The organism is Citrobacter sp. Marseille-Q3906, assembly GCF_916618775.1.
Classification (GTDB): Bacteria; Pseudomonadota; Gammaproteobacteria; order Enterobacterales; family Enterobacteriaceae; genus Citrobacter; species Citrobacter murliniae.
Genome location: NZ_CAKAKA010000001.1, coordinates 633956 through 864641, shown reverse-complemented (window position 1 = coordinate 864641; position 230686 = coordinate 633956). Strand labels below are relative to the sequence as shown.

Below are 230686 nucleotides of genomic sequence, written 5' to 3'. Positions count from 1 at the left end.
CATTATCGTGGAGCCGGTCGCTGGCAACATGAACTGCATCCCGCCGCTGCCGGAATTCCTGCCTGGTCTGCGCGCGTTGTGCGATGAGTTTGGTGCGCTGTTGATTATCGATGAAGTAATGACCGGTTTCCGTGTCGCGTTGGCTGGCGCGCAGGATTACTACGGCGTCGTTCCGGATCTGACCTGTCTGGGCAAAATCATCGGTGGTGGTATGCCTGTTGGTGCATTCGGTGGTCGTCGCGATGTCATGGACGCGCTGGCACCAACCGGACCGGTTTATCAGGCTGGTACGCTGTCTGGTAATCCAATTGCCATGGCGGCAGGATTTGCCTGTCTGAATGAAGTTGCCCAGCCGGGTATTCATGAAACATTAGATGAACTCACCACCCGTCTGGCAGAAGGTCTGCTGGAAGCCGCCCAGGAAGCGAATATTCCTCTGGTGGTTAACCATGTGGGCGGGATGTTCGGGATTTTCTTCACCGAAGCAGAAACCGTGACCTGCTATCAGGACGTAATGGCATGCGATGTCGAGCGCTTTAAGCGTTTCTTCCACATGATGCTGGATGAAGGGGTTTATCTCGCGCCATCAGCCTTTGAAGCTGGCTTTATGTCCGTCGCGCACAGCATGGAAGATATCAATAACACCATCGACGCCGCACGTCGGGTGTTCGGGAAGTTGTAAAAAGCAGCATCAGAGATCGTAAGCCGGGTAAGGCACTCCGCCACCCGGCTTTTTTGTTGCCGGATGGCGACACAAAGTGCTTATCCAGCTTTGTATTACCGGCTCTGCTTACGTAGCAGCCAAATGAAATATGGCGCACCAATAAACGTCGAGAGTAATCCCGCCGGGATCTGATACGGAAACAGCACCATTCTGCCGCACCAGTCCGCAAAGACCAACAGTACCCCACCCGCCAGCGCTGACATTACCATATGCGGCATGGTACGCCGAAAACCGAGCATGCGGGCGATATGCGGCGCCATCAGCCCAACAAAGCTCAACGGTCCAATAGTCATGGTTGCCGTTGCGGTCAGTCCCGCGGCCAGCATCAGCAAACCGACACGTAACGGTGTCAACGCAATACCCACCGCCCGAGCCGTATCACCGCCCAGCGGTAAAATCGTCAGCCAGCGACGGCACAACGGCGTAATCGCCAGCAGAATCACCATCACGATCCCAGTACGTATTACCTGTTCAGGGTAAGCGTTATAGGTCGAGCCGGAGATCCAGGTCAGTATGCTCGCCATCCGCGGGTCGCCGCTGGCCTGTAGCATCATCAGCAACATAGTAAATGCGGTGCTAAGCGCCATCCCTGCCAGCAGCATTCGGTGAGGCGAAAAGCCCCCGCGCCCAGCGGCAATCATGATGATCAGCAACGTCACCGCTGCTCCGATACTCCCGGCAGGTAGCAGCCAACCGAAGGCATTTCCGGGCACCAGAAACAACATCAACACGACGCCAAACGCCGCACCGGAGCTGATACCCAATACTTCCGGGCTGGCCATTGGGTTACCGGTCAGGCGCTGAATAATACAGCCCGCAACCGCCAGCATAACACCCGCAATCAGTGCCGCCATAATTCGTGGCCAGCGCCAGGGCATCAGCTCATCCAGCATCACACCACTGGCCCAACTCCAGCCATGAGCATCGCGACCAAAAGAAAGCGCCACTACGACGGTCAACAACAATATTGCGCCCCCCACCAGGGCGAACATCAGCACGTTCTGACGTTCCGCAACAACGTGACTACTGGCATTCATATCCGGCGCGCTCATGCTGCGCAAACGCGGCAGCAGCCACAACAGCAGCGGTGCGCCTATCAGCGCGGTTACCGAACCAGTAGAGACTTCCATCCATACGCGGGTCAGCCACAGAATAATTTGATCGGAAAGCCAGAGGATCAGAGCACCAATCAGCGGGGCCAGCATCAAGCGAGCCAGTAAGCGCCGGGCGCCGAGCATTTTTGCCAGCAGCGGCGCAAACAGACCAATAAAACCAATAATTCCGACTGCGTTAACCAGCAAAGCACTCAGCACAATCGCCAGCGACAATGCGGCCAGACGCGCCAGCGATAGCGCCAGGCCAAGATTACGCGCTACACCGTCATCCAGCCCCATCAGCGTCATAGGACGTAATAACAGCAGGGTTAGCATCACGCCACCCAGCAGTTGCGGCCACAGACGCTGCACCCCGTTCCAGTCAGTTTGCGTTAACGTTCCGCTGCTCCACAAAAACATGCTTTGCAGTTGATCGTGATGGAAGATAACCATCAGTTGGTTAATCGCGCCGCAGTACAGACTTACCACCAGACCTGCAAGGATCAATGTGACGGGCGAAAGACGTTTGCCCCAGGCGACACCAAACACCAGCGCTCCGACGATACATGCTCCTGCCAGCGCCGCAAATTGCGTGGTCAGCGCTCCGGGGAGCGCCCACAGTGTAGTGACAGTTATACCTAACTGTGCTCCGGTTGCCACGCCAAGCGTGGTCGGCTCTGCCAGCGGGTTACGCAATACCTGCTGAAACAAAACGCCAACCAGTCCCAGCCCGGCACCGACCAGTAACGCAATCGCCAGCCTCGGCAGCAAACTGAAATGGAAAACCATCTGTTCAATGATATCGATATCCGGCGACCAGATAGCCTGCAGCCACTGGCTGCGCGGCAGGGCAACAGAGAAGTTAACCCAGGTCAGCCAGCAGGCAGATACAAACAAGACTGTCAGTAAAAGTACCGGGAAAAGCGCAACACGTTTACTCACGCTTTGCCTCCCAGCGCATTATCCAGAATGCGCACAAAGCGCATCGCCGACAGTGTTGCGCCATAGAACCAGACGGCAGGTACGCGCTGAAAACGTCCGGTGCGGACAAACGGCATTGCCTGCCACAACGGGGTGGACATCAGCGCATTCATCTCTTTATTGTTGCCATGATCAAAGCACAACACATCAACATCTTTATAGACCGCAAGCCGATCGATACCCACAGCAGTGCTACCCCAGAAGTTTGTTTCCCCCTGCCAGGCGTTACGGATCCCGTACTCGTCCAGCACTTCCTGAAACAGACAGTTAGGACCAAACACCAGCATATGGCGAGGATCCAGCAGGGTCATCAGCAGTAAAGGACGCTCTCCGCGCTGAATAAAGCGTGGTTTCAGGCTGTCAATAAAGCGATCATATTGCGCCAGATGACGTTCGGCAGCAGGTTCCAGATTCAGCAACTGCGCCATTTCCTGCAGCGACTGGCGGGCAACCGCCAGCGGCTTTTTGCCATCGCTGAAGTTAAATCCACGGCCAGGCGCAATACGTGCCAGTTTCTCGGGCGCAGGACCATAGCCTGCCGACCAAACCATAAATGAGGGCTTCATTTCAGTCAGCAGTTCAAGATTGGGTTCAGTGCGTAACCCGACGTCAATCACCGAGTCCGGCAGAGCAGGTTCATTGACCCACAGCTTGTAGTTCGGAACATCTGCGACGCCATAGGGTGTAATACCCAGCGCCAGCAGCAGCTCAACCGGTAACCACTCCAGAGCCACAATGCGCTGCGGATCAACCGCCGCCGCACGCGCCTGATTCATCTGCCAGAGCAATGGTGACAACGCCATTGCCGTTAGCAAACGACGGCGGGTTATATGATGTAATGCGATCATTAATAGACAAAACTCACAGGTGCAGCACCAGCCGGATGCGGCAAAATACCCATCGGGATACCGTAGATCTGTTCCAGGGTTTCACTGCGCATCAGTTCAGCAGGCGTCCCCTGAGCGATCATTTCGCCACCTCGTAGCGCCACCAGATAGTCACAGTAGCGGGCAGCCATATTGATATCATGCAGCACGGCGATCACCGTCAATCCACGTTGTTGGCTCAAGCGATGCACCAGCGCCAGCACATCAACCTGATGGGCGATATCCAACGCCGAAGTGGGTTCATCGAGCAGCAGGCAACGGCTGTCCTGCGCCACCAGCATGGCGATCCACGCACGTTGACGCTCGCCGCCGGACAAACTATCAACCAGACGATGTGCCAGTGGCTTTAACCCTACCAGCGTTATCGCCTCTTCCACTTTTTCTCTGTCAGCTACACCAAAACGTCCCAGCGCACCGTGCCACGGGTAGCGACCAATCGCCACCAGTTCACGCACTGTCATCCCTTCCGCCTGCGGCAACTGCTGCGGTAACCAGGCAACCTTGCGGGCAAATGCTTTACTCTTCCAGCTATCAACGGGCTGTCCATCCAAAAAAATATCGCCTTCAGAAGGCGGCTGATGGCGAGCTAACATCTTTAATAACGTGGATTTACCGGAGCCGTTATGGCCGATAAGACCGGTCACTTTCCCCACGGGAAAGGTTAACGAGAGAGGATGCAAAAGCGTGCGACCAGGTACACGAAAGGAGACATGACTTAGCGCAAAAGTGGTGTCGGGATGGGATCTGTTTTCCTGCATAGCGGCCAACTTGTAAAACGGGCACGCAAAGCGTGCCCAAAGAGAAATTAGAAACGGAAGGTTGCTGTTGCAACGACCTGACGTTCCGCGCCCCAGAAGCAGCCATAGGTATTGAAGCAACTGGCGACGTATTCACGGTCAAACAAGTTGTTCACATGCAGCGCCACGTTGGAGCCCGCCATACCAACGCGAGCCAGATCGTAACGTACCAACGCATCCACCAGCGTATAGCTCCCCACTTTGAAGGAGTTTGCCGGGTCGCCATAGCTGGAACCAGTATAGCGAACGCCAGTACCCAACGTCAGCCCGGAAAGCGCACCATCATAGAGGGTATAATCGCCCCACAGTGATGCCATATGTTTTGGCACCTGAGCAGGCGTATTGCCTTTGTAGGTGGTGTCAGTGGTGTATTCCGCATCGGTGTAGGTATAAGAGCCGACAACGTTAACGCTGGCAGACAGTGCCGCTTTCGCTTCGATTTCCACACCGCGAGAACGAATTTCACCGCCTTCAACTGAGAAGAACGATGTGCCTGTCGGGTCAGCCATCAGGTTGTTGGTTTTGGTCAACTGATAGACAGCACCGGTGATCACGATCGGACGATCGCTCGGAACATATTTCACGCCCGCTTCGTACTGCTTACCTTTGGACGGTGCGAAAATATTCCCACTAGCCCCCGTCTGGGAAGCCGGTTCAAACGACTCGCTGTAGCTGAAATACGGGGTTACGCCGTTGTCGAAAAGATAGTTAACACCGCCACGCCAGGTGAACTGCTTATCATCGCGGGAATCCGTAACGCCAGAAACACGGTTCAGAGAGTCCTGTTTAGCCCAGTCGTAACGACCGCCCAGAGTAACCAGTACCTTATCCCACTGCATCTGATCCTGCGCATACAAGCCAGTCTGTTTCTGTTTGTTCAGCACTTTGTAAGGACCAGAAGGGCCTGGGTGTGAGCCAAAATCAAAGTCGCTGCGGTCAAGGTTATAGATATCGGACGGTGCAACAGAACCGGCATAACCAAACCATGAGTCGATATCGTTACGCATGCGCATAAAATCAACGCCGGTCAGCAGGGTATGATCCACATCGGCAGTCGCGAACTTACTTTGCAGCTGAGTATCAACAGCGAAGTTCTGCAATTTCTCATTATCGATAACGTACTGACGAGTCAGCGTGTGATCCCAATCGGACTGAGGAACGCTGGCGCAAGGACTTTTAGCCGGATCCTTGGTATAGAGCGGATCGGAACACATACCGTAGCCATATACGCTGTTTTGCGAAACTTTGTTTTGCGCATAGCGCAAATTCTGACGCACGGTAAAGGTGTCGTTAAATTCGTGATCGAAGCTGTAGCCTACCATCTTCTCGTTACGAGAATAGGTATTGTTGCCCGCACCTTCATTGAAATCAGTAGGGAGACGTGTGCCATTTGGCAGTTTCGTTACTGTCCCCTCTTTTGGCAGCCAGCCGTAATAACCGGTCTCTGGCTCATTCTGGAAATAAGAGAGGAAAGTGAAGTTCGTTTTATCGTCCGGACGCCAGCTGAAAGAAGGCGCAATGGCATACCGTTGCTCTTCCGCACCTTGCTGCTGTGCATTAGCGGAGCGAGCAAGGCCCGTTAAGCGATAAGAATACACACCGTCATCATCCAGCGCATCGCTGAAGTCAAAACCGGTCTGGAACAGGCTGTCAGTGCCCATTTTGAACTGAACTTCTTTCAACGGTTCCGTCGTCGGGCGCTTGCTGACCATGTTCAACAAGCCGCCAGGGTTACTCTTTCCGTAAAGAACGGAAACCGGGCCGCGCATAACCTCAGCGCGCTCCAGCATATAGGGATCGATTACCGCGTCGTTATAGAAGTTGCCCTGCATTTTCAGGCCGTTCAGATAGTTATTCTGGCTTTGGCCGTCAGCGGCGAATCCGCGAATGATCAGGTAATCATAGGTATTAGATGCGCCACGAGTTCCCACAGCGACACCAGGAGTGTAACTGAGCGCCTCTTTCACAGATTTAGGCTGATGCAGCGCCATCTCTTCGGCTGTCACAACGGAGATAGACTGCGGCACCTTTTGAATCGGAGTGTCTGTTTTTGTCGCCGTGGCAGATTGTCTTGCCGCGATGGTTGCCGCGGGGCCCCATGCGCTTTCTTGTGCGGCAGGTGCTGCGGTTACGGTGATTGTTTCTTCTTTCGGTTGAACCGCCGCCTGTGCATACACAGACATGCCGCTAACCGCTGTGGCTACTACAACTGCGATTTTACGCAGCGAAGAGTTTGGCTGAGCAGTTTTAAGACGCGCCATTGGTATATCTCTGATGAAAGTGAATGATAACGTAAACGAGAATTATTATTATAACGGCAGCATAATATTCGAAACTCTGGCGGGATAGCAAGCAATACACATCCCTACTAAAACTGAGGGGTTAAGAAATAACCAGATGAAAAGAAAGGGTTAATAAATTACGCTGAAATGTTGTTTGCCTCAATCCAGACGTGGGCAAAGAAAAACCCGCCGAAGCGGGTTTTAGGGGGTATTAGTTGCTACCAAACATATCTTTTATCCAACCTGCGACACCGTCGCCATCTTTCTTCTCCTGCTGCGGCGGTTGTTGTTGCTGCTGCTGTTGGGGTTGTTGCTGCGGCTGCGTTGACTGATCAAACGGATTGCCTGACTGCTGCTGCATCTCACCTTGCTGACACAATGAATCAGGATCGCTTGTCCACACCGGAAGCGTACGCATCCCGCCGCTACAAACGAAGTTACCGTCGTAATCCACGCCCATATCAACAATATCTTCCGGCGGCGTCAGCGTCAGTGGCGTCGGTGTCTGGTTAGCCAGATAGCGCTGGTAAATCGACATCGCTCCGCTCGCGCCGTACAGCTTGGTTGGCTGGTTATTATCACGCCCCACCCAGGTAATGGTCACCTGACTGCCGTCAATACCCGCGAACCAGGTATCAACGTTGTTGTTAGTGGTCCCGGTTTTACCTGCCAGATGCAGCCCAGGATACTTGGCGCCCAGCTGACGACCGGTACCGCGCTGTACAACCTGTTGCATCGTCCACAACGTCATGTACGCCGCCTGTGCCGGAACGGCTCGTTCGGCCTGTGGGAAGCTCTGATACAGCACCGTGCCATCTTCGGCGATCACCGAACGCAGTGCTGATAACGGCGCGCGGTTACCACCGCTGGCGATAGTCTGGAACGCCTGCGCCACTTCGATTGGCGTAAGGTTCAGTGCTCCCAACAGCATAGCCGGAACCGGATTCAGTTGATCTTTCGGTGCACCCAGTTTTATCCATGTATCGGTCACGGCTGGCAGACCCAGCGCCATCCCCAGATTTACCGTCGGTACGTTCATGGAACGCGTTAACGCATCCACCAGCATCACTCTGCCACTTTCGCTGTAGCGACGGTCATCGTTCTGCGGAGACCAGACCTGCCCGTTAGGCTGACGCAACGCAATCGGCGCATCGGCAATCCAGGTATTCAGACGGTACAGCTTCGGCTGACTCAGTGCGGTCAGATAGGTCGCCGGTTTCGCCAGAGAACCAATCGAGCGGCGTGCCTGCATGGCACGGTTATAGCCTGCAAACTGTGGCTCCGCCCCACCAACCATCGCACGAACTTCCCCACTAAAGCGATCCACAACCACAATCGCGGTTTCCAGATCGCTCAGCTTACGCTGTTTCTTCAGCACCGGAATGCCTTCAACCGCTGCTTTTTCTGCCGCATCCTGCGCCACAGAATCAAAAGTGGTGAAGATCTTCACGCCGGAGAGGTCTTTAACTTTATCACCCAGCTTCGCCTGCAGTTCCTGACGTACCATCTGCATAAACGCTGGCTGCGGTGAAATCACCCCGCCACGTGGTTGTACGCCTAACGGACGCGCACTCAGCATGTCATACAGATCCTGGTCAATAATCTGCTGCTGTTGCAGCAGACGCAGCACCAGGTTACGGCGCTCCAGCGCCAGTTTCGGGTTACGCCACGGATTGTAGATAGACGCCCCTTTAACCATCCCCACCAGTAGCGCCTGCTGATCAAGGCTCAGTTCTTCAACCGGACGCCCAAAATAATAAAGACTCGCCAGCGGGAAACCACGGATCTCGTTGTCGCCGCTCTGACCGAGGTACACCTCGTTCATATACAGCTCAAGAATGCGGTCTTTACTGTAGCGCGCATCCATGATCAGCGCCATATAGGCTTCGTTAGCCTTACGCCAGTACGAACGCTCACTGGAGAGGAACAGGTTTTTCACCAACTGCTGAGTCAGCGTACTCGCCCCTTGCACAGTACGGCCTGCCGTCAGGTTAGCCAGTACCGCACGCCCAATGGAGTACAAACTGATGCCGTCATGCTCATAGAAATGGCGGTCTTCGGTCGCCAGCAGTGTATCAACCAGCAGATCAGGGAAGCCACTGCGGGGAACGAACAAGCGCTGCTCACCGTTTGGCGAAGAGAGCATGGTAATCAGACGCGGATCCAGACGGAAGAAACCGAACTGGCGGTTGTTGTCCAGATTCTCGATAGTGTCCAGATGATCGCCATCAAAGGTCAGACGCGCACGCACCTGGCCTTCTTTACTGTCCGGGAAGTCAAACGGACGACGGATCATCTCAATGCTGTTCGCCTGTACGGTAAATTCGCCAGGACGCGTCATCTTCGTCACCTGACGATACTGCGTGGCCTCCAGCAGTTTCACCATCTCTTTTTTACCGATGGGCATTTCTGGCTCAAGGTTAACCATACGGCCATACACCGCCGCAGGAAGCTGCCAGACTTTGCCATCAATACGGCTACGGATTTTTTGATCCAGGTAGACGCCGTAAATGGCAATCAGCACCAAAAAGACAATCGAGAGTTTTAGCAGCAGCCAGAACCAGCCGCGCTTACCACGAGGCTTACGCCCTTTGCCTTTACCTTTGCGCGGCATCGGTTCTTCATCCTCATAGTCGTCATCATCATAATCGTCGTCATACTCGTCATCTCTGAGTTGACGACGGCTCACCTTTTGTTTCACCGGACGCGATGGTTTCCCTTTACGTCCAATTGGCTCGCGGTCATTCCCCGCCATGCTTTTTCTCCGCAACATTCAGGCGCAAAGGCCTGATTCTCTGTTCTTCCGTCAGGCGACAGAAGAAGAAATCTCTCAATTTTTACCGCTCTTTCGCCAGAGACGGTGTCAAACGCCTTAATCAACCTACGGATCGCCGTACAGTGTAGGCCTGAAAGCAGCGCACCATCAGGCAGAATACTTCTTGGTGCGCCGTGTTGGCGCGGTATTCGCCGGATCGTCCGGCCAGACATGCCTGGGATAACGCCCTTTCATCTCTTTTTGCACTTCGCGATAAGCCCCCTGCCAGAACGCGCTCAAATCACGGGTGATTTGTAGTGGGCGTTGGGCCGGAGACAATAACTCGAGCACCAATGGAACACGCCCCTGCGCGATGGTAGGGGTCTTCGCTTCGCCAAACATTTCCTGCATTCTAACCGCTAATGCCGGCGGGTTATCCTCGTGATAACGAATGGCTATCCGGCTGCCCGTCGGCACAGTGTAATGCGCAGGCAGCTCACTATCCAGACGTTGCAGCATTGACCAGTCCAGTAGCCCACGCAAAGCCTGCCCCACATTTAACGCTTTGAGAGCACGTAAAGAGTGCACACCTTGCATATGCGGCAACAACCAACTCTCCAGCGTCGCCAGCAAAGAGGCATCATCCACTGCTGGCCAGTTGTACTCAGGCAACCAATTTGCCGCACATTGCAGACGCAGCCGGAACTGTTCCGCTTCCGGGGTCCAGTTGAGCACACTCAGGCCTTTATCGCGAATACCATTCAGCATCGCCTGATGCAGTTCCTCTTCCGAAGGTTTTGCCAGTGGCTGAACTTTCACCGTCAGTTGACCAATACGCGTTCGGCGCCATGCCTTCAACGTTCCCTGATTTTCATCCCATTCGATGGTGTCTGACTGTTGCAACAGCTCAGGACTTGTTTGCAGCAGCGTATCAATATCCAACGGCAGAGCGAGCAGAATACGCGCATCAGGCGAAGCACTGCCCTGTAGCAACAGAGGCGCGATTAGCCATTCATGCCGCCCTGATGCGTCGTCGGCATCAAGCATTGCCCCCATTCCGTTAGCCAACTGATATCGCCCTTCCTGGCCACGACGCCGCGCAATGCGATCGGCGAATGCTTTTGCCAGTAAAGGCGCGATTAGCTCACTGTCGGGCTGACCACTCTGCACATTAAGCCGCTTCAGCAATTGCTGACTACGCTGCTGCCAGCCTGGCTGGTTACGCGAAAAATGTACGGTCAAATCGGTATGTCCACCGCGCGGCGGCTCTTCCAGAATCGCCGCCAGCTTTGCCGCTGTAACCGCTTCGTTTTCATTTGTCGCTCCGATGAGCATTGCCGCCAGTCGGGGATCGTTACCCAGCGCAGCCATCTTCTGCCCGGCAGCGTTCAAGCGCTCACCATCCATGGCTTGCAACATCTGTAATAATCGTCTTGCCGCCTGCAAATTTACAGCAGGCGGCATATCCAGCCAGTTCAGTTGCGCAGGGTCGGTGCATCCCCATTGCAGCAGTTCCATCAGCAAACCGGATAGATCGCTCTGTAAAATCTCTGGCTCACCCTGTGCTGCCGCCCTTTCTGCCTGCTCTTTGGCAAGCAGGTGCAGACAAATCCCCGGTTCCAGACGTCCTGCGCGACCGGCTCGCTGTGTCATAGAGGCCTGGCTAATGCGCTGGGTAATCAGCCTCGTCAAACCGGTGCGGGCATCATAGCGCGCCACGCGCTCCTGCGCGCAGTCCACCACCAGACGAATGCCCTCAATGGTTAAGCTGGTTTCGGCAATGTTCGTTGCCAGCACCACTTTGCGCTTACCTTGTGGCGCGGGCAAAATCGCCTGGCGCTGATCGGTCAGCGATAACGCGCCATATAACGGGCATAACAGAACATCGCTACCCACACGTGAAGCCAGTTGCTCCTGCACGCGTTGGATCTCCCCAACCCCCGGTAAAAAGAGCAGCAGAGAGCCGCTTTCATTACGCAGTAGCTCCGCAGTAGCAATAGCCACCGCCTCATCAAAACGCAGATGCGCAGCCAGCGGCTGATAGCGCCGCTCAACGGGGAATGCGCGGCCTTCAGAAATAATCGTCGGGGCAGCGGGCAATAACTGTTGCAGGCGGCCGTTATCCAGTGTGGCCGACATGATCAGCAGTTTTAAGTCATCTCGTAATCCTTGTTGCACATCCAACAGCAGCGCCAGTGCAAGGTCTGCCTGTAAGCTGCGCTCGTGAAATTCATCGAGGATCACCAGCCCAACGCCATTCAGCTCGGGATCGCGTTGGATCATTCGCGTTAGCACCCCTTCCGTCACCACTTCGAGCCGGGTCCGTGGCCCGACACAGCTTTGGGCGCGCATACGGTAACCTACTGTCTCACCGGGCTTTTCGTTCAGCAATTCAGCCAGGCGCTGCGCCACATTGCGAGCGGCCAGACGTCGCGGTTCCAACAGAACAATCCGCCCCTGAATTCCCTTGTGCGTAAGAAACTGCAACGGCAACCAGGTTGATTTCCCGGCACCGGTCGGCGCGGTCAACAGAACCTGTGGTGAAGCATCAAGGGCATTAAGCAGTTCAGGCACAACGGCAGCAACGGGCAACGACGTCACAAATGACTCCAGAGGGTTAACATTCTTCGCGCTGCATTGTAGCATCGCGTTAATTCATAACCGAGTATCCATCATGTCTGAGCCAAAAAGGCTGTTTTTTGCCATTGAATTACCAGCCGAGGTTCGGGAGCAACTTATCCACTGGCGGGCGGCACAGTTTCCGCCAGAGGTGGGGCGTCCAGTCGCTTCTGACAATCTGCACCTGACGCTGGCATTTTTAGGCGATATCAGCGCAGAGAAACAGCAGGCGCTGTCACAACTGGCAGGGCGTATTCGCCAGCCAGGCTTTACGTTAAAACTGGATGACGCCGGGCAATGGTTGCGATCAAGGGTAATATGGCTTGGCATGCGTCAACCACCGCGCGGGTTGCTGCAACTGGCGAATATGCTGCGGTCACAGGCCGCACGCAGCGGGTGTTACCAAAGTCCGCAGCCATTTCATCCACATATCACGCTGCTGCGCGATGCCAGTCATGCTGTCACTATCCCGCCGCCAGGTTTTTGCTGGTCGTCTCCGGTAACGGAGTTTGCCCTTTACGCCTCTTCATTTGAACGAGGTCGCACGCGCTACACGCCATTACAACGCTGGACGCTTGCAGAATAATTAAGGATAACCCATGCAGTTTTCTCCCCCACTTCAGCGCGCTACGTTAATTCAGCGCTACAAGCGTTTTTTAGCGGATGTGATCACACCTGATGGCACAACGATAACGCTACACTGCCCAAATACCGGTGCCATGACAGGATGTGCAACCCCCGGAGATACCGTCTGGTATTCGACGTCAGAAAATACTAAACGGAAATATCCGCACACCTGGGAATTAACACAAAGCCAATCTGGTGCTTTTATTTGTGTTAACACGCTATGGGCTAACAGATTAACGAAAGAGGCTATTCAGAATTCGCTAATTTCAGAACTTTCAAACTACAATACGTTGAAAAGTGAAGTAAAATATGGTGCCGAAGGTAGCCGCATTGATTTTTTGTTACAGGCGGATTTCCGCCCTGACTGCTATATTGAAGTGAAATCAGTCACGTTGGCGGAGAATGAGCAAGGTTATTTTCCCGATGCCATTACTGAACGAGGTCAGAAACATCTTCGGGAATTGATGAGCGTAGCGGCTGAAGGCAAGCGAGCGGTGATATTTTTCGCCGTTCTGCATTCAGCAATTACACGGTTTTCACCCGCGCGGCATATTGATGCAAAATATGCGCAATTATTAGCCGAAGCGCAGCTTAAGGGGGTAGAAATTCTGGTTTATAAAGCGGAACTTTCTGCCCACGGTATGACTCTTAAAGAGCCATTGCCCATTACTTTGTAATGGTGCGAAAAACGGGTTAATTAGTATTCTGGCCGCGTGCGCAAATACGCTTTTCCTCACAGGGTTGTCAAGTGTTACGTTTAGATAATTGCTATCCGGAAAAGCATCTGCTATTTATAGCGACCTGATTTTTCCCCCGAACATGGGGATCGATAGTGCGTGTTAAGGAGAAGCAACATGCAAGAAGGGCAAAACCGTAAAACATCGTCCCTGAGTATTCTCGCCATCGCTGGGGTGGAGCCTTACCAGGAGAAACCGGGCGAAGAGTATATGAACGAAGCCCAGCTGTCGCACTTCAGGCGTATTCTTGAAGCATGGCGTAATCAACTCAGGGATGAAGTCGATCGCACTGTGACTCATATGCAGGACGAAGCGGCTAACTTCCCTGATCCGGTTGACCGTGCCGCACAGGAAGAAGAGTTCAGCCTTGAGCTACGTAACCGTGACCGTGAGCGCAAACTGATCAAAAAGATCGAGAAGACGCTGAAGAAAGTAGAAGACGAAGATTTCGGCTACTGCGAATCGTGCGGTGTGGAAATTGGTATTCGCCGTCTGGAAGCTCGCCCGACAGCCGATCTGTGCATCGACTGTAAAACGCTGGCAGAAATTCGCGAAAAACAGATGGCGGGTTAATCCCGTAACCTGTTGAATGCCGGATGGCGTTACGCTTATCCGGACTACGGAACACCTCTATTTCGTAGGCCGGATCAAGTGTTTGCGTCGCCATCTGGCAATACCTGGGCGGGAGCATCTCCCGCCTTATTCTTTTATGTTATCCACCGACATGACTGACAAACGCTATATTGGCCGCTTCGCCCCTTCCCCTTCCGGTGAACTCCATTTTGGTTCGCTGATTGCCGCCCTCGGGAGTTATCTGCAGGCCCGTGCGCAACACGGAATCTGGCGGGTACGCATTGAAGATATTGATCCTCCTCGTGAAGTTCCCGGTGCTGCAGAGACTATCCTGCGTCAGCTGGAACATTACGGCCTGCACTGGGATGGCGACATATTATGGCAATCCCAACGCCACGACGCTTACCGCGAGGCGCTTGCCTGGTTATATAAGCAGGATCTGAGCTATTACTGCACCTGTACTCGCGCCCGGATCCAGAGCATCGGCGGTATTTACGACGGCCATTGTCGCGAGTTGCGCCACGGACCAGAACGGGCAGCGATACGTATCAAGCAACGACATCCCGTCATGCAGTTTAACGACAGGCTGCGCGGCAAGATTCAGGCCGACCCTGAACTTGCACAGGAAGACTTTATCATTCACCGACGCGACGGGCTGTTTGCTTATAATCTTGCTGTGGTGGTCGATGATCATTTTCAGGGCGTTACGGAGATTGTACGTGGCGCGGATCTCATTGAACCGACTGTGCGCCAAATTTCGCTGTATCAACAGTTCGGCTGGCATGCACCTGACTATATTCATCTGCCGCTGGCGCTCAACGAACAAGGCGCTAAACTGTCCAAGCAGAATCATGCGCCAGCCCTGCCACAAGGCGATCCGCGTCCGGTTCTCATCAGCGCATTGCGCTTTCTCGGCCAGAGCACAGCGATACCGTGGCAAGAGTTCAGCGTAGAGGAATTGTTGCGAGTCGCGGTGGAAAACTGGCAGCTTGAGGCGGTACCTGAATCGGGTATTGTAAATCCGGCATTCTCAAATGACTCATGCTGAGCTATGATTAGCCGCTATTTTTACACAGCAACACTTGTTCTGACTGAAGTTTGACACTACCGAGGTGCACTATTTTTACCCGAGTCGCTAATTTTTGCCGCAAGGTGCTAAGCCGCGAGGAGCGCGAGGCAGAGCTTGCCGTCGCCCGTCCCCATATGACGGTAATCCCGCGTGAGCAGCACTCAATCTCCCGCAAAGATATCAGTGAAAATGCCCTGAAGGTAATGTACAGGCTCAATAAGGCCGGCTACGAGGCATGGCTGGTTGGCGGGGGTGTGCGCGATCTTTTGCTGGGCAAAAAGCCGAAAGACTTTGATGTCACCACCAACGCGACACCGGATCAGGTACGGAAACTGTTTCGTAACTGCCGTCTTGTTGGCCGTCGTTTCCGTCTGGCCCATGTAATGTTCGGCCCGGAAATTATCGAAGTGGCAACTTTTCGCGGACATCATGAAGGCAGCGAAGCCGATCGTGCGACATCTCAGCGCGGACAAAACGGTATGCTACTGCGCGATAACATCTTCGGTTCTATCGAAGAAGATGCTCAACGCCGCGATTTCACGATCAACAGCCTCTATTATAGCGTTGCTGATTTCACCGTTCGCGACTACGTTGGCGGTATGCAGGATCTGGAAGACGGCGTCATTCGCCTGATTGGTAATCCGGAAACGCGTTATCGTGAAGATCCCGTACGCATGCTGCGCGCTGTCCGCTTTGCAGCAAAACTCGACATGCGCATCAGCCCGGAAACCGCAGAGCCGATCCCGCGTCTGGCTACGTTGCTTAACGATATCCCGCCTGCGCGCCTGTTTGAAGAAGCCCTCAAGCTATTACAGGCGGGCTACGGCTATGAAACCTATAAAAAGCTGCGTGAGTACAGCCTGTTCCAGCCGCTGTTCCCGACCATTACCCGCTATTTCACCGAAGACGGTGACAGCGCAATGGAACGCATCATTGCCCAGGTTCTGAAGAATACCGATACCCGCATTCACAACGATATGCGTGTTAACCCGGCATTCTTGTTTGCCGCCATGTTCTGGTATCCGTTACTGGAAACGGCACAGAAAATTGCCCAGGAAAGCGGTCTGGCCTACTACGATGCCTTCGCACTGGCGATGAACGATGTCCTGGACGAAGCGTGCCGCTCGCTGGCAATTCCAAAACGCCTGACGTCGCTCACCCGCGATATCTGGCAGCTTCAGTTACGCATGTCCCGCCGCCAGGGTAAACGCGCCTGGAAGCTGATGGAGCATCCGAAATTCCGCGCAGCCTACGATTTACTGGCCCTGCGTGCCGAAGTGGAAAACAACGCCGAACTGCAACGTCTGGCGCAGTGGTGGGGTGAATTCCAGGTTTCGGCTCCGCCAGAGCAAAAAGGCATGCTGAACGAACTTGATGAAGAACCAGATGCCCGCCGCCGTCATCGTCGCCCGCGTAAACGCGCCCCACGCCGCGAGGGAACCGCGTGACCAATCGTGTATACCCAATAGATTTCGAGTTGCATCAAGACGGCGACACAGCGAATGCCCAGGAGCGTACATCAGTACGTGACTGGGATGAGTGAGGAAAGCCAACACAAATGCAGCTTGAAAGACAACGGGTATATATCGCGCTCGGCAGTAATTTAGCCTCTCCTCTTGAGCAGGTAAATGCTGCCGTGCAGGCGCTGGGAGAAATCCCGTACAGCCGGATCATCGCCGTTTCATCCTTCTACCGCACGCCGCCATTAGGTCCTCAGGATCAACCTGATTATCTGAATGCTGCCGTTGCGCTGGAAACAACCCTCGAACCTGAAGAATTGCTTAATCACACTCAACGTATTGAGTTGCAGCAAGGTCGGGTACGCAAAGCCGAGCGCTGGGGTCCGCGTACGCTGGATCTCGACATCATGTTATTTGGCAATGACGTGATTAACACCGAGCGCCTGACGGTTCCGCATTACGATATGAAAAACCGGGGCTTTATGTTGTGGCCGCTATTTGAAATCGCGCCCGACCTGACCTTCCCGGATGGTATCAGCTTACATCAGCATCTCACCCGCCTCGCCGTAGCAAAACCTGCGCACTGGTAAAGCATACTCTCACCTAAAAAGTTTACTACTTTTGCGCCAAACGGTTGCTTAAAACAATTGCCGCCCTGAATCTGACTGCTAGAATGCCGTTAAATATGACTTCCACATTCAGGAAATGTTATGAAACCAACGACTATCTCATTGCTGCAAAAATGTAAGCAAGAGAAAAAGCGCTTCGCGACTATTACGGCCTACGACTACAGCTTCGCCAAATTATTTGCCGACGAGGGCATCAATGTGATGCTGGTAGGCGATTCACTGGGGATGACGGTACAAGGGCACGACTCCACCTTGCCGGTCAGCGTCGAAGACGTTGCCTATCACACCCGTGCTGTGCGTCGTGGTGCGCCAAACTGCCTGCTGCTTTCCGACCTGCCGTTTATGGCCTATGCCACACCGCAACAGGCCTTTGAAAACGCCGCCGTCGTTATGCGCGCGGGCGCGAATATGGTCAAGATTGAAGGCGGTGCGTGGCTGGTTGATACGGTGAAAATGCTCACCGATCGCGCGGTACCGGTATGCGGCCATCTGGGCTTAACCCCTCAGTCAGTTAACATCTTCGGTGGCTATAAGGTGCAGGGTCGCGGAGATGCGGGCCAGACATTGCTCGACGATGCGCTGGCGTTAGAAGCCGCAGGAGCACAGTTGCTGGTGCTGGAATGCGTTCCGGTTGAGCTGGCTAAACGCGTGACTGAAGCTCTGTCCATTCCGGTCATCGGTATAGGCGCAGGCAATGTCACCGATGGTCAGATCCTGGTGATGCATGACGCGTTTGGTATCACAGGCGGCCATATTCCAAAATTTGCTAAAAATTTCCTCAATGAAGCAGGCGACATGCGCGCCGCAGTGCGGCAGTATATTGCGGAGGTTGAATCCGGCGTCTACCCGGGTGAAGAACATAGCTTCCATTAAGCAAAGTTTGGAATTTGTAGGCCAAATAAGGCGTTGCGCTTTCCTGGCCTACAGATCATCAGGCAACTAAAGGAGTCTTGTTGTGCTAATTATTGAAACCCTGCCGCTGTTACGCCAGCACATTCGTCGTCTGCGTCAGGAAGGTAAACGTGTGGCTCTGGTCCCTACCATGGGAAACCTACACGACGGTCACATGAAGCTGGTCGATGAAGCAAAAGCTCAGGCTGATGTGGTGATCGTCAGTATTTTCGTCAACCCAATGCAGTTCGACCGTCCGGACGATCTGGTGCGCTACCCGCGTACGCTGCAAGAAGACTGCGAAAAGCTGAACAAGCGCAAAGTTGATTTTGTCTTTGCTCCTGCAGCGCAAGAAATCTACCCGCAAGGGACAGATAGCCAAACCTATGTAGAAGTTCCGGGGCTTTCCACCATGCTGGAAGGCGCAAGTCGTCCTGGTCACTTCCGTGGTGTTGCTACCATCGTCAGCAAACTGTTCAATCTGATCCAACCGGATATCGCATGTTTTGGCGAGAAGGATTTTCAGCAACTGGCGCTGATCCGCAAAATGGTTGCGGACATGGGATATGACATTGAGATCGTCGGCGTTCCCATTATTCGCGCTAAAGACGGTCTGGCCCTCAGTTCACGCAATGGCTATCTGACCGCAGAGCAGCGAAAAATCGCGCCCGGCTTGTTCAAAGTGATGAGCAGTATTGGTGAAAAATTACAGGCTGGTGAACGTGAGCAGGAAGAGATAATTGCCATTGCTGAACAAGAACTTAATGAAAAAGGTTTTCGTGCCGACGACATTCAAATCCGCGATGCTGATACGCTGCTCGAGCTGACTGACAGCAGCAAACGCGCGGTGATTCTGGTCGCTGCATGGCTGGGTCAGGCACGTTTGATCGACAATCTGAGTGTAACATTAGCCCAGTAGACAGGGGTTAAAAATAGGGCAATACTGCCTAAGAAATTACTCAAAGCAGGTACCGCCTGCTTTGCTTCTGATAAGCGTTAAAGGTAGACGTTATGATTCGCACCATGCTGCAAGGCAAGCTCCACCGCGTGAAAGTCACACAGGCGGACCTGCATTACGAAGGCTCCTGCGCCATTGACCAGGATTTCCTTGATGCTTCCGGCATCCTGGAAAACGAAGCCATTGATATCTGGAACGTGACTAATGGTAAACGTTTCTCGACCTACGCCATTGCGGCTGAACGCGGTTCTAAAATCATCTCGGTAAACGGTGCGGCCGCGCACTGTGCCGAGGTTGGCGATATTGTGATTATCGCCAGCTTCGTCACGATGTCTGATGAAGAAGCGCGTACCTGGCGGCCAAAAGTTGCCTACTTTGAAGGTGACAATGAAATGAAACGTACTGCGAAAGCCATCCCGGTACAGGTAGCTTGATAAAGGCTACCCCTGCGGCTGGTTGCTGACCAGCCGCGACATGGTCTCTAACGAATCCGTTCTTAAGATATACAACCGTTTTAACAGCATTGGGTTATCTCCTGGTTTTACCTTTCCTTTCACCGTGGTCACAGCCATATGAAACCCTGCATCATTCGCCGCCTTCACGGCCGTCATGTTATAACCGCCAAACGGATAAGATAGATAAAGAACATGCGGGTTAAATTGCGCCAGCGCCCGACGAGAATGCGCAAAATCAAAAAGAATATTGTGATAGCTACGGCTAAGCAGGATCGGCCGGTGATAACCATCCACACGATGTAAAAAATGGGTATGTGACTGGAAGTCGAACACATCCCTGATCTCATTCAGTTCAGAAATACTCATAAACTGCAGCGATTTCGGATCCCACTTCTGCGGATGACGCTTAATACGTGATGAGATAATAAATGCCGTCGCCTTCATTCCATACTGTTTCAGCACCGGATATGCATAACGGCTCACCGACTTCAAACCATCATCAAAGGTAATCACTACCGCCCGCGCAGGCAAATTAGCGCGGTTACGCACATAGTCTTCCAACTGATACAGGGTCAACGTGGTGTAACCCATATCGCGCAGCCATGTCATCTGGTTGCTGAAAGCGCGTACGGAGGTGGTAGTAGAGGTATGACGAAAACGGGTGTTCTCTTCATCACGCAGAATATGGTGATAGGTCAGTACCGGAATACCGTGGTCTTGCTGCGCATCCAGCGCGCTAACGTAGGCCAGCCTGTCACCAATACGAATTTGGTACCACGTCTGGTTTAGCCTGTCCTTCAGTCTGTTAATTATGGGATATCGCAGATTGTCCGCCAGCACGCCAAACGGTGCGCTACCGGCGTCAGGGGCATTGTAAACAGGTGTCGCTTTCCAGGTAACCAGGTTCTGATTGCTCAGCGGTTTATTGAGATCACCCAGGCCATCTTCCACCTTCTGCCGCCCCTGTACGCGATCCAGATGGCCTTTATCGATAAACCCTCGGCCAAATCCAAATGTAAATGCGTAATAGTCTTCGCCAGTGGGGATGACTGAGAGGATTTGACCTGCGCGAATATGGCCTACCGTCACCATTTTATTGCCAATCTGCGCCCAGACGGCAGCATCTTCAGTAGTTTGCATATAACGAGCAGGCAAAGCGGCAGCAGCACAACCAGAGAACAGGAACAACAGTATGAGCAGGACGCGCGTAGCCATATGAGTTAACCGAGGCGAAGAACCTCAGCTATTGTAGCAAAAGCATCATCAATACCAATGATTAATACTCATACAAATCATGCAGTAAAACAAAAGGCGGATTTTTCTGTTGTTGATGCCACAAACTCGTAACGCCAGGACCTCCAAGAGAGACTATTTCATCACGAAACGCAGAACTGCTCATCGACTCTCGCGACAAAAGCATTCGCTCCAGCAATGGATAGCTTATCCCGGAAATCACTTCACAGGCCGGATGCTTATGACTCATCAACGCGGCCACGCGGTATGGCGCAGAGCCAGCAATATCTGTCAGGAATATCACGCCATCACCAGAATCGGCAGCATGCAGAGCATCGCACATCATCCGGCTTAACATATTCGAACTTAGACCATGCCAAAAACTGACCACCTGGCATTGCGCCAGAGGGCCGTACTTTTCTTCCAGACGATGCAGCATATCCTGTGCGTTATCATCATGACAGGTAATGACCCAACCTAACATTGCCCACCTCCTTAGCAGGCAAGTAGTTTATCAGAGTGATAAAAACTTAACGGTGATAAACATCAAAGGTCTTCCTCTCCCGTGATGGGAGAGGAAGAAATAATTAGCTACGTAACCCGCGCCCACGCTGAATCAGGTACCAGCACAGCAAATAAAATGCCGCGATAAACACCACCAGTACACCGAATGTCGTGACCAGCGGCACATCATGGATGCCCAGGAAGCCGTAGCGGAATCCACTGATCATGTAGACAATCGGGTTGAGATGCGACAACCCCTGCCAGAATGGCGGCAACAACGTTAACGAGTAGAAAACGCCCCCCAGGTAGGTCAACGGCGTCAGTACGAAAGTTGGGATCAGGCTGATGTCGTCAAAGGTTTTGGCAAAGACGGCATTCAATAACCCGGCCAACGAAAACAGAACCGCCGTCAGCACCAGCGTTAGCGCCACAAAGACCCATGAATGCACCTGGAACGGAACGAAGAACAGTGAAATAGCCGTAACCAATATTCCTACGCACAGGCCGCGCGCCACGCCGCCGCCGACAAACCCCGTGATGATAACGTGCGTCGGAACCGGTGCGACCAGCAATTCTTCAATGTTACGTTGAAATTTGGCACTAAAGAATGACGACGCTACGTTGGCGTAGGAGTTAGTGATAACCGCCATCATAATCAGACCCGGCACAATAAATTGCATGTAGCTAAAACCGTGCATTTCACCGATACGCGAACCAATTAAATTACCGAAGATAATAAAATAGAGCGTCATGGTGATAACGGGTGGGACCAGAGTCTGGACCCAGATGCGCATAAAACGGTGGATCTCTTTCGCCCAGATACTTTTCAGCGCGACCCAGTAAAGCTGCATCATGCGCGATCTCCTTGCTTTTCATGAACCAGGGAAACGAACAACTCTTCCAGTCGGTTTGCCTTGTTACGCATACTCAACACCTGAACCCCCTGCGCGCTCAGTTGGGAAAATACGCTGTTAACACCTTGCTCTCTGAGCACTTCGACTTCCAGCGTCGAGGTATCAACCAGACGGTATTGATATCCTTCCAGCTTGGGCAGCGGACTTTTCGCCGCCAGATCGAGAATAAAGGTCTCGGACTTGAGTTTGGAGAGCAGGTTTTTCATTGAGGTATTTTCCACCAGCTCGCCATGCTGAATAATGCCAATATTACGGCACAGCATTTCCGCTTCTTCGAGATAGTGTGTTGTCAGAATAATCGTCGTACCCTTGTCGTTTAAATCCTTTAAAAAACCCCACATTGAGCGACGTAATTCAATATCAACGCCCGCTGTCGGTTCATCGAGGATCAGCAGCTTTGGTTCATGCATCAATGCACGGGCAATCATCAGACGGCGCTTCATACCGCCAGACAGCATACGCGCTCGCTCACTACGCTTTTCCCACAGGTCGAGCTGCTTTAAATATATTTCACTGCGCTTTACAGCCTCTTTATGCTCAACGCCGTAATACCCCGCCTGATTCACCACGATCTGCTGCACCGTTTCAAACGGGTTAAAGTTAAATTCCTGCGGTACCAGCCCAAGCTGTCGTTTAGCGTTAACCGTATCTTTTTCAAGATCGTATCCGAAGACGCTAACCCGTCCGGAGCTTTTATTCACCAGGGAACTGATAATCCCGATAGTGGTGGACTTCCCTGCGCCATTGGGTCCTAAAAGCGCATAGAAATCACCCGCTTCGACTTGCAAATCTATGCCACGTAGCGCCTGAACGCCACCGGGATAGGTTTTCTTAAGTTGCTGAAGTTCCAGAGCAATGGTCATGGTTTTTTGCTTACCTTACGTTCTGACATTTTATATATAGTTTAATTAATCCTGGAGTTACCCTATATTAGCCCATCGCATTTATTTGGCTTCGGGTCGAAACCTCCATGAAAGACATAGATACACTCATCAGCAACAATGCACTATGGTCAAAGATGCTGGTAGAAGAGGATCCCGGATTTTTTGAAACGCTGACGCATGCGCAGAATCCACGTTTTCTATGGATTGGATGTTCCGATAGTCGCGTTCCCGCGGAACGTTTAACCGGTCTTGAGCCGGGCGAATTATTTGTCCACCGTAATGTTGCCAATCTGGTTATTCATACCGATCTGAACTGTCTCTCTGTCGTTCAGTATGCGGTCGATGTGCTGGAAGTGGAACATATTATTATTTGTGGTCATTACGGATGCGGTGGCGTACAGGCAGCCATTGAAAATACGGAACTGGGACTGATTGATAACTGGTTGCTGCATATCCGCGATATCTGGTTTAAACACAGCTCTCTGCTGGGTGAGATGCCGCAGGAACGCCGTATTGATACACTGTGCGAACTGAACGTAATGGAACAGGTGTACAACCTGGGCCACTCAACAATTATGCGGTCCGCCTGGAAGCGTGGTCAGAAAGTTACCATTCACGGATGGGCTTATGGTATTCATGATGGTCTGCTTCGCGATCTGGAAGTTACGGCCACCAGTCGTGAATCACTGGAACAACGCTACAGACAGGGTCTGTCTAACCTCAGTAAAAAACACATAAACCATAAATAACGCAGTATTGCCGGGCGGCGACTCCATCTTATCCGGCCTACGAGGTACATACCTGTAGACCGGATAAGCAGAGCGCCATCAGGCGCTCGCACAGAATTACTCGTCCAGCAGCACGACTTTGCCAACATATGGCAGGTGGCGATAACGCTGGGCATAGTCAATGCCGTAGCCGACAACGAACTCATCCGGGATAGAGAATCCGATAAACTCAACCGGGACATTCACTTCTCGACGGGAAGGTTTGTCCAACAGCGTACAGATCGCCAGCGATTTCGGCTCGCGCAGGCTAAGGATTTCACGCACTTTTGACAGCGTGTTGCCGGAGTCGATAATGTCTTCGACAATCAGCACATCCTTACCACGAATATCTTCATCCAGGTCTTTCAGGATTTTAACATCACGCGTGGTTGACATGCCGCTGCCGTAGCTGGAGGCGGTCATGAAATCGACTTCGTGGGAGACATGCACTTCACGGCACAGATCTGCCATAAACATAAACGAGCCACGTAACAGCCCGACCAGCACCATGTCACTGCCGCTGTCCTTGTAGCGTTCGTTAATCTGACGCCCGAGTTCAGCAATACGCGCTTTGATCTCCGCTTCCGGGATCATGACTTCTACAGTATGTTTCATAAAAAATATAACTCACTGATTTTTATCAGTTAACACATCATGCAAATCGAAAGAAAGCGCTTATGTTGATACACCGACTGACAGACGGTGGCTCGCACTAACCACAAAACTTGCGACAGCATACAAACAATTCAGTGGGTGAAGTATACCAGTAAAGAAGCCGCGTTCCTCTGATAGTTAGCAGGATTGTCGGTATGTTAATCGCCGGACGGTAATTCCATCCGGCAATGAAGCCGTTACACAGTAAAGCCGAGCATCATACCAGTATCTTCATGCTCCAGCAGATGGCAGTGCGCCATGTAGGCATGTTCTTTTGGCGCGTCGTGGTCAAACTTCACCAGTACCTCGCTGACACCACCTTCGACACGTACTGTGTCCTTCCAGCCTGCGCGATGCGCGGCTGGCGCTTTACCGTTCTCGGACAAAATGCGGAACTGAGTACCGTGAATGTGGAACGGATGCAGCATCATGTCCCCTTGCCCGGAAATCCCCCAGCGTTCATGCTGACCTTTCGTTGCCGCAAACATGGGTTTATTCATATCAAATGCCTGGCCATTGATCCGGTTGGCATTATGGAAATCAAACTTCCCGCCATGTTTCATATTACCCATATTACCGTGGTTCATATTACCGTGGTTCATACCGTCGTTATCCATATGCCCCATCATCTGCCCATGCCCCATTCCCGTCATGGCCTGTTCGCCATACTTCTGCACCAGCATTTGCATTCCCATCATGTCGAGCATCGGATCCATTGATAGTTGCAGTTTGCGCACAGTCAGGCCATCAAGCGAAGGCAGTGATGGCATTGTCGTCAGCGTATCCGGCAGCGTACCGGAAGCAGTAATAAGGAGCGGCTGAATGCGCATCACAGGATGCGGCTTATCAAATGGCGCTATAGCCATCCCCATTTGAGTCACGGGTAAGGTCAGCAGATCGAAGGCTTTACCGTCGCTAATATCCACCAGCACTTCAAAGCGTTCGCCCATCAGCATAGGAAGTTCAGTAACTTTAACCGGCTCAGCCAACAGTCCACCATCGCTGGCAATAACATACAGAGGACGATTATCGCTGGCAGCCACGTTAAGCGAGCGAGCGTTACAACCGTTTAGCAAACGCAGACGTAACCACCCACGCGGCGCGGAATGCTGCGGATAAATTGCACCATTGGTCAGCAGCGTATCACCAAACCAACCCACAGCGGCTGTCATCATATCCAGTTGATAGTTAACTTGTCCGTCAGCAGAAAATTGTTTGTCCTGAATAATCACCGGAACATCATCAATTCCCCACTGCTTCGGCAGCATCAGTTTGCGGATGTCATCGTCTTCAATCAGCACCAGTCCAGCCAGCCCCATCGCCACCTGACGGCCCGTTTTCCCGTGTTGGTGCGGGTGGAACCAGCAGGTTGCTGCCCGTTGATCGGGGATGAAGGTTACGGAACGTTTTCCGCCCGCCGGAATAATCCCTTGCGGGCCACCGTCGACTTCGCCAGGTATCTCCAGTCCGTGCCAGTGTAATGTGGTCTCTTCAGCCAACTGATTATAGATATCAACAGTCACCGACTTGCCTTTATGCAGTTTCACCGCAGGTCCAAGTAAATTACCGTTATATCCCCAGGTTGTAGCGGTTTTACCGCCGAAGGTCGATTGCCCGGCCTTAACGATCAGTTGCATACGATTAGAGGCATCCGCCGTTAACAGGTCTGGAACAGGCAACACGGGACGGTCGGCCGCAAAAACAGTACGACTCCAGAGAGGTAACGCTGACGCGACGCCCAGCGCCACGGAGTACTTTAAAAAGTCACGACGTTGCATAATCACTTCCTTATATTCAGCAGCTTAAGCAGGCTATCTTTTAAGCATAAGCCCTCCCCTTACGGGAAGGTCAAGTGAACGGCTGATAATAAAGGTCGTCGCTTCGCTCACAGTATGCTAACGTTTAATTTCCGTGATGCAGTGGTAGAAGCAATGAAGACGTTTTTCAGAACAGTGTTGTTCGGCAGCCTGATGGCCGTATGCGCAAACAGCTACGCGCTTAGCGAGTCCGAAGCCGAAGATATGGCCGATTTAACGGCAGTTTTTGTTTTTCTGAAAAATGACTGTGGATACCAGAATTTGCCCAACGGGCAGATCCGTCGCGCACTGGTCTTTTTTGCCCAACAGAACCAGTGGGACCTCAGTAATTACGACACCTTCGATATGAAATCACTCGGTGAAGACAGTTATCGCGATTTGAGCGGTATTGGTATTCCGGTCGCAAAAAAATGCAAAGCGCTGGCACGAGATTCCCTGAGCCTGTTGGCCTACGTTAAATAATGTGAAGCCGGATGGCGGCACAAGTGCCTTATCCGGCAGGTAAAGACTCATCTGGCGTTAATCATTTCCCCTGCTGTACAAATTCGCGATATGCCGCCACGACCTGAAGAAAATCCTCTACGCCACACAGCGAAAAGCTCTCTTCGTCGTAGTAATTCATCCCTTCTTCCATTTCGTCGCCCGTAAACTCCAGTTGGTTGGCACGCACCATCACCTCTTCGCCATCCAGCCAGAGCGTGTATTCATGCCCTGCCCGTTGCCAGGAACGTTCACTGCCTTTTACCGCACGTGCCGCCTGTTCCACTTCATCAAGTAAGGCCAGGTTCTCTTTCACTTCTTCATTAAACCAGTGCCCCACAACTTCGTGGCCCATGGACATACGCACTTTTACCACTCCGGTAATATCGCGCAGAAATTCGTAATCCATAATGTGTTCCTCTACTCCCGGCAATGCGCCAATACCGCATTGCGCCTATGCTGTAATTATCGCAGCACAACGAAAGAAAAAAAGCAGAGCAGGCATAAGGATTGGAAATAAAAATGCCCGATAACGCAAGGTTTACCGGGCATTGGTGAGTTTGTGCACAAAAATCAGGTGCAGCAACTTATGGCGTTACACCGCCGTCTGGAAAATCACGCTATCCGCTTTCTCGGTGTACTGAGAAAGTTGGTCAAAGTTCAGATAACGGTAAGTATCCACGGCCGTTTTATCCACCTGTGCCACATAGTTCTGGTACTCTTCCGGCGTTGGCAGTTTACCAATAAGCGCCGCAACAGCCGCCAGCTCAGCAGAAGCCAGGAAGACGTTAGCACCAGTACCCAGGCGGTTCGGGAAGTTACGGGTAGAGGTAGAAACTACCGTCGCGCCATCAGCCACACGCGCCTGGTTACCCATGCACAGTGAACAGCCAGGGATCTCGATACGCGCCCCGCTCTTACCAAAGACGCTGTAGTAGCCTTCTTCAGTCAATTGCGCGGCATCCATACGGGTTGGCGGAGCCACCCACAGGCGCGTCGGCAGTTGGCCTTTATGCGCATCCAGCAGTTTACCTGCCGCACGGAAGTGACCGATGTTAGTCATGCAGGAACCGATGAACACTTCGTCGATCTTCTCGCCCTGCACGTCAGACAGCAGACGCGCATCGTCCGGATCGTTCGGCGCGCACAGGATTGGCTCTTTGATATCAGCCAGATCGATATCGATCACTGCCGCATATTCGGCGTCAGCATCGCCTTCCAGCAGTTGCGGATCGGCCAGCCATTTTTCCATGCCCTGAACGCGACGTTCCAGCGTACGGCGATCGCCGTAACCTTCTGCGATCATCCACTTCAGCAGAACTATGTTAGAACTGAGGTATTCAACGATCGGCTCTTTGTTCAGCTTGATGGTACAGCCCGCAGCGGAACGCTCAGCGGACGCATCGGTCAGCTCAAACGCCTGTTCAACTTTCAGATCCGGCAGACCTTCAATTTCCAGGATGCGGCCAGAGAAGATATTTTTCTTACCTTTCTTCTCAACGGTCAGCAGACCCTGTTTGATCGCGTACAGCGGAATGGCGTGCACCAGGTCGCGCAGGGTGATACCCGGCTGCATTTTCCCTTTGAAGCGCACCAGAACGGATTCCGGCATATCCAGCGGCATCACGCCGGTCGCCGCCGCAAACGCTACCAGACCAGAACCTGCCGGGAAGGAGATCCCGATCGGGAAACGGGTATGGGAGTCACCGCCTGTACCCACGGTATCCGGCAGCAGCATACGGTTCAGCCAGGAGTGGATGACGCCATCGCCCGGACGCAGCGAGACGCCGCCACGGTTCATGATAAAGTCAGGCAGCGTATGGTGTGTGGTCACGTCTACCGGCTTCGGATACGCCGCGGTATGACAGAACGACTGCATAACCAGATCTGAAGAAAAGCCCAGACACGCCAGATCTTTCAGTTCATCACGGGTCATTGGGCCGGTGGTATCCTGAGAACCTACGGAGGTCATCTTCGGTTCGCAGTACGCGCCCGGACGGACACCTTTCACGCCACAAGCGCGACCAACCATTTTCTGTGCCAGAGAGAAGCCACGGCTGCTTTCAGCCACATCTTTCGCCTGACGGAATACGTCGCTGTGCGGCAGACCAAGCGCCTCACGCGCTTTGGTTGTCAGGCCACGGCCGATAATCAACGGAATACGGCCACCGGCACGCACTTCGTCGATCAGTACTTCAGTTTTCAGCTCAAAGCTTGCCAGCAGTTCACCTGTTGCGTGGTTACGCACTTCACCTTTGAACGGGTAAACGTCAATCACATCGCCCATGTTCAGGTTAGACACATCGACTTCGATTGGCAGTGCGCCCGCATCTTCCATGGTATTGAAGAAGATGGGCGCAATTTTGCCGCCGAGACACAAACCGCCGCCGCGCTTGTTCGGGACATGAGGAATATCATCGCCCATGAACCACAACACGGAGTTGGTTGCAGATTTACGTGAAGAACCGGTGCCGACAACATCACCTACGTAAGCCAGCGGGTAACCTTTTTTCTGCAACTCTTCGATCTGTTTGATCGGGCCAACGCTGCCCGGCTGATCCGGCTCGATACCTTCACGGGCGTTTTTCAGCATTGCCAGAGCGTGCAGAGGGATATCCGGACGAGACCAGGCATCCGGCGCCGGGGACAGGTCATCGGTGTTGGTTTCCCCCGTCACTTTAAACACGGTAACGGTGATTTTCTCAGCCAGTGCAGGCCGATTCAGGAACCATTCTGCATCAGCCCAGGATTGCATCACCTGCCTTGCATATTCGTTGCCTGCTTTGGCTTTCTCTTCTACATCATAGAAATTATCGAACATCAGCAGTGTTGAAGAGAGGGCTTTGGCGGCAATCGGCGCCAGTTTTGCATCATCCAGAGCATCAATCAGCGGATGAATGTTGTAACCACCCTGCATAGTACCCAGCAGTTCAATGGCTTTTTCTGGTGTCACCAGCGGGGAGGTTGTGTCGCCTTTCGCGACAGCGGCAAGAAAACCGGCTTTTACATAAGCGGCTTCATCTACGCCAGGAGGAACGCGGTTGATCAACAGGTCTAACAGGAATTCTTCTTCGCCCACAGGCGGGGTCTTCAGCAGCTCGACAAGTGCGGCCATTTGGGTTGCATCTAAAGGTTTTGGCACAATCCCAAGGGCGGCACGCTCAGCTACGTGCTTACGGTATTCTTCTAGCACGACGGTATCTCCTCGCTCTCATTGTCATATGCGGTAGGCGATTCTCTTCACGCTCCTGTGAGACAGCAGTTTGTAGGGTAAATGCCCGGTACCGCATAGGGCACAATAACAGGATTTTCATTAAGTGTTAATCTGTTTACAAAAAAGTAACATAAAAAATTGGCTGAATCGTTAAGAATGGTATAGCGGAAAGAAAGGGCAAAATTCGAGCACAAAAAACGCTGTGCAGCCGTAACTTGCAAGAGTGACCTTCCGAATATTCCAGCGGCTTTTCAACCATCAGATATAATTGTGTAATAAATGTTCACACTCTTTATCCGAACACTACGGGCGGTTTCCCAATAAAAGTCAAAACTGTAAAACACGGGTGATTGATACTCGCGCCAACAAGAACGCCTCACGGCACAACGCTTGTCTCGTTGGAGTCATTTTATGAAGTTGCCCATTAAGCCACACCTGCTCGTCCTTTTGTGCAGTGCCGGGCTGTTTGCCGCCTCAGGCGTAATGCTCGTCAAAAGTCGCACAACGGAACCTGCAGCTCCTGCGCCTGTCGAGCAAGCCCCTGCCGCAGCGGCCCCCGCAGCCGCACCAGCCGATCAACCTGCACCGACCGTAACGCCAACATACTCCGCCGCGCAAATCGATCAGTGGGTTGCGCCAATTGCGCTCTATCCCGATGCGTTGTTGTCGCAAATATTGATGGCCTCAACCTACCCGGCCAACGTTATTCAGGCTGCGCAATGGTCGAAAGACAATCCCAAAATGCAGGGTGATGCCGCTATTCAGGCCGTAGCCGGACAACCGTGGGATCCTAGCGTGAAATCGCTGGTCGCGTTTCCTCAGTTGATGTCGCTGCTGGGAGAAAATCCGCCGTGGGTACAAAATCTGGGCGATGCTTTCCTCGCGCAACCAAAAGACGTCATGGATTCTGTTCAACGCCTGCGCTTACTGGCGCAGCAAACTGGTGCATTACAATCAACGCCGCAGCAGACTGTCACCACCGTGACAAAACCGGCACCCGCTAAAACCACCAGCAGCGAGTCGACAACAAGTGCCACGACTACCACGACCAGCCCGACGGTTATCAAGATTGAGTCTGCCGACCCACAGGTGGTTTACGTCCCCACCTATAACCCAAACACAGTTTACGGGACCTGGCCAAACACCGCCTATCCGCCGACCTATTTACCGCCATCACCCGGCGAGCAATTTGGCAACAGCTTTGTTAACGGTCTGGGCTTCAGCCTCGGTGTGGCGACAACCTATGCAATCTTCAGCAACATCGACTGGGATGATGATGACGACGACTGGGATCACCACCACGATAATGATTACAACCACCATGGCAGTTATAACCGCAACGGTGATAACAACATCAATATCAACGTTGATAACTTCAATAAAATCAGTGGGCAGCGTCTGACTGATGCCAACCGCACCTGGCAACATAATCCGGCGTATCGCGAAGGTGTACCGTACCCTAATAACCAGCTCAATAACCGTTTCCACTCCACCAACTCAGCGACCGGGCTCAGTGCTACACAGCAAAAACCAGTCAACCGTGATAGCCAGCGTCAGGCGGCCATGTCCCAGATGGAGAAATCGACGGGGAAAACATTCCCTCAAACAACGCGTCCGGGGACTAAAGATGCACAGCGCCTGGCTTCAAACCAACAGTTGAAGCAGATTTCCCAGCGTAATAACTATCGTGGTTACGACACAAAACCGCAAACCGCGAAGCGGACATCCTCACAACAGCGAGAGAGCCGCCAGGCAACACCGCAGAGACAGGAAAAACGGGTTTCGCAAACGGCGCAACAACGCGGTCATCAACAGCGAAATATGCAACAACGAACCAGCCAGCCACGCGCCAATGCGTTAAGCGGCAATGATAGCCGTTCAGGAAGTTGGCAGGCACAGCAACAGCGAGGCGCCCAGAGCCGGCAAATATCCCGCAACCAGGCATCGCGCCAGGCACCAGCCGGGCGTACTGAACACCGTGAATTCCGTCATCGTTAAGGGAGCCGACATGAAAATACAATTACTCAGTGGGATAGTGCTGTTCATGGTTTCGTCCGTCGCGATGGCGCAACAACAATTCAGCACACCAGCTCAGGCAACCGATGCTCTGGTGAATGCCATCAGCGAGCAAAATGAAGGAGCCATGAGCAACCTGCTTGGGGAGAACTGGCGCGACTTTCTGCCGCCGGAAGGTGTGGATCCTGATGCCGTTGATCGCTTCCTGCGCGACTGGAAAGTGAAACATGACACCGTCATCAACGGTGATATGGCACATCTGATCGTCGGAGACAGTGACTGGCAGCTCCCAATCCCGGTGATCAAAACTGCCGATGGATGGCAATTTGATATGCAGGAAGCTGCCGAAGAGATCCAGACCCGCGAGATCGGTCGCAACGAGCTTGCCGCGATTGAAGCACTTCACGCGTATGTTGATGCGCAGCAAAGCTATTTTGCGATGAACCAGAAATATGCAAAGAAAATTGTCAGCTCAGATGGCAAAAAGGACGGTCTTTATTGGCCGGTAGCCCCCGGTGAAGCACCCAGCCCTCTGGGTCCCGCCTTCAGTCCACAGGAACCAGGTACGGGTTATCACGGTTATCATTTCCGCATACTTCCCGACAAAGCCAGTGGTTTTGCGATGATTGCCTGGCCCATCAGTTACAGTCATACCGGTGTAATGAGCTTTATCATTAGTGGGGATGATACGGTTTATCAGGCCAATCTTGGCGCAACATCCCAGCAGAAAGCGCAGGCAATGACCGAATTCAGCCCTGATAAATCCTGGCAACCTGTAGCGCCCTGAGTCTCCAGCACTTTGGCTATACGGATCTAAAGCGTCAGATTAGTTGCTGTTATGCTTCAGGTAAAAAAACGCCTCCGAAGAGGCGTTTTCACAAAAGTGGGAAGATTATTTTTTCTTCGCTTTCGGGTTCGGCAGGTCGGTAATGCTACCTTCGAACACTTCTGCCGCCAGGCCCACAGACTCATGCAGAGTCGGGTGCGCGTGGATGGTCAGCGCGATATCTTCAGCATCACAGCCCATTTCGATCGCCAGAGCGATTTCACCCAACAGCTCGCCGCCGTTGGTGCCGACAATCGCGCCACCGATAACACGGTGAGATTCTTTGTCGAAAATCAGTTTGGTCATACCGTCTGCGCAGTCGGAAGCGATAGCACGGCCAGAAGCAGCCCACGGGAAGGTGGCGGTTTCATAGCTGATGCCTTTTTCTTTCGCTTCTTTCTCAGTCAGGCCAACCCATGCAACTTCTGGTTCAGTGTACGCAATGGATGGGATAACTTTCGGATCGAAGTAGTGTTTCTTACCGGCGATAACTTCAGCAGCAACATGACCTTCGTGAACACCTTTGTGCGCCAGCATCGGCTGACCGACGATATCGCCGATTGCAAAGATGTGCGGTACGTTGGTACGCAGTTGTTTGTCAACACGGATGAAGCCACGGTCATCAACTTCCACGCCAGCTTTACCAGCGTCGAGGTTCTTACCGTTCGGCACACGACCGATAGCCACCAGCACGGCGTCATAACGCTGTGCTTCTGCCGGCGCTTTTTTGCCTTCCATGGAAACGTAAATACCGTCTGCTTTTGCTTCAACGGCAGTCACTTTGGTTTCCAGCATCAGGTTGAATTTCTTGCTGATACGTTTGGTGAAGACTTTAACCACGTCTTTATCAGCAGCCGGGATAACCTGGTCAAACATTTCAACCACGTCGATCTCTGAACCCAGCGCATGGTACACAGTACCCATTTCCAGACCGATGATACCGCCACCCATAACCAGCAGGCGTTTTGGTACGGTTTTCAGCTCCAGCGCGTCGGTGGAATCCCACACGCGCGGATCTTCATGCGGAATAAACGGCAGTTCGATCGGACGGGAACCCGCCGCGATGATCGCGTTGTCGAAGTTGATCACGGTTTTGCCGTTTTCGCCTTCAACTTCCAGGGTGTTCGCCCCGGTAAATTTACCCAGACCGTTTACCACTTTCACTTTACGGCCTTTGGCCATACCAGCCAGCCCGCCAGTCAGTTGGGTGATAACTTTTTCTTTCCAGGTACGAATCTTGTCGATATCGGTTTTCGGCTCGCCGAAAACAATACCGTGCTCTGCCAGTGCTTTGGCTTCTTCGATAACTTTTGCTACGTGCAACAGTGCTTTAGAAGGGATACAGCCGACGTTCAGACAAACACCACCGAGGGTGCTGTAACGTTCTACGATGACGGTCTCCAGACCTAAATCTGCGCAACGGAAGGCAGCAGAGTAACCTGCAGGGCCTGCCCCAAGTACCACGACCTGAGTTTTGATTTCAGTGCTCATCATGACCTCTTAATTTATACCCGTCGTCCACCGGGTCGTTCTATCCGCCAGTATTTTACAAAATTGTTAACAATTTTGAAACAACAAACGGCAACCGATTTGTCTTTCGCACAATAACCTCACTGACTTCATGAGATTACCAGAAAAAAGCCGGCCGTCGGGCCGGCTTTTTCGCTTACATCACCAGACGGCGAATGTCAGACAGCGTGTTGTTGATGATGGTGATAAAGCGAGCACCATCAGCACCGTCAATCACGCGGTGGTCGAAGGAGAGTGAAATCGGCATCATCAGACGCGGAGTAAACTCTTTACCGTTCCACACCGGTTCAATAGCAGACTTGGACACGCCGAGAATAGCCACTTCAGGCGCGTTCACAATCGGTGCGAAATGGGTAGTACCCAGGCCGCCGATGCTGGAGATAGTGAAGCAACCGCCCTGCATTTCGCCAGCAGTCAGCTTACCATCACGCGCTTTCTTGGAGATCGTAGTCAGTTCACGAGACAGCTCGGTAATGCTCTTCTTGTTCACGTCTTTAAAGACCGGAACGACCAGACCATTCGGGGTATCAACCGCAACACCGATGTTGATGTATTTCTTCAGCGTCAGCTTCTGGCCATCTTCGGACAGGGAGCTGTTAAAGCGTGGCATCTGCTCAAGAGCAGCGGCAACGGCTTTCATGATGAAGACAACTGGTGTGAATTTCACGTCCAGTTTACGTTTCTCAGCTTCGGCGTTCTGCTGTTTACGGAACGCTTCCAGATCGGTGATATCGGTTTTGTCGAAGTGAGTAACATGCGGGATCATCACCCAGTTACGGCTCAGGTTAGCACCAGAGATTTTCTGGATACGGCCCAGTTCCACTTCCTCGATTTCACCAAACTTGCTGAAGTCCACTTTCGGCCAAGGCAGCATGCCCGGAATACCGCCGCCAGCCGCAGCTGCCGGTGCAGATTCAGCGCGTTTAACCGCATCTTTCACGTAAGCCTGAACGTCTTCGCGCAGGATACGACCTTTACGGCCCGTCCCTTTCACTTTCGCCAGGTTCACACCAAATTCGCGCGCCAGGCGACGAATCAGCGGAGTCGCGTGGACGTAAGCATCGTTTTCTGCGAAGTCAGATTTACCTTCAGCTTTCGCCGCCGGAGCAGGTGCAGCAGCCTGTGCAGGTGCTGCGGTCGGAGCCGGGGCCGCGGCTTGTGCCGGAGCGGCAGCTGGTGCTGCGCCTTCTACTTCGAAGATCATAATCAGAGAACCGGTTTTCACTTTGTCGCCAGTACTGATTTTGATTTCTTTAACGGTACCCGCGAACGGAGCCGGCACTTCCATAGACGCTTTGTCACCTTCAACGGTGATCAGTGACTGCTCAGCGGCAATTTTATCGCCCACTTTCACCATCACTTCGGTCACTTCAACTTCGTCACCGCCGATGTCCGGTACATTAACTTCTTTAGAACCCGTGGCAGCCGGAGCCGCCGCTGCGGCTGGTGCAGCAGCCTGAGCCGGAGCAGCTGCAGGCGCGCTGCCTGCTACTTCGAAGACCATGATCAGGGAGCCGGTAGACACTTTGTCGCCAGTGCTGATTTTGATCTCTTTCACGGTGCCCGCGAACGGTGCCGGGACTTCCATAGAGGCTTTGTCGCCTTCTACAGTAATCAGAGACTGTTCAGCCGCAACGGTGTCGCCCACTTTGACCATGATCTCAGTGACTTCAACTTCGTCACCGCCGATGTCCGGTACGTGTACATCTTTCGCTGCCGCAGCTGCAGGAGCGGCTTCTTTCTTCTCTTCTGCCGGAGCAGGTGCAGCAGCTGCTGCACCGTCGGCGGAATCGAAAATCATGATCAGTTTGCCGGTCTCAGTTTTATCGCCAACAGAGACTTTAATCTCTTTAACGATACCCGCCTGAGGGGACGGAACTTCCATAGAGGCTTTGTCGCCTTCTACGGTGATCAGCGACTGTTCAGCTTCAACTTTGTCGCCCACTTTGACCAGGATCTCGGTGATTTCAACTTCATCAGCCCCGATGTCCGGTACATTGATTTCGATAGCCATTATTCTTTTACCTCTTACGCCAGACGCGGGTTAACTTTATCTGCATCGATATTGAATTTAGTGATAGCGTCAGCAACCACTTTCTTATCGATTTCGCCACGTTTAGCCAGTTCGCCCAGTGCCGCTACAACCACATAAGAAGCGTCAACTTCGAAGTGGTGACGCAGGTTTTCACGGCTGTCAGAGCGACCGAAGCCGTCAGTACCCAGTACACGGTAATCATCAGCCGGTACGTAAGTACGAACCTGTTCGGCAAACAGTTTCATATAGTCAGTAGATGCTACAGCCGGCGCGTCGTTCATCACCTGAGCAATGTACGGAACGCGTGGGGTTTCCAGCGGATGCAGCATGTTCCAGCGCTCACAATCCTGGCCATCACGCGCCAGTTCAGTGAAGGACGTGACGCTATACACGTCAGAACCTACGCCGTAGTCGTTCGCCAGGATCTGCGCTGCTTCACGTACGTGACGCAGAATAGAACCGGAGCCCAGCAGCTGAACTTTACCTTTGCTACCTTCGAGGGTTTCGAGTTTGTAGATACCTTTACGGATACCTTCCTCGGCACCTGCTGGCATTGCCGGCATGTGGTAGTTTTCGTTCAGCGTGGTGATGTAGTAGTAAACGTTCTCTTGTTTCTCGCCGTACATGCGCTCCAGACCATCATGCATGATGACTGCAACTTCGTACGCGTAAGACGGATCGTAAGAGATACAGTTCGGGATAGTCAGAGACTGAATATGGCTGTGACCATCTTCGTGCTGTAGACCTTCACCGTTCAGCGTTGTACGACCGGAAGTACCACCGATCAGGAAGCCGCGCGCCTGCTGATCGCCCGCCTGCCAGCACAGGTCGCCGATACGCTGGAACCCGAACATGGAGTAGTAAATGTAGAACGGGATCATCGGCAGATCGTTGGTGCTGTAAGAGGTCGCAGCAGCCAACCAGGACGCGCCGGCACCCAGTTCGTTGATACCTTCCTGCAGGATCTGACCTTTCTCGTCTTCTTTGTAGTAAGCAACCTGCTCACGGTCCTGCGGAGTGTACTGCTGGCCGTTCGGGCTGTAGATACCGATCTGGCGGAACAGACCTTCCATACCGAAAGTACGTGCTTCGTCGGCGATGATCGGCACCAGACGATCTTTGATCGACTTGTTCTTCAGCATCACGTTCAGGGCACGAACGAAAGCGATAGTGGTGGAGATTTCTTTGTTCTGCTCTTCCAGCAGCGCACCGAAGTCTTCCAGAGCCGGCAGCTCCAGTTTCTCGGTGAAGTTCGGCTGACGAGCCGGCAGGTAACCGTGCAGTTTCTGACGCTGAGCGTGCAGATAGGTATGCTCTTCAGAACCTTCCGGGAAGGTAATGTAAGACAGGTTTTCAACCTGCTCATCGGTTACAGGAACGTTGAAACGGTCGCGGATGTAACGCACGCCGTCCATGTTCATTTTCTTAACCTGGTGCGCGATGTTTTTACCTTCAGCGGTGTCACCCATGCCGTAACCTTTGATGGTATGGGCGAGGATTACAGTTGCTTTGCCTTTGGTTTCCTGCGCTTTTTTCAGTGCTGCGTAGACTTTCTTCGGATCGTGACCACCACGGTTCAGAGCCCAAATCTGCTCGTCAGTCCAGTCAGCAACCAGTGCTGCGGTTTCCGGGTATTTACCGAAGAAGTGCTCACGAACGTAAGCGCCATCTTTGGATTTGAAGGTCTGGTAGTCGCCATCAACGGTTTCGTTCATCAGCTGGATCAGTTTACCGCTGGTGTCTTTACGCAGCAGCTCATCCCAACGACCGCCCCACATGACTTTGATCACGTTCCAGCCAGCGCCCGCGAAGATGCCTTCCAGTTCGTTAACAATCTTGCCGTTACCGGTGACCGGGCCGTCAAGACGCTGCAGGTTACAGTTGATAACAAAGACCAGGTTGTCCAGTTTTTCACGGGTCGCGATGGTGATCGCACCTTTAGATTCTGGCTCATCCATCTCGCCGTCGCCCAGGAAGGCGTAAACGGTTTGTTTAGAGGTATCTTTCAGACCACGGTGTTCCAGATACTTCAGGAATTTAGCCTGGTAGATAGCACCGATTGGACCCAGACCCATAGAAACGGTCGGGAACTGCCAGAATTCTGGCATCAGTTTCGGGTGCGGGTAGGAAGACAGGCCTTTGCCATGAACTTCCTGACGGAAGTTGTTCATCTGCTCTTCAGTCAGACGACCTTCCAGGAATGCGCGTGCATAGATGCCCGGAGAGATGTGGCCCTGGAAGTAAATCAGGTCGCCGCCATCCTGCTCGTTGCGTGCACGGAAGAAATGGTTGAAGCAAACATCATATACCGTTGCGGAGGACTGGAAGGATGCCATGTGGCCACCCAGCTCGAGGTCCTTTTTAGACGCACGCAGTACGGTCATGATGGCGTTCCAGCGGATAGCAGAACGAATACGACGCTCCAGCTCCAGATTGCCCGGGTATTCCGGTTCATCTTCAACGGCAATAGTGTTTATATAATTGCTGGCCCCTGCACCTGCCGCTACTTTCACGCCGCCTTTGCGGGCTTCTGAAAGCAGTTGGTCGATCAGATACTGAGCACGCTCAACACCTTCTTCACGGATGACCGATTCGATCGCCTGTAGCCAGTCGCGAGTTTCGATCGGATCCACGTCATTTGGGAAACGTTCTGACATGGGGGTATTCCTTATCTATCTAGTACGTTGAGTTATCTGGAACCTGTCCCATTGTGTTCTTGCTCGCAAGAGCACAATAAGACAGGTTCTGCGTTTAGTTGCCGCGCACTTTAATTGGCGCATGATTTACAACATCTTCTGGTTAACTTTCTGCCAGAAAAATCACTAATTCTTTCGTTGCTCCAGACGGCGTAAGGCGCGTTCACGACGGCTTTCCTCACGACTTCTGTCCAGCAAAATTTCTTCGATAAACGCCAGATGACGGTGGGACGCTTCGCGTGCCTCTTCTGGCTTACCGGCAATAATTGCCTCAAAAATACGGGTGCGGTGACTGCTAACCAGTGGCAGCATTTCCCGACGCGCATACAGCAATTCAAAGTTTTGGCGGACGTTCTGGGCCAACATGGGCTCCATACACCTTAGCAAATGGAGGAGCACCACATTGTGTGCCGCCTCAGTGACAGCAATTTGATACTGGAGAACCGCATCAGACTCGCCGTCAAGATCGCCGGACTGTTGAGCAAGCTCGATTGCATGGTGGAGTTCACGGATACGCGTTTTATCTTCATCCGTGCTGCGCAGTGCTGCGTAATATGCAGCAATACCTTCCAGCGCATGACGCGTCTCAAGCAGGTCAAACTGGGATTCAGGATGGTCGGAGAGCAGTTCGACCAGTGGGTCGCTAAAGCTCTGCCACAGGCTACTCTGCACAAAAGTGCCACCGCCCTGACGACGAAGCAGCAAACCCTTCGCTTCAAGGCGTTGGATCGCCTCGCGTAAAGAGGGGCGGGATACGTCGAACTGTTTTGCCAGCTCGCGTTCCGGTGGGAGTTTTTCTCCGGGGCGAAGTGTCCCCTCAAGAATTAAAAACTCCAGCTGCTGCTCAATCACATCGGAGAGTTTTGGTTGGCGGATTTTGCTGTAGGCCATGATTTCCTGTCTTAAGCCATTTGCCCGAAGTCAATTGGTCTTACCAATTTCATGTTCTTGACGCTAAAGTAACAAAGTATTCACCTTCTGTCCATACAGGTTTTGATTGAAATCAGTAAAGCGGGCACATTTTAACAACATTACAGAAATAACGTTTCAAACATGTAACTATGCACAAATGTTAAATTTACCCATCACGGAGTAGTTTTAACGTAATTGAAACGAAAAAATATCTTATCTGAACCGATTCAACTCTCAATTTATCGATTTTATAAGCACAATTTTCGAATAAAAATTCATATCGGAAATTTTGTGGTAGATAATCCTGTGTTTACAAATGGTTTCTTTTTATTCAACTCGTCATCCCCCCTTCATAAAGCAGGTGCATTCGCGTCCGCATAACATTATTCTGTCCAGGACAAAAGTATTTAGGCAACATTTTACCGACCACTGCCGTAAACAAAACAATACAACAAACGGAATTGCAAACTTACACACGCGTCACTGCGTGGTTCAAAAAATAGGTACTCGAATATAAAGAGTAAAACCACACACGAGGTTTCATGATGGAAAGTCAACAGCATGGCGATCAGCTAAAGCGCGGCCTTAAAAACCGCCATATACAGCTTATCGCGCTGGGTGGCGCGATAGGCACCGGGTTATTCCTCGGGAGCGCATCCGTTATTCAGTCTGCAGGGCCGGGTATTATTCTGGGTTACGCTATCGCCGGCTTTATTGCCTTTTTGATAATGCGTCAGTTGGGTGAAATGGTGGTTGAAGAGCCAGTTGCAGGCTCCTTCAGCCACTTTGCTTATAAATATTGGGGCGGTTTCGCAGGTTTTTCCTCCGGCTGGAACTACTGGGTACTGTACGTACTGGTTGCCATGGCCGAGTTGACTGCCGTCGGGAAATACATTCAGTTCTGGTGGCCAGAAATTCCAACCTGGGTTTCTGCTGCGGTCTTTTTCGTTGCTATCAACGCCATCAACCTGACCAACGTTAAAGTGTTCGGTGAGATGGAGTTCTGGTTCGCCATTATTAAAGTCATTGCGGTCGTGGCGATGATCCTGTTCGGCGGCTGGTTGCTGTTTAGCGGCAACGGTGGCCCGCAGGCCAGCGTCAGTAACTTGTGGGATCAAGGTGGCTTCCTGCCACACGGTTTCACCGGTCTGGTCATGATGATGGCTATTATCATGTTCTCCTTCGGTGGACTTGAGCTGGTTGGCATCACGGCTGCAGAAGCGGATAACCCGGAACAAAGCATCCCCAAAGCGACCAACCAGGTTATTTACCGTATCCTGATTTTCTACGTAGGCTCCCTGGCCGTTCTGCTCTCTTTGATGCCGTGGACGCGTGTGACAGCAGATACCAGCCCGTTCGTACTGATCTTCCACGAACTGGGAGACACATTCGTCGCTAATGCGCTGAACGTCGTGGTGCTGACCGCTGCTCTTTCTGTTTATAACAGCTGTGTATATTGCAACAGTCGTATGCTGTTCGGTCTGGCTCAACAGGGTAATGCGCCAAAAGTACTGATGAGCGTGGATAAACGCGGTGTACCAGTCAACACGATCCTGGTCTCTGCGCTGGTTACGGCTTTATGCGTACTGATTAACTATCTGGCACCGGAATCCGCATTTGGTTTACTGATGGCACTGGTGGTTTCTGCACTGGTGATCAACTGGGCAATGATCAGCCTCGCGCACATGAAGTTCCGCAAAGCGAAACAACAACAGGGCGTTGCCACCCGCTTCCCGGCGCTGTTCTATCCGATGGGTAACTGGATCTGCCTGATTTTCATGGCAGCTGTACTGGTGATTATGCTGATGACACCAGGCATGGCAATCTCTGTTTACCTGATCCCGGTGTGGATTGCCATTCTTGGTATTGGCTATCTGTGCAAACAAAAAACAGCCAGGGCTGTTAAAGCGCATTAATTATACCCCCTACCTGCATAAGGTAGGGGGTATTACCTACGCCGTCCGGCAACAATACGTTAAATCAACGTCCCGTAAATCGTCAGCAGCGCAATAACGACCACCACTACGAACGAAGTTTTCTTGGCCATTGAAACAGCGGCTTTAGGTGTTTCTACTTTATCGGTGTGAGATTCACGCGCCAGCGAGAACTGCGCCAGGCGAGTTAACACCTGATATTGCGAAGTATGCAGATCTCCCAGCGAGGCAAACCAGGCAGGTAGCGCCTTTTCACCATGCCCCAGCAGCGCATAGACCACACCGGCAAGACGTACCGGGATCCAATCCAGCACATGCAGAATCGCATCAATACCCGATTGTAAACGCTGATGAGGTGTCTGATAACGCGCCAACCAGGACTGCCACGCGCGCAGAAAAGCATAGCCTACCAGCGTCACCGGTCCCCATGGGCCACCGACGATCAACCAGAATAACGGCGCCAGGTAAAAGCGAAAGTTGTTCCATAACAGCGCATTTTGCAGTTCACGCAAAAACTCACGCTCATCACAGTCCGGTGGAACACCATGGATAAGCGTGAGTTCGCTGGCCATCGCCTCACGGGCATGTGCATCATTACGCGAAGCCGCATTCAGGTATGCATGGTAATGAAGACGAACCTTACCTGCGCCAATGCACAGCAAGCCAATTGAGATCCAAACCACCAGCAGCGGGACATTAAACAGCAGCCCATGCAGGGCTCGCAGCAGCAAAAACGTCACCGCCATCGCGATAATTGTCATTCCTGATGTGCGCGCCATAGAAAAATGTTTTATCCGGCGGAAGAAGGCTTCGAGCCTGTGGTCAAGCTGCCAGTGTTCACCCAGCTTAAACAGGCGTTCAACCATCAACACCAGCAATGTTGTAAACAGCGTCATGTCATCTCCTTGTGTGACGAGGGGGTGACCAGGGCGCGAAACCTTGCCCAGTCAAAAGACGGACCGGGATCGGTCTTACGCTCAGGCGCAATATCACAATGCCCGGTTATGTTACTGGCAATTTCCGGATAACGCTGAATCAGAGCATGCGTAACGGCTGCCAGTTGCTGGTACTGCGCATCGGTATAGGCCAGCGTATCCGTTCCCTCCAGCTCAATACCAATCGAAAAGTCATTACAGCGTTCACGTCCCTGATAGTTCGATACACCCGCATGCCAGGCGCGTTTATTAAAAGGGACATACTGCACAATCTCGCCGTCGCGACGAATCAGACAATGGGCAGAAACGCGCAAATGGGCGATCTCTGCAAAAAAAGGGGGGGCATTGGGATCAATTGTTCCAGTGAATAACGCGTCTATCCACGGACCACCAAATTCACCAGGCGGCAGACTGATGTTATGAACCACCAGCAAAGAAGGGGTTTCGTCGTCCGGGCGGCAATCGTAATGTGGAGAAGGAACGCGTCGTGCCTCAGCCAGCCAGCCCTCATCTAACAACATGCAGAATCTCCTTATTGGTGGTGCTCATATCAGGTTCAGGGTAGCATGTTTCTACCTTATGATTCGTTAGCAATTTGGAGTTTTATCATGCCGCCTCGCCGCTATAACCCTGACTACCGACGTGACGCGCTGTTGGAACGCATAAACCTCGATATCCCTGCTGCTGTTGCCCAGGCACTGTGCGAAGATTTAGGTGGGGAAGTTAATGCCAATAACGATATCACCGCGCAACTTTTGCCTGAGGATATGCGTTCCCACGCTACCGTAATTACGCGTGAAGATGGCGTTTTTTGTGGAAAACGCTGGGTGGAAGAGGTCTTTATTCAGCTTGCTGGCGATGATGTAAGCGTCACCTGGCATGTCGAAGATGGCGACAGTATTAAAGCTAATCAGCCGCTGTTTGAACTGGACGGTCCTTCCCGTGTATTGCTTACAGGTGAACGCACCGCGCTCAATTTTGTGCAAACGCTGTCCGGTGTCGCCAGCGTGGTGCGCAGTTACGTCGACCTGCTGGCAGGGACAAATACCCAACTTCTCGATACGCGTAAAACCCTGCCGGGACTCCGGACAGCGCTGAAATATGCCGTACTATGCGGCGGCGGCGCAAATCATCGACTAGGGCTTTCGGATGCATTCCTGATTAAAGAAAACCACATTATTGCTTCCGGATCGGTACGTCAGGCTGTCGAAAAAGCCTTCTGGCTGCATCCGGACGTACCGGTCGAAGTCGAAGTTGAAAATCTGGATGAACTGGACGACGCGCTGAAAGCTGGGGCGGACATTATCATGCTGGACAATTTTGAGACCGATCAAATGCGCGAAGCGGTTAAACGCACCAACGGCCAGGCCCGTCTGGAAGTCTCAGGGAACGTCACCCACGAAACGCTACGCGAATTTGCCGAAACCGGCGTGGATTTCATCTCCGTAGGTGCACTGACAAAGCACGTTCGCGCCCTCGATCTCTCTATGCGTTTTCGTTAATAGCAAAGTGTATTGCCCGATGGCGCTTCGCGTATCGGGCCTTCTTCCCCGCTTATTCGGCAATTTCTTCGAGCCTTTTCGCAAATACGCCATCTTGCGTTGAAAGAAATATAGATATCTCTGAACCCACCTTCCCGTTTTGTTTTTTGCCTCTCGCAAACGCTCCCTCCTGTTTGCCAAAGTAGCGCCAGCTAACTCAAGGAGAGAACAATGGACAAGCAACGAGGCTTCACGCTTATCGAACTTATGGTAGTCATTGGCATCATTGCCATTCTCAGTGCTATTGGTATTCCGGCCTATCAAAATTATCTGCGCAAAGCAGCACTAACAGACATGCTGCAAACCTTTGTCCCCTATCGTACGGCAGTCGAACTCTGCGCACTGGAGCATGGCGGAACTGAGACCTGTGATGCCGGGACCAATGGTATTCCCTCTCCAGCCACGACCCGCTATGTCTCCGGCATGAGCGTTGAAAAGGGCGTGGTTACCCTCACCGGGCAGGAAAGCCTGAACGGTCTGAACATCACCATGACGCCAAACTGGGAAAATGCCAACGGTATTACCGGCTGGAGCCGTAACTGCGGCATCTCAAATGACAGCGCTTTGCAGCAGGCCTGTGAAGACGTTTTCCGATTTGATGCGCAGTAAGAGGACAAGAGATGAATACCACACAACTGACAGCACTGTGCCAGCGTTATCAGGGCATATTGTTGGATGCAGACCATGACGTGGTGCATATTGCCGTCGTGGATGCCCCATCTCACGAACTGCTGGACGCTTTGCATTTTGCGACTACAAGACGCATCGACATCGTGTGCTGGACTCGTCAGCAAATGGAAGGTCACTCGCACAATACACGGGCGAGGCTTCCGGCAATCGTCCCTGAAAGCAGTGTTACCGCAGCAGAATTGCTGGATCAGACGTTGCAATCCGCTCTGGCGAAACGCGCTTCTGATATTCACATTGAACCAGCAGAACATCGCTACCGAATAAGGTTACGCGTGGATGGTGTTCTTCACACCTTACCAGATATCGCGACGGATACAGGCATTGCCCTCACTGCAAGGTTAAAAGTATTAGGGAGTCTGGACATTGCTGAGCACCGGCTTCCACAAGATGGGCAGTTTACCATTGATATTTCAGGAGAACCGATCTCGTTTCGCATCGCGACGTTACCCTGTCGTCATGGTGAAAAAGTGGTGCTGAGATTGCTGCATCAGGTTGAGCAGACGCTGGAGATCAAGGCGTTGGGAATGCAGAACGCGCAACTGGCGGCATTTTCACAAGCATTACAGCAACCTCAGGGGCTGGTTCTGGTAACCGGGCCTACCGGGAGTGGCAAAACGGTTACGCTGTACAGCGCGCTGCAAGCCAGAAACTCCCCGGATGTGAATATCTGTAGCGTGGAAGACCCAATAGAGATCCCGATCGAAGGACTCAACCAGACTCAAATTCACCCACGCGCAGGTCTCACGTTTCAGAGCGTATTACGTGCGCTGCTGCGACAGGACCCCGACATTATCATGGTGGGTGAAATCCGCGACGGCGAGACGGCTGAGATTGCCCTCAAAGCCGCGCAAACCGGTCATCTGGTCCTTTCAACTCTGCATACCAACTCCACCAGTGAAACGCTGATACGCCTGCAGCAAATGGGCGTAGCACGGTGGATGATCGCCTCCGCGTTGACGCTGGTGATTGCGCAGCGACTCGTCAGAAAACTGTGTCCCTATTGTCGACAACGTCTTGACTCCCCCATCACACTCCCGGCTACGCTGTGGCCCACCCCACTTCCACGCTGGCTGGCGCCTGGCTGCGAACACTGTTATCACGGTTATTATGGCCGCAGTGCATTGTTTGAAGTCCTGCCCGTCACACCAGCATTACGACAGTGCATCGCCAGCGGCACATCCATCGACATCGTGGAATCGGATGCACAGCAGGCGGGGATGCTCACACTTTTCGGTAATGGATGTCAGGCCGTTGAACAAGGATTAACAACGTTTGAAGAGCTGATCCGCGTACTGGGTATGCCCCATGTCAGCTAAACAACTCTGGCGCTGGCATGGAATTAACAACGAGGGACAACCAATGGAGGGGGCTCTTTGGGCGGATACTCGCCCTTCGCTAATATTGGCGTTGGAGCATTCGCATATTACACCGATACGCGTTAAGCGCATGAAGGTTAAAACCTCACAATGGAGCAGAACAAGAAGTCGCGAAGCGATACACCAGTTAGCCACGTTACTTAAAGCAGGACTGACACTTTCCGAAGGATTAGCGCTACTTGCCGAGCAACATCCCAGCAGCCAATGGCAGGCGTTACTACGCACACTGGCTTACGATATGGAACAGGGCATTTCACTTTCCACTTCACTTTCACAATGGCAGCACGTATTCCCTCCATTGTACCAGGCGATGATTCGCACGGGAGAACTCACTGGTAAGCTGGACGACTGCTGTTTTGAACTCGCCCGACAACAGAAAGAACAGCAACAGCTTACTGATAAAGTTAAAAAAGCGCTTCGTTATCCGGTCATCATTCTCACAATGGCTGTCATGGTGGTGCTCGCCATGCTGCATTTTGTACTGCCTGAATTTGCGGCCATCTATCGTACATTCAACACCCCGTTGCCGGCACTGACGCAGGGAATTATTGCTGTCGCACAATACAGTAGTCGATGGGGGTGGCTGGCGGGATTACTCGGACTGGCATTGGGGCTGGCATACTGTCTGGTAAAGCAGAAACCCTACTACCTTATTCAGCGTCAGAGATTTCTTCTGTGTTGCCCTGTCATAGGGCCACTGGTAAGGGGCCAAAAACTCACGCAGATCTTTACCGTCCTGGCGTTAACACAAAGTGCAGGCATTCCCTTTTTGCAAGGTCTGGAGAGTGTGGCCGAAACGCTGGCTTGCCCTTTCTGGTCTCAACGTTTAGCGCAAGCGCACCGAGACATCAGTGCCGGAAAACCGATCTGGCTGGCACTCAAAAATGCCGGAGAATTCAGTCCATTGTGTTTACAGCTGGTGAGAACAGGAGAAACGTCCGGCTCGCTGGATGCAATGTTGCAAAATCTGGCACGACATCATAGCGAGAACACAATGTCACAGGCAGAGAACCTGGCTGCGCTACTTGAGCCTGCGCTGCTTGTCATTACAGGGTTGATTATCGGTACACTGGTTGTCGCGATGTATTTACCGATTTTTCACCTGGGAGATGCGATGAGCGGTGTGGGGTAATCCTCAGATGCCGGATGGCGGCGTAAACGGTTTATCCGGCCTACGAAGCACATAACGTAGGCCTTCAAGCAGCACACCATCAGGCATTTTACGATTGACTATCTGTTTTTACAGACTATTGAAAACACGGTTTTCTTGTTCCTGAACACGAATAAACGTTGTACGTTTAGTCAGCTCTTTCAGGCGGGATGCACCTACGTAAGTACAGGCAGAACGCAGACCACCAAGGATGTCACGAGCCGTATTATCAACCGGGCCACGCAGCGGTAGCTTAACGGTCTTGCCTTCCGCTGCACGGTATTGTGCGACACCACCAACATGGCGCGTCATGGCGGATTCAGAACTCATACCATAGAACAGCATGAATTTTTCACCGTTCTCTTCGACCACTTTACCACCGCTTTCTTCGTGACCAGCCAGCATGCCACCAAGCATCACAAAGTCTGCACCGCCACCAAACGCTTTTGCCACATCACCGGGCATCGTGCAGCCGCCGTCGCTGACAATCATTCCGCCCAGACCGTGAGCGGCATCAGCACATTCAATAACAGCAGAAAGCTGTGGATAGCCCACACCGGTTTTTACACGCGTGGTACAAACAGAACCTGGACCAATACCAACTTTGACAATATCAGCACCAGAAAGCACCAGTTCTTCACACATTTCGCCGGTAACGACATTGCCCGCGCAAATCGTTTTTGTCGGCCATGCTTCGCGCGCTTTCGACACAAACTGCACAAAGTGCTCTGAGTAACCATTTGCCACATCGATGCAGATAAAGTTCAGCGCAGGATTCAGGGCCAGGATTTGTTTGGTTTTTTCGAAATCAGCGTCAGAGGTCCCGGTTGAAACCATCACGTGTTTCAGTACATCAGCAGAAGTACCCGCGATGAAAGCAGCCCAGTCTTCTACAGAATAGTGTTTGTGCACAGCGGTCAGGATGTCGAAGGATGCAAGTGCCGTAGCCATTGCAAATGTCCCGACGGTGTCCATATTCGCGGCGATAATAGGTACGCCGGACCAGGTCTGACCTGAATGTTTAAAGGTAAATTGACGTTCCAGCTCAACATCGGAACGGCTTTTGAGAGTAGAACGCTTAGGGCGGATAAGAACGTCTTTGAAACCTAACTTCAGATCTTCTTCGATACGCATGTGCGGATTCCTGGGGTTAATGGCTAAAAATCGAAACTCACAACTCCAGTGACGCTATCATACGCACTAATCAATACCGCGCAAGACTGCGAAATTCTCTTTTTTTACGCTACAATCCCATAAATTTACCTGGCGAATAGTAGGTTAATCCTGCAACAGCCTCGCCTTCGCATGCTTAACTTTTAACTGTTTGATAATCAAACTTAAACTCCAGGATCTGGATCTATGAGGTATACGGTAGCCTTAACCGGCGGTATTGGCAGTGGTAAAAGTACCGTTGCGAATGCGTTCGCTGACCTCGGAATAAACGTGATTGATGCAGATATTATTGCGCGTCAGGTGGTCGAACCAGGTATGCCAGCGCTCAAGGCGATTGCCGAACATTTTGGCTCCGAACTCATTGCTGCAGATGGATCGTTACAACGGCGAATTTTACGCGAACGTATTTTTTCCGATCCTGATGAAAAAGCCTGGCTGAATGCCCTGCTCCATCCGCTTATTCAGCAGGAAACTCAGCGCCAGTTTCAACAAGCAACCTCTCCTTATCTGTTATGGGTTGTACCTCTGCTGGTTGAGAATTCATTGTATAAAAAAGCCAATCGCGTGCTCGTGGTTGATGTTACTCCCGAGACACAGCTCAGACGCACCATGCTGCGTGATGATGTGACTCGCCAGCATGTAGAACAAATTCTGGCTGCCCAGGCCTCGCGTGAAGCGCGTCTTGCCGTGGCAGACGATGTTATTGATAATAATGGCGCACCGGATGCCATCGTCTCGGATGTTGCCCGCCTGCACGCGCTCTATTTGCAATGCGCGTCGCAGTTTGTCTCACAGGAAAAACCGTAATGCACACCCAGGTCCTTTTTGAACACCCTCTCAATGAGAAGATGCGTACATGGCTGCGCATTGAATTTCTAACTCAGCAACTCTCCGTTAATTTACCCATTGCAGACCATGCAGATGCACTGCATTTTTTCCGCAACATTGGGGATTTACTGGATGTCTTTGAACGGGGTGAAGTGCGTACCGAACTCCTCAAAGAACTGGAGCGACAACAGCGTAAACTTCAGGCCTGGGTTGAAGTTCCCGGCGTCGATCAAAACCGAATTGACTCTCTGCGCCAGCAGTTAAAAAACGCAGGCAGTATTTTAATTTCGGCCCCGCGCATCGGACAAACATTGCGTGAAGATCGCTTAATTGGTCTGGTTCGCCAGCGTTTAAGTATTCCTGGTGGGTGTTGCAGTTTTGATTTACCAACTCTGCATATCTGGTTGCACTCATCGCAGGCGCAGCGTGACGAACAGGTCGGGCGCTGGATTGCCAGCCTGGAGCCCCTCAATCAGGCGCTGACGCTGGTTCTTGATTTAATCCGTAATTCTGCACCGTTTCGCAAACAGACCAGTTTGAACGGGTTTTATCAGGATAATGGCGAAGATGCAGATTTGCTGCGTTTGCAATTGCCACTTGATTCGCAGCTTTATCCGCAAATATCTGGCCATAAAAGCCGTTTTGCCATCCGCTTTATGCCACTGGATAGTGAGAATGGCCAGGTACCCGAGCGTCTCGATTTTGACCTGGCATGCTGTTAAGGAATGAATATGTCTGAACAAACTATCGTCAACTGTCCAACCTGTGGAAAGCCTGTCGTGTGGGCTGAAACCAGTCCGTTTCGCCCATTCTGCAGCAAACGCTGCCAGCTAATTGATTTAGGTGAGTGGGCAGCAGAAGAGAAACGTATCCCCAGTTCCGGCGATCTGTCAGAAAGCGATGACTGGAGCGAAGAAAAAGAATAGTAAGACTTAAACCTGCGCGCCATCAGGTATACATGCTTTATGCCGGATGGCAGCGTCGCCTCATCCGGCATAAGAACTACATATTTTGCTTTAACTTCGTAATAACGGGTTCATTTGCCGGCGGAAAATCTTCCGCATTCAGCGCGTTTTGCGCAATCCACTGAGACGGTTGTCCCTCTTTTCCCCACGGCGTGCCTTCCCAACTGTCTACCAGCCAAAACCACAATGTGATATGCCGATCCGGAAACTGATATTCCAGTTTTTCGAACAACCGGCTCTGAATTGGCGTAATCCCAACCTCTTCCTGTAACTCACGAATCAGAGCTTGTTCAGGTGTTTCACCTGATTCAATTTTCCCACCGGGAAATTCCAGCTTGTTAGCCATATGAGCATCAGCGGCGCGCTGAGTAATAAAAATCTCATTCTGCTGATTACGAATAATTCCAACAGCGATTTGCAGTGTTTTCATATTGTACGTCCATAAAAAAGGCGCAGAATTCTGCGCCTTTTCAGTAAGTTATTTTTTTAGCTCAGACGACCATGGCACTGTTTGTATTTTTTACCAGAACCGCAAGGGCAAGGATCGTTACGACCGACTTTACGATCACCGGTTTGCGCTGCCAGCTCTTCTGCAACAGCAGACTCGTCATCTTTATGGCTCAACTGCTGCATCTGCGCTAAACGCTCAGCGTCTTCGCGACGCTGCTGCTCCATCGCTTCCACCTCTTCAGGCATACGCACCTGAACTTTACTCAGGGTGCTGATCACTTCATATTTAAGTGATTCCAGCATTGAAGCAAACATGGAGAAAGATTCGCGTTTGTATTCCTGCTTCGGATCTTTCTGTGCGTAACCACGCAGGTGAATACCCTGGCGCAGGTAGTCCATCGCGGCAAGGTGCTCTTTCCACAGGGAATCGAGGGTTTGCAGCATCACTCCTTTTTCGAAATGACGCATCATTTCAGCGCCCACAACTTCTTCTTTACGCTGATAAACTTCAATGGCATTCGCCAGAATACGTTCGCGCAGCGTTTCTTCATGCAGCTCAGGCTCTTTATCCAGCCACTCTGAGATCGGCATTTCGAGATCGAAGTCGTTTTTCAAACGTTCCTGCAGGCCCGGAATATCCCACATCTCTTCCAGTGACTGAGGCGGAATGTACGCATCAATTGTCGCTTTGAAGACATCTTCACGGATACTGTTGATGGTTTCGCTTACGTCGGATACGTCCAGCAGCTCGTTACGTTGGCTGTAAATTGCGCGACGCTGATCGTTGGCGACGTCATCGTATTCAAGCAGTTGCTTACGAATATCGAAGTTACGGCTTTCAACCTTGCGTTGGGCGTTAGCAATCGCTTTAGTTACCCACGGGTGTTCAATCGCTTCACCCGGCTTCATACCCAGTTTACGCATCATGCCAGACACACGGTCAGAGGCAAAAATACGCATCAGCGCATCTTCCATCGACAGGTAGAAACGAGAGGAACCCGCATCCCCCTGGCGACCAGAACGACCGCGCAGCTGGTTATCGATACGACGTGACTCGTGACGCTCAGTACCAATAATGTGCAACCCGCCAGATGCTAATACTGCGTCATGGCGAACCTGCCAGTCAGCTTTAATCTTCGCGATCTGCTCTTCAGTTGGGTTTTCCAGCTCAGCGACTTCGGCTTGCCAGCTACCACCCAACACGATATCCGTACCACGCCCCGCCATGTTAGTTGCGATCGTAACGGCTGACGGATAGCCCGCCTGCGCGACAATCGCCGCTTCGTTAGCGTGGAACTTGGCGTTAAGAACGTTGTGCTTGATACCCGCTTTGGTCAACTCATTAGAGACCACTTCAGATTTTTCAATGGAGATAGTACCCACCAGCACCGGCTGGCCATTAGCGGTACGCTCTTTAATATCTTCAATGATTGCCTGAATTTTTTCAGCTTCAGTCATGTACACCAGATCCGGTAAATCCTTACGGATCATCGGACGGTTCGTCGGCACGACAACAGTATCAAGTTTGTAGATAGAGCTGAATTCAAACGCTTCGGTATCTGCTGTACCGGTCATACCGGCCAGTTTTTCGTATAAACGGAAGTAGTTCTGGAATGTGATGGAAGCCAGAGTCTGGTTTTCGTTCTGGATATCCACCCCTTCTTTCGCTTCGACAGCCTGATGCAGGCCATCGGACCAGCGACGCCCCTGCATAGTACGACCGGTGTGCTCATCGACGATGATAACTTCACCGTCTTTCACAATGTAGTCCACATCGCGAGTGAACAGGACGTGCGCACGCAGAGCAGCAGTCACGTGATGCATCAGCATAATGTTGCCCGGAGAGTACAGTGACTCACCTTCATCCATAATGCCTTCGTTCACCAGCAGTTCTTCAATCAGTACCAGACCACGTTCCGTCAGGTTCACCTGACGTGCTTTCTCATCGACAGAGAAGTGGCCTTCGCCCTGGAAAGTATCAGAATCTTCCTTCTCCTGACGGATCAGATGCGGGATGATTTTGTTCACTTTTTTGTACATTTCCGAGCTGTCTTCTGCCGGGCCGGAAATGATCAGCGGAGTACGCGCTTCATCGATCAGGATGGAGTCGACCTCATCCACCAGCGCATAGTGCAGTTTACGTTGAACACGCTCTTCCGGGCTAAATGCCATGTTGTCGCGCAGGTAGTCAAAGCCGTATTCGTTGTTGGTACCGTAGGTGATATCTGCCGCATAAGCTTCACGCTTAGCAGGTGCAGGTAATCCTGACATGTTGATACCCACGGTCATGCCGAGGAATTCAAACAGCGGGCGGTTATTTTCGGCGTCACGCTGCGCCAGATAGTCGTTGACGGTGACAACGTGTACGCCCTTACCACTTAACGCATTCAGGTAAGCGGGCAGCGTTGCGGTCAAAGTTTTACCTTCACCGGTACGCATTTCGGCGATGCAGCGATCGTTGAGGACCATACCACCCAGCAACTGGACGTCGAAGTGGCGCATGCCAAACACGCGCTTACTCGCCTCACGGACAACAGCAAACGCTTCAGGGATCAGGCTTTCAACACTTGCGCCCTTTTCCAGACGCGCACGGAATTCGGCGGTCTTTGCTTTCAGTTCGTCATCGGAGAGTTTTTCCATCTCCGGTTCCATCGCATTAATGACGTTAACCACTTTACGCATACGACGCAGCGTACGTTCGTTACGGCTACCGAATACTTTCGTTAATAATTTGATTAGCATAATAAAATCTCAAACGCCCCGCGGTGCGGAGTCAAAAATTATAAGTTGGAAGTTTCTTTTTTAACTGAGGCGTTGGGGGCCAGCGCGGATCCCCTGTCGCTGGCTTATCCAGACAGGGATGCTAAACGCGGCTTGAGAAGTAAAATGTGCATACGTCACGCGACTTACGGTCGCTGGCGGTCGGCCTTCTTGCGTCAGCATCGCGCTGAGCGTATTCAGCAAAGCAAGATGATGCGCCTGAATTGGCAAGGGCTCTTCGGCAACGGGAAGCGCCTGAGGGGCCATGGCAAAAGATAGGTGGCGAATGACCGTACGAATAGCATGCTGATGCCAATAATCGACGGTAAAATTCGGACGACGATTAGTCGCTTCCAGCAATGCGAGCTGGCTAAAGTTAACCTTAGCTGATTGATCGTGATTACTGGCTGTCGCTTTTGCGGGAGTATTAGGTTCAGCAGTATTACCGAGCGCAGGCAGGCCAAAACTCGCCGCGACCATCCCCAACAGGAGATGCGGCCAGAAGTACCGTCTGCCTAACTGTCGCCATCGCGTCAGTATTCCACTCACGTTATTGCCACCTGATATACCCTGAATTTGGGGTTATGAATTCAAAACTTTTTTTGCGCACAAATCTTATCATTAAAGTGTACGCTCCACAGCAGTAATGACGATAAGTCACAGCTAAATATGCTTAAGAAAGCAGCGAACGCACTGTATTTTAATGTCGTGACAGAGAAAAAATTGCATCGGGAAAGGTAGTGGTCAATCAATACAATAAAAAAACGACTGGCTCATCTGGCCGGAGAGAGTGCCAGATTTACCAGTCGAATTTATGCGACAGCTTGTGTCGTTACGCCAGTACGGTCGAAGGTGCTTTGAACGCCAACGGCAGTTCTGCATCGTCCTGGAAGGTCACAAATTCCCAGGCTTCCTGTTTTGCCAGGACGGCCTGCAACAATTTGTTATTCAATGCATGACCGGATTTATACGCAGTAAATGCACCAATAATATTGTGACCACACATGAACAAATCACCAATCGCGTCGAGCATTTTGTGACGAACGAATTCATCTTCAAAACGCAGACCGTCTTCGTTCAATACGCGATAATCGTCAACAACGATGGCACAATCGAAGCTGCCGCCCAGGCACAGGCCACGGGACTGCAGATATTCGATATCACGCATGAAACCGAAAGTACGCGCGCGGCTAATCTGGCGCATGAACGCATCCGCAGAGAAGTTCATCGCATAGCGCTGTGTACTGGAGTCAATCGCCGGATGGTTAAAGTCGATGGTAAAGTCCAACGAGAAACCATTGTACGGTTTGAATTCAGCCCACTTGTCGCCATCTTCGACACGAACAGTCTCTTTGATGCGTACAAATTTTTTGGCGCAGTTCAGTTCTTCAATACCTGCATCAAGCAGCAGGTAAACGAACGGAGCAGCACTGCCATCCATGATCGGGATTTCCGGGGCATTAACCTCAATAACAATGTTATCGATACCTAAGCCCGCCAGAGCAGCATTCAGGTGCTCAACGGTTGAAATCCGTACATCATGCTCATTGACCAGACACGTACAGAGCATGGTATCACGCACAGATTTGGCATCGGCCGGGAAATCTACCGGAGGATTCAAGTCGGTGCGACGATAGATGACCCCGGTGTTGGCCGGCGCAGGGCGTAATGTCAGGGTGACTTTTTTGCCGGTATGCAAACCGACGCCAGTCGCCTGAACGATACGTTTAAGAGTCCTTTGTTTGATCATCGTATAATCTCGCCAAATTACCTATCCAACCGAAGTGTACTATACATTCGGTGGGCCAGTTTAGCACAAAGAGGCACAATTCCCAAATTCCAGCTAATTCTTAATCAGCTTGCTTACGCAGGAATGCGGGGATATCCAGATAATCCGGCTCTTTGGTGGTTTGCGGCGTATTGTCGTTTACCACTTTTGCTACCGGTTTCTGTTCTTGCGTCAACGGTGCCATACCGTGCTGCTGGTAACGATCCATTACTGGTTGCTGTACCTGCTTGTTGGTCACCAGAGTGATTTCAGGACGCTTGTCCATACCAATTCCAGTGGCAACAACAGTGACGCGCAGTTCGTCGTTCATATCCGGGTCCAGAGAGGTACCGATAACCACGGTCGCGTTATCCGATGCAAATGCACGGATGGTGTTACCTACAGTTTCGAACTCATCCAGACGCAGGTCGAAGCCCGCAGTAATGTTGACCAGCACGCCACGCGCACCCGACAGATCGATGTCTTCCAGCAGCGGAGAAGAGATAGCCATTTCAGCCGCTTCTTCTGCACGGTCTTCACCGCTCGCCACACCGGAACCCATCATCGCGTAGCCCATTTCGGACATCACTGTGCGCACGTCTGCAAAGTCAACGTTCATCAGACCCGGACGGGTGATCAGTTCGGCGATACCCTGAACTGCGCCTTTCAGCACATCGTTCGCTGCACCAAACGCGTCCAGCAGAGAAATACCGCGTCCCAGCACTTTCAGCAGTTTATCGTTCGGGATAGTGATCAGAGAGTCCACATGTTTGGACAACTCAGTGATCCCCTGCTCCGCGAATGCCATACGCTTCTTGCCTTCGAAGTTAAAAGGCTTGGTGACGACAGCAACGGTCAGAATACCTAAATCTTTTGCTACTTCAGCTACCACTGGCGCTGCACCGGTTCCGGTACCGCCACCCATGCCTGCTGCGATAAACACCATGTCTGCGCCGTCAAGCGCTGCACGCAGAGCTTCACGATCTTCATCTGCCGCATTGCGACCGACTTCCGGGTTTGCACCCGCGCCCAGACCCTTGGTGATGCCGCTACCAATCTGAATGGTCTGTCCAACCGCCGTCTTACGCAACGCCTGAGCGTCGGTATTCACCGCGAAGAATTCAACACCTTCGATGCGCTCGCGCACCATGTGTTCAACGGCATTACCGCCGCCGCCGCCGACGCCGATGACTTTAATCACCGCGTCATTGGTTAGTTCCATAGGTTCAAACATAGTTTCTCTCTCCGTTGTGCCTGTCGCCTGAGGCCGTAATATTTGCCAGCCTCATAAAAATTAGAACTCTTTTCTCAGCCAGCTATTGAGTCGTTTGATCCACGAGCCAACCGATGCCGTAACGCGTTTTTCAACTTCAGCCTCACCACTCAAATGGGATTCTTTCCCGTAGTGAAGCAGCCCCACAGCCGTTGAATAATACGGCTCCTGGGCATAATCTGTCAGACCGGTGATATTCAGCGGTGCGCCAATACGTACCTGCGTATGGAACACGCGCTGAGCGCAGGCTGCAAGGCCTTCAATTTGCGCAGCACCGCCGGTTAACACAATCCCCGCCGCCAGGTGATGTTTCACACCCTGCTGGCGAAGCTGTTCCTGTAATTGCAATATCTCTTCGTTGACCAGGTTAAGCAGCTCGGTATAACGCGGCTCAATCACTTCTGCCAGGGTCTGACGCTGCAGACTGCGTGGCGGACGACCGCCCACGCTTGGCACTTCAACGCTTTCATCTTTACCAACGATAGAACCCAGTGCGCAGCCATGACGAACTTTGATGGCTTCAGCATCACTTGGCGGCGTACCAAAGGCGTACGCGATATCGCTGGTTACCACATTCCCTGCGTAAGGAATTACTTTGGTATGACGCAATGCCCCGCCAGTATAAACGGCGATATCCATTGTACCACCACCGATATCCACCACGCAGACACCCAGTTCACGTTCGTCTTCCGTCAAAACAGAATAACTGGCTGCCAACCCGGCAAATATAAGTTGGTCAACTTTCAGACCACAACGTTCAACGGCTTTAACAATGTTCTTCGCCATATCGTTGTGGCAGGTAATCAGATGAACTTTTGCCTGCATACGCACGCCGGAAAGACCCACCGGATTTTTAATACCTTCCTGGTAATCAATGGCGTATTCCTGTGGAATAACGTGCAAAACACGATGCTCATCGCGTACGCGTACGGATTTTGCCGTATGCACAACGTTTTCCACATCTTCCTGGGTCACTTCCTCTTCGGAAATCGGCACCATACCAATTTCATTCTGACAGCTAATATGTTTACCTGAAAGCGCCAGATACACCGAAGAAATCTGGCAATCCGCCATCAGTTCAGCCTGGTCAATGGCGCGCTGTACGCACTTCACCACTGACTCAAGGTCGTTCACCCCACCTTTATCCATACCTCGCGACGGGCAACTGCCCACGCCAATGATATTGACCATACCGTCGGGCAGAACTTCCCCTACTAAAGCGGCTACCTTCGCGGTGCCAATCTCCAGTCCAACTACCAGTTTTCTGTCCGTCGCCTTGATCATTGTTGTTCTGCCTGTGCCTGATTCTGTTGCTGATTAGATTCCTCAGGAGGCAAGGGAACCCAGCCTACTGCCGCTCCTGAGTCATAACGCAAATCAACGTAGCTAATCCGTTTGCCATCGGTTTGCGCCTGCTGCTGTAAAACCGGGTAAAGTTCCACAAAGCGAGCCAAACGTTTTATCGTATCGCCCCTGCCCAGATTGAGCTTAATATCGTTATTCAGCGTCAACTGCCAGGAACGACGAGCGGTCATCGCCGCTTCCTTCAGGGTGAATCTATCCTTAGCCAGCACCTGCCCCATATCGCGGAACCCTTGCAACACTTCATTTGCGCTGCCTTCCGGGCCATACAACATAGGTAATACCTGCTTGTTAGCTCGACCAGCCGGTATACTGAATGTATTTCCTTCAGCATCCACCATATGCTGGTCATTCCAACGCGCTATCGGCACATATTCAACCAGATGAATCTTCAATTCATCGGGCCACTGCTTTCTGACACTCGCCTGTTTAATCCAGGGGAGGCGTTCAATTTGACTCTGGATGATATTCACATCCTGAGTCATAAAGGTTCCAGGTGCGCCTAGCGCCAGAATGGACTGACGAATATCGTCATTGCGCGTGTAATGCCGTTCACCGGTCAATACCAGCTTCGACAAAGGCAAACGCTGCGCATCTTCCATCCATCCCAACACCACCCAGCCGCTCACAAACACGGTGCACAGCACTGTCAGCAGAAACAGTATTCCTGCAAGACGCGTTCCATTATTGCGGCGTGAGGAGAGAACCTCTTCTTCATCACCGTTTCGCGTGTTCAGCGCAGCCTGCGACATATCAGTCCGCCAACTCCAGAATTCGTACCACCAACTGCGAGAAGCTTAAGCCCGCCTGACGCGCCGCCATGGGCACCAGACTATGGCTGGTCATACCCGGAGAGGTATTCGCTTCCAGCAGATAAAACTGACCATCGCTGTCCAGCATGACGTCGATGCGTCCCCAACCTTTACAGCCCAACGCAGTCCATGCTTTCAGGACTAATGCCTGTAAAGCCGCTTCTTGTTCGTCTTCCAGACCAGCGGGACAGAAATATTGTGTCTCATCAGACAGATACTTCGCCTCATAATCATAGAAGGTTCCCGCCGGTTGGATACGTATTGACGGTAAAATTTCTTCGCCAAGTATCGCAACTGTGAATTCCGGGCCACTTAGCCATTTTTCGATCAGTACTTCTTCATCATGCTGAAAAGCCAATGCTAATGCACTCTGCAAAGCATTTTCTTCTTCAACTTTTGACATCCCCACGCTGGAGCCTTCGCGGCTTGGCTTAACAATAAGCGGTAAACCTAGCGCAGAGATTTTCGTAACCACTTCATCACCAAGCCCTTTTTCGAACTCAGCGCGGGTCAATGCGACCCACGGCGCAACGGGTAAGCCTGCGCCCTTCCACAGCAACTTACTGCGCAGTTTGTCCATCGAGATAGCAGAAGCCATGACCCCACTGCCGGTGTACGGCAGGCCAATCAGATCCAACATGCCCTGCAAGGTGCCATCTTCACCGCCACGGCCATGTAACGCAATAAACACCTTCTGAAAGCCCATAGATTTCAGAAGAGTGACATCAATCTCTTTTGGGTCAATCGGGTGTGCATCCACACCACCTTCACGTAATCCGGCCAGTACAGCTGCACCAGAATTCAGCGATACTTCTCGCTCTGCGGAGGTTCCTCCCAACAGGACCGCAATTTTATCAGCCATGTTGTTCTTCCTCCGGGTTTTGCGGCTTCAGTTTGATTTCAGCTAAGGAACGCGCGATTTTGCCGATATTTCCAGCACCTTGCACCAAAATCAGATCGTTTCCGGTTAATACCGGTGCCAACATTTCCGCCACCTGAGCCGGATCGGACACTAAAATAGGGTCGATCTTACCGCGACCACGGATAGTACGGCACAGTGAACGACTGTCAGCACCAGGAATCGGCGCTTCACCTGCAGCATAAACATCCAGCATCAGCAGCGTGTCTACTTGAGTCAGTACGTTGGCAAAGTCATCGTACAGATCGCGGGTACGCGTGAAGCGGTGCGGCTGAAACAACATCACCAGATTTTTATCCGGCCAGCCTGCACGTGCAGCTTTAATCGTTGCATCCACTTCCGTTGGATGATGCCCGTAGTCATCCACTAGCATCGCGGTCCCTGTTTTACCGTTTACCGGTTCAAGTGGGAATTCACCAAGGAAGTCAAAACGACGTCCGGTTCCCTGGAAACTTTCCAGCGCGCGTAGGATCGCCTCGTCTTCAATGCCCTCTTCCGTTGCCACGGCAACAGCTGCCGCCGCGTTCAGCGCATTGTGACGCCCTGGCGCATTCAACGTCACGCGCAGATCGGCCATCCCCTGACGCATCAGCGTGAAGTGCCCCTGTGGGCCAATCTGCTGATAATCTTCAACGCGTACGTCTGCGTCATCGCTAAAACCATAGGTCGTTGTCTGGCGACCTACGCGTGGTAACAATTCGCGGATCACCGGATCGTCAACGCACATCACCGCACGACCATAAAACGGCAAGTTATGCAGGAAATTAATAAAGGTCTGTTTTAAATTTTCGAAATCACCATGGTAAGTATCCATATGGTCAGCTTCGATATTGGTGACAATCGCCACCATCGGCTGCAAATGCAGGAACGACGCATCGCTCTCATCCGCTTCCGCAATCAAATAACGGCTATGCCCCAGACGCGCATGCACGCCCGCCGCTTTCACCAGACCACCGTTTACGAAGGTTGGATCCAGCCCCGCTTCCGCATAGATACTGGAAACCATCGCGGTCGTCGTGGTTTTACCATGCGTCCCGGCAATGGCGATGCCGTGACGAAAACGCATTAACTCTGCAAGCATCTCTGCACGGCGGATCACCGGGATACGTGCCTCGTGTGCCGCAACGATTTCCGGGTTATCTGCAGAAATTGCGCTGGAAACTACTACCACGCTCGCATCACGCACGTTTTCCGGACGATGGTTGAAGAAAATGGTGGCCCCCAGGTTGGTCAGCTGCTGAGTAACCGGATTCGGCGCTAAGTCAGAACCGCTAATCTGATAACCTTCATTGGCCAAAACTTCGGCAATACCGCCCATACCAGCACCACCGATGCCGACAAAGTGAATGTGCCGAACGCGACGCATTTCGGGCACGATGGAACGCAGTTTTGCCAATTGTTGTGTATTCATTCTTTACGCCATTAACTTCGAAATATCCTGTGATGCAAAAGGCATCACCACAATTACACCCGGGCAGCCCGACTAACTTCATTTGCCACACGCTCAGTGGCATCCGGTATGGATGCAGCGCGTGCACGTTCTGCCATGGTTAATAAAGTTTCTCGCGACCACCCGGAAAGGGTGCTTACGACGGCATCCACAGTAAACTGCGGCTGCTCTAAAATTTTTGCTGCGCCCGCTTTTTCCAGTGGAAGCGCATTCCAGTACTGTTGCCTGTCTTTGTGTTGAAACGGCACAAACAGCGCTGGTAAACCTGCAGCAGCAACCTCACTCACCGTCAGTGCACCAGAACGACACACGACGACATCCGCCCACGCATAGGCTGCGGCCATATCATCAATAAACTCGGTGACCTTATGCTGCGGCTGCCCCGCTTCGGCGTAAGCCTGTTCAACGGTTTGCTGTGCGCCTTTGCCGCTCTGATGCCAGATAGTCACCTCGTCACCAAGTTTTGCGGCAACCTGCGGCAGCGTCTGATTCAGCACTCGCGCGCCCTGAGATCCACCAACAACCAGCACGCGAACCGGGCCTTCACGTCCGGCCAGACGAACCTGGGGTAACGGTAACGCCAGCACATCGGTCCGCACCGGGTTACCCACCACTTCCGCTTTAGGGAAGGCGCCAGGAAATGCCTGCATGACCGTCGTTGCAATCTTCGCCAGCCATTTATTGGTCAATCCCGCGATGCCGTTCTGTTCGTGCAGCACCACCGGAATACCTAACGACCAGGCAGCCAGCCCACCGGGACCTGACACATAACCGCCCATACCGAGCACTACGTCAGGTTTAAACTGCTTCATGATGGCGCGAGCCTGACGCCAGGCATTAAAAATACGTAATGGCGCAGCCAGCAATGCTTTAATGCCCTTTCCACGCAAACCGGAGATGCGAATAAAGTCAATTTCAATGCCATGCTTCGGCACTAAGTCCGCTTCCATACGATCGGCGGTGCCGAGCCAACGAACCTGCCAGCCCTGGGCCATTAAATGGTGGGCGACAGCCAGCCCCGGGAACACATGCCCGCCGGTACCGCCCGCCATCACCATTAACCGCTTCGGTTGACCACTCATCGTGCACCTCGTGTAAACGCCTGGGCTTTTTCCAGACGCGTTTCATAATCAATACGTAACAAAAACATGATGGCTGTCGACATGATCAACAAACTGGAACCACCATAACTGATCAGCGGCAGCGTCAGACCTTTCGTTGGCAGCATACCTGCTGCCGCGCCGACGTTGACCAGCGCCTGAAAACTGAACCAGATCCCGATGGAGCAGGCTAAGAAACCTGAAAAACGGTGGTCAATTTCCAGCGCCTTACGACCAATCGACATCGCGCGAAAAGCGACGAAGAATACCATTAAAAGTGCCAGTACCACACCGATATAACCCAGTTCTTCCCCAATAATGGCGAAGATAAAGTCAGTGTGTGCTTCCGGCAAATACTCCAGTTTTTGTACTGAATTACCCAGCCCCTGACCCCAAATCTCACCACGTCCGAAAGCCATCAAAGATTGCGTCAGCTGGTAACCGCTGCCAAACGGATCTTCCCATGGGTTCCAGAAAGAGGTTACACGGCGAATACGGTACGGCTCCGCGAGGATCAGCAGCACCACCGCCGAAATCCCCATACCGATGATGGCAATGAACTGCCACAATTTAGCCCCGGCAAGGAACAACATCGCCAGCGTAGTGACAAATAGCACCACTACCGTTCCGAGGTCAGGCTGTGCCAGCAGTAGCACGGCCAGCACCAGAATCACGCCCATCGGTTTTAAGAAGCCGCGAAGGTTGTTACGTACCTCATCAACTTTACGCACCAGATAGTTGGCGAGATAACAGAACAGCGACAGCTTAGTAAATTCCGCAGGTTGAATACGCAGCGGCCCCAGTGCGATCCAGCGTGATGCCCCGTTAACGGAGCTACCAACCACCAGCACGATCAGCAACATGATGATCGACGCGATCAGCATTGTGGTGCTGTACTTTTGCCAGAATTCCATAGGCAGACGCAGCGTAACCATGGCCAGACAGAACGCCAGAAAAATGTACAGTGCATCACGCTTGGCGAACAGGAAGGGATCGCCCGCCAGACGTTGCCCCACAGGCATTGACGCAGATGTGACCATGATAAAACCGATCGCTGCCAGACCGAACGTCAACCACAACAGCATACGGTCGTACATGATCAGGCTATCCGCGTCTTTGTCACGCGAAGCCATCACCCAGCCTTTAAGTGCCGCGAAGATCCACGCCAGGACACCAAATCCTGGTAAGCGCGGCATTCTCAGACGAGGGAGAGATAATCGCATCAACCCAACTCCTTCGCCAGGCGGGTAAAGACATCGCCTCGTTGTTCAAAATTCTTGAACTGATCAAGGCTGGCACAAGCTGGCGACAACAGCACCATATCACCCGGCTTCACGCGGGGAGCGAGCAAACGCATCGCCTCTTCCATCGTTTCAGTCTGTTCGGCGATGTCCGGACGCAGTGCCGCCAGCTGTCCACCATCTCGCCCAAAGCAGTACAGACGCACACGATCACCGTGCAAATAACGCTCCAGTGAAGAGAAATCTGCTGATTTTCCATCGCCACCGAGGAGCAGATGCAAAGTGCCATCAACATGTAGTCCATTCAACGCGGCTTCAGTACTGCCCACATTGGTGGCTTTCGAGTCGTTGATCCACCGCACGCCGTTATGATCCAGTACCAGTTGGAAGCGGTGCGCCAGACCGGTGAATGTCGTCAGCGCTTTCAGACTAGAGGCGCGAGGCAGACCCGCTGCATCAGCCAGCGCCAACGCCGCAAGTGCGTTGGTATAGTTATGCTGACCGGAAAGAGTCATCTCTTTCACGTTCAATATTTTTTCACCCTTCACCCGCAGCCAGGTCTCCCCTTGCTGACGGTTAAGGTGATAATCGCCCATATTGACGCCAAAGCTCACACAACGCTCATCGGCGCCACGAATCGGCATGGTTAACGCATCATCTGCGTTTACGACGCAGACTTTCGCGTTCTCGTAGACGCGCAGTTTGGCGGCACGATACTGCTGCAACCCAAACGGATAGCGGTCCATATGATCTTCAGTAACGTTCAAAATGGTTGCTGCCACGGCCTGCAGGCTGGAGGTTGTCTCCAGTTGGAAGCTGGAGAGCTCCAGAACATACAGTTCACGTTCAGCGTCCAGTAGCATGAGTGCGGGTAAACCAATGTTGCCACCCACCCCCACGTTTACACCGGCCGCTTTCGCCATCTCGCCAACTAACGTGGTAACCGTACTTTTACCATTGGAGCCAGTAATCGCGACGATCGGTGCCTGCGCTTCACGGCAGAACAGTTCTATATCGCCGACAATTTCAATACCCGCATCCGCGGCAGCGCTTAACGAAGGATGCGCCAGTGCAATACCAGGGCTGGCGACGATTAAATCCGCAGCCAGCAGCCAGTCATCATTCAGACTGCCGACATGACGCTCAACCGCTTCAGGTAATTTATCCAGGCCCGGCGGTGTCGCACGGGTATCCATTACGCGCGGCGTTACACCACGCGCGAGGAAGAAATCTACGCAGGACAACCCGGTCAAACCCAGACCGATAATGACGACTTTTTTACCCTGGTAATCAACCATGATTAACGTACCTTCAGCGTTGCCAGGCCAATCAGCACCAGCATCAGCGAAATAATCCAGAAGCGCACAATCACGCGCGGCTCCGGCCAGCCTTTCAATTCATAGTGATGATGAATCGGCGCCATTCGGAAGATGCGCTGTCCACGCAGCTTAAAGGAACCAACCTGCAAAATAACCGACAGGGTTTCTACCACAAATACGCCACCCATGATCACCAACAGGAATTCCTGACGCAGCAGCACAGCAATAATGCCCAGCGCGCCACCCAGCGCCAGCGAACCGACATCGCCCATAAAGACCTGAGCCGGATAGGTGTTAAACCACAGGAAGCCCAGGCCCGCGCCAACAATCGCCGTACAGACGATCACCAGTTCACCGGCATGGCGCAAATAGGGAATATGCAGATAGCTGGCAAAGTTCATGTTACCGGTCGCCCACGCCACCAGCGCAAATCCGGCCGCGACGAACACGGTAGGCATAATCGCCAGACCATCCAGACCATCGGTCAGATTAACCGCATTACCGGTACCAACAATGACGAAATACGCCAGCAGGACATAGAACAGACCCAACTGCGGCATCACATCTTTAAAGAACGGCACCACCAGCTCAGTTGCCGGAGTATCTTTCCCCGCCAGATACAGCGCGAACGCAACACCTAACGCAATCACCGACATCCAAAAGTACTTCCAGCGGGCTATCAGACCCTTGGTGTCTTTACGCACGACTTTGCGGTAATCATCTACGAAACCGATAATGCCGTAGCCAATCAGAACCACTAACACGCACCAGACGTAAGGATTCGATGGATAGGCCCACAGCAGAACGGAGATGACAATCGCGGTGAGGATCATAATGCCGCCCATAGTCGGCGTACCGCGTTTACTGAAGTGTGATTCCGGGCCGTCGTTACGAACGACCTGACCAAAAGACATTTTTTGCAGACGGGCAATCATGCGCGGGCCCATCCACAAAGAGATGAACAGCGCGGTCAGCAGGCTGACGATGGCGCGAAACGTCAGATAGGAAAAGACGTTAAAGCCGGAATAATATTTGACCAAATGTTCGGCCAGCCAAACTAACATGTTCCATTCTCCTGTAATGCGCGTACTACCTCTTCCATAGCGGCACTACGTGAACCCTTCACTAAAATCGTCATTACCTGATGCTCTGCAATCAGCGTTTTAAGATGCGCGGTCAGCACGGTTTTATCCGCAAAATGCTCGCCAACCCCGCTGGCATCGCTAATTGCCTTGCTCAGTTTCCCTGTACTCAGTACACGGTCAATGCCTGCCGCTTTCGCTGCTTCACCTACCTGTACGTGGCATGCTTCACTTTCCGCACCAAGCTCTGCCATATCCCCCACCACCAGCACACGGTAGCCCGGCATTTCGGACAGAACCTGTACCGCCGCGGTCATCGAACCAACGTTCGCGTTATAGGAGTCGTCCAGCAGCAGCTGATTTTCAGCAAGTTGAATCGGGAACAGACGCCCCGGCACTGCTTTCAGATCCTTCAGACCGGTTTTAATTGCCTCATGCGTAGCGCCAACTGCCATTGAGAGCGCGGCCGCAGCCAATGCGTTGGCAATGTTGTGGCGGCCCGGTAATGGCAGCAGGACATCAATGCTGCCCACAGGCGTTTGCAGAGAAAACTCTGTACCGTGCGAGGTGATGTGAATGTTGGTTGCAGAAAAATCGCTGTTGGCCGCATTCGGGGAAAAGCGCCAGACTTTGCGATCGCCAATAACGTTCTGCCAGTTCAGCCAGTCGTTGTTATCAGCATTTATAATGGCAATGCCGTTCGCCGACAGACCGGTAAAGATTTCGCCTTTGGCTTTGGCCACACCCGCAAGCGAACCAAACCCTTCCAGGTGAGCCGCAGCAAGATTGTTAACCAGCGCAGCTTCTGGACGCGTCAGACCGACAGTCCACGCGATCTCACCCTGATGATTGGCGCCAAGTTCAATCACGGCATAGTCATAATTGTTGTTTAACCGCAGCAGCGTCATTGGTACGCCAATGTCATTATTCAGGTTGCCAGCCGTGTACAGGGTATTTCCGCACTGGCTCAGAATAGAAGCGGTCATCTCTTTGACAGACGTTTTACCGGATGAACCGGTCAGCGCTACCACGCGAGCCGGAACTTGCGCGCGAACCCACGCTGCCAGCTCACCGAACGCCAGTCGCGTATCCTTCACAATCAATTGCGGCAAATCGATTTCCAGCGGACGGCTAACCAGCAGTGCGCCAGCCCCGCTCGCTTTTGCTTGTTCAGCAAAATCGTGAGCATCAAAACGTTCGCCTTTCAGCGCCACAAACAAACAGCCCGGCGTGACTTTACGCGTATCGGTTGTAACTGCATCCAGGGTCAGATCGGCCCCTTTCAGTTCGCCTCGGAGGATCTCCGTCAGTTGGCTGAGGGTTACGCTAATCATGCGATCACCCCCAGCAAGCGGGCTGCCGTAACACGGTCAGAGTAGTCAAGGCGATGAGACCCGACGATCTGGTAATCCTCGTGACCTTTCCCTGCCACCAGCACCACGTCGTTTTCTTTCGCCTGCATGATGGCGTTTGTCACCGCTTCAGCGCGCCCTTCCATCACCTTCGCATGCCCGGCATCCAGCATCCCCGCCAGAATGTCGTTAATGATGGCGCGTGGTTCTTCGGTGCGCGGGTTGTCGTCCGTCACCACGACTACATCAGCAAACTGCTCTGCAATAGCCCCCATCAGCGGGCGTTTACCTTTGTCACGATCGCCGCCACAGCCAAAGACGCACCACAGTTTACCGGCACAGTGTAGACGTGCTGCCTGCAACGCTTTTTCCAGCGCATCCGGCGTGTGGGCATAATCAACCACCACCGTGGTTTTGCCCGGCGCGCTGAACACTTCCATACGTCCACAAACCGGTTGCAGGCGCGCAGCCGTTTTCAGTAATTCTGCTAACGGATACCCGAGCGCCAGCAGCGTTGCCAGCGCCAGCAGCAGGTTGCTGACGTTGAATGCCCCCATCAGGCGGCTTTCAATTTCACCGTCGCCCCACGAAGAAGTGAAACGAATTGTCGCGCCGCTGTCGTGGTAATTCACGTCTACTGCTTTCAACCAACGTCCGTGACAGTTAGGGTTGATATGGTCTTCCATCGAAACGGCAACCGCATCCGGCAGTTTTGCCAGCCAGCGACGACCAACTTCATCATCGGCATTGACGATGGCCTGACCGCAATGATGGGTGGAGTACAGCAGCCATTTAGCCGCTTCGTAATGCTCCATATCGCCGTGATAGTCGAGGTGATCACGACTTAAATTGGTAAATACCGATGCGGCAAATTTCAAAGCCGCCACGCGATGCTGAACCAGACCGTGGGACGAGACTTCCATTGCTCCAAACGTTGCACCCTGCTCAACCAGTCCCGCCAGCACGTGCTGAACGTCAACAGCTGAACCGGTGGTATTCTCGGTCGGGATCACCTTGCCCAGCAGACCATTGCCTACCGTGCCCATCACTGCACTGGTCTCACCAAGCAACTGACTCCATTGCGCCAGCAGTTGGGTGGTGGTGGTTTTACCGTTGGTCCCGGTCACACCGACCAGGCGCATATTCTCAGATGGCTCGTGGTAAAAGCGGCCCGCCAGTGCAGATAAACGTTCATTAAGCTGGCTAAGATAGATTACAGGCACACCGTGCATTTCACGGATTTCACCGTCGGTTGCCTCGTCTTTTGCCTCTGCAATTATGGCAGCTACACCTTGCGCTATCGCCTGCGGGATATATCGACGCCCGTCCGCCTGATGACCTACCACTGCCACAAAGAGATCCCCCGATGCAGCCACACGGCTGTCGAGTGTCATCTCCCGCAGTGCTCGCTCCGGTGCACCCGGCACCCATGGAGCAAGAAGGTCGCGCAAATTACGATCTGCCACCTGTTGCCTCGCCTTGATTATTCACAAATTCATTTTTATCGCTCGTTGCCAGCGCATCCGGTTCGATGTTCATGGTACGCAGTACGCCGCCCATGATGGCACCAAAGACCGGCGCGGAAACGGCGCCACCGTAGTATTTACCCGCCTGCGGATCGTTGATAACAACAACCAGCGCGAAGCGCGGCTGACTCGCAGGCGCAACACCTGCGGTATAAGCAATGTATTTATTGATGTAGCGGCCATCCGGCCCTACTTTTTTCGCCGTACCGGTTTTAATAGCGATGCGATAGCCTTTAATCGCCGCCTTCACGCCGCCGCCGCCAGGCAGCGCGACGCTTTCCATCATGTGCACCACGGTGCGTACGGTCGACTCCGGGAAGATACGCTCGCCCGGAACAGGAGGATCAACTTTGGTAATCGACAGCGGGCGATAAACGCCATAGCTGCCGATGGTTGCGTAGACTCGCGCTAACTGTAACGGGGTTACCATTAGCCCATAGCCGAAAGAGAAGGTGGCCCTCTCTATGTCAGACCACCGTTGTTTTTGAGGATATAAGCCACTGCGTTCTCCGACCAACCCCAAATTGGTCGCTTTTCCCAGCCCAAAACGTGAGTAAGTATCTACTAACGCTGAGGACGGCATCGCTAACGCCAGCTTGGAAACACCGACGTTACTCGACTTCTGCAAGACCCCGGTGAGGGTCAATTCGCTATAACGCGCCACGTCTTTAATTTCGTGACCATTAATTCGGTAGGGAATAGTGTTCAGTACGGTATTTTCGCGAACCACACCGCGCTGCAGTGCCGTCATCACCACCATCGGTTTGACGGTAGAACCCGGCTCGAACACGTCAGTGATGGTACGGTTACGCATTGCATCCTTCGGCGTACCGGTGAGGTTGTTTGGGTTATAGGAAGGGCTATTCGCCATCGCCAGCACTTCACCCGTGTTAACATCGACTAACACGGCGCTGCCCGATTCTGCTTTGTTAAAGGCAACAGCGTTGTTCAGTTCGCGGTAGACCAGCGCCTGCAAGCGCTCATCAATACTTAATGCAAGATTATGCGCCGCCTGGCTATCGGTCGACGAGATGTCTTCAATAACACGGCCATAGCGATCTTTACGCACCACACGCTCGCCAGGTTGACCGGTGAGCCATTTATCAAAACTCTTCTCAACGCCTTCAATCCCCTGGCTGTCGACGTTGGTGAAACCGATGAGGTGAGCGGTCACTTCCCCGGAAGGGTAGTAACGACGGGATTCTTCACGCAAATGGATCCCCGGTAGCTTCAGTTTCTTGATGTAGTCAGCCATGTCAGGGTTGACCTGACGTGCGAGGTAGATAAAACGCCCTTTCGGGTTAGCGTTAATTCTGGAGGCCAGTTGATCAAGCGGAATGTTCAACGCAGTCGAAAGCGCTCTCCAACGTTCACCAACGCTAACGCCGCCCGCATCATGCACTTCTTTTGGATCAGCCCAGATAGCCTTAACCGGCACACTCACCGCCAACGGACGTCCTGAACGGTCGGTAATCATACCGCGCGATGTGGAAACTTCCTGGACGCGCAGAGAGCGCATGTCGCCCTGGCGCACCAGCATGTCAGGCGCGATGATTTGCAGCCAGGCAACGCGCCCCAGCAGGAACCCCAGCGCCAGCAAAATACAACCGCACAGTAACGCAAAACGCCAACTGATAAAGTTGGCTTGTTCTTCCTGGCGTTTTGGTTTGTGCGTCTTTGCCGCTGCTTTCATGCGTCGCGTTTATCCTTATTTTTGTACTACGATATTTTCTTGTGAGGGATCAACATGCTGCATTTGCAGTTTTTCCGTTGCGATCCGTTCAACACGGCTATGGTCGCCGAGCGCGTTCTCCTCAAGGATCAGGTTGCGCCATTCGATATCCAGCGCATCTCGTTCCAGAACCAGTTGTTCGCGTTGCGCGGTCAGTAAGCGCGTATGGTGCGCTGTTGTTACGACGGTGACCGCCGTCAAAATAATGCAAATGAACAAGCAGAGTGGCAGCTTCCCAAACCGCAAAAGATCGTCACCGATCACGCCAGGCAAGGCATGGCGCTCGTTGCTTCCTATCGATCCTTTAACTTTGCTGAGGGCTTCTGTCACTCTGCTGATCATGCGTTCGTCCTCTCTGCAATACGCAGAACTGAACTACGGGCACGAGGATTTTCAGCTACCTCTTCTTCACCCGGCATCAACTTGCCTAGTGCTCTCAACTCACGGCCGCCCAACTTTTTGATCTGCGCTTCCGTCATCGGTATTCCAGCCGGAACCTGCGGACCGCGACTTTGTTCACGCATAAAGCGCTTCACAATACGGTCTTCGAGCGAGTGGAAACTGATGATTGAAAGCCGACCGCCTGGTGCCAGCACGCTGAGCGAGCTTTTTAGCGCCTGCTCTATCTCCTCCAGTTCACTGTTCACCCATATGCGCACCGCCTGGAAGGTACGGGTCGCGGGATGTTTAAATTTGTCTTTTACCGGCATTGCCGCCGCAATCACTTCCGCCAGCTCTTTAGTACGAGTCATCGGTTCAATGCGGTTACGCTCCACGATGGCGCGGGCAATGCGCTTGCCAAAGCGCTCCTCACCAAAGGTTTTAATCACCCAGGCAATATCAGCTTCATCGGCGGTTTGCAGCCACTCGGCGGCAGACTGACCACGTGTTGGGTCCATACGCATATCTAATGGACCATCACGCATAAATGAAAAGCCGCGTTCAGCATCGTCAAGCTGCGGTGAAGACACGCCAAGATCAAGGAGGATTCCATCGATCTTGCCGGTAAGTCCGCGCTCAGCTACATATTCAGCCAGCGCAGAGAAAGGTCCATGAATGATGGAGAAACGGGGATCGTTAATGGTCTGGGCAACGGCAATAGCCTGCGGATCGCGATCGATTGCCAGCAAACGTCCCTCTTCGCCGAGCTGCGAGAGAATTAAACGTGAGTGACCACCGCGACCAAATGTCCCGTCAATGTAGATGCCGTCTGGACGAATATTCAGGCCGTTTACGGCTTCATCCAGCAACACCGTTGTATGTTTATAATTTTCCATCATCTTATAGAGACAAATCCTGCAATCGTTCCGACAGCGCGCCAGTAACAGACTGCTCAGCGTCGATATCTTCCCTGACCTGTTGATACCAGGTCGTTTCATCCCACAGCTCAAACTTATTGAACTGCCCAACCAGCATCACTTCTTTCGTCAACCCTGCATGTTGTCGCAGAATGGGAGCGATCAGTAATCGACCAGCGCTGTCCATCTGACATTCGCTGGCATGCCCTAACAGTAAGCGCTGTACGCGGCGCTCAACCGGATTCATGCTCGACAGGCGCGATAACTTCTGCTCGATAATTTCCCATTCAGGCAGGGGGTACAGCAGCAGGCACGGGTGATGGATGTCAATGGTACAAACCATTTGACCGGCAGCACTCTCGAGCAGTTGATCCCGATAACGGGTAGGCACAGATAAGCGCCCTTTACTGTCGAGATTAACTAACGTTGCTCCCCGGAACATGCCAGCCTCACCCCCGATTACCACTTTATCCCACAAATTCCCACTTAAAGGAGTTTACGGAGCGGAGGAAAACCTTGTCAAGCAAGTCACGGCGCTTAGCGGAGCAAAAAACCCAATGTTTACGGCTAATATCAGCGTTGAACAGATTTCGTACAGCAAACGAAGCAAATTAACGTCATGAATATTTGTAAGAAAAAGATCCAACAACTCATCACTGTTTAAAACAACTCAATATCATCTAAAGAAAATATAAAGTGTCAGTTTGCGACGCGAGCGGCATTTTAGGACAATATGCAGCGAGATAACAGTGCCAGTTAATCGGTCTGTACGCCCCGTACGACAGAGATATACGAGAATTATCTGCAATAAAGAAGCAAAGTGTTTGTTAATTCGGCAATTCCACACAAGCATGTAACAAAATAATACAACAGTAACGCGTCGTTACGTATCAATAACCCAAAAACAGACGGCAGTATTTTAAATCGAGGTAATTAAGAAATGAATTTCAGATAATTCTAAAGAATATTCTTAATTATAATGAGGTTATTTCTGATAATTGATATTTGATAGCGCCAGAAGGGTATCCTCCCGGCGCATACAGCAGAGGAGACTTAGCTGCGGCTGAGAATACCGCGACGATACAGATTACGTTTAATGCGTGTGAGTCCTGGTTTTGGCTTACGCGGCTCATCCAGGCTGGCTAGCACGATTTCCAGTACGCGTTCGGCAACATCACGATGGCGTTGCGCGACTGCCAACACCGGACATTGTAGGAAATCGAGTAGTTCATGATCGCCAAAGGTAGCAATGGCTAAATCTGACGGTAATTGCCCATCGCGGCGTAGTGTCACGTCCATCACCCCCTGCAACAGGGCAAACGAAGTGGTAAACAGCGCCTGAGGCATAGGGTGCGTTTCCAGCCATTTATCGAACAACTGTGCGGCGGCCTCCCGCTCATAGCTGTTAGCGTACAGGAAATTCACTTCTCGCGGGTCATCCTTCCAGGCGGTACGAAAACCCTGCTCACGCAGGAAACTCACGGATAATTCAGGGAGAGCCCCCAGATAGAGCACGTTTTCAGCCGGAAATTTACGTAATTCCTCAGCCAGCATTTCTGCATCATCCTGATCAGCCCCCACAACACTGGTGAAATGCTCACGATCCAGTGCACGGTCTAACGCCACGATAGGGAATGAGCTATTTGCCCAGCGCTGGTAGAACGGGTGCTCAGGAGGCAAAGACGTTGACACAATGATGGCATCAACCTGGCGTTGTAAAAGATGCTCAATACAGCGCATTTCGTTATCCGGCTGATCTTCAGAGCAGGCTATCAGCAGTTGATACCCACGCTGTCGTGCCTGGCGCTCCAGGTAGTTTGCAATCCGGGTATAACTTGTGTTCTCCAGGTCAGGGATCACCAACCCGATAGAACGTGTGCGTCCAGCACGCAGCCCGGCTGCCACAGCATTTGGGTGGTAATTATGCTCGCGCACCACTGCCATGACTTTTTCAACCGTCTTGTCGCTTACGCGATATTGCTTTGCTTTGCCGTTAATAACGTAGCTTGCAGTCGTTCGCGAAACGCCGGCCAGCCGAGCGATTTCATCCAGTTTCACAATTGCCCCTTGCGTAAAATGTACAAACCATAACCTTTGAGATGGCATGGGTTAAATTTATTAACATCTAAGCGCAGAATAATGACTGCGGCAACCGCTTTTGTCTCTGGTTACTGCTGATTTCGCAAAAAAAAGCCCAACCGCTACTGTCAGGCTTGCGAATTAAGAACATGGTCATGATTAGCGCATAATTTTATCGCCGCGAGAGAGACCCACAACACCTGAGCGAGCAACCTCGACGATCTTTGCGACTTCACGTAATGTCGCCAGGAACGCATCCAGTTTATCGCTGGTGCCAGCCAGTTGTACGGTGTAAATAGACGGCGTGACGTCAATGATTTGCCCACGGAAAATTTCCGTGTTGCGCTTCACCTCTTCCCTGCCGTATCCGCTGGCCTGAATTTTCACCAACATGATTTCTCGTTCAACATGGGCGCCCTGTCCCAGTTCACTCACACGCAGGACATCCACTAGTTTGTGCAGTTGCTTTTCAATTTGCTCGAGGACTTTTTCATCCCCTACAGTCTGGATCGTCATCCGCGATAAGGTCGGATCGTCCGTTGGCGCAACTGTCAGGCTTTCGATGTTGTAACCGCGCTGGGCGAAGAGACCTATCACACGCGACAATGCACCCGACTCGTTTTCCAGCAATACCGATAATATCCGGCGCATAATCAGGTCCTCTCCGTTTTGCTTAACCACATTTCATCCATACCGCCCCCACGAATCTGCATTGGATAAACATGCTCACTGCCATCAACGGTAACATCGACAAACACCAAACGATGGTTGCGCACATGCTCCAACGCTTCAACCAGTTTGCTCTCCAGTTCGTTTGGATGGTTTATCTGGATACCAATATGCCCATAGGCTTCAGCAAGGCGGACGAAATCAGGCAGCGACTGCATATAAGACTGCGAGTGCCTTCCGGAGTAGATCATGTCCTGCCACTGTTTGACCATACCGAGGTAGCGGTTGTTAAGATTGAGTACCAACACTGGCAGTTCATACTGCAGCGCTGTCGACAACTCCTGGATATTCATCTGAATGCTGCCATCGCCGGTCACACACACCACCGTTTCATCAGGTAGCGCCATCTTGACACCTAACGCTGCGGGTAAACCAAATCCCATCGTGCCAAGACCACCGGAGTTAATCCAACGGCGTGGTTTATCAAACGGGTAGTAAAGTGCGGCAAACATCTGATGCTGCCCAACGTCCGAGGTCACATACGCATCCCCTTTCGTTAACTGCCAGATAGTTTCAATCACAGCCTGCGGCTTAATACTTTCACTTTGGGTGTCATATTTCAGGCACTGACGGGCGCGCCATTGCTCAATCTGTTGCCACCAGTCACGGTTATCATCCAGTGGTTGCTGCGACTTCTCCTGCGCCAGCAGCTCCAGCATCTGATCGAGCACCAACCGGGCATCACCAACAATAGGAATATCCGCCGTCACTGTTTTCGAAATTGAAGTAGGGTCGATGTCGATATGCAACACGGTCGCATGCGGGCAATATTTTGCCAGGTTATTGGTCGTGCGATCGTCAAAACGAACACCGATGGCAAAAATGACATCAGAATGATGCATGGTCATATTTGCTTCATAAGTGCCGTGCATTCCCAACATGCCCAACGCCTGACGATGCGTTGCCGGAAACACGCCTAACCCCATCAACGAAGACACAACCGGCAGGTTAAGTGCTTCTGCAATCTGCCCCAGTTGCTCGTGACAGGCCGCATTAACTGCACCGCCACCAACATACACTACCGGTTTTTTGGCTGCTATCAGCGTTTGCAGTGCGCGTTTTATCTGCCCTTTATGCCCGGTGGTTGTAGGATTATACGAACGCATACTTACCGATTCCGGCCAGCTATAAGGCAGTTTCTTCGCAGGATTCAGAATATCCTTCGGTAAATCCACCACCACTGGACCTGGACGGCCGCTTGCCGCCAGCCAGAAGGCTTTTTTCAATACCTGCGGGATGTCCTCTGTTTGCTTTACGAGGAAGCTGTGCTTCACCACCGGGCGGGATATGCCGACCATATCGCACTCCTGAAAGGCATCATAGCCAATCAGAGAGGTTGCAACCTGCCCAGAGAGGATCACGAGTGGTATGGAGTCCATATAAGCCGTTGCAATTCCTGTAATCGCATTGGTAGCTCCTGGTCCCGAAGTGACCAGTACGACGCCCACTTCTCCCGTGGCTCGCGCCAGGCCATCGGCCATATGTACTGCAGCTTGTTCATGGCGGACCAGCACATGATCAATTCCACCGACCGTATGTAGTGCATCATAGATATCGAGGACTGCCCCCCCGGGATAACCGAATACCTGCTTCACACCCTGGTCGATGAGCGATCGGACGACCATCTCGGCTCCAGACAACATCTCCATGGCTTGCCTCCACTCTTATAATGAATAACGGTTTAACAACACATTAACCGCTGACGATGACGCATGGCAATTCGCACCGACGTGGTGGCATTACAGCGAATAAGAATAAAACGGAGGAAAGAGTCGAATAAACGGAGAATTAAACCAGTAGAATTAAGTGGAATGATAAATAATCGCTTAAAAATGGGAACTTACAGCGATTACTCTATTTTTTTACATTTCAGAACAAATGTAAAAAGAGGAATTCAGCATAAAATTTCAAATAAAAAGAAAAAAGCAGAATAAACCAGATATGACATCGAGTTTATTCTGCTATACCCAATGGATTTCGAGTCGCATTGAGGCGGCAAGCCCGTGACACGTTCGTCTGAAACGAATATAAACAGCCAAAGACTGCATCTGGGGAGGGACAGAGATGCCTCCTCATTCCCCCCAGCAGCATAGATAACAATGTGGCTGGGGAGACAAAGCAGCTTGAAAAACAAAGGATATAAATGCTACTTCTTGCAGACGGAAACTAACAATTCTTCCATCCATTTATGTCCTTTATCCCGACCTGCTGCTTCATGCCAGGAAAGATAACATGTGCGACTGTTCAATTTTAATGGTAAAGGCAATACCTGCAGGTCTAAAGACTCTGAGAACTCTTCTGCTAACCAGCGCGGTGCAATGGAGACCAATTGGGTTTGAGAAACAATATTCAATACACTTATTAATGCCATTCCCTGATAAGCAACGCAGGATTGTTTATCCGGTGTGTCGTACCATGGTTGGCTAAATGAAGCAAAGCGGTCAAGAGAAACCACAGCATGTTGCTCATTATAGACATCACTTTCCAATAATGGACCACTTATGCGTGGATGTTTTTTGCTCGCTACCAGCACCATTTCGTCATTGAACAACGGTATGCTTGTGAATTCAACCCGGCGGAATTCTTCATAACTAATAACAAACTCTGTTTCCTGATAGCGCAATTGGTGTTCTGTATTTTGATTAAGTGAAGATTTAAATACGACATTAATATTAGGCGCTACATCCTCAACTCGATTATAAATCAAGGATGTCAGAATATTATCCAATGGGCTACATACGCAGAGGTTGAAAACACGCTCGCTGATGGCAGGTTCAAACCCCGATCCTGGCAATTCATTCTGCACCAATTGTAACGCCTGACGAACTGAACCAAATAGCTGAAAAGCCCTTGCTGTCGGCTGAATCCCTCGCCCATAACGAACAAAGAGCTCATCATTAAACATGACCTTCAGACGCGCAACTGCATTACTGACCGCAGGTTGTGACATCCCCAGAGAATGTGCAGCACGTGTAATGTTCTGTTCTTGCATAACCGCATCAAAGACGGTTAATAAATTAAGATCAACCATGCGAAGCTGCGGTTTCCCAATATCTATAAGATTGGATTTATCTATTATTTTTACTTCTGGCATAATTAACTCCACTGTCACTCTAAACTCCCTTTTCCCCAGACGGAGTGAATAATCTCCGATAATATGATTTACCATACATATAGAATGAGAAAAAGAGAAAACATTAAAATTAGGAAAACATAAAGGCACTAACCTAAATGAACATAAAAACAATGCGAGCGCAGTGTGGCAGATGTCACTGCACGATGATTCATATGTTTTAATTTCATAAACAATATAACCATAAGCATGACGAATGTACAATCATACACACAGTGAATACGTAATTAAGATTTAATTAAATATTTATATTTTTAATACATTAATGATTAACATTAATTTATCAATTATTTGTTACCACCTTTGCCACACCCATTCAGAGTTACTATAAAAATAGATAAATCATAAAGATAAAAAATCCTTTACCGACACTCCTCTTCATCTGTTCCATTACAACAATTGAAAATAATTATGCTTAAACATTTCAAATAATGAAAAGTATGTACGCCGCATACTGATTTATTTTATACAAACATAAAAATTCAGCACAATTCGCTCAAACATGGAGAGGTAATTCTCTCTGAACGGAGGGATTTGCAGTGAGCAGGGTTGACATCAGACTTCATATCCAGTACCACTAAAAGCATATCGCATTCGCCTGGAGCCTGATTGATGACTTACATTGCTCGTTTTAACGGTCTACTACTACTAAACGCATCTTCGTTGCGCGGTAGACTGGTGAACGACATTCAGCATTAAGTCAGCTCCAGTTAAGACAAAAAACCCGCGCCGTTGCGCGGGTTTTTTTATGCTCGAAGCAAGGCGCCCTAAACACCAAGGACCTAAACCATGAGCCAGCAAGTCATTATTTTCGATACCACCTTACGCGATGGTGAACAGGCGTTACAGGCAAGCCTGAGTGTAAAAGAAAAACTGCAGATTGCTCTGGCTCTCGAGCGTATGGGCGTTGACGTGATGGAAGTGGGTTTCCCTGTTTCGTCGCCGGGTGACTTTGAATCAGTACAAACCATCGCCCGTCAGGTTAAAAACAGCCGCGTTTGTGCATTAGCCCGCTGTGTAGAAAAAGATATCGACGTCGCGGCTGAATCCCTGAAAGTGGCAGAGGCTTTCCGTATTCATACGTTTATTGCCACCTCACCGATGCATATTGCGACCAAGCTGCGCAGTACGCTGGATGAAGTTATTGAGCGGGCTATCTATATGGTTAAACGCGCTCGTAATTACACGGATGACGTTGAATTCTCGTGCGAAGACGCTGGCCGAACCCCTATCGCTGATCTGGCTCGCGTGGTGGAAGCGGCTATTAATGCGGGAGCCAGAACCATCAATATCCCCGATACCGTCGGTTACACCATGCCTTTCGAATTTGGGGCAATTATTTCCGGTCTGTATGAACGCGTACCGAATATCGACAAAGCGATCATATCTGTACACACCCATGACGATTTAGGTCTGGGTGTCGGTAATGCGCTGGCGGCAGTGCATGCGGGGGCTCGTCAGGTAGAAGGGGCAATGAACGGTATCGGTGAACGTGCTGGTAACTGCTCGCTGGAAGAAGTCATCATGGCGATCAAAGTCCGCAAAGATATCCTGAATGTGCAGACCCGCATCAATCACCAGGAGATCTGGCGTACCAGTCAGATGGTCAGCCAAATCTGTAATATGCCGATTCCGGCAAATAAAGCGATTGTTGGCAGTGGCGCTTTTGCCCACTCCTCAGGCATTCATCAGGACGGCGTGCTGAAAAACCGTGAAAACTACGAAATCATGACCCCGGAATCCATCGGTTTGAATCAGGTGCAGTTGAACCTGACTTCCCGTTCCGGACGTGCCGCCGTAAAACACCGTATGGATGAGATGGGTTACAAAGAGAGTGAATACAGTCTGGATAATCTGTACGACGCATTCCTGAAACTGGCGGATAAAAAAGGTCAGGTATTCGATTACGACCTGGAAGCCCTGGCCTTCATTAACAAACAGCAGGAAGAACCAGAACATTTCCGTCTGGATTATTTCAGCGTGCAGTCAGGTTCTAATGATATCGCTACCGCCTCCGTCAAGCTGGTCTGTGGCGAAGAAGTCAAAGCCGAAGCAGCCAACGGCAACGGGCCGGTCGATGCCATTTATCAAGCCATCAACCGTATTACCGATTACAACGTTGAACTGGTGAAATACAGCCTGACCGCGAAAGGCCACGGTAAAGATGCGCTGGGTCAGGTAGATATTGTCGCTAACTATAACGGGCGCCGCTTCCATGGCGTCGGTCTGGCAACAGATATCGTCGAATCTTCCGCAAAAGCGATGGTACATGTGCTGAACAATATCTGGCGCGCCGAAGAAGTCGAAAAAGAATTGCAACGCAAAGCTCAGAACAACGAGAACAATAAGGAAACCGTGTGATGTCGAAGAATTATCATATTGCTGTTTTACCGGGTGACGGTATTGGCCCGGAAGTGATGGCGCAAGCCCTGAAGGTACTGGAAGCAATTCGGACGCGTTTTAATATGCGCATTACCACCAGCCACTATGACGTAGGCGGAGCCGCCATCGATAACCACGGTCAGCCGCTGCCACCCGCTACGGTTGAAGGTTGTGAGCAAGCCGATGCCATTCTGTTTGGCTCCGTTGGTGGCCCGAAATGGGAAAACCTGCCGCCAAACCAGCAACCTGAACGCGGTGCTTTACTGCCATTACGTAAACACTTCAAATTATTCAGCAATCTGCGTCCCGCTAAGCTGTATCAGGGACTGGAAGCATTTTGCCCACTGCGCGCCGACATCGCCGCCAACGGTTTCGATATCCTGTGCGTACGCGAACTGACCGGAGGCATCTACTTCGGTCAGCCAAAAGGTCGTGAAGGCAGCGGCCAACATGAGAAAGCCTTTGATACCGAGGTGTATCACCGTTTTGAGATTGAACGCATTGCGCGCATCGCCTTTGAGTCTGCACGCCAGCGCCGTCGTAAAGTGACGTCGATTGATAAAGCTAACGTGCTGCAAACCTCTATTTTGTGGCGCGAAATCGTCAATGAAATCGCTAATGAATACCCGGACGTTGAACTGGCTCATATGTACATCGATAACGCCACGATGCAGTTAATCAAAGATCCATCCCAGTTCGACGTGCTGTTGTGCTCAAACCTGTTTGGCGACATTCTGTCTGATGAGTGCGCCATGATCACCGGCTCAATGGGCATGCTGCCCTCTGCCAGCCTCAATGAGCTGGGCTTTGGCCTGTACGAACCCGCTGGCGGCTCCGCTCCGGATATTGCCGGGAAAAATATCGCTAACCCAATTGCCCAGATCCTGTCTCTGGCGCTGCTGTTACGCTACAGCCTGGATGCCAATGATGCAGCCTCCGCTATTGAGAGCGCCATCAACCGCGCATTAGAAGAAGGCATTCGTACGGGCGACTTAGCCCGTGGCGCAGCCGCAGTCAGTACCGATGAAATGGGCGATATCATCGCTCGTTACGTCGCAGAAGAGGTGTAATCATGGCCAGAACGTTATACGAAAAATTGTTTGATGCGCACGTGGTGTATGAGGCGCAAAACGAAACTCCGCTGTTATATATCGACAGACATCTGGTGCATGAAGTGACCTCTCCACAGGCATTTGACGGTCTGCGTGCGCACAATCGTCCGGTTCGCCAACCAGGAAAAACCTTCGCGACCATGGATCATAATGTCTCAACGCAAACCAAAGACATTAACGCTTCCGGCGAAATGGCGCGTATTCAGATGCAGGAACTGATCAAAAACTGCAATGAATTCGGCGTCGAGTTGTACGACCTGAACCATCCGTATCAGGGCATCGTCCACGTCATGGGACCGGAGCAAGGCGTGACTTTGCCGGGCATGACCATCGTCTGCGGTGACTCCCACACTGCCACTCATGGTGCGTTTGGCGCGCTGGCGTTTGGTATCGGGACTTCCGAAGTCGAACACGTGCTGGCTACGCAAACCCTGAAACAGGGCCGGGCAAAAACCATGAAGATTGAGGTTAACGGCACTGCTGCTCCGGGTATCACGGCTAAAGATATCGTGCTGGCGATCATTGGTAAAACCGGCAGCGCAGGCGGTACCGGCCATGTGGTTGAGTTTTGTGGCGATGCCATCCGTGCGCTGAGCATGGAAGGCCGTATGACTCTGTGCAATATGGCGATTGAGATGGGTGCCAAAGCGGGTCTGGTCGCGCCGGATGAAACCACGTTTAACTATGTGCAGGGTCGTTTGCATGCGCCGAAAGGCCAGGACTTTACCAACGCAGTTGAGTACTGGAAAACGTTGAAAACCGACGACGGTGCGACCTTTGATACTATCGTAACTCTGCAGGCCGAAGAGATTGCACCACAGGTAACCTGGGGAACGAATCCAGGCCAGGTGATTTCCGTGAACGATAATATTCCCGACCCAGCATCGTTTACCGACCCAGTTGAGCGCGCTTCGGCAGAAAAAGCGCTGGCTTATATGGGGTTGAAGCCGGGGATCCCGCTGACCGATGTGGCGATCGACAAGGTGTTTATCGGCTCCTGCACTAACTCACGTATAGAAGATTTACGTGCCGCTGCGGAAATCGCTAAAGGGCGTAAAGTCGCGCCAGGGGTGCAGGCGCTGGTGGTACCAGGTTCCGGCCCGGTAAAAGCACAGGCAGAAGCGGAAGGGCTGGATAAAATATTCATTGAAGCCGGTTTTGAATGGCGCTTGCCGGGTTGCTCAATGTGTCTGGCAATGAATAATGACCGCCTGAATCCCGGAGAACGTTGCGCTTCCACCAGCAACCGTAATTTTGAAGGTCGTCAGGGCCGCGGTGGACGTACGCACTTAGTCAGCCCGGCAATGGCCGCCGCTGCCGCCGTTACCGGCCATTTTGCCGATATTCGCAGCATCAAATAAGGAAACCACCATGGCAGAGAAATTTACCCAGCATACCGGCCTGGTTGTCCCACTGGATGCCGCCAACGTCGATACTGATGCAATTATTCCTAAACAGTTTCTGCAGAAGGTAACGCGTACCGGTTTCGGCGCACACCTGTTTAATGACTGGCGTTTCCTGGATGAAAAGGGCCAACAACCCAACCCAGAGTTCGTCCTGAACTTCCCGGAATATAAAGGTGCCTCAATTCTGCTGGCGCGGGAAAACTTTGGCTGCGGCTCATCGCGTGAACACGCGCCGTGGGCGTTGACTGATTACGGCTTCAAAGTGGTGATTGCACCAAGCTTCGCTGACATCTTTTACGGCAACAGCTTCAACAATCAGCTTCTGCCAGTGAAGTTAAGCGATGTAGAAGTTGATGAGCTGTTCAAACTGGTGCAGGCGCATCCGGGGATCCGCTTTGAAGTGGACCTTGAAGCGCAGGTAGTGAAAGCGGGCGATAAGTCATACAGCTTCAAAATTGATGATTTCCGCCGCCACTGCATGCTCAATGGCCTGGACAGCATCGGCCTGACGTTGCAGCATGAAGACGCCATCTCCGCTTACGAAAATAAGCAACCGGCGTTTATGCGCTGATACTCAACATGCCGGATAGCGACACAAAAGTGTCTTATCCGGCACGCTGATTACACATCTTTTACCCGTCCGGTCATCACCAGCGTAATCAGAGAAATCCCCGCAATCACCCAGTAGACGGCAAAATGCCCGTAGCTTTGCGCCACCGCCCCCTGAATAACCCCCGCCAGAATCACGCCCGTTGAAATACTGTTGGTAAACAACGTCGTCGCCGAACCAGCACGCCCAGGCATCAGATCCTGAAACCACAGCATACCGATCCCCGCAACGATACCGATAAATACCGCATTAAACAGCTGCAGGATAAGTAACGCCGTGTGGCTATGAAAGAAAATAAGGCCGAGATAAAACAACACGCCAGCCGCTACGGCAGTCATCATCATCCGCCGTTTGCCGAAGCGCTTCACGTAATAGCCCGCCAGAATCATCGCCGGAATTTCCAGTCCCGCCGCAGTCCCCATCAGGATCCCGGCAAGCTTGTCAGGCAGACCAAGCTCAAGGCTGATCCACAGCGGCATATCGATGATGTACATGGTGTTACAGGTCCACATCAGCGTAGAGGCGATAAACAACATGCGCACATTTTTATCCTGCCAGCCGCCAGCCTGTTCAAGCGTGACATCAACAGGCTGTGCTACCCGAGCCACGGATGGCAGTATCAGCGCGATCAGCACCAGGCTAATCGCGAAAATTCCTGCGGCAATAGAGAACATCGCCGTAAAACCGTAATTCAGCGCCAGCATAAAGGCCAGCGGCGGTCCAATCACCCACGCCAGCGAAAGCTGGGCACGCATAACCGAACTAAACATCACCACTTCGCGTGCCGAGTTATCAGCATACTCTCGTGCAAGCGCAAACAGCTGTGGCATAGCCGTATTCGCCAGTGAGGCCAGCAGTACTCCGCAGGTTATCAGCGTTAAATAATGGCGATTAAAGGCAAACAACAGCGCGTTACCAATGGCCATTAGGCAGCAGAACATAATCAGTTTACGCCGATCGCCCTGGCTATCTGATCGTTTTGCCAGACCAAGACTAACCGCAATCCCGGCAATCGCATTGACGGTGTAAAACAGACCGACCCAAAATGGCTGCGCCCCAACCTCACGACTCAGAAACAGGCTCAGCGTGGGTGCCTGTAATGCACCCGCCACGCCCATCATGAATGCAACCAGCATAAATGCGGCATAAACGCCGTTAAGGCGCCGTCCCATCGTCATAATCCAGAGCATTACCTTTCCTTTTGCGCAGCGGAAACGAAAAAAAGCCAGCAGGTAATATCTGCTGGCGGGTGAATCGAGGCGGTAGCCTGCACCAATACTCAGTCACACATGATGTCTGCAATTCGGCATTCAGAGGTCAGTTTGTCAGCTCCCACTGCATCAGTTCTTCGAGCATCTTTAAGCGCTGCGGTGCGCTCAGGCAAGCCAACCAGGACAAGCGTTCTGTCGCGGTAAAGTATTTCAACCAGAACTGACGCATAGATGACCCCTTTGTCGTCTCATCGCTTCATCGGAATCTATTATTGACTTAATATAGGGATAATAAAATTGCTGAGTTTTCCGCAGGAGTTCCCCTTTTATGTCTTCTGGTCGTTTGCAACAACAGTTCATCCGTCTGTGGCAATGCTGTGACGGCAAAACGCAAGATACTACGCTGAACGAACTGGCGGAGCTTCTTAGCTGTTCCCGACGCCACATGCGTACCCTGCTTAACACCATGCAGGAACGCGGCTGGCTAACATGGGAAGCAGAAGTCGGACGCGGCAAACGATCGCGCCTGACGTTTCTCTATACCGGGCTTGCGCTCCAGCAGCAGCGCGCAGAAGACCTGCTGGAGCAGGATCGTATTGATCAACTGGTGCAACTGGTCGGGGATAAAACAGCCGTACGGCAAATGCTGGTTTCCCATTTGGGTCGCAGCTTTCGTCAGGGCCGACACATCATGCGTGTCCTCTACTATCGCCCTATGCACAACTTGCTCCCCGGTACAGCGTTACGCCGTTCTGAAACCCACATTGCCCGGCAAATCTTCAGCGCCTTAATTCGGGTAAATGAGGAAAATGGGGAACTGGAAGCCGATATAGCACATCACTGGCAACAAATTTCCCCGCTGCACTGGCGCTTCTTCCTGCGCCCTGGGGTCCATTTTCATCATGGTCGCGAGCTGGAAATGGAAGATGTGATTTCCTCACTCACGCGTATTAACAATCTGCCGCTGTACTCGCACATCACGCAAATTGTTTCCCCCACGGCCTGGACGCTGGATATCCACCTTTCGCAAGCGGATCGCTGGCTTCCCTGGTTATTGGGACAAGTGCCCGCAATGATCCTGCCGCGTGAATGGGAAACGCTCAATAATTTCTCCAGCCACCCCATTGGTACCGGCCCCTATGCGGTAATGCGCAACACGCATAGCCAGCTAAAAATTCACGCATTTGATGATTACTTTGGCTACCGGGCGTTGATCGATGAAGTTAACGTTTGGGTCCTACCGGACATAGGTGAAGAACCTGGCGGCGGTCTGATGCTGAAAGGCCCAACCGAAGATGAAAAAGCGATCGAAAGCCGCCTGGAAGAAGGCTGCTACTACATGCTGTTTGATTCACGTTCCCATCGAGGGGCAAATCAGGACGTTCGCGAATGGGTAAGCCGCATTCTCTCACCGACGAATTTAATTTTTCAGGCTGATGAACAGTATCAACGACACTGGTTCCCCGCCTACGGATTACTCCCCCGCTGGCATCACGCGAGACCAGGACTCGGTGAAAAACCGGCAGGGCTGGAAACGCTGACGCTTACTTACTACCGCGATCATATCGAGCATCGGGTTATCGCGCAGATCATGAAAACATTACTGGCGGAACATCAGGTACAGCTGAATATTCAGGAGATCGACTACGATCAATGGCATGCAGGCGAGACCGTCAGCGATATCTGGCTCAACAGTGCCAACTTTACCTTGCCACTGGACTTCTCACTGTTCGCCCATTTATGCGAAGTCCCGCTGCTGCAAAACTGTATTTCTCTGGACTGGGAAAACGACGCCGCCCGCTGGCGAACCGGCGAAATGAGTCTGGCCGCGTGGTGCCAGCAACTGCTTGCCAGTAAAGCTATTGTGCCGCTGATCCATCACTGGCTGATCATTCAGGGACAGCGGAGTATGCGCGGGTTACGTATGAATACCCTCGGCTGGTTTGATTTTAAATCTGCATGGTTCGCACCACCGGATCCTTAAGGCTTTTGATTTATTCACGTAATCATTACAATGTGCCGTTCTCAACGGGGTGCTGCGCCGAGTGCGCGGGCTGAGAAAATACCCGTCGAACCTGATCCGGATAACGCCGGCGAAGGGATTTGAGGCTACAGCTCAAGTCCTTTGCCACTCTTTTAATGAGGTGCAAAGTGTTAAAAAAATGTCTTCCCCTGCTGCTACTGTGCGCAGCGCCTGCCTTCGCCAAACCTGTTTTGACTGTCTATACCTACGACTCGTTCGCCGCTGACTGGGGCCCCGGTCCAACCATCAAAAAAGCCTTTGAAGCTGACTGCAACTGCGAGCTAAAACTGGTGGCGCTGGAAGATGGTGTATCACTGCTGAACCGCCTGCGTATGGAGGGAAAAAACAGTAAAGCCGACGTAGTACTTGGTCTGGACAACAACCTGCTTGAAGCCGCAATGCAAACCAAACTGTTTGCCAAAAGCGACGTGGCGAACGATACCATCGCAGTCCCTGGCGGCTGGAAAAACGACACGTTTGTACCGTTTGATTACGGCTATTTCGCCTTCGTTTATGACAAAAACAAGCTGAAAAACCCGCCGAAAAGCCTGAAGGAACTGGTCGAGAGCGACCAAAAATGGCGTGTAATCTACCAGGACCCACGCACCAGCACGCCGGGTCTGGGACTGCTGCTGTGGATGCAAAAAGTCTATGGCGATAAAACGCCAGAAGCCTGGCAGAAACTGGCAGCAAAAACCGTCACCGTCACCAAAGGCTGGAGTGAAGCCTACGGCCTGTTTCTGAAAGGTGAAAGTGATCTGGTACTAAGCTATACAACTTCTCCTGCGTATCACATCATCGAAGAGAAGAAAGACAACTACGCCGCCGCGAATTTTAGCGAAGGTCACTATCTGCAGGTTGAAGTTGCTGCCCGCACCGCTGCCAGCAAGCAGCCGGAACTTGCAGAAAAATTCCTTAAATTTATGGTCTCTCCGGCATTCCAGAACGCCATTCCGACGGGCAACTGGATGTATCCGGTTACCCAGGTCGCCCTGCCGCCAGGATTTGAGCAACTGGAAAAACCATCTACCGCACTGGAATTTACTCCGCAGCAGGTAGCAACCCAACGTCAGGCATGGATTAGCGAATGGCAACGCGCCGTCAGCCGTTAATACCCGGCTGGCTGATACCAGGGCTTTCAGCCGCCACGCTGATGGTGGCTGTCGCTCTGGCAGCATTTCTGGCGCTGTGGTTTAACGCGCCACAAGGGGACTGGTTCTCGCTGTTGCAGGACAGCTACCTGTGGCATGTGGTGCGCTTTTCCTTCTGGCAGGCGTTTTTATCCGCAGCGCTGTCCGTCATCCCGGCGATTTTCCTCGCCAGAGCACTCTATCGCCGCCGTTTTCCCGGACGTCTGGCGTTGCTGCGCCTGTGCGCGATGACGCTTATCCTGCCTGTGCTGGTCGCCGTCTTTGGTATCCTCAGCGTATATGGTCGCCAGGGCTGGCTGGCCTCAATCTGGCAAACATTCGGACTGGAATGGACGTTTTCCCCGTACGGCCTGCAGGGCATTCTGCTGGCCCACGTCTTTTTCAATCTCCCAATGGCCAGCCGCTTACTGCTGCAATCACTGGAGAATATTCCCGGTGAACAGCGTCAGCTCGCAGCGCAGTTAGGTATGCGCGGCTGGCATTTCTTCCGCTTTGTTGAATGGCCATGGCTGCGTCGTCAGATCCTCCCCGTCGCTGCACTCATCTTTATGCTGTGTTTCGCCAGCTTCGCTACCGTCTTGTCGCTCGGTGGTGGGCCACAAGCAACCACCATTGAGCTGGCTATCTATCAGGCGCTGAGCTTTGATTACGATCCTGCCCGAGCCGCCATGCTGGCGCTGATCCAGATGATTTGTTGTTTAGCCCTTGTGCTGCTTAGCCAACGTCTGAGCCGGGCGATCGCCCCCGGTACCACGCTGGTCCAGGGGTGGCGCGATCCCGACGATCGCCTGCACAGCCGCCTAGCTGACGCAATCCTGATTATTCTGGCCCTGCTGCTGTTGCTGCCGCCGCTGCTGGCGGTGATGGTCGATGGTTTAAATCGCCATGTACTGGATGTGCTTATGCAGCCAGTACTGTGGCAAGCGCTGTGGACCTCACTGCGCATCGCGCTGGCAGCAGGCATGTTGTGCGTTATTCTCACCATGATGCTGCTATGGAGCAGCCGCGAACTGCGTGCCCGACAGCAGGTACTGGCAGGCCAGACGCTGGAACTTAGCGGCATGATGATACTCGCCATGCCGGGCATTGTGCTGGCTACCGGCTTCTTCCTGTTGCTTAACGACACTATCGGGCTACCGGACTCTGCGGATGGCATTGTCATTTTCACCAATGCGCTGATGGCGATCCCTTACGCGTTAAAAGTGCTGGAAAATCCAATGCGTGATGTAACCACACGCTACAGTAGGTTGTGTCAGTCTTTGGGTATTGAAGGGTGGTCACGGCTGAAAGTGGTTGAACTGCGCGCCCTGAAACGTCCGCTGGCGCAGGCAATGGCCTTTGCCTGCGTGCTCTCTATTGGCGATTTTGGCGTGGTGGCGTTGTTTGGTAATGATGATTTCCGCACGTTGCCATTTTACCTGTATCAGCAAATTGGTTCTTATCGCAGCCAGGATGGTGCGGTAACGGCATTATTGTTGCTTATCCTGTGCTTTACGCTGTTTACCGTTATTGAGAAATTACCGGGTCGAAATGTTAAAACTGATTGATATCACATGGCTGTACCACCATTTGCCGATGCGCTTTACGTTGTCAGTTGCGCGGGGTGAGCAGGTCGCGGTACTTGGGCCAAGCGGTGCCGGGAAAAGTACCCTATTGAATCTGATCGCCGGATTTCTGACACCGGCCAGCGGTACCATGTTGATTGAAGGTGAAGATCACACCGCCACGCCGCCCTCTCGTCGTCCTGTTTCCATGCTGTTTCAGGAAAACAACCTGTTCAGTCACCTGAGCGTACAGCAAAACATTGGCCTGGGCCTTAATCCGGGATTAAAACTGAACGCGTTTCAGCGGGAGAAAATGCACCATATCGCCAAACAAATGGGGATCGAAAACCTGCTGGAGAGACTTCCCGGCGAGCTTTCCGGCGGACAGAGGCAACGCGTCGCTCTGGCACGCTGTCTGGTTCGCGAACAGCCCGTGTTACTGCTCGACGAACCGTTTTCCGCGCTCGACCCCGCTCTGCGTCAGGAGATGCTAACGCTGGTAGCCGATGTTTGTCGTGAGAAGCAATTGACTCTGCTGATGGTGTCACACAGCGTAGAAGACGCCGCGCGTATTGCGCCGCGTTCAATTGTGGTCGCCGACGGACGTATAGCGTGGCAAGGCAAAACGGATGAGTTATTAAGCGGTCATGCCAGTGCCTCAGCATTGCTCGGAATTGAGCGTCAGTAGCCAACCACTTTGCGCAGAATATCAATATAAACAGGCATCAATGGATGGCGCACCAGGGCAACCAGCGCAACAACGCCGATACCGAGAATAAGTGGTGCCAGCCAGAGCAGACGGCCTCGTGGCAAATACGGCGTTAAACGATCAACCGCGGCTTTGCCACTGCGCCACAGTCGCCAGCACAGCCAGCCTCCAACCCACAGCAGCAGCGCCGTCGCCAGCAACAACCATTTGAAATCCCCGCTCTGTATCTCAGAAGGAATATCAATCGCCGCGCCAGCCAGAATACCCGGCAAAAAATAGAAAGGGGGCCACAGTATGCAACCAATGATATTGGGCACGATAAATTTTGTGACCGGCAGATCCAGCATACCCGCCACCATCGGCACCAGCGGGCGCGTCGGCCCTACAAAACGGCCTACCAGAATGGTGAACATGCTGTGCTGATGGAGCGCATGTTCAGTTTTATCCAGTAATGCCTTGTTCTTTTTCATAAAAGACCAGCGATGAAGCGGCTTTTTAAAGCGCCATCCCAGCCAGAAAGAGATCCAGTCACCCAACAAACAACCAACGATGCCCGCAAGCCAGGCGTGCCAGAAGTTCAGTTCACCACTGCCAATCAGTGCGCCCAGCCCCGCCATCATTACGGTACCGGGTAAAATCAGGCCCACCAACGCCAGTGACTCCAGAAAAGCCACCAGTAGTACGGCTATCAAAGAGTACACGGCGGACTGGAGGATAAAGTGTTCCAGCAATGCTTGCATAATGTGTCCGTCAGATTTACGAAGCAGGGATTCTGATAACCCTTCCCAACTTCGTCAAGCCATCATTTGTCTGAATAGTTTGCGAGATATGACAACTTTCAGGACACATCATTCACTTTTTATTCACACCCTGCACGAAATTCGCTTGGGCTGGCACCGGTACATTTCTTGAAAACACGCGAGAAATAGAGCTGATCGTCAAATCCAACATTACGCCCGACCGTAGCGATAGGCATGCGCGTGGTACTCAACAGGAGTTTAGCCTGGCTAATACGCTGATCCTCACGCCAGCTCAATACGCTAATACCCAACTGCTGGCGGAACAGGTGCGATAAACGCGATGGCGACAGGCAGACATGTTGTGCGACGCTGGCAATATCAAAATTGCTGTCTGCAAGGTGATCGCTGATGTACTGGCAGGCATCACGTACGCGGTTATCCATCGGCGGGTGCAGCGATTCATTAATTGCTTCCATACGTCTGAGCAGCAGTTGCTCCAGCAGATTAATCGCCAGCAGTTCCGAGTATCGCCCTTCCCCCTGTCCGGCACTGATGATCTGACCAAACAGTTCGTTAAAATGCGGCTGATGCGCTTCGTCCGGACGAAAAAAACCAGTCTGAGCAAAAATCGTCGGCCAGGTCAGCCACTCCTGCCAGTATGCGCGTGGTCGAAAATAGACCCACTGGTGATACCATTCGCTGGCATCGGGGTGGCGTCCGTAGTGGTGAATTTCACCCGGTGGGAACAATAAAATATCACCTGGCCGGCAGACAAACTGCTTGCCCTGATTATTGATAACCCCTTCCCCACGGATGGTAAGGTTCAGGATATAGCCCTTCATCCCTAACGGCCTGTCGATAAAAAAATCCAGGTATCCGTTTGCTTCAATGGGGGTTAATCCCGCCACCAGATGTGCGTTAAACGAATAACCCGGCAGCAGGGGATCGTTTTGCGTTTCAGCCATAATTTCAATACTCCCGATGCTCTGATAAGAAACAAATCGTCCATATTGCGCAAGACATCGTCACCCTCGCCTCAGTGGATCGCCGTGTTTTCAGAAATTGACCATAAACCCCGCTTGTGAAAAGCATCTTGTAAAAAAGCCGTACCACATCGACGACAAAAACGGCTAACAAAAGTGTCTATAACTACGGCAGAAATGTCCACATTGATTATTTGCACAGCGTCACACTTTGTGATGCCACAGCATTTTAATCCATAAGATTAGCGGATCCTGCCTGACGGTTTTTATCCCTACTATCTACTGTTTATCCATACCTGTTTTTTTGGATGGAGCAAGACGATGGCAATTGCAATTGGCCTCGATTTTGGTAGTGATTCAGTACGAGCTCTGGCGGTGGACTGTGACAGCGGCAAGGAAATCGCCACCAGCGTAGAGTGGTATCCACGCTGGCAGGAAGGGCTGTATTGCGATGGCCCAAATAACCAGTTTCGCCATCATCCGCGTGACTATATTGAATCAATGGAAGCGGCGCTCAAAACTGTGCTGGCCGAACTGAGCGCTGAGCAGCGCGAGGAAGTGGTCGGGATTGGCGTTGACAGTACGGGTTCAACCCCGGCTCCCGTTGATGCCGATGGCAACGTCCTCGCACTGCACCCGGCGTTCGCTGACACCCCGAACGCCATGTTCGTGTTGTGGAAAGATCACACTTCAGTAGAAGAAGAAGAAGAAATTCCCCGCCTGTGCCACACGCCAGGCAAAGCCGATTATTCCCGCTATATCGGCGGTATTTACTCCAGCGAATGGTTCTGGGCAAAAATCCTGCACGTTACCCGTCAGGACAACGCTGTTGCACAGGCCGCAGCCTCCTGGGTTGAACTGTGTGACTGGGTTCCGGCCCTGCTCTCAAATACTGTGCGTCCACAGGATATTCGTCGTGGACGCTGTAGCGCCGGACACAAGTCTCTGTGGCATGAAAGTTGGGGGGGGTTACCTCCGGCAAGTTTCTTTGATGAGCTCGACCCGCTTATCAACCGCCATCTGCAATACCCGATGTTTACTGACACCTTCACCGCTGACCTGCCTGTTGGCACGCTGTGTGCCGAATGGGCGCAACGCCTCGGTTTGCCAGAAAGCGTGGTGATTTCAGGCGGCGCATTTGACTGCCATATGGGAGCAGTCGGCGCAGGAGCGCAACCCAATACGCTGGTAAAAGTTATTGGCACTTCTACCTGCGACATTCTGATAGCCGACAAGCAAAGCGTGGGTGAGCGCGCGGTGAAGGGAATTTGCGGTCAGGTTGATGGCAGCGTCGTACCCCATTTTATTGGTCTGGAGGCTGGTCAATCCGCCTTCGGCGATATCTATGCCTGGTTTAGCCGCGTATTGAGCTGGCCACTGGATCAGCTTGTAGCGCAGCACCCTGAACTGAAAGCTCAAATTAAAGCCAGCCAAAAACAGTTGCTGCCCGCGCTGACCGAATCATGGGCGAATAATCCTTCGCTGGATCATCTGCCGGTGGTACTCGACTGGTTCAACGGTCGTCGTACACCAAATGCCAACCAGCGCCTGAAAGGGGTCATTACCGATCTTAACCTTGCGACCGATGCTCCAGCACTGTTTGGTGGCCTGATTGCCGCAACGGCATTTGGCGCACGTGCCATCATGGAATGCTTTACCGAACAAGGTATTGCAGTCAACAACGTGATGGCCCTCGGCGGCATCGCGCGTAAAAACCCGATCATCATGCAAGCCTGCTGCGACGTACTTAATCGCCCGCTGCAGATTGTCGCTTCAGATCAATGCTGTGCGCTTGGCGCAGCCATCTTTGCCGCCGTCGCCGCAAAAGTTCACGCCGATATCCCGACCGCTCAGCAAAAAATGGCAAGTGCTGTGGAAAACACGCTGCAACCTCGCACCGAACAAGCTCAACGTTTTGAACAGCTTTATCGCCGCTACCAGCAGTGGGCTGTAAGCGCTGAACAACAATATCTTCCGACTGCCGCTCCGGCGCAAACAGCCCCGGTCAACCAGGCAACCCTGACACATTAAGGACACGACAATGACGATTTTTAATAACTATGAAGTGTGGTTTGTGATTGGTAGCCAGCATCTGTATGGGCCAGAAACTCTGCGTCAGGTAACCCAACATGCCGAGCACGTCGTAAACGCGCTGAATACCGAAGCAAAACTGCCCTGCAAACTGGTTTTAAAACCGTTGGGAACTTCACCTGACGAGATCACCGCAATTTGTCGTGATGCCAGCTATGACGATCGTTGCGCTGGGATGGTGGTCTGGCTGCATACCTTCTCTCCGGCCAAAATGTGGATCAACGGCCTGACGATCCTTAACAAGCCGCTGCTGCAGTTTCACACCCAGTTCAACGCTGCCCTACCGTGGGATAGCATTGATATGGACTTTATGAATCTGAACCAGACTGCGCACGGTGGTCGTGAGTTCGGCTTTATCGGCGCGCGAATGCGTCAACAGCATGCCGTCGTCACCGGTCACTGGCAGGACAAGCAGGCGCACGAGCGTATCGGTTCATGGATGCGCCAGGCTGTATCCAAACAGGATACCCGCCATCTGAAAGTGTGCCGCTTTGGCGACAACATGCGTGAAGTGGCTGTCACCGACGGTGACAAAGTTGCCGCCCAGATTAAATTTGGTTTCTCCGTTAACACCTGGGCTGTTGGCGATCTGGTTCAGGTGGTAAACGCTATTAGCGACGGCGACATTAATGCGCTGATCGACGAGTACGAAAGCAGCTACACCATGACACCAGCAACGCAGATCCACGGCGAAAAGCGTCAGAATGTGCTGGAAGCAGCTCGTATTGAACTGGGGATGAAGCGCTTTCTGGAACAGGGTGGGTTCCACGCCTTTACCACCACATTTGAAGATTTGCACGGCCTGAAGCAACTCCCGGGTCTGGCCGTACAACGTCTGATGCAGCAAGGCTACGGCTTTGCGGGCGAAGGTGACTGGAAAACAGCCGCTCTGCTTCGCATCATGAAGGTGATGTCAACCGGTCTGCAGGGCGGCACCTCATTTATGGAGGATTACACCTACCACTTTGAGAAGGGCAACGATCTGGTGCTCGGCTCGCACATGCTGGAAGTCTGTCCGTCTATCGCTGTGGAAGAGAAACCGATCCTCGACGTACAGCATCTTGGCATCGGTGGTAAAGACGATCCTGCCCGCTTGATCTTCAACACCAAAACCGGCCCGGCAGTAGTTGCCAGCCTGATAGATCTCGGCGATCGCTTTCGTCTGCTGGTTAACTGCATCGACACGGTACAAACCCCGCACGACCTGCCGAAACTACCGGTGGCTAACGCATTATGGAAAGCCCAGCCGGATCTCCCCACCGCATCAGAGGCCTGGATCCTTGCTGGTGGCGCACACCATACCGTCTTCAGTCACGCGCTGGATCTGAACGACATGCGTCAGTTTGCTGAAATGCACGATATCGAGATCACCGTGATCGACAACGATACACGCCTGCCGGCCTTCAAGGACGCACTGCGCTGGAATGAGGTGTATTACGGTTTGAAACGTTAAGGGTGATAAACATGTTAGACGATCTCAAACGTCAGGTACTGGAAGCGAACCTGGCGCTACCGAAGCACAACCTGGTTACCCTGACCTGGGGAAACGTTAGTGCCGTGGACCGCGAGCGCGGCGTATTTGTAATAAAACCTTCCGGTGTCGATTACAGTGTTATGACCGCTGATGATATGGTCGTCATCAGTATTGCAACGGGTGAAGTGGTAGAAGGAGAGAAAAAACCGTCTTCCGATACCCCAACCCACCGTTTGCTGTATCAGGCGTTTCCGACCATTGGCGGCATTGTCCACACCCATTCGCGTCACGCGACCATCTGGGCACAGGCAGGTCAGTCGATTCCGGCAACAGGCACAACACATGCGGACTACTTCTACGGGGCTATTCCCTGCACGCGTCAAATGACCGACGCCGAAATCAACGGGGAATATGAGTGGGAAACCGGTAATGTGATCGTTGAAACCTTCGAGAAGCAAGGCATTGACGCAGCGCAAATGCCGGGGGTGCTGGTGCACTCTCACGGCCCGTTTGCCTGGGGTAAAAATGCCGAAGACGCCGTACACAACGCGATTGTGCTGGAGGAAGTCGCCTATATGGGGATCTTCTGCCGCCAGCTCGCGCCACAACTGCCGAATATGCAGCAAACCCTGCTGGACAAACACTATCTGCGTAAACACGGTGCCAAGGCCTATTACGGACAGTAGCGAATTACTCAAGCAGTGCAGCGCGCTCTGGCGGCATACACTGTATAAAACCACAGCAAACTCCTCAGAACCAGGCTATAATCATGCCTGGTTTTTTGATGGATACACAGCGTGGCGCAGGCAGGTTTTATTTTAACCCGACACTGGCGGGATACCTCGCAGGGGACAGAGGTTTCATTCTGGCTGGCAACAGACGATGGGCCACTGCTTGTCACGCTTGCGCCTCAAGAGTCGGTCGCCTTTATCCCCACAAGTCAGGTTTCCCGAGTCACCTCATTATTAAGTAGTGAAAACGGCTATCGCCTGACGCCGCTCAATTTGCAAGATTTTCACCGACAACCTGTTTCTGGTCTGTATTGCCGTTCACATCGTCAGCTTATGCGTCTGGAAAAACTGCTGCGAGAAAACGCAGTGACGGTGTACGAGGCAGACGTGCGCCCACCAGAGCGTTATCTGATGGAACGCTTTATCACGTCCCCCGTTTGGGTCGAAGGCGACAGACGCGGCAACACGCTTGTAAATGCCCGCCTGAAGCCGAATCCAGACTACCGTCCCCCGCTGAAATGGGTATCACTGGATATCGAAACGACACGACACGGTGAACTGTACTGCATTGGCCTTGAAGGCTGCGGACAACGCATTGTGTATATGCTCGGCCCGGCAAATGGTGATGCCTCACAGCTTGATTTTGCACTTGAGTACGTGGCAAGTCGTCCTCAGTTGCTGGAAAAACTCAACGACTGGATAGCACGTCACGATCCTGATGTGATTATCGGCTGGAACGTGGTGCAGTTCGATTTACGCGTCTTGCAAAATCATGCCGAACGTTATCGTATTCCACTGCGTTTTGGCCGCGATAACAGCGAGCTGGAGTGGCGCGAGCATGGTTTCAAAAATGGCGTTTTTTTCGCCCAGGCTAAAGGCCGTCTGATTATTGACGGCATTGAAGCGCTTAAATCAGCATTCTGGAATTTCTCATCGTTTTCGCTGGAGACGGTTTCGCAAGATCTGCTGGGAGAAGGGAAATCTATTGATAACCCGTGGGATCGAATGGATGAAATTGACCGCCGATTCGCTAACGATAAACCCGCTCTTGCCACATACAACCTTAAAGACTGCGAACTGGTCACGCGCATTTTTCATAAAACTGAAATCATGCCATTTCTGCTGGAACGCTCGACGGTCAACGGCCTGCCTGTCGACCGGCACGGTGGTTCCGTTGCCGCCTTCGGCCATCTCTATTTACCGCGCATGCACCGCGCCGGCTACGTGGCACCGAATCTGGGGGAAGTCCCCCCTCACGCCAGCCCCGGCGGCTACGTGATGGATTCGCGCCCGGGTTTGTACGATTCCGTGCTGGTACTGGACTATAAAAGCCTGTATCCCTCAATCATTCGGACTTTTTTAATCGACCCGGTGGGGTTAATTGAAGGTATGGCGCATCCTGACCCGGTACACAGTACCGAAGGTTTTCTTGATGCCTGGTTCTCGCGCGAAAAACACTGCCTCCCGGAGATCGTTACCCAGATCTGGCACGGACGCGATGAGGCTAAACGCCGCGGTAATAAGCCGCTTTCTCAGGCGCTGAAAATCATCATGAACGCGTTTTACGGCGTGCTTGGAACAACCGCCTGTCGTTTTTTTGATCCACGGCTGGCTTCATCAATTACCATGCGCGGCCATGCGATCATGCGCCAGACCAAAGCACTGATTGAAGCTCAGGGATACGACGTCATCTATGGCGATACCGACTCAACCTTTGTCTGGCTCAAAGGCGCACACTCAGAAGAGGAGGCCGGAAAGATTGGCCAGCAATTGGTGAATCACGTCAATACCTGGTGGGCACAATCGCTGCAACAACAGAATTTGACCAGCGCCCTGGAACTGGAGTTTGAAACCCACTTCTGCCGTTTTCTGATGCCAACGATTCGCGGTGCGGATACGGGCAGCAAGAAACGCTACGCCGGACTCATTCAGGATGGAGACCAACAGCGTATGGTCTTCAAAGGGCTGGAAACAGTGCGCACCGACTGGACGCCGCTGGCGCAGCAGTTTCAGCAAACGCTGTATCTGCGTATTTTTCGTAACGAGCCCTATCAGGAGTTTATCCGCGAAACCATTGATAAACTGATGGCGGGAGAGCTTGATGACCAACTGGTTTACCGCAAGCGCCTGCGCCGCCCGTTGAACGAATACCAACGTAATGTGCCGCCACACGTGCGTGCCGCACGGCTTGCTGACGAACAAAACGTAAAGCTGGGCCGCCCTCCGCAGTATCAAAACCGCGGTACCATCAAATATGTCTGGACGATAAACGGCCCGGAACCGGTGGATTATCAATTATCTGCGCTGGATTACGAACATTATCTTACGCGCCAGCTACAGCCTGTTGCGGAGGGAATTCTTCCCTTTATTGATGATAACTTTGCTACACTACTCACAGGGCAACTGGGGTTATTTTGACGCGTGACGAATGCGTCGCCATCCAGTACCATAGCGCCCTTTCCATTCCTGGACCCATTTAACATCACTACCACTGATTTATTAGCCTGGTAGCGGTGTCGTATGCTCTCAAAAACTCGGGGTGCCCGAATAATGACGAGTATTGCCTGCAATTAAAGATATAGAGCCGAACACATATGCCTTTTACACTTGGTCAACGCTGGATCAGCGATACAGAAAGCGAATTGGGACTTGGTACTGTTGTCGCCATGGATGCGCGAACCGTCACATTACTTTTCTCATCAACGGGTGAAAACCGTCTGTACTCGCGCAGTGATTCCCCCGTGACCCGGGTGATGTTCAATCCTGGCGATACGATAACAAGCCATGAAGGTTGGCAGCTGCATGTCGATGAAGTAAAAGAAGAAAACGGCCTGCTTGCTTATATCGGGACCCGCCTTGATACCGAAGAAACCGGTGTGATGCTGCGTGAAGTACTACTCGACAGCAAACTGGTATTCAGTAAACCGCAGGATCGCCTGTTTGCTGGTCAAATCGACCGTATGGACCGCTTTGCTCTGCGCTACCGTGCGCGTAAATTTCAGAGCGAACAGTACCGTATGCCGTGGAGTGGTTTGCGCGGTCAACGCACCAGCCTGATCCCTCATCAGCTCAATATTGCCCATGATGTCGGTCGTCGCCATGCCCCCCGTGTTCTGCTGGCAGACGAAGTTGGCTTAGGAAAAACAATTGAAGCCGGGATGATCCTGCATCAACAGTTGCTGTCTGGCGCCGCAGAGCGTGTGCTGATCATCGTCCCTGAGACGTTACAGCATCAGTGGCTGGTCGAAATGTTGCGCCGTTTCAACCTGCGCTTTGCGCTGTTTGATGATGAGCGCTATGCCGAAGCGCAGCATGACGCCTACAACCCGTTTGAAACCGAACAACTGATCATCTGCTCGCTGGACTTTGCCCGTCGCAATAAGCAACGTCTGGAACATCTGTGCGACGCCGAGTGGGATCTGCTGGTGGTCGATGAAGCTCATCACCTGGTGTGGAGCGAAGATGCGCCAAGCCGTGAATATATGGCGATTGAACAGCTGGCTGAGCGCGTACCGGGGATCCTGCTGCTGACCGCAACACCGGAACAGCTGGGCATGGAAAGCCACTTTGCACGTTTGCGCCTGTTGGATCCAAGTCGTTTCCACGATTTCGAGCAGTTCGTTGAAGAGCAAAAAAATTACCGTCCGGTTGCCGATGCCGTCGCCATGCTGCTGGCAGGCAAGAAGCTGAGCAATGATGAGCTAAACATGCTGGGTGAGATGATTGGCGAGCAGGACATTGAGCCATTGTTGCAAGCTGCGAACAGCGATAGTGACGACGCCCAGAGTGCACGCCAGGAGCTGGTTTCGATGCTGATGGACAGACATGGCACCAGCCGCGTACTGTTCCGTAACACTCGTAACGGCGTGAAAGGCTTCCCGAAACGCGAGCTGCATACCATCAAGCTGCCGCTGCCAACCCAATACCAGACCGCAATTAAAGTCTCCGGCATTATGGGTGCGCGCAAGAGCGCGGAAGATCGCGCACGCGACATGCTCTACCCGGAACAGATTTACCAGGAATTCGAAGGCGATACCGGTACCTGGTGGAATTTTGATCCGCGCGTTGAGTGGCTGATGGGCTACCTGACCAGCCATCGCTCGCAGAAAGTGCTGGTTATCTGTGCGAAAGCGACCACCGCGTTGCAGTTGGAGCAGGTGCTGCGTGAGCGCGAAGGCATTCGTGCCGCCGTGTTCCATGAAGGTATGTCGATCATTGAACGTGACCGTGCCGCCGCGTGGTTTAGCGAAGAAGACAGCGGCGCACAGGTGATGCTGTGCTCTGAAATCGGCTCTGAAGGCCGTAACTTCCAGTTTGCCAGCAATCTGGTGATGTTTGATCTGCCTTTTAACCCGGATCTGCTGGAACAGCGTATCGGCCGTCTGGACCGTATTGGTCAGGCGCATGATATTCAGATCCACGTCCCCTTCCTGGAAAAAACCGCGCAGTCTGTGCTGGTGCGCTGGTACCACGAAGGTCTGGATGCGTTCGAACACACCTGCCCGACCGGACGTACCATCTATGATACGGTCTACAATAATCTGATTGGTTATCTGGCAGAACCGGAAAACAACGAGGGATTTGATGACCTGATCAAAACCTGCCGCGAACAGCACGACGCACTGAAAGCGCAACTGGAGCAAGGGCGTGACCGTCTGCTGGAAATTCACTCCAATGGCGGCGAAAAAGCACTGGCGCTGACCGAAAGTATTGAAGAGCAGGACGATGACACCAGCCTGATCGCGTTCGCCATGAACCTGTTTGATATCGTCGGTATTAATCAGGATGACCGTGGTGATAACTTAATTGTCCTGACGCCATCCGACCATATGCTGGTTCCTGACTTTCCGGGACTGCCGGAAGATGGCTGTACCATTACGTTTGAGCGTGATGTGGCGCTGTCGCGTGAAGATGCCCAATTTATTACCTGGGAACACCCGCTGATCCGCAACGGTCTGGATCTGATCCTTTCCGGAGACACCGGTAGCAGTACCATTTCCCTTTTGAAGAACAAAGCATTACCAGTAGGCACACTGCTTGTTGAACTGATCTACGTCGTTGAAGCGCAAGCGCCGAAACAGCTACAGTTAAACCGCTTCCTGCCGCCAACACCGGTACGCATGTTGCTGGATAAAAATGGTAATAACCTCGCCGCGCAGGTTGAGTTTGAAACCTTTAACCGTCAGCTCAGTGCCGTTAACCGCCACACCGGAAGCAAACTGGTCAACGCCGTGCAACAGGATGTCCACGCGATTTTGCAGTTGGGCGAAGCACAGGTTGAGAAGTCTGCCCGGGCATTGATCGACGCCGCGCGCAAAGAAGCGGACGAGAAGCTGACTGCGGAGCTGTCGCGCCTGGAAGCACTACGCGCTGTTAACCCAAACATCCGTGATGACGAACTTGCTGCAATCGAAAGCAACCGTCAACAGGTGATGGATAGCCTGGATCAGGCGGGCTGGCGCCTGGATGCCTTGCGTCTGATCGTCGTGACGCACCAGTAACGGAGTCATACATGGGGATGGAAAACTACAATCCGCCGCAGGAACCCTGGTTGGTTATCCTGTATCAGGATGAACACATTATGGTGGTCAACAAACCGAGCGGTTTGTTGTCCGTGCCGGGTCGTCTTGAAGAGCACAAAGACAGCGTGATGACACGTGTTCAGCGCGACTATCCACAGGCTGAATCCGTACATCGTCTGGATATGGCAACCAGCGGTGTGATTGTAGTGGCGCTGACCAAAGCGGCAGAGCGCGAGCTAAAACGTCAGTTTCGCGAGCGTGAGCCGAAGAAGCAATATGTCGCGCGCATCTGGGGACATCCCTCACCTGCCGAGGGACTGGTTGATTTACCACTGATTTGTGACTGGCCGAACCGACCAAAGCAGAAAGTGTGTTATGAAACCGGCAAATCCGCGCAGACCGAGTATGAAGTCGTGGAGTTTGCTGCGGATAATACCGCCCGGGTGGTGCTCAAACCTATTACCGGGCGTTCCCATCAGCTTCGCGTACATATGCAGGCGTTAGGGCATCCGATTCTGGGCGATCGCTTCTATGCCCCGCCGGAAGCCCTGGCGATGGCACCACGCTTGCTACTGCATGCGGAGATGCTAACCATCACCCACCCCGCCTACGGCAACAGTATGACGTTTAAAGTCCCGGCAGATTTTTAAATCTCAGAGCCAATTTATGCCGGAGACGCTTCGCTTGTCCGGCCTACATTCATAACGTAGGCCGGATAAGACGCCAGCCGCCATCCGACAAAGCAATCACTTGAACCCTTTTTGATCCTTAATCAACTCGTAAGCTTTTTGGATTTCCTGCGCTTTCTGTTTCGCCATTTCCATCATCTCCGGCGGCAACCCTTTCGCAACCAGTTTATCAGGATGGTGCTCACTCATCAGTTTGCGATAGGCTCGCTTAATGGTCGTCGCATCATCGGTTGCTTTAACGCCAAGCACGTTACAGGCATCTTCCAGCGTAGGTCCTCGTTGCGCCTGCTGCCAGCCGCCACCAGACTGCTGCTGGTATCCTCCACCAAACTGCGCGCCCCCCTGCATCATGCGCAGGAACTGATCAAATTGCGTACGCGAGATCCCCAGTTCTTCTGCAATTACGTACAGCACTTCGCGTTCGTTAGGATGCAATGAACCATCGGCAAACGCGGCCTGGATCTGAATCTCCAGAAACATGCGGATCAGATCGAAACGGCCAAAACAGACGCTACGAAACTGGCGCATCTTTTCACGTAATGGGTAATTATCTGATTTTCCCACCCGGAAGGCATGCTGAGCGGCGGTACGTGAGTCACCGTGCAAATTCATCCGATCCATCAGTTGGCTGGCAATATGGATATCTGCTTCCGTGACGCGTCCTTTGGATTTGGTCAGATGTCCCATCACCTCAAAAGTGGTGGCAAAAAACAGTGCCTGACGTTCACGTTGATTCGCAAACCATGCCATTTTGCGCATGCGAGCTTTGTCGAACATATGGCCAACTAACAGGCCCAAAACCACGCCCCAGAAGCCGCCGCCCATCATTAAGGCCACGGCTACACCAATAATCTTTCCCCAATACTGCATAGACTCCCCAAATCTTTATGCTGTCAGCCAGGCTATGTCCCACAATATAAGGTGCTTTTACCGTTTTACGGCTGCGGTCAATTGTGGGACATCGCCTATAATTTGCATTATCATACCTGTCATTCAATGCCGTGCCTAACACCACGGATGCCTAAATGGGCAGGATTAATACTAGCGCAGTGAAGATGAGATAAGTTAGGCTGTGACCGTTTGTCACGCGCGACGCTACTGATGATGGAACAATAAATACAACGTATGAAAAAACGTATTCCCACTCTTCTGGCCACCATGATTGCCAGCGCCCTCTATAGTCAGCAGGGTCTGGCAGCCGATCTCGCCTCACAGTGCATGTTGGGCGTGCCAAGCTATAACCGTCCTCTGGTGCAGGGCGAGACAAACGAGTTACCCGTTACCATCAATGCCGATCACGCGAAAGGGAATTACCCGGATGACGCCGTGTTTACCGGCAACGTGGATATCGCCCAGGGTAATAGCCGCCTGCAGGCCGATGAAGTACAGCTTCATCAGAAACAGGCCGAGGGTCTGCCGGAGCCGGTTCGCACCGTCGATGCTCTGGGTAACGTCCACTATGATGACAACCAGGTCATTCTGAAGGGCCCGAAGGGTTGGTCTAACCTGAATACAAAAGATACCAACATCTGGGAAGGTGACTATCAGATGGTTGGCCGTCAGGGGCGCGGGAAAGCGGACCTGATGAAACAGCGTGGTGAAAACCGCTATACCATTCTGGAGAACGGTAGCTTTACCTCCTGTTTGCCGGGATCTAATACCTGGAGCGTTGTCGGTAGCGAAGTGATCCACGACCGCGAAGAACAGGTGGCAGAAATCTGGAACGCTCGCTTCAAGCTGGGCCCGGTTCCGGTCTTTTACAGCCCTTATTTACAGCTTCCCGTTGGAGATAAGCGACGTTCTGGCTTCCTGATCCCGAACGCAAAATACTCCACCAATAACTATTTTGAGTTCTACCTTCCGTATTACTGGAATATCGCGCCCAATATGGACGCCACCATCACGCCGCATTATATGCACCGTCGTGGCGGTATTATGTGGGAGAACGAATTCCGTTACCTCACTCAGGCGGGTGCGGGCCTGATGGAATTTGACTATCTGAATTCCGACAAAGTTTACGATGATGAACATCCGAAGGATGACAATTCGCGCCGCTGGCTGTTCTACTGGCAACATGCTGGGGTAATGGACCAGGTGTGGCGTTTCAACGTCGACTATACCAAAGTCAGCGATACCAGCTACTTTAATGATTTCGATAATAAATACGGCTCCAGTACCGACGGCTATGCCACGCAAAAATTCAGCGTTGGCTACGCGGTACAGAACTTTGATGCCACGATATCGACCAAGCAGTTCCAGGTCTTCGACGCCCAAAACAGCAACAGTTACTCTGCGCAACCGCAGTTAGACGTCAACTACTATCAGAATGATGTGGGTCCGTTCGATACCCGCATTTATGGTCAGGCGGTGCATTTCGTCAATACCAATGACAATATGCCGGAAGCCACACGAGTTCACCTTGAGCCAACTATCAACCTGCCGTTATCCAATCAGTGGGGAAGCATCAACACTGAAGCGAAGCTATTGGCAACGCATTATCAGCAAACCAATCTGGATACGTACAATAATAATCCGGGCAACGTAAACAAGCTGGACGAATCGGCCAACCGCGTGATGCCGCAGTTTAAAGTTGACGGCAAAATGGTATTTGAGCGTGACATGGCAATGCTGGCACCGGGTTATACCCAGACGCTGGAGCCGCGCGCGCAGTACCTGTACGTACCGTATCGTGACCAAAGTCATATCTATAACTATGACTCCTCACTGCTGCAATCTGACTATAGCGGCCTGTTCCGTGACCGCACTTATGGCGGTCTGGACCGTATTGCTTCCGCCAACCAGGTCACTACCGGTGTCACATCTCGCGTATATGATGACGCGGCCGTTGAACGTTTTAATATTTCCGTGGGTCAAATCTACTATTTCACGGAGTCTCGCACCGGCGATGACAACATTAAATGGGAGAATGACGACAAAACCGGCTCACTGGTATGGGCAGGCGATACCTACTGGCGTATCTCCGATCGCTGGGGTTTACGCAGCGGTATCCAGTACGACACCCGTCTGGACAGCGTCGCCACCAGCAGCAGCAGCATCGAATATCGTCGTGACGAAAACCGCATGCTGCAGTTGAATTACCGTTATGCCAGCTCTGAGTATATTCAGGCTACGCTGCCATCGTACTACTCTACAGCGGAGCAGTATAAAAACGGGATTTCGCAGGTGGGCGCAGTGGCAAGCTTCCCGATTGCCGACCGTTGGTCGATTGTCGGTGCTTACTACTTTGATACCAATGTGAACAAAGAAGCGGACTCAATGCTGGGCTTGCAGTACAACTCCTGCTGTTACGCCATCCGCTTCGGCTACGAACGTAAGCTGAACGGTTGGGATAACACCCAGCAACACGCAGTTTATGACAATACGATCGGCTTTAATATCGAACTGCGCGGTCTGAGCTCTAACTATGGCCTTGGCACCAATCAAATGTTGCGTTCGAACATATTGCCGTACCAAAGCGCTTTATGATCTGACTGATTTATACCCAATGGATTTCGAGCTGCATTGAGGCGGCAACTGAGAGAATCCCCAAGAGCTTACATCAGTAAGTGACAGGGGTGAGTGAAGGCGGCCAACAAAAATGCGGCTTGAAAGACGAAGGGTATACTACGTAATCCGCATTGCGGTTAATTAATAATGGAAAAAGTATGAAGAACTGGAAAACGCTGCTTCTCGGTATCGCCATGATCGCGAATACCAGTTTCGCTGCCCCACAGGTAGTCGATAAAGTCGCAGCCGTCGTCAATAACGGCGTCGTTCTGGAAAGCGACGTCGATGGCTTAATGCAGTCCGTAAAACTCAATGCAGGTCAGGCTGGCCAGCAACTTCCGGACGATGCAACGCTTCGTCATCAGATCCTGGAACGTTTGATCATGGATCAAATTATTCTGCAGATGGGTCAGAAGATGGGGGTGAAAATCTCTGATGAGCAGTTGGATCAGGCTATCGCTAACATCGCCAAACAGAACAACATGACACTGGACCAAATGCGCAGCCGTCTGGCTCAGGATGGCTTAAGCTATTCGACCTATCGTAGCCAAATCCGTAAAGAGATGACTATCTCTGAGGTGCGCAACAATGAAGTACGCCGCCGTGTCACGATCCTGCCGCAGGAAGTTGATGCCCTGGCGCAGCAGGTTGGCAACCAAAATGATGCCAGCACTGAACTCAATCTGAGCCACATTCTTATTCCTTTACCGGAAAATCCAACCTCAGATCAGGTTAACGAAGCTGAAAGCCAGGCGCGCTCTGTTGTTGACGAAGCGCGTAACGGTAGTGATTTCGGCAAGCTGGCCATCACTTATTCTGCCGATCAGCAGGCGCTGAAAGGCGGTCAGATGGGCTGGGGTCGTATTCAGGAACTGCCAGGCATCTTTGCTCAGGCGTTAAGCACCGCGAAAAAAGGCGACATTATCGGCCCGATTCGTTCTGGTGTCGGCTTCCACATTCTGAAAGTTAATGATATGCGTGGCCAGAGTCAGAGCATCTCCGTGACTGAAGTTCACGCCCGCCATATTCTGCTGAAGCCATCGCCGATCATGACCGATCAGCAGGCACGTCTGAAGCTGGAACAAATCGCAGCGGATATTAAGAGCGGTAAAACGACCTTTGCAGCAGCAGCAAAAGAGTTCTCTCAGGATCCTGGATCGGCAAACCAGGGCGGCGATCTGGGTTGGGCTGCAGCAAACATTTTCGATCCAGCCTTCCGCGATGCGCTGACCCGACTGAACAAAGGCCAGATGAGTGCACCGGTGCATTCCTCTTTTGGCTGGCACCTGATCGAACTGCTGGACACGCGTAACGTTGATAAAACTGACGCGGCGCAGAAAGACCGTGCTTATCGCATGCTGATGAACCGTAAATTCTCGGAAGAAGCAGCGACCTGGATGCAGGAACAGCGCGCCAGCGCGTACGTTAAAATTCTGAGCAACTAATGACCCGTACTCAACGCGTTATTATCACTCCCGGCGAACCCGCCGGGATTGGTCCGGATCTGGTCGTTCAGCTTGCGCAGCGTGAATGGCCGGTAGAGCTCGTCGTCTGTGCAGATGCCGCGCTCCTTTCCAACCGGGCAGCGATGCTCGGTTTACCACTCTCGCTCCTCCCCTACAATCAAGATATACCAGCCAGACCACAATCTGCGGGCACATTGACGTTGCTCCCGATTGCGCTACGCGCACCTGCCGTACCGGGTCAGTTGGTAGTGGAAAATGGGCAGTATGTGGTGGATACGCTGGCTCGTGCGTGCGACGGTTGCCTGCAAGGTGAATTTTCAGCTCTGATCACAGGCCCCGTACACAAGGGCGTGATTAATGATGCTGGCGTGCCGTTCACCGGTCATACCGAATTTTTTGAAGAGCGCTCACAGGCGAAAAAAGTGGTGATGATGCTGGCAACTGAGGAGCTGCGCGTTGCTCTGGCGACCACGCATCTGCCGCTCAGGGACGTTGCCGATGCCATTACGCCTGCGTTACTACGGGAAGTGATCGGTATTCTGCATCATGATTTACGCACGAAGTTTGGTATCCCTGATCCACATATTCTGGTATGTGGACTTAATCCACATGCGGGTGAAGGCGGTCATATGGGTACGGAAGAGATAGATACAATCATTCCGGTTCTCGATGAAATGCGCGCACAGGGGATGAAGTTAAACGGTCCACTGCCCGCAGACACCCTGTTTCAGCCCAAATATCTCAATAGCGCGGATGCCGTGCTGGCAATGTACCACGATCAAGGCCTCCCCGTGCTAAAATACCAGGGATTTGGTCGCGGTGTGAATATCACACTGGGCCTGCCATTTATTCGCACATCCGTTGATCACGGCACCGCACTTGAACTTGCGGGTCGTGGGCAAGCCGATGTCGGCAGTTTTATTACGGCGCTTAATCTCGCCATCAAAATGATTGTTAATACCAATGAATAATCGAGTCCATCAGGGCCATTTAGCCCGTAAACGTTTCGGGCAAAACTTCCTCAACGATCAGTTTGTGATCGAAAGTATTGTCTCTGCTATCAACCCACAAAAGGGTCAGGCCATGGTCGAAATCGGCCCGGGCCTTGCTGCACTGACCGAGCCGGTAGGTGAACGTCTGGACAAGCTAACCGTCATTGAACTGGACCGCGATCTGGCAGCCCGTCTGCAAACGCACCCGTTTTTAGGGCCGAAGCTGACCATCTATCAGCAAGACGCCATGACCATGAACTTCGGTGAACTGTCGCAGACAATGGGTCAGCCGCTGCGCGTGTTTGGCAACCTGCCTTACAACATCTCCACGCCGCTAATGTTCCATCTTTTTACCTATACTGATGCCATTGCCGACATGCATTTCATGTTACAAAAAGAGGTGGTCAATCGTCTGGTTGCAGGGCCAAACAGTAAAGCGTATGGTCGATTAAGCGTCATGGCACAATATTACTGCCAGGTTATCCCGGTACTCGAAGTGCCGCCATCGGCCTTCACACCGGCACCTAAAGTAGATTCCGCGGTAGTGCGTCTGGTTCCTCACGCCACGATGCCATACCCGGTTAAAGATGTTCGCGTCCTGAGCCGTATTACGACCGAAGCGTTTAATCAGCGCCGCAAAACGGTACGTAACAGCCTCGGTAATCTGTTCAGCGTTGAAGTATTGACAGAGCTGGGAGTTGATCCGGCGATGCGAGCAGAAAATATCTCTGTCGCGCAATACTGCCGGATGGCTAACTATCTGTCAGAAAACGCGCCATCGAAGGAGAGTTAAGCATGATCAATTCGCCCCGAGTGTGTATTCAGGTACAAAGCGTCTATATTGAGGCTCAATCCTCACCTGATGATGAACGTTACGTTTTTGCCTATACCGTGACCATCCGCAATTTGGGGCGAGCACCAGTGCAGCTGTTGGGGCGTTATTGGTTGATTACCAATGGTCATGGCCGCGAAACCGAAGTTCAGGGCGAAGGTGTGGTTGGCGTTCAGCCCCACATTGAACCTGGTGAAGAATACCAGTACACCAGCGGCGCGGTTATTGAAACGCCGCTGGGCACCATGCAGGGTCATTACGAAATGATTGATGAGCAGGGCGTCGCCTTTACCATCGATATTCCCGTATTCCGACTCGCCGTTCCAACACTCATTCACTAAAACAATAGCTATGGCGACATACCTCATTGGCGACGTTCACGGTTGTTACGACGAACTGATCGCATTGCTGCATCAAGTAGACTTTGCCCCTGGGAAAGATACCTTATGGCTTACCGGCGATTTGGTCGCCCGTGGTCCTGGCTCGCTGGACGTGCTGCGCTATGTCAAATCACTTGGCGACAGCGTACGGTTGGTATTAGGTAATCATGATTTACATCTGCTGGCCGTATTTGCAGGTATTAGTCGCAATAAACCTAAAGACAGACTCACGTCGTTACTCGAAGCACCGGATGCCGACGCGCTGCTTAACTGGTTACGTCGCCAACCGCTGTTGCAGGTTGATGAAGAGAAGAAGCTGGTGATGGCGCATGCAGGTATTACGCCACAGTGGGATCTGCAGACCGCAAAGGAGTGTGCCCGTGATGTCGAAGCGGTACTGTCGAGCGACTCCTATCCATTCTTCCTTGATGCCATGTATGGCGACATGCCGAATAACTGGACGCAGGAGCTGACGGGGCTGGCACGATTACGTTTTATTACCAACGCCTTTACCCGTATGCGTTACTGTTTCCCCAACGGTCAACTGGATATGTACAGCAAAGAGTCGCCGGAAGATGCCCCAGCTCCGCTGAAGCCCTGGTTTGCCATCCCCGGCCCGGTCAGTGAAGCGTATAGCATTGCATTCGGGCACTGGGCATCGCTGGAGGGCAAAGGCACTCCGGAAGGTATTTACGCGCTGGATACTGGTTGCTGCTGGGGGGGAGATCTCACCTGTCTGCGCTGGGAAGACAAACAATACTTTGTACAGCCGTCAAATCGCCATGTAGATCTGGATCCGGGCGAAGTTGTAAACGGCTGATGAGCATTCTGTAGGCCGGATAAGGCATTTACGCCGCTATCCGGCATTCACGCCATCTATTGCCTGATGGCGCTTCGCTTATCAGGCCTACATAGTGTATTAACGACGTTCCAGAATCTCGAAGCAATAGCTGTGAGAGTTTTGCGCGTCGGCATCATGGAATTCGCTGAAAACAGATTCCCAGTCATCCGGCTCGTAGTCCGGGAAATGCGTATCCCCTTCTACTTCAGCGTCAATATGCGTCAGATACAATTTCTGCGCTTTCGGCAGAAACTGCTCATACACACGCCCACCGCCAATCACCATAATTTCAGGTTCATCGCCACAGGCAGCAATTGCCTCATCGACAGACTTCACCCACTGCACGCGATCGTCGGTGCCTGGCTGGCTACTAATGACAATATTTTTACGCCCTGGCAACGGTCGCCCGATGGATTCCCAGGTATGGCGTCCCATGACAACTGGCTTGTTTAAGGTATTACGTTTAAACCAGGCGAGATCGGCAGGTAGGTTCCACGGCATGGCGTTTTCCATACCGATGACGCGATCTACCGCTAACGCCGCAATCAGACTGATCATTGAATATTTCCCGGATACAAAAAAATTGTCGCCACTATACGGAAAGCGCAATCTTTCGTCGACTGGCGGAAAGAGGATGAGCAGGAAAATTTTTCGTTCTGCTGGCGAACCGACCTATTTAAGGTGGTACGCCAGCATTACAGTAGTTCAAAAACAGCCAGTTAGCAGTAAAGTTTGCAGAACATCACATTTTGTACCTTATGCTGACGGTTTCACTTCCGGCTCATCGGCGACGTCGCCCGTATGTTTACCTTCATCCGTGCCTTGCCAGCCATGGCGTTGAATTAAAGATAGATGCTGACGATCCTCAGCAATAATTTCACTCAGCATTGCACTGGTGCGTTTATAGACAGCCGCACGGGAAACCGCATCGTTTTCCCCCTTCACCATCTCTTCAACCATCAACGTATTGAAGCGACGAAACACATCGGCCCGTTCACGGGCTTCATAACGCCCAAGCCCAAGACCTTCCAGTGCCAGGCGCCCGGTTTTCAGTGCACCTTCAAAAGTTTCACGTTCAGGCATCTCTACTCCCGCCTGACGCAAGCGGATGTAATGATCAACATCGCGCGCACGGGCAATAATTTGTAGATGAGGGAAATGGGTTTTCACCATTTCGGTCAGCTGCAGGCTGGTTTCGGGATCGTCGATAGCATTAATAATTACCTCAGCTTTAGCTGCGCCAGCTGACTCCAGCAGATCCATACGGGTCGCATCGCCATAAAAAACCTTCATACCAAATTTGCGCAGCGTTTCAATGTGGTCCGGATCGTGATCGAGCACGACCATCTTCACTCCACTCGACAGCAGCAAACGACCGGTTATCTGACCGAATCGCCCAAATCCGGCGATAATCACCCGGGGTTGTTCCTCGTCAATTTCATCCGCCTCACGTTCTTCATCGGTAGCCGATTTCTCAAGCCGCGTCAGGACAACCAGTAAAATCGGCGTGGCCGCCATTGAGAGTGCTACCGCCAGCGTCAACGCTTTCGCCCAGTCGGGATCGAGCACATTTGCCATTTGCGCTGCGCCAAACACCACGAAGGCAAACTCACTCCCCTGTCCTAATAATACGGCAAACCAGCGACGCTGCTTATTCGGCACCCGCAGCGGTTTCGCAATAATCCACAACATAATGGTTTTAATCGCCAGGAACCCCACCAGCAGAGTGACAATACGCAGTGGATTATCGATCAGCGTCCCAAAGTCGATAGACATGCCGACGCCGATGAAAAAGAGTCCCAACAGCAGCCCTTTAAACGGCTCGATATCGCTTTCCAGCGCGTGGCGGTACTCAGAACTCGCCAGTAATACGCCCGCCAGAAACGCCCCCATTGCCATCGACAGTCCGACCTCTTCTAGCAGTAAGCCGAAGCCAAATACGAGAAACAGTGCGACGGCACTAAAGACTTCCCGCAGGCCAGAACGCGCCACAAAACGTAATGCCGGACGGGTGACATAGCGCCCCAACAGAACCACCAGGACCAGCGCACCAGCCACTTTCAGCGCAGACAGAGCGAAAGCTCCCAGCGTCGTCGACGCACCACTCGCAGCCAGTAGTGGAATCATCGCTACCAGCGGGATAGCGGCAATATCCTGGAACAACAGCACGGCAAATGCACTGCGCCCCATTTGTGAAACCATCAGGTTGCGTTCATTCATTGCCTGCATGGCGATGGCCGTGGAGGAGAGCGCCAGCGTCATACCAATCAGTTCCGCCACCTGCCAGCGCAGGCCGAGGAACATACAGAACACGCCGATCAATCCACCACAGACCACCATTTGCAGTGCGCCGCCGCCGAAAACCGATGCACGCAGTTTCCACAGACGCTGCGGATCCAGCTCCAGACCGATAACAAACAGCATCAGAACTACGCCGATTTCAGCAAAATGCAGTATAGACTCTGCGTCTGTGACCAGTCGTAGCCCCCACGGACCAATGATACATCCGGCAATGAGATAGCCCAGCACAGAGCCTAAACCCAGTCGGACGGCAATCGGTACAATCAACGCCGCCGAGCCGAGATAAATCAGCGCCTGTATTAGTGTATGGCTATCCATGGTGTGCCTCCTGCCATTCCAGCAAACGTTGTTTGTAATGACGGGCCTGCGCCTGTAGCGTTTCGTCATCACAGATAAACGTGCAGTGCATAGCAAACGGTGGGAGCCACTTGAGACCACAATATATCGCTGTCGCCTGCAAAGGCTGAGAGAGCACGTCAAACCCCGGATGGGAACCGATCTCAAAGTGGTTTTCCCCACCACCGGTCGTCACCGCCCACAGCAGATGTTTACCATGCAGCGCGGTCCCCCCATGACCATATGCCCAACCGTGGGAGAGAACTTTATCCATCCACAGTTTGAGTAAAGGGGGTGTGCTGTACCATTGCATAGGATGCTGCCAGATAATAAGGCTCGCGCGAGCCAGTGCATCCTGTTCAGCAGCGATATCGATATTGAAGTCGGGATAGAGTTGGTAGAGCGAGCGAATTTCAACGCCTTCCAGCGTCCTTGCCTGTTCAAGCATCCGCTTATTCGCATGCGAGTGCTGCGGATAGGGATGTGCGTAAATGATGAGAATCATGATTAGCCTGCTATCACTGCATTATTGTAATAACAGTGAGTTTAGTCACTTAATCAGCAGGCTAAAAGTCAATATTATTGAGTAGCTGAATGGAGAAAACTGAACTAGTTGTCAAGTTCGCTCATGTCTTTAACCTGGTCACGGTTGATTTGTTCCGTTTTGCCAGTTTCCGCGTTTTTATACGATACCAGGCCGGTATCATCATCTACCTGCGGTTTGCCATCGGTGACGATCGTTTTACCATCAGTGGTTTTGACCGCCTGGTTAGAGGAACAACCGGCGACGGTAAACAGAGCAGCTGCGGTAAAAATAGAGGTGATCATAATATGTTTTTGCATGGTGTTCTCCCTGCTTTTCAGTCATTTTCAGTGATATACCCGTTAACTGTAGGCTAACTGACTGAGTAACAGGGAAAATACAGAACACTCCTAATAACTGGCCCGGGATACGGACTTGCTGCGAATCGTCATTTGACTCGTCTGAGCGAGCGTCAACCCTCGCGTTTCCGGTGCAAAAGCAATGGAAATAAGCAGTCCTATTAGCGAAATCCCTGCTCCCATTAACATCACAGAATTGATCCCATATTTAGTGATAAACACAGGGAGCGCCCAGGTTGAAATAATGGTCCCGATGCGACTCAATGACATAATCACGCCGACGGCTGACGCACGGATATCGGTAGGGAACAGTTCATTGGGATATAGCCACTGGAGATTCCCTGGCCCACCCGAGAAAAACGCATACACGGCAAATGCCAGTACCACCAGCCATGCCCCCATATCCGGGACCAGCCCCAGCACAGCCAGCGCCAGTGTCATCATCACGAAGCTGCCAATCAATAGCGGTCGACGACCTGCGCTGTTCAGCCAGAACATCGGCGGAATACATCCCAGCATAAAGCATAAGCTGATCACCACATTCCCCAGCGCGGCGCTTTTCCCGACACCGAGGCCCAGCAGCCCGACAATCTGTGGACCAAAGGTGTAAATGGCAAACATCGGGATCACCTGGCAGGTCCAGATTGCGGCAACAAACAAGACAAACGGGAAGTGGCGACGGTTAAACAACTGGAGAAAACGAGTTTCCTGCGGCGCTTCTTCGTCGAACACCACCGGTTCGCCGAACAACTTTATCATCATCTCCTCACACTCTTTTACCCGGCCTTTACGCAGCAGCCAGCGTGGTGATTCAGGCAGATCAAAGCGACCAATCAGGATCAAAATGCAAGGGATCACCGCGCTGCCCAGCATCCAGCGCCATCCCCCCTCAACATCATACAGCCAGTAGCCGACCAGATCGGCACAGGTGGCGCCGACATACCACATAGCGGCAATAAAACCGATGGAGAAAGCACGCTGGCGGGTATTGGAAAACTCGGTGATCATGGAGGTCGCAATGGGATAATCTGCCCCAATCACAACACCGATCAGCACGCGCATTACCAGCAGCTCAACAGGAGATGTAACGAACATTGTCGCCGCCGATATCACGCCAATGGCGATAATATCGATGATGAACATTTTGCGCCGTCCGACCTTATCGGAGATATAACCAAACAGTGATGTACCAACGAACAGCCCGGCCAGCGTCCCGGCTCCCAGCAGGCCAATCCATTCGGCATCCAGTTTCAATGCTGGTGTGAGCTGCTCCAGCGCAACGCCTATCATCACCAGCACATAACCATCCAGAAACGGCCCACCGCTTCCCCAAAGCATTATCCGGCGGTGAATGGAGGTAAATTTGATGTCATCAAAGTTCCTGGGCTGCTGCATAGCGACTTCCTGTTTCAACACGGGCAAAGCGTTATATCCAGGCCGGAGGAGGCATATACGCCGCTATCCGGCACTGGCGTCACGTTATTATTGCCGGATGTCGACACAGAGGCGTCTTATCCGGCCTACGGGTGCACAAACCTGTACTTATTAGCCGTAGCGAAACTCCACGCCAAACGTCCCGCGTGGGTATTCCCATTTTTCCAGCGCCGTATCAAGCCCAAGAATCCGACATGTACCGCATTCCAGACATCCGGCGTAATCAAAACGCACACTGCCATCGTCCTGTTTTTTATACAGTCCTGCCGGACAGGCTTTAATTAACACGTCCAGCACCTGTTGATCGGGCTCAGTTTTCAGAATGATATGCGGGATTTCTTCATCCACATTGAATTTATTGACGCCCAGCTTGACGTCCACGTTGACAGGAGAAGTCATAATACGGTCACTCCTTTAAGGCCATCCTTCAGCAGGTTGATGAAGCCCACTTTCTTCGCATGACGCAGCATTTTTTTACGCATAGGAACAGGGGCCGAACCATCAACGGTGAACAGGTCACGGGCGATACCAACCGCCATCTCTGGATAAGCTGTAAACATGCGTGGATTATCAAGGAATGCAGGCAAGCGCTGGTACATGCGCATGTCGCGCATCGGGCCATCGTCCAGATGCTGGTGATATTCGGTAAGCGCCTGTTTGCTAAAATCATCGCGCTTCATGGCGGAGAGCACCGTCTTAGCAGCCGCCTCTCCTGCCGACACGGCTAGATCCATGCCGCGAATGGTGAAGCCAAGGTTCATGCACATGCCTGCGGCATCACCGGCTATCAACACACCATCGCCAACCAGCTCAGGCTGCATATTCATTCCTGCTTCCGGTACAACGTGGGCGGCATACTCCACCAGCTTGCCACCCGCTATTAGTGGAGCAACAGCCGGGTGCTGTTTGAAATCTTCCAGCATTTGTGGGACCGATTTTTTAGCGTCTTTCAGGTGATGAAGACCGCACACCAGCCCCAGAGAAAGGGTTGTTTCATTTGTATAAAGGAAGCCACCGCCCATCAGACCATCGGTCGGTGAACCGGCAAACAGACAGGCTGCCCCCTGATTCCCTTGCAGATGAAAGCGATCTTCAATTACCGACTTCGGTAATTCAATGAGCTCCTTCACGCCAACGGCAACATGAGCAGCTTCAACGCGCTTTGCCATTCCCAGCTTTTCTGCCAGCAGAGAATTCACCCCATCAGCGAGGATCACAACTTTTGCTTCAAGAATATCGCCATCGGCTTCCACACCCACGACTTTGCCATCACGCCGAACAACGTTATCCACGCGAATACCGGTGATAAGCTGGGCCCCTGCTTCTTCAGCTTGCTCCATCAACCAGGCGTCAAATTTACTGCGCAATACCGAGTAAGAAACCTGCGATGCCGCGGCTTCTTCACCGTTGCAATAATCCATCGTCATCGCCCCTTGTTCGGTCATAAAGGCGAGTTTTTCGTGGGTGATCATGCGTTCAATGGGAGCCTGTTCAGCAAAACCGGGGATAATGCGCTCCAGGCTATGCGCGTAGATGCGCCCACCGGTGACATTCTTCGCGCCAGCAGAATTACCACGCTCGATAACCAACACCTGAGCCCCCTCACGGGCAAGCACCAGCGCCGCAACCGAACCGGCCAGCCCTGCACCCACGATGATGGCATCAAAGATATCTTCAGACATAAAAACTCCTGTCAGCGGCAGGGCATATAGCGCCCTGCCGAAATGGTTTAGCGCGCTAATGCAGCCGTTAATGCAGGCAGGATCTTCAGCGCATCGCCAACGATGCCATAATCCGCGTACTGGAAGATCGGGGCATTTTTGTCTTTGTTGATGGCGAAAATAGTCTGGGCACCGTTAGCACCGACCATATGTTGGATCTGTCCTGAAATCCCCACGGCCAGATACAGTTCAGGTTTGAGCATCAGGTTGGAGATACCTACGTAGCGTTCATGCTCCATCCACTTCTCATTTTCCGCTACCGGACGGGAGCACGCCAACTCAGCACCAATGGTCTGGCACAGCGCTTCGGCCAGAGAAATATTCTCCTTGCTGCCAATACCGCGTCCCACGCTGACCACCAGACGTGCTTTGTCGAGATCAACGCTATTGCTCTTACGAGCCTGCGTTGCGGTACGGGTGACGGCAGTGGTCGGAGCCTGCCACTGTACGGTATGCATCTCGCCACTGCGGGAGGCATCGGGTTGTTGGGCGTCAAATGTCCCACTGCTAAGCGTCATCACGGCAAACGGCGAAGCGATCGTTTCAGCGCCCATAGCCAGTCCACCGTAGACCATATGTTTAACCGCAGCCTTACCGTCCTGCAATGCCACCGCACTGGCATCGTTAGAGACCGCCGCAGACAAACGAAAACCCAGTTTCGCCGCCAGCAGCTTACCGCGACGTGTATTCGGCAACAGCACCGCACCACCTTCACTGTGCTGGCGAATAGTCTCAGCCATCACGCCGGCATAATCTTCCACCATACGATCATCTGGCTTACCGCTGAGCAGCCAGACATGATCCGCACCAAGCTGGAACGCCGCTGCACTATCAGCTTCGTTGAGCACAAACGTATTGATTTTTTCACCTAAAGTCTGCGCACCATTCATCAGCTCCGGCAGACGAGAAGGGGTATCGCTGAATACCCAGATACTGGAAAACTTGTTCATAACATCCCCTGATAATTAAATGATTTTGCGAAGACTCTCGACAAACGCAGCAATCTGTTCTTCACCGTCACCTTCAATCACAACGCGCTGACGCTCACGTTGCTTCGGTGCTGCAACCTGTTGTACGGAATACGCCTCCACGGCATTGAGCTCAATGTCCGCTGGCGACCAGACCTGAACCGGTTTTTTCGCTGCGCCGAGGATGGCTTTCATGGAAGGGATTTGTGGCGTGTTGATATCTGTTGAGACCGCAATAACTGCCGGGAGCGGAATGCTCAGGGTTTCAATTTCATCTTCCAGCTCACGTTCAACAATGAGGGTGTTATCAGCCAGAGAGAGGATCTTGCTCACGCCGTTAATCGCTGGAATATTCAGCGCTTCCCCCACCAGCAGACCAACCTGCTGGGCATAAAGATCGGAGGAGCCGTCGCCGCAGACGATCAAATCAAAACCGGATTTTTGCGCGGCAGCAGCCAGTGCGGTCGCCGTATGCTGCGGCAGCGCCTGCTCAAACCGATCGTCAATTACGACAATCAGTTCATCAGGCCCGCGCGAGAGCACATCTTTGCGGCCTTTTGCATTTGTCAGCGCTTTACCACCTACGCTCAAGGCGACGACCTGGGCTTCTCCCAGTTGCTGTTTTAACTGACAGGCCGCTTCTATCGCATTCAGATCGTACTGACTGATTTTGCCATCCGCTTTACTGAAATCCAGTGAACCATCAGCATTATTAATCAAAATATCCTGTTCATCAGGCACGCATTTGTAGCAAGTAATTATCTTCATTGCATCTCCAGAAATCATGAAGGAAACGTTATTCATATCGGCAGTGTTAAATACAGATATCACGCTCTTTAATTCGGAAATAAAACCTTAATCACCAATATTGAAAATGTCACACATTGATATTTGCAACTTTCAATAGTGTTACGTGCCTCACCAATATTGAAAAGATGCAAACAAATATGAAAACTTTCAATATTGTTTTCTGGATCACCAATATTGAAAGGCAGTTCGCTAAAAACACCCAAAGAATAGGAATAAACACATGATTTTCAACAAAAATAAAGCAAAAACAAAGCAAAACACACCAGAAATAAAAGTGTGACAGAGTTAACAGAATGCCCCGTAATGAATACCCATTATGAGTTACTCACTGAGGCGCCCCAGAGGTTAAATAGTTATCAACAAATTATTAATAACAAATATACAAAACAGCAAAAAAGGGAACACTAAATAAATTTCGTTTTCAAACTGGAATTCACTTATGAAAAATGAAAAGAAAAAATCGGGAATTGAACCAAAGGTTTTCTTTCCGCCATTAATAATTGTCGGAATACTTTGTTGGCTAACAGTAAGAGATCTTGATGCCGCTAATGTTGTTATTAATGCGGTATTCAGTTACGTCACCAATGTCTGGGGTTGGGCATTTGAATGGTATATGGTCGTTATGCTATTCGGCTGGTTCTGGTTGGTCTTTGGTCCCTATGCTAAAAAGAAATTAGGCGACGAAAAACCTGAGTTCAGCACAGCCAGCTGGATTTTTATGATGTTTGCCTCCTGCACCTCAGCCGCCGTGCTGTTCTGGGGTTCGATAGAGATCTATTACTACATCTCCACGCCGCCGTTCGCGCTAACGCCAGGATCGACACCGGCGAAAGAGATTGGTCTGGCCTACAGCTTGTTCCACTGGGGGCCTCTGCCGTGGGCAACCTATAGCTTCCTCTCGGTGGCATTCGCCTACTTCTTCTTTGTACGCAAGATGGATGTTATCCGCCCCAGCTCCACGCTGGTTCCCCTGGTCGGTGAAAAACACGCGAAAGGGTTATTCGGCACTATCGTAGATAACTTCTACCTGGTCGCGCTGATCTTCGCAATGGGCACCAGTCTTGGGCTGGCGACACCACTGGTTACCGAGTGTATGCAGTGGTTGTTTGGTATTCCGCACACGCTGCAATTAGACGCAATCATCATTACCTGCTGGATCATTTTGAACGCAATTTGCGTGGCTTGTGGCCTGCAAAAAGGGGTCAAAATCGCCAGCGATGTGCGTAGCTACCTGAGTTTTCTGATGTTGGGCTGGGTGTTTATCGTCAGCGGTGCCAGCTTCATCATGAACTACTTCACCGATTCCGTCGGTATGCTGCTGATGTACTTGCCGCGCATGCTGTTCTATACCGATGCCATCGGCAAAGGCGGCTTCCCACAGGGCTGGACCGTCTTCTACTGGGCATGGTGGGTCATTTACGCCATCCAGATGAGTATTTTCCTTGCCCGTATCTCTCGCGGCCGTACCGTGCGTGAACTGTGCTTCGGGATGGTGTTGGGCTTGACCGCCTCTACCTGGATCCTGTGGACCGTGCTTGGCAGTAACACTCTGCTGTTGATGGATAAAAACATCCTCAACATCCCACAACTGATTGAACAGCACGGAGTGGCGCGCGCCATTATCGAAACCTGGGCCGCATTGCCGTTCAGCACAGCCACCATGTGGGGATTCTTTATCCTCTGCTTTATCGCCACCGTCACACTCATCAACGCCTGCTCATATACCCTGGCGATGTCCACCTGCCGTGAAGTTCGCGATGGTGAAGAACCTCCGCTGTTGGTACGTATCGGCTGGTCAGTATTGGTAGGTGTCATCGGTATCGTTCTGTTGGCACTGGGAGGATTGAAGCCCATACAGACTGCGATTATCGCCGGTGGGTGCCCGCTGTTCTTCGTCAACATCATGGTAACGCTGTCCTTTATTAAAGACGCCAAAGTGCACTGGAAAGATAAATAAGTTTAATTAACCCATTACTGAAGAGGCTTGAAGATGGATTTCAATTTGAATGACGAGCAGGAGCTGTTTGTCGCTGGTATTCGTGAACTGATGGCCAGTGAGAACTGGGAAGCTTATTTTGCCGAGTGCGATCGCGATAGCGTCTACCCAGAGCGTTTTGTGAAAGCACTGGCGGATATGGGCATCGACAGCCTTTTGATCCCGGAAGAACACGGCGGTCTGGAAGCGGGATTCGTCACCGTTGCCGCTGTCTGGATGGAACTGGGTCGTCTTGGCGCTCCAACCTACGTACTGTACCAATTGCCAGGTGGTTTTAACACTTTCCTGCGTGAAGGAACCCAGGAGCAAATTGATAAAATCATGGCGTTCCAGGGCACCGGTAAGCAGATGTGGAACTCCGCGATTACAGAACCGGGAGCAGGATCGGATGTTGGCAGTCTGAAAACCACTTATACACGCAAAAATGGTAAGGTTTATCTTAATGGCAGTAAGTGCTTCATCACCAGTAGCGCCTATACCCCGTACATCGTGGTAATGGCAAGAGATGGAGCATCGCCGGATAAACCTGTTTATACCGAGTGGTTTGTTGACATGAGCAAAGCGGGTATCAAGGTCAACAAGCTGGAGAAGCTCGGCCTGCGTATGGATAGCTGCTGTGAAATCACCTTTGATGACGTAGAGCTGGACGAAAAAGACATGTTCGGTCGGGAAGGTAATGGTTTCAACCGCGTAAAAGAAGAGTTTGACCACGAGCGTTTCCTCGTCGCACTGACTAACTACGGTACAGCAATGTGTGCGTTTGAAGATGCGGCACGCTACGCGAATCAACGTGTGCAGTTTGGCGAAGCTATTGGACGCTTCCAGCTGATTCAGGAGAAGTTTGCGCACATGGCGATCAAACTTAACTCGATGAAAAACATGCTGCTGGAAGCCGCGTGGAAAGCGGATAACGGTACCATCACCTCTGGTGATGCAGCAATGTGCAAATACTTCTGCGCCAATGCCGCATTTGAAGTGGTAGATACCTCCATGCAAGTGCTGGGTGGTGTCGGTATCGCGGGCAACCATCGCATCACACGTTTCTGGCGTGACCTGCGCGTTGACCGTGTGTCCGGGGGCTCTGATGAAATGCAGATCCTGACATTGGGCCGTTCGGTATTGAAACAATACCGTTAAGTCGGCGCATCTGTAGGCCGGAGAGAGAGCTAAGCCCTCATCCGGAAACATGCCCGGTAGCGCTGAGCTTACCGGGCCTACAACTCACTGCCAGGAGCTAATTTATGAACCGTCTACCAATGCCCGCTTTTGGACCGCTGTCCGGATTACGCGTGGTCTTCTCAGGGATCGAAATTGCCGGGCCGTTCGCCGGACAAATGTTTGCCGAATGGGGTGCTGAAGTTATCTGGATTGAAAACGTCGCCTGGGCCGATACCATCCGTGTACAACCTAACTATCCGCAGCTATCACGCCGCAACCTGCACGCTCTTTCGCTCAATATTTTCAAAGATGAGGGGCGGGAAGCATTTCTGAAGTTAATGGAAACCACCGACATTTTCATTGAAGCCAGTAAAGGCCCGGCCTTCGCCCGTCGTGGTATTACCGACGAGGTGCTGTGGCAACATAACCCGAAACTGGTTATTGCCCATCTTTCCGGCTTCGGCCAGTTTGGTACCGATGAGTACACCAATCTCCCCGCTTACAACACCATTGCTCAGGCATTCAGCGGCTATCTGATCCAGAACGGCGACGTTGATCAGCCCATGCCTGCCTTCCCCTACACAGCCGATTACTTCTCAGGTATGACCGCAACCACAGCAGCACTCGCGGCGCTGCACAAAGTGCGTGAGACCGGTAAAGGCGAAAGTATTGATGTTGCCATGTATGAAGTGATGCTGCGTATGGGCCAGTACTTCATGATGGATTATTTCAACGGCGGCGAAATATGTCCGCGAATGACCAAAGGCAAAGACCCCTATTATGCCGGTTGCGGCCTGTATAAATGTGCCGATGGTTACATCGTCATGGAACTGGTTGGTATCACGCAAATCAACGAATGCTTTAAGGATATTGGACTGGCGCACATTCTCGGTACGCCTGAAGTGCCGGAAGGAACGCAGCTTATCCACCGCGTTGAATGTCCATATGGTCCGTTAGTCGAGGAGAAACTGGACGCCTGGCTGGCAACGCACACCATCGCTGAAGTGCAGGCGCGCTTTGCGGAACTGAATATCGCTTGTGCGAAAGTGCTGACCATTCCTGAACTGGAAGATAACCCGCAGTACGTTGCCCGTGAATCGATTACCCAGTGGCAAACGATGGACGGTCGCACCTGTAAAGGACCGAACATCATGCCGAAATTCAAAAACAACCCGGGGAAAATCTGGCGTGGCATGCCATCACACGGCATGGATACCGCCGCCATTCTGAAAAATATCGGTTATAGCGAAGCAGACATTAATGAGCTGGTCGGCAAAGGCCTGGCCAGAGTTGAGGATTAAACGCGACGCGCTGGCCAGTTCGTTTGGTTAGCGCTCACGCCTGATTTCAGTGGATAAGTAATATGGATATCGTTGGCAGACAAAACTTACGTCAGATGTGGGACGACCTGGCCGGGGTGTACGGAGATAAAACGGCGCTTATTTTCGAATCCTGTGAAGGAAATGTTCGACAGTTTAGTTATGCCTCGCTTAATGAAGAGATTAACCGCACGGCAAATCTTTTTCATTCCCTGGGGATCCGCAAAGGCGATAAGGTCGCATTGCATCTGGATAACTGCCCGGAATTCATTTTTTGCTGGTTTGGGCTGGCAAAAATTGGCGCCATTATGGTACCGATTAATGCCCGCTTACTGGGAGAGGAAAGTGCCTGGATCCTGCAAAACAGCCAGGTCAGTCTGCTGGTCACCAGCACCCAGTTTTATCCCATGTATCGCCAGATAAAGTTGGAAAATGAGACTCCGCTCAATCACATCTGTTTGATTAGCGATCATGTTCCAGCTGACGACGGCGTAAGTCACTTTTCCGACCTGAAAAACCAACAGCCAGCAACGCTGTGTTATGCGCCTGCGTTATCCACTGACGATACGGCGGAAATCCTGTTCACCTCAGGAACCACCTCTCGTCCCAAAGGGGTGGTCATTACCCACTATAACCTGCGTTTTGCTGGCTACTACTCCTCCTGGCAATGCGCCCTGCGCGACGATGATGTGTACCTGACGGTGATGCCCGCCTTTCATATCGACTGCCAGTGTACGGCAGCAATGGCGGCATTCTCTGCAGGCAGTACCTTTGTTCTGATAGAGAAATACAGCGCTCGGGCCTTCTGGGAGCAGGTACGTAAATATCAGGCGACGATTACAGAATGCATTCCGATGATGATCAGAACATTGATGGTGCAGCCCGCTGCATCCACGGACAAGCAGCATCATCTGCGCGAAGTGATGTTCTATCTCAATTTATCGGTACAGGAGAAGGATGACTTTATCGCACGGTTTGGCGTCAGACTCCTGACCTCCTACGGCATGACAGAAACGATTGTCGGCATTATTGGAGACCGTCCGGGGGATAAACGACGCTGGCCCTCTATTGGGCGAGTGGGCTTTAGCTATGAAGCAGAAATCCGCGACGATCAAAACCGTCCCCTACCCGCCGGAGAAATTGGCGAAATCTGTATTAAGGGCGTACCGGGTAAAACGATCTTCAAAGAGTACTATGCACAACCGGATGCGACGGCCAAAGCGCTGGAGCCTGAGGGTTGGCTGCATACCGGCGATTCAGGTTACCAGGATGAAGATGGTTTTTTCTATTTCGTCGACAGGCGCTGCAACATGATTAAACGCGGTGGAGAAAATGTCTCCTGTGTCGAACTGGAAAATATTATCTCCGCCCACCCCAAAATTCAGGACATCGTCGTTGTCGGTATTAAGGACTCTATCCGTGATGAGGCGATTAAAGCTTTTATCGTACTGAATGAAGGTGAAACATTAAGCGAAGCAGAATTCTTCAGCTTCTGCGAACACAATATGGCGAAATTTAAGGTTCCCTCTTTTATGGAGATACGAACCGACCTGCCGCGTAATTGTTCAGGAAAAATAATCAAAAAAAATCTGAAATAACCCCTCTGGCGGGAATTCCTCCTGCCGGGAAATCTATACCCAATAGATTTCGAGTTGCATTGAGACGGCAAGTCCGCTCATCCCTGGAGCATAGATAACTATGTGAATTGGGTGAGCGGGCACAGCTAACAAAAATGCAGCCTGAAAGACGAAGGGTATATTTTTGGAGATGAACTATGAGTGAATCATTACATCTGACCCGCAATGGCCCGATTCTGGAAATTACGCTGGACAGACCAAAGGCGAATGCCATTGATGCCAAAACCAGTTTTGAAATGGGAGAGGCTTTTCTTAATTTCCGTGACGACCCTGAATTACGCGTGGCTATCATCACCGGCGGCGGAGAGAAATTCTTTTCCGCCGGTTGGGACTTAAAAGCGGCGGCAGAAGGTGAAGCTCCGGATGCTGATTTTGGTCCTGGCGGCTTCGCCGGTTTAACCGAAATTTTCGACCTCAACAAGCCTGTCATAGCGGCAGTAAACGGCTATGCCTTTGGCGGTGGTTTCGAGCTGGCACTGGCTGCGGACTTTATCGTCTGTGCAGAAAACGCCAGCTTTGCGCTGCCTGAAGCGAAGCTCGGTATTGTGCCTGACAGTGGCGGAGTACTCCGTTTGCCCAAGCTGCTGCCACCGGCTATCGTCAACGAAATGGTGATGACCGGCAGACGGATGAGCGCCGAAGAAGCAATACGTTGGGGGATCGTAAACCGTGTCGTCAACCAGAGCGAGCTTATGGACAGTGCGCGCGAACTGGCACAACAGCTGGTGAATAGCGCCCCACTGGCTATCGCAGCGCTAAAAGAGATTTACCGTGCTACCAGTGAAATGCCGGTAGAAGAAGGCTACCGCTATATCCGCAGTGGTGTGCTGAAACACTACCCGGCGGTGTTGCACTCTGAAGATGCGCTTGAAGGCCCGCAGGCGTTTGCCGAAAAACGCGATCCGGTGTGGAAAGGTCGTTAATGTTGTCATGCCGGATAGGCTTCGCTTATCCGGCCAACAAATACCGTATACCGCCATCCGGTAAAAATAAGGAATATTGTGAGCTATTACGCTTTTGAAGGTCTTATCCCCGTGGTACACCCGTCTGCTTATGTTCATCCCAGCGCTGTGCTGATTGGCGATGTAATTGTGGGTGCGGGTGTCTATATTGGCCCACTCGCTTCACTGCGCGGCGACTATGGTCGTCTGATCCTTGAAGCAGGCTCCAATCTGCAGGATAGCTGCATCATGCATGGATACTGCGACACCGATACCATCGTGCATGAGCACGGACACATCGGACACGGCGCGATCCTGCACGGCTGCGTGATTGGTCGCGATGCGCTGGTTGGCATGAACAGCGTAATTATGGACGGTGCCGTGATAGGCGAAGAAAGCATTGTCGCCGCCATGAGCTTTGTTAAAGCAGGATTTACTGGCGAACCAAGGCAATTACTGGTTGGGGCACCCGCCCGGGTAATACGAGAAGCGACGGATCAGGAATTGCAGTGGAAGCGAATGAATACCAGGGAGTATCAGGATCTCGCTGTGCGCTGTAGGGCTGGGTTACATGAAACCCAGCCGTTAACGCAGGTCGAAGAAAACCGTCCACGCCTCAAAGGCACAACGGAGGTAAAGCCCAAAACGGCTTCCTGATGGTGCCGGATAAGCATAAGCACCATCCGGCAAAGAAAAGATTACCGACGCATACTTTTTGACAGCATCATCTGCCATTTCTGCTCGCGATTAAGCTCACTAGGGGGAACAGCCGACATCCGTGGCGTTTTCCCAACACTCACTCTTTTCTCCTGCAGACCGTGGCTCAATCGGCTATAAAGCTGAGGATCAATTCTCACAACTTTCACCAGGCGCTGACACTGACATCCGCGACCAGCAAGCTGATTAGGGATCATCTTAACTTCACAAACAATTTCACTCACTTCCGAAAGAATATAAGAGAGCGTATTAATCGCTTTGCAATGTTCAATATCGAAATGACGGGAAATTTCTTTTGCCGTCACCCAACGATCTTCTGCCATAATCCAATCAGCAATTAACAAATAAAGCGGTCTTTCAACATATTCTTCACACATAAGCGCACCATTTCACAAATTAAAAATCTGGCTACGGCTTGTCCAAAATTAATAAAAACAAAGCCATATTAAAATTGTGTATATAAAGGATAGTATGCGACTTGAATGTTGATTAGTGTGAACAACATCGCGCTTATTACATTGAAAATGTGGTTATGGAATTCTATTTATCCAGGAATGACCTGATAGAGCAAAAAAAAACGGCTCCTTTACAGAAACCGTTTCGAATTATATTTAAAGTCCGCTTAACGCAATTATCACCGGACCATCCAGATATTATTTATTGATCTGCGCGTGCATTTCCTGAACAGACGTCACCTTCTCTGTGGCATCCGCATTCAACGCCATCGCCGTGGCAAAACCACCGTTCAGGGTGGTGTCATAATGCACTTTGTACTGCAGCGCACTGCGACGAATCAGCTTGGAATCCTCAATCGCCTGACGACCTTCTGTGGTGTTGATGATGTAGGTGTATTCACCATTCTTGATACGGTCCTGAATGTGCGGGCGACCTTCATGCACTTTATTCACCAGACGCGGGTTAATCCCGGCCTCCCCCAGAACAATCGCTGTACCGTGCGTGGCATCCAGCTCAAAACCAAACTTCAGCAGTTTGGCCGCAAGGTCGACGACGCGCTCTTTGTCGCCTTCGCGAACAGAGAGTAAAGCGCGGCCCTGTTTTTTCATGGTGGAACTGCTACCCAACTGTGCCTTAGCGAACGCTTCCGCAAAGGTGCGGCCGACGCCCATCACTTCACCGGTAGAGCGCATTTCTGGCCCTAAAAGGGGGTCAACGCCCGGGAATTTGTTGAACGGCAGCACCACTTCTTTTACCGAGTAGTACGGTGGGATAACTTCTTTGGTGACGCCCTGCTGTGCCAGCGTTTTACCTGCCATCACTCGTGCAGCCACTTTCGCCAGCGGAACCCCCGTCGCCTTCGACACAAACGGTACCGTACGCGCCGCACGCGGGTTGACTTCAATCAGGTAGACTTCGTTATTCTTCACCGCAAACTGGACGTTCATCAGACCACGAACCTGCAGTTCGAAGGCCAACTTTTGCACCTGCTGGCGCATTACATCCTGAATTTCCTGGCTCAGCGTGTAGGCTGGCAGGGAACATGCTGAATCACCGGAGTGAACGCCAGCCTGTTCGATGTGTTCCATGATGCCACCAATCAGCACCATTTCGCCGTCGCAAATAGCATCCACATCCACTTCTACCGCGTCATCCAGGAAACGGTCCAGCAGTACCGGCGCGTCGTTGGAGACGCTAACTGCCGTCTGGAAGTAGCGACGTAAGTCGGCTTCGTCGTAGACGATTTCCATCGCGCGACCGCCGAGAACGTAGGATGGACGCACCACCAGCGGATAGCCAATCTCTTTCGCCTTCTCAACTGCTTGTTCGATGGCGGTGACGGTGGCGTTCGCGGGTTGTTTCAGTTTCAGACGGTCAACCGCGTGCTGGAATCTTTCACGGTCTTCTGCACGGTCAATTGCATCCGGGCTGGTGCCGATAACCGGCACACCTGCGGCTTCCAGCGCACGCGCCAGCTTCAGCGGGGTCTGGCCGCCGTACTGGACGATGACACCTTTTGGTTTCTCGATGCGCACGATTTCCAGCACGTCTTCCAGAGTTACCGGCTCAAAGTACAGACGGTCAGAAGTGTCGTAGTCGGTAGAGACAGTTTCCGGGTTACAGTTAACCATGATGGTCTCGTAGCCGTCTTCACGCAGTGCCAGCGAAGCATGTACGCAGCAGTAGTCGAATTCAATACCCTGACCGATACGGTTCGGACCACCACCCAGGACCATGATTTTGTCGCGATCCTGCGTTGGGTTCGCTTCGCATTCATCTTCATAGGTGGAGTACATATAAGCAGTATCGGTGGCAAATTCTGCGGCGCAGGTATCTACACGCTTATAAACCGGGTGCAGATTATACTGTTCGCGCAGCTTGCGAATTTCCGCTTCGCGCACGCCCGCCAGTTTTGCCAGACGCGCATCGGCAAAGCCTTTACGCTTAAGAGCACGCAGGAAGTCAGCATTGAGCCCGTTGATGCCAAGCTCCGCCACTTTTTCTTCCAGACGCACCAGTTCTTCAATTTGTACCAGGAACCAGCGGTCGATGTTGGTCAGGTTGAAGACACCATCGACGGACAGGCCTGCGCGGAACGCATCGGCGATATACCAGATACGCTCAGCGCCCGCATCTTTCAGCTCACGGCGAATCTTGGTCAGCGCTTCCGGGTCATCCAGGCTCACTTTAGGGTCGAAACCGGTAGCCCCCACTTCCAGACCGCGCAGTGCTTTCTGCAAAGATTCCTGCTGGGTGCGACCAATCGCCATCACTTCACCAACAGATTTCATCTGAGTAGTCAGACGGTCGTTGGCGCCGGCGAATTTCTCGAAGTTAAAGCGTGGGATTTTGGTCACTACGTAGTCGATAGACGGCTCAAAGGAAGCCGGAGTACGACCGCCCGTGATGTCATTCATCAGTTCGTCGAGGGTATAACCGACCGCCAGTTTTGCCGCCACTTTCGCAATCGGGAAACCGGTCGCTTTTGATGCCAGCGCCGACGATCGAGAAACACGCGGGTTCATTTCGATAACAATCAGACGACCATTTTTTGGATTCACCGCAAACTGGACGTTAGAACCACCGGTTTCCACGCCGATTTCACGCAGTACCGCCATCGAGGCGTTACGCATGATTTGGTATTCTTTATCGGTCAGCGTTTGCGCCGGAGCTACGGTGATGGAGTCACCTGTATGGATGCCCATAGCGTCGAAGTTTTCGATGGAGCAGACGATGATGCAGTTGTCGTTTTTATCACGTACCACTTCCATCTCGTACTCTTTCCAGCCAATCAGCGACTCATCAATCAGCAGCTCTTTGGTTGGGGAAAGATCCAACCCGCGTTCGCAAATTTCTTCAAACTCTTCGCGGTTATAAGCGATACCGCCACCGGTGCCGCCCATGGTGAAGCTAGGCCGGATAATGCACGGAAAGCCAACATCAGCGGCAACCGCGAGCGCTTCTTCCATGGTATGTGCGATACCAGAACGCGCAGTGTCGAGGCCGATTTTCTTCATCGCGATATCGAAGCGACGGCGGTCTTCAGCTTTATCAATCGCATCCGCCGTTGCCCCAATCATGGTCACACCGAATTCAGCCAGTACGCCCTGACGCTCAAGTTCCAGTGCACAGTTCAGCGCAGTCTGGCCGCCCATGGTCGGCAGTACCGCATCCGGGCGCTCTTTTTCGATAATCTTACGCACAACTTCCCAGTGAATCGGCTCGATGTAGGTAGCATCGGCCATTTCCGGGTCGGTCATGATGGTTGCCGGGTTGGAGTTTACCAGAATAACGCGGTAACCCTCTTCACGCAGGGCCTTACATGCCTGCGCACCGGAATAGTCAAACTCACACGCCTGGCCGATAACAATCGGACCCGCGCCCAGAATCAGGATACTTTTTATGTCTGTACGTTTTGGCATGGCTCTATTAACTCCTGATTATTTCGCGGACTGACGGTAAAGCTCAATTAACTCGATAAAGTGGTCGAACAGCGGCGCAGCATCATGCGGCCCCGGACTGGCTTCCGGGTGGCCCTGGAAGCTGAACGCCGGTTTATCAGTGCGGTGGATACCCTGAAGGGTGCCATCGAACAGCGATTTATGCGTTACGCGCAGGTTTGCAGGCAGCGACGCTTCATCCACCGCAAAGCCGTGGTTTTGTGCAGTAATCATCACGGTGTTGTTATCAATATCTTTAACCGGATGGTTGCCGCCGTGGTGGCCAAACTTCATCTTGATAGTCTTAGCACCGCTCGCCAGCGCCAGTAGCTGATGGCCGAGGCAGATGCCGAATACCGGAATATCGGTTTCGAGGAATTTTCCAATCGCGTCGATAGCGTAGTCGCACGGAGCCGGGTCACCAGGACCGTTGGACAGGAAAATACCGTCCGGATTCATCTTCAGTACTTCCTCTGCGGAGGTCTTCGCCGGCACCACCGTCAGGCGACAGCCGCGATCCACTAACATGCGCAGAATATTGCGTTTAGCACCAAAATCATAAGCCACAACATGGAACGGGAGTTCATCTGCAGATTTCGCTTCTGGCAGGTCACCTGCCAGCGTCCAGCTCCCCTGCGTCCAGTTGTAAGGCTCCGCAGTGGTGACTTCTTTCGCCAGGTCCATTCCGTTCAGGCCTGGGAAGGCTTTCGCTTTTTCCAGCGCCAGAGCTGCATCCGGGTTATCCCCTGCAATGATGCAGCCATTCTGTGCGCCTTTTTCACGCAGCAGACGAGTCAGCTTACGGGTATCAATATCGGCAATCGCCACAATGTTGTGACGCTTCAGGTAAGAAGAGAGGTCTTCAGTATCGCGGAAGTTGCTGGCAATCAGTGGCAGGTCGCGGATGACTAGACCTTGCGCATGTACCTGAGAAGATTCTGCATCGGCTTCATTGGTGCCGACATTGCCGATATGGGGATAAGTAAGAGTGACGATTTGGCGGGAATAGGAAGGATCAGTGAGGATTTCTTGATAACCGGTCATTGAAGTATTGAAAACGACTTCCCCAACCGCCGAACCTGTTGCCCCTATGGCCCGACCGTGAAACTGGGTTCCGTCTTCCAGAACCAATAGCGCTGACTTAATCAAAACACCCTCCAGAGAATATTCACTCACTTTATTTGCATATTAATTCATTAAGACAGAATGAATCAATGCAAATTTGCTTACCTATGGATTTCTGGCAAACGGCGGCATTCTAGAGACAGCCCAGCTAAAAGTCTACCCAAAAGGGCAATTTTTATTATTATTTTACGCAACTGGAATGAAACATGCGATTTAACAGGCAAAAAGATCAGCTAAGTGGGGGTGGAAAACGCTTGCGGAACTTATCGAGCGTGAAAAATAGCTTACACATGAAAAAAAGTAGACCATTTGGTCAAAATTTACATTTAATCTACAAAATACTGTAGGTAAACGTATCAAATTAATCAACTCAGGACAAAAACACACAAAAACAATCAAAAATAAAAGGGCAATAAAATATTGCCCCATGCAATCAACTAATTATGATTACAATAACCACATCACGAAGGATAAATAATGCCTATAAACTCCGTAAATCAAGCACGTCACGCATGTCAAAAAGACCATTTGACTTAGATTTAAGCCAGATAGCCGATCTCACCGCTCCATTAGCAAACGTCATACGGCTGGAAGCCTTGTGCGTAATCTCGATACGTTCGCCAATATCAGCGAACATCGCGGTATGTTCCCCGACGATGTCCCCTGCACGCACTGTGGCAAAACCAATGGTGCCAGGTACACGTTCACCGGTGTAACCTTCACGGCTATAGACAGCGCAATCTTTGAGATCTTTATCCAGTGCCCCGGCAATCGCTTCTCCCATCGCCAGCGCTGTGCCTGACGGCGCATCTACTTTATGACGGTGGTGGGCTTCGATGATTTCAATGTCGGTGTAATCACCCATCACTTTCGCCGCTTTTTCCAGAAGCTTCAGCATGACATTGACACCGACGCTAAAGTTAGCGGCGAATACAATGCCAATCTCCTGAGCAGCATCATGAATAGCCTGTTTGCCTGCATCATCAAAGCCAGTCGTCCCAATAACCATCCCTTTTCCATGCTGGCGACAAAATGCCAGATGCGTCAAAGTGCCTTCCGGGCGAGTAAAATCGATAAAAATATCGAAATCATCTTTGATCGCCTCAAGGCTACTCTGCACAGTAACGCCCGTTTTCCCGGCTCCTGCCAACTCTCCGGCATCGCTACCCAGCAAGGATGAGCCTTCACGCTCCAGCGCCGCGCCCAGCTGTACGCCATCCATGCCGAGGGTGGCCTGAATCAACTGGCGCCCCATGCGCCCCCCGGCTCCCGCGATGGCAATGCGGATTTGTGCATCATGCATAGCTATTCTCTTTTGTTAATTTCACGTAAATCATTTTCAGATTAACCAGCGCATCGCTGCGCCGCCAGCCGAAAACGTCGATAATTAGAATTTAATGATAAACAGGGAGAGATATCAGTAAAAGACATGACACTACGGAATAAGCAGCGTCATATCGTTATATCGTGCAGAAATCAGGGGGCCAGCGCCAACACGTGAGCAACCCACTGTTGAAAACCTTCAACGTTCAGATCCAGCGCCACCTGTGCGTTTGCCGGTTGACCAAGTCGTCCTTCAATATCCACCACCGTCGTACCCGACGTGTATTCACCCTGCGTTTCTACTGCCACAAAGCACGGCTTCATTGTGAACAGATCCGGACGCACCAGCCAGGCAATGGCGCAGAGATCGTGCATACGCAGCCCTGTATTCATGCTACCACTGCGGTAATGACTGAACAGCGCATGCAGCATTCTCCCGGTCTGGTTCAACTCAGGCAATGTCGCCAGATAATCTGGTGCGAGTACTGCCTGATTAGTAACATCCAGCCCGCACATCACAATCTCCAGCCCACTCTGGAATACTTTTGCTGCCGCTTCAGGATCGATAGCAATATTAAACTCCGCATTTGGCGTAAAGTTTCCCCTACCCGCGGAACCGCCCATGATCACCAGACGACGAATATTGAACGCACATTCCGGATAGTGCATCAGCAGCAATGCAATATTAGTTAACGGACCAATAGCAACCAGGGTGAGGGGTTCAGGAGAGCTCATCAATGCATCACGGATCACCTGAAAGGCGGGTTTTACCAGCGGCTGACGGTTATGTTCGACAAACTCATATCCTTCCATACCGGACTCACCGTGTACAGAAGCCGCGTCGCGTAGCGGTCGCAGCAACGGCATTGATGCCCCTTGTGCCAGCGGGATATCCGCATTCCAGAAATGTAGCAGTTGTAGCGCGTTACGAGTGGTTTTTTCCACAGAAACGTTACCTGCCACCGTGGTCATCAGTTGCAGATCCAGCTCAGGGGCAAACAGCGCGGCGGCTATAGCAGCGGCATCATCAATGCCGGGGTCGGTATCAAGAATGATCGGTAAGCGCATGGTTTCTCCAAAAAAAATGCCAGACGTTAAGTCTGGCATCTTCTCATAATAGATAAGTGAAAGTTTTACTCTACTTCACGAACATCCACACGCAGCTCTTTAGGCACTTCGAAAACAATGTTCTCTTCACGTCCTTCCAGCGGAACAGGTTCCCCGCCGCCAAACTCCTGTAGGCGAGTAATCACGTTCTGCACCAGGATATCCGGTGCAGAAGCTCCGGCGGTGACACCCACGCACTTCGCCTCTTTCACCCACAATTCCTGGATATCGGTTGCATCGTCGATCAGGTATGCCGCTTTGCCCATACGCTGCGCCAGCTCGGCCAGGCGGTTGGAGTTAGAGGAGTTTTTCGAACCGACCACCAGTACCACATCCGCTTGTTCCGCCAGCGCACGAACCGCTTCCTGTCGGTTAGTGGTGGCATAGCAGATATCGTCTTTACGCGGTCCGACAATTTTCGGGAAACGGTTACGTAGCGCGTCAATCACATCAGATGTGTCGTCCACAGAGAGCGTGGTTTGCGTCATAAACGACAGCTTCGCTTCGTTTTTAACGTCCAGCGTCCACACATCATCTGGTGATTCAACCAGATACATTCCCCCTTGCGGGTTGCTGTACTGCCCCATTGTGCCTTCGACTTCCGGGTGCCCGGCGTGGCCGATCAGGATCGACTCTTCACCGCGACGGCTGGCTCGCGCGACTTCCATATGCACTTTCGTCACCAGCGGACAGGTTGCATCAAACACCGTGAGGTCACGACCTTTCGCCTCATTACGTACTGCCTGAGACACTCCGTGAGCCGAGAAAATCAGGATCGCGCCATCTGGCACTTCGCTGATTTGTTCTATAAAAATAGCGCCGCGCTCGCGCAGGCTATCCACCACATAGCGGTTATGCACCACTTCATGGCGGACATAAATCGGCGCGCCGTAAATGGCCAACGCGTTTTCTACAATGCTGATAGCGCGGTCTACGCCAGCGCAAAAACCGCGCGGGTTGGCCAACAGGATCTGCATTTTACGCCTCCAGTGCCGGTTCGACTTCCAGCACTTCAATATCAAAATGAACGGTATGCCCGGCCAGCGGATGGTTGAAGTCAACCGTGATTGAATCACCATTGATTTCGCGGATCACACCCGGCATCTCACTGCCGTCCATTGCGGTAAAGAGCATGATAGCGCCAATTTCTGGCTCACCTGCGTCCATAAATTCCCGACGCGAGAAATACTGAATTAAGTCCGGGCTTGCCACACCAAAGGCGGCGTCCGGCTCCAGAGAAAAAGTGGTTTTATCACCCTCTTTTAACCCCAGAAGATGTTGTTCCAGTCCTTCAGACAGAGAACCATCGCCCAGGCGGAACAGCGCAGGCTTACCGTTATTGCGGGTTGACTCTGCGGTGGAGCCATCGTCGAGCTTTAAGGTGAAGTGCACCAGCACCGCACTGTTACTCTGTACTGATTTAGACATGCAGATTGCTCTTTAAAATTGCTGCCGCCTGTTTGCCCGGTAGCGCTAAGCAAGCCGGGCAAACAAGGATCGCGATATATTACACGCCGGATAAGCATAGCGTTATCCGGCATTTTTTTATGCGGCTTTTTTCTCTTTCGAAGGTAAGAAGCCTTCCAGGACAATCAACGCAGCGCCAATACAAATCGCCGTATCAGCAAGATTGAATGTCGCGAAATGCCAGTCACCAACGTAAAAGTCGATCATATCGACCACGAAACCATGCCACAGTCGATCGAACAGGTTCCCCAGCGCGCCACCAATGATTAGCGCATAGGCAATGTTGTTCAGCTTCTGCGTCGCCTTCGAGCGATACATCATCACCGCCAGAATGACACAAATACCAATCGCGATACCGGCGAAGAACCAGCGCTGCCAGCCACCGCTGTCGGCTAAGAAGCTAAACGCAGCGCCATAATTACGCGCATAGTGCAGATTAAGCGACGGGAATAGCGACACCGTATCCCCCAGAGCAAAGTTCTGGAGGATCAGGTATTTGCTGCCCAAATCGATAATCAGCACGACTACCACCAGCCATAGCCAGCGTAGCCCAGTTGAACAAAGAGGCTTACTCATCAGGCAAACTTACGTTTTTCGCCATCACCGGCGATGTTGCTGACACAGCGTCCGCAGATTTCTGCGTGTTCCGCCACCTGACCGACGTCGGTGGTGTAATGCCAGCAACGCGGGCACTTCTCACCTTCGGCTTTGCTCAGTACAATTTTCAGACCTTTGAGCAGTTCGCTCTGCTGAGCATCTGCAGGAGCTTGTGCATAATCCGCAACAATCGCGCCAGAGGTCAACAGAACAAAGCGTAACTCTTCGCCCAGTGCGGTCAGCTTCGCAGCCAGTTCTGGCTCAGCATACAGGGTGACTGCCGCTTCCAGAGAACCGCCCACTTTCTTATCCGTACGCGCCTGCTCGATAACCTTGTTCACTTCGCCACGCACTTTCAGCAGTTCGTCCCAGAATGCGTCGTTCATCGCTTCAGTATCGGCCAGACCAAACAGACCTTGGTACCACTCACCGGTGAAAACATACTTCTCGCGATCGCCTGGCAGGTAACCCCAGATTTCATCGGCGGTAAATGACATGATTGGTGCCATCCAACGGACCAGTGCTTCTGCGATATGGAACAGCGCAGTCTGGCAACTACGACGCGCCACGCTGTCCGCTTTCGCGGTGTACTGGCGGTCTTTGATGATGTCGAGATAGAACGAACCCATTTCAACGGAGCAGAAGCGCATCAGGCGCTGCACGACTTCGTGGAAGTCATAGGCTTCGTAGGCTTTCAGGATCTCGTCCTGTGCCGCTTGTGCACAGCCCACAGCCCAGCGATCCAGCACGACCATCTCTTCCGGTTTCACCATGTCTTTTAGCGGATCAAACCCGTTCAGGTTCGCCAGCAGGAAGCGAGCGGTGTTACGGATACGACGATAGCTGTCAGCAGCACGTTTCAGGATTTCGTCTGAAACCGCCATTTCGCCAGTGTAATCGGTAGATGCCACCCACAGACGCAGAATATCCGCACCCAGTTTGTTCATCACATCCTGCGGGCTAACGGTGTTACCGATGGACTTGGACATCTTGCGTCCCTGACCATCAACGGTGAAACCGTGGGTCAGTACCTGACGGTATGGCGCTTTGCCCTTCATTGCGGTGGAAATCATCAGCGAAGACATGAACCAACCGCGATGCTGGTCAGAGCCTTCCAGATACATATCTGCCGCGTGACCAGAAAACTCAGGGCGCACATCAACCACGGATGAATGGGTTGACCCGGAATCGAACCATACGTCCAGCGTATCCGGTACTTTGACATACTGGTCAGCTTCGTCACCGAGGATATCTTTTGGATCGAGATCCCACCATGCCTGGATGCCGTCGACTTCAACGCGTTTGGCAACTTCTTCCATCAGTTCGATGGCACGCGGATGCAGTTCTTCTGTGTCTTTGTGAACAAACAGAGACATCGGCACACCCCACGTACGTTGACGGGAGATACACCAGTCAGGACGGTTGGCAACCATTGATTCGATACGCGCCTGACCCCAATCCGGGATCCACTGTACACCTTTGATCTCTTTCAGCGACTGCGCGCGCAAGCCTTTCTGATCCATGCTGACGAACCACTGTGGTGTTGCACGGAAGATGATCGGAGACTTGTGACGCCAGCAGCAAGGATAGCTGTGTTGCATCTTCTCAACGTGCAGCAGTGCGCCTTTTTCAGTCAGCAATGCAACGACGATATCGTTGGCTTTGAATACGTTAACGCCATCCAGCGTTGGATAAGTACCTGGCAGATAAGTGCCGTCCGGACCAACCGGGTTAGCCACTTCCAGTCCATATTTCTGACCAATGACATAGTCGTCAGGACCATGGCCTGGCGCGGTATGCACCGCACCGGTACCCGCATCCAGCGTCACGTGATCGCCAAGGATTGCCGGAACATCAAAGCCCATAAACGGATGGGTAAAACGCAGCAGTTCCAGCTCAGCGCCTTTTACTGTACCAAGGATGCTGTACTCAGCGGCGCCAATACGCTGCATTACACTTTCAACCAGGTCTTTTGCCAGAATCAGGGCCTGACCGTCAATCTGCACCAGCGCATAATCAAAATCAGGTGCCAGAGAGATAGCGCGGTTAGCCGGCAGCGTCCACGGAGTGGTAGTCCAGATGACCAGAGAGATCGGGCCGTTGACATCAGAAACGCCAAACTTCGCTTTCACCGCGTCAGGGTCGGCAGCGTGGAACGCCACGTCGATAGACGGGGACGTTTTGTCGTAATATTCAACTTCCGCTTCCGCCAGTGCAGAACGGCAGTCTACGCACCAATGCACCGGTTTCGCACCTTTGTGCAGGTGACCGTTGCCGATGATTTTACCCAGCGCGCGAATGATGTTGGCTTCGGTTTTGAAGTCCATCGTCAGGTACGGATGTGACCAGTCGCCCAGCACGCCAAGACGGATAAAGTCTTTACGCTGGCCGTCAACCTGCGTTGCGGCATATTCACGGCATTTGGCACGGAACTCTGCGGCAGTGAACTTCTCTCCCGGCTTACCAAATTCCTGCTCTACTTTCAGCTCGATAGGCAGACCGTGGCAGTCCCAGCCCGGAACGTAAGGCGAGTCATATCCCGTGAGTCCTTTGGACTTCACGATAATGTCTTTCAGAATCTTGTTTACAGAGTGACCAATATGAATGCTGCCATTCGCATAAGGAGGGCCATCATGCAGAATGAAGGTTTTTTTGCCTTTTTTAGCCGCACGAATGATGCCGTACAGGTCATCATCAGTCCAACGCGCCAGCATTCCCGGTTCACGCTTGGCGAGATCGCCGCGCATCGGGAACCCTGTTTCCGGCAAATTCAGGGTTGATTTATAGTCACTCATCAGATTCTCGGTTCCGTATTTAAAACTCGTATAGGCGTTAAGCCGGTTTTGATAGCCCAAAAAAATCGCGGGCAGTTAACTCATCACGCGCAATCTGCGCTTTTAGTTCATCCAGCGAGGCAAATCGCTGTTCGTTGCGTATTTTTTTACGCAGTACTACATCTATATGGCGACCGTAGAGGTCCATTACAACGTCCAGCAAATGCACTTCTAACTGCTGGCGTACGCCTGCCACCGTTGGGCGAGTACCGATGTTAGCGACACCGGGAATAGGTTTTTCGCCAAGCCCCATCACCTCAACCGCATACACCCCTTTTACAGGAGAGACCTGGCGACGGAGCGGTAAATTTGCCGTCGGAAAGCCGATGGTACGTCCTAACTCGTCGCCGTGTACAACCCGTCCCGAAATGGTAAAGGGATGACCCAGCAAGCTTTCAGCCAGCAACAGATTATCTTCAGCCAGCGCCTGGCGCACTGCGGTACTGCTGATTCGCACTCCACCTTCACAGAAGGTCTGGGTACTGGTGATATCGAAGCCATACTCCGCACCCGCTTCCTGTAATAACAAGAAATCGCCCTCGCGACCAGCGCCGAAGCGGAAATCATCACCAACGGCAAGAAATTGTACACCCAGCCGCTTAACCAACAGGTCACCGATAAAATTCTGTGCCGTTAATGCGGCAAAGCGTCTGTCAAAACGTATACAGAGCACGTAATCAACGCCGCATTCCGCCAGATAACGCAGCTTTTCCCGCAAACGAGTCAGTCGTGCAGGTGACTTTTCAGTCGCAAACAGTTCAAGCGGCTGTGGCTCAAAAATCATCACCATTACCGGCAAGCCCCGCTTGCGTCCTTCTTCCTGCAAACCCTGCAGCAACGCGCGGTGGCCACGATGCACGCCATCGAAATTACCAATAGTCAGCACACACCCATGCGGGGCCTGACTGAGATTATGTATGCCTCGTATCAGCTTCATGTCTGGCTCAAAACAGTGAAAATCGTGAAAGTATACCCTGTACCGCGGTCAAGGTTAACCGACGATTGGTACCACGAAACAGAAAGAAGATTGTTTTCATTGTTATGAAACAAATTGATGTCCTTCATGGGCAAGCCAATTCAACTTTTCTCGTGGAAAAGCTGTATTCACAGCACGCAAGCTGGTAGAATCCTGCGCCATCACTACGCAACGAGTGCCGCAATTTAAACGGCGCTTATTTGCACAAATCCATTGACAAAAGAAGGCTAAAAGGGCATATTCCTCGGCCTTTGAATTGTCCATATAGAACACATTTGGGAGTTGGACCTTGGCTAATATCAAATCAGCTAAGAAGCGCGCCGTTCAGTCTGAAAAGGCCCGCAAGCACAACGCTAGCCGTCGCTCTATGATGCGTACTTTCATCAAGAAAGTATACGCAGCTATTGAAGCTGGCGACAAAGCTACTGCACTGAAAGCATTTAACGAAATGCAACCAATCGTGGATCGTCAGGCTGCTAAAGGTCTGATCCACAAAAACAAAGCTGCACGTCATAAAGCAAACCTGACTGCGCAGATCAACAAACTGGCTTAATCGCTTGCTTGTTGTCGCTTTGTGAAAAAACCCGCGCAAGCGGGTTTTTTTATGTCTGCTTATTTGTTCGCTGGCGTAAATAGCGCGGAATAATCCGCATTACAAATACGCTGCACCGCCGGATGCTGGATCATCCTCTCGGCAAAAATGGCATGATATTCCTCCATCACATTCTCCACGCGTCCAATCTCAATAATTGAGTCATCTGCATAGAAATTGTTCGAATAGAGCGTAGGTGCAACAAAAATGGCATTGTGTGTTGCACCAAAAGCTTTCATCAATGCGGCATCGTCAAACTCCCCGAGGATTTCTACGTTCAGCCCCTGAGAGTTAATCCAGTTCAGCAACTTACGCCCGAGCATTGAACGACGTCCTGGTATCAATAATCGCCGCTCCTCGAGGCATGCCGGAAACGGCTTTTCTGGTAACGGATTTGTACACCAGAAGCTTACACAACACTCGCCAATTTTCACCGAGAACAGCCCTTCCTGTTGCGTGGAGTCGATCGGGCAGTCTGAGATAATCATGTCCAGCTTGTGCTGGCTGAGCTGCTCCAGCAGCATCTCATGCGTTGATTCAAAGCAGCGCAGGTGGATCTGTTCATCTTTAACCACAGCAGCATCCAGCACGCTGCTGACCAGCTGTTTAGACAACGCATCCGCCACGCCAACGTCGAACAGTAAATTAGACTCTTTGCGATAGTTCACGATATCCAGCATCTCCTGGCTTAAGGTGAACATCTTGTCCGCATATCGAAAAACTAATTCGCCCAGCTCACTCGGCTCCAGCCCACGTCCCTTACGCTTAAACAACTTTCCCTGTAAACGTTCCTCAAGCGCTTTGATCTGCCCGGTAATAGTTTGTGGCGTCAGATAAAGCGCTTCTGCAGCCCCCACCACCGAACCTTCTTTGTACACATGCCAGAAGTAATACAGGTGGTTGTAATTTATATGAGACATACTCTCTCCCTGAAAATTGTCATAAACGGATTAACCGATCAGGCTGGCGCATTCAAACGCGTGCGCAGCCAGCTATAACCGATAACCGCCGACAGCAAGGAACCGATCAGGATCCCCAGTTTCGCCCAGTTAATTAACTCAGGATCAACGTTACCAAACGCAAGGCTGGCGATAAAAATCGACATTGTGAAGCCAATACCGCACAAAATACCCACCGCCATAATTTGCTGGAAATTCGTCCCCTCCGGCAACTGTGCCAACTTCAGACGCAGCGCCAGCCAGCAGAACAGGCTGATTCCCAACGGCTTACCAATAAGCAGGCCGGCAATAATGCCCAGAGGCAGTATGGAGGTTAGCCCATCCATCGTAACGCCCTGCAATGAAACTCCCGCATTGGCAAAGGCAAACAGCGGTAGAATCAAATATGCCACCCACGGATGCAGGACGTGCTCCAGACGCTTCGCTGGTGACCGGCCATGCTTTTCCTTCAACGGAATGAAGAAACCAACAATTACGCCAGCCAGGGTCGCGTGCACGCCGGACTTCAGTACCGCAGTCCACAGCACTACGCCAACCAGAATATAAATGCCGGTACGTCTTACCCCGCACAAATTCAACACCGCCAGAATCAAAATAGCGAATGCGGCAACCCCCAGCGAAAGCAGTGACAGGTCGCTGGTATAGAACAGCGCGATAATCACGATAGCGCCAAGATCATCGATAATCGCCAGCGCCATCAGGAATATTTTCAGCGCCAGCGGGACACGACTCCCCAGAAGTGCCAGCACGCCCAATGCAAAAGCTATATCCGTTGCCGCAGGGATCGCCCACCCTTCACGGGTGATAGGATCGGCATAGTTGAATGCGAGATAGAGCAACGCCGGAACAATCATGCCGCCAATCGCCGCAATGATTGGAAAAGCAGCCTGACGCAGGCTGGCCAGCGACCCTTGCATCAGCTCACGCTTCACTTCCAGACCAATTAGCAGGAAAAACACCGCCATCAAGGCGTCGTTGATCCACAGCAGCATATTTTTGTTGATCTCAAGCGCGCCAACCCGCAGTTGGACGGGGGTTTCCAGAAAGGCGTGGTACCATCCACTGGTTACGCCGATATTGGCCATCAACATAGCTACCACTGCAGCGATGATCAGAATAATGCCTCCCGAGGCGTCGCTACTAAAAAAACGATGCAGATGTTTCACTTTTTATTCTCTCTATTGGGTGAATACTTCGTAATTACTATCTTACTCCGCATAACTCATCGTTAATATTAGTTTATACATGATGAATAACTCGGTATTTACGAACTAAAAAACAAAGGGGGATGACAATTTGATCAGGACGGATCGCAGAAATAAAAAAGCCTGAGGCTCTTCAGTCTCAGGCTTTTCATCAAATGTTAGGCTTGTTTATTAGCGCGTCAGATCATCGAAGAATTTCTTCACGCCGTCGAAGAAGCTTTTTGAGCGCGGGCTGTTTTGCTCACCCGTCGGACCGCCAAAGCTGTCCTGAAGATCTTTCAGCAACTGTTTTTGTTTGTCGTTCAGACCCACTGGGGTTTCAACGACAACACGGCACAACAGATCGCCCTGAGCACCACCGCGAACCGATTTAACACCTTTGCCACGCATACGGAAAAGTTTACCGGTTTGCGTTTCACCAGGTATTTTTAACTTCACGCGGCCATCCAGCGTCGGTACTTCAATTTCACCGCCCAGAGCTGCCATCGCAAAGTTAATCGGTACTTCACAGTACAGGTTATTGCCTTCTCGTTCAAAAATCGGGTGCTGTTTCACCTGCACCTGAACGTACAGATCGCCTGCCGGTGCGCCATGCTCGCCTGCTTCGCCTTCACCAGACAAGCGAATACGATCGCCGGTATCCACCCCAGCAGGTATTTTAACGGACAGCGTTTTACTCTTCTCAACGCGACCATGACCATGGCATTTATTGCATGGATCTTTGATCAGCGTACCGCGCCCCTGGCAGTGTGGACAGGTCTGCTGTACGGCAAAAAAGCCCTGACGCATCTGCACCTGACCGGAACCGTGACAGGTTGGACAGGTCTGCGGCTGAGTACCAGATTTCGCGCCGCTGCCGTGGCAGACGTCACACTCTTCCAGTGTAGGAATACGGATCTCTTTGGTGACGCCACGCACGGCTTCTTCCAGAGTGAGATCCATGTTGTAACGTAAATCAGCACCACGTGAGGCGCGCTGACGGCCACGACCACCGCCAAAGATATCGCCAAACACGTCACCAAAGATATCGCTGAAGTCAGCACCGCCGCCAAAACCGCCGCCGCCGCCCATACCGCCTTGCTCAAATGCTGCATGGCCGTACTGATCGTAAGCCGCTCGCTTTTGCGCATCGGTCAGGATCTCGTAGGCTTCTTTGATCTCTTTGAATTTAGCTTCGGCCTCTTTATCACCCTGGTTACGGTCCGGGTGGAATTTCATGGCCAGGCGCTTGTAGGCCTTTTTGATTTCACGCTCTTCCGCTGTTTTGGAAACGCCTAAAATCTCGTAATAGTCTTGCTTAGCCATCTTTTTTTATCTGCCCCTAACATGCATGCACGGGCGGAGAGGAAACCTCTTCGCCCGTGCCAGTAATTACCCGTTCAAAGGGCGATTATTTTTTGTCTTTCACTTCTTCAAACTCAGCGTCGACAACATCGTCATCTTTCGCGTTGTTTGCAGAAGCATCAGCGCCTGCTGCACCAGCCTGCTGCTGTGCGTGCTGCTGCTGAGCGATTTCCATCAGTTTCTGGGAAACCTGCGCCAGCGCCTGCATTTTCGCTTCGATATCCGCTTTGTCTTCACCTTTCAGAGAAGTTTCCAGCGCGGTCAGTGCAGACTCGATGGCAGTTTTGTCATCAGCTGGCAGTTTGTCGCCTGCTTCTTCAACCTGCTTGCGAGTGCTGTGCAGCAGATGGTCGCCCTGGTTACGGGTCTGAACCAGCTCTTCGAACTTACGGTCAGATTCCGCGTTCGCTTCTGCTTCACGAACCATTTTCTGAATTTCTTCTTCGTTCAGACCAGAAGATGCCTTGATGGTGATCTTCTGCTCTTTACCGCTGTTTTTGTCTTTCGCGGAAACGTGCAGGATACCGTCAGCATCGATATCGAAGGTGACTTCGATCTGCGGCATGCCGCGCGGTGCCGGACTGATGCCATCCAGGTTAAACTGACCCAGATCTTTGTTATCAGCAGCACGTTTACGTTCACCCTGCAGCACATGGATGGTTACCGCAGACTGGTTGTCTTCAGCGGTAGAGAACACCTGGCTGTGCTTGGTCGGGATGGTGGTATTTTTGGCGATCAGCGGAGTCATCACGCCGCCCATGGTTTCGATACCCAGAGACAGCGGGGTAACGTCCAGCAGCAGTACGTCTTTCACATCACCGGTCAATACACCACCCTGAACGGCAGCACCAATTGCTACAGCTTCGTCCGGGTTAACGTCTTTACGCGGTTCTTTACCAAAGAACTCAGCAACTTTCTTCTGCACCATCGGCATACGAGTCTGACCACCAACCAGGATTACATCCTGAACGTCGGAAACAGACAGACCAGCATCCTGCAGAGCAACTTTCAGCGGCTCGATGGAACGGTTCACCAGGTCTTCTACCAGGCTTTCCAGTTTCGCACGGGTCACTTTGATGTTCATGTGTTTCGGACCAGACGCATCTGCAGTGATGTACGGCAGGTTAACGTCGGTCTGCTGCGCAGAAGACAGCTCAATTTTCGCTTTTTCTGCGGCTTCTTTCAGGCGCTGCATTGCCAGCGGGTCGTTACGCAGGTCAATGCCCTGATCTTTCTTAAATTCGTCAACCAGGTAGTTGATCATACGGCTATCGAAGTCTTCACCACCCAGGTGGGTATCACCGTTGGTTGCCAGAACTTCGAAGGTTTTTTCGCCGTCAACTTCGTCGATTTCAATAATAGAGATATCGAAGGTACCACCACCGAGGTCATATACCGCGATAGTACGGTTGCCGACTTCTTTATCCAGACCGTAAGCCAGCGCGGCAGCAGTCGGTTCGTTGATGATACGTTTGACTTCCAGACCTGCGATACGGCCTGCGTCTTTGGTTGCCTGACGTTGAGCATCGTTAAAGTATGCAGGTACGGTGATAACGGCTTCAGTTACCGGTTCGCCCAGGTAATCCTCAGCGGTTTTCTTCATTTTTTTCAGCACTTCTGCAGAAATCTGCGGCGGTGCCATTTTCTGACCTTTTACATCAATCCATGCATCACCGTTGTCAGCACCGATGATTTTGTACGGCATGATAGCTTCATCACGCTGCACTTCTTCATCCTGGAAGCGGCGGCCAATCAGGCGTTTAATCGCAAACAGGGTGTTTTGCGGGTTTGTCACTGCCTGACGTTTAGCCGGCTGACCAACCAGAGTTTCACCATCCTGGGTATAAGCAATGATAGAAGGCGTGGTGCGATCGCCCTCGGCGTTCTCCAGCACACGTGCAGTAGTGCCATCCATAATCGCTACACAAGAGTTGGTAGTACCCAGGTCGATACCAATAATTTTACCCATCTAAACGTCTCCACTAAAAATTCGGTCATCATGTGGTTGTGAATCTGTAATAAGGGCGAAACGTGCGGTTTCAACTACCCTGAATCGTTTTTTTTCAGACTCACCACTGCGGTTGTCTACAAGATGGGGTCGTAACCCACGTCATCAAGGGGGGCATGCAAATTTTTTTTAGCCCTGAGACCAGAAAACGAGATAAATGGAGCTGAAAAGCAACATGAGAAATAGTTACCAATCCAAATTTATTCATAAATCGAATAAAACAAAATAAGCCATTCACGAAAAAATTGTAATAAAAAGAAAATATTACAAGAATGAATCGTTTTTCTGACAGCGGTAATATGGTGGCAGATTGCCACTTTTGAACCCGTCAAAGAGAAATCCCATGAAATCCGTTTTAACGCTGTCTGTCAGCATGCTTTTCGGTCTTCTTCTGAGCAGCACAGCACATGCTAACGATCATAAAGTCCTCGGTATGATTGCGATGCCCAGAAATCAAACCGACAGCCTCACGTTAAAAATCCCCGTTTGTCGCGTTGTGAAGCGCATCCAATTGACGGCAGATCGTGGCGATATTCATCTGAATGGAGCCTCCGTTTATTTTAAAGCAGCACGCATGTCCAGCCAGAGCCTGAATGTCCCTTCGTCAATCAAAGAAGGACAAACCACCAATTGGATCAATATCAATAGCGACAACAACAATAAACGTTGTGTGTCGAAAATTACCTTCTCAGGCCAGTCGGTCAATTCTTCTGACATGGCGACGTTAAAAGTGATTGGCGACGACTAAACCCTCTCCTTTACCTGCGCCAAATGTTCCCCCCACAAGCGTGATGCCTGTCACAGGGGAAAATAATTCATTTTCCCCTTATTAGATCATAGACAGCCCACTCTCACCTGATTATTATGCCGCGCCCCGAAGACAGTGATCGTTATTCGGGGAAACTATTTCACCATTCAATCAATGATGATTTTGAGGAATTATGGGCAACACTAAGTTGGCTAATCCGGCACCGCTGGGCCTGATGGGCTTTGGCATGACCACCATTCTGCTTAACCTGCACAACGCGGGTTTCTTCGCCTTTGACGTTATTATTCTGGCGATGGGAATTTTCTACGGCGGTATCGCGCAAATTTTTGCCGGCCTGCTGGAATATAAAAAAGGCAACACCTTCGGTTTAACCGCCTTTACCTCCTACGGCTCTTTCTGGCTGACGCTGGTTGCCATCCTGATCATGCCGAAAATGGGCCTGGCGGATGCAACAAATGGTCAGTTCCTGGGCGTGTATCTGGGTCTGTGGGGCGTGTTCACACTGTTCATGTTCTTCGGCACGCTGAAAGCTAACCGTGCTTTGCAGTTTGTCTTCCTGAGCCTGACGGTGCTGTTCGCCCTGCTGGCTGTTGGCAACATTGCAGGTAACGAAGGAGTTATCCATTTCGCTGGCTGGGTTGGTTTAGTGTGTGGCGCAAGCGCCATTTACCTGGCAATGGGTGAAGTGCTGAACGAACAGTTTGGCCGTACTATCCTGCCGATTGGTGAAATGCACTAATCTATTCCGTTATCCCCCCCTTGCGGGGGGATATTTCTTACAGGCGCTGCAACTCTCCCTGTACGTCCGTATCGCGATGATAAATATCCTGTCGCAGCCAAATTCCCAGTCCTAACCCTACCAGTGATAACGCCAGCACGTACCAGGCTGGAGCCATTGGCGACACACTCATCAACATTGTCACTGCAATCGGCGTCAGACCGCCAAAAATGGCATACGAGACATTGTAGGAAAAAGAGATGCCGGTAAAGCGAACTTCCGCTGGAAACGCCCGCACCATCACGTAAGGTACGGCTCCGACCACGCCGACACATAAACCGACCAGGCCATATAAAAGAAACAGGTGTTCAGGATAAATACCGGCAAGGTGATAGAAAAACCAGCTGGAACAGGCCAGCAGCAGGCTACCGATAATAAAGGTTTTGCTGGCACCAACTCTGTCGACAATAAAGCCGGCCAGCAGACATCCCACACACAGCATAATGGTGGCGACGCTGTTGGCTTGTAGCGTCAGAGCGGGCGCAAAGCCATACTGTTTTTGCAGCCAGACAGGCGACATCAGGATCACCACCACAATACCGGCCGAAAGCAGCCAGGTCAGTAGCATCGAAATTACCACCGCTTTTTTATGCTTGCTGACAACCGATTTAACCGGCAGTTCTTCCGCCAGCGCTTTACGCGCCTGCATTTCAAGGAAGATCGGTGTTTCCTGCAACCAACGGCGCAGGTACATCGCCACCAGCCCAAACGCCCCCCCTAAGAGGAAAGGAATACGCCAGCCGTACTCATGTACGGCCTGCGGTGTCAGGCTGGTATTGACCAGCGTTGCAACCACTGACCCCAACAGAATACCGACTGTCAATCCGGCGGTCAGTGTTCCGCAGGCAATACCAATACGGCGTTCCGGGACATGTTCTGCCACAAACACCCACGCCCCCGGAACTTCTCCACCAATGGCAGCGCCCTGCAAAATACGCATCAGCAGCAACAACAGCGGTGCCAGAATCCCCATCGAGGTGTAAGTCGGTAACAGGCCAATCGCCAGCGTCGGTATCGCCATCAGCAAAATGCTCAAAGTGAACATTTTCTTACGCCCCACCAGATCGCCAAAATGCGCCATGATGATGCCACCCAACGGACGCGCCAGATATCCTGCGGCAAAAATACCAAAGGTTTGGACCTGACGTAGCCATTCCGGGATGTCTGCGGGGAAAAATAATTCGCCAACGACTGCGGCAAAGAAGACAAAAATAATGAAATCATAAAACTCCAGCGCCCCGCCGAGGGCAGCAAGCGAAAGGGTTTTATAATCCTGGCGATTCAGCGGTCGAGAGTGTTGTGACATAGCAAACCATGAGTCAGTGGAGTCATTGAACGTTTTGTCGATACGTGTAAATTAAAAATTACTATATCGTAAACAATTCAACACTCCACCATCATTGTCATTTATATCACAAATAGGCTACTTTCAGGCGTTTGTATCGCGTATTGCGCTTTTTGGTCGAAAAGATGCTACCACTGCCGGTGCGGTTTCCACGTATGGTCCATCCAGCAACTGTATACAATACGGTACACTTGCAAAAATACCCGGCACAATAACCTTACCGTCGGCACCTTTCACGCCTTCCAGCGTCTCTTTGATCGATTTAGGTTGCCCAGGCAGGTTCAGGATCAACGCCTGCTTACGAATCACCCCGACCTGGCGGGAGAGGATCGCCGTAGGGACAAAGTGCAGACTAATCTGGCGCATTTGCTCACCAAAACCAGGCATTTGGCGGTCGGCAACAGCCAGCGTCGCATCCGGTGTCACATCGCGACGTGCCGGACCGGTGCCTCCGGTGGTCAACACCAGATGACAACTCATTTCATCAACCAGTTCGCACAACGTTTGTTCGATGATCGCCTGCTCATCCGGGATTAGCCGCGTTTGTAGCTCAAAAGGGGTCGTCAGGGCCGATGCCAGCCACTCTTCGAGAGCAGGGATCCCCTTATCCTGGTAAACGCCACTGGAGGCTCGGTCGGAATTGGAAACTAGGCCAATGCGTAAAGTGTTCATGATTATTCCGTTTAAACAGTCTCGTTAAACAGAATGATACACTGCGGAGGAAGCGACAGACAGGTTTCAGAAGAGGTATAGAACGAGAGCGTGACCGGAAGCCCGGTCACGCTTAAATGATTACAGCAGATCGCCGATCATTTTTTCCAGTTTACCTTGGTCTACAGCAAACTTACGGATACCATCCGCCAGTTTGTCTACAGCCATCGGATCCTGGTTGTGCTGCCACAGGAACTCAGCTTCAGTGATGCGTGCCGGACGCGCCTTCACTTCACCGGAGAAGGACAGTTTACGCTCGATAGCACCTTCGCTTTCCGCCAGCTCTTTCAGCAGTGCCGGAGCAATCGTCAGACGATCGCAGCCTGCCAGCTCAATGATTTCGCCGATGTTACGGAAGCTCGCGCCCATAACCACAGTTTCATAACCGTGTTGTTTGTAATACTCGTAGATTTCCGTAACGGAAACCACACCTGGATCTTCTGCCGGTGCATACTCTTTCTTGTCGGTATTCGCTTTGTACCAGTCAAGAATACGGCCAACGAACGGAGAGATCAGGTATACGCCAGCTTCTGCACATGCGCGCGCCTGCGCGAAGGAGAACAGCAGGGTCAAGTTACAGTTAATGCCTTCTTTTTCCAGCTGCTCCGCGGCACGGATACCCTGCCAGGTAGAAGCCAGTTTGATCAGAATACGATCGTTGCTGATGCCAGCATCGTTGTACAGTTTGATCAGGCGTTTTGCTTTCGCGATAGATGCGTCAGTGTCGTAGGACAGACGAGCGTCAACTTCAGTGGAGATGCGACCCGGGACCAGCTTCAGGATCTCCAGACCAATGTTCACCGCCAGTTTGTCAGTTGCATCGACGATCTGCTGTGCGCGGTCGTTACTCTGCTGCTTAGCCCAGGCGACAGCATCATCAATCAGCTTACGGTATTCCGGGATCTGCGCTGCGTTAAGAATGAGAGAAGGGTTAGTTGTGGCATCCTGAGGCTGATACAGCTTCATTGCCGCGATGTCTCCGGTGTCGGCCACTACAGTGGTGAACTGACGAAGGGAGGTCAATTTGTCCGTCATGATAGCGTTTCTCTTTAAACAGCTTGTTAGGGGGATGTAACCGATCTTCCCTGATGATAGCACGACGCACTCTCAGCGCAACCGCCGGGATTGCCCGACCTGCCGTTCAGCTCTGATTACGCATCTCCAGACCAGCCATGCGCAATTAAGGGGGAGACCTGATGTATGATAAACTCCCGCTATCAATCTCATGACAAGGTATATACTGTTCGCTAATTGGTAGCGCTTACACGGGATTATTCGCGCTTGCCGGCATCAACAAGAGGGATGTTAATGCCTGATTTTTTCTCATTTATTAATGAAGTACTCTGGGGATCGGTGATGATCTACCTCCTGCTAGGCGCAGGGTGTTGGTTCACTTACCGTACGGGATTTGTCCAGTTTCGCTACGTTCGCCAGTTTGGCAAAAGTCTTAAAAATAGTCTCAGCCCACAGCCGGGCGGTTTAACATCATTTCAGGCACTGTGTACCAGCCTTGCGGCTCGTATCGGAAGCGGAAACCTGGCTGGCGTTGCACTGGCTATTGCTGCAGGTGGCGCTGGTGCTGTCTTCTGGATGTGGGTCTCTGCCCTGATTGGTATGGCGACCTCGTTTGCCGAGTGCTCACTCGCACAACTGTATAAAGAGCGCGACAGTAAGGGGCAGTTTCGCGGCGGGCCTGCGTGGTATATGGCTCGCGGACTGGGCATGCGCTGGATGGGCGTCCTCTTTGCTATCTTCTTACTCATTGCTTATGGCCTGATTTTTAACAGCGTCCAGGCAAACTCTGTCTCTCGTGCGCTGGAATTTGCTTTCGACATCCCTCCTCTTGCATCCGGTATCTCGCTGGCATTGCTGTCTTTACTGGCTATAGTCGGCGGAATTAAAGGTGTTGCCCGCTTGATGCAATGGTTCGTTCCGTTAATGGCTTTGTTGTGGGTCGGCTGTAGCATTGCCATTTGTCTGTGGCATATCGGCCAGATCCCAGAGATCATCGTCACCATTGTGAAGAGTGCATTTGGCTGGCAGGAAGCCGCCGCCGGTGCAGCCGGGTATACGCTAAGCCAGGCCATTGCCAGTGGCTTTCAACGCGGTATGTTTTCGAATGAGGCCGGAATGGGTTCAACCCCTAACGCTGCGGCTTCAGCCGCCTCATGGCCTCCGCATCCTGCCGCACAAGGTATTGTGCAAATGATTGGCGTGCTGGGTGATACACTGATTATCTGTACAGCCAGCGCAATGATTATTCTTCTGGCAGGGAATGGAACTACATATGTCCCAATGGAAGGTATCCAGTTGGTTCAGAAAGCCATGGTATCGCTAACAGGTGAATGGGGCGCGGGATTCGTCGCTCTGATTGTTATCCTTTTTGCTTTCAGTTCGATCGTCGCCAACTACATCTATGCGGAAAACAACCTGGTCTTTTTGAATCTGGACAATATCCGGGTCATCTGGCTTTTACGTATCACGACCGTCTGCACCGTAATTGCAGGAACATTACTCCAGTTTCCGCTGGTGTGGCAGTTAGCCGACATTATCATGGCCTGTATGGCCATCACTAATCTGACGGCAATTTTACTGCTGTCCCCGGTTGTCCACACTCTTGCCAGCGATTACCTGCGTCAGCGAAAACTCGGCGTGCGACCAGAATTTGATCCACACCGTTATCCTGATATCAGACAACAGCTTGCACCGGAAACATGGCATGAACCGCCCCACAACTAGCCAGGCAATTGCAACCATCGATCAATTCTGTCGTTTTTTTTGCTAAAGTCGCAGTAAATTTCCTGCAAGGACTGGATATGCTGATTCTGATTTCACCTGCAAAAACACTCGACTACCAAAGTCCGCTGGCCACCACTCGCCATACGCTGCCCGAGCTGCTGGATCACTCCCAGCAGCTTATTCATACCGCACGCCAGCTCTCTGCACCGCAGATTGGCAAGCTGATGGGGATTAGCGACAAGCTGGCGGACCTGAATGCCACCCGCTTTCATGACTGGCAGCCTGATTTCACACCTGAGAATGCGCGTCAGGCGATTCTGGCGTTTAAGGGCGATGTCTACACCGGATTGCAGGCAGAAACCTTCAGTGAGGCGGATTTTGATTTCGCTCAGCAGCATTTACGCATGCTGTCCGGACTGTATGGCGTTTTACGCCCACTGGACCTGATGCAGCCTTATCGTCTGGAAATGGGCATCCGTCTTGCCAATACGAAGGGGAAAGATCTCTACCAGTTCTGGGGAGATATCATCACAGACAAACTAAATGAAGTGCTGGAAGCACAAGGCGACAACGTGGTGGTTAACCTCGCCTCTGATGAATATTTCAAATCCGTGAAGCCGAAAAAGCTAAACGCGGAGCTGATCAAACCCGTTTTCCTCGATGAGAAAAATGGCAAATTCAAAGTCATCAGTTTCTATGCCAAAAAGGCACGTGGCCTGATGAGCCGCTACATCATTGAAAACCGTTTAACAAAGCCAGAACAGCTTGCGGCGTTTAACAGTGACGGCTATTTCTTTGATGAAGAAGCGTCAGGGAACGGTGAACTGGTGTTTAAACGTCACGAACAGTGATTTGTTTAGCAATAGAGATTAACCAACAGATTTTGTAGGCCCGGTAAGCGCATGCGCTACCGGGCACTATAGTTAGCTGCGGGTCATCATCAACTGACGCAGCGCGGCAAAATCGGCGGGTAAGTGATGGGAGAGCAGAGGTAAGTCCGCACGCTCCGCCCGCTCTTTTGGCAGATCCAGCGTCACATCAAGAATCTCTTCAACGCTTTCTTTAAACTTCGCCGGATGCGCAGTACCGAGGAACAAACCATACTCGCCCGGATTTAACTGGTCACGTAAAGCGCGGTAAGCGACGGCTGCATGCGGCTCAGAGGTGTATCCAATCGCCTGTAGTTCACGCATGGTTTCCTGAGTGGTTGCATCATCAACGGCCGCATAACCCAGCTCACTCAGACGCCAGATTTTACGGCGGAACAGTTCTTCCACTCGCGGCCAGTTGTTCGGCTGGCTGACATCCATTGCATTCGATAAGGTTGCCTGCGTTGCTTTCGGTGTCCATTCGCCACCTTGCAGGAAACGCGGAACCGTATCATTGACGTTAGTTGCTGCGATAAAGCGCTTCACCGGCAGACCAAGGGATTTCGCCAGCAGGCCGGCCGTCAGATCGCCAAAGTTACCGCTGGGAACGGAAATCACCAGTTGATTCCGCGCCTCTTGTGGCAGTTGGGCAACGGCCTCAAAGTAGTAACAAATTTGTGCCAGTAGACGACTGATGTTGATCGAGTTTGCCGAATTTAGCCCCAGAGCCACTTTCAGTTCCTCGTCATCAAACGCCTGTTTAACCAGCGCCTGACAGGCATCAAAATCACCATCGATGGCAACGGTTTCGATATTCCCACCCAACGTACAGAACAATTTTTCCTGTAATGGACTGATCTTACCGTTCGGATAGAGGATCACCACGCGCACATTTTTCAAACCATAAAAAGCATGTGCGACTGCAGCACCGGTATCTCCGGAGGTCGCCGTCAGGATAGTAACCGGCTTATCGCCGCTGATATGTGTCAGCATTTGCGCCATAAAGCGGCCACCAAAATCTTTAAATGCCAGTGTTGGGCCGTGGAACAGCTCAAGACAGCCGACATCACCTTCAACCTGAGCGACCGGCGCCGGGAAAGCAAACGCTGCGCCCACACGCTCGGCAAGGATCTCCTGAGGGATTTCATCACCAATAAATGAGGAGAGGATCCTGGTACTACGGCTGACAAAGTCTTGCTTCAGCATGTCATCAATTTCAGTCAGACTAAATTCCGGCAGATCGTGCGGGAAAAATAGCCCCTGCTTTTTACCTAACCCTTGCGTGACGGCCTGCGCGAAACTGACCTGCTCGTTATGATCTTTAAGATTGTAGAGTTTCATTTATTATCCCAGTACCCGTGCGCCCGCCGTGTCCAGCCGGCAAATATGAACAAAGCCTTCCTGATTTTGTAAGTAATTTTTATCCAGCCAGTCTGCTACACGCTGTGCCGTATCCGGCTTATCGCACAAGGCAAACAGCGTCGGTCCTGACCCGGAGATCCCACTGGCCAACGCGCCAATTTCCGCCACCGCCTGACGTGCCTGGCTAAAGCCGGGCAGTAAGCGGGTGCGATACGGTTCCGCAATCACATCCTTCATCAACTTCGCGGCCAGTTGAGGCTGGCGGGAATAGCAGGCATGGATAAATCCAGCCAGATGACGCCCATGGGCAATACAGTCCTGGCGGCGATACTGCGCAGGTAAAATCGCCCGCGCTTCCGCCGTAGACACTTTAATACCCGGATACGCCAGCACCCACAGCCATTCATCAAATCCTGGCACCTGCTGGCTAATGATGCCGTTTTCTTCAATCATTAACTGCATGCCGCCCAAAAAGCACGGGGCGACATTGTCGTAATGGATACTGCCGGAGATACGCCCTTCCAGCTCGCCCATAATCGCCAGCAAGCGCATATCGTTAAGCGGCTTCCCGCAGTACTCATTCATCGCGACCAGAGCAGCAACGACAGAGCAGGCGCTGGAGCCTAACCCGGAGCCAATCGGCATATTTTTTTCCAGCGTCATGCTCACCGGAATATGTTTACCCAGTTCCTGGCAGAACCGCTCCCAGCACTGATAAACGATATTTTCCCGCGGCTCTGACGGCAACTTGTTGGCAAAGCGTCCGAGGTTGTTCAGGCTGAAGCTATCAGCCGCTTCGACGCTGACAACATCCCCCAACAGAGAACCATCAACGGGTGTTACCGCCGCCCCGAGCACATCAAACCCGACGCTCATATTGGCACTGGAAGCCGGGGCATAAACTCTAACCATTTTAGACTCCTAACTTCCATGAAAGGGTACGTAGCAGGTCGGCAAAGACACCCGCCGCAGTCACATCGTTACCCGCACCATATCCGCGTAGCACCAGCGGCAATGGCTGATAGTAGTGGCTATAGAAGGCCAGCGCATTTTCACCGTTTTTCACTTTGAACAACGGATCGTTGCCATCCACTTCAGCTATTTTCACGCAGCAAACGCCATCTTCTTCAATATTGCCAACATAGCGCAATACTTTGCCCTCATCACGGGCTTTCGCCACACGAGCGGCAAAGGCCTGGTCCAGCCGCGACAGATTGGCCATAAATGTTGTAACGTCGCCTGAATCGTCAAAACCTTGCGGCAACACCGGTTCAATAACGATATCAGAGAGCTCCAGTTCGCGTCCGGTTTCGCGGGCGAGGATCAGCAACTTACGCGCGACATCCATCCCGGAAAGATCGTCACGCGGATCAGGTTCGGTGTAGCCCATTTCACGCGCCATAATAGTGGCCTGCGAGAAGCTCATTCCTTCATCCAGTTTGCCGAAAATAAACGACAGTGAACCAGACAGAATTCCGGAAAATCGCTGCAGTTCATCGCCTGCACTGAGCAGGTTTTGTAGGTTTTCGATAACCGGTAAACCCGCCCCCACGTTGGTGTCGTAGAGGAATTTACGCCGCGATTTTGCCGCGGCAAAGCGCAACTGATGGTAATAATCCATCGATGAAGTGTTGGCTTTTTTGTTCGGGGTTACTACATGGAAGCCTTCACGCAGGAAGTCAGCATACTGATCTGCCACAGCCTGACTTGAAGTACAGTCAACAATCACCGGATTGAGCAGATGATATTCTTTCACCAGGCGAATTAAGCGACCGAGGTTGAAAGGTTCCTTTGCTTGAGCCAGCCCCGCCTGCCAGTTTTCCAGGTTCAGACCGTGAACATTTGTGAGTAAAGCCTTTGAGTTCGCCACGCCGCAAACACGTAAATCAATATGCTTACTCTTCAGCCAGCTCTGCTGGCGTTTTAACTGTTCAAGCAGTGCTGTCCCCACACCGCCAACACCGATAACAAAGACTTCGATCACCTGATCGGTATTGAACAACATCTGATGCGTAACGCGTACACCAGTTGTAGCGTCATCATTGTTTACCACTACCGAAATAGAACGTTCAGACGAACCCTGTGCGATGGCAACAATATTGATGTTGGCACGCGCCAGTGCCGCAAAGAACTTGGCGGAGATGCCACGCAGCGTGCGCATACCGTCACCAACCACCGAGATGATCGCCAGACGCTCTGTCACCGCCAGAGGCTCCAGCAGCCCTTCTTTCAGTTCCAGGTAGAATTCATCCTGCATAGCACGCTGAGCACGCACGCAGTCGCCCTGCGGTACGCAGAAACTGATGCTGTATTCAGAGGAGGATTGAGTGATCAGCACCACGGAAATACCCGCACGAGACATCGCAGCAAAAACGCGTGCTGCCATTCCCACCATCCCTTTCATTCCTGGCCCCGAAACGCTAAACATCGCCATATTGTTCAGGTTAGAAATGCCTTTTACCGGCAAGTCGTCTTCATCGCAGCTGGCGCCAATCAGCGTACCCGGCGCTTGCGGGTTACCGGTGTTTTTAATCAGGCAGGGGATCTGGAACTGGGCAATCGGAGTGATGGTACGCGGATGAAGAACTTTGGCACCGAAGTAAGAAAGCTCCATCGCTTCCTGATAAGACATCGATTTAAGTAGCCTGGCATCAGGAACCTGACGCGGATCACAGGTATAAACACCGTCAACATCAGTCCAGATTTCACAACAGTCTGCACGTAAACAGGCAGCCAGCACGGCAGCAGAGTAGTCAGATCCGTTGCGTCCCAATACCACTAATTCGCCTTTTTCATTCCCGGCAGTAAAGCCCGCCATCAGTACCATATGATCAGCAGGAATACGGCTGGCAGCAATGCGACGAGTAGATTCAGTGATATCAACGGTAGATTCGAGGTAATGACCAACCGCCAGCAGTTTTTCAACCGGGTCGATAACAGTAACGTTATGTCCGCGCGCTTCAAGCAAACCTGCCATGATGGCGATCGACATTTTTTCACCACGGCAGATAAGCGCAGCATTGATGCTGTCCGGACACTGTCCCAACAGGCTGATGCCGTGCAGGACATGCTTAATCTGGGCAAATTCTTGTTCAACAAAAGTTTTGAGTTGAGCCAGCGGGAAATCCGGCTGCGCAGCAGCAAGACCGACCAAAAGCTCAGAGAAAATACGTTCGGCGTCACTGATATTTGGTAAAGCGTCCTGACCACCGATGGTCTTCTCAATCATCGCCACCAGATGGTTAGTAATTTTTGCGGGGGCAGACAGAACGGTCGCGACCTGCCCCTGCCTGGCATTGCTTTCCAGAATATCGGCAACTCGCAGAAAGCGCTCTGCATTTGCCACTGATGTACCGCCGAACTTCAACACTCGCATGGTTTACCTCGTTACCTTTGGTCGAAAAAAAAGCCCGCACTGTTTAGGTGCGGGCTTTTTTCTGTGTTTCCTGTACGCGTCAGCCCGCACCGTTACCTGTGGTAATGGTGATGGTTGTGGTAATAGTGGTGCTGATGCGTTTCATGATGTTGTGTGCTCTGTAATTATTCTGTGCTGTATTCTTTTAGGGTTAAAGTATCTTATGACCTAAGTCAATAAATTTTTAAATTGATCACACTCCGAAACTTGTTCACGAGCGACTGCCTACTCTTTTACTTTCAACCAATACAGCGTGCCATGCCCACTTGAAGCCAGAGTCAAACACCATAAAAAACAAAAAATGTGAAATTTTATTTTGTGATGTTTTTTTCAATATCATGTAGAAAACGGTGCAACATTGCCGTGTCTCGCTGCCCTAACAGGCCCATTCGCTGTTGCAGCCAATCCGTTAGTTTGATGTCATCAGCAACGTCCAGCGTGGTTAATAAACGTAAAACACGTGCGCGTAATGCCTGTAACTGAAGCTCATCTGTCGGCTCAATGGTTTTTGTGGGCTGTTGTATTAAACCTGCTAATTGATAGCAATACACCATCACCGCCTGCCCCAGATTGAGTGAAGGATAGTCGGCAACCATGGGGACACCGGTCAGTACATCGGCCAGAGCTAATTCATCGTTTGTCAGGCCTGAATCTTCACGACCAAAAACCAGCGCGGCGTGTTCCATCCATGCAGATTTTTCTTCCAACAAGGGGACCAGCTCGACAGGAGTGGCGTAATAATGGAACTTCGCGCGGCTGCGCGCCGTGGTGGCGACGGTAAAATCAACATCATGAAGCGCTTCAGCCAGCGTTGAAAAAACGTTAATATTATCAATAATATCACCTGAGCCATGCGCAACCCATCGCGTCGCAGGCTCCAGGTGAGCCAGGCTGTCAACGATCCGCAACTCGGCAAAACCCATGGTTTTCATAGCACGGGCAGCCGCACCAATATTTTCTGCTCTGGCAGGGGCTACCAGAATAATAGTTAAACGCATTTCGATACTCTTTTTGGCCAGTCTGCAGATAATAATGTGATGCCCATCAACATATTACGCAGCGCGAATTTACATATTTTTAACAGAAATCACTGAAAATGCATTCCACATTCAGTAAAAAATGCTAAACTATTTCGTGGATTTACTATTACTTTTTTTGTTAACAGAAGTTGTATATCCTTCTGTTTATCCATGATAATTTAATTGAAAATGGATCTCATTCATTGGATTCATTACATTTATTAGTTTGCGAGTGCAACTAGTTGTATTATTGCATTTTTGTGATGAAAGCTAACATTTGGATACGATGATTTCATCAAACTGTTAACGTGCTACAATTGAACTTGATATATGTCAACGAAGCGTAGTTTTATTGGGTGTCCGGTACGTCTTAGCCTGTTATGTTGCTGTTAAAATGGTTAGGATGACAGCCGTTTTTGACACTGTCGGGTCCAGAGGGAAAGTGCCCACGACCAAGCTAATGATGTTGTTGACGTTGATGGAAAGTGCATCAAGAACGCAATTACGTACTTTAGTCATGTTACGCCGATCATGTTAATTTACGACATGCATCAGGCAGGTCAGGGACTTTTGTACTTCCTGTTTCGATTTAGTTGGCAATTTAGGTAGCAAACATGCAGACCCCGCACATTCTTATCGTTGAAGACGAGTTAGTAACACGCAACACGTTGAAAAGCATTTTCGAAGCGGAAGGCTATGATGTATTCGAGGCGACAGATGGCGCGGAAATGCATCAGATCCTCTCTGAATATGACATCAACCTTGTGATTATGGATATCAATCTGCCAGGCAAAAACGGTCTTCTGTTAGCGCGTGAACTACGTGAACAAGCTAACGTTGCGCTGATGTTCCTGACGGGCCGTGATAACGAAGTCGACAAAATTCTCGGCCTCGAAATCGGCGCTGACGATTACATCACCAAGCCGTTTAACCCACGTGAACTGACTATCCGTGCTCGTAACCTGCTGTCCCGTACCATGAATCTGGGCACGGTCAGCGAAGAGCGTCGTAGCGTCGAAAGCTACAAGTTCAATGGTTGGGAACTGGATATTAACAGCCGTTCTCTAATCGGTCCTGACGGCGAGCAGTATAAACTGCCACGCAGTGAATTCCGTGCCATGCTTCACTTCTGTGAGAATCCGGGCAAAATCCAGTCTCGCGCAGAACTGTTGAAAAAAATGACCGGTCGCGAACTGAAACCGCATGACCGTACCGTTGATGTAACAATCCGCCGCATTCGTAAACATTTCGAATCCACGCCGGATACACCAGAAATCATCGCGACCATTCACGGTGAAGGTTACCGCTTCTGCGGCGACCTGCAGGATTAATTCGATTCTGACTGGTATAAAAACGGCGCTTTATGCGCCGTTTTTCATTTCATCATTGCCCTATTTCCACAAACGCAGCCCGTCATTCTCAGCGGTTTGAACGTCTTTTGGCTTTGGTTGAGCAAGCGAGTGCCAGTCAAGATGACGCGTCAGGAACATGATCCCGCATAGCGCTAACAACAGCACACCGGTACCCAGCAGTAAAGCGCTGTCCTGCGAACGCAACAGCACCCACATCACCCCATCCAGAGACAGCAGCGCCACTGTGAACAAAATACTGTTACGCCATCCCTGCAATATCGCCTGTAAATAAACGCCGTTCATCAACGCACCAACCATGCTGGCAATGATCCACGCCGCCGTAAAGCCAATATGTTCTGACAGCGCCAACAGCAACAGATAAAACATCACCAGCGATAACCCCACCAGCAGATACTGCATAGGATGCAGACGAAGATTGCTCATACACTCGAGTACAAAGAAAGACATAAAGGTCAGTACTATTAACAAGCTGGCATACTTTGTTGCTCTGTCCGTCAATTGATACTGATCCGCAGGCGTGGCCACAGCTACGCTAAATGCAGGCATTCCCTGCCAGCCAATTTTCTCCCCCTCAAAGCGTTCGCCCAGGTTATTGGCAAACCAACTGCTTTGCCATTGAGCCTTAAACCCTGACTCGCTGACTTCGCGCTTTGCCGGAAGAAAGTCCCCCAGAAAGTTGGGATGAGGCCAGTTGCTGGTTAAGGTCATTTCGCTGCTACGCCCCACCGGAACGACAGAGAAATCTCCGGTTCCACTCAGATTGAGTGACAATGCCAGACTGAGATCCTTCTCCACCCAGTCGGCATCCGGTAGCGGAATATGGATCCCCTGAGCACGCCCATTCAACCCCGTTCCGGGCTCAACCGTTAGTGAAACTCCGTTGACCTGCGGTGCATTGACTACGCCAATACCTCGGGCATCACCTACACCAACCACAATAAACGGTTTTCCCACAGTCACATTCGGATGATTCAATTCACTCAGACGCTCAGCATTAAACTCTGCCCGCACTGACATACCGTTATGCCAGACCTGTCCCTCGTAAATACCGATCCTTCGTGCTTCGACGTCCTGATTTGCCTCTACCATTAACGACTCTGGCAGCCAGAAATGGATAAAGCTGCGCTTACGCTGGACCTCTTTGTCATCTTCCAGCTCGGTATAAACTTCGGTCACGGGAATAGCGATCAGTGGACCAACCATCTTCTGCGGCCCACTGGTACTCTGTCGGATGGCATCTTCTACTGCACTGCGGTAATCCGATCGCTCAACGATAATTTGTCTGACCATTGTCAGAGGAATTAATAACAGCAGCATTGCACCACTTAAGGTGACTATTTTCCAAAACAGGGGGGATTTCAACATAGCGTTCTCCTTTGCAATGCCAGCAAGGTAAAACAGCTATGTGCGGGGAGTTTGAAGTTATGTGAAGTGACGGTGAAGCGTCAACGAAGCCTGCACCCCACCTTCGGGACGGTTATGCAGTACCACTTCACCTTTAAGCAGTCGCGCGACTTCGCTCACAAATGCCAGACCTAAACCACTGCTCTTCTGCCCATTCTCACGGGGGAGCGAGTAAAAACGTTCAAAAATACGTGGCAGCGCAAAGTCAGGGATACCGCTTCCGCTGTCCGTAATCTGCAATGTGACTCTCTCATCCTGCTGATACGCACTAAGGATAATGTTTCCCTTCTCAGGTGTGAAGTCGATGGCGTTATCAAGTAAATTACCTACTGCCTGCTCCAGTAACGCAGGATCAGCCGCGACAATCAGTGATGAAGGCACAATAGTAAGCGTGATGTCCTTAGCCGCTAACTGGACGCTACGCGCTTCACGCAACTGAACAAATAGCGCATCTACCGCCACGGGGTTGAACGAAATATCCTGCCGGTTTTCCAGTCGCGCCTGCCGTAGCAGGGTTTCAACCAGCACCTGCATGCGCGCATTTTGCGTCAGAATATTTTCGGTAAAGCGCGCAACCACATTAGGCGGCGGGCCTTCACGCAAAATCTCCGCCGCACCGCGAATAGCTGCCAGTGGACTTTTCAGTTCATGCGTTAACGCGTAGACGTACTGCTCAATGTAATTCTTACCCTCCAGCTTCAGACGCATACTTTCCAGCGCCTGCGCCAGTTTACGTAGCTCACTGCTGCCTAAATCAGGTAAGGCAACGGGTCGATTCTCCGTTACGGAATCAGCATAGCACGCCAGTCTGGCAATAGATCGGTTTATCCACCACACCATCCCTGCGCCAATCACCAATGCGATACCCAGCAACACCGCACTCGCCCACAGCATCCGCCGTTCACTACGCTTAATAACCGGTGCCATCGCCGCATTCGGTTTGCCGACGCTAAGAACCCCGATAATACGCCCGCCATCTATAATCGGTGCGGCAACGTACATGACTGAGCTTTCCGGATCGTCTGAATTTTGTGGCGTACTACGTGCGCCATACTGCCCGCGCAGCGTTAACCAAACGTCGTTCCAGCGGGAATAATCTTCACCTACGGCTTTGTTGGCAGAGTCAAACAACACCCTACCCTGTGCGTCCGTCATGTAGACATGGTACTCATTTCGCACTTTGTTAATACCGCTGATATTGGCGCGAAAGGGACGATCGTGCAGTTGCGAAAATGCCTGCGCCAACTTGCCGTTAGCAGGGTCGCCTGAAAGAAGATCATCACGAGCCAGCGCGGCTAATAACGTAGCTGTATCAATCAGGGTGCCTTCTGTAGCACGGCGAACGCCAGGCTTAATCTCCTGCACAAAGATAGACAAAACGAACCAGGCAGCAACGGCCACGATCAGAAAGTAGCCCAGCAGCAAACGCATGCCGATGCGCATCAGACGCTCCTCAGGCTATACCCCATACCGCGATGAGTGTTAATCGGCGAGAGTTCGGGATTAATCGCCCGCAGTTTGGCACGCAACGTTTTAATATGCGTATCGACAGTCCTGTCAAAGGTATCCTGAGCATCGGCCCAGACTAAATCCATCAACTGTTGGCGAGAATAGATACGTCCCGGCGACATCAGCAATGTTTTCAGCAGCAGGAATTCATAGCGCGTCAGGCTTAGCGGTATGCCAAACCAGGCGATCTGCGCGGCAGGTTCATTAAGTTCAAAATCACCAAAACGCGTCGACGATGATGGAGCGGAAAATTTTTTCACCCGTCGGAGCAGCGAGCGTACACGGGCACAGACCTCACGCGGCGAGAAGGGTTTCGCAACATAGTCATCCGCGCCAATTTCCAGCCCCAGCAGACGATCCACTTCATCGCTGCGTGCGGTCAGAAAGAGAATGGGTAAAGCCGGGTGATGTTCCAACAAGCGCCGGCATAGCTCAAAGCCGCTGATATCAGGTAAACCAACATCGAGGATTATCGCATCAGGGCAGTGCTGTCGCGCTTTTTCCAGCACCGGCAACCCGCGCTCAAACGCTTCGACACTAAAACCTTCCTGTTGCAGCATGTAGATAAGCGTGTCAGCAATTCCCTGCTCATCCTCAACCAACCAGATCAACGGCTGTTGCATCTTGCTTCCTTGTTATTGTCGCCACGGCATGATGGGTACTGCACTGATGGCATTTTTAGGCGACCCGTCAACAACCTTATCTGAATAGGCCAGATATGCCAGCGTATTACGTTTCGCATCATAAAAACGCACTACCTGTAAGGACTTAAACACCAACGATGTACGTTTCTTAAAGACAACCTCACCCTCAGCTTTGCCATTCTTGATTCGGTCGCTCAGTTCAATCGGCCCCACCTGCTGACAAGAGATCGCGGCATCGGAAGTATCTTCAGCCAGTCCTAACCCGCCCTTGATGCCGCCGGTTTTCGCTCGGCTAACGTAGCAGGTCACATTGGTAACATCCGGATCGTCAAAAGCTTCGACCACAATTTTATGATCTGGTCCAAACATTTTGAATACCGTATCGACAGAACCAATTTGCTCGGCATGGGCAACCTGCGCCAGCATCAGCAAAATTGAGGAAATGACTAAGCTCTTATATTTCATATTGTTACCATTTTTAAAAGTTACTCTGTGTAATTATTCGACATTCTAAGATAAAACGTATACAGATCACAGGATTACAATAATCACGCTTTCGTATGCCCGAAAAAAGCATTTATGAGCAAAAAAAACACTGAATGCTAAAACAGCAAAAAATGCTATTATCCACATACCTGACGTCAGGTACTCGTTGTTGAAAGGATGAGGATATTTTATGGATCAGGCTGGCATTATTCGCGACCTATTAGTCTGGCTGGAAGGTCATCTGGATCAGCCCCTGTCGCTTGACAATGTGGCGGCAAAAGCGGGCTATTCCAAGTGGCACCTGCAGAGAATGTTTAAGGACGTGACGGGCCATGCTATTGGCGCCTATATCCGCGCCCGTCGTTTATCGAAGTCTGCAGTGGCGCTTCGTCTGACTGCTCGCCCCATTCTTGATATTGCCCTGCAATACCGTTTCGACTCTCAACAAACGTTTACTCGCGCGTTCAAAAAGCAATTTGCGCAGACGCCTGCGCTGTATCGCCGCTCGCCAGAATGGAGCGCTTTTGGTATTCGTCCGCCGATGCGACTCGGGGAATTTGCTATGCCACCGCATCAGTTCGTGACCCTGGAAGATACGCAACTGCTCGGCACCACGCAAAGTTACTCCTGCTCACTGGAACAGATCTCAGATTTCCGTCATGAAATGCGTATTCAGTTCTGGCGCGACTTCCTCAGCCAGGCTCCGGCGATCCCGCCTGTTCTATACGGACTAAACGAAACGCGTCCAAGCTTTGAAAAAGATGACGAGCAGGAAGTGTTCTATACAACTGCATTAACGCCAGAACAGGCCAATGGATATGTGCAATCAGCACAACCGATCCTGTTGCAGGGTGGCGAATACGTGATGTTTACGTATGAAGGCCTGGGGACAGGCGTGCAGGAATTTATCCTGACGGTTTACGGCACCTGTATGCCGATGCTAAACCTCACTCGCCGTAAAGGTCAGGATATAGAGCGATACTATCCGGCAGAAGATGCCAAAGCAGGCGATCGCCCTATTAATCTGCGCTGCGAATTCCTTATCCCTATTCGCCGCTAACGCTGTAGTTCATCCAACGCAGGGGCATCCAGATGCGATATGTCCCCTGCCGTTTCGACAACCCATCCCGGCGCCAGCCACAAACTTTCCTGATAATCGACGCGGGAAATTGAGCAGTTACGCAGACGCAACCGGCGTTCCGCCCATGCTGGCAATCCCAGAATCGTGCTCACCAGACAACCCAGAGCAATACCGTGACTCACCAGCAGTGGACGACTTCCCTGTGGAAGATCCAGACAGGATGCCAGGGCGGCGTTAACACGTTCCCCCAACTCCTGCATCGATTCTCCCTCCGGGATGCGGCCATCAACCGTTCCATTCACCAACTGGCGACGCCAACCCTCTTCCTCTTGCGTCAGAGAATCAATATGGCGCTTTTCCAGCACCCCCATATTCAACTCGCGCAGTCGGGCATCAAAGGTAATATCACAGCCACAAGCCTGGGCAATGATTTCTGCGGTGCGTCGTGTACGACCTAAATCGCTACTGATGACATGAGTAATGCCAAGCGAGCGGGCGCGTTCGCCGACCTGCATGGCTTGCTGCTCACCTTTAGCGGTCAGTGGGCTATCTGACTGGCCTTGAATACGTCGCTCGGCGTTCCACTGTGTCTCACCATGGCGAACAAGGTATACCTGTAACATGCGTTTTTTCCGTTATATACTCGTCATACTTTGAGTGGCAGATGCGTTGGCTACGAGTTACTCGGCTCATCCATGAGCCTCGCCCTTACGGGCCGCCGCTTTGCGGCGTTCAAATCTGTTCCTGACAGATTAGTCGCTCCCCCAGCCACATAGTTATCTATGCACCAGGGGGGTTTTCTCGCTTGCCGCCTTCCTGTCACTCAAATTATATAGAATAGACTGCGATGAATTTTTCAAACCGAGCTTAATTATGCACAAGGTTATCTCTGCTACCACCAATCCTGCCAAAATTCAGGCAATTCTACAGGCATTTGAAGAGATTTTCGGTGAAGGATCCTGCCATATCGAACCCGCTGCCGTCGAGAGTGGTGTGCCAGAACAACCTTTTGGAAGTCAGGAAACGCGCACTGGCGCACGAAATCGGGTTGAAAACGCGCGCCGTCTGCATCCGCAGGCCGATTTCTGGGTAGCCATCGAAGCAGGAATTGATGATGACGCCACGTTCAGTTGGGTGGTGATTGATAATGGCGCGCAGCGAGGCGAAGCGCGTTCAGCAACGTTACCGCTGCCTGCGGTTATTCTCGAAAAGGTCCGTCAGGGGGAAGCACTCGGTCCGGTGATGTCACAGTATACGGGTATTGATGAGATCGGCCGTAAAGAGGGAGCAATTGGTGTCTTTACTGCAGGAAAACTGACGCGCTCCAGCGTTTACCACCAGGCAGTAATTCTGGCGCTTAGCCCGTTTCATAACGCGGTGTATTGGTAGCGTTGTGCCGGATGGCGGCTTCGCCTTATCCGGCATACGGCTCAGCGTCATTTGTAGGCCTGATAAAATGCGGCAGCATCGCCATCAGGAAATTCAATTTTTTCCGAGCAGTACCTGCTCCAGCCACTGACGCAGCTCTACTGGCGCCGACTTGAGGCTGTTAGAACCACGTGTAATTGTGGCGATCCCGGCCCCGAGCTCATTTTTTAACTCACGCTGACTCATCTCACCGCGCAGAAGTTCTTCAATGATGCGCACGCGCGTACCCAGCGCTTCGCGCTCATCTGGCGTTAACATCAAATTAAGCAGTGGTTGGTGTAAATCCTGATCGTAGGCGTGTTTAAGCAGGTCGACAAAACGTAACCACTCCTGGTGACGCTGTTCTGCCATCGCTGCTGAATAGGGTGATTGCTGTGTCATAAAGTGTCGCCATCGTTATGGGGGAAGCGCGCTTGCTTCCCCCCTTTTGTACTCTTTAACGAGTACGATAGCATAACACACTCGACTCGATCAGTAACGACGTTGCCATTCTGCGTTGCTCATCAACTCCGGTTTATCCCCCAGGAAATAGCGATAATAGGCGTCATAAGCCAGAACGTTTTTCACATACCCTCTTGTCTCAGAGAAAGGAATACTTTCAACAAATGCCACTGCGTCAATTCGCCCAGCGCTATTACCAAGCCAGGTGCGAACGCGTCCCGGCCCGGCGTTATAGGCCGCAGAAGCAAAAATGCGGTTGTTGCCAAATTGCTGATATACATACTGCAAATAGCTGGTACCGATGTTGATATTAGTTTCAGGATCCAGCAACTGACTGGAGCTGCTGTAACCTGGAATCGAGAACATTTTCACCGTATGCGTCGCGGTGCCCGGCATAATCTGCATCAACCCACTGGCTCCAACCGGTGATTTTACTTTCGGGTTCCATGCGCTTTCCTGACGCGCAATTGCCATCGCGTAGCTTTGCTGAATATCCTTCCCGCTGGTGTAACGAGAAAACAGATCTTTGTAGGCCAAAGGGAAACGCTCTTCCAGATGATCCCAGAGTTTGCCGGCGATCGTTGCCTGCACGCTCAGATCCCACCAGTGGTTGTTGAATGCGTAACGCGCCAGTTGCGCCTGTTCAGACTTCGTGCGGCTGGTGACCAGATTCGCCCATTCACTGCGCGCAGTATTATCCATGTTCCAGTACATTAACTCACGTACGCGTGCCATTTCAGGTCCCTGAGTCAGGGCAGAGTTGACATCTGTAGGTGCTTTGTCGACCTTCAACTCATACTCTTCACCCAACTTTTGCGCCGCTACCATTGGATAGAAACCGCGCTGCTGCATCAAAGAATGCAGGATCTCTTTCGCTTCGGCATCACGCCCCCGCTCCAGCAACAGATCCGCCTGCCAGTAACGCCATTCATCCTTCTCTTTGGCTTCCATCGGCAAGCGCGCCAGCCAGGTATTCAGACCACGCCGATCGCCAGTTCCCAGCGCCATCCGCACGCGACGTTCCACAAGCGTGGTGGATTGCGATCGCATAATAGCGTCATCACGCCATTTCGCCTGCTCGTCGGTAACATCATTGCCCATCAGGCGCCAGGCGACGATATCACGCAGCTCCTGAGTTTGATCGTCATTAAGCTGCTGCGCCTGCGCCAGTGACGGGATCATCAAACGTGCATTTTCCACATCCTGACGCGCAACACTGGCAAACGCCACCGCCGCCATCTGGCGAGTGAAATCCGTTGCTCCGGTCGTGCGGGCAAATGTCATAACGGAATTAGGATCATTTGCCAGCGCGATGATCGCCGAAGCTATGGTCTGATACTCGGCTGGCATCTGTCCTGCCAGCGCAGTCACCAGCCCCGTATTACCTGCTTTCATCGCCAGGCGAATACGTTCCAGATAAGCCAGCGGATCCTGAGTGCCCGATGCCCGCCAAACGCCGAATAATTTGTCACAGGCATTGGGCTGACTTTTTCCGCTCAGCCAAAGCTCTTTCGCCCCCAGCCAGGCTTCCTCTGCTTGCCCGGTGCTCCATTTCGCATAATAGTAGTTACATTGCGCTTCGGTAGTACCGGGTTTATCCGGGCTAAACGCTAACAATCCGCGCCAGTCTTCCCGACGAGCCAGCTCGTTCACAAAACGCGATTGCAATGTGCGGGCTGGAGGCAACGTAGGATTGGCACGCACAAAATTCGTTACAGTAATGGTGGGTTGATTCATGAGATCGTCAGTTATCTGACGATATTCAAGATAGGGATACAGAGGATAGCTCTTCAGGCCAGGCATCATCTGCTCTACAACATCCATCTGTCGGTTATCCCAGGCCTGCTTAATTTGCGCATAGCGGTTACGCTGCTCATCCAGAGAATCGGCCCGCGCCATTTGACTTACCGTCAGCAGACATACGCTGGCAGCCAGTAGGCGCCAGGTAAATTTTTTGGCTTTGTCCACAAGCTCTTCCTCTTGTCGTGTTACGTCTGTGCAGCATCATGCCGCTTAATAGATTTATGCTAACCAGACATTACAGAATGTGCCACGTTCCGGACACTTTTTTACTTTTGTTGCGGGTGAGATCTGCTGGCTGGGATTAGACCGTGAAAAAGGCTACACTTCGCCTTTGATAACTATTCATCACTATAAAAGAGGCGAAGTCCAACGTGGCTCAATTCGTTTATACCATGCATCGTGTCGGCAAAGTGGTTCCGCCGAAACGTCATATTCTTAAAAACATCTCTCTGAGTTTCTTCCCTGGCGCCAAAATCGGCGTGCTCGGTCTGAACGGCGCGGGTAAATCTACCCTGCTGCGCATCATGGCCGGCATTGACACCGACATCGAGGGCGAAGCACGTCCACAGCCAGGTATCAAGATCGGTTACCTACCGCAGGAACCGAAACTGAACCCGGAACACACCGTTCGTGAATCAGTTGAAGAAGCTGTTGCCGAAGTCGTTAACGCCCTGAAAGGCCTGGATGAAGTGTACGCGAAGTACGCTGAACCCGATGCTGATTTCGACAAGCTCGCCGCACAACAGGGCAAGTTTGAAGAGATTATTCAGGCGCACGACGGTCATAATCTCAACGTGCAGCTCGAACGTGCCGCTGACGCATTGCGTCTGCCAGACTGGGATGCAAAAATTGAGAAGCTCTCCGGTGGTGAACGCCGCCGTGTCGCGCTGTGCCGCCTGCTGCTGGAAAAGCCAGACATGCTGCTGCTCGACGAACCAACCAACCACCTGGATGCCGAATCTGTTGCGTGGCTGGAACGCTTCCTGCACGACTTCGAAGGCACTGTGGTGGCGATTACCCACGACCGTTACTTCCTCGATAACGTTGCCGGATGGATTCTGGAGCTGGACCGCGGCGAAGGTATTCCTTGGGAAGGTAACTACTCTTCCTGGCTGGAGCAGAAAGATCAGCGTCTGGCACAGGAAGCCTCTCAGGAAGCGGCCCGCCGCAAATCCATTGAGAAAGAACTGGAATGGGTGCGTCAGGGTGCCAAAGGCCGTCAGTCTAAGGGCAAAGCCCGTCTGGCTCGCTTTGAAGAGCTCAACAACACCGAGTACCAGAAACGTAACGAAACCAACGAACTGTTTATTCCACCAGGACCACGTCTGGGCGATAAAGTCGTTGAGGTCAGCAACCTGCGTAAATCCTACGGCGATCGTGTGCTGATCGACGACCTGAGCTTCTCCGTACCGAAAGGGGCTATCGTCGGTATTATCGGTCCGAACGGCGCGGGTAAATCGACTCTGTTCCGTATGCTGTCCGGTCAGGAACAACCTGACAGCGGCACCATCGAACTGGGTGAAACCGTCAAGCTGGCCTCCGTCGACCAGTTCCGTGACGCTATGGATAACAGCAAAACCGTGTGGGAAGAAGTATCCGGTGGGCTGGATATTATGCGTATCGGCAACACTGAAATGCCAAGCCGCGCCTACGTAGGCCGCTTCAACTTCAAAGGTGTTGATCAGGGTAAACGTGTAGGCGAACTGTCCGGTGGTGAGCGTGGTCGTCTGCACCTCGCGAAGCTGCTGCAGGTTGGCGGCAACATGCTGCTGCTCGATGAACCGACAAACGACCTGGATATCGAAACCCTGCGCGCGCTGGAAAACGCCTTGCTGGAGTTCCCGGGTTGCGCCATGGTTATCTCGCACGACCGTTGGTTCCTCGACCGTATCGCCACCCACATTCTGGATTACCAGGATGAAGGCAAAGTCGAGTTCTTCGAAGGTAACTTTACCGAATACGAAGAGTACAAGAAACGTACCCTGGGTGCAGATGCGCTGGAACCGAAGCGTATCAAGTACAAGCGTATTGCGAAGTAATACTACTCTAGCGGATGGCTCTGCCATCCGCTTTAATAAAACTTAATACGATTTTAAGTTAGAATATAATCATTCATTTGAGAATAAAAAAATGGTAATTTTATTGCCACCCCTCCTATATCCATCAAAAAAATATAAATACTCTCAATACATACCACCTAAGGAAAACCAGTAATAGACAATCACAGTTGTAGTGTTTTAACAACTGTGCTAAAAAAACAGATACGTCATCAATTAAACATTAACTTATATAGTTTATATATAAATAGACCCCAGCAATATTAAAACTCATTTGATAACATACAAAGGAATGATATGTTTCATCACATTATTTATTTTGAGTTGTATCGGCAAAAAGAATGCAATCAATGGGATAGATGAATATCTCACGCCAAGAATATTCTATCATTCCAACCGATTAATTAAGCTCATCGAATAACTCATGGAAATAAAAAACACTTTACCCGATCACTCTATTGCCAGAAAAAAAAGACTGATCTGTTCAATTTTCAAAAAATGTCGCCAAATTGATATCCAGCATCATTTGTGGAAAACGATGATCGCGGCCCCGATGTGCCTGCTAATTGTCTATCTGGTGATTTTCTGTCAACCTCGCTACGTCAGCGAAGCTAAAGTCGCGGTCAAACGTCAAAACGAACTCGACAATAGCAGTCTGAATGTTGGCTTGATATTGGGCGCATCGACCCCCTCTTCTGCGGAAGACTCGCTGTATCTGAAAGAGTACATTAACTCTCCGGATATGCTACAAAGCCTGGATAAGAAGCTCAATTTCCATCGAGCCTTCAGCCAAAGCGGCTGGGACTTTCTTTACCATCTTCCCATAGATATCACCACAGAACGCTACCTTGAATACTACCGCTCCCGTCTGAGCGTTGATTACGACGAAAAATCAGGTTTGCTGTCAATTCAGACGCAAGGCTTCACGCCTGAGTTTGCTCAACAGTTTAACCAAGCCATACTTAAGGAGTCAGAGCGTTTTATTAATGAGCTCTCGCATAAAATCATACGCGAGCAGATGCAGTTTGCTGAGGATGAACTGCAGCAGGCGAAAGATCGCCTGAACAACAGTAAGAGTCATCTTCTGGCGTATCAAAATAATAATAATGTACTCGACCCAGCAGCTTCAGCCGAAGCAGCCAGTACGCTGGTCAATACACTGATGAGTAAAAAAATAGAGATGGAGGCAGATCTACGCAATCTGCTGACCTATTTACGTGAAGATGCTCCTCAGGTGGTCAGTACCCAAAATGCCATTAAGTCATTACAAGCCCAGATTGAAGTTGAGCAAAACAAAATTACCGCACCTGATGGCAAAAAACTTAACAGCATGGCCGCTGATTTTGAAGAACTCAAAAACACGGTGAAATTTGATACCGATATATACGCCTTAGCGCTGAAAGCCATCGAGAAAACCAGAATGGAAAGCGCACGTAAGCTAAAAACGCTATCCATAATTAGCTCACCACAATTACCGCAAGAATCTCGCTTTCCGAACATCCCCTATCTTTTAGCGAGCTGGTTATTAGTGTGTTGTCTGCTTTTTGGTACGACCAAATTATTGATCGCCATTATTGAAGATCACAAAGAATGATATCCGCCACCGATATAAATGACAGAGTCTATTATGAAATTAGTTAAATCGATTCTTGTATTGAGCATCTTACTATCCTGCCAAGTTTTGGCTGTCGGAATTACTGCGGATCAGCAGCTAACCGGTGCTGCAGCACTCCCTGAAGCACTCGTAGCCAAAACACAGACCACGGACAACAGCGGCTTTGATAACACACCGATGCCAACGCCTGCACCGGTGTTAAGCCGTATGTTCGGTGCTCAGCTGTTTACCGGTACCACCGCTGATAGCGGTGCCAGTATCGGCTTTAATCCCAATTACATTATCGGACTTGGCGATACCATTCAGATTAGATTGTGGGGAGCATTTAATTTTGACGGAGCCCTCCCCGTCGATCCCAAAGGAAACATTTTTGTCCCCAACATCGGCCCACTGAACGTTAACGGCATAAATAACAGCCAGTTAAACAGTCGAGTGACGACCAAAGTGAAAGAAGTCTATCAGTCGAATGTCAACGTCTATGCTTCGCTTCTTCAGGCGCAACCGGTAAAAGTATTCGTCACAGGGTACGTCAGAAATCCCGGGCTATATGGCGGCGTCGCCTCCGATTCGCTGCTCTCTTATCTGAGTAAAGCGGGCGGAGTGGATAGTGAGCGAGGAAGCTACGTGGATATCACTGTGAAACGTGGTAAGAGTGTACGTGCACACGTCAATCTTTATGATTTTCTGCTCAATGGTTCACTGAATCTTTCTCAGTTTTCCGATGGGGATACAATTATCGTCGGCCCTCGACAATACACCTTTAGCGTAGAAGGTGATGTTTATAACAGCTATGACTTCGAGTTCCACAATAGCACCATTCCCGTTTCAGAAGCGCTGGCATGGTCGCGTCCCAAACCGGGAGCAACGCATTTCACTATTATCCGCCAGCAGGGGGCAATGAAGCGGACGGAGTATCACCCACTAAACAGTTCACTAGGCAAAATCCTGCAGGATGGCGATAAACTTATCATCAGCTCCGACCGCTACGCTGGCACCATACAGATTCGCATTGAAGGCGCTCACTCTGGTGAACATGCTGTCGTATTGCCATACGGCTCCACAATGAAACAGGTGCTGGCGCAGATTAAACCTAACAACATGTCGCAACTCAGTAGTATTCAGCTTTACCGCCACTCAGTGGCGACCCGTCAGAAAGAAATGCTGAATACCTCTTTGCAAAAACTGGAAGAGGCTTCTTTGTCCTCTCAATCCGCTACGCAGGAAGAAGCTCGACTGCGTGTGCAGGAAGCCCAACTCGTCAGTCGTTTCGTAGCAAAAGCACGTAACGTGGTGCCTAAAGGTCAGGTCGTCCTTAACGGAAGTAATCTTGATAACGTCATCCTGGAAGATGGCGACGTTATTACGATCCCGGAGAAAACCTCATTAGTTATGATCCATGGTTCGGTTCTTTTTCCCAACGCAATATCCTGGAACGAGAAGCTGGATGTGGATGATTACATTGAGAAGTGCGGCGGTCTGACTCAAAAGTCCGGTCAGTCGAAAATCATCGTTATTCACCAGGATGGTTCGGCGGTGGATGCCGACGACGTAGACGACGTTCTACCTGGCGATGAAATCATGGTACTGCCGATGTATGAAACTAAAAATCTGGAAGTCACACGGGGTATTTCCACCATTCTTTATCAGTTGGCTGTAGCAGCAAAAGTCATTCTGGACCTGTAAGACAAAGAGGGTGGCGGAGAGATTCCGCCACCAAAAAAACACTAACATGGAAGCCATTCAGGATGATAGGCATCTACTCTTCAGGTATCTGGCAGATCCCGCACCTTCAGAATTTTTTAGGTGAAGCGTGCCATAAACTGTCACATCTTTCGGCCCCAAATTCAGTCGACGCGATCGCCGTCTGGGGAGAGCGAGCCGTCTCTCAGCGTCCAATAGAACAGGCTAAAAAGGCCGGGCTGCCAATACTGCGGTTGGAAGACGGTTTTACCCGTTCATTAGGGTTGGGCATCAATGGAGCGCCACCTTTAGGCATGGTCGTTGATGATTTAAGCATTTACTACGATGCCAGCCGTCCCAGCCGCCTAGAAGTACTCATTCAGAAGGAAGCTAAAGAGCCACATTTACAACACGATGCTCTGCGGGCGATGGCCTTCATGGTTGAGAACGATCTCTCAAAATACAACCACTCACTTCCCTTTAATGAAGGGCACCATGCTGGCGTGACATTGGTCATTGATCAAACCTACGGGGATGTATCCATCACTCTGGGCGGTGCCAGTGAGAGACAATTCGCAGAGATGTTGTCCTGTGCCAAACGGGAGCAGCCTGAAGGCGAAATTTGGGTTAAAACACATCCTGATGTTTTGACAGGTAAGAAGAAAGGATATTTTGACAACCTGGCCCAGGATCCAAGTATTCGACTTATAACTGAAGATTTCAGCCCACAATCACTGCTACGGCATGTCTCTACCGTTTATACCGTAACATCACAATATGGTATTGAGGCGCTGATGGCAGGTAAAAAGGTCATTTGTTTCGGTTTGCCCTGGTACGCAGGATGGGGCCTGACCGATGATCGGCATCAATTCGCAGATAGACTTGCCGCACGCCGAGGAAGAGCCCCACTTACCGCTCTGGTAGCGGCTGCCTGGCTGCAATATAGCCGCTATATCGACCCGTATACAGGTAACCCTGGTACGCTATTAAATGTGCTGGAATATCTCCATTTACAACGCACATACCTTCTGACTCGCCACGGAAATCTCTGGGCTCCGGGTATGACGCTTTGGAAAAGCAGCATAGTAAAACCTTTTCTGGCTACACCTACAAACCATGTCAATTTCTCACGCAGTGGACGGGGGGCCAACATCTGCGTGGTATGGGGGATCAAAGGAGAGCAACGCTGGCATGTGGCAGCATCACAGCGCGAGATTCCCGTTTGGCGAATGGAAGACGGTTTCTTGCGATCTTCCGGTTTGGGTTCAGATCTACAGCCTCCTCTATCCCTGGTTCTCGACAAAACAGGTATCTATTACGATGCCACGCGGCAAAGCGATCTGGAAAATTTACTAAACAATTCACATCTGACAAAAGAACAGCAGCAACGTGCCGGAGCGCTGAGGCAAAAGTTGATAGCCACCAAACTCAGCAAATATAACCTTGGTGAACAATGGGTAATTCCATGCGTAACTGCGGGGAAACGAAAATTACTGGTTACCGGTCAGGTTGAAAACGATGCCTCAATGGCTCGCGGAACACGGTCCACCAACACTAATTTGGCATTATTGCAGACCGTTCGTGCTCGTTACCCCAATGCCTTCATCATCTATAAACCCCACCCGGACGTTCTGGTGGGTAATCGTCCTGGACATATAGCAGAAAAAGATATGCAACAACTGGCTGATTGCGTGGCACTTGATGCCGATATTATCGAGTGTATTCAGCAGGTTGATGAAGTACATACTATGACGTCGCTATCAGGATTTGAAGCCCTCATACATGGTAAAAAAGTCTTTTGCTACGGCATTCCCTTCTATGCTGGCTGGGGGTTAACCACTGATGAACACACCTGTGAGCGCCGACAGAACTGCATCTCACTCAACGACTTGCTGTACCAAACGCTGATTAGCTACCCCATCTACATTCACCCGGAGCTGAAACAGTGCATTACACCTGAAATGGCCATTGACTGGTTGCTGGCTCAAAAGCGCCAGAACTTAAGTCTCAACCAACACAGAGCAAGCCAGTATCTGCAACGGCAAAGTCGAAAATTGCAAATGCTTTATAACGCCATGAAAACAAGATAACGAGAAGGATCTCTATGAACAGCAATACGATCAATACACTTCTCTCTGGTAAGAGTTACTTGCTACTACAAGGACCAATGGGACCGTTTTTCAATGAGATGGCGGAATGGCTGGAATCGCAGGGACGTAAAGCCACTAATGTTGTTTTTAATGCCGGCGACCGTTTTTATTGCCGGAAGCGGCAATATCTGGCCTACACGAAGACACCGAGGGAGTTTCCACATTGGTTAAAAGAGACATGGCAGGAAAATCCTTTTGATACCATTCTGTGCTTTGGTGATTGCCGCCAATTACATCAGGCAGCAAAACGCTGGGCGCAGGCCAAAGGGGTACGTTTTCTGGCCTTTGAAGAGGGGTACTTACGACCGCACTTCATTACTCTCGAGAAAGGCGGCGTTAATGCTTATTCCTCAATTCCTAGAGAGCCAGAGTTTTACCGCAATTTACCCCCACAACCGGAGCTGGAGGTTCAGAGTTTAAAGCCTTCAACTAACCTGCGTATCTGGCATGCTATGTGGTATTACCTGATCAGTTGGATATATCGGACCCAATTTCCTCAATACAGACACCATAAAGTCTTTTCCCCCTGGTATGAAGCCAAATGTTGGATCCGTGCTGGCTGGCGTAAACAGTGGTATCGCTACAAAGAACGACACGTGATGACGTTGCTGAAAACAACATTGGATAAACGCTACTTTTTGGCCATTCTACAAGTATACAACGACAGCCAGATTCGAAATCATAGCCCGTATAAGGATGTGCGTAATTATATTAATGATGTTATGTACTCATTTTCTAAAAAAGCTTCACCAGCAGATTTTTTGGTGTTCAAACACCATCCGATGGATCGCGGACACCGCCTGTATGCACCGTTAATTAAAAAATTAGGCAAACTATATGGTGTAAGTAATAGGGTGATTTATGTGCACGATCTGCCAATGCCACGTTTGCTGACCCATACGAAAGCCGTCATAACTATCAATAGCACTGCTGGGATATCTGCGCTTATTCACAATAAGCCACTTAAGGTATTAGGGCAAGCTCTATATGATATTAAAGGGTTGACTTACCAAGGACATTTAAATCAATACTGGGGTGCTCACTTTAAGCCTGACACGAGGTTATTCAAGAAATTCAGCAAATATTTACGTGTAAACACTCAAATTAATGCAGTGTTTTATGGAAAGAAATCACCTGAAATGGTGCAATATCAGGTGACTCATAAAAAGAATATTACTGAAGGGAAGTGGTTCTTACAGTAACTTCAAAATACCTACATTTAATTAATCCTAGAAACCTAAATCCATAACGCTTATAAAACCATTTATTTTTGCTCTATATTTTTCATCATATCCCGTCCAATGAAACATGGATAATAATCCATCTCCCCACTCACCGCTGATATTTAATCGCTGTATAATATTCACCATACCTCAAGCCATTTTTGACAAAATAAAACTCCAAAATACTTTCACGTTTTAAATCTTCAATATATGGGGTTGATATAAATCACATATTATTTTTTAATCGAGATGAAACCAACTCACTACTTATGAAAAACATAATTTCATTTAATGAATTTTTAACAACATTGTTGTGGCGAGTGACAAACATTTCATCATTGTGAAAAACAATAAGTTTACTTCTTTTCATATAATTAATAGCATCTATTAAATGAGGTATATGATCAGAATATGTTTCATCATTTCGTGATGTAACTAGATATATCCTCCCTGGAGGAGTCAATGTTCTCCTAATAACTTCACCTAAATGCTCAGAGTAAAACTCTTTATCAGAGTCACTCGCTTCCTTAGGGTATATATACGAAAGATGGGACTTAAATTTATCAATCCATTTAACTAAATCAAACTGAGGTATTGCACAGATAGCAGCACCTACCCCAATTTCATGAGAAAAAAGCAATGCAGCGTATCCTCCCTTTGAAAAACCTAACATTATGACATCTTCCTTAAGGAGTTTATATTCTTTAATTTTCTCATTTATAAAGTAAATTACTGCATCTTTAGTATTAAGAGTTCCATTAATACCAAGATAATAATCGCCAACCATCCCATGATCATCTTTAATATATATCTTCCTGACGTTAAAGTGTTTTAGACCGGCTAAAAGAGTATAAGGATATCGTTTATCATCATCACTTGATTTTTCATCACCAAGAGATTGAAAAATAATTATTAATTTTCGCTCTCCTCGATAATTTTCAATAGGATATGGATCTTCAATATATGTTATAGTTGTTCCATTCATATGATCGAATTTTTTCTCATGAAATGCCATAATAATCCCTATCTGCTCGCATCATTTATTGGATATTTTCACAAAACTTAATTAATCAATTAAAATAATCGTAAAATTTTTGCGCGAACTTATTAAACTCATCATGACAATTTGCAGATGGAAATTCACAAGAACTAAAATCATTTGCACAAAAAGAATGGGGTAAATTATTGCCAGCTTTCGCATCTAGTAATCGATCATAGTAGAATGACGCAGTTGGTGAGCGGATATTAAAATAGTAGCTTATATCAATTTTAGGCGTTGACACGCCATAAATATACTGTAGATAGGGTACAAAAAAAGTAGCCATATTTATATCTGTTGTAGACCTAAATTTATTAGTTAAGAAATTCAAAATACGCTCCCCAAAGATATCATACGCTAATATATAATAACTTTTACGTAGCGGCACATAAGTGTGAACAAGATTATGATTAAAAGTTATATCAAACATCTCCAAAAAAAGATCATTGCTATTTTTACAAGCTATTGATGTAGATGTAAGTTTATCATGTTCGAAATTTATATTTTTATTCCCAATAAATATACTTGCAATTTCATTTGAGTGAAAAAAATGAGCTGCGCTGATTTCACGTGCCACAAAAAAATCATCATTAAAATAGATAAAATGCTCGGACAGATCATTAATATTGTGAAGACATGCTTCGATCACATGAGAGTTAAAAGTTGGTAAATATTTTTCAGGAATTATATCACGATGGTCTACAATATGTACTTTTTCTCTAATACCTATAGGAGTCGGAGGAATTTGAGAATCCGTAATAATATAGATATTACGAACCCAGGGCATATACATTTCCAAGCTTAATAGCGAATAGTAAATTTCATTATGATCATCAAACCTAGATTTTTCTAGTGCATGAGGTGTCGTATGACCGTCCCACAGATGAGAATAAGTGTCTCTTTTATTTTTCCATTGCAGGTCCAGATCCGAAACCCAAGTATAAACCACATCTATGTCAAAATCAGGAATGAATTGATTATCAATATTTTCACAAGCATCAATGATGCTATTTTCCCCACCAAAATGAGTTACTCCCTGGGTGAGATGAAGAGGATATTTATTTAACAAGGCATCTCTAAAAAAAATATTAGGTCGATTGAAAAGTTTTCTTATTTTCCGAAACATTAATTTACCTCAGCATCAACAAATATAAAATTTGAAGTATATCCAGAGTACAACAAACTATACGATTATCAGAAAGATATTTAATTTAGAAGTGTACTTATATATTGACGTTCACATCATCTTAATACACTCAATAAATATACCGTTAGCATATAAAATCTTTTGATATAAATCCATTTCAAAACCTAATCAACGCTACGAATTTTAAAATAAACAATCAGATCTCTAATAAGATATTATCTCCATTAGAGACCTTTGATCGTGAGCATCTATAACCATAATGGCCAGTATTCATTCAAAAAGTTAGTATACTCGAATTTATTTATTCTAAGTTTAGTTTGTTTTTTGGAATACTAATAATAATTTCATTTTCGAGTTTAGAAGTATGTGGCACTATAGAGTCGAGAAAAGTAGAGTATTCATCATCAACTTCCTTCCTCATCTTATTAAATGTAATTGCTAATGGACACCTACCAGAACCATGAACAGTTTGCAACCATGTTAGTTTCTCATGATGACCTCCATTAAGATTGGCAAATTGTATTTTAGTTTCCGAGCAATTTCTTCCGTAACAATTTACAGCATTTACAACCGGCAGAAATTTAAAAAAGTAAGAATCCAAATCATTTATTTTAAATAAAACTTGATGATACTGATTTAAAATTAAATTATTAACGCAACAATAATTCTCCACAGGATTAAATTTGTACTCAAAACTGCCATAAATGCTAGAAAATAAATCCTGCAATGTATTATTTTTTGATATTTGTTTTTTTATATAAGTAATACCTGACATTTCTTCATTAACAAAATAATCAAAGCCAGCCTCGCGTAAGAAGAAAAAGTTCAGTCCAACAAAAACAAAATACTCAAGTCGAAGTGAGCTTCTGGATATAACTTTCTCATAGAAATCATTATAGCTTTTATACACTGCATAATTAGCATTAGAACTTTCAATAGAATCCGATATATATGACACTCTATCGAAATATGTATATTTCTCTAATGTCCTACATTGATATTTTAATACATTACTTTTATTTTTATTTAAATTATCAATATTATCAATAATAACTAAATTGACTCTAACCGTTCCATTGTTTACTGCTAAAAGATGTTGAGCATTCCCATTCTCTTGTTTCATAGCTTTATGTCCATTTACTATTAGACTATTAGTTCTTTTTACTAACGCATCACTGAAGAACAAACGTGGCTTAGTTAGTAGTTTGGTTAATTTTGTCATTTAGAGCACTCGTTAATAAAACTCTTCATAACTTTTGAAATTTCATAGTGATCTATATACGTTCTTCGTGCCCCCTCACCAAGTTTTTTTAGTAACGTTTCATCATTCATTAGCATTTCCATTTTTCTGGAAAAATCTACGGTATCAAAGCAAGGTGATATAAGAGAGTTATAGCCATCTTTCAAAAATTCTTTTGGCCCATAACCAATGTCATAACTAATAACCGGTTTACCCATGCTAAAACTTTCAATATAAACCATACCAAAAGGTTCTTTGAACGCAGTAAGAGCACAGAATGAACTAGCATAAATCTCCTCATAAACCAAAGATGTTGGTTCACAAATCCTTACTTGTTCTGATAAATCATAATCTGCAATCATTTTTAATAATGATTCTTTCTTATCACCATCACCATATATATCAAGATTCCAGTCTGGATATTTTTTAGCAATTAAAGCAAAAGACTCTATCAATAAATTAAATTGTTTTATTTCAACTAGTCGACCAAATGATACTATTCTCTTAGGAGAGAGTATATTGCTACACCCTTTAATCATAGAAAGTTTATCTTCGATTCCATTAGGTATATTTGTTACATTAAATATACCATTATTAATATACTCCTCCTTTTGGAATCTTGTTAATGCGATCACTTTGTGTGCTTTCCGGTAAGTCCTCAGTATCGACTGTTGGATTTCATCACTATGTGAACTAAATTCTTTATGCTCCTGAGCCATAACAACATTGGAATTATGACTATATTTTATGATATTGACACATAATCCGGGAAAAGTACCAACGAGAGTACAATTTCTCAGTGTTCGTAGAATAAGAATTAGTTTTAAATCGGTTAAAATAGACAATCCAGAATATAAATCTTCAGTTTTCTTAAATAACCTTGATTTAAATTTTGATAGCAAGTTTTCATATTTATTTCGAAACTTACCTTTGCTTCTTGCGTCATTAAGATACTCTAATCTTACACTCGGGTCTAAATTGAGTTTGGGTATCGCTTCTGTTCTACGTAATGATATCACAGTGACCATATAACCAATTGATACTAAGTAATTCGCTTGATTAATTACAGTCTGAACTGTTCCTCCGACACCATATAAGTTATAACAAAAATATACGATATGATTTTGTTTTTTTTCGAGCAACTTATCTATAAGATAATTTGATTTACCAAAATTAGGATAGTCCTGTCTTACGATGGCACGATTACGTCTGGCCTTTAATGTCAATGCCTTATCAAAGTTTTCAAAAGAAAATATATTTTCCAATTCATCTATTGTTCTGACCGTTACTCCCAAAAAATCATTAGGCGAGTTCATAAAATGCCCACGTTCATGTTTGTAAAAATCGTAATCAAACTGAAGAAAAATAACAGGTATATTTAACAGGTTAAACTCAAAAGACACGGAAGAATAATCAGTAATGCATAATGCTGTATCTTTAAGGACAACATTGAAATCATTTTGACCAACAAACCCTATATTTCCTTCAAAAATTTCTTCAACCTCACGCTGTAAGTATAAAATTTTCTCATGCAGATAAAAAACTACCTTCAATTTGTGGTTATCAGCATACTCCATGATTCTTGTACTATCTTTTATTTTTTTCACAAGTGAAAGAAACGTATTTTCTTTTCCCTTAATAGTCCAATCATCTCTCCAGGTAAAAAAGAACAACATATTCTGATTGGTTTTTCTTATGTATTGAAGATTTTCATGTCTAGAAAGACCACTATTGACTAATCGGCATGATAAGAAGCCAATATTTGTTATTAACCGTTTAAGAATCTGAAGATCAGAGGAGTCCACTGATCTTCTATCATTGTAATAATTACTTAATATATATCTATAAAAGCCACGCAAATCATTCCTATCAAAATAACTTCGCAAATAAAATATCTTATGTTTAAGAATAATGTTATATGTTTGTTTTATGTCTTTCTGAGGTTGAAGAACATCTTTTACAATTTTATATTCCGAGCTTAGAGATGTGTGGAAATATCTAATCCTTCCATTATAATGCCCTTTATAAAAATGTACTTTTTTATATGATATAATTCCGTGCTGTAAATATATAATAGGAGACCACCCTCTGCTGAGGGGCTTTTTTTTGAAAGAAGGGAACACATCCATATAGCCATCATTAAGTACAAGGTAATCTGCTTTATAGAATAACCATCGATGTTTTAAACTATCTTTTATTATAACGTTTTTCGAATATGGCTTTAGCTTATCGCTATCTATATTGTTACGCCCACAAACATAATAAGTATTTTTAAACCCCTCATTAATTCTATGTGCAAAATAAGAAAATCCATTATCTCTCGCTTGCTCACCACCTTTTTCACTTATTAGAACAAGAAGATCTTCCCGATTCTTTACCGAATTCCTCATATAAAAGCACCCATCCATAGATTTTGTAATTAACAAGCAATCGTCATTTATACTTATTTTTTAGTGTGTTTATTTAAGAACGGATTCATGATATATAGTTAACGCTTCCACAACATCATCATATATAAACACTTCATTATCATTATTTATAACAATAGCCATATTACAATATTTCTTCAATAATTCATCACTATGTGACACCATTAGTAATGACATTTCTTTTGATCTTTCAGAAAATATCAAGTCACATTTTCTTTTAAATCGCGAATCACCAACAGCAGTAATTTCATCAACTAAATAATAATCAAATTTAAATGCCATACTTAATCCAAAACCTAACCTCGATCGCATCCCCGAAGAATACGTTTTAATCGGCATGTCAAAGTATTTTCCTAGTTCAGAGAACTCCTCCACAAAAGCAATAACTTCTCTGAAATCATTTTTTGCAGCATAAAGCCTGGCTACAAATTTCACATTCTCCCGACCAGTTAAGCTCCCCTGAAACCCTCCTGCCAATCCTACTGGCCATGAAATAGTTTGATCGGTTGTTATCATTCCACTATCTGGATGATCGATACCTCCAATCATACGAAGTAATGTAGATTTACCTGCACCGTTACGCCCAATCAGCGCAACACTCTTACCTGTTGGTAACTCAAAGTTTAAATCCTTGAATACGGAGTGACGCCCTTTCGACGTGATATATGATTTCGTTAAATTTTCGACTTTGATCATGATGAAGTTAGCATTGCTCTCCGCCGGAACCAATAACTGGCTAAACCAAGAAAAAAGATCCCTAGTGCACAAATAGCCAGATAGCCAAAACTCACTCCATCGCTAGTATAGTTAGCAACAACTGCCTCTCTACTAAGTTCGACAACATGAACGATGGGATTCCAAAGGACATAGGACTGATACTGCTTAGGAATTGCCTGAAGTGGAAACATAATGCATGAAATAAAGTAAAGTGGCTTGATAACGATAGGAAGAAACTTTTCTGTTTCTGGGTGCGAGCTTCCTATCACCATAAAGATCAGTCCCACACCGCATGAAAATACAATGAGCAAAAACCATGTACTAAATAAGAGTAATACACGAGCAAGTGAAAAAATCTCACCGCACAAACTAAGAATCCCCATCAGAACCAGATAGACAAGGATATAAATAACCATTTCCAGCAAAGTCCTTGCAATTACTGTATCTACTGGTTTTACTGGTCTGTAATTAAATAGTCCCTGATTAGCTTCAATTGCTTTAATTGACCGAATGGATATGTCACTAAAAATGAAATAGGGAATAATACCATTAATCAAAAAAACCGGGAAAGATATATCAGGCATTGTGCGATGCATTATATATCCAAAGATAACTAACATTACCATAAGATGAGCAGCAGGTTCTAATATAGCCCAAAGGTATCCAAGACGATATTTTCCAAATCGTGTTTTAGCTTCCCGTAAAAATAATGCCTTAATTACTGAAATTTGGATTTCAATGCAATTTCTCGCCATGGCCATTCCATTATATTCGACATGCTACCGCCCTTAGCTTAAGCTGCCACAGGCTTATATATATTTTATTTAGTAGAAAAGTATCACGCGAAATTGTTAATGATACGCAGGAGAGTTGAAATCCACATACAAAATAACGCCCCTGATAGACATTATATGTAATACCTTTAAACCAGTAAGGGATATCTTACAATATAATATTGAAATAGAAAGAGACTAAATATTTTTTAAGATATTATTCATATAAAACATGAATATAATTAATCTATTGTCTTTAGGAAGTGATAATATTCACAATTAATATCATGCATAATACTTATATTATACATTATGGGTAGTATATAACGTATACTACCCATAAACTCTATACCCTCTCGCCCATCAGCCCTTTTACCAGCTCCACACAGCGCAAAAACCGCGAGTCATAATCAGCCTCCTCAACGTGCACAAATTTGATGTTGTTCTTCTCCAACATCGATACCAATAGCGTCTGAAACTCTTTGCGATCCACCGAACTCCCCAAGCTTCGTAATCCATCCGCAACCCATGGCGTGTTGTTTTCCAGCAGGATCACCAGGTCAAAGCGATACTCGTCAATCAATGCCTGCACAAACGGGTGCTCACGCCCTTCATACTTTTTGCAGAACGCCTGAGTGGTGACAAAGTCTGTGTCGATAAACGCCACTTTATTAGCATACTTAACTGCAAAATCAATGTATTGCGCTTGTCCTAGCGCGATCTTGTCGTAATCAGAATACTGCAGCGCCATCTCATCGCCGCCCAAATGGGAAAAGACGTAATCGCGCCCGTATTCCCATGCGCTGGTCGTATTGAAGATATTGGCAAGCTTATTCACCAGTGTCGATTTTCCACTCGACTCACCGCCGAGGATCGCCACGGTACGCACAAAGAAGGGTTTCACTTCCGTCGGAATGTATTCCCAATAGCGGAATGGATTTTCACGGATTTGCGCCCCGCTGATGCTCATAAAGGTCCGTTTTGGATCGACCAACACAGTTTCAATACCCAGATGTTCCAGATATTGCGGGGCGTCAGCTTCTTCAGAAGTGTAGATCCAGTTAGGCTGGATCCCCTTCTCTTGCATAAACGTTTTAATCCCGTTGCTCCAGACATCCCAGCCGTGCGGATATGGCTCCATACCTTCCTCATTAAAGGCATGAATACGGATATTTTTCTGATACTTAAACGTTTGCAGCAACCAGCGTAAACGGTCGGAAACCGTGGGTTGTTGTGACATAGCGCTGTCTTCAAACAGGCCCCGATCGCGCGTATCGTCATAGCCCATGATGATATGTAATTCATCGACCTGGCTACAGGCACGCTGAATCAGATAGATATGACCAGTATGCAATGGATAAAACTTACCAAAGACCACACCAATGTTTTTCTGCTGGCGGGGGAACTCCAGTCCCAGAAAACGGTGCAATGCCTCCAGTTTTTGCGCACTGGGGCTTTTTATCTTGGCGTTCAGGAGTTGGCTTAAATACCCCTTGGTCATGCCACTGGCATCCGCCACCTGTTGCAGAGTACAGCCCTTTTGCTTAATGGCAGTTTTCAGATAATCAAATGACACAAGAGCCTCCTGCTTGCTATAAATTAACGTAATACCCATGGATCTCTGGTGGCAGGAAGGCGCAAACAAATCCCGATATGATTCGGGGCAGCGAACACGACCAACACACCTGTCGCCGGAAAGACGACGGGTATTTAATTATAAGTCGTCAAAAACGCTGAGCGCATCCGTGAGTTTTTTAACGCCAAAAACTTGCATGCCTTCTGGCGGTTTTTTCGGCACATTCGCGGCAGGTACAATCGCCCGACGGAATCCATGCTTCGCTGCTTCCGAAATCCGCTCTTGACCACTGGGAACCGGACGAATTTCACCCGCCAGCCCCACTTCACCGAAGACGACTAAATCCTGCGGCAACGGCCGGTCGCGAAGGCTGGAAACCATTGCCAGCAGCAGAGCCAAGTCTGCGCTGGTTTCAGTGACTTTTACACCACCCACCACGTTGACAAACACATCCTGATCCGCCATTTGCAACCCACCGTGACGATGCAGCACAGCCAGCAAAATGGCCAAACGGTTTTGCTCCAGCCCTACCGCAACACGGCGCGGGTTCGCCATCATTGAGTGATCAACCAGCGCCTGGATCTCCACCAACAGCGGACGTGTTCCTTCCCAGACAACCATCACGGAGCTACCGGGAGTGACCTCATCACCGCGACTTAAGAAAATGGCTGAAGGATTACTGACTTCACGTAGACCTTGCTCGGTCATCGCAAAGACACCAAGCTCATTCACTGCACCAAAACGGTTTTTATGGCTACGCAAAGTACGAAAACGGGAGTCAGCATCGCCGTCAAGCAACACTGAGCAGTCAATACAGTGTTCCAGAACTTTCGGCCCGGCCAGCGAACCGTCTTTGGTGACATGCCCAACCATAACAATCGCCACGCCCCGCGTTTTCGCAAAGCGTGTCAGGTAAGCAGCCGTTTCCCGAACCTGTGCCACGCTACCTGGCGAAGATTGGATATCAGCCATGTGCATTACCTGAATGGAGTCGATAACCATCAGTTTCGGCTGTTCTTCTTCGGCGATCAGGCAAATCTGTTCGATACTGGTTTCCGACAGCATATTCATATTCGCAGTCGGTAGTCCGAGTCGATGCGCACGCATTGCCACCTGTTGCAAGGATTCTTCCCCCGTGACGTACAGGGTTTTCATCTGCTCGCTAAGCTTACACAGCGTTTGCAGCAGTAGCGTTGATTTCCCTGCACCAGGGTTACCGCCGATCAAAATAGCGCTGCCAGGCACCACGCCACCACCCAGCACGCGGTCAAACTCTTTAAAACCGGTAGAAAAACGCGGCAGTTCCTCAAGACTGATTTCCGACAGTTTCTGAACCTTTGCGACGCCTGCATTGCCAGCGTAACCGCTGAGTCGCTCGTTGCGCGCCACTGTTGGTGATGCAGCAAGGCGTACCTCGGTAATGGTATTCCAGGCCTGACAGGCGCTACATTGCCCCTGCCAGCGCGGATAATCGGCCCCACATTCGTTACAAACAAAGGCGCGCTTAGGAGCTTTTGCCACGTTTTACCTCGTTATTTCTGATTCATACTGCCGGAGAGAATGCAGAACACCCCCATCAGATCGGCATGACGGATAGTGATTTCCGTCTTTTCATTCACTTTCGGTTTAGCATGGTAAGCGATACCCAACCCTGCCGTTTTGATCATCGGCAGATCGTTCGCACCATCGCCAATCGCGACCGTTTGCGCTATAGGGATTTCATGCTCTAGTGCCAGTCGAGTCAGGGTATTAGCTTTGTACTGGGCATCGACGATATCGCCAGTCACGTTGCCGGTAAATTTACCATCCATGATTTCCAGCTCATTCGCCACCGCTGCAGTCAGTCGCAGTTTTTGACGCAGGTATTCCGCAAAGAAGGTAAACCCCCCAGAGGCGATAGCCACTTTCCAGCCGAGAGTTTCCAGCTTCAGCACCAGTTGCGTCAGGCCGGGCATCAGGGGCAGAGTTTCACGCACCTGATGCAGAATGTTTGCGTCAGCGCCCTTGAGGGTCGCGACACGGCTACGAAGGCTGGCGGTGAAGTCCAGCTCACCACGCATCGCACGCTCCGTCACTTCCGCAACCATCTCACCGGTTCCCGCCAGTTTAGCGATCTCATCTATACACTCGATCTGGATAGCGGTTGAGTCCATGTCCATCACCAGCAGACCAGGCGTGCGCAAATGCGGGATTTTGCCCAGTGGCGCAACATCCAGTTTGGCATCATGCGCCAGTTTTGTCGCACGCGGTGTTAACGACCCCGCCAGGCGAATGACCTGATAATCTTCGACGCACCAGGCTGCCACAATAACCATCGCCGCTCCCAGCTTGCTTTGGTATTGCGTTAAGCGTTGTTTATCCAGCCCACGACCATACAGCAGCCAGCCACTCCGGCCCGCGTGGTAATCCAGCGGCATCACTTCATCGCCACTTAAAGAGAGGGGCAGACCTGGCCACAGAGAGACATCTTCAGGTAGATCGCACCAGGTAATGTTAGGCATTAAAGCTCCTGTAAAATCGTTCGGGTCGGAATCATCCAGGGAAAATAACGCATGAGGCTACCTTGTAACCAGCGCTTCTGGCAACATTAAGCCTCAAATTTTCAGTAGGTGGAATATGGCTCGCGCAAAACTGAAATTCCGACTTCATCGTGCAGTGATTGTATTGTCCTGCCTCGCGCTACTCGTCGCACTCATGCAAGGCGCATCATGGTTTAGTCAAAGCCATCAACAGCAGCGTAACCCGCAGCTGGAAGAATTGGCTCGCACGCTGGCTCGCCAGGTCGCGTTAAACGTCGCACCACTGATGCGAACCGAAACACCGGATGAGAAACGTATTGCTTTCGTACTACATCAGCTCACCGAAGAGAGCCGTATTCTGGATGCGGGAGTCTATGATGAACAGGGCGATCTCATTACACATGCCGGTGAGAGCGTGGATGTACGTGATCGGCTGGCGCTGGACGGTAAAAAAGCCGGTGGCTATTTTAATCAGCAGATTGTCGAACCCATTCAGGGGAAAAACGGCCCGCTGGGCTATCTACGCCTGACGCTTGATACCCACACACTCGCCACTGAGGCGAAGCAGGTGGATAACACCACCAACATTCTACGCCTGATGCTGCTTCTGTCACTGGCTATTGGTGTAGTGTTGACCCGAACACTACTTCAAGGCAAGCGTACCCGTTGGCAACAATCCCCGTTCCTGCTTACCGCCAACAAACCGGTACAGGAAGAAGACACTGAGAAAAAAGAGTAATTTACCAGAAAGGAAATCGACCATGACAACATTACGCCTGCTCATCTCTGACTCTTACGATCCATGGTTTAACCTGGCCGTTGAAGAGTGCATTTTTCGTCAAATGCCCGCTACGCAGCGCGTTCTGTTTTTATGGCGCAACGCTGATACGGTAGTCATTGGCCGGGCGCAAAATCCGTGGAAAGAGTGCAATACCCGGCGCATGGAAGAAGACAACGTCCGGCTTGCGCGTCGCAGCAGCGGCGGCGGCGCGGTATTTCACGATCTGGGTAATACTTGCTTTACCTTTATGGCAGGCAAACCAGAATACGACAAAACCATATCCACCACTATCGTACTCAATGCATTAGCTTCTCTTGGAGTCGATGCTGATGCATCCGGGCGCAACGATCTGGTCGTCAAAACTGCCGAGGGCGATCGCAAAGTATCTGGCTCTGCCTATCGGGAAACCAAAGACCGTGGCTTCCACCACGGCACACTGCTGTTAAATGCCGATCTCAGCCGTTTGGCTAACTATCTAAATCCGGATAAAAAGAAACTCGCCGCCAAAGGGATTACCTCCGTACGCTCACGCGTTGCGAATCTTACTGAATTGCTGCCGGGCGTCACCCATGAACAGGTGTGCAAGGCAGTAACCGATGCCTTTTTTGCCCACTACGGTGAACGTGTAGAAGCAGAGATTATCTCTCCCGACAAAACACCGGATCTACCTAATTTTGCCGAAACTTTCGCTCGCCAGAGCAGTTGGGAGTGGAATTTTGGCCAGGCTCCTGCTTTTTCGCATCTGCTGGATGAGCGCTTCACCTGGGGCGGCGTAGAACTGCATTTCGACGTTGAAAAAGGGCATATTACCCGCGCGCAGGCCTTCACTGACAGCCTCAACCCCGCCCCGTTAGAAGCGTTGGCGAATCGTCTGCAAGGATGTCTGTACCGCGCTGATATGTTGCAGCATGAGTGCGAGGCATTGTTGGTCGACTTCCCGGACCAGAAAGAAGAACTCCGGGAGCTTTCGGCATGGATTGCCAGAGCAGTGCGTTAAGCAATTGAGATAACTGCCGGATGGAGGCTACGCCTTATCCGGCAGTATTATAGACCCGGTAAGCAAAGCGTCACCGGGCACAAACCGAACTTATTCTTTATCGCCCAGCAGAACAGATTCCAGCGCGATTTTGATCATGTCGTTGAAGGTCGTCTGACGCTCAGCAGCAGTAGTCTGCTCATGAGTACGGATATGGTCAGATACGGTGCAAATGGTCAGCGCTTTCGCACCAAACTCAGCCGCAACGCCGTAGATACCCGCAGCTTCCATTTCCACACCCAGCACGCCGTATTTTTCCATTACGTCGAACATTTCGCCGTCCGGGGAGTAGAACAGATCGGCGGAGAACAGGTTGCCAACACGCGCATCTACACCCAGAGCTTTTGCAGCATCAACAGCGTTACGCACCATGTCGAAATCAGCAATAGCGGCAAAATCATGATCTTTAAAGCGGATACGGTTAACTTTGGAATCGGTGCATGCACCCATACCAATTACCACGTCACGCAGTTTGACATCCATACGCACCGCACCACAGGAACCCACGCGAATGATTTTCTTCACGCCGAAATCGGTGATCAGTTCTTTGGTGTAGATAGAGCAGGATGGGATACCCATGCCATGACCCATAACTGAGATCTTACGGCCTTTGTAAGTACCGGTGAAACCTAACATGCCACGAACGTTGTTTACTTCGCGGACATCTTCGAGGAAAGTTTCAGCAATGTGCTTAGCACGCAGCGGGTCGCCAGGCATCAATACGACGTCAGCGAAATCACCCATTTCTGCATTAATATGTGGAGTTGCCATAAATTATCCTTAATTAAATAGTGGAAATACCCTAAGGATTTCACGTTGTAGGAAGGCGGCTATTTCGTTCACCACAGGAGCATAGATTCACTATGTGACCGGGGTGAACGAATGAAGTCAACGAGCCTACGGCGCGAAAGACAACGGGTATTACAGCATGTTTTTACCGTAGTCCATTGGCGACGTACCGAAGTAGCTTGCCAGCGTCTGACCAATATCCGCGAATGTTTCACGGTGACCTAAAGAGCCGGGTTTTACTTTCGGGCCATAGATCAGCACCGGAATGTGTTCACGGGTGTGATCGGTACCAGTCCAGCTCGGATCGCAACCGTGGTCAGCGGTCAGGATCAGAATGTCATCTTCCCCCACCAGCTCCATCAGCTCAGGCAGACGGCGGTCGAACAGCTCCAGACCTGCAGCATAACCGGCGATGTCGCGGCGGTGTCCCCAGGAGGAGTCAAAGTCGACGAAGTTAGTGAAGACGATGGTCTCATCACCCGCTTCTTTCATCTCTTTGATCGTTGCGTCGAACAGTGCGTCCAGACCCGTCGCTTTCACTTTTTTAGTGATACCGCAGTTCGCGTAAATGTCCGCAATTTTACCAACGGATACGACATGGCCTTTTTTCTCGTCAACCAGTTTCTGCAGTACCGTCGGTGCTGGCGGTTCGACGGCCAGGTCGTGACGGTTACCGGTACGCTGGAAGTTACCGGCCTTATCGCCGATAAACGGACGCGCGATAACGCGGCCAATGTTGTAGCCACCTTCAGTCAGCTCTTCGCGTGCGATTTCGCACAGCTCGTAGAGTTTATCCAGGCCATAGGTCTCTTCATGGCAGGCAATCTGGAATACGGAGTCAGCCGAAGTGTAGAAAATCGGCTTGCCGGTTTTCATATGTTCTTCGCCCAGTTGGTCCAGAATCACCGTACCGGAAGAGTGGCAATTACCGAGATAGCCCGGCAGGTTGGCACGTTTTACCAGTTTATCCAGTAGCTCTTGTGGGAAGCTGTTTTCATGATCGGAGAAATAGCCCCAGTCAAACAGAACCGGAACACCAGCGATTTCCCAGTGACCAGACGGAGTGTCTTTCCCGGAAGAGAGTTCATGCGCCCATGCGTAAGCGCCAATGACTTCCGCATTGCCGTCCATACCGGCCGCAATTTTACCGGTAGAACCTTCGTGAGCTTTCACCAGGCCCAGACGGGTCAGGTTAGGCAGATTCAGCGGACCTTTGCGACCATTGTCAGCTTCGCCCTTCGCACAGGCTTCTGCAATATGTCCCATAGTGTCTGAACCTACGTCGCCAAAGCGATCCGCATCTTCAGTCGCACCAATACCAAAGGAGTCCAGCACCATAATAAATGCACGTTTCATCTTGTTCTCCATACATCTGCGCCGCAAAAAAGCGATCAGATCAGTATACAGTTATTCGGTAATACGACGATAGACTGTCGGTGTAATTTCTGGCGCTTTGTCGTCAAGGCTGATTGCCGCTTTGACGGCTTTCGCCGCTTCCTGCCAGCTGGCTTCATCTTTGGCGTGGATCACTGCCAGCGGACGCTGTCCATCTACGCTGTCACCCAAACGCGCCATATCAGTAAAGCCGACGCTGTAATCAATCGTGTCAGATGCCTGACGGCGACCGCCGCCCATGGAAACTACCGCCATACCCAGTGCACGGGTATCCATCGCGCTAACGAAACCTTCGGTATCAGCATATACCGCTTTGCTGAGCATTGCCGTCGGGAGGTACTTCGCATAGTTTTCGACAAAATCGGTCGGTCCCTTCTGCGCCGCAACCATGCGACCAAAAATTTCCGCCGCTTTACCGTTATCCAGTACCGCCTGCAACCTGGCGCGGGCTTCAGCATCGTCTTTCGCAAGTTTGCCGGAGATCAGCATCTCCACGCACAGCGCCATGGTGACGTCAAACAGACGCGGGTTACGGTATTCACCCGTCAGGAACTGTACAGCTTCGCGAACTTCTACCGCGTTACCGGCGCTGGAGGCCAGCACCTGATTCATATCGGTTAACAGTGCGGTAGTACGCACACCCGCACCATTCGCCACACCAACAATCGCTTCGGCAAGGGCAGCAGAAAGTTCATAGGTCGGCATAAAGGCACCGCTGCCTACTTTCACGTCCATCACCAATGCATCCAGCCCTTCCGCCAATTTTTTCGCCAGAATAGAGCCAGTAATCAGTGGGATGGAGTCCACGGTCGCGGTAATGTCGCGGGTGGCATAAAAACGTTTATCCGCCGGTGCAAGCGAGCTGGTTTGACCAATAATCGCAACACCCACGTCTTTAATAATTTCACGGAATCGAGCGTCATCCGGGAAGATGTCAAATCCCGGAATGGCTTCCAGTTTATCAAGCGTACCACCGGTATGGCCCAGACCACGCCCGGAGATCATCGGAATATAACCACCGCATGCAGCGACCATCGGGCCTAACATCAGTGACGTTACGTCACCCACGCCACCGGTAGAGTGTTTATCCACAATCGGGCCGTTCAGTTGCAGACTCTTCCAGTCCAGCACGGTTCCTGAATCACGCATTGCCATGGTCAGCGAAACACGCTCTGGCATTGTCATATCGTGGAAGAAAATAGTCATCGCCAGGGCGGCGATTTGCCCTTCAGAGATGGTGTTATCGCGAATACCATTGATAAAGAAACGAATTTCTTCATCGCTCAGCGCATGACCATCACGTTTTTTACGAATAATTTCTTGTGCGAGAAACAAGGTAACCTCCCGATTATGGGCCGGGTAAGCAAGATGCCACCCGGCAAGTCGTATTGATGCCGGAGGGTGACTAACACCTTGTCCGGCCTACGATGGGCAATTGAAACTTAGTAGCTGCTTGCGCTCTTACCATCACCGTGACCCAGCGCTTTCAACAAGCTAGCCAGCAGGCTGGATGCACCGAAGCGGTAGTGGCGGGAATCAGCCCAATCAGCACCAAACAGTTCGTCCGCAATAGCCAGGAACTGCTGTGCGTCTTCCGCAGTACGTACGCCGCCAGCCGGTTTGAAGCCAACCGTTTTTTCCACACCCATATCGCGGATCACTTCCATCATGATGCGTGCGCTTTCCGGCGTCGCATTTACGGGTACTTTACCGGTAGAGGTTTTGATGAAATCAGCACCGGCTTTGATGGAGATTTCAGAGGCTTTACGAATCAAGGCTTCTTCTTTCAGTTCGCCTGTTTCGATAATCACTTTCAGCAGCACATTTGCCGCAGCACATGCGTCTTTACAGGCTTTAACCAGATCGAAACCAATCTGCTCGTTACCAGCAATCAGCGCACGGTACGGGAATACCACGTCAACTTCGTCCGCACCGTAAGCGATAGCGGCGCGGGTTTCTGCCAGCGCAATCTCGATGTCGTCGTTGCCGTGCGGGAAGTTTGTCACTGTGGCAATGCGGATGTCCGGCGTGCCCTGCTCTTTCAGAGTTTTACGAGCAATAGGGATGAAACGCGGATAAATACAGATTGCTGCCGTGTTACCAACCGGGGTTTTAGCCTGATGACACAGCGCGATCACTTTTTCATTCGTGTCGTCGTCATTCAGGGTAGTCAGATCCATCAGTTTCAGTGCACGCAGGCTGCTTGCTGTTAAATCGGTCATAACATTCTCCAACGGCATCGCCGTATAAAATTTCACCTTGCGAGTTTGTTAGTATTCTAACATCCGCTCGCTATTACACTTCGATATACATCACAGTTAATGAAAACCACATACAGATTTGCATTACTCTAATGAGATCTACTTCAAATAAATAACCTTTACCGGCAGGATGTGATGGCTTCAGCCGCATCCGGATCAAAGGTTGATGTTGTACAGCTTCCTACAATGACACTTAACCTTCAGCTCCTATTCGGCACATAAAGGAACCAACGATGCCCACGTCCTCTGAACTCGCGCTGCAACAGCGTTGCCAACAAATCGTGACTAGTCCGGTGCTCAGCCCTGAACAGAAACGCCATTTTCTGGCGCTGGAGGCAGAGAACGCTCTACCTTATCCCCATTTGCCTGTTGAGGCCCGCCAGGCGCTGGATGACGGGGTTATCTGCGATATGTATGAAGGTCATGCCCCGTTCAAGCCGCGCTATGTTTTACCCGATTACGCTCGTTTTCTGGCCAACGGTTCATCATGGCTGGAACTGGAAGGCGCAAAGGATCTTGATGACGCATTATCCTTGCTGACCATCCTGTACCACCATGTTCCGTCAGTAACCTCGATGCCGGTCTACCTCGGGCAGATCGATGCTTTGCTGCAACCGTATGTTAGAATTCTAACACAAGAAGAGATCGACATTCGAATAAAACGTTTCTGGCGTTATCTCGACAGAACGCTGCCAGATGCGTTTATGCATGCCAACATCGGTCCTGCTGACACACCAGTTACGCGAGCAATTTTACGTGCAGATGCAGAGTTAAAGCAGGTTTCCCCTAATCTGACATTTATTTATGATCCGCAAATTACTCCTGACGATCTTCTGTTGAACGTAGCGAAAAATATTTGCGAATGCAGCAAACCACACATTTCCAACGGCCCTGAAAATGATAAAATTTTCACAAAAGGCCACTATGGCGTGGTCAGCTGTTACAACTCCCTGCCTCTCGCTGGGGGAGGAAGTACGCTGGTCAGACTCAATCTGAAAGCCATCGCAGAGCGCAGCACGTCTGTCGATGACTTCTTTACGCGCACTCTACCGCACTACTGTCAGCAGCAAATCGCCATCATTGATTCACGATGTGAATTCCTCTACGAGAAATCACATTTCTTTGAGAATAGCTTCCTGGTGCAGGAAGGGTTGATTGATCCCAAACGTTTTGTACCAATGTTTGGGATGTACGGTCTGGCGGAAGCGGTAAACCTGCTTTGTGAAAAGGCCGGCCTGAGCGCCCGCTACGGGAAGGATGAGAGTGCTAATGAGATGGGCTATCGTATCAGCGCCCAGCTTGCTGACTTTGTGGAAAACACACCAGTAAAATATGGCTGGAAGCAGCGCGCGATGCTGCATGCGCAGTCGGGTATCAGTTCTGATATTGGCACCACGCCGGGTGCGCGTCTGCCTTATGGTGATGAGCCGGATCCTATCACCCATCTGCAAACCGTTGCACCACACCACGCGTATTATCACGCCGGGATCAGCGATATTTTAACGCTGGATGAAACCATCAAACGCAATCCTCAGGCGTTGGTACAACTTTGCCTCGGGGCGTTTAAAGCTGGTATGCGTGAGTTTACGGCCAACGTGAGCGGTAACGATTTGGTACGCGTGACCGGCTATATGGTGCGCCTGTCCGATCTGGAAAAATATCGCGCCGAAGGCTCTCGCACCAATACCACCTGGCTGGGTGAAGAAGCCGCCCGCAATACGCGTATTCTGGATCGACAACCTCGTGTGGTAAGCCATGAACAGCAGATGCGCTTCGGTCAGTAAGATCATCCCTTTCTCCTGCGTGGACGGGCCAGGCAGTCGTCTGACCCTCTTTTTACAGGGGTGTAATTTGCGCTGTAAAAATTGCCACAACCCGTGGACGATGGGACGCTGCAACGATTGCGGGGAATGTGTTCCGCAGTGTCCACATCAGGCGCTAAGCCTGAATATGAGTAAAGTGGTGTGGCATTCTGATATTTGCCAGCAATGTGATACCTGCCTGCAAATGTGCCCACAGCAGGCGACACCGATGGCGCAGACCATGAGCGTCAATGAGGTTCTACGCCACATCCGTAAGGCATCATTGTTTATTGAGGGGATCACCGTCAGCGGTGGGGAAGCCACAACTCAACTCCCCTTTGTGATTGCGCTATTCTCTGCGATCAAAGCCGATCCGCAGTTACAGCACCTGACCTGCATGGTGGACAGCAACGGCTGGCTTGGCGAAACCGGCTGGCAGAAGCTGTTACCGGTTTGCGACGGTGTAATGCTGGATTTCAAAGCCTGGGACAGCGCATACCATATGCAGCTTACCGGGCGCGATAATGCGACGATCAAGCGCAGTATTCTCTTTCTGGCTGAGCGGGGAAAACTTGCGGAATTGCGCCTGCTGGTCATTCCCGGTCAGGTGGATTATCTGCATCATATCGAACCACTGGCGGCGTTTATTACCCAACTGGGACGCGTACCGGTGCGGCTTAATGCATTCCATGCGCATGGCGTATATGGCGAAGCCAAAGCGTGGGCGAACGCAACGCCGGAGGATGTGGAGCAATTGGCGAAAGAATTACGCAAGCGCGGGGTGGATAATCTGATTTATCCAGCGTTATATTTGTGAATTGCCGGATAGCGCCTACGCCTTATCCGACCATCAGAGGGTAAACAACGCGGTCGTATTGCGATACAGCACATCAGCAATCACGTCCGCTGGCTCTGGACGCAATTCACATAAAACATCAAACACCCGGACCACCTGTTCCGGGCGGTTAGGCTGGCCCTGAAAACCGTTTAACGGCATATCCGGCGCGTCGGTTTCCAGCAGCAATGCTTCCAGCGGTAACTGCGCCACCACCTCACGCGTTTTACTGGCGCGTGGATAGGTAATGGTCCCGCCCACGCCAATTTTATAGCCCAATTGAACAAAGCGCTCCGCCTGCTGCATGCTTCCTGCAAAACCGTGTACTACACCGGTTCGCGGGAGGGCGTGGCGTTTAAGATGCATCGCCAGCTTGTCATGGGTGCGGCGCGAATGCAGGATCACCGGCATATCGTAGCGTTTCGCCAGCTTAAGCTGCGCCTCCAGTACCCATTCCTGCTTGTCGAAGTGCGGATCGTCGCGCCACAGATCCAGTCCGATCTCTCCGACGGCAACTACTTTCTGCGGTCGTTTTTCCAGTTCCTGTTGCAGTCTATCCAGACAGTCGCCGTCGTGATGTTCAATAACAATGGGGTGCAGACCCAATGCGGCAAACAACGATGGATAGGTTTGTGCTAACACCAGCACGCGGGAAAAATTCACCGCCTCAGTGGCCGGGACAATGATGCTGTTCACCCCGGCCTCAGCGGCACGCTGGATACTGGCAGGTTCATCACCGACAAAGGGCGGAAAATCAAAATGACAATGCGTATCGATAAAACGATAACTCACGCCAGATCCTCATTATTGAATGTCGTATCGTTGGCCTGGGGAGCGTGGGTAACCACCGGGGCATGGGCATCATTGGCAACCGGTGCAGGAGGGACCACCACCGGCCCCGGCACCACAATCTTCGGAGTCTGGCGCGGCAACGGCGTATTTTTCGCCAACAACTTACCCACGGTAGCCAAAAAGTAACGACCGCAAAGGCGTCCTGTTTTGTAGTCTTCTCTCAGTGCCGGAATACGGCTACCTAACGCCATACTGTGCAGCGGTTTTGGCGGATAGATCTCAAAGATACGCAGCTTACCGGGCGGTTTTTCAATAAAATTCTGAATAGCACGATAGCTGGTTTCATGATGCTGAACTAAATTCACCAACGGTTGCAAGCTGCTTTCCCCCAGCCAGCGCTCCATCCGCTTGAACCACTGTGGCGTATAGTACATTTGCGAGGGCACGGTGCGGATCACCACCAACGTTTTTGCCCCCTGCTTTGCCGCCTCCTGCACGGGGATAGCATCGCTAATTCCCCCATCCAGATAGTTGACACCGTCAAGCAACACTCCCGAACGATAGAATCCCGGAATAGCACTGGAGGCGCGGATAAGGTCGAGCCAATTCTGTCGGGTAGGTGAAAAGTAGCCCGGGCTATAGTCATCTCCCCGACAGGCGCACATGTAAAAAGCTTTTCCCGCTGCAAACAGGCGCTCTGCGTTATCAATCGCCAGCGGCATCTGCGTCGATGTTGAATCCACCAGCCAGTCGAGATCGATAAGATTTCCCCCGCGCACAAATCGCACCGGGTCAAAGAACTCACGCTTTGTGGTGTAACGCATAATAACTTTGCGTCCGTAACCGGGCTGATTACAAAGATAGGCCGAAAGATTTTGCGCGCCAGCGGAAGTCCCGTAGTAGAAATCAAAGGGATTGAATTGCGCACGCATGAACTCATCCAGTACGCCTGCAGTAAAGATCCCCCTTTGTCCTCCGCCTTCGCACACCAGCGCCATACTGCCAGGTTGAAACGGACGTAACGATAACGGCGCAATATTACCGAGCGTGACGGGTATTCTCTGCCCCACCTCTGCCTTCCTGTATTTTTTGTGATAGAACGACAAAGTAACGCAATTTGCTCATCGCTAAAACCGTAAAAGCCAGTCCACTGGACTGGCTTGGTAGCAATTTTTCTTTACGGTTTACGCGCTAGGGTCGTTTACGACCGGTAAACAGGCTAACCAGAAACAGGATAATCCCGACCACGAAGACTATTTTTGCCGCACCTGCAGCGGTACCCGCAAGTCCACCAAATCCCAGAGCGGCGGCAATTAACGCGATAACCAGAAATATGATGCCCCAACGAAACATACGCTTCTCCTTTACCATAGTTAATGTCAACCGCTTGATATGGACGCTCAGGCCGCCCATTTGCGATATTTTTTAGTGTGGTGCACAACACGCCTTCCGACAAACATCGGGAAGGCGAATTAAGTCGAATTACTGAGTTTTGAGATCGTTTTTGACGCTTTTCACGCCATCAACGGCTTTGGCGATGCTCTCAGCACGATCGCTTTGAGCCTGTGAATCGACGGTTCCGGAAAGCTGAACTACACCATCGGTAGTCTCTACTTTCACTTTACGGGAAGGGACTATGTCATCAGCCAGCAGTTTCGCTTTCACTTCGCTGGTGGTTGCCGTATCGCCCGCATAGCCTTTTACAGTCGTACTTTTGCTATCCCGAACGTGCAGTTTGTCGCTAACGGAGGTCACCCCTTCAACTCCTTTCGCTACTTTCACCGCTTCTTCAGCCTGGGCCTGGCTTTCAACAAACCCACTTAACGTAACCACTTTCTGGTCTGTTTTGACGGAGATATCGGTGCTCTTAATACTTTCGTGATCCACCAGCGCGGCTTTTACTTTTGCAGTGATGGAGCTGTCATCCATGAAATTACCGACTTTGTTCATAGAGCTATCGACTTTCTGCCCCGCGCTTTCAAGACCGGATTGCGCTTTGTCCATTGTCGCGTTTTCTGCAAAAGCAGAACCCGTTGCAACAGCAGAAGTCAGCATCACGGCCAGCAGCGTTTTAGAAATCTTCAGTCTTGTCATTGTCATCGATTTAATCCTGTTTTTTTGCTCATAATTCGAGCATTGGCAGCACATGTGCTGCATTGCTGAATGTGGCGAAAATCACTCAATTCAGAAGTCAATGGTCGCCATCACAATCAACAGTACTCACATTGATGTTCTGCACGACGACAACCCGAACCAGTTATTAATATCGTGATAAAAATAAATATCAGTTCTAACAACCATAAACATATATTTGCATGGCATTTAAAGCCGACACTTATGTCATCACTTTGTTAAATATAGATCACAATTTCGAAGTCGCTGACCAAACAGATTAAAAAACAGACAAAACGAAGATAAAATGCGGGATTTAAGAACATTCCGTAAGGGATTAAAAAGGCAGGGAAAGTCGCAGGGTACGGCAGAAGCCGCACCCTGGAAGGTCGATTAGTGTTCGCGCGTTTTACGGAACGTAACGTCAGGATAACGTTCCTGGGTGAGGTTCAGGTTAACCATGGTAGGGGCAATATAGGTAAGATTATCACCACCATCCAGCGCCAGCTGAACTTCGTTTTTACGCTTAAATTCTTCGAATTTTTTCACGTCTGTACATTCTACCCAGCGCGCAGTTGCCACGTTGACCGACTCATAAATCGCTTCAACGTTGTACTCGCTTTTCAGGCGTGAAACGACCACATCAAACTGCAGCACACCGACCGCACCAACGATCAGATCGTTATTGGCAATCGGACGGAAGACCTGCACCGCACCTTCTTCAGAAAGCTGAACCAGACCTTTCAACAGCTGTTTTTGCTTCAACGGATCTTTCAGGCGAATACGACGGAACAGCTCCGGTGCGAAGTTCGGGATACCGGTGAACTTCATCATTTCGCCCTGAGTAAAGGTATCACCAATCTGAATGGTGCCGTGGTTGTGCAGACCGAGGATATCGCCTGGATACGCTTCTTCCACGTGAGAACGATCTCCAGCCATAAAGGTCAGCGCATCTGAAATCACCACATCTTTACCAATGCGCACCTGACGCATTTTCATGCCTTTCTCATATTTTCCGGAAACAACACGCATAAACGCCACGCGGTCGCGATGTTTCGGGTCCATATTGGCCTGAATTTTAAAGACGAAACCAGTGAACTTCTCTTCTGAGGCTTCAACTACGCGGGTATCGGTTTTACGTGGCATTGGCGCTGGCGCCCACTCCACCAGACCGTCCAGCATATGGTCTACACCGAAGTTACCCAGTGCGGTCCCGAAGAAAACCGGTGTTATTTCACCCGCCAGGAACAGCTCATGGTCAAACTCGTTAGAAGCCCCCTGAACCAGCTCCAGCTCATCACGCAACTGCTGAGCCAGATCTTCACCCACTGCCGCGTCGAGATCCGGGTTATTCAGACCTTTGACAATACGAACTTCCTGGATGGTATGGCCTTTACCGGTCTGGTACAGGTAGGTCTCATCTTTATAAAGGTGATACACGCCCTTGAACAATTTACCGCAGCCAATCGGCCACGTAATCGGCGCACAGCCGATTTTCAGCTCGTTTTCCACTTCATCCAGCAGTTCCATCGGATCGCGGATATCACGGTCAAGTTTGTTCATAAAGGTCAGGATCGGGGTATCACGCAGACGCGTAACTTCCATCAACTTACGGGTCCTGTCTTCAACACCTTTTGCGGCGTCGATGACCATCAGGCAGCAGTCCACCGCCGTCAGCGTACGGTAAGTATCCTCAGAGAAGTCTTCGTGCCCAGGGGTGTCCAGCAGGTTCACCAGACAGTCATGATACGGAAACTGCATTACCGAGGTAGTAATGGAGATACCACGCTGCTTTTCCATCTCCATCCAGTCAGATTTCGCATGCTGGCTGGAGCCACGGCCTTTTACCGTACCGGCGGTCTGGATAGCCTGTCCGAATAACAGCACCTTTTCGGTGATAGTCGTTTTACCGGCATCCGGGTGAGAAATAATGGCAAAAGTGCGGCGTTTAGCCACCTCCTGCAAATAAGGAGACAACGTCATAGTCAAATCTTCTTAGGTAAGCACGGCATCAGGCCGGGCATGTTGAATACGAAAAATTGCGGCTATTTTACCCATCAACAGGGGGGAGGCAATCAGTGTTTACACAGGAGTTGCTCCAGTTCGCTTAATGACGCAACCGTCCAGGTCGGCTGAATGCCCACAGGCTGCTCACGATGGTGTGCATTTAGCCAGCAGGTGGACAGTCCGGAATTGATACCACCAAGAATATCTGACTCCGCAGTATCACCCACCATAAGTACTCGAGAGCGATCAGGATTGCCCGCCAGCGTCAGTGCATGATCAAAAATACGCGGATCGGGTTTTGCCACACCAACCTGTTCAGAAATGACAAGCAGATCGAAAAAGTCTCGCAGACCCGTACGCTCAAGGCGGATTTGCTGCAATGCGGTAAAGCCGTTGGTAATAATGCCAATTTTCGTTTTGCCACGAATCGCATTCAAGAGCGAAACCGCGCCCGGTAGCGGGGAGCAAATCTCCGCCATCGCATTAATAAAAGCGTCGTTCAGAGAGCCAGGCGGCACGTTCAGGCGCTCAGCCCAGCTCTGGAAACGAGCATGCTGCAGTTGTAATGACGTTATCGCACCGTTTTGATAATCCACCCACAGTGGCTTATTCACGGCCTGATAGTCCTGAAAATCTTCAGCGGTAAAGGTAATGCTATAGTCGAGAAACATCCGCTGTAGGCCGGTAAACGCATCAAATGTGAACAACGTTTCATCGGCATCAAAGAAAATCCAGTCCCACTTCATCATCATTACACCTTGTCTTACATGCTGATTGGCAATGCCATTATAATGGCGTCTTCGTGACCGTCGGCTGTCGGATAGTAATTACGACGAATCGTCGCTTCGTTAAAGCCTAAGCTTTCATATAGCGCGATAGCCGCAGCATTCGAAGCGCGCACCTCCAGCCACAGCGTCCGAATCCCCCGCTTTTCCAGTTCATCGATCAAATGATCCAGTAGTTCGCGTCCTAAACCTCGACGCTGAAAATCAGGGTCGACGGCAATATTGAACAGCGTAGCTTCATCCAGCACCACCTGCGTAATTGCAAAGGCGGCCATCGTTCCGTCAACTGTGAGCTGAAAATTGAGGTAACGATCGCCCTGGTTGCTGGCAAATGTTTTTTCACTCCATGGAAATGCATGGGCGCGTTTTTCAATCTGAAATGCTGTGGGTAAATCAGTCGGACCGAGGGAAGAAATCGTGTTCATATGCGCAGATTTGTTGCCATAAAGCGGCACGTGCCGCTGGGTTTTCCCGTAATTCATTAAACGCCGGGCTGGCGACCTGAGCGCCATCCAACTGCAAAGGCTCTTCGGTACCCAGCCGCCAGCTATTACAGCGACTGCCTTGTGGTAGCATGGCGACACGGTCAGGCGTCAGTTGTAAAACCTGATCCGGACTGACGGTCAATGCGTGTAAAATATCGCTCATCAACGGTTCGGTTAGCGCGGGTAACTCCGCGGCAACCATTACCAGACGGACATGCGCAGGAATTGAAACCGCGATCTCGCCCTGCAGTGCGCCAGGACGACGCAGCGACCACTGCGTAATGCCCAGTTGCTGTAACTGCCAGTCTCGTCGGGATGTCATAGCGAAACACTCCTGTCTATCAGGGGCGCAAATATAGCAAATCTGTCGAATCAGCGCCAACAAACAACGATACACGTCATCCCGCAGGCCGCCTTGATACAGCTTGAATGATTTTGTGTATATAATCGCAACCTGTATAAATTGAGGAGCACTCCATGTCTGCTTTTACCCCGGCAAGTGAAGTCTTGCTGCGCCACAGTGATGATTTCGAACAAAGCCGTATTCTGTTTGCCGGTGATTTGCAAGATGACCTGCCAGCCCACTTCGAAAGCGCCGCCAGCCGGGCGCATACCCAACAACTCCACCACTGGCAGGTATTAAACCGTCAGATGGGTGACAACGTTCGCTTTAGCCTCGTCGCACAGGCCGAAGACATCGCAGATAGCGATACGTTAATTTACTACTGGCCCAAAAATAAGCCGGAAGCCCAATTCCAACTGATGAATATTCTGTCGCTACTGCCGGTGGGCAGCGATATTTTTATCGTCGGTGAGAACCGCAGTGGCGTACGCAGCGCAGAACAAATGCTGGCCGAATACGCACCGCTGAATAAAGTCGACAGTGCGCGCCGCTGTGGCCTCTATCACGGTCGTCTGGAAAAACAGCCAGTCTTTGACGCCGAAAAATACTGGGACGAGTACAACGTTGACAATTTGACCATCAAAACGCTACCTGGTGTGTTCAGCCGTGATGGCCTGGATGTGGGCAGCCAGTTGCTGCTGTCAACGTTGACACCGCACACCAAAGGTAAAGTTCTGGATGTTGGCTGTGGCGCAGGTGTACTCTCCGTCGCATTAGCCAGCCATTCACCGAAAGTTCGTTTAACGCTGTGCGATGTCAGCGCATCTGCGGTTGAAGCCAGCCGCGCAACGCTGGCCGCAAATGGTATTGAAGGTGATGTTCTCGCCAGTAACGTCTTTTCCGATGTGACCGGGCGCTTTGATATGATCATCTCTAACCCGCCATTCCACGACGGTATGCAGACCAGTCTTGATGCCGCACAAACGTTAATTCGCGGGGCGGTTCGTCATCTGAACAGCGGCGGTGAATTGCGTATTGTGGCCAACGCATTCCTGCCTTACCCGAAAGTGCTGGATGAAATGTTTGGCTTCCATGAAGTCATCGCCCAGACCGGACGTTTTAAAGTGTACCGTACCGTGATGACGCGTCAGGCGAAGAAAGCATAACTGGAATATGTAACGGCCATTTACATGGCCGTTTTTGCACCAATCAACCCAGACTGCACAATTAACTATTGACGAAAAGCTGAAAACCACTAGAATGCGCCTCCGTGGTAACGATACTTTTTGAGTATCGATGGTATGCGAAGGTGGCGGAATTGGTAGACGCGCTAGCTTCAGGTGTTAGTGTCCTTACGGACGTGGGGGTTCAAGTCCCCCCCCTCGCACCATAATCCACGTTGATATTGCTCGCACTGGGCGAAGGTGGCGGAATTGGTAGACGCGCTAGCTTCAGGTGTTAGTGTTCTTACGGACGTGGGGGTTCAAGTCCCCCCCCTCGCACCAACGAGGCGATATCAAAAAGTAAGATGACTGTGCGAAGGTGGCGGAATTGGTAGACGCGCTAGCTTCAGGTGTTAGTGTCCTTACGGACGTGGGGGTTCAAGTCCCCCCCCTCGCACCAATTATCTTATTTTCCCTTCTGTTTTTTCTGTTTCACCTCACCCCTGATTCCAGTTCATCATCATCAGAACAACGCCACCAATTAGCGCTGCGCATGAAGGTAGCAAAACAAAATGCCGTAATCGCTTGTGATACAGCATGAGTGAAGTCAGTAGTAACCCTAATACAACCACCGCTTTCCATGCGTAAACTGACAGGTCAGTAAATGCCAGCCCGGCAATTAATATTCCCGGCAGTAGCACTCCCCATCCACTGCCCAGCGCACGTTGCAACATGGTTTCACCTACGATATTGATAATGATAACCAATATCATATGATATATTTTCTCATTTGTCAGCCTGGAAAGACTATCAATTATATGAGTTTTACTTAACGATTGATGACATGAATAATTGAAGGTGATAAATTGCACGGCGGTTAGCTTTTCAACAAAAAACTATAAATACCTATGTGAATGATTTTTCACTCGTTATTTTTTCCCTGACAAACACATCTTCGTATCTTGCAGATAAATAACAATATTTACCTATGACAGTACAATCCTGGCGAGCTCTGCGCACTAAAAAATACCAACTCTCTTTACGTTTGTTTCTGCTTCTCAACGCAGTCTCCTCGTTGTTTACGCTTTTCTTCCCGCTTTTTGCCGTCAAGGCATTATCCGCACCAGCAGTACTCATCTGCGCCGCGAGTACGCTGTTGTTGGTCTGGCATGAGAAATATGTCGATAAAAGAATTAATCTCCCCCTTATTTCAATCATTTTTGGCTTGTTATGGGCGACACATATTGTTCTGAAATCTTCTGTATTAGGTCATAATGATTACTATTTTCTATTGATAGCGCTTCTCAGCGTGCTGTTTATTGGCTCGATTGCTTTTGCCAATAATATCATTGCGTTTACCCTCCATTCATTACCTTCAGTCGCCGTGTGTCTGTGGCTTAACGGTAGCGAGCACGGTCTGCGAATTATCTATTTTATGGCGCTGCCCATGGCCGGGATCGCTATTCAACACGTGATACAAAAGCGCTATGACGGTTTTGCCCAGCAGTTGATGTACAAGCTGCTGGAAGAGCGTGAAACACTAAACGGACTTAGTATGCTCGACCCATTAACGGGTCTGTATAATCGCCGGGGCCTGCAAAACCGGCTTGATACGCTGCTGGCCCTCAGTAATTCCAGGCACTATGTCCTGTTGCTGGATATCGACCATTTCAAAGCCTACAACGATCATTACGGCCATATGATGGGCGATCAGGCGCTGATTCGTGTTTCTGCCGCTATTCGCGACTCAGTGCGCTCGCGGGACGTAGTGGCGCGTTTTGGTGGTGAAGAGTTTATGGTGTTGCTGACCGCTATCGATCCAGCGCAGGCACAGGCTGCTGCCGAGCGAATTCGCCAGAAGGTCTACGATCTTAAAATTCCTCACATGTTTAATGAAAGCGTGGCGACCAATGTGACCGTCAGTATCGGCATTGCACCATTGGTAGATCAGGAGATTGACGAAGCCATCGCTAAAGCAGACAAAGCCCTCTACGAAGCCAAGAAGCTGGGCCGTAATAACACTCTGGTCAGTGATGAACTACGGGTAAGCAGCCCCTCGGTCTGAGCTATCTGTGCGCTGTTGTCCAACATCGCGACAAAAATCTTGCCATCGTTTTCCCTCGCCTATAGGATTGGCAATCATTATCATTTAGATTAACATCTCTATATAGACATGGCTTACCGTTCCGCACCGATCGTTGAAGATGTCATCTGGCGAACCCCTCTCCCTCCCGAGAAAGCATCGCTGGCAGATTCCGTGCGAGCAACAATCGCTCAGACCCGCGAGCATCTGCTGGACTTCATTCGTCTTGACGAAACACCGCCACAAAATGCCATGACGCTGCATGAATGGACCCAGCCCGCTACGCTAAACTCGTTGCTGGCAGTTTATTCTGACCATATATATCGTAACCAACCCACATTAACACGCGAAAATAAGCCACTGATTTCCCTGTGGGCGCAATGGTATATCGGGCTGATGATGCCTCCGCTGATGTTAGCCCTTCTGACACAAAAAGAAGCCATCGATACCGCTCCAGAACATATGCACGTCGAGTTTCACGAAACGGGTCGTGCTGCATGTTTCTGGATAGATGTACATCAGGATAAACACGCCACTGCCTTCACTCCACAACAACGGATGGAAACACTGATTCTCTCAGCACTGACACCCGTTGTTCAGGCGCTGGAGTCGACAGGTGAGATCAACGGTAAGCTTATCTGGAGCAACACCGGATATTTAATTCACTGGTATTTAACGGAGATGAAACCGTTACTCGGTGATGAATTACTGACAATGTTGCGACAAGCCTGCTTCTTTGAGAAACAGTTATCCTGTGGCCGGGACAATCCTTTGTGGCGTACTGTTGTTCCGCGTGAAGGGCTGCTGGTTCGCAGAACCTGTTGCCAGCGCTACCGTCTACCCGATGTCCAGCAGTGCGGTGACTGTACGTTGAAATAAAAGAAGAACTGCCCCCTCGTCATTCTTAACTGCCTGCTTATTCTCCTTCCCTGTTAACTGAATCTGATGTTGCGGCGTTGTTACAATAAAATATTTACAGTGATACTTTCCCTGTGACAAATTACGCCATGCAGTTTTTTGCTATATAGGGCTGCTTACTGGCAATTGGGAGAAAAGAATGAGTTTACAATCAGTACGGCAGTTTTTGGCGGAGCATGCCCCGGATATTGAAATCATCGAATTAGACCAAAGCACAGCAACGGTTGATCTGGCTGCAAAAGCCCATAACGTCGAGCCAGGTCAGATCGCAAAAACGCTTTCGCTGAAAGTAAAAAACGACATTATCCTGGTGGTCGCCAAAGGGGATGCTCGTCTGGACAATAAGAAACTGAAGAATACGTTTGGTGCTAAGGCTCGTATGCTGAGTAGCGATGAGGTGGTCAATGCTACAGGTCATCCCGTTGGCGGGGTTTGTCCGTTTGGCCTGGAAACACCAATTTCCGTGTACTGTGATATATCGCTGAAACGCTATGCTGAAGTACTCCCCGCGGCGGGAGCCACACACAGCGCGGTTCGCATCGCACCTGACAGAATGGCTGAGCTGACTGCTGCAACCTGGGTAGACGTGTGTCAGTAACGAACCCAGGTCTTTGTGCCGGTGACTAACCCCGGCACTAATTGATCAATAACACCGTTACGAAACTGCATGGATAAATGGTGTCGACTCCCCGGCACGCAGATATAACAGAATATCGGCAGCGTTCAATAACCCGGCATCGGAGCTAACGCCCAGTTTAGACATTGCATTAAATTTATGCGCCCTAATGGTTTTAATATTCCGCTCAAGCTGAATAGCAATTTGCGGCATCGAATAACCATTCGACATAAAGCGTAGAATTTCACGCTCTGTTGGACTCAGCATACGACTTTGGTTGATATACCAAAGGTTTTTCGTGCTTTCTGTTTCCCTGCTAGCAAAATTCAAGGCTGCAAATAATCCCTCCTGTAAAACGCTTAACGAGGATGCTTTGCTAAGAACACCATCCAGTGGTAACGGCGACAGAGAGCCAATTAAACGCACTTCAGCATCATCATCGGCAATAACCACGCGGCGAATATGAGGGAAGTTCACCGCCAATTCAGTCAGATATACCAGTCCAGCTCGTCGATCAGTTCTTATCGCGGGAAGTGAAAAAATAACCGCTGAAAATGGCATATTTATCATTGTCTGGCTAAAGTCAGACTGGCTGGAAAAGAGATGAAGTTTGTATTGATTTTTTGGCATGGTATTAAATAAATTATTAATACCCACACTGCTCATTACACACTTTTCTACCAACGCGACATTTCGTTTGACACTTCTTTTTTCCATTCCGTGGTTTCTCCATACAATGAAGGTAAATTCAGTTCTCGTGATCCTTGAGAACTATTGATCCATGCATACATCTCTGCATTGCTATGTATTGATAAACGACGCATCGCACTATTTTTTTGGGCACTGATTGTTTTATTGCTTTTCTTAAGCAACATCGCTATCTGATTAATTCCCCAACCTTTCCCCAGCAGTCGCAACACTTTTCTCTCTGACAGGGTAAGCACTATCGACTGCACGCTATGTTCCAGGATTTCAGGCGTTACGGGCGGTGAGAGCAACATTTTGCTAATTCTCTCGGCGCGAGTATTTCCCACATGAATTACATTCACTAAACTTTCGATTGGCTCCGCATCAGACAACAACGAACTACAAGGGCACATCAACAATTCAACGGCTAGCGGATAAAATTTGCGAGAAACGAGGAAGACCCAGTGGATATCACGGTACTGAGATAATAAAGAATAATACTGTTCACAGACTGAACGCGGCTGGCTAAAGTCCCCAGTTAAATCAATCATCACCAAATCGGAACGTCGTAGCTGCAATAAAGTGAGTTCTTCTGCACTGCGGAAACAGGTGAGCTCATAATTTGGGAAATGAGTTTGAATTACACTCTTTAATCCCGCTTGCATAATCGGCAGCGTACTAATAACAACTGCGTTTTTGCTGCGTCCTGGCAACATATATCCTCCACGTCCATATGCCGTTTATCTCATTCACTCTATAAATTCTTAATGGGTAAGTAACATAATCAATAAGGAATGGTTAGAGTAAATAATAGATATTGTGAATTGTTTATCCTTAATTTAATTCATGATAATTCAGACCGCATAATAGCACTATAATCCTAATAGTACTTTGCTATAGAGCCATCGTCGCATAATTACTCATAAAACATTAAATGTACAATTAAAATAACTAAACTATAACATTAGCCATTCTAACTTATTTAGCATTCAGTCCATAAAATAATAACGCTTTCTGATCGTAAGTTAGCAGGCTCAGTATGGTGAGAGGATGCTTCAAACAACTTAAATTTTCACTCAATCGCTAAAACTAAATGTCGCTTCACATTCAGCAGACAAGCACGATGTCTCTTTTTTTCAACACAAATATTGATCTTAGCCAGAGCCATTGGGCTTATACTTCATGATAAAAGTAGACATTCGTCATTCAGAGAGCGTTTTTTCAGTCAGAGTGAGCTATGCAAACAGAGCAGTCGTCACAACGAACGGTTACACGGTTATGTATACAATGCGGGCTTTTTTTACTGCAACATGGGGCAGAAAGCGCACTGGTTGACGAGCTCTCCACCCGCCTTGGGCTGGCTCTTGGAATGGACAGCGTAGAAAGCGCCATATCATCTAACGCAATCGTCCTGACCACGATTAAAGACGGACAATGCCTGACATCGACCCGTAAAAATCACGATCGCGGCATTAATATGCACGTCGTTACGGAAGTGCAGCACATCGTTATTTTGGCAGAACACAAGCTACTGGATGACAAAGGTGTTGAGAAACGCTTTAGCCAAATTAAACCGCTGCGCTACCCAAGATGGCTGGTTGCTTTCATGGTCGGGTTATCCTGTGCCTGCTTTTGTAAGCTCAATAAGGGAGGATGGGATGGTGCCGTTATCACCTTTTTTGCCAGCATGATCGCCATGTACATTCGCCAAATTCTGGCCTCCCGGCATTTACATCCGCAAATCAACTTTTGTATCACCGCTTTTGTTGCCACAACGATATCTGGCCTGATGCTGACTCTGCCCACCTTTAATCACACGCCGACCGTGGCAATGGCAGCCAGCGTGCTGCTGCTGGTTCCGGGTTTCCCACTGATTAACTCCGTTGCAGATATGTTTAAAGGACACATTAATACCGGCCTTGCTCGCTGGGCTATTGCCAGTCTGCTCACACTGGCCACCTGCGTTGGCGTAGTGATGTCGATGACGATATGGGGGCTGCGAGGATGGGTGTGATGGATTTCATTTTTGCACTACTGCAGGATATGGTCCTGTCTGCAATTCCCGCCCTGGGGTTTGCCATGGTGTTTAACGTGCCTCATCGGGCACTCCCGTGGTGCGCCTTGCTCGGTGCGCTCGGGCACGGCTCGCGAATGGCTGTAATGACCGCAGGACTCAATATCGAATGGTCAACCTTTTTAGCTTCATTGCTCGTAGGTTGTATTGGGATCCAGTGGTCTCGCTGGTATCTGGCGCACCCGAAAGTCTTCACCGTCGCGGCGGTGATCCCGATGTTCCCCGGGATCTCGGCCTACACAGCCATGATATCCGCCGTAAAAATCGGTCATTTTGGTTACAGCGAAGCGCTGATGATCACCCTGCTGACCAACTTTCTGAAAGCTTCATCTATTGTGGGCGCACTCTCTATCGGGCTTTCAGTTCCGGGATTATGGCTGTATAGAAAGCGCCCGCGCGTATAACTGATTAACCTTCTTACAATCCAACGGATGGGGGCGACCTTCCCTCATCCTGCTGCTCTCCCTCTTCTCTGTGTTACTATAAAAGCAGTCCCCTTCTCGGTTGTTGTTCGGTATTGAGAAACATTATGTCCTGCAAAATTTTGACCCCGGACGTCATCAGCATTGACGCCTTATTACACGATCACAACGCGGTGCTGGCAAAGTCAGTAGGGGGTGCTGTGGCCGTTTTCGCCAATAACGCACCTGCCTTTTACGCGGTTACCCCTGCGCGGCTAGCTGAGCTATTGGCGCTTGAAGAGAAACTGTCACGTCCGGGAAGCGATGTAACGTTGGACGCGCAATTTTATGAAGAGCCGCAAGCCGCTCCTGTTACCGTGCCAATGGGGAAATTTGCGATGTACGCTGACTGGCAGCCAGACGCCGACTTTCAGCGACAGGCCGCCCTGTGGGGCGTGGCGTTGAGAGAGCCAGTCACCGCCGAAGAACTGGCTTCATTTGTTGCCTACTGGCAGGCGGAAGGTAAAGTCTTTCACCACATTCAGTGGCAACAAAAACTGGCGCGTAGCATACAGATTGGCCGGGCCAGCAATGGCGGGATGCCAAAGCGTGATGTAAATAGTGTCAGCGAACCTGACAGCCATATTCCACCAGGTTTTAGAGGATAACGATGAAAAACGTTGGCGACCTGATGAAACGTCTGCAAAAAATGATGCCACCCAATGTAAAGCCCGCGTTTAAAACGGGCGAGGAGTTGCTAGCATGGCAAAAAGAGCAAGGTGAAATTCGGGCTGCGGCGCTGGCTCGTGAGAACCGGGCAATGAAGATGCAGCGCACATTCAACCGTTCAGGTATCCGTCCCCTGCACCAAAACTGCTCGTTCGATAACTACCGGGTCGAGTGTGAAGGTCAAATGAATGCCCTGAGCAAAGCCCGCCAGTACGTTGACGAGTTTGATGGCAACATTGCCAGCTTTATCTTCTCCGGCAAACCCGGCACCGGAAAAAACCATCTGGCCGCAGCTATTTGCAACGAACTGCTGCTGCGCGGCAAGTCAGTACTGATCATTACTGTGGCTGATATTATGTCAGCGATGAAGGATACCTTCAGTAACCGTGAAACCAGCGAAGAACAACTGCTCAACGATCTCAGCAACGTGGATCTGCTGGTGATCGACGAAATCGGTATGCAGACCGAATCCCGCTATGAAAAAGTGATCATCAATCAGATCGTCGATCGTCGTTCTTCCTCCAAGCGCCCGACCGGCATGCTGACAAACAGCAATATGGATGAGATGAACAAACTGCTGGGTGAGCGCGTGATGGATCGTATGCGACTCGGCAACAGCCTGTGGGTCATTTTTAACTGGGAAAGTTACCGTAGCCGGGTTACTGGTAAAGAGTATTAAAGTATTGGGAACACTCCTAAGTGATCCAGCGCTATACTGCGCTGAAAAGGCATAACACGAGTGACCTGTAATGATGAAAGCAACAAAACGTCTTCTTTGCTGTGCGGTTGCCGCCAGCACACTAATCTCTACTGGCGTTTTCGCCGCCTCCTGGCAAGATTCGCTCTCCAGCGCTGCCAGTGAACTGAGTAAGCAAAGCACTGGCTCACAGAGCAGCACCTCACTCTCTTCCCTGACCAGCCTGCTGAGCAGTAATCAGTCGCTCACGTCGAACAGTATGAATAACGCGGCCGGTATTCTGGAATATTGTGCAAAACAGAAGCTCGCCTCGGTCACAGATACTGAAAACGTCAAAAACCAGGTTCTGGATAAGCTGGGGTTGGGAACGACGGAACAGAAAAAAGATACCAACTACCTGGATGGTATTCAGGGCCTGCTGAACGCCAAAGATGGTCAACAGCTTAACCTGGACACGATTGGTAACAGCTCGCTGGCAAAGCAAGTTAAAACCAAGGCCTGCGATCTAGTATTAAAACAGGGTATGAACTTTATTTCCTGATGTGATAAGCGCCGCGTACCGCCTTTTCCCGGCCTGCGCGGCTTCAATCTACTCTTCGAATCTGCTCCCCACTGACCACATAGTGATCCCCCTCAAAAACACGCATATCTAAACCAATTCTGAATAACAACGTAATTAAATGTCACTAGAATTGCAGCAATATAACAACGCTATTACATTGTACAGTCCAGAAATGATTAGCCTGCCAGGCAATTAATTGCCCGGCTTACTGAGGATCGTCCGTTGTCTGAATTATTCTCCATCGCTCTGTTTCTCGCTTCGGTATTGATTTACGCCTGGAAAGCGGGTCGCAACACCTGGTGGTTTGCCGCCATGTTAACGGTGCTGGGAATTTTTATTGTCTTAAATATCACACTGTATGCCAGCAACTATTTCACCGGAGATGGCATCAACGATGCGGTGCTCTATACGCTGACCAACAGCCTGACCGGCGCGGGCGTCAGCAAATATGTTCTTCCGGGTGTAGGGATTGCACTGGCGCTGACTGTCGTATTTGGCGCCCTGGGCTGGGTACTTCGCCGCCGTCGCCATCATCCTCATCACGTTGGCTACAGTCTGCTGGCCCTGATACTGGCACTGGCTTCCGTTGATGCCAGCCCGGCATTCCACCAGATAACCGAACTGGTCAAATCCCAGTCTCGCGATGGCGATCCGGACTTCACGGCGTATTACAAAGAGCCATCAAAAACGATCCCTAACCCGAAGCTGAACCTGGTTTATATCTACGGCGAAAGCCTGGAGCGTACCTATTTTAATAATGATGCGTTCCCGGACCTGACTCCGGAGCTGGGTGCATTAAAAAACGAAGGAATGGACTTCAGCAATACCATGCAGTTACCGGGTACGGATTACACCATCGCCGGAATGGTGGCCTCACAGTGTGGTATTCCGCTGTTTGCCCCGTTTGAAGGTAACGCTTCAGCATCAGTCTCCAGTTTCTTCCCACAAAATATCTGCCTGGGTGATATCCTGAAAAACTCCGGCTATCACAACTACTTTGTACAAGGTGCAAATCTGCGCTTTGCCGGAAAAGACGTCTTTCTGAAATCCCATGGTTTTGATTATCTGTACGGCGCGGAAGAGTTAAAAAGCGTGGTGGCAGACCCAGCATACCGTAACGACTGGGGTTTTTACGACGGCACCGTACTGGATGAGGCATGGAAAAAATTCGAAGAGCTTTCCCGCTCCGGCCAACGTTTTTCACTGTTCACACTGACGGTAGATACCCATCATCCGGATGGTTTCATCTCCCGTACCTGTAACCGCAAACGCTATGATATCGATGGTAAGGCGAACCAATCCTTTAGCGCAGTCAGTTGTAGCCAGGAAAATATTGCTGAATTTATCAATAAGATCAAAGCCTCACCGTGGTTTAAAGATACCGTTATCGTGGTCTCTTCCGATCACCTGGCGATGAACAACACCGCATGGAAGTATCTGAATAAGCAAGATCGCAACAATCTGTTCTTCGTTCTGCGTGGTGACAAGCCTCAGCAGGAGACGCTGGCCGTGAAACGTAACACCATGGATAACGGCGCAACGGTGCTGGATATTCTGGGCGGCGATAACTTTATCGGCCTCGGACGTAGCAGTTTGTCGAGCGAATCCGTATCGGAAGTGTTCCTGAATATCAAAGAAAAAATGCTGGCGTGGAAGCCCGATATCATTCGTCTGTGGAAGTTTCCCAAAGAGATAAAAGAGTTTACCGTCGATCAGGACAAAAACATGATCGCCTTCTCGGGGAGCCATTTCCGCCTGCCGCTGCTGCTGCGCGTATCAGACAAACGCGTTGAGCCGTTGCCGGAAAGTGAATACTCTGCCCCACTGCGCTTCCAGCTTGCTGATTTCGCCCCACGCGATAACTTTGTGTGGGTAGACCGCTGCTACAAAATGGCGCAGTTATGGGCACCAGAGCTGGCACTCTCTACCGACTGGTGCGTATCGCAGGGCCAGTTAGGCGGCCAGCAAATTGTACAGCACGTCGATAAAGCGAAATGGAAAGGTAAGACTGCGTTTAAAGATACAGTTATCGACATGGAGCGTTACAAAGGTAACGTCGATACGCTGAAAATTGTAGATAACGATATTCGTTACAAAGCCGACAGTTTTGTCTTTAACGTGGCAGGTGCGCCGGAAGAGGTGAAACAGTTTAGTGGGATTTCACGCCCCGAATCCTGGGGACGCTGGTCCAATGCGCAACTGAGCGAAGAGGTAAAAATCGAATACAAGGCTCCGTTGCCGAAGAAATTTGATCTGATCATCACCGCGAAAGCTTTCGGCGACAACGCCAACCGTCCTATTCCCGTACGCGTGGGCAACGAGGAGCAAACGCTGGTGCTAAGCCATGATATCAGCACCATCACGCTGCATTTTGATAACCCGGCAGATGCCAATACGCTGGTGATTGTCCCGCCCGACCCCGTCGCCACCAACGAGGGGAACATTCTGGGCCACTCGCCGCGTAAGCTGGGGATCGGGATGGTTGAAATTAAAGTTGTGGATTTACAAGGGTAAAAAAAACAGCGCCCAACACCACTCCGGGCGCTGCATGGCAACCTTAATCCAGACTTTGTACGGCGTGGCGCATTCCCTGCACCAGTATTAACTCCAGGTTTGCCGTCACCTGTTCGACAAGCCCTGGCAGCAATGTAAGATCTTGCCCCCAGTGAGTGGCATCACCGAGCACAACCATCACCAGCTCACGCAGCGTCAGGTCATTACCAATCCTCGGCCAGAGATCGGCATAGCGGCGGATCCACTGCTCATCATCCTGTAATGGATAATTCTCTCCCGCCCGTTCCCCGCGATAAAACGCGATTAACGCAGCCAGTGCAAACGTCAACCGCACCGGCCAGCGTGCATCTTGCTGCCCTGCCAGCAACTGCGGCAAAATACGTGTGCGAAATTTTGTCATCCCATTAAGCGCAATGGAGAGGAGCTGATGACGAATATAAGGGTTCTGAAAACGTCCACTAACCGCACCAGCAAATTCACGCAACTCATCGGCCGGAAGATCCAAAACAGGGATGACCTCCCTGTCAATTGCCTGCTCAACAAAGTGGCGTATATCAGCATCCTGCATCGCCTCACCAACGGTCTCCAGCCCACACAGCCAGGCCACAGGCACCAGTGCGGTATGAGCGCCGTTAAGAATGGCAACCTTACGTTCCTTGTACGGTTTAATATCGCTCACCACGCGGATATTTAACGGGCACTCCGCCAGTTTCAACTCTTCAGCCAGCCATAAAGGCCCCTGAATGACGAACAGGTAAAAATGCTCGGCTGTATCCAGAAATGCATCGTGATAACCCAGCGTTTGTTCCAGTGCCGCAGCTTCTTCACGTGGATAGCCTGTAACAATCCGGTCCACCAGTGTAGAACAGAAGGTATTCGCGGTTTCCACCCAGTCAGTAAACGCCGGAGAAAGCTGCCAGTCTCGCGCGTACTGCAATACCAGGGTTTTAAGCGCATCACCGTTATAGTCGATAAGCTCACAAGGAATAATCACCCAGCCCTTATCTGCCGCCCCGTCGAAATGGTTAAAGCGCTCCAGCAGCAGACGCGTCAGTTTGGCCGGAAAACTCACTGGCGGCGCATCATCGACGCTATCACCGGCGTGATAACTAATCCCCGCCTCCGTCGTGTTTGAAAATACAAAGCGGATGTCCGGATTGTGAGCCAACGCCAGATACGCCGTAAAATCCAGATACGGGTTGATCTCGTTATTCACCGAGCGGATTAGCCGTGCCTCACTCACCGCATCGCCCTGCTCATTCAATCCGCGAATGAGCGTGGTATATAACCCGTCCTGGGTATTCAGCGAAGGTGGAAAATCCGTATTAATCGGACGAACAATTGTCACTCCGGCCCGGAGATCTGTCTTCTCATTCAGGATATCCAGTTGCCAGTCGACAAACGCGCGCAGGAAGTTACCTTCACCAAACTGGATCACCCGCGTCGGATACCTTGCCCCAGGGAAATCTTGTCGATTCAATGTCTTCATCACAAAACCCTTCTCAGAACGTGATCACACCTTTGATTAATTCGCGGTTGTTAATCACATCCCGCTCGTAGATTTCCGCAAGCGTGGCAAACGCGTAACGGTGTGTGAGCATCATGTCAGCGGTCAGTTTGCCTTCAGACATCAGCCGCCCCACTTTGGCGAAATCTTCCGGCGTGGCGTTACGACTGCCCATCATGGTGGTTTCTTTCTTATGGAACTCAGGGTCAGAGAACTGCAAATCACCTTTGAACAGCCCAACAAAGACGATGCTGCCGCCGTGGCGAATCAAATTCACCGTATTGTTCATCGCATGCTGATTACCCGTCGCATCAATGACTTTTTGCGCCAGTGAACCACCAAACTGGGCACGTAGCTGCGCATCGAAATCTTCGGCAGCGGGATCGAGAACCGGAAGTCCCAACCGGGAGACAACATGTTCCCTGCGCGCGGGGCTGGTATCTGCCACCACTACCTGTGCGCCATCGGCTTTGGCAATTGCTGCCGCCCCAAGACCTATCGGCCCGGCCCCCACGACAAGAACCTGCTCACCTGGCATCACCGCCGCCCGGCGCACCGCATGTGCGCTGATAGCATACGGTTCAATCAGTGCAGCGGCATGTGGGTCAATTCCCTGCGCATCCAGCAGGTTCGTCACCGGAACGGACAAATACTCACTGAATCCACCATCCTGATGTACGCCAATCACCGAAATCTTCTCACAGCAGTTGGTACGCCCGCTCTGGCACGCCGGACACTGCTGACACGCGACGTAAGGAATAACTGCCACCTGCTGGCCCGTTTTCAGGTTTTGTATATTCTTACCCAGCCCAACAATCTCCCCGCATATTTCATGACCTAATACGCGTGGATAACTAAAAAATGGTTGGTTGCCTCCCCAGGCATGAATATCAGTCCCACAGATCCCGACAGACTTAATTTTTATTAATGCTTCACTTTCACCTGGAATAGGTATTTCACGCTCTTTCCAGACTAATTTTTTGGGTTCCTGGCAAATCAAAGTATTCATCGTAGACATGATTCGGCTCTCCTGTTTTTTTGTTGCCTCAGATATCAACGAAATTAAAAATGCAGGAGAAACCAGAAACATAATCTGTGAATCCCAGCGCATAAAAATGTTTTAAATCGGGTTTTAATAGGCAAAAAGGAGATTCCATGAGCCGTTCACAGAACTTACGCCACAATGTGATTAACCAGATAATCGATGATATGGCACGCGGTCATATCCCTTCCCCGCTGCCTTCGCAAAGCGCACTGGCGGAAATGTACAACATTAGTCGTACCACCGTACGCCACATGCTGAGCCATTTAGGCGAATGCGGCGTATTAACGCAGGTAGGAAGCCACTACGTTATCGTACGCAAACCCAACCATGAGGATGGTTTTTCGTGTACCACAGCCTCCATGACCGAGCAAAATCGAATTTTTGAGCAGGCATTTTTCACCATGATCAACCAGCGCCAATTGCGCGCAGGTGAAAGTTTTTCCGAGTTGCAGCTTGCCAGAGCCGCCGGCGTCAGCCCGGTAGTTGTACGGGAATATCTTTTAAAATTCGAACGTTACAATCTGATAAAGAATGAGAAGCGCGGTCAGTGGAGCATGAAGCAGTTCGATCAGGCCTACGCCGAACAACTGTTCGAATTGCGAGAAATGCTGGAAACACATTCCCTGCAACATTTCCTGAATCTGCCCGACGATGACCCGCGTTGGTTACAGGCAAAAACACTGCTTGAGCGCCATCGCATACTGCGCGACAGCATCGGCAGTAGCTTTCGTATGTTCTCGCAGTTAGATCGTGAGTTCCATGCTTTGCTGCTATCCGCCGCTGATAATATATTTTTTAATCAATCACTTGAAATTATCTCTGTGATTTTCCATTTCCACTATCAGTGGGATGAAAGCGACCTCAAGCAACGCAACATCATTGCCATTGATGAGCATATGACCATCCTCAGCGCGCTGATTTGCCGCAGCGACCTGGATGCTACCCTGGCACTCTGCAACCATTTGAATTCAGCCAAACAATCGATGATTCGCTCCATCAACCAAAGTAGCCACAACGCTCATTAAGAACAGATAAAAAACAGGAAATCATTACCGGGAGCACGATTCTATAAAAATAAAAACGCCAGAAAATACCTCTTGCCTATGCTCACGCTAAGTCGACTGCATTAAAAACTTTTGTGAGCGGTGATGAACAAATTGATTTGTCACTGGTATTTTTTCAATACTGCGCAACTGCACGTTGTGTAACAAATAATTTATTGAGGTTCAGGAGTCCGGCGTGGAAAAAAATAATATTACACTCGACCCAAGTTCTTCGTTTGACACGCCCTCATCTGCGGATATTAATGTTCCGCCTGAGGGCATGGTTCAACGCAGTAGTCGAATAAAACGTATTCAGACCACAGCAATGATTTTATTATTTTTTGCTGCGGTTATTAATTATCTCGACCGCAGTTCGTTGTCGGTAGCAAACTTAACTATTCGTGAAGAACTGGGACTCAGTGCAACGCAAATCGGCATCCTGTTGTCCGTGTTCTCTCTCGCTTATGGTATTGCGCAACTTCCCTGCGGCCCGCTGCTGGATCGTAAAGGTCCACGCATTATGTTGGGACTGGGTATGTTCTTCTGGTCGCTGTTTCAGGCGATGTCCGGCATGGTACACACCTTCACCCAGTTTGTACTGGTACGTATCGGGATGGGGATTGGCGAAGCGCCAATGAACCCATGCGGTGTGAAGGTAATCAACGACTGGTTTAACATCAAAGAGCGTGGCCGCCCGATGGGATTGTTCAACGCTGCCTCCACGATCGGTGTCGCCATTAGTCCGCCGATTTTGGCTGCGATGATGCTGGTCATGGGCTGGCGCTGGATGTTCATTACCATCGGTGTGCTGGGCATTTTCCTCGCCATTGGCTGGTATATGCTTTACCGGAACCGCGAACAAATTGAACTGAGCGCCACTGAACAAGCGTATCTGAATGCGGGGAGCGTCAATGCTCGTCGCGATCCACTGAGTTTTGCCGAATGGCGCAGCCTGTTCCGTAACCGCACTATGTGGGGCATGATGCTGGGCTTTAGCGGTATTAACTATACGGCATGGTTGTATCTGGCCTGGCTGCCGGGTTACCTGCAAACTTCTTATAACCTTGATTTAAAAAGCACCGGATTAATGGCGGCAATCCCATTCCTGTTTGGTGCAGCCGGGATGCTGATTAATGGCTTTGTCACCGACTGGCTGGTAAAAGGGGGTATGGCTCCCATTAAGAGCCGTAAGATTTGTATCATTGCCGGAATGTTCTGCTCGGCTGCATTCACCTTCGTAGTGCCGCAGGCAACAACGTCCATGGCTGCAGTTTTACTGATCGGGATGGCGCTGTTCTGCATCCACTTCGCCGGAACATCCTGCTGGGGACTAATCCACGTTGCGGTGGCTTCACGCATGACCGCCTCAGTGGGCAGCATCCAGAACTTTGCCAGCTTTATTTGTGCATCGTTCGCGCCGATCGTCACCGGATTTATTGTTGATACAACGAACTCTTTCCGTCTGGCGCTGATTATCTGCGGTTGCGTTACTATGGTAGGCGCGCTCGCTTACATCTTCCTGGTCCGCCAGCCAATTAGCGATCCACGTCAGGAGTAATTACCCCAATGATCCGGTAACAGCGCGTTACCGGATCGTAATCCCCCCCTGTTATACTTTCCCGCATGAATATACTTTTCCGTGATACCACCCTCGCTGATATCGCAACTCTGCCCGGCATTGAACGCTCAGCAGGACAGCGTTTTCTACACATACCCTCGCTTGCGTGGATCGCAGGCGATCACATCATTTCGCTCGAGCAACATCGGCAATATGTCTTACAACAGATGAGCTGGCTGGCGCTTGCGGATAATCACCCCGTTGGATTTTTACTGACAGAAGCGCAAGAGTCCTCGCTTTTCATTGCCGAAGTCTCTCTGCATCTGGAATGGCAGAGAAAGGGTATTGGTAGCGGATTGATTCACTATGTCGCGAACCAGGCGCGTGAGAAAGGTTATACATCGCTAACGCTGACTACCTTCCGCGATGTTCCATGGAATGCACCATTCTATGCCCGACTGGGGTTTGAGATGCTGGCCGACAATGCCCTTCCAGCGATGCTACACCAGAAAAGAGAAGAGGAAGTGGCGCATGGTCAGGTGTATGAATCACGCTGCGCCATGCGCCTGAAGCTGAGTTAGCTGCCCGGTAACCGGAAAAGTGACATCCAGCTACTTTTAGTTAAAACGTTTCCCAGTTCTCACCGGCATCCGTTACTGCAGCTTTACGCGGTTGAGCGGTGGTTGATACCGGTTTTGCTGCAGTAACATCACGCGCACGCTGTTGATCGTGCTGGATACGGAATACAGCAACAGCCTGAGTCAGACGGCTGGCCTGTTCTTCCAGTGCGGCAGCGGCAGCGGCGGATTCTTCCACCAGCGAGGCGTTCTGTTGCGTCACGCGATCCATTTCAGCAACGGCCAGACCAACCTGGTCGATACCACGGCTCTGCTCGTCAGATGCAGAGGCGATCTCACCCATAATATCGGTCACACGGGTTACCGCATTCACGATCTCATCCATGGTTTCACCGGCGCTTTCAACCAGCGTTGAGCCGACATCCACACGGCTGACCGAGTCTTCAATCAGGCTCTTGATCTCGCGCGCGGCCTGAGCACTACGCTGTGCCAGGTTACGGACTTCACCTGCGACTACCGCAAACCCACGTCCCTGTTCACCCGCACGTGCCGCTTCTACCGCCGCGTTGAGAGCCAGGATGTTAGTCTGGAAGGCAATACCATCGATAACACTAATAATGTCGGCGATTTTCTGCGAACTGGAAGCGATGTCACGCATGGTTTGCACCACGTTATCCACCACTTTCCCGCCTTTTTGCGCGGTTTCTGAGGCACTCAGCGCCAGATGGCTGGCCTGGCGCGCGTTTTCCGCGTTCTGCTTCACAGTCGCCGTCAACTCTTCCATGCTGGCCGCGGTTTCTTCCAGAGAGGCCGCCTGCTGCTCAGTACGTGAAGAGAGATCGTTATTGCCCATCGCAATCTCGCTGGCACCGCTGTAAATGGCGTTGGCGCCGTTACGCACATCGCCGACGGTGCTCATCAACTCACCCTGCATGTGACGCAAACTTTCTGCCAGTTGACCAATCTCGTTGGAACCTTCCACATCAATACGTTTCACCAAATCGCCGCTGGCAATATGACGAATGCTATCGATCAGTCGGTTCATCGGGGCAATAAGCGAAAGCTTAATACCAAACCAGACAGCGATAATTGCTGCCAGTACGGTAATCAATACACATACCAGCACCCACAGCGCCTGGCTGTAGGAACTGTTGTTGTCCTCAACCGCGATGTCATACAGGCGATCGTTCTGCTGCATGTAGCTCATATACTGCTTCTCAAAACCATCCTGATAGCTTTGAGTCGGTTGATCAAAGAACGCATTGATCTTCCCATCACCCAGCAACTGGATCAGCTCCGCCAGCGCACCGTGGTAGATATCATACGTGCGGTTGATCTCCTGGAAAGCGGCTTCGCTTTGACGCGGATCGCGTGGGAGCGATTCATAAATCGCCCAGTTTTTTTCCGTCAGTTTCAGCGCGGTGCTGGCTACCTGCATCAGTTCTGCAACGGTCGCACCGCTGCCAATATTGCTCTGATCCATCATGTAGCGAATGCCTGCCCGGTTAAGGGTATTTCGCGTTTGCAGCAATTCAACCCAGGTCGCATTCAGCGCAGACTGCTGCTGGCGAATAGTTTGCAGAACGGTAAAGTTCTCTTTGTCATTCTTTAATGAGTTAAAGAACAAACCCCCTGAGGCAAGCTGTAAAAGGCCAAACAGCGCCAGTACCAGCAATAGGCTGGTAACAATCTTCATTCGTTTTAACATGTTTTCTCTTTCCGCTAGACAGATGTCAGAATTTTCGGCCTGGAAAGCGAAAACTTTACGAATATCGTTCAAAAAGCAGATGTTCTGGCGACATCTGGCGCAGAAAAAAGCAGTAAATACCACTCGTATACATAACGCAAACTAGCGCCATGACTCCTTTCCCCACCTTTTAAGAGGGCTTTTCATTGCCGTAAGCTTCGGCTACCAATAGTGGGTCTGTTTTATCATCGGCTATAACAAGGAAGTCCTTCTGTGAAAAATAATTATCTCGACTTACTTTCTAACGCGTTTCCCTTCATGGTATTGGGACTCTTTTTAGGGGCGATGACCCCGGTCGTGCCAAAGCTATTTATTCCGGAGATTTCAGATATTTTACTGGAGAATGTCGCGCCCAAAAGCATCATGTTCCTGATAATTTTGAATGCGTTACTCACCGTCATTTTACTGAGATTCAGTGGCAGGTTTGATCCAGACAAAAAATTAGCTGCTTTTTTCTATGAAAAATTTTCATTTAAATTCAATGAACTAGGGAAATCCATCACGGCGGCCACTGTTGGCACACTGCTCGGTCTCACGCTGGCAATGCTGCCCTATGGCGAATTTCGCATGGCTGGAATCGGTATTTATTTTTCGGCGATGCTGCTCGTGATATGGAGGGTATTCGACTTCCTTAACCACCTGAGTAGAAACGAAGTCGATAAAGCAGAGAAGTACATATTTTATACCGTTGTTATTCTCATAACCCTCTATTACCTCTACCTCATTGCAAAGCCAGTGTGACTACTGTCGACAGTTCATAATCGCCCATGAAATTATGTGATGAAAATCACATAATTTCATGCTGTTACGCCGAATGAAAACCGCTCACTGACACTTGGAACCGCTTAAGCTGACATACAACCACTCACTTATTTACCTTACTTTACGCGCGTAATTCTCTGGCAAGATCCTCTGCAGCATAGCAGTCAATTTACCTCCTCAAACACAAGATCAAACCCAAGCGGCTTCGGCCAATTATTAATCTAATACCAGGTTTTACTATGGATACGAAAAAGATATTCAAGCACATACCCTGGGTGATTCTCGGAATCATCGGTGCTTTCTGCCTCTCGGTAGTGGCCTTACGTCGGGGTGAACACATCAGCGCCCTGTGGATTGTGGTCGCCTCTGTCTCTGTTTATCTGGTGGCTTATCGCTACTACAGCCTGTACATCGCCCAGAAGGTGATGAAACTTGACCCGACGCGTGCCACGCCGGCGGTCATCAACAATGACGGTCTGAACTACGTACCGACCAACCGTAACGTATTATTCGGTCACCACTTTGCCGCTATCGCCGGTGCAGGTCCGCTGGTTGGGCCGGTACTGGCCGCACAGATGGGCTATCTGCCTGGTACGCTGTGGCTGCTGGCCGGCGTTGTGCTGGCGGGGGCTGTGCAGGACTTCATGGTGCTGTTTTTCTCTTCCCGCCGTAACGGTGCGTCTCTCGGTGAGATGATCAAAGAAGAGATGGGCCCGGTACCGGGAACTATTGCGCTGTTCGGCTGCTTCTTAATCATGATCATCATCCTCGCGGTACTGGCGCTGATCGTGGTGAAAGCACTGGCTGAGAGCCCGTGGGGTGTATTCACCGTCTGCTCAACCGTACCAATCGCGTTGTTCATGGGTATCTACATGCGCTTCCTGCGACCAGGACGTGTGGGTGAAGTGTCGGTGATTGGTATTGTGCTGCTGGTTGCCTCCATCTACTTCGGCGGCGTGATTGCCCACGACCCGTACTGGGGCCCGGCACTGACCTTTAAAGACACCACCATTACCTTTACGCTTATTGGCTACGCGTTTATCTCTGCGCTGCTGCCGGTATGGCTGATCCTCGCTCCGCGTGACTATCTGGCTACCTTCCTGAAAATCGGCGTTATCGTCGGTCTGGCTGTGGGGATTGTTATCCTCAACCCGGAACTGAAAATGCCGGCGATGACACAGTACGTTGATGGTACGGGTCCGCTGTGGAAAGGTGCTCTGTTCCCATTCCTGTTTATCACCATCGCCTGTGGTGCGGTATCTGGTTTCCATGCGCTGATCGCCTCTGGTACCACGCCGAAACTGCTGGCCTGTGAAACCGACGCGCGTTTCATTGGTTATGGCGCGATGCTGATGGAATCCTTCGTGGCGATTATGGCGCTGGTTGCAGCATCCATCATCGAGCCAGGTCTGTACTTCGCAATGAACACCCCGCCTGCGGGTCTTGGCATCACCATGCCGAACCTGCATGAAATGGGTGGCGAGAACGCGCCGTTGATTATGGCGCAGCTGAAAGACGTTACCGCACACGCCGCGGCAACCGTCAGCTCCTGGGGCTTCGTGATTTCGCCTGAGCAGATCCTGCAAACTGCGAAAGATATCGGCGAACCGTCCGTACTGAACCGCGCTGGTGGCGCGCCAACACTGGCTGTTGGTATCGCTCACGTGTTCCATAAAGTACTGCCGATGGCTGACATGGGCTTCTGGTACCACTTCGGTATTCTGTTTGAAGCACTGTTCATCCTGACCGCACTGGATGCCGGTACCCGTTCTGGCCGCTTCATGCTGCAGGATTTACTGGGTAACTTCGTACCGTTCCTGAAGAAAACTGACTCTCTGGTTGCGGGTGTTGTCGGTACTGCGGGCTGTGTAGGTCTGTGGGGCTATCTGCTGTATCAGGGCGTGGTTGATCCGCTGGGCGGCGTTAAGAGCCTGTGGCCGCTGTTCGGTATCTCTAACCAGATGCTGGCAGCCGTAGCACTGGTTCTGGGCACCGTGGTTCTGGTTAAAATGCAGCGTACCAAATACATCTGGGTTACTGTTATCCCGGCAGTATGGCTGCTTATCTGCACCACCTGGGCGCTGGGTCTGAAACTGTTCAGCACCAACCCGCAGATGGAAGGCTTCTTCTTCATGGCAAATCAGTACAAAGAGAAGATTGCCAACGGCGGTGAGCTGACCGCACAGCAGATTGCCAACATGAACCATATCGTCATCAACAACTACACCAACGCCGGCCTGAGTATTCTGTTCCTGGTGGTGGTGTACAGCATCATTTTCTACGGGTTCCGTACCTGGCAGAAAGCCCGCGCCATCAACGGTCGCTCTGATAAAGAGACGCCGTATGTACCAGTGCCGGAAGGCGGCGTGAAGACCTCTTCACACCACTAAGATGTATTCAGCCCCGCTCCGGCGGGGCTTTTCGCTTATCAGGATTGTTTATGTTTGGTACTTTAGGTCAGGCAAAAAAATATCTCGGTCAGGCGGCAAAGATGTTGATTGGTATTCCGGACTACGACAACTACGTCGAGCACATGAAGACCAACCACCCCGATAAGCCGTACATGACCTACGAAGAATTCTTCCGCGAGCGCCAGGAAGCCCGCTACGGTAGCGGCGGAAGCAGTTGCTGTTAGAAGGAGAAATGAATGACCCCGATTGCAGTTACCCTACTCACCGGTTTTCTTGGCGCAGGTAAAACGACCCTGCTGCGCCATATTCTCAACGAGCAGCACGGTTACAAAATTGCCGTCATCGAAAACGAATTCGGCGAAGTCTCGGTGGACGATCAACTGATTGGCGACCGTACCACGCAGATCAAAACCCTGACCAACGGCTGTATCTGCTGCACCCGTTCGAGCGAGCTGGAAGACGCATTGTTAGACCTGCTCGATAATCTCGACAAAGGCGCCATCAATTTTGACCGTCTGGTGATTGAGTGCACCGGCATGGCCGATCCCGGCCCGATTATTCAGACCTTTTTCTCCCATGAAGTGATTTGCGAACGCTACCTGCTGGACGGCGTGATTGCGCTGGTTGATGCGGTACATGCCGACGAACAAATGAATCAGTTCACCATCGCCCAGTCGCAAGTAGGTTATGCAGATCGCATTCTGCTGACTAAAACTGACGTCGCTGGCAACAGTGAAAAATTGCGCGAGCGCCTGGCGCGCATCAATGCCCGCGCCCCGGTATATACCGTGACTCACGGCGATATCGACCTCGCACAACTGTTCGACACCAATGGTTTTATGCTGGAAGAGAACATCGTCAGTGCCAAACCGCGCTTCCACTTTATCGCCGACAAGCAAAACGATATCTCCTCGATCGTCGTCGAGCTGGATTACCCGGTGAACATCAGCGACGTGTCCCGCGTGATGGAAAATCTGCTGCTGGAATCCGCCGAGAAACTGCTGCGCTACAAAGGCATGCTATGGATTGACGGCGAACCCAACCGCCTGCTGTTTCAGGGCGTGCAACGCCTGTACAGCGCCGACTGGGACCGCCCGTGGGGCGACGAACAACCGCACAGCACACTGGTGTTTATTGGCATTAACCTGCCGGAAGACGAGATCAGAGCAGCGTTTGCGGGGTTGAAGAAGTAACTCCCTGCTGATTTGCCCGGTGGCGCTACGCTTACCGGGCCTACAAATAGCACTTTCCCGTAGGCCGGATAAGGCGCAGCCGCCATCCGGCACTCACTCCCCACTCACTCGGTAATCACAAACCGCGTCGCGGCAAAGCAGTTCAAAACCCGGTGCACCAGAAATACCATCGTCAGCGTTGCCACCAGCGCGACGGTGACGGAGGTGATGCGGTACAGATCGCTGAATACCAGGTCCTGATCCGGGTGCAGATTCTGGCCAAACATAATGCCGATGGTGGTGATACTGGCAAAACCCACGCCTGCGCCGACTTTTTCCATTACGTGCAGGCGGGCGCTGAACGCCAGCCCGAGGCCAATCAGCGGCATCATCAACACCATATGGTTGCTGAAATCATAAATAAGCAACTGCACCAGCAGAATATACAGGCAGGCCAGCACCACACCGACCACGCGCCAGAGAGAACTGATCACCGCGCCGCGGTAGTGCATCGGAAACAGGATCAAAATGCCCGCCATCAGTGCCGACAGCGAATCACTCAAATCACAGATCTGGAAGATGACAAAAATCATCGTCGCCACCGTACCGGAAAGCAGCGACTCATGGCGGACCCGGGCAGCATCTTTCTCAATGCGCGGCGGTGGCTGGCGCGCCTCCACATCCGGGATCAGATAATTCAGCAGCGCGCTCAGCGCCACCGCCATTACGCAGGCCTCCATATTGGAGAACATCAGCGTATGCCAGTTGGTGGTGGGATAGCTCATAAAGTTGAGCATCGTGCTCTGACACACCACGCCCATCGAGCCGAGCAGAAACAGCGGCCCTTTGCTCATAAAGCGAAAACGCATCACGTACAAGCCGAACACCACTAGCGTCATAATCAGCGGCCACTGTGAGAGATAGCCGACGATTAGCACCATTTCAACACAGTTCACCGCTGCGCTGAACACGAACTGTTTTGCCACATGGCGGTTGAACACCGGCACCAGCGACAGCAGCATCAGCGGATAAACCACAAAAAACACGCCGTACTGCACGTTGTAGAAGGTCGATATACTCAGCGCTATCGTCCCGGCAACGGAAATACGCAGGGTCTGGCGAAAATCATTGGCGGTGTAGACAATGTTCCCGTGCGGCGTAAAGACGTGGGCCAGAGTGTTAATAGACATAATGCAGCCAGCTAACGAGATGGATCTGCGCCCCGGCAAAGGTGCGGGCGAACATCCCCTCGCTGTTATACAGCTGTACCGTGGCGCGCGCCCCGGTCGGTAACGGCGTGTCGAGCGGTTCGTTCAGCGCTACGTGAATGCGCATACGCTGGGCATCGCGCACCCAACGGGTAGACTGTTCCGGTTGCGACAACTGGCCGTTAACCTGCTCCTGACCCGCCAGAATACCGGCATCACTGCTGGTGACACGGGCAGAGAAAACCTTGCCCGGCATAGCGTCGAACACCACGGCGGCATCGGTATCTACCCGAGTGTGGCGCAGGCTTTTCTCGCGAAAATCAGCCACGATATCAGTCTGATGGCTGACCAGCGCCAGCAGCGGCGTGGCGGCGGTCGCGTAAAGTCCAGGGCTAAGCTGA

Annotated in this window: 201 protein-coding genes, 3 tRNA genes, 1 pseudogene, 1 riboswitch and 1 other annotated feature (2 of these 207 cut by a window edge); of the genes and pseudogenes, 87 read left to right on the top strand and 118 right to left on the bottom strand. The window is 50.9% G+C overall.

Annotated elements, in window-relative coordinates:
• Nucleotides 1–682, top strand: partial view of a glutamate-1-semialdehyde 2,1-aminomutase gene (gene hemL, locus LG384_RS03975; RefSeq protein WP_048222032.1) — the 3' portion only. 599 nt of this gene lie to the left of the window's left edge; the window shows 682 of its 1281 coding nt (coding positions 600–1281); the start codon falls outside the window, past its left edge; its stop codon occupies nt 680–682.
• A gap of 95 nt (nt 683–777) precedes the next feature.
• Here the strand turns inward: hemL and fhuB are convergent, their stop codons facing one another.
• The 6 genes from fhuB to hrpB all read right to left on the bottom strand — a co-directional run bounded on the left by fhuB (nt 778) and on the right by hrpB (nt 12121).
• Nucleotides 778–2760, bottom strand: coding sequence for a Fe(3+)-hydroxamate ABC transporter permease FhuB (gene fhuB, locus LG384_RS03970; protein ID WP_225760480.1), 1983 nt, complete (start codon nt 2758–2760; stop codon nt 778–780).
• Nucleotides 2757–3647: a Fe(3+)-hydroxamate ABC transporter substrate-binding protein FhuD gene (gene fhuD / locus LG384_RS03965; RefSeq protein WP_225760479.1), complete on the bottom strand. Its 891-nt coding sequence runs from the start codon at nt 3645–3647 to the stop codon at nt 2757–2759. The genes fhuB and fhuD overlap by 4 nt, the downstream gene beginning before the upstream one ends.
• On the bottom strand, nt 3647–4444 hold the full coding sequence (fhuC, locus tag LG384_RS03960) for a Fe3+-hydroxamate ABC transporter ATP-binding protein FhuC (RefSeq protein WP_045439935.1): 798 nt from the start codon (nt 4442–4444) through the stop codon (nt 3647–3649). The genes fhuD and fhuC overlap by 1 nt, the downstream gene beginning before the upstream one ends.
• 47 nt (nt 4445–4491) lie before the next feature.
• On the bottom strand, nt 4492–6744 hold the full coding sequence (gene fhuA / locus LG384_RS03955) for a ferrichrome porin FhuA (protein ID WP_045439933.1): 2253 nt from the start codon (nt 6742–6744) through the stop codon (nt 4492–4494).
• 232 nt (nt 6745–6976) lie between these two features.
• A complete protein-coding gene (gene mrcB, locus LG384_RS03950) occupies nt 6977–9520 on the bottom strand; it encodes a bifunctional glycosyl transferase/transpeptidase (RefSeq protein WP_225760478.1) in 2544 nt (847 codons plus the stop codon).
• Between the two features lie 168 nt (nt 9521–9688).
• Nucleotides 9689–12121 carry an ATP-dependent helicase HrpB gene (gene hrpB, locus LG384_RS03945; RefSeq protein ID WP_225760477.1) on the bottom strand — a complete coding sequence of 811 codons (2433 nt, stop codon included), beginning with the start codon at nt 12119–12121 and terminating at the stop codon, nt 9689–9691.
• A gap of 73 nt (nt 12122–12194) precedes the next feature.
• Between hrpB and thpR the strand changes: the two genes are divergently transcribed.
• From thpR to panD, 9 genes are all read left to right on the top strand, one after another.
• Nucleotides 12195–12725 (top strand): RNA 2',3'-cyclic phosphodiesterase, encoded by a 531-nt coding sequence (thpR, locus tag LG384_RS03940; protein ID WP_225760476.1) that lies wholly within the window; start codon nt 12195–12197, stop codon nt 12723–12725.
• 13 nt (nt 12726–12738) lie between these two features.
• Nucleotides 12739–13443, top strand: coding sequence for a DNA/RNA nuclease SfsA (gene sfsA, locus LG384_RS03935; RefSeq protein WP_045439921.1), 705 nt, complete (start codon nt 12739–12741; stop codon nt 13441–13443).
• A gap of 177 nt (nt 13444–13620) precedes the next feature.
• Nucleotides 13621–14076, top strand: a complete 456-nt coding sequence (gene dksA, locus LG384_RS03930; protein WP_003829221.1) for an RNA polymerase-binding protein DksA — start codon at nt 13621–13623, stop codon at nt 14074–14076.
• Between the two features lie 151 nt (nt 14077–14227).
• Nucleotides 14228–15124, top strand: a complete 897-nt coding sequence (gene gluQRS, locus LG384_RS03925) for a tRNA glutamyl-Q(34) synthetase GluQRS (protein WP_048222797.1) — start codon at nt 14228–14230, stop codon at nt 15122–15124.
• Nucleotides 15125–15195: 71 nt separating this feature from the next.
• A complete protein-coding gene (gene pcnB / locus LG384_RS03920; protein WP_223307024.1) occupies nt 15196–16593 on the top strand; it encodes a polynucleotide adenylyltransferase PcnB in 1398 nt (465 codons plus the stop codon).
• 110 nt (nt 16594–16703) lie between these two features.
• A complete protein-coding gene (folK, locus tag LG384_RS03915; protein ID WP_045439916.1) occupies nt 16704–17195 on the top strand; it encodes a 2-amino-4-hydroxy-6-hydroxymethyldihydropteridine diphosphokinase in 492 nt (163 codons plus the stop codon).
• 120 nt (nt 17196–17315) lie between these two features.
• Complete coding sequence (gene panB, locus LG384_RS03910) at nt 17316–18107, top strand: 3-methyl-2-oxobutanoate hydroxymethyltransferase (RefSeq protein WP_136345310.1); 792 nt, start codon at nt 17316–17318, stop codon at nt 18105–18107.
• 82 nt (nt 18108–18189) lie between these two features.
• Nucleotides 18190–19044 carry a pantoate--beta-alanine ligase gene (gene panC, locus LG384_RS03905; protein ID WP_045439910.1) on the top strand — a complete coding sequence of 285 codons (855 nt, stop codon included), beginning with the start codon at nt 18190–18192 and terminating at the stop codon, nt 19042–19044.
• Between the two features lie 92 nt (nt 19045–19136).
• Nucleotides 19137–19517 (top strand): aspartate 1-decarboxylase, encoded by a 381-nt coding sequence (panD, locus tag LG384_RS03900; protein WP_023178331.1) that lies wholly within the window; start codon nt 19137–19139, stop codon nt 19515–19517.
• A gap of 6 nt (nt 19518–19523) precedes the next feature.
• On the opposite strand, the gene LG384_RS03895 is transcribed toward panD, so the two are convergent.
• The 4 genes from LG384_RS03895 to LG384_RS03880 form a co-directional block, all read right to left on the bottom strand.
• Nucleotides 19524–20753 carry a polysaccharide deacetylase family protein gene (locus tag LG384_RS03895; RefSeq protein WP_225760475.1) on the bottom strand — a complete coding sequence of 410 codons (1230 nt, stop codon included), beginning with the start codon at nt 20751–20753 and terminating at the stop codon, nt 19524–19526.
• Between the two features lie 61 nt (nt 20754–20814).
• Nucleotides 20815–21255, bottom strand: a complete 441-nt coding sequence (locus LG384_RS03890) for a PTS sugar transporter subunit IIA (RefSeq protein ID WP_045439900.1) — start codon at nt 21253–21255, stop codon at nt 20815–20817.
• A 103-nt stretch (nt 21256–21358) separates the two neighbouring features.
• Nucleotides 21359–22129, bottom strand: a complete 771-nt coding sequence (locus tag LG384_RS03885; protein ID WP_045439897.1) for an ABC transporter permease — start codon at nt 22127–22129, stop codon at nt 21359–21361.
• On the bottom strand, nt 22126–23052 hold the full coding sequence (locus LG384_RS03880) for an ABC transporter ATP-binding protein (protein WP_048222042.1): 927 nt from the start codon (nt 23050–23052) through the stop codon (nt 22126–22128). The genes LG384_RS03885 and LG384_RS03880 overlap by 4 nt, the downstream gene beginning before the upstream one ends.
• 107 nt (nt 23053–23159) lie before the next feature.
• On the opposite strand from LG384_RS03880, the gene can reads away from it, so the two are divergent.
• Nucleotides 23160–23822, top strand: coding sequence for a carbonate dehydratase (gene can, locus LG384_RS03875; protein ID WP_045439892.1), 663 nt, complete (start codon nt 23160–23162; stop codon nt 23820–23822).
• 96 nt (nt 23823–23918) lie between these two features.
• Here can and hpt read toward each other — a convergent pair whose 3' ends face one another.
• Both hpt and cueO read right to left on the bottom strand, forming a co-directional pair.
• Complete coding sequence (gene hpt / locus LG384_RS03870; protein WP_003018658.1) at nt 23919–24455, bottom strand: hypoxanthine phosphoribosyltransferase; 537 nt, start codon at nt 24453–24455, stop codon at nt 23919–23921.
• A 236-nt stretch (nt 24456–24691) separates the two neighbouring features.
• Entirely contained in the window at nt 24692–26272 is a 1581-nt protein-coding gene (cueO, locus tag LG384_RS03865; protein ID WP_225760474.1) for a multicopper oxidase CueO, read from the bottom strand.
• 153 nt (nt 26273–26425) lie between these two features.
• Between cueO and LG384_RS03860 the strand changes: the two genes are divergently transcribed.
• The gene (locus tag LG384_RS03860) at nt 26426–26773 is read left to right on the top strand and encodes a YacC family pilotin-like protein (RefSeq protein ID WP_000846617.1); all 348 of its coding nucleotides are present in this window, start codon (nt 26426–26428) and stop codon (nt 26771–26773) included.
• A 61-nt stretch (nt 26774–26834) separates the two neighbouring features.
• Here LG384_RS03860 and yacL read toward each other — a convergent pair whose 3' ends face one another.
• Both yacL and acnB read right to left on the bottom strand, forming a co-directional pair.
• On the bottom strand, nt 26835–27200 hold the full coding sequence (gene yacL, locus LG384_RS03855; protein WP_045439883.1) for a protein YacL: 366 nt from the start codon (nt 27198–27200) through the stop codon (nt 26835–26837).
• 186 nt (nt 27201–27386) lie between these two features.
• Entirely contained in the window at nt 27387–29984 is a 2598-nt protein-coding gene (gene acnB, locus LG384_RS03850) for a bifunctional aconitate hydratase 2/2-methylisocitrate dehydratase (RefSeq protein ID WP_225760473.1), read from the bottom strand.
• A gap of 432 nt (nt 29985–30416) precedes the next feature.
• On the opposite strand from acnB, the gene LG384_RS03845 reads away from it, so the two are divergent.
• Nucleotides 30417–32003, top strand: a complete 1587-nt coding sequence (locus LG384_RS03845) for a DUF3300 domain-containing protein (protein ID WP_225760472.1) — start codon at nt 30417–30419, stop codon at nt 32001–32003.
• Between the two features lie 10 nt (nt 32004–32013).
• Nucleotides 32014–32808, top strand: coding sequence for a DUF2950 family protein (locus LG384_RS03840; protein ID WP_225760471.1), 795 nt, complete (start codon nt 32014–32016; stop codon nt 32806–32808).
• A gap of 105 nt (nt 32809–32913) precedes the next feature.
• On the opposite strand, the gene lpdA is transcribed toward LG384_RS03840, so the two are convergent.
• The 4 genes from lpdA to pdhR form a co-directional block, all read right to left on the bottom strand.
• The gene (lpdA, locus tag LG384_RS03835) at nt 32914–34338 is read right to left on the bottom strand and encodes a dihydrolipoyl dehydrogenase (protein ID WP_225760493.1); all 1425 of its coding nucleotides are present in this window, start codon (nt 34336–34338) and stop codon (nt 32914–32916) included.
• A 175-nt stretch (nt 34339–34513) separates the two neighbouring features.
• The gene (aceF, locus tag LG384_RS03830) at nt 34514–36391 is read right to left on the bottom strand and encodes a pyruvate dehydrogenase complex dihydrolipoyllysine-residue acetyltransferase (protein WP_225760470.1); all 1878 of its coding nucleotides are present in this window, start codon (nt 36389–36391) and stop codon (nt 34514–34516) included.
• 14 nt (nt 36392–36405) lie between these two features.
• Complete coding sequence (aceE, locus tag LG384_RS03825) at nt 36406–39069, bottom strand: pyruvate dehydrogenase (acetyl-transferring), homodimeric type (RefSeq protein WP_045439866.1); 2664 nt, start codon at nt 39067–39069, stop codon at nt 36406–36408.
• 165 nt (nt 39070–39234) lie between these two features.
• Nucleotides 39235–39999, bottom strand: a complete 765-nt coding sequence (gene pdhR / locus LG384_RS03820; RefSeq protein WP_003018699.1) for a pyruvate dehydrogenase complex transcriptional repressor PdhR — start codon at nt 39997–39999, stop codon at nt 39235–39237.
• Nucleotides 40000–40562: 563 nt separating this feature from the next.
• On the opposite strand from pdhR, the gene aroP reads away from it, so the two are divergent.
• Nucleotides 40563–41936 (top strand): aromatic amino acid transporter AroP, encoded by a 1374-nt coding sequence (gene aroP, locus LG384_RS03815; protein WP_167493945.1) that lies wholly within the window; start codon nt 40563–40565, stop codon nt 41934–41936.
• A gap of 59 nt (nt 41937–41995) precedes the next feature.
• Here aroP and ampE read toward each other — a convergent pair whose 3' ends face one another.
• Nucleotides 41996–42850: a beta-lactamase regulator AmpE gene (gene ampE, locus LG384_RS03810; protein WP_048222048.1), complete on the bottom strand. Its 855-nt coding sequence runs from the start codon at nt 42848–42850 to the stop codon at nt 41996–41998.
• On the bottom strand, nt 42847–43410 hold the full coding sequence (ampD, locus tag LG384_RS03805) for a 1,6-anhydro-N-acetylmuramyl-L-alanine amidase AmpD (RefSeq protein WP_225760469.1): 564 nt from the start codon (nt 43408–43410) through the stop codon (nt 42847–42849). The genes ampE and ampD overlap by 4 nt, the downstream gene beginning before the upstream one ends.
• Nucleotides 43411–43497: 87 nt before the next feature.
• Here ampD and nadC point away from each other — a divergent pair, with 87 nt between their 5' ends.
• The 4 genes from nadC (at nt 43498) to hofC (ending at nt 47628) form a co-directional block, all read left to right on the top strand.
• Nucleotides 43498–44391, top strand: coding sequence for a carboxylating nicotinate-nucleotide diphosphorylase (gene nadC / locus LG384_RS03800; RefSeq protein ID WP_045449439.1), 894 nt, complete (start codon nt 43498–43500; stop codon nt 44389–44391).
• Between the two features lie 210 nt (nt 44392–44601).
• Nucleotides 44602–45039: a prepilin peptidase-dependent pilin gene (gene ppdD, locus LG384_RS03795; protein ID WP_045439856.1), complete on the top strand. Its 438-nt coding sequence runs from the start codon at nt 44602–44604 to the stop codon at nt 45037–45039.
• Between the two features lie 11 nt (nt 45040–45050).
• Nucleotides 45051–46436, top strand: coding sequence for a type II secretion system protein GspE (gspE, locus tag LG384_RS03790; protein WP_225760468.1), 1386 nt, complete (start codon nt 45051–45053; stop codon nt 46434–46436).
• Entirely contained in the window at nt 46426–47628 is a 1203-nt protein-coding gene (gene hofC / locus LG384_RS03785; protein ID WP_045439850.1) for a protein transport protein HofC, read from the top strand. Before gspE ends, hofC begins: the two co-directional genes overlap by 11 nt.
• A gap of 108 nt (nt 47629–47736) precedes the next feature.
• Here the strand turns inward: hofC and LG384_RS03780 are convergent, their stop codons facing one another.
• The gene (locus LG384_RS03780) at nt 47737–48780 is read right to left on the bottom strand and encodes a GMP reductase (protein ID WP_048222053.1); all 1044 of its coding nucleotides are present in this window, start codon (nt 48778–48780) and stop codon (nt 47737–47739) included.
• A 225-nt stretch (nt 48781–49005) separates the two neighbouring features.
• On the opposite strand from LG384_RS03780, the gene coaE reads away from it, so the two are divergent.
• The 3 genes from coaE to yacG are packed head-to-tail and all read left to right on the top strand — an operon-like array spanning nt 49006 to nt 50573.
• Complete coding sequence (gene coaE, locus LG384_RS03775) at nt 49006–49626, top strand: dephospho-CoA kinase (RefSeq protein WP_048222054.1); 621 nt, start codon at nt 49006–49008, stop codon at nt 49624–49626.
• Nucleotides 49626–50369 (top strand): cell division protein ZapD, encoded by a 744-nt coding sequence (gene zapD / locus LG384_RS03770; RefSeq protein ID WP_045439837.1) that lies wholly within the window; start codon nt 49626–49628, stop codon nt 50367–50369. The genes coaE and zapD overlap by 1 nt, the downstream gene beginning before the upstream one ends.
• A gap of 9 nt (nt 50370–50378) precedes the next feature.
• On the top strand, nt 50379–50573 hold the full coding sequence (yacG, locus tag LG384_RS03765; protein WP_045439835.1) for a DNA gyrase inhibitor YacG: 195 nt from the start codon (nt 50379–50381) through the stop codon (nt 50571–50573).
• A 76-nt stretch (nt 50574–50649) separates the two neighbouring features.
• On the opposite strand, the gene mutT is transcribed toward yacG, so the two are convergent.
• From mutT to ilvI, 22 genes are all read right to left on the bottom strand, one after another.
• Nucleotides 50650–51042, bottom strand: a complete 393-nt coding sequence (gene mutT / locus LG384_RS03760; RefSeq protein WP_045439833.1) for an 8-oxo-dGTP diphosphatase MutT — start codon at nt 51040–51042, stop codon at nt 50650–50652.
• Nucleotides 51043–51098: 56 nt separating this feature from the next.
• Complete coding sequence (gene secA, locus LG384_RS03755) at nt 51099–53804, bottom strand: preprotein translocase subunit SecA (RefSeq protein ID WP_045439831.1); 2706 nt, start codon at nt 53802–53804, stop codon at nt 51099–51101.
• Nucleotides 53805–53864: 60 nt separating this feature from the next.
• The gene (gene secM, locus LG384_RS03750; protein ID WP_048222056.1) at nt 53865–54371 is read right to left on the bottom strand and encodes a secA translation cis-regulator SecM; all 507 of its coding nucleotides are present in this window, start codon (nt 54369–54371) and stop codon (nt 53865–53867) included.
• A 283-nt stretch (nt 54372–54654) separates the two neighbouring features.
• Nucleotides 54655–55572 (bottom strand): UDP-3-O-acyl-N-acetylglucosamine deacetylase, encoded by a 918-nt coding sequence (gene lpxC / locus LG384_RS03745; protein WP_045439825.1) that lies wholly within the window; start codon nt 55570–55572, stop codon nt 54655–54657.
• 100 nt (nt 55573–55672) lie between these two features.
• Nucleotides 55673–56824, bottom strand: a complete 1152-nt coding sequence (gene ftsZ / locus LG384_RS03740) for a cell division protein FtsZ (protein WP_003018753.1) — start codon at nt 56822–56824, stop codon at nt 55673–55675.
• A gap of 60 nt (nt 56825–56884) precedes the next feature.
• The gene (gene ftsA, locus LG384_RS03735; protein WP_003018755.1) at nt 56885–58147 is read right to left on the bottom strand and encodes a cell division protein FtsA; all 1263 of its coding nucleotides are present in this window, start codon (nt 58145–58147) and stop codon (nt 56885–56887) included.
• Nucleotides 58144–58977, bottom strand: coding sequence for a cell division protein FtsQ (gene ftsQ, locus LG384_RS03730; RefSeq protein WP_045439820.1), 834 nt, complete (start codon nt 58975–58977; stop codon nt 58144–58146). Before ftsQ ends, ftsA begins: the two co-directional genes overlap by 4 nt.
• A gap of 1 nt (nt 58978) precedes the next feature.
• Nucleotides 58979–59899 carry a D-alanine--D-alanine ligase gene (locus tag LG384_RS03725; RefSeq protein WP_225760467.1) on the bottom strand — a complete coding sequence of 307 codons (921 nt, stop codon included), beginning with the start codon at nt 59897–59899 and terminating at the stop codon, nt 58979–58981.
• Nucleotides 59892–61367, bottom strand: coding sequence for a UDP-N-acetylmuramate--L-alanine ligase (gene murC / locus LG384_RS03720; protein ID WP_045439815.1), 1476 nt, complete (start codon nt 61365–61367; stop codon nt 59892–59894). Before murC ends, LG384_RS03725 begins: the two co-directional genes overlap by 8 nt.
• Nucleotides 61368–61420: 53 nt before the next feature.
• A complete protein-coding gene (murG, locus tag LG384_RS03715) occupies nt 61421–62488 on the bottom strand; it encodes an undecaprenyldiphospho-muramoylpentapeptide beta-N-acetylglucosaminyltransferase (RefSeq protein WP_225760466.1) in 1068 nt (355 codons plus the stop codon).
• Nucleotides 62485–63729, bottom strand: a complete 1245-nt coding sequence (gene ftsW, locus LG384_RS03710; RefSeq protein WP_045439809.1) for a cell division protein FtsW — start codon at nt 63727–63729, stop codon at nt 62485–62487. The genes murG and ftsW overlap by 4 nt, the downstream gene beginning before the upstream one ends.
• On the bottom strand, nt 63729–65045 hold the full coding sequence (gene murD / locus LG384_RS03705; protein ID WP_200011457.1) for a UDP-N-acetylmuramoyl-L-alanine--D-glutamate ligase: 1317 nt from the start codon (nt 65043–65045) through the stop codon (nt 63729–63731). Before murD ends, ftsW begins: the two co-directional genes overlap by 1 nt.
• A 2-nt stretch (nt 65046–65047) precedes the next feature.
• Nucleotides 65048–66130, bottom strand: a complete 1083-nt coding sequence (gene mraY / locus LG384_RS03700) for a phospho-N-acetylmuramoyl-pentapeptide-transferase (protein ID WP_045439803.1) — start codon at nt 66128–66130, stop codon at nt 65048–65050.
• On the bottom strand, nt 66124–67482 hold the full coding sequence (gene murF, locus LG384_RS03695) for a UDP-N-acetylmuramoyl-tripeptide--D-alanyl-D-alanine ligase (RefSeq protein ID WP_225760465.1): 1359 nt from the start codon (nt 67480–67482) through the stop codon (nt 66124–66126). Before murF ends, mraY begins: the two co-directional genes overlap by 7 nt.
• A complete protein-coding gene (gene murE / locus LG384_RS03690) occupies nt 67479–68966 on the bottom strand; it encodes a UDP-N-acetylmuramoyl-L-alanyl-D-glutamate--2,6-diaminopimelate ligase (protein ID WP_048222059.1) in 1488 nt (495 codons plus the stop codon). The genes murF and murE overlap by 4 nt, the downstream gene beginning before the upstream one ends.
• The gene (ftsI, locus tag LG384_RS03685) at nt 68953–70719 is read right to left on the bottom strand and encodes a peptidoglycan glycosyltransferase FtsI (RefSeq protein ID WP_045439796.1); all 1767 of its coding nucleotides are present in this window, start codon (nt 70717–70719) and stop codon (nt 68953–68955) included. Before ftsI ends, murE begins: the two co-directional genes overlap by 14 nt.
• Nucleotides 70720–70734: 15 nt before the next feature.
• Nucleotides 70735–71100 (bottom strand): cell division protein FtsL, encoded by a 366-nt coding sequence (gene ftsL, locus LG384_RS03680; protein ID WP_000625651.1) that lies wholly within the window; start codon nt 71098–71100, stop codon nt 70735–70737.
• Complete coding sequence (gene rsmH / locus LG384_RS03675; RefSeq protein WP_045439790.1) at nt 71097–72038, bottom strand: 16S rRNA (cytosine(1402)-N(4))-methyltransferase RsmH; 942 nt, start codon at nt 72036–72038, stop codon at nt 71097–71099. The genes ftsL and rsmH overlap by 4 nt, the downstream gene beginning before the upstream one ends.
• Nucleotide 72039: 1 nt before the next feature.
• Nucleotides 72040–72498 (bottom strand): division/cell wall cluster transcriptional repressor MraZ, encoded by a 459-nt coding sequence (gene mraZ / locus LG384_RS03670; RefSeq protein ID WP_045439788.1) that lies wholly within the window; start codon nt 72496–72498, stop codon nt 72040–72042.
• A gap of 611 nt (nt 72499–73109) precedes the next feature.
• On the bottom strand, nt 73110–74114 hold the full coding sequence (cra, locus tag LG384_RS03665; RefSeq protein WP_045439785.1) for a catabolite repressor/activator: 1005 nt from the start codon (nt 74112–74114) through the stop codon (nt 73110–73112).
• A gap of 180 nt (nt 74115–74294) precedes the next feature.
• Nucleotides 74295–74786, bottom strand: a complete 492-nt coding sequence (gene ilvN / locus LG384_RS03660) for an acetolactate synthase small subunit (protein ID WP_003829566.1) — start codon at nt 74784–74786, stop codon at nt 74295–74297.
• Between the two features lie 2 nt (nt 74787–74788).
• Entirely contained in the window at nt 74789–76513 is a 1725-nt protein-coding gene (gene ilvI / locus LG384_RS03655) for an acetolactate synthase 3 large subunit (RefSeq protein ID WP_071828890.1), read from the bottom strand.
• 63 nt (nt 76514–76576) lie between these two features.
• On the opposite strand from ilvI, the gene LG384_RS03650 reads away from it, so the two are divergent.
• Nucleotides 76577–76798 carry a hypothetical protein gene (locus LG384_RS03650; RefSeq protein WP_144243044.1) on the top strand — a complete coding sequence of 74 codons (222 nt, stop codon included), beginning with the start codon at nt 76577–76579 and terminating at the stop codon, nt 76796–76798.
• A gap of 212 nt (nt 76799–77010) precedes the next feature.
• Here the strand turns inward: LG384_RS03650 and leuO are convergent, their stop codons facing one another.
• Nucleotides 77011–77958 (bottom strand): transcriptional regulator LeuO, encoded by a 948-nt coding sequence (gene leuO, locus LG384_RS03645; RefSeq protein WP_045439772.1) that lies wholly within the window; start codon nt 77956–77958, stop codon nt 77011–77013.
• A gap of 651 nt (nt 77959–78609) precedes the next feature.
• Between leuO and leuL the strand changes: the two genes are divergently transcribed.
• The 5 genes from leuL to leuD all read left to right on the top strand — a co-directional run bounded on the left by leuL (nt 78610) and on the right by leuD (nt 83468).
• On the top strand, nt 78610–78696 hold the full coding sequence (gene leuL, locus LG384_RS03640) for a leu operon leader peptide (RefSeq protein ID WP_049002746.1): 87 nt from the start codon (nt 78610–78612) through the stop codon (nt 78694–78696).
• 90 nt (nt 78697–78786) lie between these two features.
• Nucleotides 78787–80358 carry a 2-isopropylmalate synthase gene (leuA, locus tag LG384_RS03635; RefSeq protein ID WP_045439770.1) on the top strand — a complete coding sequence of 524 codons (1572 nt, stop codon included), beginning with the start codon at nt 78787–78789 and terminating at the stop codon, nt 80356–80358.
• A complete protein-coding gene (gene leuB / locus LG384_RS03630) occupies nt 80358–81449 on the top strand; it encodes a 3-isopropylmalate dehydrogenase (protein WP_225760464.1) in 1092 nt (363 codons plus the stop codon). The genes leuA and leuB overlap by 1 nt, the downstream gene beginning before the upstream one ends.
• 2 nt (nt 81450–81451) lie before the next feature.
• Complete coding sequence (gene leuC, locus LG384_RS03625; protein ID WP_225760463.1) at nt 81452–82852, top strand: 3-isopropylmalate dehydratase large subunit; 1401 nt, start codon at nt 81452–81454, stop codon at nt 82850–82852.
• Nucleotides 82853–82862: 10 nt separating this feature from the next.
• Nucleotides 82863–83468: a 3-isopropylmalate dehydratase small subunit gene (gene leuD / locus LG384_RS03620; protein WP_045439755.1), complete on the top strand. Its 606-nt coding sequence runs from the start codon at nt 82863–82865 to the stop codon at nt 83466–83468.
• Nucleotides 83469–83518: 50 nt separating this feature from the next.
• On the opposite strand, the gene LG384_RS03615 is transcribed toward leuD, so the two are convergent.
• On the bottom strand, nt 83519–84697 hold the full coding sequence (locus LG384_RS03615) for a sugar efflux transporter (protein ID WP_045439752.1): 1179 nt from the start codon (nt 84695–84697) through the stop codon (nt 83519–83521).
• A 127-nt stretch (nt 84698–84824) separates the two neighbouring features.
• On the bottom strand, nt 84825–84947 hold the full coding sequence (gene sgrT / locus LG384_RS03610) for a glucose uptake inhibitor SgrT (protein WP_045439749.1): 123 nt from the start codon (nt 84945–84947) through the stop codon (nt 84825–84827).
• Nucleotides 84948–85046: 99 nt separating this feature from the next.
• Between sgrT and sgrR the strand changes: the two genes are divergently transcribed.
• From sgrR to thiQ, 4 genes are all read left to right on the top strand, one after another.
• Nucleotides 85047–86702, top strand: a complete 1656-nt coding sequence (sgrR, locus tag LG384_RS03605; RefSeq protein WP_225760462.1) for an HTH-type transcriptional regulator SgrR — start codon at nt 85047–85049, stop codon at nt 86700–86702.
• Nucleotides 86703–86737: 35 nt separating this feature from the next.
• Nucleotides 86738–86838, top strand: a riboswitch (TPP riboswitch).
• Between the two features lie 31 nt (nt 86839–86869).
• Nucleotides 86870–87853, top strand: a complete 984-nt coding sequence (gene thiB / locus LG384_RS03600; RefSeq protein ID WP_225760461.1) for a thiamine ABC transporter substrate binding subunit — start codon at nt 86870–86872, stop codon at nt 87851–87853.
• Nucleotides 87829–89439 (top strand): thiamine/thiamine pyrophosphate ABC transporter permease ThiP, encoded by a 1611-nt coding sequence (thiP, locus tag LG384_RS03595; protein ID WP_045439734.1) that lies wholly within the window; start codon nt 87829–87831, stop codon nt 89437–89439. Before thiB ends, thiP begins: the two co-directional genes overlap by 25 nt.
• On the top strand, nt 89423–90124 hold the full coding sequence (gene thiQ, locus LG384_RS03590) for a thiamine ABC transporter ATP-binding protein ThiQ (RefSeq protein ID WP_200011443.1): 702 nt from the start codon (nt 89423–89425) through the stop codon (nt 90122–90124). The genes thiP and thiQ overlap by 17 nt, the downstream gene beginning before the upstream one ends.
• On the opposite strand, the gene LG384_RS03585 is transcribed toward thiQ, so the two are convergent.
• Entirely contained in the window at nt 90118–90885 is a 768-nt protein-coding gene (locus tag LG384_RS03585) for a DedA family protein (protein ID WP_045439729.1), read from the bottom strand. The two genes, thiQ and LG384_RS03585, sit on opposite strands and share 7 nt — an antisense overlap.
• Nucleotides 90886–91004: 119 nt before the next feature.
• Nucleotides 91005–91850: an arabinose operon transcriptional regulator AraC gene (araC, locus tag LG384_RS03580; RefSeq protein WP_045439726.1), complete on the bottom strand. Its 846-nt coding sequence runs from the start codon at nt 91848–91850 to the stop codon at nt 91005–91007.
• A gap of 339 nt (nt 91851–92189) precedes the next feature.
• Here araC and araB point away from each other — a divergent pair, with 339 nt between their 5' ends.
• The 6 genes from araB (at nt 92190) to rluA (ending at nt 102336) form a co-directional block, all read left to right on the top strand.
• Nucleotides 92190–93899 (top strand): ribulokinase, encoded by a 1710-nt coding sequence (gene araB / locus LG384_RS03575; RefSeq protein ID WP_225760460.1) that lies wholly within the window; start codon nt 92190–92192, stop codon nt 93897–93899.
• 10 nt (nt 93900–93909) lie between these two features.
• Complete coding sequence (gene araA / locus LG384_RS03570; RefSeq protein ID WP_045439719.1) at nt 93910–95412, top strand: L-arabinose isomerase; 1503 nt, start codon at nt 93910–93912, stop codon at nt 95410–95412.
• A gap of 11 nt (nt 95413–95423) precedes the next feature.
• Nucleotides 95424–96119 (top strand): L-ribulose-5-phosphate 4-epimerase, encoded by a 696-nt coding sequence (gene araD, locus LG384_RS03565; protein WP_048222070.1) that lies wholly within the window; start codon nt 95424–95426, stop codon nt 96117–96119.
• Between the two features lie 111 nt (nt 96120–96230).
• Nucleotides 96231–98582 carry a DNA polymerase II gene (polB, locus tag LG384_RS03560; RefSeq protein WP_225760459.1) on the top strand — a complete coding sequence of 784 codons (2352 nt, stop codon included), beginning with the start codon at nt 96231–96233 and terminating at the stop codon, nt 98580–98582.
• A gap of 176 nt (nt 98583–98758) precedes the next feature.
• Nucleotides 98759–101665 (top strand): RNA polymerase-associated protein RapA, encoded by a 2907-nt coding sequence (gene rapA, locus LG384_RS03555; RefSeq protein ID WP_045439712.1) that lies wholly within the window; start codon nt 98759–98761, stop codon nt 101663–101665.
• 11 nt (nt 101666–101676) lie between these two features.
• Nucleotides 101677–102336, top strand: a complete 660-nt coding sequence (gene rluA, locus LG384_RS03550) for a bifunctional tRNA pseudouridine(32) synthase/23S rRNA pseudouridine(746) synthase RluA (protein WP_045439709.1) — start codon at nt 101677–101679, stop codon at nt 102334–102336.
• A 96-nt stretch (nt 102337–102432) separates the two neighbouring features.
• Here the strand turns inward: rluA and djlA are convergent, their stop codons facing one another.
• Nucleotides 102433–103245, bottom strand: coding sequence for a co-chaperone DjlA (gene djlA / locus LG384_RS03545; RefSeq protein WP_045439706.1), 813 nt, complete (start codon nt 103243–103245; stop codon nt 102433–102435).
• Between the two features lie 255 nt (nt 103246–103500).
• On the opposite strand from djlA, the gene lptD reads away from it, so the two are divergent.
• The 6 genes from lptD to apaH all read left to right on the top strand — a co-directional run bounded on the left by lptD (nt 103501) and on the right by apaH (nt 110372).
• The gene (lptD, locus tag LG384_RS03540) at nt 103501–105861 is read left to right on the top strand and encodes an LPS assembly protein LptD (protein WP_045439703.1); all 2361 of its coding nucleotides are present in this window, start codon (nt 103501–103503) and stop codon (nt 105859–105861) included.
• 179 nt (nt 105862–106040) lie between these two features.
• The gene (surA, locus tag LG384_RS03535; protein ID WP_225760458.1) at nt 106041–107327 is read left to right on the top strand and encodes a peptidylprolyl isomerase SurA; all 1287 of its coding nucleotides are present in this window, start codon (nt 106041–106043) and stop codon (nt 107325–107327) included.
• Nucleotides 107327–108319, top strand: a complete 993-nt coding sequence (gene pdxA, locus LG384_RS03530) for a 4-hydroxythreonine-4-phosphate dehydrogenase PdxA (protein ID WP_048222073.1) — start codon at nt 107327–107329, stop codon at nt 108317–108319. The genes surA and pdxA overlap by 1 nt, the downstream gene beginning before the upstream one ends.
• A complete protein-coding gene (gene rsmA, locus LG384_RS03525) occupies nt 108312–109133 on the top strand; it encodes a 16S rRNA (adenine(1518)-N(6)/adenine(1519)-N(6))-dimethyltransferase RsmA (RefSeq protein WP_045439696.1) in 822 nt (273 codons plus the stop codon). Before pdxA ends, rsmA begins: the two co-directional genes overlap by 8 nt.
• Nucleotides 109134–109135: 2 nt before the next feature.
• A complete protein-coding gene (apaG, locus tag LG384_RS03520) occupies nt 109136–109513 on the top strand; it encodes a Co2+/Mg2+ efflux protein ApaG (RefSeq protein WP_045439694.1) in 378 nt (125 codons plus the stop codon).
• Between the two features lie 10 nt (nt 109514–109523).
• Nucleotides 109524–110372 (top strand): bis(5'-nucleosyl)-tetraphosphatase (symmetrical) ApaH, encoded by an 849-nt coding sequence (apaH, locus tag LG384_RS03515; protein WP_048222074.1) that lies wholly within the window; start codon nt 109524–109526, stop codon nt 110370–110372.
• 99 nt (nt 110373–110471) lie between these two features.
• Here apaH and folA read toward each other — a convergent pair whose 3' ends face one another.
• From folA to LG384_RS03470, 9 genes are all read right to left on the bottom strand, one after another.
• The gene (gene folA / locus LG384_RS03510; RefSeq protein WP_136345316.1) at nt 110472–110951 is read right to left on the bottom strand and encodes a type 3 dihydrofolate reductase; all 480 of its coding nucleotides are present in this window, start codon (nt 110949–110951) and stop codon (nt 110472–110474) included.
• A 198-nt stretch (nt 110952–111149) separates the two neighbouring features.
• Nucleotides 111150–113012: a glutathione-regulated potassium-efflux system protein KefC gene (gene kefC, locus LG384_RS03505; RefSeq protein ID WP_045439686.1), complete on the bottom strand. Its 1863-nt coding sequence runs from the start codon at nt 113010–113012 to the stop codon at nt 111150–111152.
• Nucleotides 113005–113535, bottom strand: a complete 531-nt coding sequence (kefF, locus tag LG384_RS03500; protein ID WP_045439684.1) for a glutathione-regulated potassium-efflux system oxidoreductase KefF — start codon at nt 113533–113535, stop codon at nt 113005–113007. Before kefF ends, kefC begins: the two co-directional genes overlap by 8 nt.
• 104 nt (nt 113536–113639) lie before the next feature.
• Nucleotides 113640–113873, bottom strand: a complete 234-nt coding sequence (locus LG384_RS03495) for a YgdI/YgdR family lipoprotein (protein WP_225760457.1) — start codon at nt 113871–113873, stop codon at nt 113640–113642.
• Between the two features lie 90 nt (nt 113874–113963).
• Nucleotides 113964–115307 (bottom strand): MFS transporter, encoded by a 1344-nt coding sequence (locus tag LG384_RS03490; RefSeq protein ID WP_225760456.1) that lies wholly within the window; start codon nt 115305–115307, stop codon nt 113964–113966.
• A gap of 150 nt (nt 115308–115457) precedes the next feature.
• Nucleotides 115458–115745, bottom strand: coding sequence for a ferredoxin-like protein FixX (gene fixX, locus LG384_RS03485; RefSeq protein WP_045439675.1), 288 nt, complete (start codon nt 115743–115745; stop codon nt 115458–115460).
• On the bottom strand, nt 115742–117028 hold the full coding sequence (locus LG384_RS03480) for an FAD-dependent oxidoreductase (RefSeq protein WP_225760455.1): 1287 nt from the start codon (nt 117026–117028) through the stop codon (nt 115742–115744). Before LG384_RS03480 ends, fixX begins: the two co-directional genes overlap by 4 nt.
• A 47-nt stretch (nt 117029–117075) precedes the next feature.
• On the bottom strand, nt 117076–118017 hold the full coding sequence (locus LG384_RS03475; protein WP_048222076.1) for an electron transfer flavoprotein subunit alpha/FixB family protein: 942 nt from the start codon (nt 118015–118017) through the stop codon (nt 117076–117078).
• A 15-nt stretch (nt 118018–118032) separates the two neighbouring features.
• A complete protein-coding gene (locus LG384_RS03470; protein ID WP_045439668.1) occupies nt 118033–118803 on the bottom strand; it encodes an electron transfer flavoprotein FixA in 771 nt (256 codons plus the stop codon).
• A gap of 481 nt (nt 118804–119284) precedes the next feature.
• On the opposite strand from LG384_RS03470, the gene caiT reads away from it, so the two are divergent.
• The 6 genes from caiT (at nt 119285) to caiE (ending at nt 126553) form a co-directional block, all read left to right on the top strand.
• Nucleotides 119285–120802 carry an L-carnitine/gamma-butyrobetaine antiporter gene (caiT, locus tag LG384_RS03465; protein WP_045439665.1) on the top strand — a complete coding sequence of 506 codons (1518 nt, stop codon included), beginning with the start codon at nt 119285–119287 and terminating at the stop codon, nt 120800–120802.
• A 33-nt stretch (nt 120803–120835) separates the two neighbouring features.
• Nucleotides 120836–121978: a crotonobetainyl-CoA--carnitine CoA-transferase gene (locus LG384_RS03460; protein WP_045439656.1), complete on the top strand. Its 1143-nt coding sequence runs from the start codon at nt 120836–120838 to the stop codon at nt 121976–121978.
• A gap of 104 nt (nt 121979–122082) precedes the next feature.
• Nucleotides 122083–123300: an L-carnitine CoA-transferase gene (gene caiB, locus LG384_RS03455; protein ID WP_045439653.1), complete on the top strand. Its 1218-nt coding sequence runs from the start codon at nt 122083–122085 to the stop codon at nt 123298–123300.
• 62 nt (nt 123301–123362) lie between these two features.
• Nucleotides 123363–124916, top strand: a complete 1554-nt coding sequence (gene caiC, locus LG384_RS03450) for a crotonobetaine/carnitine-CoA ligase (RefSeq protein WP_200011425.1) — start codon at nt 123363–123365, stop codon at nt 124914–124916.
• A 176-nt stretch (nt 124917–125092) separates the two neighbouring features.
• Nucleotides 125093–125878, top strand: coding sequence for a crotonobetainyl-CoA hydratase (gene caiD, locus LG384_RS03445; protein WP_200011408.1), 786 nt, complete (start codon nt 125093–125095; stop codon nt 125876–125878).
• Nucleotides 125879–125956: 78 nt separating this feature from the next.
• Nucleotides 125957–126553, top strand: a complete 597-nt coding sequence (caiE, locus tag LG384_RS03440) for a carnitine operon protein CaiE (RefSeq protein WP_225760454.1) — start codon at nt 125957–125959, stop codon at nt 126551–126553.
• 41 nt (nt 126554–126594) lie between these two features.
• Here caiE and caiF read toward each other — a convergent pair whose 3' ends face one another.
• From caiF to LG384_RS03385, 11 genes and pseudogenes are all read right to left on the bottom strand, one after another.
• Nucleotides 126595–126990, bottom strand: a complete 396-nt coding sequence (gene caiF, locus LG384_RS03435) for a carnitine metabolism transcriptional regulator CaiF (RefSeq protein ID WP_045439642.1) — start codon at nt 126988–126990, stop codon at nt 126595–126597.
• A 276-nt stretch (nt 126991–127266) separates the two neighbouring features.
• Nucleotides 127267–130491 (bottom strand): carbamoyl-phosphate synthase large subunit, encoded by a 3225-nt coding sequence (gene carB, locus LG384_RS03430; RefSeq protein WP_045439640.1) that lies wholly within the window; start codon nt 130489–130491, stop codon nt 127267–127269.
• An 18-nt stretch (nt 130492–130509) separates the two neighbouring features.
• Nucleotides 130510–131658, bottom strand: coding sequence for a glutamine-hydrolyzing carbamoyl-phosphate synthase small subunit (carA, locus tag LG384_RS03425; RefSeq protein WP_045439637.1), 1149 nt, complete (start codon nt 131656–131658; stop codon nt 130510–130512).
• Between the two features lie 457 nt (nt 131659–132115).
• Nucleotides 132116–132937: a 4-hydroxy-tetrahydrodipicolinate reductase gene (gene dapB / locus LG384_RS03420; RefSeq protein WP_225760453.1), complete on the bottom strand. Its 822-nt coding sequence runs from the start codon at nt 132935–132937 to the stop codon at nt 132116–132118.
• Between the two features lie 173 nt (nt 132938–133110).
• Complete coding sequence (gene rihC, locus LG384_RS03415; protein WP_225760452.1) at nt 133111–134025, bottom strand: ribonucleoside hydrolase RihC; 915 nt, start codon at nt 134023–134025, stop codon at nt 133111–133113.
• 65 nt (nt 134026–134090) lie between these two features.
• Nucleotides 134091–135041: a 4-hydroxy-3-methylbut-2-enyl diphosphate reductase gene (ispH, locus tag LG384_RS03410; protein WP_045439631.1), complete on the bottom strand. Its 951-nt coding sequence runs from the start codon at nt 135039–135041 to the stop codon at nt 134091–134093.
• 1 nt (nt 135042) lies between these two features.
• Entirely contained in the window at nt 135043–135492 is a 450-nt protein-coding gene (fkpB, locus tag LG384_RS03405) for an FKBP-type peptidyl-prolyl cis-trans isomerase (protein ID WP_045439628.1), read from the bottom strand.
• A 117-nt stretch (nt 135493–135609) separates the two neighbouring features.
• Entirely contained in the window at nt 135610–136107 is a 498-nt protein-coding gene (lspA, locus tag LG384_RS03400; RefSeq protein ID WP_045439619.1) for a signal peptidase II, read from the bottom strand.
• Nucleotides 136107–138923 (bottom strand): isoleucine--tRNA ligase, encoded by a 2817-nt coding sequence (ileS, locus tag LG384_RS03395; RefSeq protein ID WP_225760451.1) that lies wholly within the window; start codon nt 138921–138923, stop codon nt 136107–136109. The genes lspA and ileS overlap by 1 nt, the downstream gene beginning before the upstream one ends.
• A 37-nt stretch (nt 138924–138960) precedes the next feature.
• Entirely contained in the window at nt 138961–139899 is a 939-nt protein-coding gene (ribF, locus tag LG384_RS03390) for a bifunctional riboflavin kinase/FAD synthetase (protein WP_045439613.1), read from the bottom strand.
• A 7-nt stretch (nt 139900–139906) separates the two neighbouring features.
• Nucleotides 139907–140122, bottom strand: a pseudogene (locus LG384_RS03385) (DUF2575 domain-containing protein).
• A gap of 105 nt (nt 140123–140227) precedes the next feature.
• Here LG384_RS03385 and rpsT point away from each other — a divergent pair.
• Nucleotides 140228–140491, top strand: coding sequence for a 30S ribosomal protein S20 (gene rpsT / locus LG384_RS03380; protein WP_003018940.1), 264 nt, complete (start codon nt 140228–140230; stop codon nt 140489–140491).
• A 59-nt stretch (nt 140492–140550) separates the two neighbouring features.
• On the opposite strand, the gene nhaR is transcribed toward rpsT, so the two are convergent.
• The 4 genes from nhaR to dnaK form a co-directional block, all read right to left on the bottom strand.
• The gene (nhaR, locus tag LG384_RS03375; protein ID WP_045439611.1) at nt 140551–141450 is read right to left on the bottom strand and encodes a transcriptional activator NhaR; all 900 of its coding nucleotides are present in this window, start codon (nt 141448–141450) and stop codon (nt 140551–140553) included.
• 38 nt (nt 141451–141488) lie between these two features.
• Nucleotides 141489–142655: a Na+/H+ antiporter NhaA gene (gene nhaA, locus LG384_RS03370; RefSeq protein WP_225760450.1), complete on the bottom strand. Its 1167-nt coding sequence runs from the start codon at nt 142653–142655 to the stop codon at nt 141489–141491.
• A 210-nt stretch (nt 142656–142865) separates the two neighbouring features.
• On the bottom strand, nt 142866–143999 hold the full coding sequence (dnaJ, locus tag LG384_RS03365; protein WP_045439607.1) for a molecular chaperone DnaJ: 1134 nt from the start codon (nt 143997–143999) through the stop codon (nt 142866–142868).
• Nucleotides 144000–144084: 85 nt separating this feature from the next.
• Nucleotides 144085–146007: a molecular chaperone DnaK gene (gene dnaK, locus LG384_RS03360; protein ID WP_045439604.1), complete on the bottom strand. Its 1923-nt coding sequence runs from the start codon at nt 146005–146007 to the stop codon at nt 144085–144087.
• 382 nt (nt 146008–146389) lie between these two features.
• Between dnaK and LG384_RS03355 the strand changes: the two genes are divergently transcribed.
• Both LG384_RS03355 and satP read left to right on the top strand, forming a co-directional pair.
• The gene (locus LG384_RS03355; RefSeq protein ID WP_200042203.1) at nt 146390–146794 is read left to right on the top strand and encodes a DUF2541 family protein; all 405 of its coding nucleotides are present in this window, start codon (nt 146390–146392) and stop codon (nt 146792–146794) included.
• A gap of 193 nt (nt 146795–146987) precedes the next feature.
• Entirely contained in the window at nt 146988–147554 is a 567-nt protein-coding gene (gene satP, locus LG384_RS03350) for an acetate uptake transporter (protein WP_045439598.1), read from the top strand.
• A 37-nt stretch (nt 147555–147591) separates the two neighbouring features.
• Here satP and LG384_RS03345 read toward each other — a convergent pair whose 3' ends face one another.
• From LG384_RS03345 to tal, 3 genes are all read right to left on the bottom strand, one after another.
• Nucleotides 147592–148899, bottom strand: a complete 1308-nt coding sequence (locus LG384_RS03345) for an MFS transporter (protein WP_225760449.1) — start codon at nt 148897–148899, stop codon at nt 147592–147594.
• Between the two features lie 123 nt (nt 148900–149022).
• Nucleotides 149023–149610, bottom strand: a complete 588-nt coding sequence (gene mog, locus LG384_RS03340) for a molybdopterin adenylyltransferase (RefSeq protein WP_225760448.1) — start codon at nt 149608–149610, stop codon at nt 149023–149025.
• 120 nt (nt 149611–149730) lie between these two features.
• Complete coding sequence (gene tal, locus LG384_RS03335; protein ID WP_045439585.1) at nt 149731–150684, bottom strand: transaldolase; 954 nt, start codon at nt 150682–150684, stop codon at nt 149731–149733.
• Between the two features lie 273 nt (nt 150685–150957).
• Here tal and LG384_RS03330 point away from each other — a divergent pair, with 273 nt between their 5' ends.
• Entirely contained in the window at nt 150958–152388 is a 1431-nt protein-coding gene (locus tag LG384_RS03330) for a sodium:alanine symporter family protein (RefSeq protein ID WP_225760447.1), read from the top strand.
• A gap of 77 nt (nt 152389–152465) precedes the next feature.
• Nucleotides 152466–153239, top strand: a complete 774-nt coding sequence (yaaA, locus tag LG384_RS03325; RefSeq protein WP_225760446.1) for a peroxide stress protein YaaA — start codon at nt 152466–152468, stop codon at nt 153237–153239.
• Between the two features lie 72 nt (nt 153240–153311).
• Here yaaA and thrC read toward each other — a convergent pair whose 3' ends face one another.
• The 6 genes from thrC to yjjY all read right to left on the bottom strand — a co-directional run bounded on the left by thrC (nt 153312) and on the right by yjjY (nt 159572).
• On the bottom strand, nt 153312–154598 hold the full coding sequence (thrC, locus tag LG384_RS03320; RefSeq protein ID WP_225760445.1) for a threonine synthase: 1287 nt from the start codon (nt 154596–154598) through the stop codon (nt 153312–153314).
• A 3-nt stretch (nt 154599–154601) separates the two neighbouring features.
• The gene (gene thrB / locus LG384_RS03315) at nt 154602–155531 is read right to left on the bottom strand and encodes a homoserine kinase (protein ID WP_045439573.1); all 930 of its coding nucleotides are present in this window, start codon (nt 155529–155531) and stop codon (nt 154602–154604) included.
• A gap of 1 nt (nt 155532) precedes the next feature.
• Nucleotides 155533–157995, bottom strand: a complete 2463-nt coding sequence (gene thrA, locus LG384_RS03310) for a bifunctional aspartate kinase/homoserine dehydrogenase I (RefSeq protein WP_045439570.1) — start codon at nt 157993–157995, stop codon at nt 155533–155535.
• A 23-nt stretch (nt 157996–158018) separates the two neighbouring features.
• Nucleotides 158019–158145, bottom strand: a sequence feature (Thr leader region).
• A complete protein-coding gene (gene thrL, locus LG384_RS03305) occupies nt 158075–158140 on the bottom strand; it encodes a thr operon leader peptide (RefSeq protein ID WP_001386572.1) in 66 nt (21 codons plus the stop codon). It overlaps the preceding feature by 66 nt.
• A gap of 200 nt (nt 158146–158345) precedes the next feature.
• Nucleotides 158346–159032 (bottom strand): tRNA/rRNA methyltransferase, encoded by a 687-nt coding sequence (locus tag LG384_RS03300; RefSeq protein ID WP_048222090.1) that lies wholly within the window; start codon nt 159030–159032, stop codon nt 158346–158348.
• A 399-nt stretch (nt 159033–159431) separates the two neighbouring features.
• A complete protein-coding gene (gene yjjY / locus LG384_RS03295) occupies nt 159432–159572 on the bottom strand; it encodes a protein YjjY (RefSeq protein ID WP_001541509.1) in 141 nt (46 codons plus the stop codon).
• A gap of 95 nt (nt 159573–159667) precedes the next feature.
• On the opposite strand from yjjY, the gene arcA reads away from it, so the two are divergent.
• On the top strand, nt 159668–160384 hold the full coding sequence (gene arcA, locus LG384_RS03290) for a two-component system response regulator ArcA (protein ID WP_001194359.1): 717 nt from the start codon (nt 159668–159670) through the stop codon (nt 160382–160384).
• Nucleotides 160385–160444: 60 nt separating this feature from the next.
• Here the strand turns inward: arcA and creD are convergent, their stop codons facing one another.
• Genes creD through creA form a run of 4 tightly spaced genes read right to left on the bottom strand, consistent with a single transcriptional unit; the run spans nt 160445 to nt 164448 of the window.
• Nucleotides 160445–161791, bottom strand: coding sequence for a cell envelope integrity protein CreD (gene creD, locus LG384_RS03285; RefSeq protein ID WP_225760444.1), 1347 nt, complete (start codon nt 161789–161791; stop codon nt 160445–160447).
• 57 nt (nt 161792–161848) lie between these two features.
• Complete coding sequence (creC, locus tag LG384_RS03280) at nt 161849–163273, bottom strand: two-component system sensor histidine kinase CreC (protein ID WP_225760443.1); 1425 nt, start codon at nt 163271–163273, stop codon at nt 161849–161851.
• Complete coding sequence (creB, locus tag LG384_RS03275) at nt 163273–163962, bottom strand: two-component system response regulator CreB (protein ID WP_045439551.1); 690 nt, start codon at nt 163960–163962, stop codon at nt 163273–163275. The genes creC and creB overlap by 1 nt, the downstream gene beginning before the upstream one ends.
• A 12-nt stretch (nt 163963–163974) precedes the next feature.
• On the bottom strand, nt 163975–164448 hold the full coding sequence (gene creA / locus LG384_RS03270) for a protein CreA (RefSeq protein ID WP_045439549.1): 474 nt from the start codon (nt 164446–164448) through the stop codon (nt 163975–163977).
• A gap of 211 nt (nt 164449–164659) precedes the next feature.
• On the opposite strand from creA, the gene robA reads away from it, so the two are divergent.
• Entirely contained in the window at nt 164660–165529 is an 870-nt protein-coding gene (robA, locus tag LG384_RS03265; RefSeq protein ID WP_045439547.1) for an MDR efflux pump AcrAB transcriptional activator RobA, read from the top strand.
• Here the strand turns inward: robA and gpmB are convergent.
• Nucleotides 165526–166173 (bottom strand): 2,3-diphosphoglycerate-dependent phosphoglycerate mutase GpmB, encoded by a 648-nt coding sequence (gene gpmB / locus LG384_RS03260; protein ID WP_045439544.1) that lies wholly within the window; start codon nt 166171–166173, stop codon nt 165526–165528. The two genes, robA and gpmB, sit on opposite strands and share 4 nt — an antisense overlap.
• 250 nt (nt 166174–166423) lie before the next feature.
• On the opposite strand from gpmB, the gene yjjX reads away from it, so the two are divergent.
• Nucleotides 166424–166939 carry an inosine/xanthosine triphosphatase gene (gene yjjX, locus LG384_RS03255; protein ID WP_200011384.1) on the top strand — a complete coding sequence of 172 codons (516 nt, stop codon included), beginning with the start codon at nt 166424–166426 and terminating at the stop codon, nt 166937–166939.
• A gap of 93 nt (nt 166940–167032) precedes the next feature.
• Here the strand turns inward: yjjX and trpR are convergent, their stop codons facing one another.
• The gene (gene trpR / locus LG384_RS03250; protein ID WP_045439539.1) at nt 167033–167359 is read right to left on the bottom strand and encodes a trp operon repressor; all 327 of its coding nucleotides are present in this window, start codon (nt 167357–167359) and stop codon (nt 167033–167035) included.
• A 90-nt stretch (nt 167360–167449) separates the two neighbouring features.
• Nucleotides 167450–169387, bottom strand: coding sequence for a murein transglycosylase (gene sltY, locus LG384_RS03245; protein ID WP_225760442.1), 1938 nt, complete (start codon nt 169385–169387; stop codon nt 167450–167452).
• A gap of 206 nt (nt 169388–169593) precedes the next feature.
• On the opposite strand from sltY, the gene ettA reads away from it, so the two are divergent.
• From ettA to LG384_RS03220, 5 genes are all read left to right on the top strand, one after another.
• Nucleotides 169594–171261, top strand: coding sequence for an energy-dependent translational throttle protein EttA (gene ettA / locus LG384_RS03240; protein ID WP_045439535.1), 1668 nt, complete (start codon nt 169594–169596; stop codon nt 171259–171261).
• Between the two features lie 556 nt (nt 171262–171817).
• Complete coding sequence (locus LG384_RS03235; protein ID WP_190284572.1) at nt 171818–172873, top strand: capsule biosynthesis protein; 1056 nt, start codon at nt 171818–171820, stop codon at nt 172871–172873.
• Between the two features lie 33 nt (nt 172874–172906).
• Nucleotides 172907–174577: a polysaccharide biosynthesis/export family protein gene (locus tag LG384_RS03230; protein ID WP_225760441.1), complete on the top strand. Its 1671-nt coding sequence runs from the start codon at nt 172907–172909 to the stop codon at nt 174575–174577.
• 62 nt (nt 174578–174639) lie between these two features.
• Complete coding sequence (locus LG384_RS03225; protein ID WP_225760440.1) at nt 174640–176664, top strand: capsular polysaccharide biosynthesis protein; 2025 nt, start codon at nt 174640–174642, stop codon at nt 176662–176664.
• A 14-nt stretch (nt 176665–176678) separates the two neighbouring features.
• Nucleotides 176679–177926 carry a capsule biosynthesis protein gene (locus LG384_RS03220; protein ID WP_045439527.1) on the top strand — a complete coding sequence of 416 codons (1248 nt, stop codon included), beginning with the start codon at nt 176679–176681 and terminating at the stop codon, nt 177924–177926.
• 247 nt (nt 177927–178173) lie between these two features.
• Here LG384_RS03220 and LG384_RS03215 read toward each other — a convergent pair whose 3' ends face one another.
• From LG384_RS03215 to serB, 9 genes are all read right to left on the bottom strand, one after another.
• Nucleotides 178174–178962 (bottom strand): hypothetical protein, encoded by a 789-nt coding sequence (locus tag LG384_RS03215; RefSeq protein WP_048222104.1) that lies wholly within the window; start codon nt 178960–178962, stop codon nt 178174–178176.
• 55 nt (nt 178963–179017) lie between these two features.
• Nucleotides 179018–180112 carry a hypothetical protein gene (locus LG384_RS03210; RefSeq protein WP_048222106.1) on the bottom strand — a complete coding sequence of 365 codons (1095 nt, stop codon included), beginning with the start codon at nt 180110–180112 and terminating at the stop codon, nt 179018–179020.
• 322 nt (nt 180113–180434) lie between these two features.
• Nucleotides 180435–181355 (bottom strand): hypothetical protein, encoded by a 921-nt coding sequence (locus LG384_RS03205; protein WP_048222108.1) that lies wholly within the window; start codon nt 181353–181355, stop codon nt 180435–180437.
• The gene (locus LG384_RS03200; protein WP_048222109.1) at nt 181352–183763 is read right to left on the bottom strand and encodes a glycosyltransferase; all 2412 of its coding nucleotides are present in this window, start codon (nt 183761–183763) and stop codon (nt 181352–181354) included. The genes LG384_RS03205 and LG384_RS03200 overlap by 4 nt, the downstream gene beginning before the upstream one ends.
• A 69-nt stretch (nt 183764–183832) precedes the next feature.
• Complete coding sequence (locus tag LG384_RS03195) at nt 183833–184498, bottom strand: ABC transporter ATP-binding protein (protein WP_225760439.1); 666 nt, start codon at nt 184496–184498, stop codon at nt 183833–183835.
• Nucleotides 184495–185274 (bottom strand): ABC transporter permease, encoded by a 780-nt coding sequence (locus LG384_RS03190; RefSeq protein ID WP_048222113.1) that lies wholly within the window; start codon nt 185272–185274, stop codon nt 184495–184497. The genes LG384_RS03195 and LG384_RS03190 overlap by 4 nt, the downstream gene beginning before the upstream one ends.
• Nucleotides 185275–185638: 364 nt before the next feature.
• Nucleotides 185639–186868, bottom strand: a complete 1230-nt coding sequence (nadR, locus tag LG384_RS03185; RefSeq protein WP_370637015.1) for a multifunctional transcriptional regulator/nicotinamide-nucleotide adenylyltransferase/ribosylnicotinamide kinase NadR — start codon at nt 186866–186868, stop codon at nt 185639–185641.
• A 138-nt stretch (nt 186869–187006) separates the two neighbouring features.
• Entirely contained in the window at nt 187007–188389 is a 1383-nt protein-coding gene (gene radA, locus LG384_RS03180) for a DNA repair protein RadA (protein ID WP_045439506.1), read from the bottom strand.
• 11 nt (nt 188390–188400) lie between these two features.
• The gene (gene serB, locus LG384_RS03175) at nt 188401–189369 is read right to left on the bottom strand and encodes a phosphoserine phosphatase (protein WP_045439503.1); all 969 of its coding nucleotides are present in this window, start codon (nt 189367–189369) and stop codon (nt 188401–188403) included.
• A gap of 115 nt (nt 189370–189484) precedes the next feature.
• On the opposite strand from serB, the gene LG384_RS03170 reads away from it, so the two are divergent.
• Both LG384_RS03170 and lplA read left to right on the top strand, forming a co-directional pair.
• Nucleotides 189485–190126 (top strand): YtjB family periplasmic protein, encoded by a 642-nt coding sequence (locus LG384_RS03170; RefSeq protein WP_045439500.1) that lies wholly within the window; start codon nt 189485–189487, stop codon nt 190124–190126.
• A gap of 22 nt (nt 190127–190148) precedes the next feature.
• The gene (gene lplA, locus LG384_RS03165; RefSeq protein ID WP_048222115.1) at nt 190149–191165 is read left to right on the top strand and encodes a lipoate--protein ligase LplA; all 1017 of its coding nucleotides are present in this window, start codon (nt 190149–190151) and stop codon (nt 191163–191165) included.
• Between the two features lie 90 nt (nt 191166–191255).
• On the opposite strand, the gene deoD is transcribed toward lplA, so the two are convergent.
• The 4 genes from deoD to deoC form a co-directional block, all read right to left on the bottom strand.
• Nucleotides 191256–191975: a purine-nucleoside phosphorylase gene (gene deoD, locus LG384_RS03160; RefSeq protein ID WP_000224864.1), complete on the bottom strand. Its 720-nt coding sequence runs from the start codon at nt 191973–191975 to the stop codon at nt 191256–191258.
• 150 nt (nt 191976–192125) lie between these two features.
• A complete protein-coding gene (gene deoB / locus LG384_RS03155) occupies nt 192126–193349 on the bottom strand; it encodes a phosphopentomutase (protein WP_045439490.1) in 1224 nt (407 codons plus the stop codon).
• Between the two features lie 51 nt (nt 193350–193400).
• Nucleotides 193401–194723, bottom strand: coding sequence for a thymidine phosphorylase (gene deoA / locus LG384_RS03150; RefSeq protein WP_045439487.1), 1323 nt, complete (start codon nt 194721–194723; stop codon nt 193401–193403).
• A 107-nt stretch (nt 194724–194830) separates the two neighbouring features.
• Nucleotides 194831–195610, bottom strand: a complete 780-nt coding sequence (gene deoC / locus LG384_RS03145) for a deoxyribose-phosphate aldolase (protein ID WP_197086132.1) — start codon at nt 195608–195610, stop codon at nt 194831–194833.
• A 272-nt stretch (nt 195611–195882) separates the two neighbouring features.
• Between deoC and LG384_RS03140 the strand changes: the two genes are divergently transcribed.
• Together LG384_RS03140 and LG384_RS03135 are read left to right on the top strand one after the other, a co-directional pair.
• Nucleotides 195883–197433 carry a YjjI family glycine radical enzyme gene (locus LG384_RS03140; RefSeq protein WP_200011374.1) on the top strand — a complete coding sequence of 517 codons (1551 nt, stop codon included), beginning with the start codon at nt 195883–195885 and terminating at the stop codon, nt 197431–197433.
• Nucleotides 197405–198268, top strand: a complete 864-nt coding sequence (locus tag LG384_RS03135) for a YjjW family glycine radical enzyme activase (protein ID WP_225760438.1) — start codon at nt 197405–197407, stop codon at nt 198266–198268. The genes LG384_RS03140 and LG384_RS03135 overlap by 29 nt, the downstream gene beginning before the upstream one ends.
• Nucleotides 198269–198301: 33 nt before the next feature.
• Here LG384_RS03135 and LG384_RS03130 read toward each other — a convergent pair whose 3' ends face one another.
• The 8 genes from LG384_RS03130 to holD form a co-directional block, all read right to left on the bottom strand.
• Nucleotides 198302–199078 carry a metal-dependent hydrolase gene (locus LG384_RS03130; protein WP_045439475.1) on the bottom strand — a complete coding sequence of 259 codons (777 nt, stop codon included), beginning with the start codon at nt 199076–199078 and terminating at the stop codon, nt 198302–198304.
• Nucleotides 199075–200148, bottom strand: a complete 1074-nt coding sequence (locus tag LG384_RS03125; protein ID WP_045439472.1) for a patatin family protein — start codon at nt 200146–200148, stop codon at nt 199075–199077. Before LG384_RS03125 ends, LG384_RS03130 begins: the two co-directional genes overlap by 4 nt.
• Before the next feature lie 121 nt (nt 200149–200269).
• Nucleotides 200270–200431 (bottom strand): DUF1328 domain-containing protein, encoded by a 162-nt coding sequence (locus tag LG384_RS03120; RefSeq protein WP_003019081.1) that lies wholly within the window; start codon nt 200429–200431, stop codon nt 200270–200272.
• 129 nt (nt 200432–200560) lie between these two features.
• Nucleotides 200561–201178: a molecular chaperone OsmY gene (osmY, locus tag LG384_RS03115; protein ID WP_045439469.1), complete on the bottom strand. Its 618-nt coding sequence runs from the start codon at nt 201176–201178 to the stop codon at nt 200561–200563.
• A 405-nt stretch (nt 201179–201583) separates the two neighbouring features.
• Nucleotides 201584–203173 (bottom strand): peptide chain release factor 3, encoded by a 1590-nt coding sequence (prfC, locus tag LG384_RS03110; RefSeq protein WP_045439466.1) that lies wholly within the window; start codon nt 203171–203173, stop codon nt 201584–201586.
• A 92-nt stretch (nt 203174–203265) separates the two neighbouring features.
• Nucleotides 203266–203943, bottom strand: a complete 678-nt coding sequence (gene yjjG, locus LG384_RS03105) for a pyrimidine 5'-nucleotidase (RefSeq protein WP_045449431.1) — start codon at nt 203941–203943, stop codon at nt 203266–203268.
• Nucleotides 203944–203960: 17 nt separating this feature from the next.
• Nucleotides 203961–204407, bottom strand: coding sequence for a ribosomal protein S18-alanine N-acetyltransferase (rimI, locus tag LG384_RS03100; RefSeq protein WP_045439463.1), 447 nt, complete (start codon nt 204405–204407; stop codon nt 203961–203963).
• A complete protein-coding gene (holD, locus tag LG384_RS03095; protein WP_045439461.1) occupies nt 204376–204789 on the bottom strand; it encodes a DNA polymerase III subunit psi in 414 nt (137 codons plus the stop codon). Before holD ends, rimI begins: the two co-directional genes overlap by 32 nt.
• 155 nt (nt 204790–204944) lie before the next feature.
• Between holD and rsmC the strand changes: the two genes are divergently transcribed.
• From rsmC to LG384_RS03075, 4 genes are all read left to right on the top strand, one after another.
• Nucleotides 204945–205976: a 16S rRNA (guanine(1207)-N(2))-methyltransferase RsmC gene (gene rsmC / locus LG384_RS03090; RefSeq protein ID WP_225760437.1), complete on the top strand. Its 1032-nt coding sequence runs from the start codon at nt 204945–204947 to the stop codon at nt 205974–205976.
• Between the two features lie 137 nt (nt 205977–206113).
• Nucleotides 206114–206200 (top strand) — tRNA-Leu (locus tag LG384_RS03085).
• A 28-nt stretch (nt 206201–206228) separates the two neighbouring features.
• A tRNA-Leu gene (locus LG384_RS03080) sits at nt 206229–206315 on the top strand.
• 31 nt (nt 206316–206346) lie between these two features.
• A tRNA-Leu gene (locus LG384_RS03075) sits at nt 206347–206433 on the top strand.
• Between the two features lie 37 nt (nt 206434–206470).
• Here LG384_RS03075 and LG384_RS03070 read toward each other — a convergent pair.
• Complete coding sequence (locus tag LG384_RS03070; RefSeq protein ID WP_045439455.1) at nt 206471–206746, bottom strand: DUF1435 domain-containing protein; 276 nt, start codon at nt 206744–206746, stop codon at nt 206471–206473.
• 215 nt (nt 206747–206961) lie between these two features.
• On the opposite strand from LG384_RS03070, the gene LG384_RS03065 reads away from it, so the two are divergent.
• The 3 genes from LG384_RS03065 to LG384_RS03055 all read left to right on the top strand — a co-directional run bounded on the left by LG384_RS03065 (nt 206962) and on the right by LG384_RS03055 (nt 209572).
• Nucleotides 206962–208038, top strand: a complete 1077-nt coding sequence (locus LG384_RS03065; protein WP_045439452.1) for a GGDEF domain-containing protein — start codon at nt 206962–206964, stop codon at nt 208036–208038.
• A gap of 108 nt (nt 208039–208146) precedes the next feature.
• Nucleotides 208147–208935 carry a siderophore-iron reductase FhuF gene (gene fhuF, locus LG384_RS03060; protein WP_045439449.1) on the top strand — a complete coding sequence of 263 codons (789 nt, stop codon included), beginning with the start codon at nt 208147–208149 and terminating at the stop codon, nt 208933–208935.
• 178 nt (nt 208936–209113) lie between these two features.
• Nucleotides 209114–209572 carry a YbaK/EbsC family protein gene (locus LG384_RS03055; protein WP_045439446.1) on the top strand — a complete coding sequence of 153 codons (459 nt, stop codon included), beginning with the start codon at nt 209114–209116 and terminating at the stop codon, nt 209570–209572.
• A 57-nt stretch (nt 209573–209629) separates the two neighbouring features.
• Here the strand turns inward: LG384_RS03055 and bglJ are convergent, their stop codons facing one another.
• Both bglJ and LG384_RS03045 read right to left on the bottom strand, forming a co-directional pair.
• Nucleotides 209630–210307 (bottom strand): DNA-binding transcriptional activator BglJ, encoded by a 678-nt coding sequence (bglJ, locus tag LG384_RS03050; RefSeq protein ID WP_045439444.1) that lies wholly within the window; start codon nt 210305–210307, stop codon nt 209630–209632.
• On the bottom strand, nt 210268–210993 hold the full coding sequence (locus LG384_RS03045) for a response regulator transcription factor (RefSeq protein ID WP_045439442.1): 726 nt from the start codon (nt 210991–210993) through the stop codon (nt 210268–210270). The genes bglJ and LG384_RS03045 overlap by 40 nt, the downstream gene beginning before the upstream one ends.
• A gap of 521 nt (nt 210994–211514) precedes the next feature.
• On the opposite strand from LG384_RS03045, the gene LG384_RS03040 reads away from it, so the two are divergent.
• The 6 genes from LG384_RS03040 to opgB all read left to right on the top strand — a co-directional run bounded on the left by LG384_RS03040 (nt 211515) and on the right by opgB (nt 217254).
• Entirely contained in the window at nt 211515–212291 is a 777-nt protein-coding gene (locus LG384_RS03040; protein WP_045439439.1) for a threonine/serine exporter ThrE family protein, read from the top strand.
• Complete coding sequence (locus LG384_RS03035; protein ID WP_045439436.1) at nt 212282–212755, top strand: threonine/serine exporter; 474 nt, start codon at nt 212282–212284, stop codon at nt 212753–212755. Before LG384_RS03040 ends, LG384_RS03035 begins: the two co-directional genes overlap by 10 nt.
• A 125-nt stretch (nt 212756–212880) precedes the next feature.
• The gene (dnaT, locus tag LG384_RS03030; RefSeq protein WP_200011365.1) at nt 212881–213420 is read left to right on the top strand and encodes a primosomal protein DnaT; all 540 of its coding nucleotides are present in this window, start codon (nt 212881–212883) and stop codon (nt 213418–213420) included.
• Nucleotides 213421–213422: 2 nt separating this feature from the next.
• Nucleotides 213423–214160 (top strand): DNA replication protein DnaC, encoded by a 738-nt coding sequence (gene dnaC, locus LG384_RS03025; protein WP_045439430.1) that lies wholly within the window; start codon nt 213423–213425, stop codon nt 214158–214160.
• A gap of 70 nt (nt 214161–214230) precedes the next feature.
• A complete protein-coding gene (locus tag LG384_RS03020) occupies nt 214231–214719 on the top strand; it encodes a DUF2501 domain-containing protein (protein WP_045439427.1) in 489 nt (162 codons plus the stop codon).
• A 243-nt stretch (nt 214720–214962) separates the two neighbouring features.
• On the top strand, nt 214963–217254 hold the full coding sequence (gene opgB / locus LG384_RS03015; RefSeq protein WP_225760436.1) for a phosphatidylglycerol--membrane-oligosaccharide glycerophosphotransferase: 2292 nt from the start codon (nt 214963–214965) through the stop codon (nt 217252–217254).
• A 43-nt stretch (nt 217255–217297) separates the two neighbouring features.
• Here the strand turns inward: opgB and LG384_RS03010 are convergent, their stop codons facing one another.
• Both LG384_RS03010 and LG384_RS03005 read right to left on the bottom strand, forming a co-directional pair.
• Nucleotides 217298–218743: a tagaturonate reductase gene (locus LG384_RS03010; protein WP_045439422.1), complete on the bottom strand. Its 1446-nt coding sequence runs from the start codon at nt 218741–218743 to the stop codon at nt 217298–217300.
• A 13-nt stretch (nt 218744–218756) separates the two neighbouring features.
• On the bottom strand, nt 218757–219779 hold the full coding sequence (locus tag LG384_RS03005) for a zinc-binding alcohol dehydrogenase family protein (RefSeq protein ID WP_045439419.1): 1023 nt from the start codon (nt 219777–219779) through the stop codon (nt 218757–218759).
• A 137-nt stretch (nt 219780–219916) separates the two neighbouring features.
• Between LG384_RS03005 and LG384_RS03000 the strand changes: the two genes are divergently transcribed.
• The 3 genes from LG384_RS03000 (at nt 219917) to LG384_RS02990 (ending at nt 222988) form a co-directional block, all read left to right on the top strand.
• Nucleotides 219917–220831: a GntR family transcriptional regulator gene (locus LG384_RS03000; RefSeq protein WP_045439416.1), complete on the top strand. Its 915-nt coding sequence runs from the start codon at nt 219917–219919 to the stop codon at nt 220829–220831.
• A 214-nt stretch (nt 220832–221045) separates the two neighbouring features.
• The gene (locus LG384_RS02995) at nt 221046–222407 is read left to right on the top strand and encodes an MFS transporter (RefSeq protein WP_045439413.1); all 1362 of its coding nucleotides are present in this window, start codon (nt 221046–221048) and stop codon (nt 222405–222407) included.
• A 65-nt stretch (nt 222408–222472) separates the two neighbouring features.
• Nucleotides 222473–222988: a GNAT family N-acetyltransferase gene (locus tag LG384_RS02990; protein ID WP_225760435.1), complete on the top strand. Its 516-nt coding sequence runs from the start codon at nt 222473–222475 to the stop codon at nt 222986–222988.
• A 40-nt stretch (nt 222989–223028) separates the two neighbouring features.
• Here LG384_RS02990 and tsr read toward each other — a convergent pair whose 3' ends face one another.
• On the bottom strand, nt 223029–224693 hold the full coding sequence (gene tsr / locus LG384_RS02985) for a methyl-accepting chemotaxis protein (protein WP_048222802.1): 1665 nt from the start codon (nt 224691–224693) through the stop codon (nt 223029–223031).
• A 252-nt stretch (nt 224694–224945) separates the two neighbouring features.
• On the opposite strand from tsr, the gene LG384_RS02980 reads away from it, so the two are divergent.
• The 4 genes from LG384_RS02980 to yjiA all read left to right on the top strand — a co-directional run bounded on the left by LG384_RS02980 (nt 224946) and on the right by yjiA (nt 229098).
• Nucleotides 224946–225473 carry a hypothetical protein gene (locus LG384_RS02980; RefSeq protein WP_048222146.1) on the top strand — a complete coding sequence of 176 codons (528 nt, stop codon included), beginning with the start codon at nt 224946–224948 and terminating at the stop codon, nt 225471–225473.
• Nucleotides 225474–225733: 260 nt separating this feature from the next.
• Nucleotides 225734–227884, top strand: a complete 2151-nt coding sequence (gene btsT / locus LG384_RS02975; protein ID WP_225760434.1) for a carbon starvation CstA family protein — start codon at nt 225734–225736, stop codon at nt 227882–227884.
• 50 nt (nt 227885–227934) lie between these two features.
• Nucleotides 227935–228129: a YbdD/YjiX family protein gene (locus LG384_RS02970; protein WP_003830038.1), complete on the top strand. Its 195-nt coding sequence runs from the start codon at nt 227935–227937 to the stop codon at nt 228127–228129.
• Nucleotides 228130–228141: 12 nt separating this feature from the next.
• On the top strand, nt 228142–229098 hold the full coding sequence (yjiA, locus tag LG384_RS02965) for a GTPase (protein ID WP_225760433.1): 957 nt from the start codon (nt 228142–228144) through the stop codon (nt 229096–229098).
• 104 nt (nt 229099–229202) lie between these two features.
• On the opposite strand, the gene LG384_RS02960 is transcribed toward yjiA, so the two are convergent.
• Nucleotides 229203–230267 carry a DUF2955 domain-containing protein gene (locus tag LG384_RS02960; RefSeq protein ID WP_225760432.1) on the bottom strand — a complete coding sequence of 355 codons (1065 nt, stop codon included), beginning with the start codon at nt 230265–230267 and terminating at the stop codon, nt 229203–229205.
• Nucleotides 230257–230686: the end of an HlyD family secretion protein gene (locus LG384_RS02955; protein WP_225760431.1), read on the bottom strand. The gene runs 638 nt beyond the window's last position; the window shows 430 of its 1068 coding nt (coding positions 639–1068); its start codon lies off the right edge, out of view; it ends in the stop codon at nt 230257–230259. The genes LG384_RS02960 and LG384_RS02955 overlap by 11 nt, the downstream gene beginning before the upstream one ends.

Coding starts and splice junctions, on each gene's coding strand:
- LG384_RS03140 (WP_200011374.1), top strand. CDS start 195,883: ATGCCCACGTCCTCTGAACTCGCGCTGCAACAGCGTTGCCAACAAATC.
- murD (WP_200011457.1), bottom strand. CDS start 65,045: ATGGTTGATTACCAGGGTAAAAAAGTCGTCATTATCGGTCTGGGTTTG.
- apaH (WP_048222074.1), top strand. CDS start 109,524: ATGGCGACATACCTCATTGGCGACGTTCACGGTTGTTACGACGAACTG.
- LG384_RS03495 (WP_225760457.1), bottom strand. CDS start 113,873: ATGCAAAAACATATTATGATCACCTCTATTTTTACCGCAGCTGCTCTG.
- tsr (WP_048222802.1), bottom strand. CDS start 224,693: ATGTTAAAACGAATGAAGATTGTTACCAGCCTATTGCTGGTACTGGCG.
- aceF (WP_225760470.1), bottom strand. CDS start 36,391: ATGGCTATCGAAATCAATGTACCGGACATCGGGGCTGATGAAGTTGAA.
- ileS (WP_225760451.1), bottom strand. CDS start 138,923: ATGAGTGACTATAAATCAACCCTGAATTTGCCGGAAACAGGGTTCCCG.
- serB (WP_045439503.1), bottom strand. CDS start 189,369: ATGCCTAACATTACCTGGTGCGATCTACCTGAAGATGTCTCTCTGTGG.
- lspA (WP_045439619.1), bottom strand. CDS start 136,107: ATGAGTAAGCCTCTTTGTTCAACTGGGCTACGCTGGCTATGGCTGGTG.
- creD (WP_225760444.1), bottom strand. CDS start 161,791: ATGTTGAAATCCCCCCTGTTTTGGAAAATAGTCACCTTAAGTGGTGCA.
- thpR (WP_225760476.1), top strand. CDS start 12,195: ATGTCTGAGCCAAAAAGGCTGTTTTTTGCCATTGAATTACCAGCCGAG.
- lplA (WP_048222115.1), top strand. CDS start 190,149: ATGACAACATTACGCCTGCTCATCTCTGACTCTTACGATCCATGGTTT.
- dapB (WP_225760453.1), bottom strand. CDS start 132,937: ATGCATGATGCACAAATCCGCATTGCCATCGCGGGAGCCGGGGGGCGC.
- sgrT (WP_045439749.1), bottom strand. CDS start 84,947: ATGCGTCAGTTCTGGTTGAAATACTTTACCGCGACAGAACGCTTGTCC.
- thrA (WP_045439570.1), bottom strand. CDS start 157,995: ATGCGAGTGTTGAAGTTCGGCGGTACATCAGTGGCAAATGCAGAGCGC.
- LG384_RS03880 (WP_048222042.1), bottom strand. CDS start 23,052: ATGACCATTGCTCTGGAACTTCAGCAACTTAAGAAAACCTATCCCGGT.
- LG384_RS03120 (WP_003019081.1), bottom strand. CDS start 200,431: ATGTTTCGTTGGGGCATCATATTTCTGGTTATCGCGTTAATTGCCGCC.
- pdhR (WP_003018699.1), bottom strand. CDS start 39,999: ATGGCCTACAGCAAAATCCGCCAACCAAAACTCTCCGATGTGATTGAG.
- pdxA (WP_048222073.1), top strand. CDS start 107,327: ATGACCCGTACTCAACGCGTTATTATCACTCCCGGCGAACCCGCCGGG.
- rluA (WP_045439709.1), top strand. CDS start 101,677: ATGGGGATGGAAAACTACAATCCGCCGCAGGAACCCTGGTTGGTTATC.
- ftsZ (WP_003018753.1), bottom strand. CDS start 56,824: ATGTTTGAACCTATGGAACTAACCAATGACGCGGTGATTAAAGTCATC.
- creB (WP_045439551.1), bottom strand. CDS start 163,962: ATGCAACAGCCGTTGATCTGGTTGGTTGAGGATGAGCAGGGAATTGCT.
- yjjX (WP_200011384.1), top strand. CDS start 166,424: ATGCACAAGGTTATCTCTGCTACCACCAATCCTGCCAAAATTCAGGCA.
- LG384_RS03490 (WP_225760456.1), bottom strand. CDS start 115,307: ATGCAGCAGCCCAGGAACTTTGATGACATCAAATTTACCTCCATTCAC.
- leuA (WP_045439770.1), top strand. CDS start 78,787: ATGAGCCAGCAAGTCATTATTTTCGATACCACCTTACGCGATGGTGAA.
- ilvI (WP_071828890.1), bottom strand. CDS start 76,513: ATGGAGATGTTGTCTGGAGCCGAGATGGTCGTCCGATCGCTCATCGAC.
- caiC (WP_200011425.1), top strand. CDS start 123,363: ATGGATATCGTTGGCAGACAAAACTTACGTCAGATGTGGGACGACCTG.
- LG384_RS03010 (WP_045439422.1), bottom strand. CDS start 218,743: ATGAAGACATTGAATCGACAAGATTTCCCTGGGGCAAGGTATCCGACG.
- LG384_RS03035 (WP_045439436.1), top strand. CDS start 212,282: ATGGGTGTGATGGATTTCATTTTTGCACTACTGCAGGATATGGTCCTG.
- leuL (WP_049002746.1), top strand. CDS start 78,610: ATGACTTACATTGCTCGTTTTAACGGTCTACTACTACTAAACGCATCT.
- caiD (WP_200011408.1), top strand. CDS start 125,093: ATGAGTGAATCATTACATCTGACCCGCAATGGCCCGATTCTGGAAATT.
- LG384_RS03860 (WP_000846617.1), top strand. CDS start 26,426: ATGAAGACGTTTTTCAGAACAGTGTTGTTCGGCAGCCTGATGGCCGTA.
- robA (WP_045439547.1), top strand. CDS start 164,660: ATGGATCAGGCTGGCATTATTCGCGACCTATTAGTCTGGCTGGAAGGT.
- fhuD (WP_225760479.1), bottom strand. CDS start 3,647: ATGATCGCATTACATCATATAACCCGCCGTCGTTTGCTAACGGCAATG.
- fhuF (WP_045439449.1), top strand. CDS start 208,147: ATGGCTTACCGTTCCGCACCGATCGTTGAAGATGTCATCTGGCGAACC.
- LG384_RS03020 (WP_045439427.1), top strand. CDS start 214,231: ATGATGAAAGCAACAAAACGTCTTCTTTGCTGTGCGGTTGCCGCCAGC.
- rimI (WP_045439463.1), bottom strand. CDS start 204,407: ATGAACACGATTTCTTCCCTCGGTCCGACTGATTTACCCACAGCATTT.
- LG384_RS03195 (WP_225760439.1), bottom strand. CDS start 184,498: ATGATCAAAGTCGAAAATTTAACGAAATCATATATCACGTCGAAAGGG.
- LG384_RS02960 (WP_225760432.1), bottom strand. CDS start 230,267: ATGTCTATTAACACTCTGGCCCACGTCTTTACGCCGCACGGGAACATT.
- yjjG (WP_045449431.1), bottom strand. CDS start 203,943: ATGAAGTGGGACTGGATTTTCTTTGATGCCGATGAAACGTTGTTCACA.
- cueO (WP_225760474.1), bottom strand. CDS start 26,272: ATGCAACGTCGTGACTTTTTAAAGTACTCCGTGGCGCTGGGCGTCGCG.
- mrcB (WP_225760478.1), bottom strand. CDS start 9,520: ATGGCGGGGAATGACCGCGAGCCAATTGGACGTAAAGGGAAACCATCG.
- nadC (WP_045449439.1), top strand. CDS start 43,498: ATGCCGCCTCGCCGCTATAACCCTGACTACCGACGTGACGCGCTGTTG.
- dnaJ (WP_045439607.1), bottom strand. CDS start 143,999: ATGGCTAAGCAAGACTATTACGAGATTTTAGGCGTTTCCAAAACAGCG.
- LG384_RS03005 (WP_045439419.1), bottom strand. CDS start 219,779: ATGTCTACGATGAATACTTTGATTTGCCAGGAACCCAAAAAATTAGTC.
- mraZ (WP_045439788.1), bottom strand. CDS start 72,498: ATGTTCCGGGGAGCAACGTTAGTTAATCTCGACAGTAAAGGGCGCTTA.
- LG384_RS03190 (WP_048222113.1), bottom strand. CDS start 185,274: ATGGCGAGAAATTGCATTGAAATCCAAATTTCAGTAATTAAGGCATTA.
- btsT (WP_225760434.1), top strand. CDS start 225,734: ATGGATACGAAAAAGATATTCAAGCACATACCCTGGGTGATTCTCGGA.
- caiT (WP_045439665.1), top strand. CDS start 119,285: ATGAAAAATGAAAAGAAAAAATCGGGAATTGAACCAAAGGTTTTCTTT.
- hpt (WP_003018658.1), bottom strand. CDS start 24,455: ATGAAACATACTGTAGAAGTCATGATCCCGGAAGCGGAGATCAAAGCG.
- secA (WP_045439831.1), bottom strand. CDS start 53,804: ATGCTAATCAAATTATTAACGAAAGTATTCGGTAGCCGTAACGAACGT.
- leuO (WP_045439772.1), bottom strand. CDS start 77,958: ATGCCAGAAGTAAAAATAATAGATAAATCCAATCTTATAGATATTGGG.
- ampE (WP_048222048.1), bottom strand. CDS start 42,850: ATGACGCTGTTTACAACATTGCTGGTGTTGATGGTTGAACGCCTGTTT.
- LG384_RS03205 (WP_048222108.1), bottom strand. CDS start 181,355: ATGACAAAATTAACCAAACTACTAACTAAGCCACGTTTGTTCTTCAGT.
- rsmC (WP_225760437.1), top strand. CDS start 204,945: ATGTCTGCTTTTACCCCGGCAAGTGAAGTCTTGCTGCGCCACAGTGAT.
- LG384_RS03470 (WP_045439668.1), bottom strand. CDS start 118,803: ATGAAGATAATTACTTGCTACAAATGCGTGCCTGATGAACAGGATATT.
- LG384_RS03475 (WP_048222076.1), bottom strand. CDS start 118,017: ATGAACAAGTTTTCCAGTATCTGGGTATTCAGCGATACCCCTTCTCGT.
- satP (WP_045439598.1), top strand. CDS start 146,988: ATGGGCAACACTAAGTTGGCTAATCCGGCACCGCTGGGCCTGATGGGC.
- bglJ (WP_045439444.1), bottom strand. CDS start 210,307: ATGGAAAAAAGAAGTGTCAAACGAAATGTCGCGTTGGTAGAAAAGTGT.
- LG384_RS03585 (WP_045439729.1), bottom strand. CDS start 90,885: ATGCAAGCATTGCTGGAACACTTTATCCTCCAGTCCGCCGTGTACTCT.
- mog (WP_225760448.1), bottom strand. CDS start 149,610: ATGAACACTTTACGCATTGGCCTAGTTTCCAATTCCGACCGAGCCTCC.
- dksA (WP_003829221.1), top strand. CDS start 13,621: ATGCAAGAAGGGCAAAACCGTAAAACATCGTCCCTGAGTATTCTCGCC.
- LG384_RS03840 (WP_225760471.1), top strand. CDS start 32,014: ATGAAAATACAATTACTCAGTGGGATAGTGCTGTTCATGGTTTCGTCC.
- araA (WP_045439719.1), top strand. CDS start 93,910: ATGACGATTTTTAATAACTATGAAGTGTGGTTTGTGATTGGTAGCCAG.
- LG384_RS03650 (WP_144243044.1), top strand. CDS start 76,577: ATGGCAATTCGCACCGACGTGGTGGCATTACAGCGAATAAGAATAAAA.
- osmY (WP_045439469.1), bottom strand. CDS start 201,178: ATGACAATGACAAGACTGAAGATTTCTAAAACGCTGCTGGCCGTGATG.
- rsmA (WP_045439696.1), top strand. CDS start 108,312: ATGAATAATCGAGTCCATCAGGGCCATTTAGCCCGTAAACGTTTCGGG.
- fhuA (WP_045439933.1), bottom strand. CDS start 6,744: ATGGCGCGTCTTAAAACTGCTCAGCCAAACTCTTCGCTGCGTAAAATC.
- LG384_RS02990 (WP_225760435.1), top strand. CDS start 222,473: ATGAATATACTTTTCCGTGATACCACCCTCGCTGATATCGCAACTCTG.
- trpR (WP_045439539.1), bottom strand. CDS start 167,359: ATGACACAGCAATCACCCTATTCAGCAGCGATGGCAGAACAGCGTCAC.
- LG384_RS03000 (WP_045439416.1), top strand. CDS start 219,917: ATGAGCCGTTCACAGAACTTACGCCACAATGTGATTAACCAGATAATC.
- panB (WP_136345310.1), top strand. CDS start 17,316: ATGAAACCAACGACTATCTCATTGCTGCAAAAATGTAAGCAAGAGAAA.
- hofC (WP_045439850.1), top strand. CDS start 46,426: ATGTCAGCTAAACAACTCTGGCGCTGGCATGGAATTAACAACGAGGGA.
- sgrR (WP_225760462.1), top strand. CDS start 85,047: ATGTCTTCTGGTCGTTTGCAACAACAGTTCATCCGTCTGTGGCAATGC.
- deoD (WP_000224864.1), bottom strand. CDS start 191,975: ATGGCAACTCCACATATTAATGCAGAAATGGGTGATTTCGCTGACGTC.
- LG384_RS02970 (WP_003830038.1), top strand. CDS start 227,935: ATGTTTGGTACTTTAGGTCAGGCAAAAAAATATCTCGGTCAGGCGGCA.
- thiP (WP_045439734.1), top strand. CDS start 87,829: ATGGCAACGCGCCGTCAGCCGTTAATACCCGGCTGGCTGATACCAGGG.
- yacG (WP_045439835.1), top strand. CDS start 50,379: ATGTCTGAACAAACTATCGTCAACTGTCCAACCTGTGGAAAGCCTGTC.
- murF (WP_225760465.1), bottom strand. CDS start 67,482: ATGATTAGCGTAACCCTCAGCCAACTGACGGAGATCCTCCGAGGCGAA.
- leuB (WP_225760464.1), top strand. CDS start 80,358: ATGTCGAAGAATTATCATATTGCTGTTTTACCGGGTGACGGTATTGGC.
- leuC (WP_225760463.1), top strand. CDS start 81,452: ATGGCCAGAACGTTATACGAAAAATTGTTTGATGCGCACGTGGTGTAT.
- holD (WP_045439461.1), bottom strand. CDS start 204,789: ATGACATCCCGACGAGACTGGCAGTTACAGCAACTGGGCATTACGCAG.
- fkpB (WP_045439628.1), bottom strand. CDS start 135,492: ATGTCTAAATCAGTACAGAGTAACAGTGCGGTGCTGGTGCACTTCACC.
- lpdA (WP_225760493.1), bottom strand. CDS start 34,338: ATGAGCACTGAAATCAAAACTCAGGTCGTGGTACTTGGGGCAGGCCCT.
- nhaR (WP_045439611.1), bottom strand. CDS start 141,450: ATGTCTCATATAAATTACAACCACCTGTATTACTTCTGGCATGTGTAC.
- LG384_RS03230 (WP_225760441.1), top strand. CDS start 172,907: ATGAAATTAGTTAAATCGATTCTTGTATTGAGCATCTTACTATCCTGC.
- creA (WP_045439549.1), bottom strand. CDS start 164,448: ATGAAATATAAGAGCTTAGTCATTTCCTCAATTTTGCTGATGCTGGCG.
- gspE (WP_225760468.1), top strand. CDS start 45,051: ATGAATACCACACAACTGACAGCACTGTGCCAGCGTTATCAGGGCATA.
- LG384_RS03040 (WP_045439439.1), top strand. CDS start 211,515: ATGCAAACAGAGCAGTCGTCACAACGAACGGTTACACGGTTATGTATA.
- dnaK (WP_045439604.1), bottom strand. CDS start 146,007: ATGGGTAAAATTATTGGTATCGACCTGGGTACTACCAACTCTTGTGTA.
- can (WP_045439892.1), top strand. CDS start 23,160: ATGAAAGACATAGATACACTCATCAGCAACAATGCACTATGGTCAAAG.
- tal (WP_045439585.1), bottom strand. CDS start 150,684: ATGACGGACAAATTGACCTCCCTTCGTCAGTTCACCACTGTAGTGGCC.
- caiB (WP_045439653.1), top strand. CDS start 122,083: ATGAACCGTCTACCAATGCCCGCTTTTGGACCGCTGTCCGGATTACGC.
- araC (WP_045439726.1), bottom strand. CDS start 91,850: ATGGCTGAAACGCAAAACGATCCCCTGCTGCCGGGTTATTCGTTTAAC.
- leuD (WP_045439755.1), top strand. CDS start 82,863: ATGGCAGAGAAATTTACCCAGCATACCGGCCTGGTTGTCCCACTGGAT.
- aroP (WP_167493945.1), top strand. CDS start 40,563: ATGATGGAAAGTCAACAGCATGGCGATCAGCTAAAGCGCGGCCTTAAA.
- murC (WP_045439815.1), bottom strand. CDS start 61,367: ATGAATACACAACAATTGGCAAAACTGCGTTCCATCGTGCCCGAAATG.
- kefC (WP_045439686.1), bottom strand. CDS start 113,012: ATGGATAGCCATACACTAATACAGGCGCTGATTTATCTCGGCTCGGCG.
- deoB (WP_045439490.1), bottom strand. CDS start 193,349: ATGAAACGTGCATTTATTATGGTGCTGGACTCCTTTGGTATTGGTGCG.
- djlA (WP_045439706.1), bottom strand. CDS start 103,245: ATGCAGTATTGGGGAAAGATTATTGGTGTAGCCGTGGCCTTAATGATG.
- fhuC (WP_045439935.1), bottom strand. CDS start 4,444: ATGCAGGAAAACAGATCCCATCCCGACACCACTTTTGCGCTAAGTCAT.
- surA (WP_225760458.1), top strand. CDS start 106,041: ATGAAGAACTGGAAAACGCTGCTTCTCGGTATCGCCATGATCGCGAAT.
- LG384_RS03070 (WP_045439455.1), bottom strand. CDS start 206,746: ATGATATTGGTTATCATTATCAATATCGTAGGTGAAACCATGTTGCAA.
- ribF (WP_045439613.1), bottom strand. CDS start 139,899: ATGAAGCTGATACGAGGCATACATAATCTCAGTCAGGCCCCGCATGGG.
- deoC (WP_197086132.1), bottom strand. CDS start 195,610: ATGACCGATTTAACAGCAAGCAGCCTGCGTGCACTGAAACTGATGGAT.
- carB (WP_045439640.1), bottom strand. CDS start 130,491: ATGCCAAAACGTACAGACATAAAAAGTATCCTGATTCTGGGCGCGGGT.
- LG384_RS03885 (WP_045439897.1), bottom strand. CDS start 22,129: ATGATGCAGCTTTACTGGGTCGCGCTGAAAAGTATCTGGGCGAAAGAG.
- ftsW (WP_045439809.1), bottom strand. CDS start 63,729: ATGCGATTATCTCTCCCTCGTCTGAGAATGCCGCGCTTACCAGGATTT.
- fixX (WP_045439675.1), bottom strand. CDS start 115,745: ATGACTTCTCCTGTCAACGTGGACGTCAAGCTGGGCGTCAATAAATTC.
- yjjY (WP_001541509.1), bottom strand. CDS start 159,572: ATGACTAAAGTACGTAATTGCGTTCTTGATGCACTTTCCATCAACGTC.
- ftsL (WP_000625651.1), bottom strand. CDS start 71,100: ATGATCAGCAGAGTGACAGAAGCCCTCAGCAAAGTTAAAGGATCGATA.
- LG384_RS03330 (WP_225760447.1), top strand. CDS start 150,958: ATGCCTGATTTTTTCTCATTTATTAATGAAGTACTCTGGGGATCGGTG.
- LG384_RS03215 (WP_048222104.1), bottom strand. CDS start 178,962: ATGGCATTTCATGAGAAAAAATTCGATCATATGAATGGAACAACTATA.
- thrB (WP_045439573.1), bottom strand. CDS start 155,531: ATGGTTAGAGTTTATGCCCCGGCTTCCAGTGCCAATATGAGCGTCGGG.
- LG384_RS03170 (WP_045439500.1), top strand. CDS start 189,485: ATGGCTCGCGCAAAACTGAAATTCCGACTTCATCGTGCAGTGATTGTA.
- mutT (WP_045439833.1), bottom strand. CDS start 51,042: ATGAAAACACTGCAAATCGCTGTTGGAATTATTCGTAATCAGCAGAAT.
- LG384_RS03300 (WP_048222090.1), bottom strand. CDS start 159,032: ATGCGTTTAACTATTATTCTGGTAGCCCCTGCCAGAGCAGAAAATATT.
- caiF (WP_045439642.1), bottom strand. CDS start 126,990: ATGTGTGAAGAATATGTTGAAAGACCGCTTTATTTGTTAATTGCTGAT.
- dnaC (WP_045439430.1), top strand. CDS start 213,423: ATGAAAAACGTTGGCGACCTGATGAAACGTCTGCAAAAAATGATGCCA.
- murG (WP_225760466.1), bottom strand. CDS start 62,488: ATGAGTGGTCAACCGAAGCGGTTAATGGTGATGGCGGGCGGTACCGGC.
- ispH (WP_045439631.1), bottom strand. CDS start 135,041: ATGCAGATCCTGTTGGCCAACCCGCGCGGTTTTTGCGCTGGCGTAGAC.
- ftsI (WP_045439796.1), bottom strand. CDS start 70,719: ATGAAAGCAGCGGCAAAGACGCACAAACCAAAACGCCAGGAAGAACAA.
- araD (WP_048222070.1), top strand. CDS start 95,424: ATGTTAGACGATCTCAAACGTCAGGTACTGGAAGCGAACCTGGCGCTA.
- ilvN (WP_003829566.1), bottom strand. CDS start 74,786: ATGCGCCGGATATTATCGGTATTGCTGGAAAACGAGTCGGGTGCATTG.
- kefF (WP_045439684.1), bottom strand. CDS start 113,535: ATGATTCTCATCATTTACGCACATCCCTATCCGCAGCACTCGCATGCG.
- rapA (WP_045439712.1), top strand. CDS start 98,759: ATGCCTTTTACACTTGGTCAACGCTGGATCAGCGATACAGAAAGCGAA.
- rihC (WP_225760452.1), bottom strand. CDS start 134,025: ATGCGCTTACCGATCATTCTTGATACCGACCCCGGCATTGATGATGCC.
- LG384_RS03055 (WP_045439446.1), top strand. CDS start 209,114: ATGAGTTTACAATCAGTACGGCAGTTTTTGGCGGAGCATGCCCCGGAT.
- LG384_RS03235 (WP_190284572.1), top strand. CDS start 171,818: ATGATCGCGGCCCCGATGTGCCTGCTAATTGTCTATCTGGTGATTTTC.
- LG384_RS03220 (WP_045439527.1), top strand. CDS start 176,679: ATGAACAGCAATACGATCAATACACTTCTCTCTGGTAAGAGTTACTTG.
- lpxC (WP_045439825.1), bottom strand. CDS start 55,572: ATGATCAAACAAAGGACTCTTAAACGTATCGTTCAGGCGACTGGCGTC.
- LG384_RS03615 (WP_045439752.1), bottom strand. CDS start 84,697: ATGCTCTGGATTATGACGATGGGACGGCGCCTTAACGGCGTTTATGCC.
- LG384_RS03480 (WP_225760455.1), bottom strand. CDS start 117,028: ATGTCTGAAGATATCTTTGATGCCATCATCGTGGGTGCAGGGCTGGCC.
- LG384_RS03345 (WP_225760449.1), bottom strand. CDS start 148,899: ATGTCACAACACTCTCGACCGCTGAATCGCCAGGATTATAAAACCCTT.
- LG384_RS03355 (WP_200042203.1), top strand. CDS start 146,390: ATGAAATCCGTTTTAACGCTGTCTGTCAGCATGCTTTTCGGTCTTCTT.
- LG384_RS03135 (WP_225760438.1), top strand. CDS start 197,405: ATGAACAGCAGATGCGCTTCGGTCAGTAAGATCATCCCTTTCTCCTGC.
- gpmB (WP_045439544.1), bottom strand. CDS start 166,173: ATGTTACAGGTATACCTTGTTCGCCATGGTGAGACACAGTGGAACGCC.
- LG384_RS03890 (WP_045439900.1), bottom strand. CDS start 21,255: ATGTTAGGTTGGGTCATTACCTGTCATGATGATAACGCACAGGATATG.
- prfC (WP_045439466.1), bottom strand. CDS start 203,173: ATGACGTTGTCTCCTTATTTGCAGGAGGTGGCTAAACGCCGCACTTTT.
- LG384_RS03210 (WP_048222106.1), bottom strand. CDS start 180,112: ATGTTTCGGAAAATAAGAAAACTTTTCAATCGACCTAATATTTTTTTT.
- panD (WP_023178331.1), top strand. CDS start 19,137: ATGATTCGCACCATGCTGCAAGGCAAGCTCCACCGCGTGAAAGTCACA.
- sfsA (WP_045439921.1), top strand. CDS start 12,739: ATGCAGTTTTCTCCCCCACTTCAGCGCGCTACGTTAATTCAGCGCTAC.
- yacL (WP_045439883.1), bottom strand. CDS start 27,200: ATGGATTACGAATTTCTGCGCGATATTACCGGAGTGGTAAAAGTGCGT.
- coaE (WP_048222054.1), top strand. CDS start 49,006: ATGAGGTATACGGTAGCCTTAACCGGCGGTATTGGCAGTGGTAAAAGT.
- arcA (WP_001194359.1), top strand. CDS start 159,668: ATGCAGACCCCGCACATTCTTATCGTTGAAGACGAGTTAGTAACACGC.
- yaaA (WP_225760446.1), top strand. CDS start 152,466: ATGCTGATTCTGATTTCACCTGCAAAAACACTCGACTACCAAAGTCCG.
- ftsQ (WP_045439820.1), bottom strand. CDS start 58,977: ATGTCGCAGGCTGCGCTGAACACGCGAAACGGTGATGAAGAAGAGGTT.
- LG384_RS03045 (WP_045439442.1), bottom strand. CDS start 210,993: ATGTTGCCAGGACGCAGCAAAAACGCAGTTGTTATTAGTACGCTGCCG.
- LG384_RS03225 (WP_225760440.1), top strand. CDS start 174,640: ATGATAGGCATCTACTCTTCAGGTATCTGGCAGATCCCGCACCTTCAG.
- thrC (WP_225760445.1), bottom strand. CDS start 154,598: ATGAAACTCTACAATCTTAAAGATCATAACGAGCAGGTCAGTTTCGCG.
- LG384_RS03845 (WP_225760472.1), top strand. CDS start 30,417: ATGAAGTTGCCCATTAAGCCACACCTGCTCGTCCTTTTGTGCAGTGCC.
- ppdD (WP_045439856.1), top strand. CDS start 44,602: ATGGACAAGCAACGAGGCTTCACGCTTATCGAACTTATGGTAGTCATT.
- dnaT (WP_200011365.1), top strand. CDS start 212,881: ATGTCCTGCAAAATTTTGACCCCGGACGTCATCAGCATTGACGCCTTA.
- LG384_RS03780 (WP_048222053.1), bottom strand. CDS start 48,780: ATGCGTATCGAAGAAGATCTGAAGTTAGGTTTCAAAGACGTTCTTATC.
- folK (WP_045439916.1), top strand. CDS start 16,704: ATGCAGCTTGAAAGACAACGGGTATATATCGCGCTCGGCAGTAATTTA.
- mraY (WP_045439803.1), bottom strand. CDS start 66,130: ATGTTAGTTTGGCTGGCCGAACATTTGGTCAAATATTATTCCGGCTTT.
- LG384_RS03725 (WP_225760467.1), bottom strand. CDS start 59,899: ATGGCTGATAAAATTGCGGTCCTGTTGGGAGGAACCTCCGCAGAGCGA.
- yjiA (WP_225760433.1), top strand. CDS start 228,142: ATGACCCCGATTGCAGTTACCCTACTCACCGGTTTTCTTGGCGCAGGT.
- LG384_RS03895 (WP_225760475.1), bottom strand. CDS start 20,753: ATGGCTACGCGCGTCCTGCTCATACTGTTGTTCCTGTTCTCTGGTTGT.
- lptD (WP_045439703.1), top strand. CDS start 103,501: ATGAAAAAACGTATTCCCACTCTTCTGGCCACCATGATTGCCAGCGCC.
- araB (WP_225760460.1), top strand. CDS start 92,190: ATGGCAATTGCAATTGGCCTCGATTTTGGTAGTGATTCAGTACGAGCT.
- LG384_RS03200 (WP_048222109.1), bottom strand. CDS start 183,763: ATGAGGAATTCGGTAAAGAATCGGGAAGATCTTCTTGTTCTAATAAGT.
- gluQRS (WP_048222797.1), top strand. CDS start 14,228: ATGACTGACAAACGCTATATTGGCCGCTTCGCCCCTTCCCCTTCCGGT.
- ftsA (WP_003018755.1), bottom strand. CDS start 58,147: ATGATCAAGGCGACGGACAGAAAACTGGTAGTTGGACTGGAGATTGGC.
- rsmH (WP_045439790.1), bottom strand. CDS start 72,038: ATGATGGAAAATTATAAACATACAACGGTGTTGCTGGATGAAGCCGTA.
- creC (WP_225760443.1), bottom strand. CDS start 163,273: ATGCGCATCGGCATGCGTTTGCTGCTGGGCTACTTTCTGATCGTGGCC.
- apaG (WP_045439694.1), top strand. CDS start 109,136: ATGATCAATTCGCCCCGAGTGTGTATTCAGGTACAAAGCGTCTATATT.
- LG384_RS03065 (WP_045439452.1), top strand. CDS start 206,962: ATGACAGTACAATCCTGGCGAGCTCTGCGCACTAAAAAATACCAACTC.
- aceE (WP_045439866.1), bottom strand. CDS start 39,069: ATGTCAGAACGTTTCCCAAATGACGTGGATCCGATCGAAACTCGCGAC.
- ampD (WP_225760469.1), bottom strand. CDS start 43,410: ATGTTGTTAGATGAGGGCTGGCTGGCTGAGGCACGACGCGTTCCTTCT.
- LG384_RS03460 (WP_045439656.1), top strand. CDS start 120,836: ATGGATTTCAATTTGAATGACGAGCAGGAGCTGTTTGTCGCTGGTATT.
- zapD (WP_045439837.1), top strand. CDS start 49,626: ATGCACACCCAGGTCCTTTTTGAACACCCTCTCAATGAGAAGATGCGT.
- folA (WP_136345316.1), bottom strand. CDS start 110,951: ATGATCAGTCTGATTGCGGCGTTAGCGGTAGATCGCGTCATCGGTATG.
- thiQ (WP_200011443.1), top strand. CDS start 89,423: ATGTTAAAACTGATTGATATCACATGGCTGTACCACCATTTGCCGATG.